This window comes from Stutzerimonas sp. 21-1, assembly GCF_056336065.1.
This window is the reverse complement of the sequence record NZ_CM150500.1, coordinates 3,610,099-3,832,527: the sequence shown is the minus strand read 5'-3', so window position 1 is coordinate 3,832,527 and position 222,429 is coordinate 3,610,099. Positions and strand designations below refer to the sequence as shown.

The window sequence follows — 222,429 nt, the reverse complement described above, 5'->3', positions numbered from 1 at the left end:
CGCAGGCTGAAGCGGTTCTGCGCGGTGCCATTGCCATTGCCGGCCGGCGGTGGCGCGACGCGCGTCGGCGCTGCGCTCGCCGGGGCGGCGGCCGCGCCTTCGGCCACGGCGTCCTCGAGGTAGGCGATGAAGGTTTCTTCCAGCGTCGCCAGGCCGCGCTTGGTCATCAGCCCCTGCGGCGTGTCGCTGTCGAGCACGCGGCCGGCGTGCATCAGCGAGATGCGGTCGCAGCGCAGCGCCTCGTTCATGAAGTGGGTGGAGATGAAGATGGTCACGCCGTCTTCGCGCGACAGCTGCACCAGCAGTTCCCAGAAGCCGTCGCGCGCCACCGGGTCGACGCCCGAGGTCGGCTCGTCGAGGATCAGCATCTCCGGCGCGTGGATCACCGCCACCGCCAGCGACAGGCGCTGGCGCACGCCCAGCGGCAGCGCGGTGGGCAGGCTGTCGGCCTCGGCGGCCAGCTCGAAGCGCTCGAGCATCTCGCGGATGCGCGACTCGCGGCGCTCGGCGGGAATGTGGAACAGCCGCGCGTGCAGATCGAGGTTCTGTCGCACGGTGAGTTCGCTGTACAGCGAGAACGACTGCGACATGTAGCCGACGCGCTGGCGGGTCTGCAGGTCGTGCGGGTCCACCGGCTTGCCGAACAGCAGCGCGCGGCCCTCGCTGGCCGGCAGCAGGCCGGTGAGCATCTTCATGGTGGTGGTCTTGCCGCAGCCGTTGGAGCCGAGGAAGCCGAAGATTTCGCCGCGCTCGATGCGCAGGTTGACGCGATCCACCGCGACGAAGTCGCCGAAGCGCATGGTCAGGTCGTGGGCCTCGATGGCGATGCTGTCGCTGGCCTCGCGCGGTGGGATTTCCAGCGTGCGGTGGCGGCGGCGCTTGTCTTCCGGCAGCAGGCCGATGAACGCTTCTTCCAGGCTGTCGCTGGCGGTGCGCGCCAGCAGTTCGGCCGGTGAGCCGGTGGCGAGGATGCGCCCGGCGTCCATTGCCACCAGATGATCGAAGCGCTGCGCTTCGTCCATGTAGGCGGTGGCCACCAGCACGCTCATCTGCGGGCGCTCGGCGCGGATGCGCGCGATCAGCTCCCAGAACTGCGCGCGCGACAGCGGGTCGACGCCGGTGGTCGGCTCGTCGAGGATCAGCAGGTCCGGGTCGTGGATCAGCGCGCAACACAGCCCGAGCTTCTGCTTCATGCCGCCGGAAAGTTTGCCCGCCGGGCGTTCGAGGAACGGCGCGAGGCCGGTGCTGCGGGTCAGCTCGGCGATGCGCCAGCGACGCTCGGCGGCGTCCTGGCCGAACAGCCGGCCGAAGAATTCCAGGTTCTCGGCGACCGTGAGCGTCGGGTAGAGGTTCTTGCCCAGCCCCTGCGGCATGTAGGCGATGCGCGGGCACACGGCGCGGCGATGGCCGGCGTCGCCCATGTCGCCGTCGAGCACGCGCACGCTGCCCTGCTGGATGCGCCGGGCGCCGGCGATCAGCGCCAGCAGGCTGGACTTGCCGACGCCGTCCGGGCCGATCAGGCCGACCATGCGGCGGGCCGGCAGCTCGACGTCGAGAGCATCCAGCGCGCGGGTCTGACCGTACTGCAGGGTGACGCCCGTGATCTGCGCCACCGGCGCGAGCGGCTCGCTCATGGTGTGACGTTGACCTGCAGGTGTGCCGGCCACTCGGCGGCGTCATCGAGCTTGAGGTAGGCCATGCCGGGCAGGCCGGTCTTGACCTGCTCCATGTGCTTCTTCAGAAGATCGGGGTCGATGCGCGCCTTGACGCGGAACATCAGCTTCTCGCGCTCGCTCTCGGTTTCCACGGTCTTGGGGGTGAACTGCGCGACGCTGGCGACATAGCTGACCCTGGCCGGAATCACGTACTGCGGCGCCGCATCGATCACGATGTGCACCTCGCTGCCCAGCGCGACGCGGCCAGCCTGACGCTCGGGCAGGAAGAAGGTCATGTAGACGTCGGCCAGGTCGACCAGGTTGAGCAGCTTGCCGCCGGCGGCCAGTACCTCGCCCGGCTGCGCCACGCGGTACTGTACGCGGGCCACGCGGTCGGTCTTCAGCTCGCTGTCGGCGATGTCCGCCTGCAGGCGCGTGACGCTGGCCTGCGCCGCTTCCAGCGCCGACTGCGCCTCGATCACCTGCGAGCGCGCGGCGGCGATGCCGGCCTCGGCCGAGAGCACCTGGGCGCGCGAGGCGGCCAGTGCGGCCTGCGCGCTCTGCATGGCGGCGAGGTCGTCGTCCAGCTGCTGGCGCGCCATCGCATTGCGCGCCACCAGGGTTTCGGTGCGCTTGTGGCGCTTCTGCGCGGCGGTCAGCTCGGCCTGGCGCTGGTGCACCACGGCCTCGGCGGTGGCCTTCTCGCTCTCGCGCATGGCGACCTGCGCCTGCGCGGTGAGGATGGCGTTCTCGGCCTGGCGTACCTGCGCGCGGGCCTGGTTGAGCTGGGCGTCGAGCACCTCGGTGTCCATGCGCGCGAGCACCTGGCCGGGCTGGACGAAGTCGCCCTCGTCGACGGCGATCTCGCGGATGCGCCCGCCCAGCTTGGTCGCCACGTCGATCTCGGTGGCCTCGATGCGCCCGTTGCCGCTGGCGAAGCCTTCGCCCAGGCCGTTGGGGCGCAGCTCCGACCAGACGATCAGGCCGACCGCCGCGAGCGCCGCCAGTGCCAGCGCTGAACGGGTGAGGGTTTTCTTGACTGAGGGTTTCATGCGGGGTCCTTGCGCGATTACGACCGCCCCCATGCTAGGCGAGGACGGGTTACAGGTAGTTCATCCAGATCAAAGAAGCGCCGCCAAGGCGGCGCCGGCGGCTCAACGGTCGCCGGTCTGCTGCGTCAGCACCCAGGCGAGCAGCTGGCGGCTCAGCTCGTCGCTGGCCTGGCCGAAGGCTTCGACCACGCTCTCCAGCTGCGCGTCGGTACTGGGTTGGCGAATCTCGAAGTGCCGGCTGGCGAGGCCGCGGCGGCTGGCGCTGTCCACCAGTGTGGCGTCGAGGCGGATCAGCACCTGCGGCGTGCCATCCTGATAGACGCTCTGGAACGCGCGCAGATCGCCGATCAGCTCGAGGTCGGCCTGCAGGTTGCTGTCGTCGCTGCTCACCGAAGCCAGCCGGCCGCTGGCGCGCAAGGCTTCGATCAGCCGGTCACGCAGCAGCTGCGGCGCCGGATCGGCCCAGCGCGCACCCTGATAGGCGCTGAGCTGATGACCCTGCGGCACCACGGCGATGCGCGGGCTGGCGAGCATGCGGCTGGCCTGTGGGGTGTGCACGCGCAGCGCCAGGTCACCCTGGGTCGACGGCGTGGCGCTCGGGGCGACGGGCGCGCCAGGCAGCAGGAAGACCCGCACCGGCTCGGCCTGCGGCAGCACCGAGCAGGCGGACAGCAGCGTCAGTAGGGCGGGCAGGGCGAAGCGGTGCAGCGCTGTGCGGATCATGGGGCGAATTCCTCGATCTTCTCGCGGCCGAGCAAAAAGCCGCTGGGGTCGTCTTCCAGCTGCTGGGTGACCCGGCGCAGCGCGCCGAGGGTGCCGCGCAGCTCGTTGAGCGCCGGGCCGATGTCGCCCAGCCCCTGCACGCCGCTGTTCAGCGCGCCCTGGTTGTCCTCCAGCAGGGCGTCCAGCCGCGAGGTGCTGCGCTCCAGCGCGGCCATCGACTGGCCGGCGCTGGCCAGCAGCTGGCGGCCTTCGTCGTCGAGCAGGCCGTTGGCGTTGCGCGTCAGACGGGTGATTTCTTCCAGCGCGGTGTTGGTCTGCCGGCCCAGCTCGGCGAGCTGGGTGAGCGCCTGGCTGAGGTCGCCGCGCTGCTCGGCCAGCACGCTGGTGGCCTGTTCGAGATTGGCCAGGGTCTGGCCGATGCGCCCGGCGTTCTCTTCGGAAAGCATCAGGTTGGCGCTGCGCAACAGGTTGTTGATGTTGCTCAACAGGTCTTCGCCGTTCTCCAGCAGCGCGGAGAGCGGCGAGGGATCGGCGATGATCAGCGGCGGCTCGCCGCGCTTGCCCAGCAGCGGCGGACTGTCGGGCGTGCCGCTGTGCAGCTGGATGACCATGCTGCCGGTGATGTTGGCCAGCGCCAGGCGGGCGCGGGTGTCCTGCTTGATCGGCGTGCCGGCGTAGACGCGGATGCGTGCGCGCACCTTGCGCGGGTCGTCCGGCTCCAGCCACAGACGTTCGACGTCGCCGACCTTGATGCCGCTGTACTCCACCGAGCTGCCGGTGGACAGCCCGCTGACCGCGCGGTTGAAGCTGATCTCGTAATACTGGTACTCGCGGTCGATGCTGGCCTTGCTCAGCCAGAGGGCGAAGAACAGGGCGCCGCCGACTGCGAGCACGGTGAACAGGCCGATCAGCACGTGATGGGCGCGGGTTTCCATCAGGAGTTCTCCTGCACAAGAGCGGCCTGCTGCGCCGCCCGGCCACGCGGGCCATGAAAGTAGTCGCGAATCCAGGCGTCGTCGGTGTCCTGCACCGCCTCCAGGCGGTCGGCCACCAGCACGCGCTTGCGCGCCAGCACCGCGACGCGGTCGCAGATGGTGTACAGCGTGTCGAGGTCGTGGGTGACCAGGAACACGCTCAGACCCAGCGCGTCGCGCAGGGTCAGGATCAGCTGGTCGAACGCCGCGGCACCGATCGGGTCGAGGCCGGCGGTGGGCTCGTCGAGAAACAGCACCTCCGGGTCCAGCGCCAGCGCGCGGGCCAGCGCCGCACGTTTGACCATGCCGCCGGAGAGCTCGTCGGGGTACTTGCAGGCGGCATCGGCCGGCAAACCGGCCAGCGCCAGCTTGAGCCGCGCCAGATGCTCGGCGTCGACGCGGGCGAGGCCGGCATGTTCGATCAGCGGCAGCGCGACGTTCTCCTGCAGGTTCAGCGAGGTGAACAGCGCCCCGCGCTGGAACAGCACGCCGAAGCGTCGCTCCACCTGCGAGCGCCGCTCGGGCGGCAGCTGCAGCAGGTTCTCGCCGAACACCTGCACGCTGCCGGCATTCGGCCGGCGCAGACCGACGATGCTGCGCAGCAGCACCGACTTGCCAGTGCCCGATCCGCCGACCACGCCGAGGATTTCGCCACGACGGATGTCCAGGTCGAGATCTTCGTGCACGGTCTGGCGGCCGAAGCGGTTCACCAGCCCGCGCACCTGGATCAGCGCTTCGCCGTTCACCAGCCCATCTCCATGAAGAACAGCGCGGCGATGGCGTCGATCAGGATCACCATGAAGATCGACTGCACCACGCTGGAGGTGGTGTGTTCGCCCACCGACTGCGCGCTGCCGCTGACCTTGAAGCCTTCCAGGCAGCCGATCACGGCAATAATGAAGGCGAACACCGGCGCCTTGCCGATGCCGACGAGGAAATGGCTGAGGTCGATGTCGCGCTGCAGGATGGTGATGAACAGCGTCGGCGAGATATCCAGCGCCAGGACGCAGACCACCGCACCGCCGAGGATGCCGCTGAGCATGCCGATGAACGTCAGGATCGGCAGGGTGATCAGCATCGCCAGCACCCGCGGCAGCACCAGCAGCTCCACCGGGCTGAGGCCCAGCGCGCGGATCGCGTCGATCTCCTCGTTGGCCTTCATCGAGCCGATCTGCGCGGCGAAGGCGCTGGCGCTGCGCCCGGCGAGCAGGATCGCCGCCAGCAGCACGCCGAACTCGCGCAGGAAGGCGAAGCCAACCAGGGTGACGGTGTAGATGCTGGCGCCGAAGTCGGCCAGCACCGTGGCGCCGAGGAACGCCACCACGGCGCCGACCAGGAATGTCAGCAGGGCGACGATGGGGATGGCGTCCAGCCCGGTCTGCTCGATGTGCGCCACCAGCGGCGTCGGGCGCCAGCGTTGCGGGCGCACCAGAACGCTGAGCAGCGTCTGCAGGGTCAGGCCGATGAAGCCGAGCAGCTCGCGCTGCTGGCACCAGATGTTCTGCATGGTCCGGCCGATATGCGCCAGCAGATCACCGAACTCGTAACCCTGATCAGGCTGCGGGGCGGCGGGGCGATCCAGCGCCGCGGCCACGGTATGCAGCAGGGCCAGACGTTCGGCCGGCAGCTGCGGTGCCCATTGCGCCACGGCGGCGATGCGCTGCGGGCCGAGCAGCTCGACCAGCAGGCCGGCGCCGGCGGTATCCAGTGCGCCCAGCCCGTCCAGCTCCACCGTGCTGTGCTCATCGAGCTGCGGGCGCATGCGCACGACGGCGTCGCGCAGCGCGTTGTAGTGCGCCAGCGTCCAGTCGCCTGCGATGCGCAGGTGCGCGGGCCGGGCCGCGGAATGCAGCTGCAGCGTGCCGGGAGGCGATGAGGTCGGGTGCATGAAGGGCCTGTCCATCCAGCCTGCGCGTGCGTCGCGTCGATCGCGACAGTCTGCATCCTAGCAGCTCGGCCGGCGCAGCACCGCCCGCGCGGCGTACCGTTGGCGCGGCTGGCGGGGGTGAATGGCGGCATCGCCCTCGGTAACTGCGCCGCGAATGCGCCCCTGCCGGCGTCTCAGCCGGCGCGCTGCGTCTGCCGGCCGCCGGCCAGCGCCTTGGCGCCGATGGCTACCGGCAGGCTCAGCGCCGCCCAGCTCAGCCAGTCACCGACGCCGTCGGAAACCAGCCCGGCGAGCAGGCCGAGCAGCGACAGCAGGCCGATCACCAGCGGCCACCGCCAGATGCGCATCATCCCCGCACCTCCGTCGAACCGCGCTTGAGCCACAGGTACAGGCCGCTGCCGAGCACCACGAGCGTGAGCACATCCAGCAGCGCCCACAGCACCTTCAGCGGCAGGCCGCCGTAGTCGCCGAAGTGCAGCGGCTCGGACAGCTGCAGTGCGGTGACGTACCAGGGCCGCGCGCTGGCTTCCAGCACCTCGCCGCTGGCCGGGTCGACCAGCAGCGCCTGGGTCAGGCGCGAGGTCAGTGGCGTGTCGCCGCGCAGGATCACCGCGACGTGCTCGGGCGTGGCGCGCAGGGTGCCGGGGTAGGCGATCATCGAGATCGCCATGCCCGGCGCGGCGGCCAGCACGCGGTCGACGGCGGTCTGCAGCGAGCCGTCCGCAGCGGGTGCATCACTGGCAGCGGCGCTCAGCAGTACCCGCGTCTCGCCGGCCTGCAGCGCGGCGACCTGCTCGGCCTGCCAGCCCTTGAAGATCAGGTCCGCCCAGGTGTTGATCACCCCGGTGAAGCCCACCGCCAGCGCCCACACCAGGGTGACGATGCCGAGCAGGTTGTGCAGGTCCAGCCAGCGCGTGCGCGGCGCGCGCTCGCGGCGCACCTCGGCGAAGCGCAGCTTGCGCATGAACGGTGCGTAGAGCACCACGCCGGAGACGATGGCGACGACCAGCAAGAGGCCCATGACGCCGAGGAACAGCTTGCCCGGCAGGCCGGCGTAGAGGTCGACGTGCAGGCGGTACATCACGCTCATGAAGCCCTCGTCGAACGCCGGCACGTCGACCACGGCGCCGGTGCGCGCATCGGAGAGGATCAGCCGCGACTGGCTTTCGTCGGTGTCCACGCGGGTGTCGAGCTTGAGGTACCAGAGATCGGGCAGGTCTTCCTCGGCGAAGAAGTACAGTGGCACCAGGCCCGGATAGGCCTTGACCGCCTCGGCCGCGACCCGGTCTAGCGCGATATGCGGCGTGCCTGCTGGCATCGGCGGCGCGGCGATCTCGCTGCCGGTCAGGTGCTCGATCTCGTGGGAAAAGATCAGCGGCAGGCCGGTCAGGCACAGCAGCAGGATGAACAGCGTGCAGACGAGGCTGGACCACTTGTGGACCCAGCCCCAGCCACGCAGGGTGCGTGCCTGCATCAGAAGTCGACCGTGGCGCTGAGCGACAACGTGCGCGGGGCGCCGAGGACCAGGTAGTTGGCGTTCGGGTAGCCGCCCACCGAAGCCCAGTAGTCGCGGCCGGTGACGTTGTCCAGGCGGGCGCGCAGGGTCACGTCACGCTCGTCGATGACCATGCGGTAGCGTGCGCCAAGGTCCAGGCGGGTCCAGGACGGCGCCTCCAGGTCGTTGGCCGCGTCGGCGTACTGGCTGCTGGTGTAGACCACGCGGCTGGTCAGGGTCAGGCCGTTGCTGCCGGGCACGTCCCACTCGCCGCCGATATTGGCCTGGGTGCGCGGCACGCCGATGGCATGGTTGCCCTCGTTGAGGCCGTCCTGGGTGCTGGTCAGCTCGGCATCGAGCAGGGTCAGGCCGCCGAGCAGGCGCACGCCGTAGGTCGGCTCGCCGAACACCGACAGCTCGATACCGCGGTTGCGCTGTTCGCCGCCGTCGGTGAATACACCGTTTTCCACGGTGCTGAACGGCCGGTCGGTGGTGAACAGCGCCAGGCTGCCGCCCAGGTTGCCGCCGTCGTACTTGATGCCGACCTCGGTCTGTTCGGAGACATAGGGCTCCAGCGCCTCGCCGGCATTGACGATGGCTACGCCACCGCTGCTCGCCGGGGCGATGTCGCCCTTGACCAGACCCTCGATGTAGTTGGCGTAAACCGACAGTTCGTCGGTGAGTTGGTAGACCACGCCGGCCACCGGGCTGGTCTTGTAGCGGTTGTAGGAGGACAGCCGGTCGCCACTGTTGTAGTCGTAGCTCTTGGCCTCGATGCCCTGGCGACGCGCGCCGAGGGTGAGCAGCAGACGGTCGTCGAGGAAGCCCAGCGTGTCGGCCAGCGCCAGGCTCTGGGTGTGGGTGCGCTCGGTGACGCCGGGATCGGACATCTGCCCGCCGGTCCAGGTGGTGCCTGGCATCGCCGCGTCGAACGGGTCGTGGATATCGGCGGCAAGGGTGCCCGACATGCCGTAGGCGTTGCGTGCTTGCAGATCGAACATCGCCGCGGACATCACCCACTCGTGGGAGACGGCGCCGGTGTTGCCACGGGCGCGCAGGCCGACTTCGCTGGTGAACACGTCTTCCTCGCGCACGTTGTCGAAGCGGTAGAAGGTGCCCGCGCCGGAACGACCGGCCTTGAAGCTGGCCAGGCGGTTCTTCTCCTCGCCCTCGCGCACGCCGGCGGCGAGCCAGCCGGTCACCGCATCGGAGAAGTCGTACTCGGCGCGCAAGGTGCCGAAGGTCTGCTTCTCCTTCGAGTAGGTCCAGGGCTGGGCGAAGTTGTCTTCGGCATCCGGTGCGCTGGGGATGCCGCCGTTGGGGGTGACGCTCGGGCGCGGCTGGTCGATGAAGTGGTACTGGTGGCCGATGTCGCCGGACAGGCGGAAGCTGTCGCCCTGGTAGTCGAGGCCGAGGGCGAACATGTCGAGGGTGCGCTCCTCGTCCTCGACGGTGGTCTCACCGGCGCGCTTGGCAGCGTTCAGGCGTACGCCAAAGCGCTCCTCGGCGCCGAAGCGGCGGGCGATGTCGGCGTGAGTCATGGCCTGGCCGCCGCTCTCGGCGCCGAGGGTCAGGCGGGTCAGCGGCTCGTTCGGCGCGCGCTTGGGCAGGATGTTGATCGCCCCGCCGATGCCGCTGCCGCCGGGTGCTGCGCCGTTGAGGAAGGTGTTGGCGCCGCGGAACACTTCCACGCGCTCGATGAACTCGGCGGCCACGTACTGGCGCGGCAGCAGGCCATAGAGGCCGTTGTAGGAGATGTCGTCGGAATACACCGGGAAGCCGCGTACCACGTACAGCTCCTGGAAGTTGCCGAAGCCGCGCGCCACACGCACGGAGGGGTCGTTCTGCAGCACGTCGGAGACGCTGCGCGCCTGCTGGTCCTGGATCAGTTGCGAGGTGTAGGACGTCGAGGTGAACGGCGTTTCCATGTAGTCGCGGTTACCGAGGATGCCGACACGGCCGCCGCGCGCCACCTGCTCGCCGGCGTAGGGCTGCGTCAGGCCTTCGGCCGAGGCATCGGCGCTGGCCGTGATCTCGACGGACTGCAGCTCCACCGGCTCGCCGGTATTGTCCTGTGCCTGGCTTTCGGTTCGTTGCTGGGCCATCAGCGGCGAACTGGCGAAGCTGGCTAACAGGCAAACGGGTAGCAGTGCGGTTTTACGCGGCAAGCGGAGAGTGGGCATGGCGGACCTGAGCGGGCGTTGGATTGCGGAGGGCGGTGACGGCTCGACGATTAGTTGGGAGTCTGTGCCATCTGTGAGCCACTATCATATTATAATGATAACAATTCGCAACCGTGTTTCGTCTGATGCCACCTCGTGGAAATGCTGGGCGGGCGTCTGGCGCGTGGATTCCTCGCGCCGCAAAAAAAAATCGACCAGCCTGTCGATTGCCGAGCGCGCCGAACGACCAGGTGATGAACAGCCGTTCAATCCGACGACAGGAGATCAACATGAACGAGCAAAAGCACCATGACGAAGCGCGCATCCGCCAGCTTCACGAGGAATTCGAGCGCGCCATTGCCGCCAAGGATCTGGACCGCATTCTTGCCCAGTACGCCGACGAGCTGGTCGCCTTCGATGCCGTCGGGCCGCTGCAATTCAAGGGCGTGGGCGAGTACCGCGCGCACTGGCAGCGTTGCTTCGAGTTCTGCCAGGGCGAGGGTTTCTTCGAAACCCATGAGCTGCATGTGGAGGTCGGCGGCGAGCTGGCCTACAGCCGCATGCTCAACCATTGCGGCGGCCCCAACGCCGAGGGCCAGATGCAGAGCGCGTGGATGCGTGGCAGCCGGGTCTGGGCGCGCCGCGACGGTGACTGGAAAGTGATCCACGAGCATTTCTCGATGCCCTTCGACATGCAGACCGGCCAGGTGTGCATGGACGCAGAGCAGCCGGGCGGCTGAGCCGCGCACGGTGTTCGTCGCTCTGCGGCGTCACGCCGACTGTCGCCTGCTAGCTTTGCTGCGGTGGCGACAGCCGGAGAGCGACGATGAAATACCTGTGCCTGATCTATTACGCCGAACAGCGGGTCGACGAACTGAGCGATGAGCAGTGGCAGGCGCTGGTGGCACGCTGCATCGCCTGCGGTGAAGCGCTGCGCGCCAGCGGCCACATGCTGGCTGGCGAGCCGCTGCAGTCGGTCCGCACCGCCCGCACGGTGCGCGTGCGCGACGGTGTGACCACGGTGGTCGACGGTCCGTTTGCCGAGACGCGCGAGCAACTGGCCGGCTTCTACCTGATCGAAGCGGCCGATCAGCACGAAGCCGAGGCCATCGCTGCGCAGATCCCGCCGGCAAGCCTCGGCTGCGTCGAGGTACGCCCGCTGCGCCAGCTGCCGCAGCGCTGACCATGCGCGACGCCGAGGGCGGGCCGGCGGCGGTCGAGGCGATCTATCGCGCCGAGTCGCGACGGGTGCTGGCGACGCTGATCCGCCTGCTGGGCGATTTCGACCGCGCCGAGGAAGCCCTGCACGAGGCCTTCGCGGCGGCGGTGCAGCAGTGGCCGCGCGACGGTGTGCCGGCCAATCCGCGTGCCTGGCTGGTGTCGGCCGGGCGCTTCAAGGCCATCGACGCGCTGCGCCGCCGCTCACGTGACGATCAGGCGTTGCGATTGCTTGCCGTACAGCTGGAGGAGAGCGCCGATGTGGACGATCCCGATGCGCTGGAAGACGACCGCCTGCGGCTGATCTTCACCTGTTGCCATCCGGCGCTGCCCGCCGATGCGCGCGTCGCGCTGACCCTGCGCACGGTATGCGACCTCAGCACCGAGGAGATCGCCCGCGCCTTTCTGGTTCCGCCGGCCACCATCGCCCAGCGCATCGTGCGCGCCAAGGCGAAGATTCGCGATGCGCAGATTGCCTATCAGGTGCCGGAACGCACCGCCCTGGCCGAGCGCCTCGACAGTGTGCTGCAGGTGCTTTACCTGGTGTTCAACGAGGGCTATGCGGCGTCCACCGGAGCGCAGCTGACGCGCGCGGACCTGTGCCGCGAGGCGATTCGTCTCGGCCGACTGCTGGTCGAACTGCTGCCGGAAGCGGAAGTGTGCGGCCTGCTCGCGCTGATGCTCTTGCACGATGCGCGGCGGGCCGCGCGCACCGATGCGACGGGTGAGCTGGTGCGGCTTGACGAGCAGGATCGCCGCCTGTGGGATGCGGCGCAGATCGCTGAAGGCGCGCAGCTGGTGCAGCGATCATTGGCATCGCGGCGTCCGGGCTGTTACGGCCTGCAGGCGGCGATCGCGGCGCTGCATGCCGAGGCGCTGAACGCGGCGCAAACCGACTGGGCACAGATCGTCCGGCTGTATGACCTCTTGCTGCAGCTCAGCCCGTCACCGGTGATCGAGTTGAATCGTGCCGTGGCGCTGGCCATGCATCGCGGCCCGGCGGCGGGGTTGGCGCTGCTCGATGAGTTGCACGCGCGTGGGGCACTGCCCGACTACCACTTGCTGCATGCGGCACGCGCCGACCTGCTGTGCCGCCTCGGACGTTACGCCGAAGCCCGGCAGGCCTATCGCATGGCGCTGCAGGGCGTGCGGCTGGAGCCGGAGCGGCGTTTCCTGCTGCAACGGCTGGCCGCGCTGGAAAACACCGGCGGCGACTGAATCGCAGCGCCGCCCGGCAGGCTTAACGGCCCTGGCAGGCGTCGACGCGCAGCCAGCGTTCCAGCAGCTTGAAGCCCTGCATCAGCACGAAGGCGATCAGCAGATAGATCAGGCCGGCGGTGAGGAACATCTCCTCGTGCAGGTAGGTGCGCGCGGCGATCTTGCGCGCCATGCCGGTCAGCTCGAGCAGGGTGATGGTGCTGGCCAGCGCGCTGGCCTTGAGCATCAGGATCACTTCGTTGCTGTAGGCCGGCAGGCCGATGCGCGTGGCACGCGGCAGGATGATGTGCCACAGCGCCTGGCTGCGCGACATGCCCAGCGCGCGCGCCGCCTCGACCTCGCCCGGCGGCACGTTCTGGATCGCGCCGCGGATGATTTCGGCGATATAGGCGGCGGTGTGCAGCGTCATGGTGATGATCGCGCACCAGTACGGATCGCGCAGATACGGCCAGAGCGCACTCTGGCGCACCACGTCGAACTGCGCCGCGCCGTAATAGACCAGGAACAGCTGCACCAGCAGCGGCGTGCCGCGGAAGAAGAAGATGTAGCCATAGGGCAGGGCGCGCACCGCCAGGTGGCGCGACGAGCGGGCGATGCCCAGCGGCAGGGCGAGGACCAGCCCGGCGATGACCGACACGCCGACCAGTTGCAGGGTCAGCCAGGCTGCTTCCGCGAAGCTCGGCAGCCATTTGATGAAGACTTCCCAGCTCATGCGGCACTCCTGACGAAGCCGCGGCCGGCGCGTTTTTCCAGAAAATGCATGCCGATCATCGCGACGACGGTCAGGCACAGGTAGATGAAGGCGGCGACGAGGAAGAAGGTGAACGGCTCCTTGCTGGCGGTCACGGCGATCTGCGAGCGGCGCATGATTTCCTCCAGACCGATCACCGAGACCAGCGCGGTGTCCTTCATCAGGATCATGAACAGGTTGCCCAGCCCCGGCAGGGCCAGGCGCCACATCTGCGGCAGGATCAGGCGCAGGAAGATGCGCCGCTTGTCCAGGCCCAGCGCCAGTCCGGCCTCGCGATGGCCCTTGGGAATGGCCAGCAGCGCGCCGCGGAAGACTTCCGTGGCGTAGGCGCCGAAACACAGGCCGAGGGCGATGGTGCCGGCGGCGAACGGGCTGAGGGCGAGGTTCTCGATGCCGAACAGCTCGCCGATCCAGCGAATCAGGTTGATGGTGCCGAAGTAGATCAGCAGCACCCAGAGCAGCTCGGGCACGCCACGCACGATGGTCGAATAGGTGCCGCCGAGCCAGCGCAGCGCGCTGTAGGGCGAAGTCTTGGCGAGGGCGCCGAGCAGGCCGAGCACCAGCCCCAGCGCCAGGGAGGCGAGGGCCAGTTGGATGGTCATCCAGGTACCGGCGACGAGGGCCGGACCGAATCCGTGAAGGTCGGGAATCATATGGGCTCAAACACCGAAGCCCGGTCCGTCATGCGCATGACGTCCGGGCTTCGGTTCGGTTGGATCAGTAGATGCTGAACGGGAAATACTTGTCGTTGATCTGCTTGTAGGTGCCGTCGGCGATGATCTCGGCCAGCGCCTTGTTCAGCCGCTCGCGCAGTGCGTCGTTGTCCTTGCGCACGGCGATGGCGATCTTGTCGTCATCGAATACCGGCTCGCCCTTGAACTCGAAGTCCTTGCCGGCATCGCTCTTGAGCCATTCCCACTGCACGAAGGTGTCGGCGAGGATGCCGTCGACGCGACCCGAGGCGAGGTCGAGGTAGGCGTTTTCCTGAGTGTCGTAGAGCTTGATCTCGACCACGCCATCCATGTTGTCTTCCAGCCAGGTGCCGGCGATGGTGGCGCGCTGGGCACCGATCACCTTGCCGTCGAGGTAGTCCTTGTCGGTCTTGAAGTCCACCGACTTGGGCGCCACGAACTGCAGCTTGTTGGTGTAGTAATGGTCGGTGAAGTCGACGGCCTGCTTGCGCTCCTCGGTGACCGACATGGAAGCGGCGAGGAAGTCGAACTTGCCGGCGTTCAGCGCGGGAATGATGCCGTCCCAGTCGGAGGTGACCACTTCGCACTCGACCTTCATCTTGGCGCACAGCGCATGGGCGATGTCCAGGTCGAAGCCCACCGCCTGGCCGCTGGCGTCGATCAGGTTGAAGGGCGGGTAGGCGCCTTCGGTGCCGATGCGCAGTTTTTCCGCGGCGAATGCCTGGGTGCCGATGATCAGCGAGGCAGCGGCGGTCAGCAGGATCTTCTTATAGCTTTTCATGCGGTGTTGCTCCCTTAGCGATGGCTGGACATGAATTGTTTACAGCGCGTCGATTGCGGATTGTCAAATACCTGCTCGGGCGTGCCCTGCTCCTCGACCAGGCCCTGATGGAGGAAAACCACTTCGCTGGAGACCTGCTTGGCGAAATTCATCTCGTGGGTGACGAGCAGCATGGTGCGCCCTTCTTCGGCGAGCGAGCGGATAACGCTAAGCACTTCCTGGACCATTTCCGGGTCGAGCGCGGAGGTGGGCTCGTCGAACAGGATTACCTTCGGCTGCATCGCCAGGGTGCGGGCGATGGCCGCGCGCTGCTGCTGGCCGCCGGAAAGCTGGTTCGGATAGACGTGGCGCTTGTCGGCGATACCGACCTTGGCCAGCAGCGCCTCGGCCACCTCGGTGGCTTCGGCCTTGCTCTGGCCGAGCACCCGGCGCGGCGCCTCGATGATGTTGTCGAGGATGGTCATGTGCGGCCAGAGGTTGAAGTTCTGGAACACGAAACCCAGCTCGCTGCGGATGCGGTTGAGCTGCTTGCCATCGGCGGCGACCAGATCGCCCTGCTTGTCGCGCTTGAGCTTGAGTTGCTCGCCGGCGACCAGAATCTCGCCCTCGTGGGGGTTCTCCAGCAGGTTGATGCAGCGCAGGAAGGTCGACTTGCCGGAGCCCGAAGAGCCGAGGATGGAAATCACGTCGCCATCATGAGCGGTCAGCGAGATGCCTTTGAGCACTTCCAGATCGCCGTAGCGCTTGTGCAGGTTGCGGATTTCCAGTGCGGGGATGGCCTCGGCCATGCGGGAACCTCTTGCGGGCTGGCGGAAACCGCCAGGTCGGGGGGTATTCGGGATGATTGCGCTCCGGCCGGCTGCTCGCCCTCCTGGCGAGGCGCAAACCTAGCACGCACCGGGGCATGCGCCAAGCGCGAAGAATGGCCAACTGGCCGGCTATGCGGGCGTAAAAGTGTCCATTTGCCTGCATCGCCGTGCTGTGGCGTTGCCGCGGGTCGCTTCAGAACGCCGCTTCGAGCTGGTAGCGACGCAGGATCGCCGGCACCGTGCCGTCGGCGATGAGCGCCTCGAGCTGCGCCTCGAAGGCTTCGAACTGCGCCGTGCTGACCCGCTGGCGGGACAGGCCGATGCCGTAGGACACCGGCTGCAGCTCGCCGACCTCGCGCACCTGATCGAGCCGTTCGGTTTCGATCAGGTGCCAGGCCACGTCCTGATTGAGCACCGCCAGCCCCTGACTGCCGAAACGTCCGGCTTCGAGCATGCGCAACAGGCGGCGGTTGTCCGCGACCAGCCGGATCGAGACGCCGGGCACTTGCTGCAGGCGCTCGCGCAGGGCGAACGAGGTACCTGAGGGGCCATAGACGCCGATGGTCTTGCCGGCCATGTCCTGCGGCTGGTGGTAGACGAACGTGCTGGAGCGGGGAGCGTACACGCTGTAGCGCGAGGTGGTGAGCATGCGCGTGATATGGAAGGCGTGCTCGCGGCGCGGCGAGTGGATCACCGTGAAGATGCCGTCCACCTTGCCCTCTTCGGCCAGCGCCAGCGCGCGGCGCCACGGGTATACGCTGATCGGGCAATCGCGGTGCAGCCGCGCGCAGACGGCCTGGACGATGTCGACGAACGGACCGGCCGCCGCCACGCCGCCAGTGTCGGCCGAGGCCGCGGGCTGCCCGACGGATGCGGCAGGGTAGGTGAACGGCGGAAAGTCCTCGGTGACGAATTCCCAGGCGCCGGCCGGATTCGTCAGCACGATCAGCGCTAGCGCGCACAGCGATTTCGTGGGGGATGACGGCAAGGTGCGCTCCTGCTTGCACAACGGACTGCGGGTGCCGGGGCGGCAACGAGGCGATGAAGGCATTCCGCCCGGCTCGCTGCAGCAGCCTAGCGCAGTTCGTTGGCGTCGGCATGCTCGGCGCGTGTTCGCAGCAGCCAGCGCAGCCAGTGTGGCCTCCAGCTCAGCGTCTGGGCTACGCAGAACGCCGCCGCGCTCAGCAGGAGCAGCCAGAGCAGGGCGCCAAAACCGCCGCCTTCGGCCACCAGCAGCAGCGCCAGACTGCTGCCCAGCAGCGTTGCGCTGAACACCCGCGTGCCGCGCACAGCCGAGGCGCCGGGCGCGACCGCCTGCCGGTGTACCGCTTGCGCCAGCGCCAGCCGGGCGAAGGCCAGATAGGCGAGCAGGAACGCCAGCAGCGCCGGCCAGAGATCAGCCAATCACCCGCTCCTTGTGCGTGGGCTGCGCGGCCCGTTGCAGACGCCGTGCAGCGAGCAGACAGAGCCCTGCCAGCGCCAGCAGCATCAGGTCCATACCGGCGATCGCCGTCTGGCCGCTGCTCAGGCTGCGCAGCAGGTGGTCGCCGGTGGTCAGTCCGTTCAGCAGCACCGCCAATAGCGCCAAAGCTGCGGCCAGCTGCAACTGCTCGCCCCAGGCCCGCGCCGGCCGCCACGCGGCATGCGCCAGGGACAGCAGCCAGGCACCGAAGAACGCCTGGACTTCCAGCGTCGCGCGGCGCGGCGGCGCAGCAATATCCACCGGCAGCAGGCGATTGGCGACGAAGAAGGCCAGCGTGGCGATCACCAGCCCGACGCAGGCAGCGACGGTGAGCGCCTCGACCAGCCGCGCGCCGCTGCGTCCCTGGCGCGCGTGGCGGGCGCGCCGGGCACCGGCCCAGAACAGCAGGCCGCTGCCGATCAGCAGGCAGCCGCCGAGGCCACCGGCGAAATACAGCCAGCGCAGCGTCCAGTGCTCGAACTGGACGAAATGCAGGCCGGTGAGAAAGCGCTGCACGCCCACCACCGGCGGCGTGCGGTGCTGTTGCAGCAGCGCGCCGGTGACGCCGTCGAAGATCAGCCGATCGACGTTCATGCTCACCTCGCGGGCGAACGAGCGGCGGATCTCGACGAACGCGGCGCGATCGCCCGGATGCCAGACGCGCAGCTGGTAGGCCGCGCCGGGCTGACCGTCCTGCTCCCAGCGCTGCGCGGCCTGGCGCAGCATGGCATCCAGCGAACCCAGCGGCGCCGCCACGCCGCTGGCCGGGCGCGCATAGGCGCCGAGCGCCTCGGCCTGCAGCTGTGCGCGGTCCTCGGGGTAGAGGCTCTGCACGACGCCGGGAAAGTAGATCAGGCAGAAGATCGCCAGCCCGGACAGGCTGATGAGGAAGTGGAACGGCAGCACCAGCACGCCGGTGAGGTTGTGCAAATCGAGCAGGCTGCGCTGCAGGCGCTTGCGTGGCCGGAAGGTGAAGAACTCGGCGATCAGCTTGCGATGCGCTACCACGCCGGAGACCAGCAGCATCAGCATGCCCATGCCCGCCGCGCCCACCAGCCAGTAGCCGAGGTCGCGCCAGCGCAGATGCAGGCTGAAGTGGAACGGGAAGAGGAAGCGCGTACCTGCCCAGCTGCCCTCGTCGGGCAGCAGCGCGCCGGTGCGCGGATCGAGATGCCGACGTACCGGCCCCTGCACGGGGTCCTGGTAGTCCAGCTGCAGCGTCGGCGTGCGCGCCGTCGGCAGGCTGAGGGTCCATGCCGGTGCGGTGGCGATCAGCGATGCGGCCTCGCCGTGCAGCAGACGATCCAGTGACAGCGCCACCGGTGGCGCGGGCAGGCGGGTTGCCGGCTGCATCCAGCGGTCGATCTCACGGTCGAACAGCGACAGCGAGCCGGTCCAGAAGATCGCCAGCAGCACGCCGCCGAGCAGCACGCCGGCCCAGCTGTGCAGCCAGGTCATGGATTGACGCACGTCGCCGCTCCCTGCCATTTCAGCCACCACCCGCACGCGCCACGTTCAGCAGCGCCTGCAGCAGCAGGCCGGCGCCGGTGCCGCCCAGCAACAGCGCGTACAGGCGCCGCAACCGCGGCTCGCAGAAGCTCCACAGCAACAGCGCCAGGTACAGCGGCAGGGCGAGCAGGCTGCCCAGGTACACCGCCTCGCTGCGCGGCATACCGAGCAACGTGGCGAACAGCGCTGCAGCGGTGGTCAGCGCAACGGTGCATGTATAGCCACCGCCGAGCGCCGCGCACAGGCGCAGCAGCAGGCGCGCGCGCGGGTGGTCGCCGGTCTTGGCCTGGCGGCTGGCGTTCATCGGGCAGCCCCGCGCAATCAGAAGCTGACCTGATAACCGAGCATGAGCGTGCGCCCGCGACCGTTGAATACGCGGCCGTTACGGGTCACGTCCGAGCCGGTGTTGGCTGCCTGCGAGTAGTAGGTCAGGTAGTCGCGATCGAGCAGGTTTTCGATGCCGAGGCTGACCTCGCCGACCGGCAGGCGATAGCCAACGGACGCATCCACCAGCGTGTAGCCGTCGAAATTCAGTCCGGCCTGGTCGAACCCACGGCTGGCGTAGTGGTTGGCCTGCAGCAGGCTGTGCAGCCGGTCGTTCCAGTTGGCCTGCCAGCTGAGGCCGTAGCGATCCGGCGAGATGTTGGCGCCATCCAGATCGGTATCGACATCGCCGTCGCCATCGGTATCGGACTGGCCGTTGACCTGCGCGTAGGTGAGGGTCATGCGGTGGGCGTCGTTGATCTGCCAGCCGCCGGTGAACTCGATGCCGTCGATCTCGGTGCGTTCGCGGCGAATCTGGTAGACGCCGCCGACGCTGTCCAGGCGCGAGCCAAGATCGGCGTCCGATTCGTAGTAACTGATTTCGGCATCGAACGGGCCGTGCTTCAGGCGCAAACCGATCTCGCGGTTCTCGGTAACGATCGGCTGCAGGTCGAGGAAATTGTCCACGCGCGTGCCCGGTGTGCCGATGCCACGCAGTACGCGGCCGACATCCGGCATGCCGAAGCCCTCGGAATAGTTACCGAACAACTGCGCCCAGTCGTTCATCTGCCAGACCAGGCCGGCGTTGTAGAGCGTTTCCTCGAAGTTCGGCTGGCCGCCTTCGACATCCACGCCGCCCAGCGCCGGGTTGGTCGAGGCGATGGTGCGGAAGCTGTCGACCTCGAGCTCGGCGAACTCGTGGCGCACGCCGGTGAACAAGGTCAGTTGTTCCAGGAGGCGAACTTCCGCCTGCAGGAAGGGTGCGTAGTTGCGGAACACCGTCTCCGGCACCCACTCGCGGTCGGTGAGGATCAACTGCTGGCTGGTGGTGTCCTGCAGCACGTCGAGGCCGCCGGTTAGCTTGAGGTGATTGTCCAGCAGGCCGTCGCGGCTCAGGGTCAGCTTGCCACCGTACTTGTCCGACTCGTTCTGCGACTGGTCGAACAGCGTGCCGGCCGGGGCGATGCTGGTGTCCTGGAAGGTGCCGTTGTAACCACCGCCGAAACGGCCGCGAAAGCGCTGCGAGTATAGCTGCAGGCCGAGTTCGTTGCCGTAGAGGTCGGCGTGTTTGTAGGACAGGCTGGTCGCCAGCACCTCGTTCTGCGGCGCCTTGCCCAGCGGGTCGCCCTTGCGCGAAGTGGCCGGAATGCCGGCATTGGCATTGCCCGGAACGTTGACGTACTCGTGTTCGCCCTCGACCTGGTAGCGGTTGACCATCAGGCCGATGTTCTGGTTGTCATCCAGCCAGTAGCCGAGCTTGAGCAGCAGGTCGTGGCTGGTCGAATCCATCACGTCGCCCTGGGTATCGTCGACGCCGATCAGGTCGCCGTTGGCGTCGTAGAACATGCCCTGGCTCTGCCAGCTGGCGGAGGCCAGGTAGTCGAAGTTGCCCTGCGTGCCCTCCACGCGGTAGTCGAGCTTGTGCCCCAGACCCTCGGACTGGTAATCGGTGGGCGCGGTGAAACTGATGCCCGCGTGCTGGCGCAGCGTGCCGCTGGCTGGTCGCCGCGTGACGTAGTTGATGATCCCGCCGGTGGCGCCGAGGCCGTGCTCGGCACTGGCGCCGTGAATCACTTCGATGCGTTCGACCATCGACAGATCGATGACATAACCGTCGCGCTGGCTGTCGCGCAGCGGCGTGGACTGCGGTACGCCATCGATGAGGATCAGCGCCGAGCGGCCGCGGAAGGTTTCGCCGGCGCTGCTCATCTTCTGCCGGCTGGGCGAGTAGGAGGGAATCAGATTGCTCAGCACGGCGCCGTGGTCGGAGGTGATCGCCAGCTGCTGCTCGATCTGCTCACGGCTGATCACGGTGATCTTCTGCGGCGTCTTGCCGGCTTCGCTGCGCGCCCGCGTCGCGCTGATGGTGATCGCTTCGAGCTCGGTTGCCTCTTCGGCAACAGCCGGCAACGAGCAGAGCGACAGGCTCGCAAGCGAGATGGACAGGCACAGACAGGATTGGCGATACACGAAGGGGACGCTCCCGATGTTGGTGTTGTGGGCGAGATCGGGGCGGGAATTTAAATCAAATGCAAATCAATGTCATTAACATACGTTTACATTTCGCATTTCTGTGTTGCGGCAAGACCGCGGCGGAGCCGCTTACGGTGCAGAACGGCGAAGCGGCGGAGGAAGAGGCATAAATCGCGGGCAACAAAAAACCCGCACTAGGCGGGTTTCTTGTGGGCTTTCGGGTGATGCTGGCACCACCTGAAAACGAAAGGTGGTGCCCAGGGACGGAATCGAACCGCCGACACGGGGATTTTCAATCCCCTGCTCTACCGACTGAGCTACCTGGGCAACGGGGCGCTATTAGACGGATTTGGCTTTTGCCTGTCAAGCGCGCCCAGGAAAAAATTTAACCTGGACGGGCGCTTAGCGTCGCGATGCATGGATTGGCGGTTGCGCCGGGTTATTCGCTCGGGGGCACGTAGCCTTCGGCCTTGGCGTAATCCTCGCCAGAGAAGAACTTGTCCATCTCGCCCTGGAGGAACTTGCGGTCTTCGGCGTTCATCATGTTCAGCCGGCGCTCGTTGATCAGCATGGTCTGGTGTTTCTGCCAGTCGTCCCAGGCTTTGCGGGAGATGTTGTTGTAGATCTCCTCGCCCTTGGCGCCCGGATACGGCGGACGGTCGAGGCCGGGAAGTTCTTGCTGGTACTTGCGGCACATCACGGTGCGGGTCATGGCATTTCTCCTGCGTTCAATTCGGCGCTGGCGCGCTTGAGCAGTTTCTTCACCGGCGCGGCGAGGCCGACGCGTGGCGGGGTGGCGAGGTTATACCAGAGCCAGTCGGCCTCGGCCACGGCGCTGGCGGCGGACTTGACCTCGATCAGCCAGGGCTCGATGGCGAGCTGGAAGTGGCTGAACGTGTGCGTCAGCCCGGGCAGCTCGCGACGCTCGCCGAGCTGCAATGCGTGACGTTCGGCCAGTGTGTCGAGAGCGGCCAGACCGTCCAGCTCCGGCAGGCTCCAGAGGCCACCCCAGAGTCCGCTTGGCGGACGCCGGTAGAGCAGAATCGCACCCTCGCGGCTGGCCAGCAGCGGCATCAGGGTGCGCTTCTGCGGCAGCGCCTTGCGCGGCTTGGGCACCGGGAAGGCGGTTTCGCGTCCGAGCAGGTGGGCGCGACAGCCGTCCTTCAGCGGACAGAGCAGGCAGCTCGGCTTGCTGCGGGTGCACAGCGTGGCACCGAGGTCCATCATCGCCTGGGTGTAGTGGTTGACCCGTTGCTGCGGGGTGAAGCGCTCGGCGACTTCCCACAGCTGGCGCGCGACCTTCGGCTCGCCCGGATAACCGTCCTGGGCGACATAGCGCGCCAGCACGCGCTTGACGTTGCCGTCGAGGATCGGCGCGCGCAGGCCCAGGCTGATGCTGGCGATGGCGCCGGCGGTGGAACGTCCTATGCCGGGGAGTTCGGCGAGCTGGTCGACATCGGCCGGAAATACGCCGCCATACTCGGCAACGATGAGTTTCGCGGTCTTGTGCAGATTGCGTGCGCGGCTGTAGTAGCCGAGGCCGGTCCACAGGTGCAGCACCTCGTCCTCGCCGGCCGCGGCCAGCGCCTCGACGGTAGGCAGCGCTTCCATGAAGCGGTCGAAGTAGCCGAGCACGGTGCTGACCTGGGTCTGCTGCAGCATGATCTCCGACACCCACACCCGGTAGGGCGTGATGCCCTGCTGCCAGGGCAGGTCCTTGCGGCCGTGGCGGTCGAACCAGTCGAGGACCGCCGCGCCGAACTGCTCGGGACTCATCGCTTGAACAGGCCCTTGAGCGCGTCCTTGAGTTCTGGGCTGACCTTATCGCCGAGCTTCTCTTCGATCTTCTCGTTGAGCTTCTCGCCGGCCAGCTTGCCGGCGACCTTGCCCAGCGCGTCCTTGTCGAAGCGACAGGCCTTGGCGCCCAACTCCAGCGGGCCGCGGCAGCGCAGCGGCCACTCGATGCCGACGTAGCGCTCGTTGACCTGGCAGGCGGGGTCCGGCATGGCGCCCTTGTCGCCCTCGACGAGGATGCCGACGCGGTAGTCCATGCCCAGCACGCGCAGGTCGACATCGCCGTTGCCGTTGACGGTCAGGCCGGGAATGCTGGCCTTGAGGTCGGGGTTGCTGGCGACGCCGTCGCGTACGCTGAGGTTGCCGCGCAGCTCGCGGAACGGCGTGTCCTTGCTGCGCGGTTCGCTGGTCAACGGCTTGCGGTTGAGTGTGGCGATGGCGCGGCACAGCTGCTGCTCGAGGTTGGCATCGACCAGCACGCCGTTGTCGACGAGGAAGCCGGCCTTGCCGTTGAGGTTGTCGATCCAGTCCTTCTGGCTGTTGCCCTGGGTGCGCAGGTCGCTGTCGAGGGTGAGCTGGCCCTTGAGCGTGACTTTCTCGCCCTGGCTTTCCAGCAGGCGCTCGACCGGTATGCTGCTGAGCTGCATCTGCATGCTCAGTTGCGCAAGCGCCGGACGGACATCAAGGCTCGCCGCGCTTTCCACCCGGCCGCCGAATAGATTTCCGCGCAGCGTCTGCATGTCGAGCAGGCCGCCCTTGCCGCGCGCCTTGAGCACAAAGTTCTCCAGCGGCAGCTTGCGCAGCGTGAGGCTGCCGACGCTGAGGTCGAGGTTGCCGTCCAGGCTGCGCAGACGCTCGATCGGCAGCAGCTTTTCACTGCTCCAGGCGTGCTGGGTCGGTTTGTCCGGCAGCGGCGTGGTGCCGTTGCCAAGCGCCGCGGCCTCGCTGGCCTTCACTTCGCCCTGGCGCGCGGCGTCCTGTGCGGTTTCCTTGGCGACGGGCGGCAGGTAGCGGTCGAGATCAAGGCGATCGCCCTTGAGCTCCGCACGCAGGGCCTGGCGCGCGAAGTCGCTGATGCCGAGGGTGCCGGTGAAGGTACTGTCGTCCAGTTTCAGGGTGGCTTCTTCGAGGATCAGGCTGTTCTGGCTGCCGGTCAGGCGGCTCATCAGCTCGATCTTGCTCAGTGCGCCGCTATCGGCCGTGACCGGCAGCGGCTGGCCGATGCCTTCGAGGAACTGGCGCAGGTTGAATTGCGCCACCGTCAGCGCGCCGCCGAGCTTGGGCTGGTCCTCCAGGTCGCGCACCTTCAGTTCGCCGAGTCCGCGCAGCTCGTTGGCGGTGAACTTGAGGCCGTTCCATTCGGCAACCTGCGCGGCGCGGTCGACCAGCAGCTGGCCCTGGGCGCTGAAGTTCAGGGTCTTGCCCTGCAGCGGCTCGCCCGAGGCTTCGCCGCTCAGACGCAGGTCTTCGAGCTGGTAACGCTTGAGCTGGCTGTCGAAGCGCAATGCGCCCTGCAGTTCGGTGCGGGCGCGCATCACCGGCTTGTTGCTGCCGAAGAACGCGTTGAGCTTGAGCGGGATGGCACTGCCTTCGCGGATCGCGCCGGTGCTCAGCTCGATGCTTTCGGCGCTGTATTGCTGGCCGCTGCGGGCATCCTGATAGGTGACCCGGGCGTCGCTGACGGTGAGGCTGTCGATATCCAGCTTGAGCGGTTTGCCGCTTTTGCCCGGAGCGGCCTCGGCCGGTTCGGCTGGCGTCGCGACGGCCGGCGCCGGCTGTGTTTCGGCGGGCTGAGCGGGCGGCTGGCCGATACCTTCCCAGTTGCCGCGGCCCTGCTGGTCGCGGCTCAGGGTCAGGTTGAGGCCGTTGACGGTGATGTCGCTCATCTGCACTTCGCGCTGCAGCAGCGGCAGCACGCGCACCGAGAGGCCGAGCATGCGCAGGTCGGCAAGCGGCTGGTCGGGCGTCTGTGTGCTCGCCAGCGTGGTTTCGTGCAGCTCCAGGCCGAGCCAGGGAAACAGGCTCCAGCCGATGTCGCCGTTGATGGTGAGTTCCAGGCCGGCCTTGTCGCGTGCCAGCTGGCGGATTTCGTCCTTGTAGTCGTTGGGATCGAACAGGTGGGTCAGGGCGAACCCTGCCGCCACGAGGATCAGCAACAGCCCGAGAATGACCAGACCCAGGATTTTGCCGAGCGATTTCATGGACCAATCCTTGTGTTAGAGCGTTCTGAAAAGAGGCGAAGTATAGCCCTGTGCCAGCGCCATGATCGGCGCACGGTCGGCTTTGGAGTGGCTGATCGGGAGCGGGTTCCGCGTCCGCTCAGAGCGGGTCCAGCGGCAAGTGCAGACGCGCCGCCAGTGCGCTGGCCTCCAGGTGGCCGGCGGGCGCCGCCAGGTGCAGTGGCTTGCCGGCTTGCGCTGCCAGGCGCTGGGTTTCTTCCAGCAGCCGGCGGCCGACGCCGCGCTGGCGGGTGAGCTTGCGCACGCACAGGTGCGACAGGCGCCAGACGCTGTCGCCACGCTGCAGCACGGCGGCGCCGAGCAGGCGATCGTTGAAGCGCCCGGCGATCAGGCTGCCGTCGGCCAGCGCCGACTCGATCAGCGCTTCGGCACTGGCATGGGGGGTGAGCAGCCAGGCGGGGGCGTCGGCGTAGATCTTCGCCAGGTCGCTGCGATCCTGCGGGCTGGGTTGGGTAACGGTTTCGACGTAGACGGGCATGTTGACCTGACGACTGCTGGCGGAGTGGCGCCAAGCATACCGCCGAAGGCACCGGGCCGCACGGCGCGCGGGCGGCGGCGTATCCCCGCTGCGACATTTGGGCCTATAATGCAGCCCTTTTCGCCCCACGATCAGCGGAGCTGTTGGATGTCCGAACGTACGGCTTGCGTAGAGCGCAACACCCTGGAAACCCAGGTCAAGGTCACCATCAATATGGATGGCACCGGCAAGGCGCGCTTCGCCATCGGCGTGCCTTTCCTGGAGCACATGCTCGACCAGATCGCCCGCCACGGGCTGATCGACCTCGACATCGAATGCAACGGTGATCTGCACATCGACGACCACCACACCGTCGAGGACGTCGGTATCACCCTCGGCCAGGCCTTCGCCAAGGCGGTCGGCGACAAGAAGGGCATGACCCGCTACGGGCATTCCTACGTGCCGCTGGACGAGGCGCTGTCGCGCGTGGTGATTGACTTCTCCGGGCGCCCGGGGCTGACCATGAACGTGCCCTACACCCGCGCGGTGGTCGGCAAGTTCGATGTCGATCTGTTCCAGGAATTCTTCCAGGGCTTCGTCAACCACGCGCTGGTGACGCTGCATATCGACAACCTGCGTGGGAGCAACACCCACCACCAGATCGAGACGGTGTTCAAGGCCTTCGGCCGCGCGCTGCGCATGGCCCTGACCCTGGACGAGCGCATGGCCGGGCAGATGCCGTCGACCAAGGGATGCCTGTGATGCAGACCGTCGCCGTCATCGACTACGGCATGGGCAACCTGCACTCGGTGGCCAAGGCGCTGGAACATGTCGGCGCTGGCCGCGTGCTGATCACCAGCGACGCGCAGGTCATTCGTGAAGCCGACCGCGTGGTGTTCCCCGGCGTCGGCGCAATCCGCGATTGCATGGCCGAGATTCGCCGGCTGGGCTTCGACGAGCTGGTCCGCGAGGTCAGCCAGGATCGCCCGTTCCTCGGCATCTGCGTCGGCATGCAGGCGCTGATGGAGCGCAGCGAGGAGAACGACGGCGTCGACTGCATCGGCCTGTTCCCCGGCCAGGTGCGCTTCTTCGGCAAGGACCTGCACGAGGATGGCGAGCACCTGAAGGTGCCGCACATGGGCTGGAACGAGGTCAAGCAGGTCGTCGACCATCCGCTCTGGCACAACATTCCGGACAATGGCCGCTTCTACTTCGTGCACAGCTACTACATCGAGGCCGGCAACCCGCGCCAGGTGGTCGGTCGCGGCCACTACGGCAAGGACTTCGCCGCTGCGCTGGCCGACGGTTCGCGCTTCGCCGTGCAGTTCCACCCGGAGAAGAGCCACACCCACGGCCTGCAGCTGCTGCAGAACTTTGCCGCCTGGGATGGCCGCTGGTAAATGAGCCGGACCAAGGGCAAGCCACCGATCCTTGCGCTGGACAGTGCGCAGGAGCAGGTGGCGCAACGGATCCTCAAGGAGTTTCTCGCCGAACGCTTCGAGCTGGAGCTGGGATCGTTCGAAGTGCAGGAAATCCTCGATCTGTTCGCCCGCGAAATCGCTCCGCACTACTACAACAAGGCGATCTTCGACGTGCAGAGCCACCTGAAGGAACGGTTCGAGAGCATCGAAAGTGACTTGTGGGCGCTCGAGAAGAGCTGACCCTTAACCGACACTGATTTGAACAGGTTCAAGCCATGCTGATTATCCCCGCTATCGATCTGAAGGACGGTGCCTGCGTGCGCCTGCGCCAGGGCCTGATGGACGACGCCACGGTGTTCTCCGATGACCCGGTGGCCATGGCTGCCAAGTGGGTACAGGCTGGCTGCCGCCGTCTGCATCTGGTCGACCTCAACGGCGCCTTCGAAGGCCAGCCGGTCAACGGCGAAGTGGTCACCGCCATCGCCAGGCGCTACCCCGAGCTGCCGATCCAGATCGGTGGCGGCATCCGCACCCTGGAAACCATCGAGCACTACGTGCGCGCCGGCGTCAGCTACGTGATCATCGGCACCAAGGCAGTCAAGCAGCCGGAGTTCGTCAGCGAGGCGTGTAAGGCCTTCCCGGGCAAGGTGATCGTCGGGCTGGATGCCAAGGACGGCTTCGTCGCCACCGATGGCTGGGCGGAAGTCTCCAGTGTGCAGGCCACCGATCTGGCCCGCCGCTTCGAGGCCGATGGCGTCTCGGCGATCGTCTACACCGACATCGCCAAGGACGGCATGATGCAGGGCTGCAATGTCGAGGCCACCGTGGCCCTGGCCAATGCCAGCCGCATCCCGGTGATTGCCTCCGGCGGTATTCACAACATCGGTGACATCCAGAAGCTGCTCGACACCCGCAACCCGGGCATCATCGGCGCCATCACCGGCCGCGCCATCTACGAAGGCACGCTGGATGTCGCCGAGGCGCAGGCGCTCTGCGACCTGAAGACCAAGGACGAATAAGCAGTAGGGTGGACAACGCTGCGCTTGTCCACCATGCGTCCGGTGACCCGGTGGACAACGCTGCACGGTTGTCCACCCTACGAGAGAGATCGACCATGGCCCTGGCCAAACGCATCATTCCCTGCCTCGACGTCGACAACGGCCGCGTGGTCAAGGGCGTCCAGTTCGAGAACATCCGCGACGCCGGCGACCCGGTGGAGATCGCGCGCCGCTACGATGAGCAGGGCGCCGACGAGATTACCTTCCTCGACATCACCGCCAGCGTCGACAACCGCGACACCACCCTGCACACCGTCGAGCGCATGGCCAGCCAGGTGTTCATCCCGCTGACCGTGGGTGGTGGCGTGCGTACCGTGCAGGACATCCGCAATCTGCTCAACGCCGGTGCCGACAAGGTTTCGATCAACACCGCCGCGGTGTTCAACCCGGACTTCGTCGGCGAGGCGGCGGACCGTTTCGGCTCGCAGTGTATCGTCGTTGCCATCGACGCGAAGAAGGTCTCCGCGCCGGGCGAGCCCGGTCGTTGGGAGATTTTCACCCACGGCGGACGCAAGCCCACCGGGCTGGACGCGGTGGAATGGGCGAAAAAGATGGAAGCCCTGGGCGCCGGCGAGATCCTGCTCACCAGCATGGACCAGGACGGCGTCAAGAGCGGCTACGACCTGGGCGTCACCCGCGCCATCAGCGAGGCGCTGTGTATCCCGGTGATCGCCTCCGGCGGCGTCGGCAACCTGCAGCACTTGGCCGACGGCATCCTCGAAGGCAAGGCCGATGCGGTGCTCGCCGCCAGCATCTTCCACTTCGGCGAGTACACCATCCCGGAAGCCAAGGCCTACCTGGCGGCGCGCGGCATCGTGATGCGCTGACCGCGGCGTGCTGCGGAGCGAAAGGCCTCGCTCTCGATTCATGGACACGTCCGCGGTGATGCGGATAAGCACAAAAAAAGAGGATTCACGCATGTTCAGAACTGTCATTTCCCTCGCGGCCGCGGCGCTGCTGTTCGGTACCGTGCAGGCTCATGCCCAGGCGCCGGCGAAGATCGACCTGCTGACCGAGAACTTCCCGCCCTACAACATGGCGGACGACGGCAAGAACTTCGCCCGTGACGAGCACATCACCGGTATTGCCGCCGACATCGTGCGCGAGATGTTCAAGCGTGCCGGCATCGAGTACACGCTGACGCTGCGTTTCCCCTGGGAGCGCATCTACGGCATGGCGCTGGAGCAGCCCAACTACGGGGTATTCGTCACCGCGCGCCTGCCCGAGCGCGAGGCGCTGTTCAAGTGGGTCGGCCCGATCGGTCCGGACGACTGGGTACTGCTGGCACGCGGTGACAGCCCGATCAGTGTGACCAGCCTGGAACAGGCCCGTCAGTACCGTGTGGGCGCCTACAAGGGCGATGCGATCGGCGAGCACCTGCAAGCGCAGGGGCTGCAGCCGGAGCTGGCGCTGCGCGACCAGGAGAACGTCCGCAAGCTAGTGGACGGCAAGATCGACCTCTGGGCCACCGGCGATCCGGCCGGACGCTTCCTGGCGCGTCAGGACGGCGTTACCGGGCTCAAGCGCGTGCTGCGTTTCGAGAGTGCCGAGCTATATCTCGCGCTGAACAAGCAGACCGATGAGCAGATCGTGCAGCGCCTGCAGCAGACGCTGGATCAGATGCGCGCCGAAGGCGTGGTCGAGGCGATCAACGCGCGTTACCTGCAATAACGACCGAGGGGCGCCGCGCAGGCGCCCCGGTTCTACAGCTTGGCCTTGCCGAGCAGCCCGCCCAGCGTCGCCTGCAGGTCAGCCGGCAGCACCACCATCTTGGCGTTGCCGCTGCCGGCAAGATTCTCCAGCGAGGCGATGTACTTCTCGCCGAGCAGATACATCATCGGCCCGCTGTCGCTGCCGATGGTTTCGGCAACCAGCCGGATCGCCGTGGCCGAGGCGGTAGCCAGTTCCACCTGCGCCGAGGCGTCGCGCTTGGCCGACTCCAGGCGTGCCTCGGCCTCTAGGATCGCCGCCTGCTTGGCACCTTCGGCGCGGGTGACGGTGGCCTTGCGCTCGCGCTCGGCGGCCGCCTGCATCTCCATTGCGCGCTGCATGGACTCGGACGGCGAGATGTCCTGAATTTCGATGCCTTTGACCGTCAGCCCCCAGTCGCCGGCCTGCTCGGCCATGCTGTCGCGCAGCTTGGCCTTGATGATGTCGCGCGAGGACAGCGCCTCGTCCAGCTCCATCTCGCCGATGATCTGGCGCAGGGTGGTCTTGGTGAGGTTGGAGATCGCCGACTTGTAGTCGGTGACGCCGTAGACCGCCTTCACCGGATCGGTGACCTTCACGAAGCACAGCGCGTTGGTCAGGATCACCGCGTTGTCCTTGGTGATGACTTCCTGCTGCTCGATGTCGAGGATCTGGTCCTTGGTCACCAGCTTGTAGGCGACGTTGTCCATGTACGGGATCAGGATGTTGAGGCCGGGAATCAGCGTGCGCTGATAACGGCCCAGGCGCTCGACGATCCATTCGTCGCCCTGCGGAACCAGGCGTACGCCCTTGGCGATGGTGGTGAGGACGAGTACCACAACGACGATCGCAATGATCAGACCGGGTGTCATAAACAGCTTCCTTGTTGAGTGAGTTGTTCCGCTTGCACCGCGAGCCGCGTCAGGCCCGGGCGACTTTCACGCTGTTGCCTTCGAAGGCGACGATGCGCACCCGCTCGCCGGCGGGAATCGCTTCATCGGCCATGCAGTTCCACTGCTCGCTGCCGAGGATCGGCTTCTGGAAGCGCACCTTGCCATGCTGGAAAGGTGCGACCGCACTGACCAGCAGACCTACCTCACCGATGACCTCGCCCTGCGCGGTGCCGGACTGCGTCTTCAGCCGGGCGCCGGCGAACAGCTTGAACCAGAGCGCAACCATCACCAGTGACGCGCCGCTCCACAGCGCGATCTGCGCGGTCAGCGAAAGGTCGGGCAGCAGCCACATCGCCAGCGCGACCAGCAGCGCGCCGACGCCGAACCAGAGAATGAAGAACGAGGGCACCACCAATTCCATGAGAATCAGCACGGCGCCCGCGACGATCCAGTACCACCATTGAATATCCATGCGTTTCCCTGCGGCAGAGTCGTGCTCCGGTCGCTCCGACCGGATGCTGGCCTAGGTTATACGCAGGCTCGGCTGGCAGCACGTCGACTTCGCTGCTTTTGCGCAGGCCTCAGCGATAAATCCCACCTGTACCGTGGGCCGCCATCGCCCGGTTGCCGCGGATGGCGATCATCTGGCCGATATCGACCCACTCGATCCCGAGCGCCGCCAGACGGGGTAGCTCGCGCTCCAGCAGCGCCAGCGTGCTGTCGTAGGGATGGCCGATGAGCACCACCGAGCCCTGCCGGCGCGCCAGTGCGATTGCCGTCTGGAAGCGTTCGGCAACTGCCTGCGGGCTGGCATCGTCATCGAGGAAGACGTCGCGCGACAGGCTCGCCAGTTGCTCGCGCTGGGCGCTGGCAGCGGCGACGGTGCGCGGACTGGTTCGGCTGTCGAGGAAGAACAGATGGCGCCGCTGCAGTTCGCGCATCAGCTCGGTCATCGCCTGCGGCTGGGTGGTCATGACGCTGCCCATGTGATTGTTCACTCCGCTGGCGTATGGCACCGCCAGCAGCGCCGCTTGCAGTCGACGCTGGAGCTCGGCGTGCGGCAGGTTCGGCTGCCAGGCGAAGCGACCGTTGGCGGGCGCCATCGGCAGGTGCAGCAGCACGGTTTTGCCGGCGTGGTGGGCCCGTTCGGCGAGGCTGGCGGCGTGAGGGGTATCCGGCAGGATCGCCAGCGCCACCGGCCCGGGCAGCGCCAACACGCGGCGATCGCGCGCGGGATGCTGGCCGAGATCGTCGATGACCAGGCTCAGCCGTGCTGGCCTGGTGGTGGTTGCGGGCGTGGTGTCCGGCAGGTCGCCGGCCAGCGCCGCGCTGCTCAGCAGACCGAGCAGCAGTCCCAAGCGCAGCACTGTTCGGCGGCGGGCGCCGGTCATTGACCGCGGGTGAGGTTCAACCCCTTGAGCAGGTTGAGCGCCTGGCCGAGCTGATAGTCGTCATCCTGCGGACGCGGCGAATCGCTGACCACCTGGGTGCTGCTGGGGCGCTCGGGGCCGCCGTTGCCGTTACCCAGGTGGCCAGCCAGATCTGCCTCGCGCAGATTGTCGCCGGCCTGCTCGCGGGTCAGCTTGGCGCGCGCGACTTCGATGTCCGGCACGATGCCCTGGGCCTGGATCGAGCGACCGTTGGGGGTGAAATACAGCGCGGTGGTGAGCTTGAGCGCGCGGTCGTTGTTCAGCGGCAGCACGGTCTGCACCGAGCCCTTGCCGAAGCTGTCGGTGCCCATCACCACGCCGCGCTTGTGATCCTGCAGAGCGCCGGCGACGATCTCCGAGGCCGAGGCGCTGCCGCCGTTGATCAGCACCACCAGCGGCACATGCTCGCTGGCATCGGCCGGATCGGCATTGAAGCGCAGTTCGGAATTGGCGATGCGGCCCTTGGTGTAGACGATCAGGCCCTTGGTGAGGAAGTGGTCGGATACCTCGACCGCCGCCTGCAGCACCCCGCCGGGGTTGTTGCGCAGGTCCAGCACCAGCCCGCTGAGTTTCTTGCCGTCGTTGGCCTTCTTCAGGCGCGCCAGCGCCTTGCCGACTTCCTCGCCGGTGTTGATCTGGAACTGGGTGATGCGCAGGTAGCCGTAGCCGGGTTCGAGCAGCTGGCTCTTGACGCTCTGCACCTTGATCACCGCGCGCGTCAGCTTGACGTCAAACGGCCGCCCGGCTTCGCGCACCAGGGTGAGGGTGATGCTGCTGCCGGGCTTGCCGCGCATCAGCGCGACGGCGTCCATCATCGACAGGCCCTTGGTCGGCTTGCCATCGATCTTGACGATCAGGTCGCCGGCCTCGATGCCGGCGCGCGAGGCCGGGGTATCGTCGATCGGCGAGACCACCTTGATCAGGCCGTCCTCCTGGCCCACCTCGATACCCAGGCCGCCGAACTCGCCGCTGGTGCTTTCCTGCAATTCGGCGAAGGCCTCGGGCTCTAGATAGGCCGAATGCGGATCGAGGTTGCTGAGCATGCCCTTGATGGCGTTTTCCAGCAGTGTCTTGTCGTCGACCGGCTCGACATAGGCGGCCTTGATGCGGTCGAGCACCTCGGCGAAGGTGCGCAGCTCTTCCAGTGGCAGCGGCGCCTTGTTCTTCGATGCCTCCAGCGCCACTGGAGCAGCCGGCTCAGCCGCCGGCTGCTGCGCCCAGGCGCTGCCGTGCAGCCCCAGCACTACGGCCAGGGCGAGCGTGGAGGGTTGGGCGAAACGGCGCAGGTGCAGCATGTCGAACTCCAATTGTGAGGGCGGCGCTAACCTTGCGCGCGGCACCATTGAGCGGGGTCGCTGGGGCGGCCTTGCTGGCGGATGGCGAAATACAGCGCGGCCGCTTCCTGGCCGCCACTGGTTCCCACGGTGGCGATCGGCTCGCCGGCCTTGACGATATCACCAGCGTCCTTGAGCAGACTCTGGTTATGTCCGTACAGCGTCAGGTAGCCGTTGCCGTGGTCGAGAATCACCAGCAGGCCGGCACCGCGCAGCCAGTCGGCAAAGACCACGCGGCCGCCATGCACGGCACGCACCTGGCTGCCGACCGCGGCGCCAATCAGTACGCCATCCCACTTGGTTCGAGCGTCGCCGCCGCGCGGAGTGCCGTAACGGGCGACCAAACGGCCGTCGACCGGCCACGGCAGCTTGCCCTTGGCCTTGGCGAACGGGCCGCCGAAGCTGGCACCGCTGCTGGAAACCAGCGGGCCGGGGGTGGCCTTCACGCCGGCCTGACGCTGTTGCTGCTGGCGCTCGCGCTCGGCAAGCAGCGCACGCTGACGGGCCTGCTCGGCCTCGCGCGCCTGCCGTGCCAGGGTTTCCTCGATGGTCTTGAGCACGCGCTCCAGCTGCGCCTGCTCCTGGCGGCGGGCCTGCAGTTTCTGTTCGCGGGTGGAAAAATCGCTGCTGAGTTTGGCGAGCGTCTGCTGACGCTCTTTGCGCACTTCGGCCAGTTGGTCGCGGCGTTCGCGCAGGCCGTCCTGCTGTTGCGCCAGCTTGCTGCGCTGTTCCTCGATGCCGGCTTCGACGTTGGCCAGCTGGCGCAGCGTCTCGTTGAAGTTCGCCACCTGCTCGAAACGGGCCTTGTTCAGGTAGTCGTAATAGGTGAGGGTGCGGCTGAATTTTTCCGGGTTCTGCTGGTTCAACAGCAGCTTGAGGTATTCCTGGCGACCGTTCTGGTAGGCGGCGCGGGCCTGGGTGCCGATCAGGCGCTGCTGCTCGATGCGCGCACCTTCGAGCGTGGTCTTCTCTTCGTTGAGCCGGTCCAGCTCCGCCTCGCTGCGGTCGATCTCCTGCTGCAGGGTATCGACCTGCTTTTCCAGCTCGCCCATCTCGCTCTCGGTGGTCTTGAGCTGCTTTTGCACACCGGATTTTTCCTGCTCGATCTGCTTGAGCAGCTTCTGCAGTTCGGTGATGTCCTGGCGCGCGGCTTCGATCTGCTGGCGCGCGGCGGCGCGTTCGTCGGCGTTAGCCGTGCCGAGCAGGCAGAGGAGGGCGAGAACGAGAAGGGAGCGAGGCATGGGAGGGCGTCAACCGAGCGTTATGACCGGCGTAGTATGCCGAAAAAAGCGGTTGCAAGCTGCAAGCTGCAACCGCGGGCAAAGGTGGACGAGCGGAGCGGCGGGCGGACCGTGCGCGCGCCGCTGGCCGCCTTCAGTCGTTCAGTTCGACGATAGAGCGTCCGGTCATCTCCGCCGGCACCGGCATGTCCAGCAGGGTCAGCATGGTCGGCGCCACATCGGCCAGCACACCACCTTCGCGAAGGCGAACGTTGCGCTTGCCTATATAGATGAACGGCACCGGCTCGCAGGTATGCGCGGTGTGCGCCTGGCCGGTCATGGCGTCTTCCATCTGCTCGACGTTGCCGTGGTCGGCGGTCAGCAGCGCTTCGCCGCCGACCTTGTCCAGCGCGGCGACGATACGTCCGACGCAGTGGTCGAGGCATTCGACTGCCTTGACCGCGGCCTCGAACACGCCGGTATGGCCGACCATGTCGCCGTTGGCGTAGTTGACGATGATGACGTCGTAACGCTGGTTCTCGATGGCGTCGACGATGCGGTCGGTGACTTCCGGTGCGCTCATCTGCGGTTGCAGGTCATAGGTGGCGACCTGCGGCGACGGAATCAGGATGCGCTCCTCGCCCTCGAACGGCTCCTCGCGGCCGCCGGAGAAGAAGAAGGTCACGTGCGCGTACTTCTCGGTCTCGGCGATGCGCAGCTGGGTCTTGCCGTTCTTGGCCAGGTATTCGCCGAGCACGTTGGTCAGCGCTTCCGGAGCGAAGGCAGCCGGCGCCGGAATGCTCGCGGCGTACTGGGTCAGCATGACGAAGCCGGCCAGCTGCGGCACGCGGGCGCGCTGGAACTCCTTGAAATCGGGCTCGACGAAGGTGCGGGTCAGCTCGCGCGCGCGGTCGGCGCGGAAGTTCATGAACACCACAGCATCGCCGTCCTCCACGCGTACCGCTTCGCCGATGGCGGTGGCCTTGACGAACTCGTCGCTTTCGCCGCGCGCGTAGGCGGCGTTCAGGCCGTCCACAGCAGAGGTGGCGCGGTATTCGGCCGCGCCATCGACGATCAGCCGATAGGCCTGCTCGACGCGGTCCCAGCGATTGTCACGATCCATCGCGAAGTAGCGCCCGATCACGCTGGCGATGCGGCCCTTGCCGAGGCGGGCGAAGGTTGCATCGAGCAGCTCGATCGAGCTCTGGGCGCTTTTCGGCGGCGTGTCGCGGCCGTCGAGGAAGGCGTGCAGGTAGATCTTCTCGGCGCCGCGCTGGGCCGCCAGTTCGGCCATCGCGACCAGATGATCCTGATGGCTGTGCACGCCGCCGTCGGAAAGCAAGCCGAGGATGTGCACCGCTTTACCGGCGGCGACCGCCTTGTCTACCGCGCTGCAAATGGCCGGATTGGCGAAAAACTCGCCGTCGCGGATCGCCTTGGTGACGCGCGTGAAGTCCTGATACACCACGCGGCCGGCACCGAGGTTCATGTGGCCGACCTCGGAATTGCCCATCTGCCCGTCCGGCAGGCCGACGTCCATGCCGCTGCCGGAGATCAGGCCGTGCGGCTGGGTGGCGCGCAGACGATCGTAGACCGGGGTGTTGGCCGCATGAATGGCGTTGAACTCGGGACTGTCGCTGTGTCCGAAGCCGTCGAGAATGATCAGAACCAGGGGTTTGGGCACGGCGGTAGGCACGGCAGACATGCGTTCGGGCTCCTTGCGAAGGGCGGGGTAAAAAAGGCCGCCAGTCTACTGGCTGGCCGGGCCGAGGTCACGATTGGGCAGGGTTCAGCCGGGCTGGGGGCCTGTGTATACTGGCCCGCATTTTATCGCCTGGGTACCTGTTGATGCTCGCTAACCTGATTGAATTTGCCTCTAACCACTATGTACTCGTCACGATCTTCGTGGCGCTGCTGGTCCTGCTGGCCATTACCGAGGCCCGCAAGGGTGGCAAGAGCCTGAGTACCCGCGAGCTGACCGCGCTGGTCAACAGTGGCGAAGGCGTGGTGTTGGACGTGCGGCCGAAGAAGGAGTTCGACACCGGCCACATCGTCGATGCATTGAACATTCCGCACGACAAGCTGGTCAGCCGCACCAGCGAGCTGGAAAAGCACAAGGCCAAGACGCTCATCGTGGTCGATGCTATGGGCCAGCACGCCGGAACGGCCTGCCGTGAGCTTCAGAAGGCGGGCTTCACTGCCGTCAAGCTGGCGGGCGGGATTTCCAGCTGGCGCGGCGACAACCTCCCCGTGGTCAAGTGAACATGCCCAACGTCGTCATCTATACCACCGCCTGGTGTCCGTACTGCCTGCGCGCCAAGGCGTTGCTGGACAGCAAGAACGTGGCCTACGAAGAAATTCCCGTCGACGGCAACCCGACGCTGCGCGCCGAGATGGCCAGCAAGGCCGGGCGTACATCGGTGCCGCAGATCTGGATCGGCGAGCGGCACATCGGTGGCTGTGACGACCTCGTTGCGCTGGAGCGCGCCGGCCGGCTCGATCCGTTGCTGCAGGCGTGACCGCCGCCAGGCACCTCTAATACGACACGCACAACAGAAGGCTCAGATATGACCGAACAAGCAAACAACGGCGCTGCGGCGCAGAACGAGCAGGGACCGCAATTCTCCCTGCAGCGCATCTATGTTCGCGACCTCTCGTTCGAGGCGCCGAAGAGCCCGGAAATCTTCCGCCAGGAGTGGAATCCCGGCGTCTCGCTGGACCTGAACACCCGGCAGAAGGCGCTGGAAGGCGATTTCCATGAAGTGGTGCTGACGCTCTCGGTCACCGTCAAGACCGGCGAAGAAGTCGCCTTCATCGCCGAAGTGCAGCAGGCCGGCATCTTCCTGATCAAGGGCCTGGACGCTGCGTCCATGAGCCACACGCTCGGCGCCTTCTGCCCGAACATCCTGTTCCCCTACGCCCGTGAAACCCTGGACAGCCTGGTTACCCGCGGCTCGTTCCCGGCGCTGATGTTGGCTCCGGTGAACTTCGATGCGCTCTACGCCCAGGAAATGGCGCGCATGCAGCAAGAGGCCGGACAGTCCCAGCACTGATCCGTTGCCGCGCGGGCGTAGTGGCTCGCCAGCTGGCCAGCCACTCTCGTCCGCCGCCGGCCCGTCAGCGTACCTGCACCACCAGCTTGCCCACCGCCTTTCGCTGCCCGAGCTGGGCGATCGCCGCGGCGGTCTGCTCCAGGGCAAAGCGTTGCGAGATCAGCGGCCGCAGTCGGCCTTCGGCATGCCAGGCAAACAGTTGTTCGAAGTTGGCGGCATTGTCCTGCGGCTGACGCTGGGCGAACGCGCCCCAGAACACACCGACCAGCGCCGCACCCTTGAGCAGCGGCAGGTTGGCCGGCAGCGCCGGAATATCGCCCCCAGCGGCGAACCCCACCACCAGCATGCGGCCGTTCCAGGCAATGCTGCGAAACGCCTCCTCGAACAGCTGGCCGCCGACCGGATCGTAGATCACGTCCACGCCCTGACCACCGGTCAGCTCCTTGAGCCGGTCGCGCAGGCTCTCGGCGCTGTAGTTGATCAGTTCGTCGGCGCCGGCCTGCTTCGCCACGTCCAGTTTCTCGGCGCTGGAAGCGGCGGCAATCACTCGGGCACCCATTGCCTTGCCGATCTCTACCGCCGCCAGGCCGACTCCGCCGGCCGCACCGAGTACCAGCAGGGTTTCGCCCGGTTGCAGGTTGGCGCGCTGCTTGAGCGCATGCATCGAGGTGCCGTAGGTCATGCCGAAGGCGGCCGCGGTGGCGAAGTCCATCTGCGCCGGAATCGGCAGCACGTTGTACGCCGGTACCGCCACCTGCTCGGCGAAGCTGCCCCAGCCGGTCAGTCCCATGACCCGGTCGCCGACCTTTAGATGGCTGACCTTGGCGCCAATCGCAGCAACCACGCCGGCCGCCTCACCGCCGGGTGAGAACGGCAGCGGCGGCTTGAACTGGTATTTGCCTTCGATGATCAGGGTGTCGGGAAAATTGACGCTGGCGGCGTGGACGTCGAGGAGGATCTCGTTGGGTTTGGGCGTCGGGCTGGCGACTTCCTCGACGACGAGGTTCTCGGCCGGGCCGAAGCTTTTGCACAGGACAGCTTTCATCGGATTTCCTTCGTGATGAGCGGATGGCGCGCGCAGCGCCGCGTAGTCGCGGTTACCGCGCCATGCAGTCTAGAAGGCTAGTACCGGGGTACAACGAGCATCGCCCCCTGTAATGCCGGCGTATAAGCGGGGGCTTGGGTCGAGGCCTGGCTCTGGTTATGCTGGCGGCCGATTCCTGCGGAGCAGCACCGTGAAGCGCATTCTGTTTCTTTTCATCGCCCTGACGCTGGCCGCGCCGGTCATGGCCAATTCCCCCGTTGCCGAAGAGGCAGGTCCGCAAACGCTCTATTACGCGCTGGTACCGGCGATGGTCGGTAACTACGGCTCCGGCGAGCGGCTCAAGTACTACAAGGCGGACGTCGCGCTGCGCATTGCCAGCAAGGAGGCCGAGGACAAGGTCAAGCATCATGAACCGCTGATCCGCAATCAGCTGGTCATGCTCTTCTCGCAGCAGACCGATGAGAGCCTCGGCAGCGTCGAGGCCAAGGAAAAACTGCGCCAGGAAGCATTGAAGCAGGTGCGCGAGGTTCTCACTCAGGAGGAGGGGCAGCCGCTGGTGGAGGACCTGTTGTTCAACAACCTGATCATCCAGTGAGCCGCTTGCTCAACGCAGTGCGAGTACGGCGGCCCATTCGGCGGGGCTGACCGGCATGACCGAAAGCCGGCTGCCCTTTTGTACCAGCGGCAGTTGCGCAAGTGCGGCCTCGGCCTTGAGCCGCGTCAGCGTGATCGGCGTGGCGAAACGCTCGACGAAGGCGACGTCGACCGCGCTCCAGGCATTCTTCTCCGCGCTGGCCTTGGCGTCGAAATAAGGGCTGTCGGGCTGCAGCGCCGTCGGATCGGCATAGGCCGGGCGGACAATGCGGCCGATGCCGGCGATCGCCGGCACCGCGCAGCTGGAATGGTAGAAGAAGAACAGGTCGCCTTCGGCCATCGCACGCAGGAAGTTGCGCGCCTGGTAGTTGCGCACGCCATCCCAGCGCGCCTGGTGCTGTTTTTCGAGATCAAGGATGGAAAATTCATCCGGTTCGGACTTCATTAACCAATACGGCATGGAGTTTGCTCTCCCCTCGGCGGTTCGATAAGGCCATGATGGCAAATTTCCCCGACGGTCGGTGGCAACGCAGGTTTGCGCCCGCTCGATGCTTAACGGAAAATGCCGCGGCTGTTGAGTGGCGTATCGGGCTCTAGAACGATAAAGCACGTCAACTCGACGGCAGATTCGCCTGGCAGGGGGAGGCGATCAGATGAAGCGCAAGCCAGACATTCTTTGGGTATTGGTACTTATCTTCGGACTCGGCGTAGTCACCACGGGCTACACGCAGAGCCTCTGGGAACGCCAGAGCGACGCCAGCGTCGCGCCTGTCGTCCAGCAGCAGAGTCGCTGAAGAATGCGCCGCACGGATGCGGCGCAGGAAACCTTATCGCGCGTACCAGCGCCGGTCTGTCACCGTGGCCTGTAGCGGTACATCCCAGCTGGCCAGCGTCAGCCGATCCACCTTCTGACACTCATGCGCAAGGCCCAATAGGGTCGGTTTGTGACTTTTTTTGCGCCTGAAGCGATACGCCAGGCTGCGATCGTAAAACCCGCCGCCCATTCCGAGGCGCCCACCTCTCTCGTCGAACCCCACCAGCGGCATCAGCAACAGATCGAGCGTCCACGCGGCGCGCTGTCGTTTGGCGCAGTGTCGTGGTTCGGCAATGCCGAAACGGTTCGGCTTGAGCTGTTCGCCGGCACTTACCTGCTGAAACACCATACGCGTCCGTGGCCAGGGATTGAGTATCGGCAGGTAGGTCGCCTTGCCGCGACGCTGGGCTTCGCGCAGCAGCGGTCGAGGGTCGATCTCGCCATCGTTGGGCAGATACAGCGCAATATGCCGCGCCCGGCGAAACAGCGGATGCTGGGCCAGTTGGCGGTACAGGCGGCGGGCGGCGAGGCGTTGCTCGGCGGGCGAAAGCGCCCGGCGTGCTTCACGCAATTTGCGGCGCAGCGCGGTGCGTGTGAGGCCTTCCGCTGCGATCATGAAAAAAGACTCCCCAGCATGCCGCTGCCGGCGTAGGCCCTTGAACCCGAGAGTTCAAGGTGGCGACTACAGAGAACCTTCAGGCTTTCCGTCAGGCGGACATGCACACCGGTCCCACTTGTAGCCTCCGTGGTATTGCTTATCGGGAGAGGGTCATCGCCGACTGGCAAACATGCCAGGGAGTGGCGCGGATTATACCTCAATCTGTCGACCGTTCATCAGCTGCCGGGATTCGGGTCGGCGGCCAGGGCGCTGTCCACGCGCTCCAGCAGCATGCGCACATGCTCGCGGGCGCTGCTGGCTTCGGCGTCCAGGCGATCGTTGCGATGCAGCAATTCGTGGGTGATGTTCAGTGCGGCCATCACCGCCACGCGGTCGGCGCCGATAACTTTGCCGCTGCTGCGAATCTCGCGCATCTTGCGATCCAGATAGCGCGCGGCGTTTTCCAGATTGCTGCGTTCTTCGGCCGGACAGGAAATGCAATATTCCTTGTCCATGATGTGCACGGTGGTGGTGTTCGGCTGGGTCATGAGTCCTGCTCCAGGGCTTTCAGGCGCGAAATCATCGATTCGACCTTCAGCCGGGCCAATTCGTTCTTTTCGATCAGATGAGCGCGCTCTTCGCGCCAGGCCCGCTCGTTGGCCAGCAGCAGGTGGTTCTGTGCCTTGAGCTGCTCGATGCGCTGGAGCAGTTGTTCCAGCTTGGCGGTCAGCAATCGCAGATCGGCGTCTTCCATGGGCTTCCTATGGCGCGCGGGGCTGGTTCCTGCGGGCGCCGATGGTCTTGTCTCGGCCGCCGGTGCTAGGATACGAGGCCTTCATTCTAGTCATTGCGCCCCCGTGCGCCTAGCCGCCCATGTCGATTCAGAATTCCCCCTACGCCGCCTTCGCCACCTTGCTGGCGGGCAGCGCCCAAGCCGTTTCCCCCGCCGAACTGCACGGCCTGCTGCTGGGGCGCAGTTGCGCCGGCGCCGACTTCGCGGTCGAGCCCTGGCTGGCTGATGCCGCCGATCTGCTTGGCGAGATGCCCGAAGGCAGTGTTCGGCAGGCGCTGATCGGCCTGCAGGAGATGGTCAAGGGCGAGCTGGCCGGCGAGGACATCGCCGTCGTGCTGCTGCTGCCCAACGACGACGCACCGCTGGCCGAGCGTGCGGTGGCTCTGGGGCAGTGGTGCCAGGGCTTTCTCGCTGGCTTCGGGCTGATCGCCGGTGATCGCGCCTTGAGCGCCGAAGCGATGGAGGTGCTGCAGGATCTGTCCGCCATCGCGCAGATCCAGGATGCCCTGGAAGAGTCCGAAGAAGGTGAGAGCGATTACATGGAGGTCATGGAGTACCTGCGCGTCGCCCCCGTATTGCTGTTCACCGAATGCGCCAAGCCGCTCGAACCGGCGGCCAAACCGTCCCTGCACTGAGGAAGTCTCCCGCCCCATGACCCGCATCCCGAAGTCGGAATTCGCCCGTCGGCGCACGGCGCTGATGGCGCAGATGGAACCCAACAGCATCGCCATCCTGCCCGCCGCGCCGATGTATATCCGCAACCGCGATGTCGAGCATGTCTACCGCCAGGACAGTGATTTCCAGTACCTCTCCGGCTTTCCCGAGCCGGAGGCGGTGATCGCCCTGATCCCGGGGCGCGAGCACGGTGAATACGTGCTGTTCTGCCGCGAGCGCGATCCCGAGCGTGAGCTGTGGGACGGCCTGCGCGCCGGTCAGGACGGCGCCATCAAGACCTACGGCGCCGACGACGCTTTCCCCATCGGCGATATCGACGACATCCTCCCCGGCCTGATCGAAGGGCGCGAGCGCGTCTACTACGCCATCGGCACCAACGAGGCCTTCGATCACCGGCTCATGGAGTGGATCAAGACCATCCGCGCCAAGGCCCGCCAGGGCGCGCAGCCGCCAAGCGAGTTTGTCGCGCTCGATCACCTGCTGCACGACATGCGCCTGTACAAGTCGAGCAACGAGGTGAAGGTGATGAAGCACGCCGCGGAGATTTCCGCGCGTGCGCACATCCGTGCGATGCAGGCCAGCCGCGCCGGGCTGTTCGAATACCACCTGGAAGCCGAACTGGACTACGAGTTCCGCAAGGGTGGGGCGAAGATGCCGGCCTACGGCAGCATCGTCGCCGCAGGCAGGAACGCCTGCATCCTGCATTACCGCGAGAACGATGCGCCGCTCAAGGACGGCGATCTGGTGTTGATCGATGCCGGCTGTGAGATCGACTGCTACGCCAGCGACATCACCCGCACCTTCCCGGTCAGCGGCAAGTTCTCGCCCGAGCAGAAGGCCATCTACGAGCTGGTGCTCAAGGCCAACGAAGAAGCTTTCAAGCACATCGCGCCCGGCAAGCATTGGAACGAGGCGCACGAAGCTACGGTGCGGGTGATCACCGCCGGGCTGGTGGAGCTGGGGCTGTTGCAGGGCGAGGTCGACGAACTGATCGCCAGCGAGGCCTACAAACCTTTCTATATGCATCGCGCCGGCCACTGGCTGGGCATGGATGTGCACGACGTCGGCGACTACAAGATCGGCGGCGAATGGCGCGTGCTCGAAGCGGGCATGGCGATGACCGTAGAGCCGGGCATCTACATTGCCACCGACAACCAGAACGTGGCCAAGAAGTGGCGCGGCATCGGCGTGCGCATCGAGGATGACGTGGTGGTCACCCAGACTGGCTGCGAGATTCTCACCAGCGGCGTGCCGAAGAGCGTCGCCGAAATCGAGGCGCTAATGGCCGCCGCGCGCGAGCAGGTCGCCTGACATGCAGACCCTGGCGATCATCGGTGGTGGCCTGGTCGGCGCCAGCCTGGCGCTGGCGTTGCAGGATGGCGCGCGCGAGCGGGGCTGGCGGATCCACCTGATCGAGCCGTTTCAGCCGGGGCACGAATACCAGCCGAGCTATGACGCGCGTTCCACGGCGCTGTCCTGGGGCACTCGACTGATCTATCAGCGGCTTGGCGTGTGGCCGCGGATCTCCGAGCGTGCCGAGCCGATCCGCCGGATCCACGTATCCGAGCGCGGGCGCTTCGCTGCCGCGCGACTGGATGCCGTCGACGAGGGCGTGGAGGCGCTGGGCTATGTGGTCGAGAACGCCTGGATCGGCCATTGCCTGTGGCACGCGCTGGACGAGCGGGTGGTGCTGCGCGACTGCCCGGCCGAGGTGCAGAAGCTGCAGCCGACCGAGGACGGCTATCGCCTGACGCTGGCCGACGGACGAGAGCTGGATTGCGCGCTGGCGGTATTGGCCGATGGCGGCCGCTCCGGTCTGCGCGAGCAGCTGGGTATCCATGTCGAGCGTCGCTCCTACGGCCAGAGCGCGCTGATCGCCAATGTCAGTCCGGCGCGTGCGCATGACGGGCTGGCCTTCGAACGTTTCACCGCGGACGGGCCGATGGCGCTGCTGCCGGTGCGCGACAACCGCTGTGCGCTGGTCTGGACGCGTCCGCCAGCAGAGGCGGCGCGGTTGGCAGCGCTGCCCGAAGTGCAGTTCCTCGCCGAGCTGCAGCAGGCGTTCGGCTATCGCCTCGGCGCGTTCCGCCAGGTCGGTACGCGGCATCTGTATCCGCTGGCGCTGGTCGAGGCCGAGGAGCAGGTGCGTGCCGGACTGGTGGTGCTGGGCAATGCCGCGCACAGCCTGCACCCGATTGCCGGACAGGGCTACAACCTGTCACTGCGCGATGTGGATGCACTGAGCGCCGCGTTGCTCGCCAGCCCGGCTGAGCTCGGTGATCTCGCGGTGCTGCGCGGCTATGCCGAGCGCCAGCAGCGCGACCAGCTGCTGACCGTCGGTTTCTCCGATCAGGTCACCCGGCTGTTCGGCGACTCGGCTGCGCTGATGTCCACCGGGCGGGGCCTCGGCCTGCTCGGGCTCGACCTGCTGCCCCCAGCCAAGCACTGGTTCGCCCGTCAGGCGATGGGGCTGGGCACGCGCGTCGGCTAGGTCGCACGCGGCGGTCCTGTCATTCCACCTAGATTCACGCCGCAGCCGCGGCAGCCCGGGAGAGTAGCGATGCAAGCGGATCTGATCATCGTCGGCGCGGGAATGGTCGGCAGCACGCTGGCCCTGGCGCTTGAAGGCAGCGGGCTGAAGGTCGCGATTGCCGATGCCGGCCCGCTGACGCTGGCGCCGTTCGATGCGCAGGGCGCGTTTGAACCGCGGGTCAGTGCGCTCTCCGCCGCCAGTCAGCGCATCCTCGAGCGCGTCGGCGCCTGGGCCGGTATTGCCGCCCGGCGCGCCAGTCCCTACGGCGACATGCGCGTGTGGGATGGCTCGGGCACCGGGCAAATTCATTTCAGCGCGGCGACCGTGCACGCCGAGGTGCTTGGCCATATCGTCGAGAACCGCGTGGTGCAGGATGCCCTGCTCGAAGCGCTGCGGGCACGCGGCACAGCCGAGCTGATCGCCGACGCGCGACTGGAGCAACTGCACGAGGTCGAGGACGGCTGGCAGCTCACCTTCAGCGATGGTCGGCAGCTGCGCGCGCCGCTGGTGGTCGCTGCCGACGGTGCGAACTCGGCGGTGCGCCGTTTGGCCGGCTGCGAGACGCGCGAGTGGGATTACTTTCACCATGCCATCGTCACCAGCGTGCGCTGTGCCGAGGCACACCAGCGTACCGCCTGGCAGCGCTTCACCGACAACGGACCGCTGGCGTTCCTGCCGTTGCAGCGGGACGGCGACGAGCACTGGTGCTCGATCGTCTGGTCGGCCACCGCGGACGAGGCCAGGCGCCTGATGGCGCTCGATGACGAAACCTTCCGTGCGGCGCTGGGACGGGCTTTCGAACAGCGTCTGGGCGAGGTGCTGGAAGTCGACCCGCGGCTGTGCATTCCGCTGCGTCAGCGGCATGCCAAGCGTTACGTGCGCGCCGGGCTGGCGTTGATCGGCGATGCCGCGCACACCATCCATCCGCTGGCCGGCCAGGGTGTGAACCTCGGCCTGCTGGATGCCGCCGTGCTGGCCGAGGTGCTGCAGGCGGCGCTGGCGCGCGGCGAGCGGCCGGCCGACCTGCGCGTGCTCAGCCGTTTCGAGCGCCGGCGCATGCCGCACAACCTGGCGATGATGGCGGCGATGGAAGGATTCGAGCGCCTGTTCCAGACCGATCAGCTGCCGCTGCGCTGGCTGCGCAATGCCGGGCTGAAGAGCGCCGAGGCACTGCCGGAGGTCAAGGCGCTGTTCGTGCGTCAGGCGCTGGGCCTGAGTGGCGATCTTCCGCAGCTGGCACGCCGCTGAGCGCGCAAGGGGTAACGAAAAGCTACATGCGCGCATTGTCGCATTGAGAAACTAAATGGGAGTCACTACTATTCGGCCTCTATCCGGACCAAACAAGAGGCTGATTCATGCAGGTAAGCAAAGGTTTACTCGCCGCGCTGGCACTCACTGCGCTGTCGAGCGCTGTCCAGGCTGCCGATGAAGTGGTGGTCTACTCGTCGCGCATCGACGAGCTGATCAAGCCCGTGTTCGACGCCTACACCAAGCAGAGTGGCGTCGCGGTGAAGTTCATCACCGACAAGGAAGCGCCGCTGATGGCCCGGATCAAGGCCGAAGGCGAGAACACGCCGGCGGACCTGCTGCTCACCGTCGATGGTGGCAACCTCTGGCAGGCCGAGGAAATGGGCCTGCTGCAGCCGCTGAATTCCGCGGTGGTCAAGCAGAACATCCCGTCGCAGTACCGCTCGTCCAACGATGCCTGGACCGGTCTGTCGCTGCGCGCGCGCACCATCGTCTACTCGCCGGAGCGGGTCAAGGACGGCGAGCTGAGCACTTACGAAGCCCTGGCTGACGACAAATGGGACGGCCGTCTGTGCCTGCGCACCAGCAAGAAGGTCTACAACCAGTCGCTGACCGCCACGCTGATCGAGACGCATGGCGCCGAGAAGACCGAGCAGATCATCAAGGGCTGGGTCGACAACCTGGCGACCGACGTCTTCGCCGATGACACCGCGCTGATCCAGGCCATCGACGCCGGTCAGTGCGATGTCGGCATCGTCAACACCTATTACTACGGCCGCCTGCATCAGGAGAATCCGGCACTCAAGGCCAAGCTGTTCTGGCCGAACCAGCAGGATCGCGGCGTGCACGTGAACCTCTCCGGTATCGGTCTGACCAAGCACGCGCCGAACCCGGACGCGGCGCGCAAGCTGGTGGAGTGGATGACCGGCGCCGAGGCGCAGAGCATTTTCGCCGACATCAACATGGAATACCCGGCCAACCCGCAGGTGAAGCCGTCCGCCGAGGTGGCCGCCTGGGGTGAGTTCAAGGCCGACAGCATTCCGGTCGAAGTGGCCGGCAAGCGTCAGGCCGAGGCGATCAAGCTGATGGACCGCGCCGGCTGGCGGTAATGCTGCCGCGCGGTACGGCGCGGGCGGTGCGCGGCTGAGATCAGACAGCACGCGCCGTCCGCCTCGCCGCTACGGTTATACTCGACGCCCCGGTTGATCCGGGGCGTTGTCTTTTCCCCATCCGAGGCTTGCGTGTCCCACTCCGTCGAGCACCGCTGGTACCCGATCACTTTCGCCGTCGCGGCGCTGGTGCTGCTGCCGCTGAGCGTTCTGCTGTTCAGCTGGCATGACATCGACCGGGAGATCTGGTCGCACCTGTGGGATACCCAGATGCCGCGGCTGCTGGGCAATACGCTGACGCTGCTGCTCGGCGTCGGCCTGGGTGTCACGGTGCTGGGCGTCAGCCTGGCCTGGTTGACCTCGCTTTGCGAATTCCCCGGGCGGCGCTGGCTGGACTGGGCGTTGATGCTGCCCTTCGCGATTCCCGCCTATGTGCTGGCGTTCGTCTTCATCGGCCTGCTCGACTTCGCCGGACCGGTGCAGACGCTGGCGCGCGAATGGTTCGGCAGCGGCATTCGATTTCCGCGGGTGCGCTCCACCAGCGGGGTGATCGTGGTGCTGGTGCTGGTGTTCTATCCCTATGTCTACCTGCTGGCGCGCTCGGCGTTTCTCGCCCAGGGACGCGGCCTGATGGAGGCGGCGCGCGTGCTTGGTCAGTCGCCCTGGCGGGCCTTCTGGACTGTGGCGTTGCCGATGGCGCGCCCAGCGATCGGGGCCGGGCTGGCGCTGGCGGTGATGGAAACGCTGGCCGATTTCGGTGCGGTCTCGGTGTTCAACTTCGATACCTTCACCACCGCAATCTACAAGACCTGGTACGGCTTCTTCAGCCTCACCAGCGCCACCCAGCTGGCCAGTCTGCTGCTGCTGGCGGTGATGCTGGTGCTCTATGGCGAACGCCGCGCCCGCGGTGCGGCGCGCCCGGCGAGTGAGCGCGCCAGCACGGTGGCGCTGTATCCGCTGCGCGGTTTCAAGGCATTCGCCGCCAGCGCCTGGTGCGGGCTGGTGTTCCTCTGTGCGTTCGTCGTCCCGGTGCTGCAGTTGCTGGCGTGGTTCTGGCAGCGCGGCCGCTTCGATCTCGACGAGCGTTACACCGGGCTGATTCTGCACACGCTCTACCTCGGCGGGCTGGCCGCGCTGATCACCGTCAGCACCGCGCTGCTGCTGGCGTTCGCCCGCCGTCAGGCGCCGGTACGCGCGATTCGTACGGCTGTCGGGCTGGCCAATCTGGGTTACGCGCTGCCGGGCTCGGTACTGGCGGTGGCGATCATGCTGGCGTTCAGTTATCTGGATCGGCATCTGGTGATTCCGCTGTCCGATTGGCTGGGCGGTGCCGGCAAGCCGGTGCTGCTCGGCAGCCTCGGCGCGTTGCTGCTGGCCTATCTGGTGCGCTTCATGGCGGTGGCCTTCGGCCCGCTGGAAAGCAGTCTGGCGCGCATTCGTCCGTCGCTGCCGCAGGCGTCGCGCAGCCTCGGCGTAGGTGGTCCGGCGCTGTTCCTGCGAGTCTATTTGCCACTGCTGCTGCCCGGCACGCTGAGTGCCGCGCTACTGGTGTTCGTCGACGTACTCAAGGAAATGCCGGCAACCCTGCTGATGCGTCCGTTCGGCTGGGACACCCTGGCAGTGCGCATCTTCGAGATGACCAGCGAGGGCGAGTGGGCGCGCGCCGCGCTGCCGGCGCTGACGCTGGTGCTGGTCGGCCTGCTGCCGGTGATCCTGCTGATCCGCCGCTCGGCCAGGGGCTAGAACGCCGCCCTGCGGGGCGTTCGCGCGTACGCCCGGCACGGCGTCGGGCTGCCGTGACCTGTCACAACCTTGGGGCTACAATGCGCGCCATTCGAACGCCGGCAGCTCGCTGCGCAACCGGCTCAGTCAGGCTTTACAAGGCCGTTTCGGCGACCTGCCCGGAAGGAGAAACCTATGGGTCAGCGTACTCCCCTCTACGCTCAGCACCTTGCGCTCGGGGCCAAGATGGTCGATTTCGGCGGCTGGGACATGCCGCTGCATTACGGCTCACAGGTCGAGGAACATCAGCAGGTGCGGCGTGAGTGCGGAGTGTTCGATGTCTCGCACATGACCGTCATCGATGTCGCCGGACCGCAGGCCATGCCCTATCTGCAGCGACTGCTGGCCAACGACGTGGCGCGCCTGCGGCACGTCGGCCGGGCGCTGTACAGCACCATGCTCAACGAGCGCGGCGGTGTGGTCGACGACCTGATCGTCTACCTCACCGACTGGGGTTACCGTCTGGTAGTCAATGCCAGCACGCACGACAAGGACCTGGCCTGGCTGCAGGCGCAGGCCGATGGATTCCAGGTGGAAATTCGCGAGCGTGCCGAGCAGCTGGCGATGCTGGCGATCCAGGGGCCGCATGCGCGCGCGCGTACCGCCGAGCTGGTCGACCAGCCGCGTGCCGCGCTGATTCAGGATCTCAAACCATTTCACGGCCTGGCCCAGGGCGACTGGTTCATCGCGCGCACCGGCTACACCGGCGAGGACGGCCTGGAGATCATCCTGCCGGCCGAGCAGATCACCGGCTTCTTCACCGAGCTGGTCGGCGCCGGCATTCCGCCGATCGGTTTGGGCGCGCGGGACACCCTGCGCCTGGAAGCGGGCCTGAATCTGTATGGTCAGGACATGAGCGAGGAGGTTTCGCCGCTGTCGTCGAACCTCGGCTGGACCATCGCCTGGGAGCCGACGGCGCGCGAGTTCGTCGGGCGCGCTGCGCTCGAACGGCAGAAGTCCAGCGATGACCTGCCGCGGCTGGTCGGCCTGGTCATGGAGGAGCGTGGTGTGCTGCGCGCCCATCAGGTGGTGCGGGTGACTGGGGTGGGTGACGGCGAGATCACCAGCGGCAGTTTTTCGCCTACGCTTGGCAAGTCGATCGCGCTCGCACGCGTTCCCGCGGCCACCGGAGAGCGTGCGGAAGTGGAAATCCGCGGCAAATGGTATCCGGTGCGCGTCGTGCAGCCGACCTTCGTGCGCAACGGCAAGGTACTGGTGTAAATTCTGGCGACCGCTTCGCGCGATGGCTTAGCGTGTCTGCACTGGACAGCCTCGAGGACAATACGAATGAGCGAAATCCCAAGCGACCTGCGTTACGCCGCCAGCCATGAGTGGGCCCGCCTCGAAGCGGATGGCAGCGTCACCGTCGGTATCTCCGATCATGCCCAGCAGGCGTTGGGCGACGTGGTCTACGTCGAGCTGCCGGAAGTCGGCGGCCAGCTTGCGGCGGGCCAGGAGGCCGGCGTGGTGGAATCGGTGAAGGCGGCGTCGGACATCTATGCGCCGGTTTCCGGCGAGGTGATCGCGATCAACGAGGCGCTGGCCGATTCGCCCGAGCAGGTCAACAGCGATCCGTACGGCAGCTGGTTCTTCCGTCTGCGGCCCAGCGACAAGGCGGAACTGGACAAGCTGCTCGACGCGGCGGCCTATCAGGCGTCCTGCGACGCCTGAGCCGCTTCGCCGGCCGCACAAGCCCCGCATTGTCGGGGCTTTTTTGTGCGCATGCGGCCGGCAGCGGTTTCAGGCTTCAGGCTGTTCCTCGAGTAGTCCCAGCCAGTCGGCCAGCACCTGCTGCGCCTGTTCCACGCCCTGGCGCTTGGGTGCGGAGAACAGCTGCACGCTCACCGCGTCGCCCCACTGCTTGCGCACGTCATGCTGGATCGTCAGCAGGGCGGTCTTGGCGGCGCCGAAGGCAAGCTTGTCGGATTTGGTCAGCAGGATGTGCAGCGGCATCTGACTGGCGCTCGACCAATCCAGCATCATGCGGTCGAACTCGGTCAGCGGATGGCGGATATCCATCATCAGGAATACCCCGGCCAGGCTCTCGCGGCTGCCCAGGTAGGCTTCCAGATGGCGTTGCCAGTGCTGCTTGAGCGGAATCGGTACCTTGGCATAGCCGTAGCCGGGCAGGTCGACCAGACGGCGCTCGTCGTCGAGGCGGAAGAAGTTGAGCAGCTGCGTGCGTCCCGGCGTCTTTGAGGTGCGCGCCAGGTTGGCATGGGTCAGGGTGTTCAGCGCGCTGGACTTGCCGGCGTTCGAGCGACCGGCGAAGGCGACTTCCAGCCCCTCGTCGGCCGGGCACTGATCGACCTTGGCGGCGCTGATCATGAAGGTGGCTTGCTGGCAGAGGCCGAGAATCGGGTTCTTGGGGAGCATGGGCGGTCCGGTGCGTGCGCGGGGGTGCGGCAATGGTTCGTTTCCGTTTCAGGAACGGGAGTATATAATGCCGCAGATTTTATGTGCGCTTTGGTCTTATCCCCTCTGGGAATCTGGCGCGCCATGCATAACGAGCGTCGCCGTAGTCCACGGACGCGAGCGGCCCGACTGATCGATTTCCTTATAACCCCTAGCCGTAGTTGGATGAGCTGATGAACAAAGTACTCGTGAGTCTGCTGTTGACCCTTGGCATCACCGGTATGGCCCACGCGGCTGGAGACGCCAAAGCGGGTCAGAGCAAAGCTGCCGTTTGTGGCGCCTGCCACGGAGTGGACGGCAACAGCCCGGCCCCGAACTTCCCGAAACTCGCCGGCCAGGGTGAGCGCTACCTGCTCAAGCAGATGCAGGACATCAAGGCTGGCAGCACTCCGGGTGCGGCTGAGGGCGTTGGCCGCAAGGTACTGGAAATGACCGCCATGCTCGATCCGCTGAGCGATCAGGACCTGGCCGACATCGCCGCCTACTTCTCCAGCCAGAAGCCGACCGTCGGTATGGCCGATCCGGCGCTGGTAGCGCAGGGCGAAAAACTGTTCCGCGGCGGCAAGCTGGACCTGGGCATGCCGGCGTGCACCGGTTGCCACGCACCGAACGGTGTGGGTAACGATCTGGCCGGCTTCCCGCAGCTGGGTGGCCAGCATGCTGCCTATACTGCCAAGCAGCTGACCGACTTCCGCGAAGGCAACCGCACCAACGACGGCGACACCATGATCATGCGTGGTATCGCGGCCAAGCTGAGCAACAAGGACATTCAGGCGCTGTCGAGCTACATCCAGGGCCTGCACTGATCGCCTGCTGACAGGTGATCTGCTGAAAAGGCGCCCGGCCGTAAGGTCGGTCGCCTTTTTTTCGTTACGGCGCCGCTAGAATAGCCATTCACTGCTGCAGGTGAAGGCGCAAAACGCTGGTGAGACCTGTCGTTTTGCGGCAGCCTGTCATGCCTTGCCAGACGTTCACAGGAGTCCTCCATGCGCAAACTCGTCATTTCCGCCGTCCTTGCTGCCGCCAGCCTATTCGGCCTGCCTGCCGTGGCCGCCGACTACCAGGCGGGCAAGGAGTACGAGGTGCTGAGCAGCCCGGTGCCGGTCGCCGAGCCGGGCAAGATCGAGGTGGTCGAGCTGTTCTGGTATGGCTGCCCGCACTGCTACCAGTTCGAGCCGGTGATCAACCCGTGGATCGAGAAGCTTCCGGCCGACGTCGCCTTCCGGCGCATCCCCGCCATGTTCGGCGGCATCTGGAACACCCATGGACAACTGTTCCTTGCGCTCGAATCGATGGGCGTGGAAAAACAGGTGCATGACGCGGTGTTCGCCGCCTATCACCAGGAGCGCAAGAAGCTCGCGACGCCCGAAGAAATGGCTGAGTTCCTCGCCGGTCTGGGAGTCGACAAGGATGCGTTTCTCAAGGCGTACAACTCCTTCGGCGTGAAGAGCCGCGTGGAACAGGCCAAGAAGCTGGGCATGGCCTACCAGATCAGCGGCGTGCCGGTGCTGATCGTCAACGGCAAGTACCGTTTCGATCTCGGCTCGGCTGGTGGGCCGCAGGGCGCGCTGGACGTGGCTGATTTCCTCATCGAAAAAGAACGCGCCGCGCGGTAACCGACGATGCTGCGGCGCTTGTATCCGTCGCGCCCGGCTGCTGCAGGGCAGCCGCAGACCAACGTGCACTGCGCGCCGCAGAGTGGCCTGCCGCTGGACGGACGACTACGCCTGCTGAGCTTCAATATCCAGGTCGGGATCCGCACCGAGCGTTACCATCACTACCTGACCCGCAGCTGGCAGCATCTGCTGCCGCATCCGGGGCGGGCGCTGAACCTGCAGCGCATCGGCGAACTGATCGGTCGCTACGATCTGGTCGCGCTGCAGGAGGTCGACGGTGGCAGCCTGCGCTCCGGCTACATCAATCAGGTCGAGCACCTGGCGCAGCTCGGCGCCTTTCCATACTGGTACCAGCAGCTCAACCGCAACCTCGGGCGCTTCGCTCAGCACAGCAACGGCGTGCTCAGCCGTCTTGCCCCGCAGCAGCTGGAGGACCATCCGCTGCCCGGTCCGTCCGGCCGCGGTGCGATCCTGCTGCGTTTCGGCGAGGGCGAGGACGCGCTGGTAGTGGTGATGATGCATCTGGCGCTGGGCGGGCGCACGCGCGTGCGCCAGCTGGCCTACATCCGCGAGCTGATCGGCGGGTATCGGCATCAGGTGCTGATGGGTGACATGAACACCCATGCCAACGATCTGCTGGAAAATTCCCCGCTGCGCGATCTCGGCCTGCTCGCACCGCAGGTCGAGGCGACCTTTCCCAGCTGGCGGCCGCAGCGCTGTCTGGACCACATCCTGCTCAGCCCGAGCCTGGCCCTCGAGCGTGTCGAGGTGTTGCCGTTGCCGATTTCCGATCACCTGCCGGTGGCGATGGAAATCCGTCTGCCCGAGGCGCTCAACGGCAACGCGCTGCCGGCCACGCTGGAGCCGTCGTCGTGAGTGTCGAGACCGAACGCTGGAAGGAAAAATACCTGCGCCTGCTCGAACAGCAGGAGCAGATCGAGCAGCACTGGGAGCAGCGCGTCGATCTGCTGCGGCGCAGCCTGGTACGCAGCAGCATGGCGGTCGAAGGTGCCGATCCGGCGGTGGAAAACTGCCTGCGGCAGATGCGCGAGGTATTGCGCGACGGCGATTTCGACGACGGCCTCAGCACGCTGGTGCCGCGCCTGGAGAAGGCCGTGCTGGATTCGGATCGCCAGCGCCAGGAACGCACTCGGCGTCTGATCGAAGCGCTGCACGGACTGGTGAACCCGTTGCTGGCGATGTCGCCACCGGCGGACGTGCGCCGGCGCCTGAAGCGCTTTGCCCGCAAGCTCGAACAGCGCATCGGCCGTGCGCGCGAACTGCCGGCGCTGCTCGGCGAACTGGGCGAGCTGCAGCGCCAGGCCCTCGGCGCGCCGCTTGCCGTCGACAATCCCGGCGGCGGTTTTCTGCGCCGCCTGTTCGCTGGCCGCGAGAGCGTGGCGCTGGACGCCGAGGAAAGCTCGTCCGTGTCCGCGCCGCCGGTCGCTGACGAGGTGCCGCCGCAGGCGGATCAGGCGCAAGCGGATCAGCCGCCGCCGCTTTCGGCGTATGAGCTGGAGGGCGACGTTCCGTCCAGCGATGCTCCGGCGGGCGATCGCGAGCCGGCCTTGGCCGATTCGCCGGAGCCACCGTATAGCCAGGTGGCCGAGCGTATCGAGGCGGCGCTGCGCGGGCTGGTTGGCAGCCTGCGCCTGGGCGAAGCGCAACAGGCGCGGGCCGAGGCGCTGCATGAGCGCATTCGCCACGGTCTGAACTGGTACGAGCTGGTTCCGGTGCTGGACGATCTGGCGAGCCTGTTGCTGGCGGCCAGCGATCAGGACCAGCGCGAGTTCGAAAGCTACCTGAAGACGCTCAACGAGCGGCTGGTGACCATGCAGCAGAACCTCAGCGCTGCGCATGACGGCCATGCTGAGGCGCGCCGGACTGCCGAGGCCCTGGACCACGAGCTGCGCGAACAGGTCGACGTGCTGCAGAGCAGCATGCGCGAGGCCACCGATCTGGCCAGCCTCAAGCGCGTGGTCGAGGCGCGGCTGGATGGCCTGCTGCATACCGTCGGCGAATATCAGCAGCAGCGCAGCCAGCACGAGCAGGAGCTGGGCGCGCGTCTGCAGGAGCTGGTTGGTCGTGTCGGCAGCCTGGAACAGGCGGCGCAGGGCCTGCGTGGTCATCTCGAGGAGCAGCGGCAGAAGGCCCTGCTCGATGGCCTCACCGGCCTGCCGAATCGCACGGCCTGGAACGAACGGCTGGCGCTGGAGGCGGCGCGCTGGGAGCGCTATGGCGGTGAGCTGCTGCTCGCCGTGGTGGACGTCGACCACTTCAAGCGGATCAACGACAGCTATGGGCACCTGGCCGGTGATCGGGTGCTGAAGATCATCGGCGGGGAATTGCGCAAGCGTCTGCGCGCCACCGACTTCATCGCCCGTTTCGGCGGCGAGGAGTTCGTGCTGCTGCTGCCGTCTACCGCGCCCGAGGCCGGGCTGCAGGTGCTCGAAGCGCTGCGCAGCGGCATCGACGTCTGTCCGTTCCATTTCAAGGGCGAGCGGGTGCAGATCACCGTCTCGGCGGGGATGAGCACGTTCGCGGCCGGCGACACGCCCGAGCAGGTCTTCGAGCGCGCCGACCTGGCGCTCTATCGCGCGAAGGACGCCGGGCGCAACCGCGTCGAGCGTGGCTGACCGGGCGGTCTGTGAGCGCTCGCGGCCGCTGCGTATAATCGCGCCCTCGCGCGCCGCCGCGGATCACCCAGCTGTCGACCCGAGGTCCCCCATGAGAATCATCAGCCTTGTCGCGCTCTTCCTGCTGCTGGCCGGCTGCGCCAGCGGGCCGCAGATCGACGACCGCTACCGCGCGGTCGGCCAGGACAGCCGGGTGCAGGTCATCGTGCTGCACTACACCTCCAGCGGTCTGGAGCATTCGCTGGCGCTGCTGACCGAGGGCGAGGTGAGCAGCCACTACCTGATCGGCGCCGCGCCGGCGACCATCTATCGCCTGGTCGACGAGGATCGCCGGGCCTGGCATGCCGGGCAGAGCGAGTGGAACGGCCGCACCTGGCTGAACTCCAGCTCCATCGGCATCGAACTGGTCAATCGTGGCTACGTCGAGGGCGAGGATGGCCGGCGCCTCTGGTATCCGTATACGGATGAACAGATCGACGCACTGGTGCTGCTGCTCAAGGACATCATGCAGCGCCACGGGCTCAAGCCCGGTGCCATCGTCGGCCACAGCGACATCGCCACGCAGCGCAAGGTCGATCCCGGCCCGCTGTTCCCCTGGAAGCGCCTGGCCGATGCCGGCCTGGTGCCCTGGCCGGATGCCGCGGCGGTGGCGGCGCAGCGTGCGGCGTTTGCCGCGGCGCCGCCGGATATCGCCTGGTTCCAGCTGGCGCTGGAGCTGCAGGGCTACAAGGTGCCGCGCCACGGTGAGCTGGATGAGGCGACGCGCAACGTGCTCGCGGCGTTCCAGATGAAGTACCGCCCGACGCGCTACGACGGCGAGCCGGACGCCGAAACCGCCGCGCTGCTGCAGGTGCTTAACGGTACGCGCTGAAGCCGACCGTCAGATCGGCAGGGCGATGTAGAAGATCGTGCCGTGGCCGATGCGCGAATGCACGCCGATGCGCCCGCCATGCAGCTGGGCGATCTCCTTGCACAGCGCCAGGCCGAGCCCGGCACCGCCGCGGCGGCGGCCGATCTGCACGAACGGCTCGAAGATCCGCGCCTGCTGGCTGTAGGGAATACCCTCGCCGTTGTCCTCCACGCTGATGATCATCCGCTCGCCGTGATGGCGTGCCAGCAGGCGCACCTCGCCACCCTCCGGCGTATGGCGTAGGGCGTTGCTCAGCAGGTTGTCGAGCAGCCGCTCGATCTGCTGGCGATCGAGCAGCAGGCTGGGCAGCGGCTGCTGCAGCTCCAGCTTAAGCTCGACATGGTGCTCGGCAGCGGCGACCACGAAGCGCTGGCGCGCGTCTTCGAGCAGCTGCGGAACGTCGCACGACTCTAGCTCCAGCTTCTGCTGGCCGCTCTGGTAGCGCGAGAAATTCAGCAGGTCGTTGATCAGCCGTACCAGCCGCTGCATTTCCTCGTGCACGGTGCTCAGCAGGTCGGATTCGCGACTGTTGGGCGGGTAGTGCAGACGTTCGCGCAGCAGGCTGAAGGCCATCTGCATGCCGGTCACCGGCGTGCGCAGCTCGTGGGAGGCGCGCAGCACGAATTCGTTGCGCACGCGCTCGAAGGTGCGCTGGTCGGTGACGTCGTGCAGCACCATCACCGCGCCGCTGATGCTGCCGTCGTGGTGGTTGACCGGGCTCATGCGCCAGGCCAGCAGTCGGCGTTCGCCATCGGCCTCGATCACCAGATCCTGCGGCGGCCCGGCGAGCGGCTTGTCGCTGAGCACCAGGCGCGCGGCCTCGTCCAGTTCCGGGTAGCCGAGCGCTTCGCCCAGGCTGCGGCCCAGATGCTCGCCTTCCCAGGCCAGCTGGCGCTGAGCGACCGGGTTGGCGTGCTCCAGGCAGCCGTGGCGGTCGATGATCAGCAGGCCGTCGTCGATGCTGTCGAGCAATGCCTGCAGGCGCTGCTGGCCGTTCATCAAGGCCTGCACGTTGGTCTGCTTGAACTGGAACAACGCCTGCGCCATCAGGCCGAAGCGCCGGCTCAACGACGACAGCTCGGCGATGGGCGAAGTCGGCAGTTCGATGCCGAAGTCGCCGCGCCCGATCTGGTCGGCGGCTGCCGACAGCTGCTCGATCGGCGTGCCGAGGCGTCGGGCGAAGCTGTGCGCGGTGATGAAGCCGATCAGCAGCACGGCGATACCGGTCAGACCGAGCAGGCCGGCCAGCAGCATGGCGCGTTCGCGGCTGCGTACCTCGGTGTCGCGGATCGTCGCGTAGGCGCTCTGCTGCATGTCCACCATCAGGGTGCGGACCTGATTGAAGGCCTGGCTCAGCTCATTTTCCTCCAGCAGCGTCCAGCCCTCGCTGCGCGGCGCATCCAGCACCAGCAGGAAGCTCGCGTAGGCGCTGGCGATGCTCTGGAAGGCCTGACGGTCGTCGTCGTTGCGCGCACTCTGCATGCCGCGCTCCAGCGACGACTGGAAAGCCGCACGCGCCGCGCCCAGCGACTCGTGATCGCGGTGGTCGCGCAGCAGGATGATCAGGTGGTTGCCGAGCGCCTGGCGCAGCTGCTGGTTGATCTCGATGATGCCGAAGTTGTCGCGGATCAGGTGCTCCTGGCTCTTGGCCATCTGCATGACGCTGACCAGCGCCAGCAGCAGGCCGAGCAGCGCTACCGTCATTAGCGCCGAGAACCCCAGGAACAGGCGGGTTCTCAGCTTCATCTGCAGCTTCATAGACCGTACTGCTTGCGCTTGCGGTAGAGCGTCGAGGCGTCGATGCCGAGGATCCGCGCGGCCTGCTCGAGGGTATCGCTGGTACTCAGCACGCCGGCGATGTGCGCCTTCTCCAGGGCCTCCAGGCTCAGCGGCTCGCCGATGCGCGGCGCGTTGCCGGTGGCCTGTTCGCCGAGGCCGAGGTGGCTGACCTCGATCATCGCCTGTGGACAGATGATGCTGGCGCGCTCGATCACGTTGCGCAGCTCACGCACGTTGCCCGGCCAGCGGTAGGCCTTGAGCGCGGCGAGTGCGGCGTCGCTGAAGCCGCGTGCCGGGCGCCCGTAGCTCTTGACGAAGGAGGCGAGGAAACGCTCGGCCAGGGCGAGGATGTCTTCCGGGCGCTCACGCATGGGCGGCAGGTTGAGCGTGATGACGTTGAGGCGGTAGAGCAGGTCCTCGCGGAACTTGCCCTCGCGCACCATCTCCTCGAGGTTGAGGTTGGTCGCCGCGAGGATGCGCACGTCGGCGCGGCGGGTCACCGGGTCGCCGACGCGTTCGTATTCCTTGTCCTGGATGAAACGCAGCAGCTTGGGCTGCAGCGCCAGCGGGAAATCGCCGATCTCGTCGAGAAACAGCGTGCCGCCGTCGGCCTGGTTGACCCGCCCGAGGGTGCTCTCGGTGGCGCCGGTGAAGGCGCCGCGGTTGTGGCCGAACAGCTCGCTCTCCATCAGCTCGGCCGACAGCGACGGGCAGTTGATGGTGACGAACGCCTTCTTCGCACGCCGGCTCCAGGTATGGATGGCGCGCGCCAGTTCGCCCTTGCCGGTGCCGGATTCGCCGAGGATGAGAATGTTGGCGTCGGTGTCGGCGACCTGCCGCGCGGTTTCCAGTACCGCCATCATCGCCGGGCTGTGCGAGCCGAGCGCATCGCTGCGCTTCTGCATCTCGCCTTCCAGCGCTTCCAGGCGCGCCGCCATCTGCCGGACTTCCAGCTGCTTGGCCGCCGACAGACGCAGCTGCTCCGGGCTGCAGGGCTTGAGCAGGTAGTCGGCGGCGCCGGCCTGCATCGCATCGACCGCGGTGTCCACGGCCGAATGCGCGGTGACGATCACCACGCGCATCCACGGCGCCAGCGTGCGCATCTGCTGCAGCACATCGATGCCATTGTCCTCGCCCAGGCGCAGGTCGAGGAAGCACAGGTCGAACACCTGGCGTTGCAGAATCGCCTCCGCCTGCGCGGCGCTGGCGGCGGTCATTACGGTGTAGCCGCGATCCTCCAGGCAGTAGCGGAAGGTCCGCAAAATCGCTGCTTCGTCATCCACCAGCAGGATTCGCCCACCCGTGTCCGTCGTTTGCTCCATGAATGCTCCTTCCGGGTCGCGATATTGATGCGGCAAGCGGCACTGGCGGGACGCGCCCGTGCCGACGGCGAGTTCTTTAGTCTATGAAAAGTCTTGCAAGTTGCACGGTACGCCGTCGTCGTTCCGGCAGCCGGTGTGGCGCGGAACGGGCGGCGGGCGCCAGCCTCTGATTTAGAGGACGCAGGCGGCGCGGCAGCGCCGGTACGTGGCCTGCGATCGATCATCTTTCACCGACGCCCGGCGCCGGTCACAGGAGCAATCCGCCATGAATCCAGCCACGCAGCAACTCAATGAACTGATCGAGATAACCCGCGACGGGCAGCGTTTCTACCAGCATGCGATCGACGAAGTAAAGGATGTCGATCTGCAGCATCTGTTCCGCGATATGGCACAGGCCAAGACTCAGGTAATCCAGGCGCTGGCGGTCAAGGTGGCGGCCTGCCACGAGCAGCCGGCGCAGGGCGGCACGCTCACCGGGCGCCTGAACGAGCTGTACACCGATGCCCGCGCACACCTGGGCAATGCCGATGGTGCCTATGTCGAGCAGCTGTTGCAGACCGAGGAGCGCATCCTGCGCGCGTTTGAGGATGCGCTGCCGGATGCCCAGCCGGACGTGCGCGCGCTGCTGGCGGTGGAACTGCCGAAGCTGCGTGCCTGCCATGCGCGCATGCGCCAGTTGCAGGAGGCGCGCTCCTGAGCGGAGCCGATCATGCAAAACGCACAGGTCGGCGAGGCGGCTCGTGCAAAATCAAGGGAAGGATTCTCGTTTGCTGTTTATAAGTTATTGAATATAAAGGATTATTTTTTGATGTGAGGCTGGCACGCGGGCTGCAATGTCTAGGGCAAATCGCCTACGACATGCTTAGAAGGAGTTGAGGATGAACCGCGAAGCCCGCTTGTCCCTGGCCAGCAAAGGATTGCTTGGCGCCGCAGTGGTGACCTTGATCATGGGAGCCAAACAGCCGATGGACGAACCGCTCAGCCAGCAGCAGCCGGACGCGGCGGAACGAATCCAGCTGTATGACGCTCAACCTAATGAGATCACGCTGACCGGCCGGGCACCGCAATCACTCGACTTGCACCAGCCGCGCTCGGAACAGCGCTGGGTCTTCTGAAGCAGGGAGTTTGCAGGCGAACCGGCAGGGATGCGTAGAAAAAACTCGTAGTCGATCGTGCCCTGGCCGGTCCGTCGAGAACCGATCCTGAACCGAGAGGAGTCGCACCATGCTGAGTTGGGCTATCACTTTCCTGATCATCGCCATCATCGCTGCGGTACTGGGCTTCGGTGGCATCGCAGGCACCGCTACAGGTATCGCCAAGATCCTGTTTGTGGTCTTCCTGGTGCTGTTCGTGGCATCGCTGATCTTCGGACGAGGACGCGGTCCGCGCGTCTGACGGGATGAAGCCGCCCGTAGCGGGCGGCTCCACACCGAGGAGCGGAAACGGCACAGGACGCCAGAGTTCTTTCGAGGTGCGCGTAGCGCGCCTCAACAGCGGCGCCGACGCAACGCTCGGCGCCGAGGGAAGCAGCCCCGACAAGGGGTGAACCAGGGGGACGGGTTGCTCTGCATGGCGGCGTGACCCAGGGGTACAGGGAGTACCTTCGGCAACGGTCCGGGTTCGGCTGGTGCTGCGCGCCGGAGCATGGTCATCGCTCCGGCGCGCGGCCCTATCGTCGCTTTGTCCACTTCGCGGATTTTTCCCTCGCTGTCGCTCTATCCTCCCGGCATGACGCGGCTATCATCGCTGCCTGTCGAAAGAGGGGGATGCACATGCTCAACGGCCTCTGGCTGGGCTTTTTCCTGGTTGCCGCCGCCGCCGCCCTGGCGCGCTGGCTGCTTGGCGGCGATCCGGCGGTGTTCGCCGCGCTGGTGGAAAGCCTGTTCGCAATGGCCAGGCTGGCCGTGGAAGTGATGATTCTGCTGTTCGGCACGCTGACGCTGTGGCTGGGCTTTCTGCGCATCGCCGAGCAGGCCGGACTGGTGGAACTGCTGGCGCGGCTGCTCGGCCCGCTGTTCCGTCGACTGATGCCCGAGGTGCCGGCCGGGCATCCGGCGCTGGGGCTGATCACCCTCAACTTCGCCGCCAACGGCCTGGGGCTGGACAACGCCGCCACGCCCATCGGCCTCAAGGCGATGCGCTCGCTGCAGGAGCTCAACCCGTCGAGCACCACGGCGAGCAACGCGCAGATTCTCTTTCTGGTGCTCAACGCCTCGTCGCTGACACTGCTGCCGGTGTCGATCTTCATGTACCGCGTGCAGCAGGGTGCCGAGGACCCGACTCTGGTGTTCCTGCCGATCCTGCTCGCCACCAGCGCCTCGACTCTGGTCGGGCTGCTGTCGGTGGCGCTGATGCAGCGCCTGCGCCTGTGGGACCCGGTGGTGCTGGCCTACCTGATTCCCGGTGCGCTGCTGCTCGGCGCATTCATGGCGCTGCTGGCGAGCCTGTCGGCGACCGCGCTGGCGTCGCTGTCCTCGCTGCTGGGCAACCTCACGCTGTTCGGCCTGATCGTGGTCTTCGTGGTGGTCGGCGCGCTGCGCAAGGTGCCGGTCTACGAGAGCTTCGTCGAAGGCGCCAAGGAAGGCTTCGACGTGGCCAAGAGCCTGCTGCCGTACCTGGTCGCCATGCTGGTGGCGGTCGGTGCGCTGCGCGCATCCGGCGCCCTGGATTTCGGCCTGGACGGCATTCGCTGGCTGGTCGAGACGCTGGGCTGGGATACCCGTTTCGTCGATGCGCTGCCGACCGCGCTGGTCAAGCCGTTCTCCGGCTCGGCGGCGCGCGCCATGCTGATCGAAACCATGCAGAACCATGGCGTCGACAGCTTCCCTGCGCTGGTCGCGGCGACGGTGCAGGGCAGCACCGAGACGACCTTCTACGTGCTGGCGGTGTACTTCGGCGCCGTCGGCATCCAGCGCGCGCGGCATGCGGTGGGCTGTGCGCTGCTGGCGGATCTGGCCGGTGTGATCGCGGCGATTCTGGTGTGCTACTGGTTCTTCGGCTGAGCCCGCATCGCGTGGCAAACAGCAATGACTGCGCTTGGTGCCAAAAAAGAGCCCGCCTGGCGGCGGGCTAAAGCGTGGCTCGTTGCCAGAGCCGAAACAACGGCTCGGCGAGAAACATCACCAGAAACAGCCTGAGCACCTGCACCGCAGTGACCAGCGCCACCGACAGCTGCAGCGCCTCGGCGGTCAGGCACAGCTCGGTGATGCCGCCGGGCATCATCCCCAGCATCAGCGAAGTCTCATCCAGCGCCGTCGCCCAGCCGAGCCCGGCGGCCAGCGCCACGGCGACCAACATGGCCGTCAGCGTGAACAGCAGCACGCGCAACAGAAACAGCGGCGCAGTGCGGAAGAACGCGCGGTCGAAGTGGCAGGCCAGCGACGAGCCGATCAGCCATTGGCCGACCTGCCCCAAGCCGTCCGGCAGGCCGACGTGCAGGTCGAATCCGGCGCTGGCCAGCGCACAGGCGGACAGCGGACCGAGCATCCACGGATTGGGCTGGCCGAACCGGCGCCAGAGCAGCGCCAGCAGACCGCCGGCCGGCAGCAGCACGGCCAGCCAGAACCAGTCGACCGGCAGCGGCGCGGGCGCCTGGACCGGCGGCAGGCTCCAGGTGAAGAACGCCGGAACCACCAGCACCACCAGCAGCATGCGCAGGCTGTGCGCGGCCGCGACGCGGCCGGGGTTGGCGGCGTTCCGGCTGGCCAGGTTGACCATCTCGCTGGCACCGCCCGGCATGCTGGCGAAGTAGGCGGTGGCACGGTCGTAGCCGCCGCGCGAGAGAATGGACATGCCGATCAGGCTCAGCGCCAGGGTGCCGAGCGCGCCGGCGAGAATCGCGCCGAAGTGCGCCAGCACCTCGCCCATCACCTCGCCGGTAAAGTGCAGGCCGATACCGCTGGCGACGATCCATTGCCCGGCCTGGCGGCCGCGCGGCATCTCGCGCACCAGCCAGCCGCTGCAGCGGGCGGCGATCACTGCCAGCAGCGAGCCAACCATCCACGGTAGCGGCCAGCCGGCCAGGCTCGCCAGCCAGCCGCCGAGGGCGCCGATCAGTGGCGTCACCCACCAGCTCGGCAGTTCGCGCATGTCAGGCCTGCGCCTCGATCACGCTGCCGCGACGGCGGCGCTTGAGCCACCAGCGCAGCGCCGGCATGCCCAGCATGGCCGCGGTCAGCGCCCACAGCGCCAGGGTGATCGGGCTGCTCCAGAGGATGCCCAGTTCACCGTTGGAGATCGACAGCGCACGGCGCAGGTTGTCTTCCATCATCTCGCCGAGAACGAAACCGAGGATCAGCGCCGACAGCGGGAAATCCAGCTTGCGCAGCAGGTAGCCGAACACGCCGAGGCCGACCATCAGCACCAGGTCGAAGGTGGTGCTGTGCACAGAGTAGACGCCGACCATGCTGATCACGGTGATCGCCGGCACCAGCACCCAGTTCGGCACGGCGAGCATGCGCGAGAACAGGCCGACCAGCGGGATGTTCATCACCAGCAGGATCACGTTGCCGATGAACAGCGAAGCGATCAGGCCCCAGACCACGTCCGGCTGCTGTTCGAACAGCAGCGGGCCGGGGGTGATGTTGTACAGCGTCAGCGCGCCGATCATCACCGCGGTGGTGCCCGAACCCGGCACGCCGAGGGTCAGCATGGGGATCAGCGAGCCGCAGGCCGAGGCGTTGTTGGCCGCTTCCGGCGCCGCCAGGCCGCGCAGGTCGCCATCACCGAAGCGGCCCTTGGCACCGGCCATGCGCTTCTCGCTCATGTAGGTCATGGCGCTGGCGATGGTCGCCCCGGCGCCCGGCAGCGTACCGATGATGAAGCCGGCCACGGCGCTGCGCAGCATGGTCCAGAAGGTCAGGCAGAATTCCTTGAAGTTGAACAGCAGCCGCCCGCTGGCCTTGACCACCTGCTGGCCGCTGTGGGTCTTCTCCAGCATCAGCAGGATCTCGCTGACGCTGAAGAAGCCGATCACCACGATGACGAACTGGATGCCGTCGGACAGGCTGACGCTGTCGAAGGTGAAACGGTAGACACCGGTGGTCGAATCCACGCCCACCGTGGCCAGCGCCAGGCCCATCAGCGCGGCCATCAGCGTCTTCACTGGCTTGTCGCCGACCATGCCGCCGAGGCAGGCGATGGCGAAGATCATCAGCACGAAATACTCCGCCGGGCCGAACGCCACCGCCCATTTCGCCAGCAGCGGAGCGAACAGCACCACGCCGCAGGTGGCGATGAAACTGCCGACGAACGAACTCACCGCCGACAGCGACAACGCAATGCCGGCCTTGCCCTGACGCGCCAGCGGATAGCCGTCGAGGGTGGTCATCACCGCCGCAGCGTCGCCCGGCACGTTGAGCAGGATCGCCGAGATGCGCCCGCCGTATTCGCAGCCCAGGTACACCGCGGCGAGCAGGATCAGCGCCGTCTCCGGTGGCAGGCCGAGGGCGAAGGCCAGCGGCAGCAGCAGCGCCACGCCGTTGATCGGGCCGAGCCCCGGCAGCAGGCCGACCACGGTGCCGACGAAGGCGCCGAACAGCGCCACCAGCAGGTTGGTCGGCCGGGTGGCGACATCAAAGCCCTGCAGCAAGAAATTCAAAGTTTCCATATCAGCTCTCCAGCAGCCGCAGCAGGCCGAGCGGCAGCGGCACGTCCAGCAGGTAATCGAACAGCCCGTAGAGCAGCACGCCGAGCAGCGCGCCGCTGATCAGGCTGGGCCACAGGCGACCGTTGAACAGCAGGCCGAGGGCAAAGCCGGTCAGCGCGGTGCTGATGACGAAACCCAGGGTTTCGAACAGCAGCGCGTAGGCCAGCAGCGCCAGCACGCAGAGCACCGCGCGCACGGCGCCCGGAGAGTCGAATGCCGGCGTCGGTTCACCCTGCGGCTTGAGCAGCAGCCATAGGGCGCCGCAGCCCATCAGCAACAGCAGCAGCAGCGGGTAGGCGCGTGGGCCGACCGGGTCGTAGGCGAAGGGCGCCTCGAAGCCCCAGGCGAGCAGGGCGAGGCCGGCGCAGGCGAGCAGCCACAGCGCGGCGAAGACACGTACGTACATGACGGGATACCTCAAGGATGCGGCCGCCCGAGCGTTGCGGGCGAGCCGTGCGGCCCGCGGGCGCGGGCCGGTTCTGGCGTTACTTGAGCAGGCCGAACTCGCCGGCCAGGGCCTTGTAGTCCTGCACCTGCTTGTCGACGAAGGCCTTGAGCTCATCGCCGGTCATCGACAACGGGAACAGGTCACGCTGCTCGCGCAACCTGGCGAAGTCCTCGTCGGCCAGCAGGCTGTCGAACCGGGTCTTCCACCAGTTGAAGTCCTCGTCAGGCACTTCCGGGCCCATGTAGAAACCGCGGATCACCGGCCAGCTGATGTCGTAGCCCTGCTCCTTGGCGGTGGGGATGTCGGCCAGCTTGCCCGGCAGGCGCTCGTCGGCGAGCACGGCGAGGATGCGGATCTTGCCGGCGTCGAGCTGCGGGGTGACTTCGCCGAGGCCGCTGGAGGTGACCTGTACGTGGCCGCCGAGCATGGCGGTCAGCGTTTCGCCGCCGCCCTCGAAGGCGACGTAGCGCAGCTTCTTCGGATCGACACCGGCAGCGCGGGCGATCAGCGCGGTCTGCATCCAGTCCTGGCCGCCGATGGTGGCGCCGGCGCCGAATACCACGCTGCCCGGGTCCTTCTTCACCGCGGCAATCAGCTCGTCGAGGTTCTGGTAGGGCGCGTCGGCGCGCACCGAAATGGCGCCGTAGTCGGTGCCGACCGCGGCCAGCCAGCGCACGGCGTTCTCGTCGTAGCGGCCGAACTTGCCCTGCGCGAGGTTGAGCAGCGAGCCGCTGGAGAAGGCGGTGATGGTGCCGGGATCGGCAGCGCGCTGGGCAACCACCGCGTTGTAGGCCACCGCGCCGACGCCGCCTGGCATGTAGGTGACGCGCATCGGCGCCTCGAGCAGGCCGGCGTCCTTCAGGCCACTCTGGGCCAGCTTGCAGGTCAGGTCGAAACCGCCGCCGGGTTTGGCCGGAGCGATGCACTCGGGGCGTTTGGGTTCGGCCTGCAGCTGGCTCGACAGCAGCAGGCAGGACGACAGCAGGGCGAAACGGCTGAGTCGGGTTTTCATCGAAAGGTCCTCTTCTTGTTCTGTTTACCAGATCGGCAGGCTATAGCTGACGATCAGGCGGTTTTCGTCGGCGTCGCGGGCAAAATCGGAGCGGAACATCGCGTTGCGCCAGCGCAGTGCGACGTTCTTCAGCGGGCCGCTCTGCACCACGTACTTGAATTCGAAGTCGCGTTCCCACTCGCTGCCGTTGCTGCCGCCGGAGTACTCGGCGTTATCGCCGGAGATATAGCGGGTCAGGAAGGTCAGGCCGGGGATGCCGATGGCGGCGAAGTTGTAGTCGTAGCGCGCCTGCCAGGAGCGCTCGTCGGCGTTGGCGAAGTCGTTGATCTGCACGAAGTTGACCAGGAAGGGGTCGCCGCCGTCGATGTAGGCATAGCCGGTGTCGCCGCGCATCTGCTGGTAGCCAAGGCTGAACTTGTGGCCGCCCAGGCTGTAGCCGAGCATGCCGTTCCAGGCCTGGTTGTCGATCTTGCCGGCGTTGGCCGCGCCGCTGTCGTCGCTGAGCATCACGCGCAGGTCGGCGCTCAGCGCGGAGTTGTCGCTCAGCGGTTTGTTCGCCAGCAGGCCGAAGAAGTGCTGGCGGTACACGTCATCCAGCTCGCCGTAGTAGTAACGGCCGGTGAGGTTCTGGTTGAAGGCGTACTCGGCGCCGGCGTAGGTCAGGTGGTCGGCCTCGGCGGCGCTGGCGAAGCGGCTGTTCTTGTTGTTCAGCTGCAGGTCCTGGGAGTTGGTCGAGGCGCGGTCGATGACCTTGTCCAGGCGGCCGCCGGTGAGGGTCAGGCCGTCGATATCGGTGGAGGTGACGGTGGCGCCCTCGAACACCTGCGGCAGCGTGCGGCTGTCGCTGGCCTTGACCACCGGCAGCTCCGGGATGTGCGAGCCGTAGCGCAGCTCGGTCTCGGCAATCTTGGCCTTGGCGGTCAGGCCCAGGCGGCTGAATTCGTCCGGGGTTCCGCCATCGTCCTGCACTGGCAAGAGGTCGGTGCCGGCGCGCCCGCCGCCGGAGTCGAGCTTGACGCCGAGCATGCCCATGGCGTCGAGGCCGACGCCGACGGTGCCTTCGGTGAAGCCGGAGCGCATGTCGAGGATGAAGCCCTGGGTCCATTCCGCGCGCTTGGACTGGCCGTCGCCTTCGCGGAAATCGCGATTCAGGTAGATGTTGTGAGTTTGCAGCGTCGCGCTGCTGTCCTCGATGAAGGCGGCCTGGGCGAACGGCGCCAGCGAGGCAACGGCAACGGCAACGGCGAGACGAGCAGGTGTGGGTCTGACGACAGTCAGCATCGGGTATCTCCAGTTGTTGTTTTTGTTGTCACGACGCATGCGCCGTGCGGAGGTGGATCGAGCCACCTGCGAGCGATCCTAGGCAGTCAAGCTTTCGCCAGCCTTTCAGCGCGCCGTGGGCTGATTTCTGCCGCTACACTGGCGCTCCGTTGGCAGATCGAAGGGACAGGCAATGCGCATTCTCCTGGTCGAGGACCACCCGCCGCTGGCCGAGAGCGTGACGCAGGCCCTGCGCGCCGCCGGCTGGACGGTAGATCTGCTCGCCGACGGCATCGCCGCCGACCTGGCGCTGGCCAGCGAGGACTATGCGCTGGCGATTCTCGATGTCGGCCTGCCGCGACTGGACGGCTTCGGCGTGCTGGCACGCCTGCGCGAGCGCGGCAAGACCCTGCCGGTGCTGATGCTCACCGCGCGTGGCGAGGTCAGCGACCGCGTGCACGGCCTCAACCTCGGTGCCGACGACTACCTGGCCAAGCCCTTCGAGCTGTCCGAGCTGGAGGCGCGAGTCAAGGCGCTGCTGCGCCGCAGCGTCGCCGGCGGTGAGCGCCAGCAGCGCTGCGGCGTGCTGGTCCACGATCTGGATGCGCGGCGCTTCAGCCTGGCCGGTGAGCCGCTGAGCCTGACCTCCCGCGAGCAGGCGGTGCTGGAGGCGCTGATCGCCCGCCCCGGTCGGGTGATGAGCAAGGACCAGCTGGCCGCGCAGGTGTTCGGCCTCGACGAGGATGCCAGCGCCGAGGCCATCGAGATCTACATCCATCGCCTGCGCAAGAAGCTCGAAGGACGGCCGGTCCGCATCGTCACCTTCCGCGGCCTGGGCTACATGCTCGAGGCGCTCGATGGCTGAGCGCACCGCGGCCGGCAGTTTGCGCGCGCGGCTGCTGCTGCGGCTGACCATCCTGCTCACGCCGCTGCTGTTGTATGGGGCTTGGAGTGCCTACTGGAACGGTCGCGCCGCCGCCGATACCGCCTACGATCGCACCCTGCTGGCGTCCGCGCGGGCCATTGCCGATGGGCTGGTGACCAGCGACGGCAGGCTGCGCGCCAACGTGCCCTACGTGGCGCTGGACACCTTCGCCTACGACAGCGCGGGGCGCATCTATTACCAGGTGCTGGACACCGAAGGGCGTCTGGTCAGTGGCTACGAACAGTTGCCCGCGCCGGGCGCCGAGGTCCGCCGCACCGACGACTACCCGGCGCTGGCGCGCTTCTACGACGGCGAGTTCCAGGGCCAGGGCGTGCGTCTGGTGAGCCTGCTGCAGCCGGTCAGCGAGCCTGAGCTGAACGGCATCGCCGAGATTCGCGTGGCCGAGACGCTCGGCGCACGCGAGCGCATGGCGCGCAGCCTGTTGAACGACACGCTGTGGCGCCTGGGGCTGCTGGCGCTCGCCGCGCTTTTGCTGGTGTGGCTGGCGGTCAGCGCCGCGCTGCGCCCGCTGGCCCGGCTCAGCGAGGCGGTGCAGGATCGCGCGCCGGATGACCTGCGGCCGCTGCCGCTGGTCGACGTGCAACGCGAGCTGAAGCCGCTGGTGGCTGCGCTCAACCAGTTCACCGAGCGTTTGCGCGGGCAGTTCGAGCGCCAGGCGCGCTTCATCGCCGATGCCTCCCACGAGCTGCGCACGCCGCTGGCGGCGCTCAAGGCGCGCATCGAGCTGGGTCTGCGCGAGGCGCAGCCGAATGTCTGGCGCACCACCCTGGAAGACGCCGGGCAGAGCACCGACAAGGTCATCCACCTGGCCAACCAGCTGCTCTCGCTGGCGCGCATCGAGAGCGGCGCGCAGTCCATCGCCGAGGGTGGCGCGCAGCGCCTGGACCTGTCGCAGCTGGCCCGCGAGCTGGGGCTGGCGCTGGCGGCGCTGGCGCACAAGCGTGGCGTCGCCCTGGCGCTGGAGGCCGAGGCGCCGGTATGGATCGACGGCGAACCGACGCTGATCAGCGAGCTGCTGAGCAACCTGCTGGACAACGCGCTGGCGCACACCGTGGATGGCGGCAATGTGGTGCTGCGGGTGCTCGACGGCGCCGTGCTGGAGGTGGAGGACGACGGCCCGGGCATTCCCGCCGACGAGCGCGAGCGGGTGTTCGCGCGCTTCTACCGCCGCGATACCGGCGGTCACGGCGCCGGCCTCGGCCTGGCCATCGTCGGCGAGATCGTGCGTGCCCATCGCGCCGAGATCAGCCTGGATCAGGGCCGGCTCGGCGGTTTGCTGGTGCGGGTACGCTTCCCCGGCGCGGCGTAGCCAGGGCACATCGTTCAGGCGCGGCGGCGGCTCCAGAACTGCTGCGCCAGCTGCTGCATGCCGACCACCAGCCCGGCGACGCCGGCGGCGCTCTGCTGGCTCTGCAGCCCGGCCACCGCGTGACGCTCGGCACCGGCGCGGATGCTGACGATGCTTTGGTTGATCTGCGCGGCGGCGGCGCTCTGCTGGTCGACCGCGGTGGCGATCTGCGTGCTCATGCCACTGATGTCGGTGACCTGATCGTTGATGTCGCGCAGCGAACGTTCGGCGTGCACGGCACGGTCGACGCTGATCTGCGCCTGCTCGCGGCTGCGCTGCATGACCGCGACCGCCTCGCGCGAGCCGGCCTGCAGCGTACCGATGATGCCCTGAATCTCCGCGGTGGCCTCGGCGGTGCGCGAGGCCAGGCCGCGCACTTCGTCGGCCACCACCGCAAAGCCGCGTCCCTGCTCGCCGGCGCGCGCCGCCTCGATGGCGGCGTTGAGCGCCAGCAGGTTGGTCTGCTCGGCGATGCTGCGGATCACTTCGAGCATCCGGCTGATGTCCTGACTGTGGCCTTCGAGCAGCTGGATCACCTCGGCGGCGCGCTGAATCTCGCCGGCCAGGCGAGCGATGCTGGTCCCGGTCTCGCCGACCATGCCGCGGCCATTGGCGGCATCGTCATCGGCGAGTGCCGCCGCCTGCGCCGTGCGCTGGGTGCTCGCGGCAACCTCGCGCACGCTGGCGACCATCTGGTCGATGGCGGTCGCCACGAGGTCGGTCTGCTGTTGCTGGGAGGCCGCGCTGGCGGTGCTTTCCTGCAGAGCGTCGGCGAGTTCATGGGCGTGCTCGCTGATCTGCCGGCTGGAGTCGGCGATGCGGCCGACCACGGCGCCGGCCTCGGCTTCGAGCATGCGCAGAGCGAAGGCGATCTCGCCCAGTTCATCGCTGCGTCCGGTGTAGATCAGCTGGCTCAGCGGGTTGTACCCGATGCGCCGCGCCTGGCTGCGCAGCGTGCGCAGGGGCGCCAGCGCCAGCAGGCTGAGCAGTGCCGCAGCGAACCCGCCGGCAGCGCCGGCGAGCAGGGCCAGCGGCACTGACAGGCCGGCGAGCAGCGCCGTCGCTCCGGCGGCGAACAGGCTGCCGAGGCCGGCGCACAGCGCGACGCGGGCCTGGAAGCCGGGCCGCCAACGGCCTTGCGCCACGCCGCCGGGCGTGCCGGCGCGGGCGTAAAGGGCCTCTGCGGCGCGAATCTGTTCGGGTTGCGCCTTGGTGCGCACGGACTGGTACTCGACTACCTTGCCGTCACGGCTGATCGGCATGGCGTAGGCATCGATCCAGTAGTGATCGCCGTTCTTGCAGCGGTTCTTGACCAGCCCCATCCACGGCCGGCCGGCCTGCAGCGTGCTCCACATGTCGGCGTAGGCGGCGGGCGGCATGTCCGGGTGACGGATCAGGTTGTGTGGCTGGCCGAGCAGTTCGGCTTCGCTGTAGCCGCAGATTTCGATGAAATCCGTGTTGGCGTATGTGATCTGGCCTTTGAGGTTGGTGGTGGAGAGGATGTTGGCGTTTTCGCGGACGCTGACTTCACGGCCGGTGACAGGCAGGTTGGTTCGCATGTGGGCGAATCTCTTCCGTGGGAACAGAGGGACGATTTCGCGAGGCGGGGTGGTGGTGCGGCTCTGATCGGGGGGGATCGGCAGCATCTCGTGATGGGCCGCCGTTGACGGCTGCGGCGGACTTTATGCCAGTTTCATGACACTTGTATGGCAGTGTGCCAGCATTGTGTCGGCACTGCTAGCCGCTTGTTGCTGCCGCCGCGGAAACGCTTTCGCGGCGGCGCAGTCCATGAAAGGCGGACTCGCGCCCGCGTTCCGGCATACCGTCCGCGCAGTCGAACCGGTCCTGCTAGACTCCCGGCTTCCGTGCAGACTCATGAGGGCTGCCGGGTCATCAAAAACAACCAAAAGGAGTTCATCCATGAAAGGCAAATCCTTGGCATGGATCTTTACCGTCGCATTGGCGGGTAGCGGCCTGGGTGGCACAGCACAGGCCCAGGAGAAATTCGTCACCATCGGCACCGGCGGTCAGACCGGCGTCTACTACGTGGCGGGGCAGTCGATCTGCCGCTTCGTCAACCGCAACGCCGAGAACATCAAGTGCAACGCGCCGGCCAGCGGCGGCGGCGTGGCCAACGTCAACGGCCTGCGCAGCGGCGAGTTCAACTTCGGCATCATGCAGTCCGACCACCAGTACAAGGCGATGGAAGGCGTCGCGCCCTTCGAGAAGGAAGGCAAGATGGATGACATCCGCGCCGTGTTCTCGCTGCAGAGCGAGGTCTTCACCGTGCTGGCGCGCCGCGATGCCGACATCAAGGGCCTGGACGACCTCAAGGGCAAGCGCGTCAACATCGGCAACCCCGGTTCCGGCCAGCGTGACACCCTCGAGGAGATCATGCAGGTCAAGGGCTGGGACAAGTCGGTATTCGCCCTGGCCGCCGAGCTGAAGCCGGCCGAGCAGGCCAGCGCGCTGGGCGACAACAACATCGACGCGATGACCTACTTCGTCGGCCATCCCAACGGCGCCATCCAGGAAGCCACCACCACCGTCGACGCCGTGCTGGTACCGATCACCGGCCCGGAAATCGACAAGCTGCTGGCCGCCAAGAGCTACTACACCAAGGCCGAGATCCCCGGCGGGATCTACAAGGGCAGCGATGCACCGACCCCGTCCATCGGCGGCAAGGCCGTGCTCTCGACCACGGCCAAGGTCGATGCCGAGGTGGTCTACCAGCTGGTCAAGTCGGTGTTTGACAACATCGAGCGTTTCCAGCGCCTGCACCCGGCGTTCAAGGACCTCAAGCCGGAGGAGATGATCAAGGTCGGCCTGAGCGCGCCGCTGCATGAAGGTGCCGAGCGCTACTACAAGGAACGCGGCTGGATGTAAGGGTCGCGCGGCCGCTCCGGTGGCCGCCTGCTCTTGCTTCGCTCAGCCGGAAAACCCGTGCACCGTTCGGTCACGGGTTTTCGTGGTTTCCGTCACCTGAAAAAACAGGCCTCATTTCATGCAAGACAAACAACTGTCCACCGAGGAGCTGATCGCCCAGGACGTCGGCGCGCGCCTGCCCGAAGGTGCGATGGCGCAGATCATCGCCGGGCTGGCGCTGGCCTGGTCGCTGTTCCAGCTGTGGATCGCCTCGCCGCTGCCGTTCATCTTCCGCATCGGCGTGCTCAACGACACCGAGACCCGCTCGATTCACCTGGCGTTCGCGTTGCTGCTGGCCTTCCTCGCCTATCCGGCGTTCAAGCGCTCGCCGCGCGATCGCGTACCGCTGCTGGACATCGCCTTCGGGCTGGTGGCCGCGGCCAGCGCTGCCTACCTGTTCATCTTCTACGAACAGCTGGCGCAGCGGCCGGGCAACCTCACCACGCTGGACCTGATCACCGCCTGCGTCGGCATTCCGCTGCTGCTGGAAGCCACTCGCCGCGCACTCGGCCCGCCGCTGGCGATCATCGCCCTGGTGTTCATCCTCTACAGCCTGGCCGGCCCCTGGATGCCGGGGCTGCTGGCGCACCGCGGAGTCAGCTTTACCGCGATGGCCAACCACCAGTGGATCACCACCGAAGGGGTGTTCGGCATCGCCGTCGGGGTGTCCACCAGCTTCGTCTTCCTCTTCGTGCTGTTCGGTGCCCTGCTCGAACGTGCCGGCGCCGGGCATTACTTCATTCAGCTGGCGTTCAGCCTGCTCGGCCACATGCGTGGCGGCCCGGCCAAGGCCGCGGTGGTGTCCTCGGCGCTGACCGGGATGATCTCCGGCTCGTCGATCGCCAACGTGGTGACCACCGGTACCTTCACCATCCCGATGATGAAGAAGGTCGGCTTCTCCAAGGAGAAGGCCGGCGCGGTGGAAGTGGCCTCGTCGGTCAACGGCCAGATCATGCCGCCGGTGATGGGGGCTGCGGCGTTCCTGATGGTCGAGTACGTCGGCATGCCGTACGTCGAGATCATCAAGCACGCCTTCCTGCCGGCGACCATTTCCTACATCGCGCTGCTCTACATCGTGCATCTGGAAGCGCTCAAGCAGGGTATGCAGCCGATCGGCAACCACCAGCCCAAGCCCTGGCTGCGCCGCCTGACCGGCTTCGCCTTCGGCGCGGCGCTGGTGTCCGGGCTGTCGCTGGCGGTGTACTACGGCCTCGGCTGGCTCAAGCCGGCACTCGGCGACTACGCGCTGCCGGGCATCTCGGTGCTGCTGGCGCTGGCCTACCTGGCGCTGCTGAAGGTCGCCGCGAGCAATCCACCGCTGCCGGCCGAAGACCCGGACAAGCCCCTCGATGAACTGCCCAACACCCGCGCCGTGCTGCTCTCCGGTCTGCACTTCCTGCTGCCGGTGGTGGTGCTGGTCTGGTGCCTGATGGTCGAGCGGCTGTCTCCCGGCCTCTCGGCGTTCTGGGGGGCGGTGATGCTGGTGATCATCCTGCTGACCCAGCGTCCGCTGCTCTCGTGGATGCGCGGCGACGGCGGCGCGATTCACGGCACGGCCAAGGACGGGCTGATCGACCTGCGCGAGGGCATGATCGCCGGTGCGCGCAACATGATCGGCATCGGCATTGCCACCGCCGCGGCGGGCATCATCGTCGGCGCGGTATCGCAGACCGGTGTCGGCCTGGTACTGGCCGACGTGGTGGAAGTGCTGTCGATGGGCAACCTGCTGCTGATGCTGATGCTGACTGCGGTGTTCAGCCTGATCCTCGGCATGGGTCTGCCGACCACCGCCAACTACATCGTGGTATCCAGCCTGCTGGCGCCGGTGATCGTCTCGCTGGGGCAGCAGAACGGGCTGATCGTGCCGCTGATCGCGGTGCACCTGTTCGTCTTCTACTTCGGCATCATGGCCGACGTCACCCCGCCGGTGGGGCTGGCTTCGTTCGCCGCCGCGGCGGTGTCCAAGGGCGACCCGATCAAGACCGGCATCGCGGCGTTCTACTACAGCCTGCGTACCGCGGCGCTGCCGTTCCTGTTCATCTTCAACACCGACCTGCTGTTGATCGACGTGAGCTTCTGGCACGGCGTGCTGATCTTCATGGTGGCGACGGTGGCCATGCTGCTGTTCGCCGCCGGCACCCAGGGCTTCTTCCTGGTGCGCAGCCGCTGGTACGAGAACGTGCTGCTACTGCTGGTGGCGTTCACCCTGTTCCGCCCGGGATTCTGGATGGACATGGTGCACGACCCGTACCGCGACATCCCGCCGGCTCAGCTGGTCGAGGCGCTCGACGCGGTGCAGCCGGACAGCCAGCTGCGCCTGCGTATCCGCGGCGAGGACGCGGTGGGTGATGCGCGCGAGTTCGCCGTGCTGCTGCCGGTGCCGGAAGCGGCATCCGGTGCGCAGAAGCTGGAGAAGATCGGCCTGATGACCTACGAGGAAGACGGCAAGGTGCTGGTCGACAGCGTGACCTTCGGCAGTCCGGCCGCCGAGGCGGGGCTGGAATTCGACCAGGAGATCCTCACGGTGCGCGCACCGACCGAGCGCTGGCCGAAGGAGCTGATGTGGCTGCCGGGCCTGCTGCTGTTCGGCCTGGTGGTCTGGCTGCAGCGCCGTCGTCAGACGCGCTGAGCGAAGCGCTTCCGAGCATCGCCTGACCCCAGCCATGCGTGAGCATGGCTGGGGTTTTTTGTTGGATAAGAGGGCTTTCTGGAGGGGCGACAGGCTGGTGGCGGGCTGACAGACCGCAGATCAGCCAGCCCGGCTGATAGGTAGAGCCGTGCGGTCAGCGCGGGGTGTAGTAGCCCACGCCGAGCAGCACGTCGTCGACCCGCTGGATCAGCGTGCGCTTGTGCTCCACGGCGTTGGTCACCGGGTTGCGCCAGACGTATTCCACCGTGCCGGTGCCGTTCTTGCGGGCCAGCTCGATCATCTCGCGGAACAGCGGCTTGCCGGCGGCGTCGTTCACCGCGCGCACGTCGACGCCGACCAGGTTCGGCGAACCGCCGCTGGCGCGGTACTTGCCGTCTTCCAGGCCAATCACGAACACATACTCGTCGTTGACGAAGAATTCGCCGTTGCGCTCGTTGAACTGGCGATAGGCCGTCTCGCCGCCGACTTCGCGCAGTCGTGCCACCGCCTTGTCCAGCAGCGCCTGGGCCTGTTCCGCCGTCGCGCGCGGGATGTAGTAGCCGACGCAGAGGATGTTCTCGCCGACCTTGCGGAACTGGCTGAGCTTGTTCTCCACCTTGTTGTCGGCCGGGTTCAGCCAGTGGTACGCAACCGCGCCGCTGTCGTCACGCTTGGCCGCTTCGAGGATGTCGTTGATGAAGGGCTTGCCGCTGGCGTCCTTCAGGTCACGCACGTTCAGCCCGACCAGGCTGGCCGAGGTGCCGGCGCTGGCGCGCATGGTGCCGTCGGTGCCGAGCACGAAGATGTAGTACTGGCCCTTGGCGAAGGCGCCATCGCGGTCGTTGAACGCGGCCAGCGCCTGTTCCGGGCCGTTGGCCTGCAGGTAGAGCGCGGCGTTGTCGAGCAGCGCCTTGGCCTGCTTGGCCTGTGCGCGCTCCATCGAGCCGACGGCCGTCGCCGGTGCAGCGGGCGTGGCGGCATGCGCCAGCGGCATGACACCCAGGGCGGCAGTGAGAGACAGCATGAGCAGAGTGTGCGTGCGATTCATGGGTGACTCCTGGCGGGTAATGGGCGGTATTCGATCGCCCCATCGCACCCCATCCTAGGGTTCGTCGGCGGAAATGATATTGGTCGTCGGAACAGGAAGTGGCAGGCGAAAGGAGTAGAAAACCCCCGTCGCCGATGCCTTGCGACGCCATGCCGCGGCGCCCGGCCGGCTCGCCACTCGCGCGGGTGGCCTGTAACCTTGCCCGCTCGACCTTGCTGTGGTGCGCGCATGCTCAACCTCTACCACGCCCCCGATCTGGAAACCCTCGGCGAACTGGCCACCACGCTGCTCGCCCAGCCGCTGGCCGACCCGTTCGCCCCGGCGCGGATCGTGGTGCCCAGCCAGGGCATGGGCCGCTGGCTGACCCTGGAGCTGGCGCGCAAGCAGGGCATCGCCATGCAGCTCGACCTGCAGCTGCCGGCCGCCTTCGTCTGGGACCTCAGCCGCACGGTGCTCGGCAGCCTGCCGGAGCAGTCGGCGTTCGCTCCGTCGACGCTCACCTGGCGGCTGTACGGCTGGCTGAGCGAACCGGCCAATCTGCAGCTGGCGCCGCGTCTGGCGCAGTACCTGGACGGCGGCGACGAGCGTCGGCGGCTGAGCCTGGCGGCGAAGATCGCCGACACCTTCGACCAGTACCTGCTCTACCGCGACGACTGGCTGGCCGCCTGGGAGCGCGGCGAAACCCTCGACCTCGGGGCCGATGAAAGCTGGCAGGCGCTGCTCTGGCGCGAACTGACCAAGAACGGCCACCCGCACCGCGCGCGTCTGCTCGGCGACCTGCTGCAGCGGCTGTACCGCGACGAGCCGCTGGCGGGACTGCCCGAACGGCTGCTGGTGTTCGGCATCAGCAGCCTGCCGCCGCATCACCTGCGCGTGCTCGACGGCCTGGCGCGGCACATCGACGTGGTGGTCTGCGCGCTCAACCCGAGCCGCGAGGCCTGGGGCGAAATCCGCGATATCCGCGAGCTGGCGCGCCAGCCCGACAGCGGCGCCGAAGACTGGTATCTGGATGTCGGCCACCCGCTGCTGGCCAGCCTCGGCAAGCAGGGCCGCGACTTCTTCGATGCGCTGTTCGCCCTCGACGGCGCGGAATTCGGCCTGTACTCCGAGGACGCGGACCTGCGTGACGACAGCCTGCTGCACGCCCTGCAGCAGGACATCCTGCGCCTGCGCACGCGCCTGCCCGAGGAGCGCATGACGCTGGCCGCCGACGACCGTTCGCTGGAAGTGCACGTCGCGCATTCGCCGCTGCGCGAGGTGGAAATCCTCCATGACCAGCTGCTGGCGCGCTTCGCCGCCGATCCGGCGCTGAGCCCCGATCAGGTGGTGGTGCTGACGCCGGATATCGAGCGTTACGCGCCCTTCATCGAGGCGGTGTTCGCCGCCCGCGAGGGCGTGCCGCGCATTCCCTACAGCCTGGCCGACCGCAGCCTGCGCGCCGAGGTGCCGCTGATCGAGGCGTTCCTGCAGTTGCTGCTGCTGGCGCAGAGCCGCTTTACCGCCGAGGAAGTCCTTGCCTGGCTGGAGCAGCCGGCCATCGCTCGTCGCGCCGGTATCGACAACGAAGACCTGCCGCTGCTGCGCGACTGGTTGCGTGATGCCGGCGTGCGCTGGGGTCGCGATGCCGGCCAGCGCGCCGCGCTCGGCCTGCCCGACGAGGCCGCATTCACCTGGCGCCAGGGCCTGGATCGCCTGCTGCTGGGCTTTGCCGCGCCGCCGCAACTGGCCGGCGACGCCGCACCGCTGCTTGGCGAGCACTGGCCGCTGGATGCCCTCGAAGGCGCGCGCGGCCAGCTGCTCGGGCGGCTGGTGGAATTCGTCGAGCGCCTCGGCGAGCTGGCCGACCGGCTTGCCCGGCCGCGACCGCTGGCGCAGTGGGCCGACGATCTGCAGCTGCTGCTCGACGAGCTGTTCGACGAGCGCGAGGCTGGCGACACCCTGTTGCTGCTGTCGCAGGCCTGCGCGGCGCTGCGCGAGCAGGCGCAGGCGGCGGACCTGGTCCAGCCGATCGAGGTGGAGCTGGTGCATCAGCAGCTCAGCGCCGCGCTGCAGCAGGGCGGCGGCGCCTCGGGCTTTCTCACCGGCGCCGTGACCTTCTGCACCATGGTGCCGATGCGCAGCCTGCCGTTCCGCCTAGTCTGCCTGCTCGGCCTCGACGACGGCGCCTTCCCGCGGCGCAATCCGCCGGCCGGCTTCGACCTGATCGCCCGCCATCCGCGCCGCGGCGACCGGGCGCGGCGTCTGGACGACCGCTACCTGCTGCTGGAAACCCTGCTCTCGGCACGTGAGGCGCTGTACCTGTCCTACGTCGGCCGCGACCCGCGCGACAACGCCGAGCTGCCGCCGTCGGTACTGCTCAGCGAGGTGCTGGAGGCGGTCGACCTCACCGCGGTGCTGGCCGACGGTGGCAAGCCCAGCGCGCGGATCGTCATCGCCCATCCGCTGCAGCCCTTCGCCCCGGGCAACTTCGCCGGCGGTGCGCACGCCGGCTTTGCCGCCGCCTGGTTCCGCGCCGCCCAGGCACTGGCGGCGCCCGCACAGGACGCAGCACCGTTTGCCAGCCTGCTGGCCGAGCCGGATGCCGCCTGGCTCACCGTCGAGCCGTCGCAGCTGTTGCAGTGCTTTCGCCATCCGCCGCGCTTCCTGCTCGAGCAGCGCCTCGGCCTGCGCCTGGCCGAGGCCAAGCAGGCACTGGCCAGCGACGAGCCGTTCGAGCTGGAGCTGCCCGCCTGGAATGGCCTGCGCCAGTTGTCGCTGCAGGCCGTCGAGCACGGCTGGAGCGATCGCGACGAGCGCCGCCTGGCCAGCGCCGCCGGCTGGCTGCCGCCCGGCGAATTCGGCCAGGCGCTGTGGGGGCGGCTGCGCGGGCCGGTGCGTGCGTTCGCCCCGCGGTTGTTCGAACAGCGCCCGCAGGCCGTGCCCGAGCCGCTGGCGATCGACATCAGCCTGGCTGGCGTGCGCATCCACGGCTGGCTGGACGGCGTGACGCCGAGCGGGCTGTTCGGCTGGAAGCTCGGCCGCCTCGGCGAATGGGACCTGGCGCCGTTCTGGCTGCGCCACCTGTTGCTCAACCTGGCCGCCACGCCGGGTATCGAGCGCCACAGCCTGCTGCTCTCGCCGGCCGGCGACTGGCAGCTGGGCCCGCTGGCAAACGCCGCCGCATTGCTCGAACCCTGGCTCGCCGCCTATCGCAGCGCGATCCGCGAGCCGCTGCCGCTGCTGGCGCGCAGCAGCCACGCCTTCGCCCGCGGCTATCGCAACCCGGCACGCGGCAGCGAGCCCATCGAGACGGCGCGCAAGCGTGCCCGTGAGGCGTGGCTGGGCGCCGAGTTCAGCCCCATCGCCGGCGAGTGCGAAGACCCCTGGAACGCGCTGGCCTTCCGCGACCGCGAGCCGCTGGACGCGCGCTTCGAGGCGCTGGCCGAGCAGCTGATCGGCCCGGCGCTGGATGCCCTGGCCCCGGACGAGGAGCAAGACGCATGAGCCTGGACCTGCTCGATTCGCCCTTCGACGGCCGCTCGCTGATCGAGGCCAGCGCCGGCACCGGCAAGACCTGGACGCTCACCGCGCTCTACGCCCGCCTGCTGCTGGAGCGCCAGTTGTCGGTGGGGCAGATTCTGGTGGTCACCTACACCACCGCCGCCACCGCCGAGTTGCGCGAGCGCATCCGCGCGCGGCTGGCCACGCTGCTGGCGGTCTATGACGGCACGCCGAGCGACGACGACTTCCTCAACCGCCTGCACGCGCGCTTCCCCGACGACGCCTCGCGCCGGCGCCTGCTGCTCGCCGTGCACGGCTTCGACGAGGCTGCGGTGTTCACCATCCACGGCTTCTGTCAGCGTGCGCTGCAGGATGCCGCGTTCGAGGCCGGCGGCGACTTCGACAGCGAACTCACCGCCGACGACCGCGAACTGATCGACGCGCTGCTGGCCGATGCCTGGCGCGGCGAGCTGGCCGCCGCCGATCCGGCCTGGGCGCGCCTGCTGGCCAAGCAGAAGATCACCCCGCAATGGCTGCGCCAGCGCCTGCGCGCGCACCTGGGCAAGCCGTACCTGCGCGTCGAGCCGCACGAGCCGCCGGCGCCCACCGACAGCCGCGCCGTCGAGGCCGCCTGGCAGCGCGCCGCGACGCTCTGGCAGCAGAACGGCAGCGCCTGGGTGGAGGAACTCGACGCCCATCGCGGGCTGAGCCAGAGCACCCACAAGGCGCTGAAATTCCCGCTCTGGCGCAGCGAACTGGACGCCTGGTTCGCCGATCCGGCGGCGCTCTACGACGCCCCGGACGGCCTGCTCAAGTTCGGCGCGCGGGCGCTGGCCAAGGCCTGCAAGAAGGGCTTCGACGCCCCCGACTGCGCGCTGGCGCAGGCGCTGGATGAACTCGCCGACCGCCTCGCCGAGGCGCTGCCGGCCGGCCGCCAGCGGCTGGTCGCGCTGCAGGTGGCGCTGCTCGCACGGCTCAACCGCGAGCTGCCCGAGCGCAAGGCGGCGCAGCGCCTGCTGGCCTTCGACGACCTGCTCAACCGCCTCGACCAGGCGCTGCAGGGGCCGGTGGGCGAGGACCTGGCCGCCGCGCTGCGCAGCACGTATCCGCTGGCGCTGATCGACGAATTCCAGGACACCGATCCGATCCAGTACGCCATCTTCGATCGCATCTACGCGCACGGCAGCGGCGCCTCGCTGTGCTTTGTCGGCGACCCCAAACAGGCGATCTACGCCTTTCGCGGCGCCGATCTGGCGACCTACCTGCAGGCCCGCCAGCAGATCGACCGGCCGGCCTATGACCTGCCGGTCAACCACCGTTCGACGCCGCAACTGATCGATGCGCTGAATCGCCTGTTCGCCCGCCCGCGACCGTTCTCCGAAGACGGGTTGGACTATCCGCCGGTGACCGCCGCCGACAAGTCGCGCGCTACCCTGCGTCTGGACGAAGAGGAAGCCGGCGCGCCGCTGGCGCTGGTCTGGCTCGGCGACGATGCGCTGGGCAAGGCCGAGGCCGCCGAGCTCGCCGCCCGCGACTGTGTCCGGCGCATCGCGCGGCAACTGGCCGCCGCGGCCGAGGGCCGTGCCGGCTTCGAGCAGGACGGCCAGTTCATCCCGCTCAAGGGCGGCGACATCGCCGTGCTGGTCGCCAACCACCGCCAAGCCGCGCTGATCGCCGAGCAACTGGCCGCCCGCGGCGTACCCAGCGTGCGCCGCGGGCGCGATAGCGTCTGGGCCAGCGAGGAGGCCGCCGAGCTGGCCGCGGTGCTGGCCGCCTACGCCGAGCCGGGCCGCGAAGGCCTGCTGCGCCACGCCCTGGCCACGCGCCTGCTCGGGCGGAGCGCCGCCGATCTGGCGCGCTGCCAGGACGATCAGCGGCAATGGGACGGCGAGCGCGAGGCGGCCGAGCGCTATCACCAGCTCTGGCAGCAGCAGGGTTTCATGCGCGTGCTCCGCGCCTGGCTCGACGAGCAGGCGGTGGCCGAGCGCTTGCTGCGGCGCCTCGATGGCGAGCGGCGGCTGACCAATCTGCTGCACCTGGGTGAGCTGCTGCAGGCCGAGAGCCTGCTGCGGCCGGGGCTGGAGCCGCTGCTGGCGTGGTTCAACGCCCAGCGCGGTGGCGAAGGCGCCGGCGACGAGGCGCTGCTGCGCCTGGAAAGCGATGCCGAACGGGTGCAGATCGTCACCATCCACACCAGCAAGGGCCTGGAATACCCGCTGGTGTTCTGCCCGTTCCTCTGGGACGGCAAGCTGCTCGGCAAGAATCTCGACAGTGCGCGCTGCCACGACGACCACGGCCGGCCGCTGCTGGACCTGGGCAGCGCCGAGCTACCGGAAAACCTGCAGCGCGCGCGCCGCGAGACCTTCGCCGAGCAGCTGCGCCTGGCCTACGTGGCGCTGACCCGCGCGCGCGACCGGCTGTGGCTGCACTGGGGGCCGGTGGCGCTGCCCAAGGCGAAGAAGGACGGCGAGCTGCCCGAGGAAGGTCTGCACAGCAGCGCCCTGGCCTGGCTGCTGCACGGCCGCGAGCTGGGCGGTGCGGATGCGCTCGGTGAACTCGGCGGCCATCTGGCCACGCTGGACGGCGTCGGCCTGCGCAGCGAGGTCGAACGGCTGGCGCAGGCGAGCGCCGGCAGTACTGCCTGCCTGCCCCTGGAAAGTCATGAGGCGAGCACCGCCAACAACCTGCGCGCCGTCGCGCCGCGACAGCTGGCGCGGCTCGAGCGCAGCCTGCACAGCGCCTGGCGCATCGGCAGCTTCTCCGGACTCGCCGCCGGCCTGCACATGGAAGCGCCGGACCACGACGCGCTGGCCATGCCGGATGCGGCCGAGCCGGGCAGCGGTTTCTTCGCCTTCCCGCGTGGCGCGCGCGCCGGTACCTGCCTGCACGCGATCCTCGAAGACTGGGCGCGTGGCCGCGGCGCATTGGCCGAGCGGGTCGAACCGGCGCTGCAGGCCTTCGGTCTGCCGCTGGAATGGCGCGACATTGCCATCGCCCAGCTGGAGCAGGTGCTGACGACCGATCTCGACGGCGCCGGGCTGACGCTGGCCAGCCTGCACACTGCACGGCGCCTGCCGGAGCTGGGCTTTACCTTCCCGGTGCGTCAGCTCGACGTCACGCGCCTGCGCGCGCTGCTCGCCGATCCGGCCAGCGGGCTGCCGGCGCCGCTGCGCGAGGCGGCGGCGCGGCTGGAGTTCGACACCCTGCGCGGCTTTCTCAAGGGTTTCATCGACCTCACCTTCGAGCATGACGGGCGCTGGTACATCGCCGACTACAAGTCCAACTGGCTCGGCCCGGACGCCAGCTACTACGGCGGCGAGCGGCTGTTGCAGGCGCTCGCCGGCGAACACTACTACCTGCAATACCTGATCTACCTGGTGGCGCTGCGGCGTTTCCTGCGCCAGCGCCTGGCGGATTTCCGCGACGAGCAGCTGGGCGGCGCCTTCTATCTGTTCCTGCGCGGCATGCCCGCGGCCGGGGTGTATTTCGCCCGTCCCGACGATGCGTTGCTCGATGCGCTGGACCGGCTGTTCGAGGAGGGACACTGATGGCCGACACCGCCGCAACGCTGGCGCAACTGCCGCTGGGTGCGCTGGAACGCGCCTTCATCGCCAGCCTGCAGCGCCTCGAGCCGACGGCGCCGGTGCCGGTCCTGCTGGCCGCCGCGCTGTGCTGCGAGGCGCTGGGCAAAGGCGATGTCTGCCTGCCGCTGGCGCGCCTGGCCGGGCGCAGGCCGTGGCCGGAGCACGATATCCGCCTGCCGGCGCTGGCCGACTGGCGCGCCTGCCTGCGCGCCTCGTCGCTGGTCGGCGCGCCCGGCGCCTACGCGCCGCTGATCCTCGACGGCGAGCGGCTCTACCTCGCCCGTTACCAGGCCTACGAGCGGCAGCTGGCCGAACAGTTGCTGGCGCGTGCCGGCGATCGGCCGCCGGTCGATGAAGCGCAGCTCGGCGAGAGCCTGGCGCGGCTGTTCGCCTTCAATCAGCAGCGCCCGGACTGGCAACGGCTGGCCGCGGCGCAGGCGGTACGCCGGCGGCTGGCGGTGATTTCCGGCGGCCCCGGCACCGGCAAGACCACCACCGTGGTGCGCCTGCTCGCGGCATTGCTCGAACAGCCCGGCGGCGAGCGGCTGGCCATCGGCCTGGCGGCGCCCACCGGCAAGGCGGCGGCGCGCATGGCCGAGGCGATCCGCCACGCCAAGGCCGAGCTGCCGGTCAGTGACGCGGTCAAGACGGCGCTGCCCGACGAGGCACGCACCCTGCACCGCCTGCTCGGCAGCCGCGGCGACAGCCCGCGGGTGCGCCACGACGCGGCCAATCCGCTGCCGCTCGACGTGCTGGTGGTGGACGAGGCGTCGATGGTCGATCTGGCGCTGATGGCCAAGCTGGTCGCCGCGCTGCCGCCCAACGCGCGGCTGATCCTGCTCGGCGACAAGGACCAGCTCGCCGCCGTGGAAGCTGGCGCGGTGTTCGCCGAACTCTGCGAGGGGCGCGGCTTCGATGCCCAGGCGGCGGCCGATCTCGAGCGCATCACCGGCCAGGCCGTGGCGATCGAGACACCGCACTCGCGCCTCGGCGATGCGGTGGTGCTGCTGACGCACAGCCACCGCTTCGCCGGTGGCAGCGGCATCGGCGAACTGGCGCGGCGGATCAACGGCGGTGACGCGCGCGGCACGCTGGCGTTGCTGGACGAGACGCGGACCGATCTGCGCTGGAACGCGGCACCCGCCGCGCCGGCGCTGGTCGAGCGCCTGGAGGAGGGTTATCGGCCTTACCTGCAGGCCGCGCGGCAGGGCGATCCGGCACAGGCGTTCGCGGCGTTCAACGATTTCCGCGCACTCACCGCGCAGCGCGAGGGTGCCTTCGGCGTCAACGGTCTCAACGAGGCACTGGAGGCACGGCTGCGGCGGCGTGCCGGTGTGTCGGTGCGTGAGCGCTGGTATGCCGGCCGTGCAGTAATGGTGCGGCAGAACGACTACGCGCTCGGCCTGTTCAACGGCGATATCGGCCTGTGCCTGTGGACCGACCTCGGCTGGCGGGTGTTCTTCGAGGGCGACGACGGCCATCGCCCGTTCGCGCCGGCGCGCCTGCCGAGCCACGACAGCGCCTTCGTCATGACGGTGCACAAGAGCCAGGGCTCGGAGTTCGGCGAAGTGCTGCTGGCATTGCCCGAGCAACCCAGCCCGTTGCTGACCCGCGCGCTGTTCTACACCGGCATCACCCGCGCCAAGCGCACGGTGGAAATCTGGGCATTGCCGGCGCGGCTGACCGAGGCCGTGAACACCCGCGCCGAACGCGCAGCCGGGCTGGCCGAACGGCTGGCGGTCGACCCGCCCACGACGGCGATGCCGGCGGAAGCCGCGAGCGGCGCGCAGGATCAGCTCAGTCTGTTCTGATCGTCCGCCAAAAGTCGGCAACTTGCGGGCTGTGGCGGCTTTCTCGGCAGTGGTCCGACGGTTTCGTGAAGCGGTTGCCGATATCGCGGGTGGGTTTCTGCTCCGATGCGTGTTCGTCAGCGCACGCGGAATCGGACGTATGGAAAAGCTCTTCTATCTCCTCTGGGCAGCCGTCAGTCTCGGGCTGGGCGGCCTGGCGCTGTTCGCCGTGTGGCAGCAGGCGAGCCTGGCCAATCTGCTGTTTCTCGGCATGGTCGGCTACTACAGCTTCTGTTTCGGCGGGCTGATTCGCGCCGCCTATCTGCCGTGGGGGCTGCTGGGACCGCATCGGCGCAGCGGCTACTGGCTGTGCCTGATCCTGCTGCCGCTGGCGCTGATTCCGCTGCATGCGGCCTATCGGATTTGGGAGCAGGGTGGCTATGTGGCGGTGGCGACGTCGCGACGTACCGCCTGGCTACACCAGCTGCTCGGCTGGCTGCAGGACGCACTCGGCTATCTCGGACCGCTGCTGGTGCTCTGCGCGCTGGGCATCGGTCTGGCACTGGCGCTGCTGCGCCTGCTGCGCAGGCAGGTGGCGCGCTGATCAGCCTTCCAGCAAGGTCAGCACCAGCGGCAGGCTGGCGGCGGCGAGCAGCGTCTGCAGGGTGATGATGCCGGCCATCAGGTGACTGTCGCCGCCGAGCTGGCGAGTCAGCACATAGGCGGTCGGTGCGGTCGGCAGGGCGAAGAACAGCACGAGGATGGTGGTCTCCATCGCCGGCAGCGCGAACAGGGCGGCGACGCCGTACGCCAGCAACGGCACCGCCAGCAGACGCACGGCGCTGTTCCAGCCCAGCGTCGGAATTTCCCCGCCCAGTTCCTTGGGCTTCAGCGCCGCGCCCACGCACAGCAGCCCCAGCGGCAGGCTGGCGGCGGCCAGCAGGCCGAGCAGGCGGTCGCTGCCACCGGGCAGGCCGAAACCAGCCAGGTTGACCAGCGCACCGGCCAGGCAGGCGAGAATCAGCGGGTTGCGCGCGATCGGCAGCAGCAGGCTGCGAGCGCTGATGCCGCGCTCGGCGGTCAGCGCCCAGACCGACATGACGTTCACCGTCGGCACCATCAGCGCCAGCATCAGCGCCGCCAGCGCCAGACCGTCCTTGCCGAACAGGCTGCCGACAGCCGCCAGACCCAGATAGGTGTTGAAGCGCAGCGCACCCTGCGCGAGCGCACCGAAGCGCGCCGCCGGCCAGCCGCGCAGACGCCGGCCGAGCAGCAGGACGCCCCAGACCAGCCCGAGGGCGAGCAGCACCGCGGCGCCCAGGCGCGGCAAGGCCGGGTTGTCCAGCGGCGCGGTCGCCAGGCTGTTGAACAATAACGCCGGAAACAGGACGAAGTAGTTCAACCGTTCGGCACCCGGCCAGAAGGCGTCGTCGGGGAAGCCGCGCAGACGCAGCACATAGCCGGCGACGATCAGGGCAAACAGGGGCCAGAGGGCGAGCAGAAGAGCGGTCACGGGGTGCGTTCGGGCGATAGGAAGGCCGATCTTGGCGGCTCTTGCCGTGCGTCGCAAGCCGTCCCGCCGCGCTGGAGCCGGCTCCGTTCGTCAGTCAGGTTCGCCAGCGGGCGGTTGTTTGCGTCCCAGTAATGGCGTAGTGATATCATTCGGCGCCACCACAGCAGGCTTGTTTCATGCGCATCACCGAGCATTCATCGGCGGCCGAATTCAGCGACACCCCCTACGGGCGGCAGTTGCTGCGGGGCTTTCGCCTGCTGTTGTTCAAGCCCGAGCTGGAAGCCGAATTCCGCCGCTTCCTCGATCGCCAGGCGCGCGGCGCGCAGCGAGTCGCCGCGCTGCTGCTGATCGTCGCCGTCAGCGGCTACCTGTATGCCGAACACCTGCTGTTTCCGCATGACGATCCGCAGTGGCTGGGCCGACTCACGGTGCTGCGTCTGGTGGAGCTGTCGCCGGGGGTGCTGGTGCTGCTGCTGAGCTTCTTCAGCAAGACCTACCAGGCGCGCGCCAACCAGCTGTTCCCGATGCTGCTGGTGCTGATCGGCGTGGTCGCCGCGATCATCGACATCCAGTACGAACTGGCGGCGCAGCCCTACGCGTTTCGCTATGGCGCCGGCCTGCTGATCATCAGTTCGTTCTTCTTCCTCGGCATGACGTTCTGGCATTCGCTGCTCTGCGCGCTGTCGATCGTGGCGATCGACGTGTTCATGGCCAGCCAGATCCTGCCTTCGGACCGCCTGCCCGAGCACTGGATCGCCGTCAGCTACTACCTGCTGCTGCTGGTGATCGGCGCGATCAGCCGTTACGTGCACGAATACTCGCAGCGTCAGCAGTTCCTCATGCGCAAGCTGCTGGGCTGGGTCGCCGCGCACGATGCGCTGAGCGAGCTGCCCAACCGTCGCAGCCATGACGAGGCGTTGCGGCAGCGGCTGGCGCAGGCGCGGCGCGACGACGTGCCGGTGAGCCTGTTGCTGCTCGATCTGGACGACTTCAAGGCCTACAACGATCGCCTCGGCCATCCCGCCGGCGATGCGCTGATCGGTGAGTTCGCCCGGCTGCTCGCCAGCTTCGCGCGACGGCCGCTGGACCAGGCGGCACGCGTCGGTGGCGAAGAGTTCGCCCTGCTGCTCTATGACTGCACCGAGGATGCCGCGCAGCAGATCGCCAGTCAGGTGCTGGCCGCGCTGCGTCGGCAGGCCATCGCGCATCCGGCATCGGCGCAGGGACGGGTCGGGGTGAGTATCGGTATCGCGACGCTGCAGCCCGGGCAGAACGCCGGGCAGCTGTATTCGGCGGCGGACGCGGCGCTCTACCGCGCCAAGCAGGCCGGCAAGAACCGCTTCGCCGGGCCGGACGAACTGTCGGCCGCTGGTTGAGCGGCGCTCAGCGCCGCGGCGTTACCGGGCGGGTGCGGCCGCTGCCGTCGATGGCGACGAAGACGAACACCGCCTCGGTGACCTTGCGCCATTCACTGGACAGCGGATCGTCGCTCCAGACTTCCACCAGCATGCGGATCGAGCTGCGCCCGACTTCCAGCGTCTGGGTATAGAAGGACAGCTGCGCGCCAACTGCCACCGGCACCATGAAGGCCATGCGGTCGATGGACACCGTCGCCACGCGGCCGCCGGCCACGCGGCTGGCCATCGCAGTGCCGGCCAGATCCATCTGCGAGACCAGCCAGCCGCCGTAGATATCGCCGAAGCCGTTGGTTTCGCGCGGCAGGGCGGTCAGCTGCAGGGCCAGGTCGCCCTGGGGAATCGGATCTTCCTGTTCGTATTCTTTCATCGGTCGGACTCGCGGCGCGATTGTTGTTCTGGCGCGAAAACCCCGCGATAGGGCGGGAAGCGCGCAGTATAACGGCACTCAGACGGTGCAGCGACCGCCCCCGGTCAAGATTGCCGACGGTAACAAGATTGTCACACTCGCTTCATAGAGTGTTCATACGGCCTACCGATACTGGCCCCCGTTCCAACACACTCGAACACACCTCTGCTAGGAGCAAGGTATGAAACTGAATCGTTTGATGGCGGCGCTGACCTTCGTGGCCGCTGGTGTGGGTGCCGCGAGCGCGGTTGCGGCAGTCGATCCGGCTCTGTCGAGCTACGAGAAGACTTCCGGTGTTTCCGGCAACCTCTCCAGCGTCGGCTCCGATTCTCTGGCCAACCTGATGACGCTGTGGGCCGAAGAGTTCAAGCGCAGCTACCCGAACGTCAACATCCAGATCCAGGCTGCCGGTTCCTCCACCGCGCCGCCCGCGCTGACCGAAGGCACCGCCAACATGGGGCCGATGAGCCGCCCGATGAAGGACAACGAGATTCAGGCCTTCGAGCAGAAGTACGGCTACAAACCGACCGCCGTGCCGGTGGCGATCGACGCCCTGGCCGTGTTCGTGCACAAGGACAACCCGATCAAGAGCCTGGACATGGAACAGGTCGACGCGATCTTCTCCAGCACTCGCCTGTGCGGTGGCGCTCAGGACATCAAGACCTGGGGCGACCTGGGCCTGACCGGTGAGTGGGCGGCCAAGCCGATCCAGCTGTTCGGTCGTAACTCGGTATCCGGCACCTATGGCTACTTCAAGGAAGAAGCGCTGTGTAAGGGCGACTTCAAATCCAACGTCAACGAGCAGCCGGGTTCGGCCTCGGTGGTGCAGTCGATCTCCAGCACCCTGAACGCCATCGGTTACTCGGGCATCGGCTACAAGACCTCCAGCGTGCGCGCCGTGCCGCTGTCCAAGGGTGGCGAAGCCTTCGAGGCCAACGAAGAAAACGCCCTGGCCGGCAAGTTCCCGCTGGCGCGCTTCTTCTACGTCTACGTGAACAAGGCGCCGAACAAGCCGCTGAGCCCGATCGACGCCGAGTTCATCAAGCTGGTGCTGTCCAAGCAAGGCCAGGAGGTCGTGGTCAAGGACGGCTACATCCCGCTGCCGAAGAAAGTGGTCGACAAGACCATGCAGGACCTGGGTCTCTAACGACCCGCACGGAGGATCGGCGGCAGCCCCGCCGGTCCTGCGTCACGATGCCCGCCACGCACTTCGCGCTGGCGGGTTTCGTCGTGTCACCCGGTTGTAATTTTTCTGTCACACGGCTTGATTAGATTAGTCGCCCTGACGGGGCCGCCCGGCCCAGGAACCTTGGCATGAACGACATAGAGCCCATGACCGCGAACTCCGATGTGCAACGGCTGGATTTCAATACGCCGGCCCTGCAGCGTAAACGCCGCATTCGCGCGCTGAAAGATCACCTGGCGCGCTGGTACGTCACCATCGGTGGCCTGGCGGTGCTGGGCGCAATCACCCTGATCTTCTTCTACCTGGGACAGGTCGTGCTGCCCATGTTCCAGGGCGCCGAGCTCGAAGCACGCGAAGTCCAGCGCCCGGCCTGGCTGGCCGAGGACAACCAGGCACTGCTGCTGGCGATCGAAGAGCAGAACCAGGTGGCGATGCGCCTGAACGCCGATGGCCAGGTGCGCTTCTTCGCACTGGCCGATGGCGCGCCGCTCGCGAATATCGCCCTGGCGCTGCCGGCTGACAGCCGCATCGTCTCGGTCGGCCAGGACACCCCCGGCACCCGCCGCCTGGTGCTCGGCCTGAGCAACGGTCAGGCGCTGGTCATCGAGCACGAGTACCAGATCACCTACCCGAACAACCAGAAGACCATCACGCCGCGGATCGTCTATCCGTTCGGCGAGCAGCCGCTGCAGCTCGACGGCGAGGGCCGCGCGATCGAGCAGGCGGCCGTCAGCCTCAACGGCAAGACCCTGCTGGTCGCCGGCGCCACCGGCACCACGCTGCATGCCCAACGCATCGCCAGCAGCGAGAACCTGCTGACCGGCGAGGTGACCCTGGAACAGCAGCGCCTGGATCTGCCGCAGCTTGCCGAGCCGATCCGCGCGCTGCAGATCGATCCGCGTCACATGTGGCTGTACGCGGTCAGCGGCAAGGCCAGCGCCGACGTCTTCGATCTGCGCCGCAAGCAGCTCAACGGTCGCTACAAGCTGGTCGCCGATGGGGCCGAGATCACCGCTGTCAGCCCGCTGCTTGGCGGCATCTCGCTGATGATCGGCGACTCCAAGGGCGGCATCGGCCAGTGGTTCATGGTGCGTGGCGCCGACGGCCAGGCCGAGCTGCGCAACGTGCGCAACTTCACGCTGGCCGACAGCCCGGTCAGCCAGATCCTCCCGGAAGAGCGTCGCAAGGGCTTCCTCGCGCTCGACCGCGCCGGCACGCTGGGCATCTTCCACAGCACCGCGCACCGCACGCTGCTCAAGGAGCAGGTGGCCGACGGCGCCGCGCTGGCCGCGCTGTCGCCGCGCGCCACCCGTCTGCTGGTGGAGTCGCCGCAGGGCCTGCAGCGCTTCGTGGTCGACAACCCGCATCCGGAGATTTCCTGGAGTTCGCTGTGGGGCAAGGTCTGGTACGAAAGCTACGCGAAGCCTGACTACGTCTGGCAGTCCACCTCCGCCAACACCGATTTCGAGCCCAAGCTGAGCCTCGCGCCGCTGGCCTTCGGCACGCTCAAGGCCGCCTTCTACGCGATGCTGCTGGCGGCGCCGCTGGCGATCTGCGCGGCGTTCTACACCGCCTACTTCATGGCCCCGGCGCTGCGCCGCAAGATCAAGCCGGTGATCGAGCTGATGGAGGCGCTGCCGACGGTGATCCTCGGCTTCTTTGCCGGTCTGTTCCTCGCGCCGTTCCTGGAGAACCACCTGCCGGGCATCTTCAGCCTGCTGCTGCTGATGCCGCTGGGCATCCTGTTCGCTGCCTGGAGCTGGAGCCGCCTGCCCGAGAGCGTGCGTCTGGGCGTGCCGGATGGCTGGGAAGCGCTGCTGCTGATTCCGGTGGTGCTGCTGGTGGGTGTCGGCTCGCTGGCGATCAGCGGGCATCTGGAGAACTGGCTGTTCGGTGGCGACATGCGCCTGTGGCTGTCCAATGACCTCGGCATTCCGTTCGACCAGCGCAACGCCCTGGTGGTTGGCCTGGCGATGGGCTTCGCGGTGATCCCGACGATCTATTCGATCGCCGAGGATGCGGTGTTCAGCGTACCGAAAAGCCTGACCCTGGGTTCGCTGGCGCTCGGCGCCACGCCCTGGCAGACGCTGACCCGCGTCGTGCTGCTGACCGCCAGCCCGGGCATCTTCTCGGCGCTGATGATCGGCATGGGCCGTGCCGTGGGCGAAACCATGATCGTGCTGATGGCCACCGGCAACACGCCGATCATGGAAGCCAACATCTTCGAGGGCATGCGCACCCTGGCGGCCAACGTCGCGGTGGAAATGCCCGAGTCCGAGGTCGGTGGCACCCACTACCGCGTGCTGTTCCTCGCCGCGCTGGTGCTGCTGATGTTCACCTTCGTGATGAACACCCTGGCCGAGCTGATCCGTCAGCGCCTGCGCGGCAAGTACGCCAGCCTGTAATGCACGCGCCGCCTGCGGGCGGCTGCGCCGAGATTTTCGAAAAGGTATCGATCCGTGAAAAAGGATTCGTTGAACACCTGGGTCAAGAGTGGCACTCCGTGGATCTGGATGAACGCCGGTGCGGTGGCCATCGCGGTGATCATGACCCTGGGCCTGCTGGCCGTGATTGGTGTGCGCGGCCTGGCGCATTTCTGGCCGGCCGACGTGATGGTCGCCGACTACCAGGTGCCCGGCGAGGCACCGCGCGTGCTGGCCGGCGAGGTGGTGCAGGCCGAGGAAGTGCCGCGCGCGCGGCTGGCGGCCAGTGGCTTGCCGGTCACTGTCGAGGGCGGCGAGTTCATGACCCGCGAACTGCTCAAGGTCGGCAACCGTGAAGTCTACGGTGCGGACTTCTCCTGGGTGGTCGGCGAATGGCTGAGCAACCCGCGCACGCCGCACGACATGGTGGTGCTGGAGCGCCGCGAGTGGGGCAACTTCTACGGCGAGCTGCTCAACGTCAAGGAGGCCGGGCAGCTGGTGGCTGAGGGCGACGCCGCCTGGGCTGAGCTGCAGCGCCGCCTTGAACGGGTCGAGCAGTTGCACGGGCAGATCGCCCAGGTGGAGAAGGTCGAGATCGGCCGGATCAACCACGGCCTCGAGCGCCTGCGCCTGAAGACCCGCAAGCTGGAGCTGGACGGCCGTCTGGATGCCGCGGCACAGGCCGAGCTGGACGCCGAGCGCGCCGAATGGGATGCCGAATACCGCGTGCTGGAGCAGGAGCTGATCGCGCTGCAGCAGCAGTTCAACCGAGACAGCATCACCGTGCGCACCGTCGATGGCCGCGAGCAGCAGATCAGCATGGGCAAGGTGGTGCGCGCCTACCGGCCGAACGCCATGTCCACCACCGACAAGCTGGGCTTCTATGCGGCCAAGCTGTGGGAGTTCGTCAGCGACGAACCGCGCGAGGCGAACACCGAGGGCGGCATCTTTCCGGCGATCTTCGGTACCGTGCTGATGACCCTGATCATGGCGGTGATCGTCACCCCGTTCGGCGTGATCGCTGCCGTCTACCTGCGCGAATACGCCAAGCAGGGCGTGCTGACCCGCGTGATCCGCATCGCGGTGAACAACCTCGCCGGCGTACCGTCGATCGTCTACGGCGTGTTCGGCCTGGGCTTCTTCGTTTACGTGCTGGGCGGCTCGCTGGACCGCATCTTCTACCCCGAAGCCGCACCGGCGCCGGTGTTCGGCACCCCGGGGCTGATGTGGGCCTCGCTGACCCTGGCGATCCTCACCCTGCCGGTGGTGATCGTCGCCACCGAGGAAGGCCTGGCGCGCATCCCGCGGATGATCCGCGAAGGCTCGCTGGCGCTCGGCGCGACCAAGTCCGAAACGCTGTGGCGCGTGGTGCTGCCGATGGCCAGCCCGGCGATGATGACCGGCCTGATCCTCGCCGTGGCGCGGGCCGCCGGTGAAGTGGCGCCGCTGATGCTGGTCGGCGTGGTCAAGCTGGCGCCGAACCTGCCGCTCAACGGTAACTACCCCTATCTGCACCTGGATCAGAAGATCATGCACCTGGGCTTCCACATCTACGACGTTGGTTTCCAGAGCCCCAACGTCGAGGCCGCGCGGCCGCTGGTCTACGCCACCGCGTTCCTGCTGGTGCTGGTCATCGCGGTGCTGAACTTCAGTGCGGTCGTCATCCGCAACCACCTGCGCGAGAAGTACAAGGCGCTCGACCATTAATTGAAGCGGCACGCTTCAGGCCAGCCTCCGGAAGAACGGGGCCGCGGCCGAAGCGTGCGGCGGTAGCTTGCAGCTTGCAGCTGCGAACGGAGTGAGCACATGCAAAGCAACACCCATTCCATCGATATTTCTTCGCTCGGCCGCGACAAGCGCGTGCTGGACCTGGCCACCGAGCCGGTGGCTATCGAGGTGCCCGACCTGAGCCTGTTCTACGGGCAGAAGCAGGCGCTGTTCAACGTCAGCATGAACATCCCGCGTCAGCGCGTGACGGCCTTCATCGGCCCGTCCGGTTGCGGCAAGTCCACGCTGCTGCGCTGCTTCAACCGGATGAACGATCTGGTCGACGGCTGCCGCATCGAAGGCGCGATCAACCTCGACGGCCACAACATCTACCGCAAGGGCGAGGATGTCGCCGACCTGCGCCGTCGCGTCGGCATGGTGTTCCAGAAGCCCAACCCGTTCCCCAAGAGCATCTACGAGAACGTGGTCTACGGCCTGCGCATCCAGGGCATCAAGCAGAAGCGCGTGCTCGACGAGACCGTCGAATGGGCGCTCAAGGGCGCGGCGTTGTGGGACGAGGTCAAGGATCGCCTGCACGAGTCGGCGCTCGGCCTGTCCGGTGGTCAGCAGCAGCGTCTGGTGATCGCGCGTACCATCGCCGTGCAGCCCGAAGTGCTGCTGCTCGACGAACCGAGTTCGGCGCTCGACCCGATTTCTTCGCTGAAGGTCGAGGAGCTGATCTACGAACTGAAGTCCAAGTACACCATCGTCATCGTCACCCATAACATGCAGCAGGCCGCGCGCGTCTCCGACTACACGGCGTTCATGTACATGGGCAAGCTGATCGAGTACGGCGACACCGATACGCTGTTCACCAACCCGGCGAAGAAGCAGACCGAAGACTACATCACCGGCCGCTACGGCTAGTCGGACCATGCCGCAGGCCCGGACGGGCCCGCGTGGTATTCAATTTACCTGGGTGCGCTGCGCACCAGAGCCGCCTTAGCGGCAGTCTCCTCGGAGCGAGAACAATGATCGGCAAAGACAACCACACCCAACACATCTCCCAGCAGTTCAACGCCGAGCTGGAGGAAGTGCGCAGCCACCTGCTGGCGATGGGCGGCCTGGTGGAGAAGCAGGTCAACGACGCGGTCACCGCGCTGATCGAGGCCGATTCGGGCCTGGCCCAGCAGGTGCGCGAGGTCGACGATCAGATCAACCAGATGGAGCGCAACATCGACGAGGAGTGCGTACGCATCCTCGCCCGTCGCCAGCCGGCGGCCTCCGACCTGCGCCTGATCATCAGCATCTCCAAGTCGGTGATCGACCTCGAGCGCATCGGCGACGAGGCGACCAAGATCGCCCGCCGCGCCATCCAGCTGTGCGAGGAAGGCGAGTCGCCCAAGGGCTACGTCGAGGTGCGCCACATCGGCGATCAGGTGCGCAAGATGGTGCAGGAAGCGCTCGACGCCTTCGCCCGCTTCGATGCCGACCTCGCGCTGTCGGTGGCGCAGTACGACAAGACCGTCGACCGCGAATACAAGACCGCGCTGCGCGAACTGGTCACCTACATGATGGAAGACCCGCGCTCGATCTCCCGCGTGCTCAGCGTGATCTGGGCGCTGCGCTCGCTGGAACGCATCGGCGACCACGCACGCAACATCGCCGAACTGGTGATCTATCTGGTGCGCGGCACCGACGTGCGGCACATGGGTCTGGCGCGCATGGCCCAGGAAGTCGAGAGCGGCAAGGAAGAGTGATGGCCCGCGGGCCGGTGCGCATGACCGGCCCGCATTCGCCAGACGGCGCGGCGCTCAGGGCTGGCGCAGCTCGGCTTGCAGCGCTTCCAGCGTCGCCTGGCGCTCGGCATCCTGCAGCCGCGCGCCGGGATTGAGCGACGACCATTCGGGGTGCGCGCGGCAGCGCTGCAGCGCCTCGGGCAGGCGGCCTTCGCGCCAGCCCTGATCTTGCGGGCCGCTCAGGCGGATCGCGTCCATCGCCGCGTGGCCGCGCGCGGCGAGGGCGGCAAGCAGCTGGCGCTGGCGCAGCGCCAGCAGGCGCAGCACGGCATCGTCGACGCTCAGTTCGCGCTGACCCTTGAGCTTGCCCAACAGGCGATTGCCGTAGTGCCGCGCGGTCTGCGCGCCGCCGCCGGCCAGCGCGCCGAGCAGCGCCGCGGCGCCGAGGGTGATGCCGCCGACCATCAGGTCGACCCCGGCTCCGGCCGCCGCGCCGGCCGCCATGCCGCCGCCGATCTTCACGCCCAGCTGTTTCAGCGTCTCCGGATTGAACAGGTCGTCACCCCAGCGGCCGTCGAGCAGCGGCAGCTCGCCGGCGGCCGCGTCGTCCTTGCCGAAGGCGTACAGGCGCAGCAGCGCCTCGACGCAGCGTTGCTCGCGGCCGCGCACCGCATCGTGCAGGTCGCGGATGGCGCCGCGCTCCAGTTCCGGCTGCGCCACCACGCTGCGCCGGCAGGCGGCTACATCCACCAGCAGCTCGGCGATCAGCCGCTCGCCGCTGGCCCGGCGTGCGGCGGCCTGGGCTTCGTGCTCCTCGATCAGCCGTTGCAGCCGCGGCCGCGCCTGTTCCAGCAGCAGTGCCAGGCTTTCGTACAGGCGGCGCTCGCCATCCACCGGCGGTGCCACGCTGTCGAAGCGCACCAGCGCGTGCAGGCCGAGCCGCGCCAGCGCCTGGCGCCACTCCTCCTCGCGATGCCCGGGCTGGGCGACGAAGTTGAGCACCGGCAGCAGCGGCTTGCCGCAACCGGCCAGCACCGCCAGCTCGTCCTTGTACTTGGCCAGCACCGGCTCGCGCGCATCGATCACGTACAGCCCTGCGTCGCTGGCCAGCAGCTGGCGCAGCACCTTGGCTTCCTGCTCGAAACGCTGGCGCGCCTCGGCACCGTCGAGAAAACGCGCGGTGCGCGCCGGGCCATCGAGGCGCTCGCCGGGACGCTCCAGCCGCTCGAGGTAGTCGAGCAGGGCGATGGCGTCCTCCAGGCCGGGGGTGTCGTACAGCTCCAGCAGCGCCTGGCCATCCACCGAGAGCCGCGCGCCCTCAACGTGGCGGGTGGTGCTGGGGCGGTGCGAAACCTCGCCGAAACCGCGGTCGCGGGTCAGCGTACGCAGCAGCGAGGTTTTGCCGACGTTGGTGTGGCCGACCACGGCGAGCTTCAACGCATCAGTCATGTCCGTTCTCCAGCCAGCTCAGCGGTGCGGCGCTCGAATGTGCCAGGCCCAGCGCATCCAGCGCCTGATGCCAGTCGTCCAGCCGCGCGCTGTCCAGCGCCTCGCCGGTCGGCGCCTGCAGCAGCCAGACGCGCGTGGCGGCGGCGCAGCGCGACAGCTCGCCGAGCAGCGCCAGGGTGCCGCGATCCGGCGACCGGCGCGGATCGCAGGCGATCGCCAGACGCGCCGGCGGAAAGCGCGTGAGCTGATCGAGCAGGCGTCGGCGGCCTTCGCGATCGTCGAGCACGCCGGCATCGGCCACGCCCTTGGGCAGCGGCGGCGGCCACGGCCGGCTGCCGTCCAGCTCGATGGCCACCAGCACGGCGCCGGCGCCGGCCTCGAGCTGCGCGCCGGCGCTCGGCGCGTGCAGCTGTGCCGGCGCGGCATCGCGGATGCCGAGGCGTTCGCTGGGCGGCTGCAGACGTTCGCGCAGCAGGCGGTAGCTCGGCTGTTCGAGATCGATCGCCAGCGCGGCCCGGCCGCGGCGCCAGCGCCACAGACACAACGCAGCGAGCAGCAGGCGCGGCAGCAGGCCGTAGACCAGCACCACGCCGACCAGCCAGCCGGCCCATTGCCGCCGCGCACTTTCCAGATCGCCGGCGAGCGTGCCGCTGGCGCGGATCTGCTCGCCATCCGGCACGCCGAAGCCGAGCAGTGCGGGCAGTGCGCCGAGCGCCTGGGTCAGACCGACGAAGGCGCTCTCGCCGAGGATGGTGGTTTCCCAGACGAAGCCGTAGCGGCGGGTCGCCAGCAGGGCGAGCAGCATGAGTAGCGCGCAAGTCATCGCCAGCAGCCACAGGCCATGCACGCCGAGGCCGAGCAGCCAGCGGCCGAGGCGCTGGCGCTGCAGCAGCACCGGCAGCGCCGGCGCCAGCTGCGCGGCGCGCGCATCGCGGGCGAACTTCTCGCTGAGCCAGAGCCATAGCCGGCCGAGCGCACCGCCGCTGTCACCGGCCAGCGCCAGGCCGAGTAGCCAGCCGAGCAGGGTCAGCAGGTTGAGCCCGAGCAGGCTGCCGAGCGCCCAGAACACGTTGACCGGACGCTGGCCGTCACCCAGTGCGGCGAAGGCCAGACCGGCGCCGGTGAAGATCGCCAGCACGGCGAGGGCGACGGCGCCGAGCCGCGCGCCCTGGCGCCAGTGGCGCAGCGCTTCGAGCAGGCCGTCGCGGCGCGCCAGCCACAGCGCGCGGCGTTCGATGAGGGCGGACAGGTCGCCGCCGCCGGCGCGGGCCTGGCGGTTGGCTTCCTCGTCGTCCAGCGGGCCGGCGTGTTCCTCGCGCAGGCGCACGGCTTCGGTGAGCCACAGGCGGTCGATACGGGACAGCGAGGGGAGGGGAATGCGGGGATCGCTCACCGGGGGCTCCGCGGCCGGGGATGAGCGCAGAGCATAACCGCAGCCGGGCGGGCCGTGCACGGCGCCGCCCGGCCACTGTGCTCAGCTGCTGCCGGAGCTGGCGGCGTGCATCCGCGGCGGCGCGGGCGGTTCGGGCTGGTGATGGACATCGACCACCGCCACCTCGTTGCCGTCGATGTCGTACAGCTTGCCGTTGCGGAAGTAGTCGCCCTCATGCAGCGCGGCGATGTCGCGGTAGCGCAGGCTGCGCTCGCTGCCGGCGACGAACACCGACTGCTGGTCGGAGTTGCCGGCCTTGAGGTGATTGAAGGCCAGGTTGAGGACGATCGCCATGATCGCCGCCGAGCTGATGCCGGAGTGGAAGATGGTCTCGAACCAGGCCGGGAAGTGGTGGTAGAAGCTCGGCGCGGCGATCGGAATCATGCCGAAGCCGATCGAGGTGGCGACGATGATCAGGTTCATGTTGTTGCGGTAGTCGACCTGCGCCAGGGTGCGGATGCCGCTGGCCGCGACGGTGCCGAACAGCACCACGCCGGCGCCACCGAGCACGGCGGTGGGTACCGCGGCGATCAGCCGGCCCATCACCGGCAGCAGGCCGAGGGTGACCAGGATCAGGCCGGCGGTGGCGACCACGTAGCGGCTCTTCACGCCGGTCACCGCGACCAGCCCGACGTTCTGCGCGAAGGCGCTCTGGGTGAAGGAGCCGAACAGCGGCGCCAGCGAGCTGGAAATCATGTCTGCGCGCAGACCGTCGCCCAGGCGGCGGGAGTCGACCTTGGTGTCGATGATCTCGCCGACGGCGAGGATGTCCGCCGAGGTCTCGACCAGGGTGACGATGATCACGATCAGCATCGACAGGATCGCCGCCAGCTGGAACTCCGGCGCACCGAAATGCAGCGGCGAAGGCAGCGCCATCAGCGGACCGTCGAGTACCAGGGAGAAGTCGGCCATGCCGAAGAACACCGCCACCAGCGTGCCGATGACCATCGCCAGCAGGATCGACAGCCGCGAGATGCTCGCATTGCCGACCTTGCTCAGCGCCAGCACGGTGAACAGGGTGAAGGCCGCCAGGCAGATATTGGCCACGCTGCCGAAGTCCGGCGCCTGGCTGTTGCCGCCCATCGCCCAGCGTGCGGCCACTGGCATCAGCGTCAGACCGATGGTGGTGATGACGATGCCGGTGACCAGCGGCGGAAAGAATTTGGTGATGCGGGAGAACACCGGGGTGATGAACAGGCCGATCAGCGAGGCGGCGATCACCGAGCCGAGCACCACCGGAATGCCGCCGGCACCGTCGCTGCCGATGATGGCGATCATGGTCGCCACGCCGGCGAAGGACACGCCCTGTACCAGCGGCAACTGGCAACCGAAGAACGGCAGACCGAGCGTCTGCAGCAGGGTGGCCAGCCCGCCGGCGAACAGCGAGGCGGCGATCAGCAGGCCGATGTCGGCTGGCGACAGGCCAGCGGCCTGGCCGACGATCAGCGGCACGGCGACGATGCCGCCGTACATGGTGAGCACGTGTTGCAGGCCGTAGGCCAGGTTGGCGCCGACACCGAGGTTTTCGTCCTCGGGCCGTCTTTCGGGGGCGGACACAGTCATGGGTAGCTTCTCCCGTTCGTTTTTATTGTGTCGGCCACTGTAGACAATTGGATGCGCGTTACGCCAGTGGTTGTATACAACTTTTCTTTCGAGGGCGCCGAATGAGAACCCGAGCTTACGCCTGGGCCGCGTTGGTTCGGCGTTACAGGTAGCTGTGCAGATCGCCGAGGGTGAGAAAAGCGACGAGCGGTCGGATCGGTTACGGGCGACCGCGCGGCCGCCCGTAACGTTTAGTGGGCCTCGCGCAGACGCACGGCCACGTCCGGCTGATCGATGAACAGACCGTCGATGCCAGCGTCGAGGAAGGCGCGGATTTCCGCCTCGATGTCGCCGCGCGCCTGCGGCTGATCGCTGCTGCGCAGGCTGGTCGGCAGGAAGGCGTTCTCGGCGCGGAAGGTGTACGGATGCACCTTGAGGCCGGCGGCGTGGGCGTCGGCGACGAAGCGGGTCGGCGCGCCGAGGTTGCCGCCGGCGTCGCGCGGAATGATGTAGCTCTTGTCCGGGCCGACGCCGCTGGCGTAGCGGGCTATGGCCTTGAGACCCGCCGGCGTGGCCATCTGCGCGTAGGTCAGCTGGCTGCCGCGCACCTGCTGGTCGTAGGGCTGACCGGAGCCGAACAGCTGCACCAGGCGCAGGCGGGTGAGGCCGCTGAGGGTCTTGAGGTTGTCCACTTCGAACGACTGGATGTACACCGGCGCCTGCCGGCCGACGTAGCCGTTGCGCGCGAGGATGCGTACCAGCGGCTTCTCCATCGCCAGGCCGAGCTGCTGGAAGTGGGTCGGATGCTTGGTTTCCGGGTACAGGCCGATGCGCCGGCCCTGGCTGAGCTGCAGCGTCTTCACCAGATCGATGATCTCCTGCAGCGTCGGGATCTCCAGGCCGCCGTCGAGGCGGGCGTTGCCCGGGCGGATCTCCGGAATACGCTCGATGGCGCGCAGGGTCTTCAGCTCGGCGAGGGTGAAATCCTCGCTGTACCAGCCGGTGAGCGCCACGCCATCGACCTGCTGGGTGCGTTTGCGCGCGGCGAACTCGGGGCGCTGGGAAACATCGGTGGTCAGCCCCAGCTCGTTATCGTGGCGGGCGACCAGTTGGCCGTCGCGGGTCATCACCAGATCCGGTTCGATGTAGTCGGCGCCTTGCAGCACCGCCAGCGCATAGGCGGCCAGGGTGTGTTCGGGCACATAGCCGCTGGCACCGCGGTGGGCGATTACCAGCGGCGCGGGCTCGGCGCGTTCGGCGTGGCGTTGTGCCTGACGGTCGTCGGGCGCGGCGACGCTGGCGAGCGGCAGCAGCAGGCCGCAGGCGGCCAGCCAGGAGCGAAGGGGAACGATGGTGCGTGCCATGGGTGGCATCTCCTCGGGATGGGAAACCCCAGCCTGCGCGACGCGAATGACCGTAGCTTGACGCTTCGCGGTCGCGCCTGTTGCAGCAACATGAAACCGACAAACGGTTGGCGCTGCAGCGCGCCGGGGCGCTCTGCTATGCTCGCCGCCATGAATCAGACCCGCCTACCCCTCGCCATGATCGCCGCATTCGCGCACAACCGCGTGATCGGTCTCGACAACCGCATGCCCTGGCACCTGCCCGCCGATCTCAAGCATTTCAAGGCCATGACCCTCGGCAAGCCGATCATCATGGGCCGCAAGACCTGGGATTCGCTCGGCCGGCCGCTGCCGGGCCGGCTCAATCTGGTGGTCAGCCGCCAGACGGATCTGCAGCTCGATGGCGCGGAGACTTTCACCGATCTCGAGGCCGCGCTGGTGTGTGCCGAGCAGTGGGCGCGCGAGCAGGGCGTCGACGAGCTGATGCTGATCGGCGGTGCGCAGCTCTACGCGCAGGCGCTGGGTCGGGCGCAGCGGCTCTACCTCACGCGCATCGATGCGCAGCCGGAGGGCGATGCGTTCTTCCCGGCATTCGACGAGAACGAATGGCAATGCGTCGACAGCCAGGCCCATCCGGCCGAAGGCGAGGCGCCGGCCTACCGTTTCGAGACCTGGGCGCGGCGCTGACCGCTTTCGGGCTCGCTTGATCGGCGCCACGGCCCGCGGCCGGCCCAGCTTCTATCCTTGCGCAGCCATCATTGCGAGACCCACTCGATGCAGAGTCGCGAATCTGACGTACCGCCAGCCGGGCGCGTATCGGCGATCTTCGTCCGCCATCCGCTCTGGGAGGATGCCCTGGCGCTGCTCACCGGCACGGCGCTGGTGGCCCTTGGCATCGCGTTCTACACCCATGCCGGGCTGCTCACCGGCGGCACCGTAGGGTTGGCCTTCCTGCTCAAATACCTGGCCGGCTGGTCGTTCGGCCCGGCGTTCTTCCTGCTCAACCTGCCGTTCTACGCCCTGGCGATCTGGCGCATGGGCTGGAAGTTCACCCTGCGCACGGTCTGCGCGGTGGCACTGGTGTCGCTGTTCGCCGAGCTGACCCCGCAGTGGGTGCGCTTCGCCGAGCTCAATCTGGTCTACGCCGCGGTATTCGGCGGCTTCGCGATGGGGGTCGGCCTGCTCATCCTGTTCCGTCATCGCGCCAGCCTGGGCGGGGTGAACATCCTCGCGCTGTTCCTGCAGGAGCGCTTCGGCCTGCGCGCCGGCAAGGTGCAGATGGCCATCGATGCGCTGATCGTGCTGGCGGCGGTGTTCGTCGTCGCACCGGAGCGGGTGCTGCTGTCGGTGCTCGGCGCGGTAGCGCTGAATCTGGTGCTGGCGATCAACCACCGCGCCGGGCGCTACATGGGCGTCAGCTGAGGTTGATGAGCTCGACCTGCGCTTGGCCGCCGTCCAGCTCCAGCACGGCGAGGCTCATCGGCAGGCTGAAGCGTCGCGGCCCGGCGCTGCCCGGGTTGACGTAGAGCACGCCGTCGCGCCGCTCGACCTTCGGCTGGTGCGAGTGGCCGGCGATCACCACATCGATACCGGCGGCGACGGGGTCGCGATCCAGCTGCTTGAGGTCGTGCAGCACGTGGAGGGTGAGCCCGGCGATGCGCAGGTCCAGTCGCTCCGGCAGGGCCAGCGCCCAGTCGCCGTGGTCGACGTTGCCGCGAATCGCCGCCAGCGGCGCAATCGCGCGCAGCCCGTCGAGCACCTCCGGTTTGCCGATATCACCGGCGTGGACGATCTGCGCGCAACCCTGCAATGCCGCCAGCGCTTCGGGGCGGAGCAGGCCGTGGGTGTCGGCGATCAGGCCGATGCGCATTGCGGTGCTCCTCGCGGTCGGGCGGATCAGGGTAGCAGCTCGCCCGGCCGGCGGCGTTCCGGCCTTGCCGAGCGGGCCTCAGCGCTGCTCGCTCTGCGGTGTCACCCGCAGCACTTCCTCGAGGGTGGTGAGGCCGGCGGCGACCTTCTGTGCGCCGGATAGGCGCAGGCTGCGCATGCCGTCCTTGAAGGCCTGACGGCGCAGGGCGACGAGGTCGGTGTCGGCGGTGATCAGCGGCTTGATCGCATCGTTGAGCAGCATGATCTCGTAGACGCCGGCGCGCCCACGGTAGCCGGTGTCGCGGCATTCCAGGCAGCCCACTGCCTGCTGCGCATGGGTGGGCAGCGGCGCGTTCCACGGTTTGGTCAGCGCGGTCCAGTCGTCGGCGTCCAGCTGCACCGGCGTCTTGCAGTGCGGGCACAGCGTGCGCACCAGCCGCTGGGCCATCACGCCGAGCACGGTGGCCTTGAGCAGATAGTGCGGCACGCCGAGTTCGAGCAGGCGGCTGATGGCGCTGGGCGCGTCGTTGGTGTGCAGGGTGGAGAGCACCAGGTGCCCGGTGAGCGCGGCCTGGATGGCCATCTCGGCGGTTTCCAGGTCGCGAATCTCGCCGACCATGATGATGTCCGGGTCTTGGCGCATCAGCGCGCGCACGCCGCTGGCGAAGGTCAGCTCGATGTTGTGCTGCACCTGCATCTGGTTGAAGGCGCCCTCGATCATCTCGATCGGGTCCTCGATGGTGCAGACGTTCACCTCGGGCGTCGCCAGCTGCTTGAGCGTGGTGTAGAGCGTGGTGGTCTTGCCCGAGCCGGTCGGCCCGGTGACCAGGATGATGCCGTTGGGCTGGCAGGTCATGCTCTGCCAGCGACGCAGATCGTCGGCGGAAAAGCCCAGCTGGTCGAAGCCCTTGAGCAGCACCTCGGGGTCGAAGATGCGCATCACCATCTTCTCGCCGAACGCGGTCGGCAGGGTCGACAGGCGCAATTCCACCTCGCCGCCGTCCGGGGTCTTGGTCTTGACCCGACCATCCTGCGGCTTGCGCTTCTCGGCAACGTTCATGCGGCCGAGCGATTTCAGGCGGCTGACCACCGCCATCGTCACCTGTGGCGGGAACTGGTAAACGTTGTGCAGCACGCCGTCGATGCGAAAGCGCACGGTGCCCTGCTCACGCCGCGGTTCGATGTGGATATCGCTGGCGCGCTGCTGGAAGGCGTACTGGAACAGCCAGTCGACGATGTTGACGATGTGCGAGTCGTTGGCGTCCGGCTCCTGGTCGCTGGCGCCGAGGTTGAGCAGCTGTTCGAAGTTGCCGACGCCGCTGATCTTCTGCTCGGTGCCGCTGGCGCCGCTGACCGACTTGGCCAGGCGGTAGAACTCCACGGTGAAGCGCTGAATGTCCGCCGGGTTGGCCACCACGCGCGTGATCGAGCGCTTGAGCACGTGGGTGAGGTTGGCTTCCCAGCTTTTGACGAAGGGCTGCGCGCTGGCGATGGTCACGCTGTGGCCGTCCACCGCCACGGCGAGAATCTTGTGGCGCTGGGCGAAGGCGTAGGACATCAGCGGGGTGACCGCGGCGACGTCGATCTTCAGCGGGTCGATGCGTAGGTACGGCTGGCCGGCCAGCTCGGCCAGCCAGGCGGTGAGGGTTTCCAGATCGAGCTTCTTGCCGGCGCGCTGGCGGTCGTCGAGCTGCTGCGCGGCGAGGAATTCCAGCGGGTGCTGCTGGTTGTTCACCGCGCTGCGACGTACCGCCAGGCACTGCTCGGCGCTTTCCTGGTCGACGCGGCCCTGGGCGACTAGCTCGCGCAGCAGGTCGTTGAGGTCGAGCGGACGGTCGGCGAGGGACGGGGCGAAGGCGGACATGAAAAGCGACTCCTGGGCAAAGGCAGCGGCGGGCCGTGGGCCGATTCCGCTTTGGCGGCGCAGGACCGGTGGCGCCGTTGGCGCCGGCCTGCCCTGCGCTGCGCAGCTTACTTCTCGAGCAGTTTCCAGGCCTTGAGCGTCCACACAATATGCGCCTGCTCGGCACGCAGCTGGCGGGCCTCGTCGGTCAGCGGCTGGCGCGCCAGCTCATGGAGCTTGGCCAGTTCGCCATACAGACGATCGGTTTCCGGCAGTTCCAGCAACACGCCGCGGGCCAGGTGCAGCCAGACCAGCAGGCGCTCCATGCGCGGGCTCTGTTCGGCCAGGTCTTCGGGCTGGCGCTGGTAGCGCGGCAATTGCAGCGCCTTGGCTTCCTCGGCGAGCAGGTGCATCAGCCACTTGCCCAGCTCGGCCGCGCCCTGGCGATCGCCCCGTGCATTGCGGCCGGCGGTCCAGCCGCGCTGCAGCAGCCATTGCGAGGCCTTCAGCGAGAGCAGGCCCCAGCGGGTGCGGCCGAGTTCGGCGGCGAATTCGGCCGGCGCGGCCTGGCGGATCGCCTCGTCGTCCTGGCCGGCTTCCAGGCGCGGGCGCCAGTCGCCGATCAGGGCATCGAGCAGTTCGCGCAGCTCGTGGCTGCTGGCGCGCGGCGCGGCCTGGCCGAGGCTGCCGAGCAGGGCGCGCAGCTCGATCAGTTGCGCCAGCCAGTCGTTCAGCAGCTTCCAGTGACCATTGAAGCGGTATTGCTCGGCCAGCCGCTGGCTGTTGCCGAGCAGCTGCCAGCCGAGCGCGGGCACCGCCTCGTCCAGCGGCATGCTGGCGTCCAGCGTCGGTGCCGGCAGGTTCAGGCCATAGCCCTCGGCGTCGTAGAGGCGGTAGCCGCGCTCGGCCTTGCTGATGTCGCAGGGCATCAGCGGCAGGTCGGCGGCCAGTTCGATGGCCAGTTCCAGCAGCGCTTCGGGTTCGCCCTGGCGCAGTTCCAGCTCCAGCTCGCAGATCTCCTCGGCCTGCTTGCCGGCCTTGACCTGGCCGAGGTCGAGCGCGGCCTCGATGACCACCTTGGCCTTGCCGCGGCCCCAGGCGATCTCGGCCTTCTCGCGGACGAAGTCGGTGCTGAAGATGGGCTTGAGGGTCTTCTTGTCCAACTCGGCCAGCTCGGCCGGCCAGCAGTCGTCGGTGAGCTTCTTCAGGTCCAGCTTGGCCTTGTCCAGGTGCCAGTCCCACTCGTTGCGCTCGGACAGCCCGGCGACGCTCTGGCCGCGGCTCTTGAGCGTCTGGATGACCTGCTCGCCGTCGCGGCGCAGGCGCAGGGCGACCCGGGCGCGCGCGAGGGCGCGGTCGGCGCTGTCGTAGTACTGGTTGAACAGCTCGTGGCTCGCCCAGCCGCTCTTGTTGCGCTTCTTCAGCAGCGGATGCTCGCGCAGGGCCAGCAGCGTTTCACGGCTGGCGCGCAGCTTGATTTCGGTTTCCTTGGCCATCTTCGACTCGCAATAGGGTGGATTCGGGTACCGCTGCCAATGGCAGAGGGGACCGAAGTCCCCTCTTTGTAGCACGCACGGGCGGCCGGGTCAGACGAACAGCTTGGTCCCCAGCCAGAACAGGCCGGCGGAAAGCGCGATGGTGGCCGGCAATGTCAGAACCCAGGCCATCAGGATCGTGCGGATGGTGTTGATCTGCAGCCCGCTGTTGTTGGCGACCATGGTACCGGCGACGCCGGAGGAGAGGATGTGCGTGGTGGAAACCGGCAGGCTGTAGAGGTTGGCCATGCCGATGGCGAACACCGCGGTGACCTGCGCGCACATGCCCTGGGCGTAGGTCATGCCCTGCTTGCCGATCTTCTCGCCGACGGTGCGCACCACGCGCCGCCAGCCGACCATGGTGCCGAGGCCGAGCGCCAGGGCGACGGCGAGGATCACGCCGAACGGCGCGTATTCGGTGGTCGCGGTGAGGTCCTTGCGCAGCTTGTCGAGGTCGGCCTGCTCGCGCTTCGGGATGCCCTGCAGCTTGCCGACCTTCTTCGCCGTGTCGTCCAGGCAGAGCAGGTAGCGGCGCACCTCGATGCGGCGCTCGGCCGGCATGTCGCGGTAGTTCTCGACCCCGTCCAGGCTGCCGAGCAGCGCGTTGATGGTCGGCTCGGTGAGTTGCGGGTCGCAGCGGAAGTGGCGGGGCAGCTCGGTCTGACCGTTCTTGCCGAGTGCCAGGTAGTCCTGCAGCGAGTCGTGGTTACGCGCATAGAACTGCTGCAGGTGGACGGCGGCATGCCGGGTCCGTTCGATCTCGTAGCCGGTGCTGGTCTGGTCGAGCACGAACTTGGCCGGGACGATGCCGATCAGCACCAGCATGATCAGGCCGATACCTTTCTGGCCGTCGTTGGAACCGTGCACGAAGCTCATGGCCATCGCCGAGACGATCAGCACCAGGCGGTTCCAGAACGGCGGGTGCTTCTTGCCCTTGTGCTGCGAGCGGATGTGCGGCGTGTCGTGCATCTTGTTGACCGGGAAGCGCTTGCGCAGCAGCCACAGCAGCAGCGCACCGATCAGGAAGCCCGCCAGCGGCGAGAAGATCAGCGACAGGCCGATGTCGATGGCCTTCTTCCAGTTGACCCCGTCGGCCACCGAGATATCGGTGAGCATGGCATTGGCCAGTCCGACGCCGAGGATCGAGCCGATCAGCGTGTGCGAACTGGAGGCCGGGATGCCGAAGTACCAGGTGCCGAGGTTCCAGGCGATAGCCGCGGCGAGCAGGGCGAATACCATCACCAGGCCGCGCCCGGTGTCGACGTTGATCAGCAGTTCCACCGGCAGCAGGTGGACGATTGCGTAGGCCACCCCGACGCCGCCGAGCAGCACGCCGAGAAAGTTGAAGATGCCGGAGAAGACCACCGCCAGATGTGGCGGCATCGCATTGGTGTAGATCACCGTCGCCACCGCGTTGGCGGTGTCGTGGAAGCCGTTGATGAACTCGAAACTGAGGACGAAGAGCAGGGCGAGGACGAGGCTGGTTGCGACCCAGAAGTCGAGTCCGCTGAAGAGATCGAACATGAAAAGTGTCCGCCGGGGGGGCTTTGGAGGCGCGGGATTATGCCAGAAGGTTCACATCATGGCCTTTTGGATATGTAACCGACGCCCGGCACCCGGCTCGGCCAAGCTTTTTCCGCCAGGCGGTCACATTAGTTTTATAATTGCGGCTTCTTCACCGAAAGGCGCTGTCTATGCCAATCAATCCGTTTGTCAGTCTCTTCGGCCGTTCGCCCATTGGCCCGATGCAGCAGCACATGGCCAAATCCCACGAATGCGCGGCGAACCTGGTGCCGTTCTTCCAGGCGGTGATAGCGCAGGACTGGGAACGCGTCGAGCAGATCCAGCAGGAAATGGTTCAGCTGGAGAATGAGGCCGACAAGCTGAAGAAGAGCGTCCGCCAGCACCTGCCCAAGAGTCTGTTCCTGCCGGTACCGCGCTCGGACCTGCTCGATCTGCTGAGCGTGCAGGACAAGATTGCCAACCGGGCCAAGGACATCGCCGGCCTGATGCTCGGCCGCTGCATGAACATTCCGCCGCAGCTGCAGCCGCAGATGCTGGCTTATGTGCAGCGTTGCGTCGACGCCAGCACCCAGGCGCTCAAAGCGCTCAAGGAACTCGACGCCCTGCTGGAAACCGGCTTCAGCGGCCGCGAAGCCGTACTCGTGGAAAAAATGGTCGAGGAGCTCGAAGACATCGAGCGCGACACCGACCGCATGCAGGTTGCCGTGCGGCGCGCCCTGTATCAGCTGGAAAAGGACCTTCCGCCCGTGGATGTGATCTTCCTCTACAAGATCATCGAATGGGTCGGCGACATCGCCGACCGTGCCGAACGTGTCGGCAACCGACTGGAACAATTGCTGGCGCGTTGAGCGCCGGCATCCTTTCTGGCTTCAACAGGTAATCTTTATGTCTCTTCTCTCGGAATACGGTTTCGTACTCCTCGTGCTCGCCTGCATGTTCGGTTTTTTCATGGCCTGGGGCGTGGGCGCCAATGACGTGGCCAATGCGATGGGCACCTCGGTCGGCTCCAAGGCACTGACCATCCGCCAGGCGATCTTCATCGCCATGATTTTCGAATTCTGCGGCGCCTACCTGGCCGGTGGCGAAGTGACCGAGACGATCAAGAACGGCATCGTCGATGCGGAGATCATCACGCCGGACCTGATGGTGCTGGGCATGATGTCGGCGCTGCTGGCCGCCGGCACCTGGCTGCTGATCGCGACCTCGCGCGGCTGGCCGGTATCGACCACGCACTCGATCGTCGGCGCGGTGATCGGTTTCGCCGCCGTCGGCATCTCGATGGATGCCGTGCAGTGGGGCGCCATCGGCCCGATCGTCGCCAGCTGGGTGATCACCCCGTTCCTTTCCGGGCTGGTGGCTTTCGGCCTGTTCATGAGTGTGCAGCGGCTGATCATGGATACCGACGAACCGTTCCGTAACGCCAAGCGCTATGTGCCGCTGTACATGTTCGCCACCGGCTTCATGGTCGCGTTGATGACCGTGACCAAGGGCCTCAAGCATGTCGGGTTGCACCTTTCCGGCGCGCAGGGCCTGCTGCTGGCGGTGGCCATCGGTCTGCTGGTGATGTTCGCCGGCATCGCGCTGCTGTCGCGCATCAAGGTCGACGCGGAAGCGGATCGCACCTTCCACTTCGCCAGCGTGGAGAAGGTCTTCGCCGTACTGATGGTGTTCACCGCGTGCTCGATGGCCTTCGCCCACGGCGCCAACGACGTGGCCAACGCAGTCGGTCCGCTGGCGGCCATCGTCGGCGTGATCGAGTCCGGCGGTGCCAGCGACATCGCCGCCAAGTCCGCCGTGCCGGGCTGGGTGTTGCTGCTCGGCGCGCTGGGGATCGTCATCGGCCTGGCCACCTACGGTTACAAGGTGATCGCCACCGTCGGCAAGGAAATCACCGAGCTGACCCCCAGCCGCGGCTTCGCCGCCGAGCTGGCGACGGCGTCCACCGTGGTCGGCGCCTCGGCCATCGGCCTGCCGGTGTCCACCACCCATACGCTGGTTGGCGCGGTGCTCGGCATCGGCATCGCGCGCGGCATCGGCGCGCTGAATCTGGGCGTGATCGGCAAGATCTTCGTTTCCTGGATCGTCACGCTGCCGGCCGGTGCGCTGCTGTCGATCCTGTTCTTCAGCATCCTGCAGGGCCTGTTCGGCTGATCGTGGCGCCGCCCGCTGGTCGCTGGGCGGCGCGATTTCGGCATCGCGACGGGTTTCATGCTTCACTGCACGCGTCGTTCGCCATGCCGAGGAGCCGTCCGTGCCCATCCCCTCTCTCAAGGAGCAGTTCGCCGCGCTGATTGCCGCGCCGTCGGTGAGCTGCACCCAGCCCGGCTGGGACCAGAGCAACCGCGCCGTGATCGAGCTGCTGGCCGGCTGGCTCGGCGAGCTGGGTTTCGCCTGTGAGACCCGCGAAGTTGCTCCCGGCAAGTTCAACCTGCTGGCCGCCTACGGCTCCGGTCCGGGCGGCCTGGTGCTGGCCGGACACAGCGATACCGTGCCCTACGATGCCGGGCTGTGGACGTCCGATCCGCTGCGCCTGCGCGAGGCCGACGACCGCTGGTACGGACTGGGCAGCTGCGACATGAAGGGCTTCTTCGCACTGGTAATCGAGGCGGTGCGTACGCTGCTCGAACAACCGTTCCGCCAGCCCCTGCTGATTCTCGCCACTTGCGACGAGGAAAGCTCGATGTCCGGCGCCCGCGCGCTGGCGGCGGCCGGCCAGCCGCTCGGGCGGGCTGCGCTGATCGGCGAGCCCACCGGCCTGCGCCCGGTGCGGCTGCACAAGGGCATCATGATGGAGCGCCTGGACATCCTCGGGCAGAGCGGCCATTCGTCCAATCCGGCCTACGGCCACAGCGCGCTGGAGGCCATGCACGCGGCGATGGGCGAGCTGCTGGCGCTGCGCCGCGAGTGGCAGGCCGAGTTCAACAATCCGCTGTTCGACGTGCCGGGGCCGACGCTCAATCTCGGCTGCATCCACGGCGGCGACAATCCCAACCGCATCTGTGGCCAGTGCGCGCTGGAATTCGACCTGCGCCCGCTGCCGGGCATGGACCCGGCGCAGCTGCGCACGGCGATCCGCCAGCGCCTGCAGCCGCTGGCCGAGCAGCATCGGGTGAACATCGAGCTGGCGCCGATCTTCCCCAGCGTGCCGGCCTTCGAGCAGGCCGCCGATAGCGAGCTGGTGCAACTTGCCGAGCGCCTCACCGGCCACGCCGCCCACGCGGTGGCGTTCGCCACCGAAGCGCCTTATCTTCAGCAGCTCGGCTGCCAGACGCTGATCCTCGGGCCCGGCGACATCGCCTGCGCGCATCAGCCGGACGAGTATCTCGAGCTGGCGCGTATCGAGCCGACCGTGCAGCTGCTGCGGCGGATGATCGAGCACTACTGTCTGCAACCGGCGCGGGCCTGACGCCGCGCCTCTTCGCCAATCCCACGGGTTCATCCATGCACGACTACGTCACCTGGCTTCGCGACTCCTCGCCGTACATCAATTCGCACCGCGACCGCACCTTCGTCGTCATGCTGCCGGGCGACGGCCTGGAGCATGCCAACTTCGCCAACATCGTCCACGACCTGGTGCTGCTGCACAGCCTTGGCGTGCGTCTGGTACTGGCGTTCGGCTCGCGCCCGCAGATCGAGGCGCGCCTGGCGGCGCGCGGCATCGAGCCGCGCTATCACCGTGACCTGCGCATCACCGATGCGGCGACGCTGGAATGCGTGATCGATGCGGTCGGGCAGATGCGCATCGCGCTGGAAGCGCGGCTGTCGATGGACATGGCCGCCTCGCCGATGCAGGGCGCGCGGCTGCGCGTGGCCAGCGGAAATTTTGTCACCGCGCGACCGATTGGCGTGCTCGACGGTGTCGACCTGCACCACACCGGCGAGGTGCGGCGCATCGACCGCAAGGGTATCGGCCGCCTGCTCGACGAGCGCACCATCGTGCTGCTGTCGCCGCTGGGCTACTCGCCGACCGGGGAGATCTTCAACCTGGCCTGCGAGGATGTCGCCACCCGGGCCGCTATCGACCTGCAGGCTGACAAGCTGGTGCTCTACGGAGCCGAGACCGGGTTGCTCGACGAGAGCGGCAGGCTGGTGCGCGAGCTGCGCCCGCAGCAGATTCCGGCCTACGTCGAACGCCTCGGCAGCCAGTACCAGGCCGAGCTGCTCGACGCCGCCGCGCAGGCCTGCCGCGGCGGTGTGCGGCGCAGTCACGTGGTCAGCTACGCCGACGACGGCGCGCTGCTCAACGAGCTGTTCACTCGCGACGGCGCCGGCACCCTGGTGACCCAGGAGCAGTTCGAGCAGCTGCGCGAGGCGACCATCGAGGACGTCGGCGGGCTGATCGACCTGATCACCCCGCTGGAGGAGCAGGGCATCCTGGTGCGGCGCTCGCGCGAGGTGCTGGAGCGCGAGGTCGAGCAGTTCAGCATCGTCGAGCGCGACGGGCTGATCATCGCCTGCGCGGCGCTCTATCCGATCGCCGATTCGGATGCCGGCGAGCTGGCTTGTCTGGCGGTCAACCCGGAATACCGCCATGGCGGGCGCGGCGACGAGCTGCTCGAACGCATCGAGGAGCGTGCGCGCAAGCTGGGGCTGAAGAAACTCATCGTGCTCACCACGCGCACCGCCCACTGGTTCCGCGAGCGCGGTTTCGAGCCGATCGGCGTCGAGCATCTGCCGGCGGCACGCGCCTCGCTGTACAACTTCCAGCGCAACTCGAAGATCTTCGAAAAAGCGCTCTGAGGCGCTGGCGGCGGGCATCGCGCCCGCCGCAGGCAACGGTCAGGCGTCGAGGCTGCGCTGGTAGTCGGCGACGAAGCTGTCGAAATCCAGGCGGTCCGCGGCTTCCGTCGCCGCCTGCTGTTCCAGCGACTGGCGCGCCGCAGCCTCGAAGCCGGCCAGCACCTCGGCGGCCAGCGGCTCTGCGCGGAAATGCTCGGCATGGCGGAGCGTCTGGCGCATGGCGAATCGGCTGAAGCTCTCGCCGCTGCGGCGCAGCTCCTCGAGCACGCGTGCCGACGGGGTAAGGCGGCTGTCGGCAACCTTAGCGCGCTGTTCCGCAAGCGCCTCGGTATGCCGCGCATCACCGTGGCTGCGGTCGAGCAGCGCGGCAACACGACCGATGCCGTCGAGCAGCTCGTCGGCCCATACGGTGAGGGGCACGTTCTCGCCGCGGCGGCGCAGTTCCAGGCCCGGACGCCGACCCTCCTTGACCACCTTGAGGAAGTTGTCGGTGGCCGCGCCGCATTCGCCTTCGGCCAGACAAGGACTGTCATCCAGCGCGCATAACAACAGGAAGGCATCGAGGAAGCGCGCCTCGCCGAGGTCGATACCCAGCGGCAGGAACGGGTTGATGTCCAGGCAGCGCACTTCGATGTACTGGATGCCGCGCGCCCGCAGCGCCTGCAGCGGCCGCTCGCCGACCGCGGTGACGCGCTTGGGGCGGATGTTGGAGTAGTACTCGTTTTCGATCTGCAGCACGTTGGTGTTGAGCTGCTGCCAGTTGCCGGCGGCATCCTTGGTGCCCAGCGCCACGTACTCGGGATAGGGCGTGGAGACCGCGTGGTAAAGGCTTTCGGTATAGCTGGGCAGGTCGTCGTAGCAGGGCGTCAGACCGGCCTGGGCGTTGTTCTGGTAACCCAAGTCGCTCATGCGCAGGCTGGTCGCCCAAGGCAGGTAGAGCGTGTGCTCGTCGAGCGATTCGAGCTGGTGCGCGCGGCCACGCAGGAAGCCGGCATCCAGCGCCGGCGAGGCGCCGAACAGGTACATCAACAGCCAGCTGTAGCGACGGAAGTTGCGGATCAGGCTGATGTAGCGACTGGAGCGATAGTCCTGCGCGCTGCGCGGATCGCCGTCGTCGGCCTGCAGCACCGCCCACAGCTGCTCGGGCAGCGAGAAGTTGTAATGAATGCCGGCGATGCACTGCATGGTCTTGCCGTAACGCAGCGCCAGACCCTGGCGGTAGACGTGCTTGAGCCGGCCGACGTTGGAGCTGCCGTATTCGGCGATGGGAATGTCCGCCTCGTCCGGCAGCAGGCAGGGCATCGACGGGCTCCAGAGGAATTCGCCGTCGAGCTTGGCGTAGGTGAACCGGTGGATGGTCTCCAGCTCGGCCAGCGTGTTGCGCGGGTCCTGGTCGGTGCCGGTGATGAACTCCAGCAGCGCCTCGGAATAGTCGGTGGTGATCTGCGGATGCGTCAGCGCCGAGCCGAGGGCGCGCGGATGCGTGGTGTGGGCCAGCTGGCCGTTCGCATCGACGCGCAGGCATTCGCGCTCGATCCCGTGCAGGCATTGGCTGAGCAGCGGCAGGTTGGTTTGCTCGGCCAGCAGTGCCAGACGATGAGAGAGAAGATCGCTCAACTTGTGGATTCCTTCACGCGACAGTCGGCCCAATATGGGGACGCAAACGCCGCTGTACAAGAGCGGCGTTTGCGCGGGCACAGGATTGGTGGCGCGGCGTTACAGGCAGGCGAAGGTGGCCTGCGCCTTGGCGATCAGCTTGTCGCCCTGATGCACCTCGGCTTCGAGCACTTGGGTGCGCCGGCCGCCATGCACCACCCACGCCCGGCAGCGTAGCTCGCCATCGGTGACCGGGCGGATGTAGTTGACCTTGCATTCCAGCGTCACGCTGTTCGGCGAGCCGTCGCCCAGGCTGTGGCTGGCCTGGCCCATGGCGGTGTCGATCAGCGAAAACAGTGCGCCGCCGTGCAGCTTGCCGTGCAGGTTGCGCAGGCCGTCGTGCATGGTCAGGCCGAGCACGGCCTCGCCGTTGCCGACCTGATGGATTTCCAGGCCGAGCAGGCGGCCGAACGCGCTGGAGCTGCCGACGGCCTCGACTTGCATGCTCATGCCTACTTCCTCAACTGCTTGGCGTTGGCGAACAGCGCGGCCATCGCCGCGTTGGCCGGCGCCGGCTTGTCTTCCTTGGCATGGCGCTCGCTGCGTGGCGCGTTGCCGCGTGGCTTGCCGCCGCCACGCGGGCCGTCGGTCTTCTCGCCGGGGGTATCGCTCATGCGCATGGACAGGCCGACGCGCTGGCGCGGGATGTCCACTTCCATGACCTTGACCTTCACGATATCGCCGGCCTTGACCACTTCATACGGGTCCTTGACGAACTTCTCGGAGAGCGCCGACACGTGCACCAGACCGTCCTGATGCACGCCGATGTCGACGAAGGCGCCGAAGTTGGTCACGTTGGTCACGACGCCTTCGAGCACCATGCCCGGCTCCAGATCGCTGAGCTTCTCGACGCCATCCTGGAACTCGGCAGTTTTGAACTCCGGACGCGGATCGCGGCCGGGCTTGTCCAGTTCGCTGAGGATGTCGGTGACGGTGGGCAAGCCGAAGGTCTCGTCGGTGAACTGCTTGGGGTCCAGGCGCTTGAGAAACGCCGAGTCGCCGATCAGCGAGCGGATGTCGCGACCGGTATCGGCGGCGATGCGCTTGACCAGCGGATAGGTTTCCGGGTGCACCGCCGAGGCGTCCAGCGGGTTGTCGCCGTTCATCACGCGGAGAAATCCGGCGGCCTGTTCGAAGGTCTTCTCGCCCAGACGTGGGACCTTCTTCAGCTCGCTGCGGGACTTGAACGCGCCATTGGCATCGCGGAACTGCACGATGTTCTGCGCCAGCGTCGCGTTGAGACCGGAGATGCGCGCCAGCAGCGCGGCGGAGGCGGTATTCACATCGACGCCGACGGCGTTCACGCAGTCCTCGACCACCGCATCCAGCGAACGCGCCAGCTTGAGCTGGGAGACGTCGTGCTGGTACTGGCCGACGCCGATGGATTTCGGGTCGATCTTCACCAGTTCGGCCAGCGGGTCCTGCAGGCGGCGGGCGATGGACACGGCGCCGCGCAGGGATACGTCCAGATCGGGGAATTCCTTGGCCGCCAGTTCCGAGGCCGAGTACACCGAGGCACCGGCTTCGCTGACCATGATCTTGGTGAGCTTGAGGCCCGGCACCTTCTTGATCAGTTCGCCGGCCAGCTTGTCCGACTCGCGGCTGGCGGTGCCGTTGCCGATGGCGATCAGGTCGACGGCGTGCTTGGCGCAGAGCTTGGCGAGGATCGCCAGGGTGCCGTCCCAGTCGTTGCGCGGCGCGTGCGGGTAGACGGTGGCGGTTTCCAGCAGCTTGCCGGTGGCGTCGACCACCGCGACCTTGCAGCCGGTGCGCAGGCCCGGATCGAGCGCCAGGGTCGCGCGCGGGCCGGCCGGCGCGGCCAGCAGCAGGTCGTGCAGGTTGCGGGCGAATACGGAGATGGCTTCGTCTTCGGCCTTGTCACGCAGCTCGCCGAGCAGGTCGGTTTCCAGATGGGTGTAGAGCTTGACCTTCCAGGTCCAGCGCACCACCTCGCCCAGCCACTTGTCGGCGGCGCGGCCGCGGTTGGCGATGCCGAAGCGCTCGCCGATCATGCCTTCGCCCGGGTGCATGCTGCCCGGCGCCTCGTCGCCGACCTTCAGGCTGACGCTGAGGATGCCCTCGTTGCGTCCGCGGAAGATCGCCAGCGCGCGGTGCGACGGGGCATTCTTCAGTACTTCGTCATGCTCGAAGTAGTCGCTGAACTTGGCACCTTCGCTTTCCTTACCCGGCACTACACGGGCACTGAGGGTGGCGTTGTGCTTGAGGAAGTCCCGCAGCTTGGCCAGCAGGTCGGCGTCCTCGGCGAAGCGCTCCATGAGGATGTACTTGGCGCCTTCGAGCACCGCTTTCACATCGGCGAAGCCCTTCTCGGCGTCGATGAAACGCTCGGCTTCCTGCTCCGGATTCAGCTCCGGATTGCCGAACAGCGCATCGGCCAGCTCGCCAAGGCCGGCTTCCAGGGCGATCTGCCCCTTGGTGCGGCGCTTCTGCTTGTAGGGCAGGTAGAGGTCTTCGAGGCGGGTCTTGGTGTCGGCGAGATCGATCTCGCGCTTCAGCTCGGGGGTCAGTTTGCCCTGTTCCTCGATGCTGGCGAGGATCGAGACGCGGCGCTCGTCCAGCTCGCGCAGGTAGCGCAGGCGCTCCTCCAGATTGCGCAGCTGGGTATCGTCGAGGCTGCCAGTGACTTCCTTACGGTAACGGGCGATGAAGGGCACGGTGGAACCTTCGTCGAGCAGCGCCACGGCGGCGGCGACCTGTTGCGGGCGCACGCCCAGCTCGTTGGCGATACGGGAGTTGATGCTGTCCATGAAGCTACCTGGGTCAGTCGAACCATGCAGGCCGGGCCTGCGCGAAAGCGCGGGAGTATAAAGGCAGCGGCCGGCTTGCTGCGGCGCTGCGGACGAAAAAGCGCGGCGTATCGACGACCGCTTCGCCCGCAAAATCTGCTAACAATGGCTGACGAATGCCTTTTCATCCGCAGGCGCATAATGCGCCGTCAATAAATCCTGGAGTTCCCATGAGCAGCACTGCGTCCACCAACGAAGGTGAAAAGATCCTCATCGTCGATGATGACGCCCGTCTGCGGCGCCTGCTCGAGCGCTTTCTCGACGAGCAGGGCTACCGCGTGCGGACCGTGGAGAACACCGAGCAGATGGATCGCCTGCTCAGCCGCGAGCTGTTCCAGCTGGTGGTGCTCGATCTGATGATGCCCGGCGAGGATGGCCTGTCCGCCTGCCGGCGCCTGCGCGAGAGCAACAACCAGATTCCGATCATCATGCTCACTGCCAAGGGCGACGAGGCCAGCCGCATTCAGGGCCTGGAGCAGGGCGCCGACGATTACCTGGCCAAGCCGTTCAATCCGCGTGAACTGCTGGCGCGCATCCGCGCCGTGCTGCGCCGGCAGACGCCGCAGGTGCCGGGCGCGCCGGGCAGCGAGGAGGAGATCGTCACCTTCGGCGATTACCAGCTGTCGCTGGCGACCCGTGAGCTGACGCGCGGCGATCAGGTGCACATGCTCACCACCGGCGAGTTCGCCGTGCTCAAGGCGCTGGTGCAGCACGCCCGCGAGCCGCTGACCCGCGACAAGCTGATGAACCTTGCCCGCGGCCGCGAGTGGGACGCGCTGGAGCGCTCCATCGACGTGCAGATTTCGCGCCTGCGCCGGCTGATCGAACCTGATCCGTCCAAGCCGCGCTATATCCAGACCGTATGGGGCGTGGGCTACGTGTTCGTGCCGGACGGCAACAAGTGAAACTCGCCTTTCACGCAGGCTGCCGGCGGCAGGTGGCGCAGGCAGCCTGCGCGGCCATTGGCAGCGCGCGGCGCGAGGCGTGCCGCGGGTGAAAGCGCCGCTGTGGTTCCCGCAAAGCTTCTTCGCCCGCACGCTGTGGATGGTACTGGTGGTGGTGCTGTTCTCCAAGGTGCTGACGCTGTTCTACCTGATGGCCAACGAGGACGTGCTGGTGGACCGCCAGTACAGCCACGGCGCAGCGCTGACGCTGCGGGCCTACTGGGCGGCGGACGATGCCGACCGCGCCCGCATCGGTCGCGCCGCCGGCCTGCAGACGGTGCCGGAACTGCAGGTGCCGCGCGGCGAGTACCACTGGCCCTACACCGACATCTTCCAGCGGCAGATGCGCGCCGAGCTTGGCGCCGAGACCGAGGTGCGGGTGCGCATCCAGCCGTCCACCGCGATCTGGGTGCGGGCGCCGGAGCTTGGTGCGGACTGGGTGCGGGTGCCGCTGTATGCCTATCCGCTGCGCGGCCAGCGCATCTGGAGCGTGCTCGGCTGGTTCCTCGGCATCGGGTTGCTGTCGACGGCGGCAGCCTGGATTTTCGTCAACCAGCTCAACCTGCCGCTCAAGCGGCTGGTCTACGCCGCGCGGCAGATCGGCAAGGGCCGCAGCGTGCGCCTGCCAATCGGCGATACGCCGAGCGAGATGACCGAGGTGTATCGCGCCTTCAATCAGATGGCCGAGGACGTCGAGCAGGCCGGGCGCGAGCGCGAGCTGATGCTCGCCGGGGTGTCGCATGACCTGCGCACGCCACTGACGCGCCTGCGCCTGTCGCTGGAACTGATGGCCGGCGACGACGAGCTGACCGAGGACATGATCCGCGACGTCGAGGACATGGATGCGATCCTCGACCAGTTCCTCGCCTTCGTCCGTGACGGCAGCGACGAGCCGGTGGAAAAACTCGACCTGGGCGAGCTGATCCGCGAGGTGGTGGCGCCGTACAACCAGCACGAGGAGACGGTGCGCCTGTGCGTCGAGCCGATGCCGGAACTGGCGCTGCGCCGCGTGTCGATCAAGCGCCTGCTGGTCAACCTGATCGAGAACGCCCGGCGCTACGGCGGCGAAGGCGTGGAGGTCGCCGCCTCGGTAACCGGCGACAGCAATGCGCCGTACGTGGTGCTCAGCGTGCTCGACCGCGGGCCTGGCATCGCGCCGAGCGAGCTGGAGGGCATCTTCAACCCGTTCATCCGCGGCGACCGCGCGCGCGGTGGCAAGGGCTCCGGCCTGGGGCTGGCGATCGTCAAGCGCATCGCCAACCAGCACGGCGGCATCGTCGAGCTGCGCAACCGCGAGGGTGGCGGCCTGGAGGCGCGGGTCAGCCTGCCGCTGGGGCTGCTGCTGCCGAGGGATGCGATAAAAACCTGATGGCGAGCGCGCGCCGGCTGTCAGCGCGCGGCGTTCAGCCCTTGCCCTTGGTGCGGGTCAGGTGCGGGCCACCGTTCTTTTCCAGGTACTCGATGATCAGCCCGGCAACGTCCTTGCCGGTGGTTTCCTCGATGCCGGCCAGGCCCGGCGAAGAGTTGACCTCCATCACCAGCGGGCCGTGGTTGGAGCGCAGGATGTCGACGCCGGCCACGTTCAGGCCCATCACCTTGGCCGCGCGGATCGCGGTCATGCGTTCTTCCGGGGTGATCTTGATCAGGCTGGCGGTGCCGCCGCGATGCAGGTTGGAGCGGAATTCGCCGGGCTTGGCCTGGCGCTTCATCGAGGCGATCACCTTGTCGCCGACGACGAAGCAGCGGATGTCGGCGCCGCCGGCCTCCTTGATGTATTCCTGCACCATGATGTCCTGCTTGAGGCCCATGAACGCCTCGATCACCGATTCCGCGGCCTTCTCGGTCTCGCACAGCACCACGCCGATGCCCTGGGTGCCTTCGAGCACCTTGATCACCAGCGGCGCGCCGTTGACCATCTGGATCAGGTCGGGAATGTCGTCGGGCGAGTGGGCGAAGCCGGTCACCGGCAGGCCGACGCCGCGCCGCGACAGCAGCTGCAGTGCGCGCAGTTTGTCGCGCGAACGGGCGATCGCCACCGACTCGTTGAGCGGAAACACGCCCTGCATCTCGAACTGGCGCAGCACCGCGCAACCGTAGAAGGTCACCGAGGCGCCGATGCGCGGGATCACCGCGTCGAAACCCTCCAGCGGCTTGCCGCGGTAATGAATCTGCGGCTTGTGGCTGGCGATGTTCATGTAGGCGCGCAGGGTGTCGATCACCACCACCTCATGGCCACGCTGCTGGCCGGCTTCGACCAGGCGGTGGGTGGAATACAGGCGCGGATTGCGCGACAGCACGGCGATTTTCATTGGGCACCGGGGGAAGTGAGAACCTGGGGTTTGTCCTGGATATAGGAGCGCGACGGGTCGATCAGCCATTGCCCGTCGACCAGCGCCTTGGAGCCGAGCAGCAGGCGGTAGCGCATGGTCTTGCGGCAGGTCAGGGTGAATTCGACCGGCCAGACATGGTCGCCGAGCGCCAGCAGGGTGCGCACCACGTAGCGCGTCTGCACCTGACCGTTGGAGCTCTTGATCGTCTTGTGCGCCACCAGCGGCGCCTCGCAGCGATGACGGCGCTGGACCAGCGTGCCCAGATGCGCGGTGAAACGCACCCAGGGCTGGCCGTCACGCTCGAATTCGCTGATCTCGGTGGCGTGCAGCGCCGAGGTGCTGGCGCCGGTGTCGATCTTCGCGCGCAGGCCGACCACGCCCAGTTCGGGCAGGGCGACCCATTCGCGCAGGCCGATCAGCGTGTGGGGATCGAGACAGTCCAAGCGTGGCATCCATGAGATTTGCGGGCATTCTAGTCGTGGTGCATGACAACTGCACACGGCTGAGACCACAAGGCGAAACGCAGGTTGAACATGAGCGAAAAAGACGACGACAAGGTGCGCCTGGACAAGTGGCTGTGGGCCGCGCGCTTCTTCAAGACCCGCGCGCTGGCCAAGGAAGCCATCGAGGGCGGCAAGGTGCACTGTCGCGGCGAGCGCTGCAAGCCGAGCAAGGAACCGCGGGTCGGCGACGAGCTGGTGATCCGCATCGGTTTCGACGAGCGCACGGTGATTATCCGCGAGCTGTCGGCAGTGCGCCGGGGCGCGCCGCAGGCCCAGCTGCTCTACGAGGAAACCGCCGACAGCCTGGCGCGCCGCGAAGAAGCAGCGGCGCAGCGCAAGGCCGGCGCGCTCGGCGTGCAGACCGACGGCCGACCGAGCAAGAAGCAGCGTCGGCAGATCGAGCTGCTGCGCGCATTCAAGGGCTGAGCGGCAGGGAACGGCCGACTCCACGACCGGTCCACCGAATCGACGGCGGGTGCCTCGGGGTGCCGACGCTTCGTGTAAAATGCACGACTTTTTCCGCGGCCACCTTGCGAGCATCCGGCATGTCCGACCAGACCCAACGCTTTCTCTTCGACGACAACGACGTGCGCGGCGAAACCGCCACGCTCGCCGAAAGCTACCAGCACGTGCTGGCCAAGCACGCCTACCCGGAACCGGTCGCTCAGCTGCTCGGCGAGCTGCTGGCCGCCGCGGCGCTGCTGGTCGGCACGCTGAAGTTCGACGGCCTGCTGTCGCTGCAGGCGCGCTCCGAAGGGCCGGTGCCGCTGCTGATGGTCGAATGCTCCAGCGACCGCGAGGTGCGCGGTATTGCCCGTTACCACGCCGAGCAGATCGCGCCGGACGCGACCCTGCGCGAGCTGATGCCCGAAGGCATGCTGGCGATCACCGTCGAACCGGCCAAGGGCCAGCGTTACCAGGGCATCGTCGGCCTGGAGGGCGTCGACCTGGCCGCGTGCCTGTCGGAATACTTCGCCGCCTCCGAGCAGCTGCCGACCCGTTTCTGGCTCGCCGCCGACAGCCGCCGCGCCTGCGGCCTGCTGCTGCAGCAGTTGCCGGCCGACCGCATCCACGATCCGGAAGAGCGCGAAGCCAGCTGGCAGCACCTGCGCACCCTGGCCGATACGCTCAGCGCCGAGGAACTGCTGGGGCTGGATACCGAGACCGTGTTGCATCGGCTCTACCACGAGGAACCGCTGCGGCTGTTCGAGGCGCAGCCGATCCGTTTCCGCTGCAGTTGCTCGCGCGAGCGTTCGGCCAATGCGCTGGTCAGCCTGGGCCAGCACGATGCCGAACAGCTGCTGCAGGAGCAGGGCGGCACCATCACCGTGGATTGCCAGTTCTGCAACGAACACTACGTCTTCGATGCTGCCGACATCGGCCAGCTGTTTGCCGGTGGTGGCATTCAGCCGGCCTCGGATACCCGTCACTGATGGCGCCATGCCACAGTGAACCTTTTGGCCATCACGGGCTCATACCCAGCGCGCCGTGTTTTCTGGCATAATCGCGCGCACTTTTTTCGATGTAGTTCACCGTCTGGTGCACTACAACAGCATGGAGGAATCGGCCCAGGGCCGACGGGGACACTCATGACGCAAGCGACCAACGCCGTGTACACCGACATCAGCATCGCGCAATTGATTGAAGAAGCCGTCAAGCGCGGTGAGGGTGAGCTGGCTGCCAATGGCTCTCTGGTGGTTAAGACCGGGCACCGCACAGGTCGTTCTCCGGCTGACCGCTTCATCGTCGAAGAGCCGAGCACCCAGCACCACATCGCCTGGGGGCCGATCAACCGCCCGTTCCCGGCCGGCAAGTTCGAGGCGCTGTGGAACCGCGTCGAAGCCTACCTCGGCGAGCGTGACAGCTTCGTTTCCCACGTGCATGTTGGTGCTGACCCCGAGCACTACCTGCCGGTGAAGATGAGCACCGAAACCGCCTGGCACAACCTGTTCGGCCGTTGCCTGTTCATCGAGCCGACCGCCTTCAACCCGGCCGGCAAGAGCGAGTGGCGCATCCTCAACGCGCCGTTCTTCGTTTGCGAGCCGGAGCGTGACGGTACCCATTCCGACGGCTGCGTGATCCTCAACTTCGCCGAGAAGAAAGTGCTGATCGCTGGCATGCAGTACGCCGGTGAAATGAAGAAAGCCATGTTCTCCGTGCAGAACTACCTGCTGCCCGACGTCGACGTGCTGCCGATGCACTGCGCTGCCAACATCGGCGAAGACGGCGACACCACCCTGTTCTTCGGCCTGTCCGGCACCGGCAAGACCACCCTGTCGGCCGACGAATCGCGTTACCTGATCGGTGACGACGAGCACGGCTGGGGCGTGGGTCGCGTGTTCAACATCGAGGGCGGTTGCTACGCCAAGTGCATCGACCTGTCCGAGAAGAACGAGCCGGTGATCTGGAAGGCCATCAAGTTCGGCGCCGTGCTGGAAAACGTCGTGCTTAACGAGCAGACCCGCCTGCCCGACTACGCCGATGCCAGCCTGACGCAGAACAGCCGCGCCGCCTATCCGCTGGAGCACGTCGAGAAGCGTTCCGAGAAGAACCTCGGCGGCGAGCCGAAAGCGGTGATCTTCCTGACCTGCGACCTGACCGGCGTGCTGCCGCCAGTGTCGATCCTGAACAACGAGCAGGCGGCCTACCACTTCCTGTCCGGCTACACCGCGCTGGTCGGTTCCACCGAAATGGGTTCGGGCAGCGGCATCAAGTCGACCTTCTCCACCTGCTTCGGCGCGCCGTTCTTCCCGCGTCCGGCCGGCGAGTACGCCGAGCTGCTGATCAAGCGCATCAACGCCTTCGGCTCCAAGGTCTATCTGGTCAACACCGGCTGGACCGGCGGTGGCTACGGCGTCGGCAAGCGCTTCAACATCCCGACCACCCGCGCGGTGATCGCGGCGATCCAGAGCGGCGCGCTGGTCGGTGCCGAAACCGAGCACCTGCCGATCATCAACCTGGACGTGCCGAAGGCCGTTGCGGGCGTCGAAACCCAGCTGCTCAACCCGCGCAATACCTGGGCTGACCCGAGCGCCTACGATCTGGCGGCCAAGGAGCTGGCAGGCAAGTTCGTCGAGAACTTCAAGAAGTTCGACGTCTCCGACGCCATCAAGAACGCCGGCCCGCAACTCTAAGCTGCGATCCGTCGTTCAACAAAAGCCGCCTTCGGGCGGCTTTTTCGTGGGCGTTCGCCGCGCAAAGTATCGTGCTGCTCGATCGGTTTGATCGGAAAGTACCGGTGGTTTCGATCATTTCGCGTCGCTAGCATGGCGGCCATTCTTGATTCGGGAGAAGCCCATGACCATCGAAGACGCCATCCAGAGCCGCCGTGCGATCAAAGCCTACGATCCTGACTTCCAGCTCAGCCGCGAGGAGAAGGACGAGCTGCTGCGCCTGGCGCTGCACGCACCGTCGGCGTTCAACCTGCAGCACGTGCGACTGGTCGAGGTCAGCGATCCGGCGCTGCGCGCGCAGATCCGCGAGGTGGGCTGGAACCAGGCGCAGATGACCGAGGCCTCGATGCTGGTGGTGGTCTGCGCCAAGCTCGACAGCTGGGAAGCGGATGCGCGCCGCGTCTGGGAAGGTGCGCCGGAGCAGGTGCAGGATTACATGGCCGGCGCCATCGACAATTACTACCGCGGTAAGCCGCAGGTGCAGCGCGACGAGACCATGCGCAGCTGCGGCCTGCTGGCGCAGACGCTGATGCTGGCGGCGCGCGGCAAGGGGCTGGACTCCTGCCCGATGGACGGCTTCGATTTCGATGCCGTGGCGCGGCTGATCAAGCTGCCGGCCAACCATGTGATTGGCCTGATGGTCGCGGTGGGCAAGCGCACGGTCGAGCCCAAGCCGCGCGTCGGCAAGCTGCCGTTCGACGAGCTGGTGCTGCGCGACCGCTTCTGAGCGGACGGAAAGTAAACAGGGCGTGCTTCGGCACGCCCTTTTTCGTTGCCGCGGCGAAACTCAGTGGGTGGTCAGGCCGAGCAGATGGTCGGCGACGCCCTTGGTCCGCCGCGACGTGCCGGCGGTGGCCTCGCTGGTGCTCTGCAGCGCTTCGAGTACATCGGTCAGCGAGCCGACGTCCGCCGACTGGCTCTCGATGTGCTGCGCCACCGCACGTATGGCATCGGCCAGACGGTCGATGTCGGTTCCGATCTCCTCGGCGTTCCGGCGGGTGATCTCGGCCAGCTTGCGAACTTCGTCGGCGACCACGGCGAAGCCGCGGCCCATCTCGCCGGCGCGCGCGGCTTCGATCGCTGCGTTGAGCGCCAGCAGGTTGGTCTGTCCGGCGATCTGCTGGATGGTCTGCACCACCGACTGGATGCGCTGGCTCGACTGCGCCAGGGCGCGCGCGCTGCCGACCACCGCATCGGCCTGATCGACCATCTGGCTGACCGACGTGCCGGCCTGGTCGATCACCTGCGCCTGCTGGTCGATGGTCAGCGCCAGTTCGTCCATCGAACCGTGCAGGTCGGTGGCGCACTGACTCAGCTGGTCGGCCATGTGCTGACGCTGGCGGTCGGCATCGAGCAGCACCGCGCCGAGATCGGCGAGGCCGCGGAACACCGGGCGGATATGCTCGTCGAGGCCGTTGATGTCGAGGCTGCTGTGGTAGTCCTGGCGCTTGAACTGGTCGATCTGCTTGACCACCACCTGGCTCAGACCGGTGAGTTTCTTGATCTGCCGGCGCAGGAAGAACGCCTTGAACTCGCCGTGGTAGGCGATGAAGTTGTCGGTGTATTCGTCGCGAAACCCGGCCTGATCGCTGGTGCGGAAGAAGAACACCGCCGTCAGCGTCTGGTTCAGGTTCAGCCCGAGGATCTCGCCGAAGGTGGAGTAGCCGAGCACCGGCGTGTCGCCGAACACCGCGTGCATGCCGTCGAGCGACTGGGCATTGTTCAGCCGGCGCAGGATGCAGTCGTTGAGAATACCGACCAGCGGCCGGCCGGGCTTGTCGCGCATGAAGCGCTGGAAGTCGCGGCGGGTGGCTTCCACCAGCGGGGTGCGCTTGACCATCACCAGCTCCTCGCCGGGGGCGACGTCGCAGAACAGGTGCACGCGCTCGTTGGCGAAGTCGATCCGCGCGATCGAGCGCACGAACACCTCCTCGCCGACGCGGATGGCAAAGGAATAATCCGCCAGCCGCGCCTCCAGCTCGCCCGGCGTGCAATGCAGCGCCTCGCAGAGGGCGGCGACCATCGAACGGATGTTGCCGCGCGCATCGACCACCTGGCTGATGTAGCGGTCTTCCAGCGACGCGCTGAGGACGCTGAGACTGAGCGCGGTCGGCTCGAAGTTCTGGCTCTTGAACACGCCGAAGCGCACGTCGCGGGCGCATTTGAGGAAGACGATCTGCGCATGGTTCTGGTAGGCACGCGTGCCGTCATGCAGCTGGGTGGCCTTGAAGTCGAGCTTGCCGCCGGCCGAGCCGCCGACGAACAAGCAGGGGAAGCGGCCGGATTCGTAGAGCGCTTCCATGAAGAACGATTCGGACGCCGAAAGGCCGTCGAAGACGATGTTCGCCAGGGTGTCGCGATAGTCGATCGGCATCTTCACCTGCAGGCGCCGCAGCGACTCGGTCAGCCGGGCGATGCGTTGCGCCATGCTCAGGCGCGTGCCCTGGCCGCGGATGTCCTCGCATTCCAGCGGTACGTGGACGATCTCGGCAGCGGCAATCACGCTGGCGTCGAACAGTTGCAGCGCCACGCGATCCCAATGCGCACCGGTGCTGCAGTACAGCTGGGTATTCTGGCTCGACAGCTCGCCGGCGGTGGTGCACAGGCTGATGACCGCCTGCGGGAAGCGCTGGCGGATCAGGCGTGCGACCGCATCGAGATCGACATGCGGCGAGACGAAGCCGGCAATGTAGGTCGGCTCCAGACGCAGCGCCGCGAGTTGTTCGGGCAACTGCGCGGCGCTGCCGAGCAGGCTGGTGACACCATCGCCCTGACGGGCACCGGAGCGGGATCGAAGAATTGACAGCATGACGGCTTCGCTCGTGAGGCTGCAGGACGGATGCACTGCTTTCAAGGCGACGTTACGAGCATGCGCGGCGGGCGGCTATGCAACTATGGGGCTGCTACCAAAGTAGCTACCGCCGGTCGGGCTTCGCGCGGTTCAGTTGCCCCAGAGGAGCTTGCCGACCCCGGTGTGTGCCGGCAGCAGATAGAGGCTGAAGGCGAAGACCAGCAGCAGGCCGAGGACATAACCCAGCGAAACCAGCGCGCTCGCACGTGACCGGCGTGGCGGCGGCGAGGCTTCAGAAGTGGCGGAAGGGCGGTGGCGGTCCATGACGGCTGGCGGCTGAGCTCGGGAGCGGCGGGGCCGCGGCGGTGGCAGAGATTAAACATCGTTAAGGCAAAGTGCCACTACTGGTTTCGGCCGCTCGGTCAGGTGCCCCGCGCCAGCAGCTCACGACGGATATGGCCGATCGCGCCCATCGGGTTGAGTCCCTTCGGACAAACCCAGCTGCAGTTGCCGATGCTGCGGCAGCGGAACACGCTGAACGGATCGTCCAGATCCGCCAGCCGCTCGGCGGCAGCGGTGTCGCGGCTGTCGGCGATGAAGCGCCAGGCCTGCAGCAGACCGGCCGGACCGATGTACTTTTCCGGGTTCCACCACCACGACGGGCATTGCGACGAGCAGCAGCCGCAGAGGATGCATTCGTAGAGGCCGTCGAGCTGCGCGCGCTGCTGCGGTGACTGCAGGCGCTCGATGCTCGGCGTCGGCTGGTCGTTGATCAGCCACGGACGGATGCGTTCGTATTGCCGGAAGAACTGGCTCTGATCGACCACCAGATCGCGGATCACCGGCATGCCGGGCAAGGGCCGGATGACCAGGCGACCGGTGCTGTCCAGCGCTTCGGGCACCGGGGTGACGCAGGCCAGGCGGTTCTTGCCGCCGATGTTCATGCCATCCGAGCCGCACACGCCTTCGCGGCAGGAGCGGCGGTAGGCCAGCGACGGGTCCTGCTCGCGCAGATACTCCAGGACGTCCAGCACCATGCGCTGGCGCAGCTCGTCCGGTATCTGCAGGGTCTGCATGTAGGGCACGTCGTCGCGTTCCGGGTTGTAGCGGTACAACTGCACATCGAGCATGGCTGGTCTCCTTCCGCGTGCACGTTTTGCCGAACCTTGAGCATAGACGGCCGCCACGCGACGGGGCGGAAGTAGAATGTCCGGCCACCGAGGCCGATCCTGACCTCACGAGGAGAGCCCGCGATGCGAAACCGATGGCAGCGAATGCTCGAGCTGCTGGGCGAGCAGTTGCGCCTGCTGACCACCATTCATCCCAGCGACCGGCGCTGGCAGATGCCTTTCGCCGCGGCGCTGGCCACCGGCTTGCCGCTGTGCGTCGGCGCCTGGTTCGATCGCCTCGATTACGGTCTGGTGTCGTCCCTCGGCGGGTTGGTGTTCCTCTATCTGCCGGCGACGCCGCTGTCGCACCGCATGGTCACACTGATGGCCTGCGCCTTCGGCATGCTCGCCTGCTACACGCTGGGGCTGATGAGCCATTTCTGGCCGTGGACGATGGTGCCTGTGCTGATATTCATCACCATGCTGGTGACGATGGTCTGCCGTTTCTACCGCACCGGTATGCCGAGCAGCCTGTTCATCATCATGGCTGCCGCCATCGGCATGTACACGCCGCTGGACGTGCTGCAGGTGCCGCTGATGGTCGGCCTGCTGGGCATGGGCACGCTGCTGGCGGCGCTGATCGCCTTCTTCTACAGCCTGTACGTGCTGCGGCTGCAGGCGCCGCAACCGGTGGAGCCGCTGCCGCCGGCGAGCTTCGACTATGTGGTGTTCGATTCGCTGCTGATCGGCGTGTTCGTCGGTCTCTCGCTGGCGCTCGCCCAGTTGCTGCAGCTGGAGAAGGCCTACTGGGTTCCGGTCAGCTGCCTGGCGGTGATCCAGGGCGCCACGCTGCGTGCGGTGTGGAACAAGCAGCTGCAGCGCATCCTCGGCACCGGCATCGGCCTGCTGGTGGCCTGGGGCATGCTGCTGATGCCGCTGGACAAGTGGACCATTCCGTTGCTGATGATGGTGCTGTGCTTCGTCGTGGAGACCGCCGTGGTGCGGCATTACGCCTTTGCCGCGATCTTCATCACGCCGCTGACCATCCTGCTGGCCGAGGCTGCCACCCTGGGCCATGGTTCGGCGTCGGCGCTGATCGAGGCGCGCTTCTACGACACGGTGCTGGGGTGTCTGGTCGGGCTGGCGGGCGCGGTGTGCCTGCACAGCCCGGCTTTGCGCCGGGTGATCGGCAAGCCGCTGCGGCGGCTGATTCCGGCGCGCCTGGCCGGCCAGCCGGAAGATCGCCCGGCATGATTCACCCGCGATTCCGAAGGCGGGAAGCGCGTTTGGCGTCGCTATGGCAAAAGGCTTACACGCCGTCGCGCCGATGGCTGCTTTGTCCGCCCCGGTCGGCGGCTTAATCTATGCCCGTCTCCGCAGCGCAGGACGCGCTCGGGATCATGGAAGATCGGCCACGCCAGGACGGCAGCTCAAGGAATGAAATGGTCAGAGAAAGCCCGCTTCGGCGGGCTTTCTGCTGTCTGCAGCACAGGAAACCGTCGCGGTGGTCAGTGTTGCGCGACCGCCACCATCTGTTCGATCAGCCACTGCAGGGCCGCATCCTTCTCGCGCTGGGCGACGCTGACGATATCCAGCTGGAAGGGGCCGAGATCGAACGGCAGGTCGAACAGCTGCAGCGGCAGCAGCCTGGCGAAATGCCGCGCGAGCTGGGTTGGCAGCACGGCCGCGAGGTCGCTGCTAGCGACGATATGCGCGGCCTGCAGGTAGTTCGGCGTGGTGTAGACCACCTCGCGCTGCAGGCCCTGTTCTTCCAGCCACTGATCGACCATGCCGCGGGTCTGCCCGCCATGGACCCAGAGGTGGCGCAGGCGCAGGAACCCGTCCAGATCCAGCCCCCCATCCACCAGCGGATGATCGCGGCGCAGCGCGACCTGCAACGTCTCGCTGGTCCAGCGCCGGCGCTGAAAACGCGTCGGCACCTCGAGAAAGCGGCCCAGCGCCAGATCCAGTTCGCCGTGGTCCAGCGCTTCGGCCGGCAGGGTCGGCGTCAGATGCTCAATCGCCAGCTGAATCCCCGGCGCCACCTTGGCCAGATGTGCCATCAGCGCTGGCATGCAGATCAGCTCGACATAGTCGGTGACGGCGATGGCGAAGCGCTGGCGGCTGGTCGCCGGGTCGAAGAAATCGCCGGCGTTGAGGGTGTGCTCGATCTGCTGCAACGCCTCACGGATCGGCGCCTCCAGGTTCAGGGCGCGCGGTGTCGGCTGCATGGTGCGGGCGACGCGTACCAGCAGCGGGTCGTCGAGCACTTCACGCAGGCGATTGAGCGCATTGCTGACCGCCGGCTGGCTGAGCGATAGCCGTTGTGCAGCACGGGAAACGCTGCGTTCGCGCAGCAGGGCGTCGAGCACGCGCAGCAGGTTGAGATCGAAGCTGTTGATATTCATTCGGCGAATCCGAAACATCACAAGACTAAATTTCAAAAATAGTAGCGTCTTCGTCTATGGTTGGTCTCCAGTTTTTCCAGCCGTGCAACGAGGACAGCTGCAATGAGCCAAACCCGCTTCGATATCCAGACCGCCGCCGTCATCGGCGCCGGCACCATGGGCCGCGGCATCGTCATGAGCCTGGCCAACGCCGGCGTGCGGGTGCTGTGGCTGGACAACAACCCGGAAATGCTCGAACAGGCGCTGGGCGTGGTGGCCGACACCTACGCGCACAACGTCCGTCAGGGCCGTATCGACGAGGCGCAGGCCCAGGCGCGGCGCGCCTGCATTGGCAAGGCGGCCGATTACCAGGCGCTGAAGGACGCCGATCTGGTGATCGAAGCCGTCTACGAAAACCTCGAACTCAAGCAGAAGATCTTCCGCGAGCTGGACGGCGTCGTGAAGCCGAGCGGCATCCTCGCCAGCAATACCTCGGCGCTGGATATCGACGCCATCGCCGCGGTCACCAAGCGGCCGGAGCAGGTCGTCGGTCTGCACTTCTTCAGCCCGGCGCACATCATGAAACTGCTGGAGATCGTCCGCGGCGCGAAGACCTCCAAAGCCGTGCTCGAGGCGTCCACCTCGCTCGGCAAGCGCATGGGCAAGGTCGGCGTGGTCGCCGGCAACTGTCAGGGCTTCATCGGCAATCGCATGCTCGCCACCTACGTGCGCGAGGCGCGGATGATGCTGCTCGAAGGCGCTTACCCACACCAGGTGGACGGCGCGCTGCAGGGCTTCGGCTTCGCCATGGGGCCGTTCCGCATGTACGACGTGGTCGGTATCGATCTGGAATGGCGCGCCCGCGAGCTATCCGGCAAGGGCCAGGAAGAGCCCGAGGTGCAGGTCGACAACCGCCTCTGCGAACTGGGGCGCTTCGGCCAGAAGTCGCGCATGGGCTACTACCGTTACGCCGAGGGCAGCCGCCAGGCCGAACACGACCCCGAAGTGGATGCGCTGGTGCAGCGCGAGTCCGAGCGCCTCGGCTTTCAGCGTCGCGAGATCGGCAGCGAGGAAATCCTCGAGCGCTGCCTGCTGGCACTGGTCAACGAGGGCGCGAAGATTCTCGAGGAAGGCATGGCCGAGTCCAGCGCCGACATCGACACCGTTTACCTCTACGGCTATGGCTTCCCGGCGGAAGTCGGCGGGCCGATGACCTGGGCTGATCGCCAAGGATTGCCCGCCATTCGCAACCGCCTGAACGCACTGGCCGAGCGCCACGGCGCGCACTGGCAGCCGGCCGCGCTGATTGACAACCTGGCCACTCTTGGCGGCCGCTTCGCCGACTACCGGAAGGAGGCTTGAGCATGGACTACAAGGCACCGCTGCGTGACATGCGTTTCGTGCTGCACGAGTTGTTCGACGCCACCAGTCATTGCGAATTGCTCGGCAACGGCCTGGACCGCGAGCTGATCGACGGCGTTTTGGAAGAGGCGGCGCGCTACACCGGCGGCGAGATCGCCCCGCTCAATCGCAACAGCGACGAGGAGGGCGTGACCCTGCAAAACGGCGAGGTAAAGACGCCGCAGGGCTTCGTCGAGGCCTACCAGCAGTACGTCGACAACGGCTGGGCGAGCATGACCGGGCCGAGCGAATACGGCGGCCAGGGCTTCCCGCAGCTGGTGGCGTGCAACTTCCAAGAGATGCTGATGGCGGCGTCGCTGTCGTTCCGCATCTATTCGGGGCTGACCGAGGGCGCGGTGCTGGCGCTGTACAAGCACGGCAGCGACGCGTTGAAGAATGCCTATCTGGAGAAGCTGGTCAGCGGCCGCTGGAGCGGCACCATGTGCCTGACCGAACCGCAGGCCGGCACCGATCTCGCGCTGCTGCGCACCCGCGCCGAGCCGCAGGCGGACGGTAGCTACAAGGTCAGCGGCAGCAAGATATTCATCTCCGGCGGCGAGCACGACATGAGCGAGAACATCGTGCATCTGGTGCTGGCACGGCTGCCGGATGCGCCGGCCGGGGTGAAGGGCATCAGCCTGCTGCTGGTGCCCAAGTTCATCGCCAACGCCGACGGCACGCCCGGCGCGCGCAACGCGCTGAGCTGCGGTGCTATCGAACACAAGATGGGCATCAAGGGCGCGGCGACCTGCGTGATGAACTTCGACGGCGCCACCGGCTGGATCGTCGGCGAGCCGAACCAGGGCCTCGCCTGCATGTTCACCATGATGAACGACGCGCGTTTCCAGGTCGGTCTGCAGGGCCTGGGCATTGCCGAGCAGGCATTCCAGGGCTCGCTCGCCTACGCCCGTGAACGCCTGCAGTCGCGCGGGCTGACGGGGGCGCAGCATCCGGACAAACCGGCCGACCCGATCGTCGTCCACCCGGACGTGCGGCGCATGCTGCTGACGCAAAAGACGCTGGTCGAGGGTAGCCGCATGCTGGCGGCCTATACCGCGCGCCAGCTGGATCTCGAACACGGCCATCCCGAGCCGAGCTATCGCAAGGCGGCGAGCAAGCGCGCGGCCTTGCTGATCCCTATCGTCAAGGCGTTCTTCACCGACATGGGCCAGGAAGTCGCCAGTCTCGGCGTGCAGATCTACGGCGGCCACGGCTACATCCGCGAATGGGGCATGGAGCAGCTGATGCGCGACAGCCGCATCACCCAGCTCTACGAGGGCACCAACGGCATCCAGGCGCTGGATTACATTCGGCGCAAGCTGCTCGGTGATGGCGGCGCGGAGCTGTCGGCGCTACAGGCAGAATTCAGCGAAGTCTGCGACCAGCAGATCGACCGACCGGCGCTGCACGAGCTGGCCAGCCGGGTGCAGACGCGACTTGGCGAGTGGCGCGAGCTGAGCGCCGAGGTAATCGCCGCAACCCAGCGCGACCCCCAGGAGATCGGCGCGGTGTCGGTAGATTTCCTGCAGTACTCGGCCTACGTGCTGCTGGCCGGCTTCTGGCTGCAGGCCGCGGCGCGGGCTCAGGATGCACTGGAGCAGGGCAGCGGCGAGGAAGACTTCTATCAGGCCAAGCTGGCCAGTGCGGAGTTCTACCTGCGCCGTGTCCTGCCGCGTGCCAGCGCGCACCGCGAAGCGATCCAGGGCGGCGCGGCGTGCCTGATGGCATTGCCGGAAAGCGCGTTCGCGTTCTGACACTCGACTACAGGAGGCACCATGCATCCGTTCAGCTTTGCCACTACCGCCCAGTTGATCTGCGAACCCGGTTCGTCACGCCGTCTGGCCAGCCTGTGCCGGGAGCGCGGCGCGCGTTCGGTGCTGCTGGTGACCGATCCGGGCATCACCCGCTTCGGCCTGCTCGATGAGGTGTTGCCGGGCTTCGCCGGCGAAGGTTTGCCGGTCGCCGTCTACGACCAGGTGCTGGCCGACCCGCCGGAGAGCGTCGTGCTGGCGGCGGTGGAGCACGCGCAGTCCGCGCAGGCCGATCTGATCATCGGCTTCGGCGGCGGCAGCTCGATGGACGTCGCCAAGCTGGTGGCGCTGCTGGCGCATCCGCAGAACAAGCAGACGCTGCCAGACATCTACGGCGTCGGCAACGCCAAGGGCCAGCGGCTGCCGCTGATCCAGGTGCCGACCACCGCCGGCACCGGCTCGGAGGTGACGCCCATCGCCATCGTCACCACCGGCGCGACCACCAAGATGGGTGTGGTCTCGCCGCTGCTGCTACCGGATCTGGCGCTGCTCGATGCCGACCTCACGCTCGGCCTGCCGCCCGCGGTGACTGCGGCGACCGGCATCGATGCGATGGTGCATGCCATCGAGGCGTACACCAGCGCGCTGAAGAAGAACCCGCTGTCCGACCTGCTGGCGCGCGAGGCGCTGCGTCTGCTGGCAGCGAATCTGGACGAGGCGGTGCACAACGGCAGCAACCGCGAGGCGCGCCAGGCCATGCTGCTCGGCGCCTGCCTCGCCGGCCAGGCCTTCGCCAACGCACCGGTGGCGGCGGTGCACGCGCTGGCCTATCCGCTGGGCGGCAACTTCCATATTCCGCACGGGCTGTCCAACGCGCTGGTGCTGCCGCACGTGCTGCGCTTCAACCTCGTCGCGGCGCGCCCGCACTATCGCGAGCTGGCGCCGCTGGTGCTGGGCGATGCGCTGGATGCCGGCCGCTGCGCCGCCGAGCAGTTGATCGAGGCGTTCGAGCAGCTGGGCGCACGGATGGGGCTGCCGACCCGTCTGCGTGATGCCGGTGTGGCGCAGGGCCAGCTGGCGCAGCTGGCGAGGGAGGCGATGCTGCAGCAGCGCCTGCTGGTGAACAACCCGCGCGAAGTCACCGAGGCCGATGCCCTGGCCATCTACCGTGCCGCCTACTGAAGGATCCACTGTATGTCCGAGCAAGCCCGGCATCTGCGCGACGACTACCGGCATTTCCATGCCATCAGCACGCGCTGGCACGACAACGACCTCTACGGCCACGTCAACAACGTGACCTACTACAGCTTTTTCGATACGGCAGTGAATGCCTACCTGATCCAGCACGGCGGGCTGGATATCCACGACGGCGAGGTGGTCGGCTTCGTGGTCAGCTCCTCGTGCGACTACTTCGCGTCCATCGCCTTCCCGGATGCCATCGAGGTCGGCCTGCGCGTTGCCCGCCTGGGCAGTTCATCGGTGCAGTACGAACTGGCGGTGTTTCGCCGTGGCGAAGACGAGGCCAGCGCTGCCGGGCGTTTCGTCCACGTCTTCGTGCGTCGCGCCGACAACCGTCCGACGCCGATCCCGGACAGTCTGCGCCGCGCGCTCGAAGCGCTGGCCTGAACGGCGAAGAGGCCGGGGGATCGATGATCCGCCCGGCCTCTTCGTCATGCCTGCGTGGCTGCCCGCTGGCAGTGCTCAGCGATGGTGCTTGTGCCACTTGTTCTTGTAGTGGCCCTTGCCGGGGTGGCGATGCCCGTCGCGGTAATAGCGCCGGTCACGATCGCGGTAGTCGCGGTCGTCATCGCCGTAGGCATTGCCTAGCGCGCCGCCGGCGCCGCCACCGACCGCCGCACCGATCAGGCCGCCGGTGCTGCCGCCGACCCGCTGACCGATGACGTTGCCGCCGGCCGCGCCCAGACCGCCGCCGATGGCCGCTTCGGTACGGTTGCGCCGGTCCGCGCCGACGGCACCGCCGGCCGCGCCGCCGACACCGGCACCGATGGCGGCGCCAGTGGAGCCGCCCAGGTGTTCACCGACCACCGAGCCCAGCGCGCCGCCCAGCGCGCCGCCAACGGCCGCTTCGGTATTGCTTCCGGCAAATGCGGCGCTGCTGAGCAGGCTCGCGGACAACAGCAGAATCGAGGAATACTTCATTGACGCAACCTCAGAGTGGATGGCGCCGCGATCCTTACCCGCCATGCCGCTACGCTGCAAGCGCCCGCCGATGAAAGGTGTGATCTTGCGCAAACTCCGCAAGTATTTGTTTTGAAAAAGGAACTTCAAACAAGCGAAGCGGTCTAGGACTGGTTCTGGAGGGGTTGCGCGCGGTCCGACTGACCATCGTTCTCGGCCAGGCTGGCGCTGATCTGCTGCGCCAGCTGGTCGATGGTGAAGGGCTTGCTGATCATGTCCATGCCGCTGTCGAGGAACCCGCTGCTGGCAGCGCGCTCGGCATAGCCGGTCATGAACAGCACCGGCAGCTGCGGACGGCGCTGGCGAGCGATATCGGCCAACTGCCTGCCGTTCATGCCCGGCAGGCCGACGTCGGTGACCAGCAGATCGATGCGCTGCTCCGATTCCAGAATTGCCACCGCCGCAGTGCCTTCGGCCGCTTCCAGAGCCTGATAACCGAGCATTTCCAGCACATCGAGCACCAGCAGGCGCACCGCCGGGTCGTCCTCGACCACCAGCACGCATTCGCCCTGCTGGGCGCGCAGCACCGCGGCAGCGGCACTGGGCGCCGGGGCGCAGGGTACCGCTTCGGCGTGGGTCGGCAGGTACAGGCAGACTTCGGTGCCGGCGTCCGGCTCGCTGGTGATCTGCAGGTGCCCGCCCGCTTGCCGGGCGAAGCCGTAGATCATCGACAGTCCGAGGCCGGTGCCCTGACCGATGGGCTTGGTGGTGAAGAACGGCTCGAAGGCGCTGGCCAGCACCTTGGGCGTCATGCCGCAGCCGCTGTCGGCGACCGTCAGGGTGACGTAGGCGCCGGGCGCCAGGTCGCCGACCTGACGAGCACGCTCGAGCACCACGTTGGCGGTGCCAATGCGTAGCGTGCCGCCATCGGGCATGGCGTCGCGGGCGTTGATCACCAGGTTGAGCAGCGCGCTTTCCAGCTGGTTGTCGTCGCTGTAGGCCGGCCACAGATCGGCCTGCAGCTGCGTTTCGATCTGGATATGGCTGCCGAGCGTGCGGATCAGCAGGTCGTGCATCGAGTCGATCAGCGCGTTGAGTTCGACCCGCTTGAGGTTCAGCGGCTGACGGCGGGCGAAGGCCAGCAGGCGATGGGTGAGTGCGGCGGCGCGATTGGCGGAGGTGACCGCGGCGTCGATGAAACGCTGGGTTTCGCCGTGGCGGCCGGACTGGATGTAGCGCTGGATCAGGTCCAGCCCGCCGATGATGCCGGTGAGCATGTTGTTGAAGTCGTGCGCGATGCCGCCGGTGAGCTGGCCGACGGCCTCCATCTTCTGCGCCTGACGCAGGGCGTCCTGGGCCTGTTCGCGGCTGGCCATTTCCTTGAGCAGGCGTTCGTAGACCTCGGCCAGCGCCTGGGTGCGTTCCTGGATACGGCTTTCCAGCGTCTCGTTGAGTTCGCGCAGGGCCTGTTCGGCACGCCAGCGCTCGGTGACGTCCAGCGCCATGACGAAGAAGCCGATCACCTTGCCGTTGACGTCGACGCGCGGCAGGTAGTGCACCAGCGAGCGCCGCTGCCCGCCGTCGCGGTGCGGGCTGTGGGCCTCGAAGGTCACCGTTTCGCCGTTCAGCGCGGCGCGGATGTTGGCGCATCGCAGCTGGTAACCGGCCTCGCCGAGGATCTCGCGCACGGTCTTGCCGCGCAGCCATTCCGGCGGATAGCCGAACCAGTCCTCGTAGTAGCGGTTGTTGAAGCGGAAGCGTTCCTGGTCGTCGATGTAGCCGATCAGCAGCGGCAGCGCGTCGGTGATCATCTTGATCTCCGCCTCGCTCTTGCGCAGGGCCAGTTCGCTGGCGTGCTGACGGCTGATGTCCATCACCGCGCCGGGAAAGCGCAGCACGCGACCGTCTTCGCCGTAGTGGCAGCGCCCGCGCGCGTAGGCCCAGCGCGGCTGTTCGTCGTCAGCGTGCAGCCGGTAACGCTCGGCGAAGGTGCCGTTGCCGGCGACGCATTGCTGCATCGCCGCGAGCACGCGGGCGCGGTCGTCGGGGTGGATGTGCTCGACGAACGGCTGGACCGAGAGGCTCTGCTGGGGGCTCGTATAGTCCTGCTCCGACACATGGCAGAGCAGCTCGACCTGCTCGCAGGTCGCTCCGCCCTGCACGTCCCAGTCCCAGATGCCGATCAGGTCGCTGGCTTCCAGCGCCAGCTGCAGGCGCTGTTCGCTGAGGCGATAGGCCTCGGCACTGAGCTTGTAGCGCAGCGCGGTCTGCGACAGGCGGGCCTCGCTGCGCATGCGCTCGCTGGTTTCGTTGAGGCACAGCAGCAGGCCGGCGATCTTGCCGCGGCTGTCGCGGATCGGGCTCAGCGCCATGTCGAACCAGGCATCTTCCGCGTCGTCGTGGCGCTCGATCAGCATGTGGCGGTTGTGCAGCAGGCGCGCCTCGCCGCGGCGCGCGCCGTCGCAGGCGGGTTCGAGCAATTCCCAGGTGGCGCCCCAGGTGCCGCAGGCCGGGGTGCCGAGCTCGGCCGGATGGCGCCGGCCGATCAGCCGCGCGTGGGCGTCGTTGTACAGCTGGATGTTGTCCTCGCCCCAGAGGATGCACATGGGCCCGGGGGCATCGAGGATCGTATCGACCAGCAGGCGCAGGGCCGCCGGCCAGTTCGCGGGCGGACCCAGCGGGGTGACCTGCCAGTCGTGTTGGCGAATCCGTTCGCCCATTTCGCTGCTGCTGTGCGGCCAGCGCTCAGCTGTAGGCATAACCTGTTCCATTCCTTGCACCGTGGTCGGTTGTCTGGTCGGCCAGAAGATGAACCTGTGCGCGGGCCAGCCAACGCGCAGAGGGCGCTGCGAGGCGCGTCATGGTCGTGGCGCTCGCGGCGCGACGATTCTACGGGGTTACTCGAGGTAGAAAAGCGCGCTTTGTCAGGCTGCGCGCTCTTGCAGACTGCGGACCAGCTCCAGATAGCTTTCGACTGCGGCGAATTCTTCGGTGTCCTTGTGCCCGCGCCGGCTGTCCGGTTCGCGCACTGCCAGCAGATGGGCGATGCCGAACGCGCGGGCGCTGCGCAGGATCGGCAGGCTGTCGTCGATGAACAGCGCGCGCTCCGGTGCCAGCTCCAGATCCTGGCGCAGGGCGTGCCAGAACTGCGCATCTTCCTTGGGGAAGCCATAATCATGCGAACTGATCAGACGGTCGAACCAGGGCGCCAGTTCGACGCGCTCGAGCTTCAGCGACAGCGAATCGCGATGGGCATTGGTGATCAGCACCACGCGTTTACCGGCATCGCGCAGTGCTGCGAGAAACTGGTCGGCGGCTGGACGCAGGGCAATCAGGTGGGCGATCTCGCGCTTCATCTCGCGGATCGGCAGGCCGAGCTCACGGGTCCAGAAGTCCAGGCAGTACCAAGTCAGCTTGCCCTGGTGCTCGTTGAACAGCGGCGTCAGCTCCATTTCGGCCATCGTGCGGCTGATGCCGTGGCGTTCGGCGTAGCGTTGCGGCAGGAATTCGAGCCAGAAGTGATTATCGAAATGCAGGTCCAGCAGCGTGCCGTCCATGTCGAGCAGGACGGTATCGATGGTGGACCAGGGCGGGGCGGCGATCATGGCAGGCTCTTGATGGTCGGATAGGGTTGAGACGGTGGCGTGCAGCAAAGCGTTCACGGCTGCCGTCAGAAGCCGGGTTATGATAGCTGCTCGCGTTTGCAGGAGTGTCCCATGCGCCAGAAACCCACCGTGCTTGCCCGTGAGATCGTTGCGAGCAGCCGCCTGTTCCGCGTCGAGGAGCTGCAGCTGCGCTTCTCCAATGGTGTCGAGCGCACCTACGAGCGCCTGGTCGGCAAGGGAACCGGCTACGGCGCGGTGATGATCGTGGCGCTGGCCGATGCGCACAACGTGCTGCTGATCGAGGAATACTGCGGCGGTACCGACAGCTACGAGCTTTCGCTGCCCAAGGGCCTGATCGAGCCGGGCGAGGACGTACTCGAGGCGGCCAATCGCGAGCTCAAGGAAGAAGCCGGTTTCGGCGCGCGTCGCCTGGAACTGCTGACCGAGCTGTCGCTGTCGCCGGGCTACATGAGCCAGAAAATCCAGGTGGTGCTGGCGCGCGACCTCTATCCCGAGCGCCTGCCGGGCGACGAGCCGGAGCCGATGCGCGTCGAGCAGTATCCGCTGAGCGAACTGTCGAGCCTGATCCAGCATCCGCAGTTCAGCGAGGGCCGTGCGCTGGCCGCGCTGTACCTGGCGCGCGATCTGCTGACCCAGCGTGGGGAGTTCGGCCAATGAGTCATCCCTACCTGCTGGCGGTGATCGAGCTGGTGCGCGCGGCCGGTGCGGCGATCCTGCCGTACTGGCGCCGCGAGCTGGCGGTGCAGACCAAGGCCGACGAGTCGCCGGTGACGGCGGCGGACATGGCTGCGCATCGGCTGCTGTTCGACGGTCTGACGGCGCTGGATCCCGGCATTCCGGTACTGTCCGAAGAGGACTGCGCGCTGCCGCTGGCCGAGCGCGCCGGCTGGACGCGCTGGTGGCTGGTCGATCCGCTGGACGGCACCAAGGAATTCATCGCCGGCAGCGAGGAGTTCACCGTCAACGTGGCGCTGATCGAGCGCGGCCGAGTGTGCTTCGGTGTGGTGGGAATCCCCGCCAATGGTCGCTGCTATTACGGTGGCGCCGCGCTGGGCGCCTGGTGTGGCGAGGTGGACGGCACGCTCCGCCCGCTGCGCACACGTCGGCAGCCGGTCGGCGCTTTCACCGTGGTGGCCAGCCGGCGGCACAGCAGTCCGGCCCAGGAACAGCTGCTCGAACGCCTGCGCCAGCGCTTCGGCGAACTCGAGCTGGCGAACGTCGGCAGCTCGCTGAAGTTCTGCCTGCTCGCCGAGGGCTCCGCCGACTGCTATCCGCGCCTGGCGCCGACCTCGCAGTGGGATACCGCGGCCGCGCAAGGCGTGCTCGAAGGGGCGGGCGGCGAAGTGCTGGATGTCGCCGGCGCGCCGCTGACCTACGAAGCGCGCGAGGGCTATCTGAATCCGTCGTTCCTGGCGCTGCCGGCCGGCGCCGACTGGCGTGGCGAACTGCTGGATATCGCGCAGCAACCGTGAGGCCGGCGCTGCGCTAAAGGCGGGATGATCGCGAGGCCGCGGGCGGGGCTATTTGTGCAGCACGAACTGCCCGGTGAAACGCACCGCGTCGCGGCCGTCGGCGGCGAGGATGCGGCTGTGCAGTTCCAGGCGCGAGCGGCCGCGGCGGCGGTAGATCGCTTCGAAGCGCTCCCAGGCTTCCGGCGTCGGCGCGGAGCAGATGGCGATTGCATCGTCGACCACTGGCAGCGGGTATTCGATCTGGCCTTCGTGGATGACGATGTGGCCATCCTCGATGCCGGCTTCGCGCAGACGCAGATGCAGCCAGCCCCAGCCAGCCAACACCGCGGCGCAGTACAGACTGCCGCCGAACATGCTGCTCTTGTGGTTGATGTTCGGCTGCAACGGCACGTTCAGGCGCAGTTCGTGATTTTCCCACTGCGCGACGCGCAGGCCCAGCGAGCGCGTCAGCGGAATGTCGTGATGGAGGATGGCTTCCAGGTAACGGCTATCGCGGCTCATGCCGGGGAGATTCCTAAAACGTGGCGGAGACAGGAAAGACGCCAAGCATGACTGTTGAGTCACGATTTTGCCAGCCTAGTCATGCATCACCTCGGTCGGTAGTGCGCCGTCCGGCTGCCTGCGCCGGCGGCGAACCGGCGCTGCGGCGCAGGTTTCAGCGGCTGGTGCGGCGCTCGCTCTTGCGCTGGTAGGCGCAGTAGCCCGGACGCGGGCCGACGTGCGGGTGGTTGCGGCAGGTGTCAGGGCGCTTGGCGTAGACCGTGCACAGGCGCGTCTGGCGGTCGAGATAGAGGCAGTCGCCGTTGGCCAGACGGGTCAGGGTGAAAATCTCGCGCTTGTGGTTGAAGTGCTCGACCACCCCTTCGCGACTCAGACGCCGGGCGACCTGCTTGGCCGGTTCGTCGCGCTCGAACTCGTCGACCAGCCCCAGGCGGATCAGATCGTCGATGCGCACCTCCACCGGCAGGGTGCAGCAGGTCGCGTGGCAGTCGCGGCACAGGCCGTTGCTGTAGCGGGCCCAGGTTTCCAGGCGTTCCGGGTCGGATGAGGCGATCAGCGAGTGTTTCACGGCGCGCGTTTCGATAAAAAAGGTGCGCGATCATAACGGGCTGCGCGGCAATTGCCAGCGGCGTACGCCGGACGGGCGGTCGCGCAGATGTAAAGGAAACCTGCAAACCTGTCTGGACTGCCCGATGAGGTGAACCGGCCGTACCGCCACGAGTCCCTCTTGTATGTTTTCCAGCCGCGAGGACCATCCATGACGCAGGAATCCGGCGTTTCCCCCTCCGACGAAGTCAGCGCGTTCCGCGAGAAGGTCTTGCGCAAGCTGACCTATTCGGTCGGCAAGGACTCCGAAAGCGCTTCCGACTACGACTGGTTCGAGGCGGTGGCGCTTGCCGCACGCGACCACATCATCGACCACTGGATGGAATGCACCCGGCAGACCTACGAGGGCGGTTGCAAGCGGGTGTACTACCTCTCGCTGGAATTTCTCATCGGCCGTCTGCTGGTCGACAGCTTGAGCAACCTCGGTCTGTTCGAGGTGGCGCGCGAGGCGCTGGCCGAGCTGGACGTCGACATCGAGCGCATCCGCCTGCTCGAACCCGATGCGGCGCTGGGCAACGGCGGCCTCGGCCGGCTGGCGGCGTGCTTCATGGAAAGCATGGCGACGCTGCAGGTGGCGGCGCATGGCTACGGCATCCGTTACGACCACGGGCTGTTCCGCCAGGCCATCGTCGACGGCTGGCAGCACGAGCAGACCGAGACCTGGCTCGACTTCGGCAATCCCTGGGAGTTCGAGCGGCCGGAAGTCAGCTACCTGATCGGCTTCGGCGGCCATGTCACGGCGATCCCCGGCGAGAGCGGCGGCGAAGCCCGGCACTTCTGGCACTGGGCCGAGGGCGTGCGGGCGATCGCCTACGACACGCCGATCGTCGGCTGGCGCGGCGCCAGCGTGAACACCCTGCGCCTGTGGCGCGCGCGGGCCGAGGCGGATTTCCATCTGGAGCGCTTCAACGCCGGCGACCACATCGGCGCGGTGGCCGAGGAGGCCAAGGCGCAAAGCATCTCGCGGGTGCTCTATCCGGCCGACAGCACCGAGGCCGGCCAGGAGCTGCGTCTGCGCCAGGAGTATTTCTTTGTCGCTGCCTCGCTGCAGGACCTGCTGCGCCGTCACCTCGACCAGCGCGGCACGCTGGACAACCTGCCGGACTATGCGGCGATCCAGCTCAACGACACCCATCCGGCGATCGCCGTGGCCGAGCTGATGCGCCTCTTGGTCGACGTGCACGGCCTGCAATGGCAACACGCCTGGCAGCTGACCACCGCGACGCTGAACTACACCAACCACACGCTGCTGCCCGAGGCGCTGGAAACCTGGCCGGTGGGGCTGATGGAGCGTCTGCTGCCGCGGCACATGCAGATCATCTACCTGATCAACGCCCATCACCTAGACAGCCTGCGCCAGCGCGGCGTGCAGGATGCCGAGCTGCTGCGCTCGGTGTCGCTGATCGAGGAGGATCACGGGCGCCGCGTGCGCATGGGCAATCTGGCGTTCCTCGGCTCCTCCAGCGTCAACGGCGTGTCGGCGCTGCACACCGGGCTGATGCGCAAGACGGTGTTCACCGACCTGCACGCGCTCTATCCCGAGCGGATCAACAATAAAACCAACGGCATCACCTTCCGCCGCTGGCTCTACCAGGCCAACCCACACCTCACCGGGCTGCTGGTGAGCAGCCTTGGCGAAGCGCTGCTGGACGATCCGCAGCATCGCCTGCGCGATCTGGAACCGTTCGCCGAACAGGCCGCCTTCCGCCAGCAGTTCGCCGAGCAGCGCATGGCCAACAAGCGTCACCTGGCGGCGCTGATCCAGGAGCGGCTGGGCGTGAGCGTCGATCCGACCGCGCTGTTCGATGTGCACGTCAAGCGCATCCACGAGTACAAGCGCCAGTTGCTCAACCTGCTGCACACCGTGGCGCTGTACCACGCGATCAGCGCCGACCCGGGCGGCGACTGGGTGCCACGGGTGAAGATCTTCGCCGGCAAGGCGGCCGCCAGCTATCACCAGGCCAAGCTGATCATCAAGCTGGCCAACGACATCGCCCGCACGATCAACGACGACCCTACCGTGCGCGGCCTGCTCAAGGTGGTGTTCCTGCCCAACTACAACGTCAGCCTGGCCGAGGACATCATCCCGGCGGCCGACCTCTCCGAGCAGATTTCCACCGCCGGGCTGGAAGCGTCGGGCACCAGCAACATGAAGTTCGCCCTCAACGGCGCGCTGACCATCGGCACGCTGGACGGCGCCAACGTCGAGATGAGCGAGCAGATCGGCCGCGAGCACATGTTCATCTTCGGCCTCACGGCGCAGCAGATCGAAGCGCGCAAGCGTGCCGGCGAGTTCAACGCCGAAGCCACCGTCATCGGCTCACGGCGCCTCAGCGAAGTGCTTTCGGCAATTCGCGGCGGCGCCTTCTCGGCCGACGATCCGGGGCGCTACGCGGCGCTGATCGACGGGCTCTCCTGGCACGATACCTACCACGTCTGCGCCGACTTCGATGCCTACTGGCAGGCGCAGCTGGAGGTCGAGGCGCGCTGGCGCGATCCAGAGCAGTGGTGGCGTTCGGCGGTGCTCAACACCGCACGCACCGGCTGGTTCTCTTCGGACCGCACCATTCGCGAATACGCCAGCGAGATCTGGAAGGTGATGTAGCGCGGCGCCGGAGTGCGGCGCAGGCGGCCGTCGCCGCTGCGCTGAACTCCGCTGCGGCGGCGTCGGTCTGAGGGGAGTTAGTTTTTTGCCGGCCTGCTAAACTGCGCGGGTTTTCTCCCCTCTCTGGAGCCTTTTCCATGTCACGCGTAACCCTGAGTCGCTACCTGATCGAGCAGACCCGCAGCAACAACACTCCCGCGGATCTGCGCTTCCTTGTCGAGGTGGTGGCGCGTGCGTGCAAGGCCATCAGCCATCAGGTGTCCAAGGGCGCGCTGGGCGGCGTGCTCGGCAGCATGGATACCGAAAACGTGCAGGGCGAGGTGCAGAAGAAGCTCGACGTGCTGTCCAACGAGATCCTGCTGGAAGCCAACGAGTGGGGCGGCACCCTGGCCGGCATGGCGTCCGAGGAAATGGACAAGCCGTACCAGATTCCCGGTCGCTACCCCAAGGGCGCCTACCTGCTGCTGTTCGATCCGCTGGACGGCTCCAGCAACATCGACGTCAACGTCTCGGTCGGCACCATCTTCTCCGTGCTGCGCTGCCCGGGTGACTGCTTCAGCCAGAACGACTCGCTCGGCGAGGAAGCCTTCCTCCAGCCGGGCACCCGCCAGGTGGCCGCCGGCTACGCGATCTACGGTCCGCAGACCATGCTGGTGCTGACCCTCGGGCACGGCGTCATGGGCTTCACCCTCGACCGCGAGCTGGGCAGCTTCGTGCTGACCCACGAACACCTCCGCGTGCCGCAGAGCACTGCGGAATTCGCTATCAATATGTCCAACCAGCGCCACTGGCAGGCGCCGGTCAAGCGCTACGTCGAAGAATTGCTGGCCGGTCAGGAAGGGCCGCTGGGCAAGAACTACAACATGCGCTGGATCGCCTCGATGGTGGCCGACGTGCACCGCATCCTCACTCGCGGCGGTCTGTTCATGTACCCGTGGGATGCCCGCGAGCCGGAGAAACCCGGCAAGCTGCGGCTGATGTACGAAGCCAACCCGATGTCGTTCATCATCGAGCAGGCCGGTGGCGCCGCCACCGATGGCAAGCAACGCATCCTCGACATCGAGCCCACCTCGCTGCACCAACGCGTGCCGGTGTTCCTCGGCTCGAAGGAAGAGGTCGAGCGCGTCACCGGCTATCACCAGGCCTGATGTGATGCCCATGCCCTGGCAGCAACTGCTGGACTGGTGGTTCGGCCAGGGCACCACGGCGCGCGAGATCTCGACCGAAAAGCATGCGCTTTGGTTTGGCTACCGGAACGCGCAGGACGCCCAGGCGCGCGAACGCTTCGGCGCGCTGTGCGAACAGGCACTGCGTGGCGAACTCGATGATGCCTGGACGGCCAGCCCCGAGGGCTGGCTGGCGCTGATCCTGCTGCTCGACCAGCTGCCGCGGATGATTCACCGCGGTACGCCGCAGGCCTTCGCTGGCGATGCGCGGGCGCAGCAACTGGTACGTCAGGGGCTGGCGCACGGTGGCGATGTGCTGCTGGCGCCGATCCAGCGTGTGTTCGTCTACCTGGTGCTGGAGCACGCCGAGGACCTGGCGCAGCAGGAGCTGGCCGTCGCGCACTTCGAGCAGCTGCGCGAGATTGCCGCGGCGGATGAACAGCCGCTGTTCGACGACTTTCTCGATTACGCCCGGCGCCACCGCGCCGTGATTGCCCGCTTCGGCCGCTTCCCGCATCGCAATGCGACGCTCGGGCGCGAGTCGAGCGAAGCCGAGCGCGCGTTCCTCACCGAACCGGGATCGCGTTTCTAGGTGATTGCGCCGTTCGGCCCATGGCCGGCACGGCTGCCGGCCAGGCGCTAGTCTTTCCGTACCTGACAAGGAGTTTTCTCATGCTGCTGCGCTTTTCCGCCCTGATCGCTATCGCCTTGCTGCTGGGTGCCTGCAGCAAGATCACCCAGGACAATTTCGCCCAGCTCAAGCCTGGCATGCCGCGCGTCGAGGTCGAACAGCTGCTCGGCAAGCCGGAGGAATGCGCGGGCGCGCTGGGTATGTCCAGCTGCACCTGGGGCGACAAGAATCGCTTCATCAGCATCCAGTTCGCCGGCGACAAGGTAATGATGTTTTCCGGCAAGGGGCTCAAATGATGCTCATGCTCATGCTCATGCGCATGCTGGCGGCACTGTCGTGCGTACTGTTGCTGGGCTGTGCCGGCGCGACGAGCAGCGAGGCACCTCCGACCACTGCCGGCCAGGTCGATCTCAAACGCTACCAGGGCACCTGGTACGAGCTGGCGCGACTGCCGATGTTCTTTCAGCGCAACTGCGTGGAGTCCGAGGCGAATTACCGTCTGCAGGACGACGCCAGCGTCGCGGTAATCAACCGTTGCCGCACTGCCGGCGGTGACTGGCAGCAGGCTGTCGGCCAGGCGGTGGTGCAGGAGCCGGGGCGCACCGATCGTCTGTGGGTGCGCTTCGATAACTGGTTCAGCCGCCTGTTTCCGCAGCTGACGCGCGGCCACTACTGGATCCTGTTCCTCGACGACGACTACCAGAGCGTGCTGGTGGGCAGCCCTGATCGCGAATACCTCTGGCTGATGGCGCGCACGCCGCAGGTTTCCGCGCCGGTTCGCGACCGCCTGCTGAAGGAGGCGCAGGCCCGCGGTTACCGCACCGAATCGCTGGTCTGGCGCGGCGAACAGCAGTAGCGCGCGCGCGCCCCACCGCCGGGCGTCTTGAGGCGAGGCGGATCAATTTACGCAGCGGCATGCCCGTGCGGGTGATCCTCGCTATGATGCCGGACATATCCAGGGGCCGACCGCCGGCCATGCAGATCGGGAGTGTGCCATGCAGAGCTTGTATCCGGAGATCAAACCCTATGCGCGACACGAGCTGGCGGTGGAGGAACCGCACGTGCTCTACGTCGACGAGAGCGGTACTCCGGATGGCCTGCCGGTGCTGTTCGTGCATGGCGGCCCCGGCGGCGGCTGCGATGCGCTGAGCCGGCGCTTCTTCGACCCCACGGTCTATCGCATCATCACCTTCGATCAGCGCGGCTGCGGGCGCTCCACACCGCACGCCAGCCTGGAGAACAACACCACCGCTCACCTGATCGCCGACATGCAGCGCATTCGCGAATTTCTCGGCATCGACAAGTGGGTGCTGTTCGGCGGCTCGTGGGGCTCGACGCTGTCGCTGGCCTACGCCCAGGCGCACCCCGCGCATGTGCATGCGCTGATTCTGCGCGGCATCTTCCTCTGCCGGCCGCAAGACCTGGCCTGGTTCTACCAGGAAGGTGCGAGCCGGCTGTTCCCCGATTACTGGGACGATTTCGTCGCGCCGATCCCACCGGAGGAGCGCGGCGATCTGATGCAGGCGTTCTACCGGCGCCTGACCGGCGCCGACCAGATCGCGCAGATGCACGCGGCCAAGGCCTGGTCGTGCTGGGAGGGTCGCACCGCCACGCTGCGGCCCAATCCGCAGGTGGTGGAGCGTTTCGGTGATCCCCATCGCGCGCTGTCGATGGCGCGCATCGAATGCCACTACTTCGTCAATCAGGCCTTTCTCGAACCGGATCAGCTGCTGCGCGACATGCCGCGGATCGCCCATCTGCCCGGCATCATCGTGCATGGCCGCTACGATGCCATCTGCCCGCTGGACAACGCCTGGGCACTGCATCAGGCGTGGCCGGAGAGCGAGCTGCAGATCATCCGCGACGCCGGTCATTCGGCGGCGGAAAGCGGCATCACCGATGCGCTGGTGCGCGCCGCCGCCGACATCGCGCAACGCCTGACCAACGTACCGCCAGCGGATGACGCCTGATGAAGGCGCTGCTGCAACGTGTGCGGCACGCACGGGTCGAGGTGGCGGGTGAGGTGGTCGGCGCGATCGATCAGGGGCTGCTGGTGCTGATCGGTGTGGAGCGCGAGGACGACCAGGCGCGCGCCGACAAGCTCCTGCACAAACTGCTCAACTACCGCGTCTTCGCCGATGCCGAAGGGCGCATGAACCGCTCGCTCAAGGACGTCGGTGGCGGTCTGCTGCTGGTGTCGCAGTTTACGCTCGCCGCCGATACCCGCAGTGGTCTGCGCCCCAGCTTCTCCAGCGCGGCGCCGCCGTCACAGGGCGAGGCGCTCTACGACTACTTGCTGGCGCAGGCCCGTCGACAGCACCCACAGGTCGCCTGCGGGCGCTTCGGTGCCGAGATGCAGGTGCATCTGCAGAACGACGGACCGGTGACCTTCCTGCTGGAGAGCTGAGTTTCAGGAGCGCGCCGGTTCCAGGTCGTTGTCGCGCAGCCAGCTGACCGCATATTCGCGCAACTGGACCGTCTGATAGCGCAACCAGGCCTCACGCACCGTGGGAAAGTCCTCCAGCTTGAAGTCGAAGGTGCGCAGCGGCTTGCGCCCCTTCAGCGCATTGCTCAACACGGCATGCGCGATAGGGTCGTGCTGAGTGAACAGGAAGGCCTCGCGCATGGCGGTGGCCTGCGCCAGCTCCAGCGGCGCGATGTGCAGATAGCGATCCTGCTGGATGTCGTATTTGTCCATGACGCCGGGGGCCGGATCGCCAGGGAATATCGCGCGAATCTCGCCACTCTCCAGGTCGAGGTAGTACTCGGCGGTGTCGCGCCCATCCAGCGCGAATTCCAGGCGGTGCATATCGATGGTCAGTGGTCGCATGAAAGGCCGCTCTCGTGCAGTGATCGTGGGACGCGCCGGCGCAACGGCTGGCGCAGCTGAAATGCGATCGAGCCCTGGCGGGCCGGGGAAAACCAACCGCATGGAGTGGGTCGTTATAAACGGCCTGTAGCGTCTGACCGCCCGGCACCGGGTGGGTGCGTCACGCTCATCGGAGAATGCGCGCCACGCGCTGGCGGCGTCTCCGGGGTGGGCTCAGAACAGGCGGGCCAGCAGTGCGCTGACCGCGGTCTCCACCCGCAGGATGCGCTCGCCCAACTGCACCGGCTGCAGGCCGGCTTCGGCGAGTTTGTCCACTTCGTAGGGGATCCAGCCACCCTCCGGACCGATGGCGAGCGTCACCGGCCCCTCGACGGCGCGCGGGCAGGCCGGATAGTCGCCGGGATGCCCGACCAGCCCAAGGGTGCCGGCAGCCAGTTGCGGCAGGCGATCTTCGACGAAAGGTTTGAAGCGTTTCTCGATGATGACGTCCGGCAGTACGGTGTCGCGGGCCTGTTCCAGGCCAAGAATCAGCTGCTCGCGGATCGCCGCCGGTTCGAGAAAGGGGGTCTGCCAGAAGCTCTTCTCCACCCGGTAGCTATTGAGCAGCACCAGCCGCGGCACGCCCATGCTGGCCACGGTCTGCAGCACACGCTTGAGCATCTTCGGCCGGGGCAGTGCGAGCAGCAGGGTGAGAGGCAGCTTTGCGGGCGGCGGTTGATCGAACTCGACCTCGAGTTCGGCCTCGGCGGTCGTCAGGCGCAGCAGCCGGCCTTGTCCCATCGCACCGCCCAGCAGGCCGACCCGCAGCGTCGCGCCGGGCTCGGCGCGGTGCACGTCTTGCAGGTGGGTCAGCCGCCGGTCGCGCAGCAATACGTGGCGCTCGGCGACGAAGTCAGCCGGCTCGAGCAGCAGCAGGTTCACGGGCGCGGGGCGGGCGGCTGGCTGCCGGCGTCCGATTGTTGCTCGTCTGCCAGCTCGGCCTCTTCCTGCTCACGCTTCTTGACCATGCTGCCGCAGAGCACGCCGGCCTCGAACAGCAGCCACATCGGCACCGCCAGCAGGGTCTGGGAGAATACGTCCGGCGGGGTCAACACCATGCCGACGACGAAGCAACCGACGATTACGTAGGGGCGGCTCTTGCGCAGGGTCTCGACGTCGACGATGCCGACCCAGATCAGCAGGAAGGTCGCCACCGGAATCTCGAACGCCACGCCGAAGGCGAAGAACAGCGTGAGCACGAAGTCCAGGTACTGGCCGATGTCGGTCATCATCGCCACGCCTTCGGGCGTCACGCTGGCGAAGAAGCCGAACATGATCGGAAACACCACGAAGTAGGCGAAAGCCATGCCGGCGTAGAACAGCAGGATGCTGGAAATCAGCAGCGGTACGGCGATGCGCTTCTCGTGCTTGTACAGGCCGGGCGCGATGAAGCCCCAGATCTGGTGCAGGATGATCGGCATCGAGAGGAACAGCGCGACCATCAGTGTCAGCTTGAACGGCGTCAGGAACGGCGAGGCGACCCCGGTGGCGATCATCGTCGCGCCTTCGGGCAAGTAGGCGCGCAGCGGTGCGGCGACCAGCGAATAGATCTGCTGGGAGAAATAGAACAGGCCGCCGAACAGCACCAGGATCGCGATGACGCAGTGCAGCAGGCGCTTGCGCAGTTCGGTCAGGTGGGCGATCAGCGGCATTTCCTGATCGTCGAGGGAAGGCTTGCTCATGGCTCTGGCGATCTGTCAGGACGGGTAACGGGGGCCGACTCGGCGGGTTTGGCGGGCTCGGGCGTCGGTGCGGCAGCGGGGGTGCTGGCAGCTGCCTCGGCCACGGGGGCTGCGGCGGCTGTGGATGCCGCGGAGCTGCCGCTGGTCGAAGCCGGCGGCATGATGCTCTGCTTCATCTCGCGTTCGAGGTCGAGGATGCGTTCGTTATGCAGTTGGCGACGAATCTCGTCGGCGCCGATCTCGCGCTCGACCTCGGCCTTGATGTTGCTGAAGCTGCGTTTCAGGCGGCCGACCCACAGGCCGGTGGTGCGAACGGCTCCGGGCAGGCGTTCCGGCCCCAGCACCACCAGGGCCACCAGACCGACCAGAAGCAGTTCGGTAAAACCGATATCGAACATCAGGACGTGCTCATCATCAGGGAAGGTGCGCGCCGACAGCCCGAGCGCTGCTCAGGCCTGTCGGGGCTGCGGACGACTAGTCTTTGCGGGTCGGCTCTTCGACCTTGCGCGCCTGGGCGTCGATGGTCTGCCCGGGCTTTTCCTCGACGCCTGGCTTGTCGTCGTCGGTGCCCATCGATTTGCGAAAGCCCTTGATCGCATCGCCGAGGTCGGAGCCCAGGCCCTTGAGGCGCTTGGTGCCGAACAGCATGATGACGATGAGCAGGATGATCAGGAGTTGCCAGATGCTAATGCCGCCAAGACCCATGATTTGATACTCCGGAGTGGATCAGGTTTGCGGACGCGCGGCTTTTTCCGCGTGTCCGGAGAGACCGAAGCGCCGGTCCAGTTCGTCCAGCACCGCCTGGGGATGCTGGCCGAGGGCGGCGAGCATGACCAGGCTGTGGAACCACAGGTCGGCGGTTTCGTAGATGAGGTCGCTGCAGTCGCCGCTGGTGGCGGCGTCCTTGGCGGCGAGGATGGTTTCCACCGATTCCTCGCCGACCTTTTCGAGAATCTTGTTCAGGCCCTTGTGGTACAGGCTGGCTACATAGGAACTGTCCGGTGCGGCACCCTTGCGGGCTTCCAGCACTTCGGCCAGGCGGGTGAGGGTGTCACTCATGCTTGTGCTCCGCATAGATGGCGTGCGGGTCTTTCAGGACCGGCTCGACGACCTTCCAGGCGTCGTTCTCGAATACCCGGTAGAAGCAGCTTTCGCGGCCGGTATGGCAGGCGATGCCACCGATCTGCTCGACCAGCAGGATGATCACATCGGCATCGCAGTCCAGGCGCAGCTCGTGCAGCTTCTGCACATGGCCGGACTCCTCGCCCTTGCGCCAGAGCTTGCCGCGCGAGCGTGACCAGTAGATGGCACGCTGCTCGCGGGCGGTCAGCGTCAGCGCCTCGCGATTCATCCAGGCCATCATCAGCACGCGGCCGGTCTTATGGTCCTGGGCGATCGCCGGGACCAGCCCGTCGCTATTCCAGTTGATCTCGTCCAGCCAGTTCATCGATATCTCCGCTGAGTGCGCCAAGTGTGCCAGCCCCCATCGAGCCTGGCTATCGGCGCACGACGATGTACGTGCCGGCGACCAGCATCACCCAGGCCGGCCAGGTTTGCGGCCCGACGAGGTGCTCGGCGCCGGCGGCGAGCGTGGCGCCACTACCCAGCAGCAGCGCGCCGATCAGCCGCAGCGGCCAGCCGCGGTTGCGCTCGCGCCAGGGCGGCGGCGGATTGTCGGCGTGCGGATGGGCCATGCGTTCGAGCAGCTCGCGCGTCATGTGTGCCAGGTGCGGAACCTGCTCGATCTGCGCATGCACGTTCTTCAGCAGCTGGCGCGGGCTCATGCGCTCGCGCATCCAGCGTTCCAGATAGGGCTGGCCGGTGGTCCAGAGGTCGAGCTGCGGATACAGCTCGCGGCCCAGGCCCTCGATGTTCAGCAGGGTTTTCTGCAGCAGCACCAGCTGCGGCTGTACTTCCATGTTAAAGCGCCGGGCAACCTGGAACAGGCGCACCAGCAGCTGACCGAAGGAGATGTCCTTGAGCGGCTTCTCGAAGATCGGCTCGCACACCGTGCGGATCGCAGCCTCGAATTCGTTGACCTTGGTTTCCGCCGGCACCCAGCCCGAGTCAATGTGCAGCTGCGCCACCTTGCGGTAGTCGCGCTTGAAGAAGGCCATCAGGTTGCGCGCGAGATAGTCCTGGTCCTCGGGCGTCAGGCTGCCGACGATGCCGAAGTCCACCGCGATGTACTGCGGGCTCCACGGCTGGTGGGTGCTGACGAAGATGTTGCCAGGATGCATGTCGGCGTGGAAGAAACTGTCGCGGAACACCTGGGTGAAGAAGATTTCCACGCCGCGCTCGGCGAGCTGGCGCATGTCGGTGTTCTGCCGCGCGAGCGCCGCCATGTCGGTCACCGGCACGCCGTAGATGCGCTCCATCACCAGCACCTGCGGGCGGCAATAGTCCCAATGCACCTGCGGCACGTAGAGCAGCGGCGAGCCCTCGAAGTTGCGCCGCAGCTGACTGGCGTTGGCCGCCTCGCGCAGCAGGTCGAGTTCGTCGTAGATGGTCTTGGCGTAATCCTCGACCACCTCGACCAGATGCAGCCGGCGGGCGTCGATCGAGGCGCGCTCGGCGGTCTTGGCCAGGAGGAACAGCCAGGCCAGGTCCTGACCGATCACCGGACGCAGGTTCGGGCGCACCACCTTGACGATGACCTCCTCGCCGCTGTGCAGCCGCGCGGCATGCACCTGGGCCACCGAGGCGGAGGCCAGCGGAGTGCTGTCGAAGCGGGCGAACAGTTCGCCGACCGGCGCGCCGAGCTGCTGCTCGATCAGCTCGGTGGCATGTGCGGAATCGAACGGCGGCACGCGGTCCTGCAGCATGGCCAGCTCGTCGGCGATATCGGCCGGCAGCAGGTCGCGACGGGTGGACAGCAGCTGGCCGAACTTGATGAAGATCGGCCCCAGCCCTTCCAGCGCCAGGCGCAGGCGCGCGCCGCGCGAAAGCGTGCTCTGGCGGCGCGGAATCCAGCGCCAGGGCAGCAGGTAGCTGGTGGTACGCAGCCACCAGGGCATCGGCAGGTCGAGCAGAATGTCATCCAGGCGGTAGCGGATCACCACCAGCAGGATGCGGAACAGGCGGGCAGTGGCAGCGAACAGCTTCATTCGGCTTGATCTGGTTTCAGGTGGAGAGCGAGGCGTTCGACGCGTGCCTCGAGTCGGTCGAGGGCCAGTTTAAGTGCATCCAGCTCGGCGAAGCGCGCTTCGGCTTCGGCCTGGCCGACCAGTGTGCGACTTTCCTCGTTGAGGTAGTCGGCCAGGTCCAGGCGCAGCGAGTCGGCGCTGTCGCGCGCCCAGCGCAACGGCGCGCGCATGCTGGAGCCGAGCAGCTGGCTGGCGACCGGGCCGAGCCAGCGCGAGAGTTCGTATTCCCAATCCAGCTCGAGGTCCTGCAGCACCTCGGCGAGATTCATCAGCACGCCGCTGTCGCCGTCGATCTCGACGTCCGGGCCGTGCAGCACGGCCGTCTTGTTGCGACTGACGGCGAGCCGGAGCAGGCTGCTCGCCGGAGCGCGCAGGCGGCAATCGGCGTCGCTGGCCCAACTCGAGGCGAGGCGCAGACCCTCTTCATCGGCGAGGACGAACAGACGCCAGGCGGGCGCCGTGCACTCGATCTCGATGATGCGGCCGCTGAGCCGGGCCAGCCGCGGCAGTGCAGCCGGATCCAGGCGCAGGATGCCGTTGAGGCCGCGCTCGGCGCTGGCCAGCAGGGCTGTGCGCAGCATCAGGGCTTGATGCCCCGGTGCAGTGCGACGATACCGCCGGTCATGTTGTGGTAGGTCACGCGCTCGAAGCCGGCGGTCTGCATCATGCCCTTGAGGGTTTCCTGGTCGGGATGCATGCGGATCGACTCGGCGAGGTAGCGGTAGCTCTCGGCGTCATTGGTGATCAGCTTGCCCATCATCGGCAGCAGGCTGAACGAATAGGCGTCGTAAGCCTTGGAGAACAGCTGGTTGGTCGGCTTGGAGAATTCCAGCACCAGCAGGCGGCCGCCCGGCTTGAGCACGCGCAGCATGGAGGCGATGGCGTCTTCCTTGTGGGTGACGTTGCGCAGGCCGAAGGCAATGGTGACCACGTCGAAGTGGTTATCCGGGAAGGGCAGCTTCTCGGCGTCGGCCTGCACGAACTTGACGTTGCCGGCCACGCCCTTGTCCAGCAGCTTGTCGCGGCCGACCTTGAGCATCGAGGCGTTGATGTCGGCCAGCACCACTTCCCCGGTGGGGCCGACGATGCGCGAGAACTGGCGGGTCAGATCACCGGTGCCGCCGGCGATGTCGAGGATGCGATTGCCCGGGCGGGCGCCGGACAGCTCGATGGTGAAGCGCTTCCACAGCCGGTGAATACCACCGGACATGAGGTCGTTCATCAGGTCGTACTTAGCGGCTACGGAATGGAATACCTCGGCCACCTTCTGTGCCTTCTGGCTTTCCGGCACGCTCTTGTAGCCGAAATGGGTGGTCGGTTCCGCGTCATGCGCTTTGCGTGGATCGGTCATGTCACTGTCACCGGAAGAATGTGCCGCGCATTCTAAACCCAAAAGACTGTACCTCGCTTCAGGTGCGAAGCCGCGCCGACGCGCTAATACAGGAAAACTTGATTACGGTCGGGTCCGGTGCGAGTGCCGCCGTCCGTCGGTGCAGTGGCTGCTGTATAGTGCCGGCCGTTCATCGGCCTGCAGTCAGGAGTCGGCATGTCCAGAATCATCGTCGAGCGTTCCCACAGTCTCGGTCGCGAAGCCGCTCGCGCCAAGGCCGAGCAGCTGGCCAGTCGGCTGGCCAGCGAGTACGGCGTCAGTTACCGCTGGCAGGGCGACGTGCTGGCGGTGCGGCGCAGTGGCGCCGATGGGCAGATCGAGGTCGGCGAGGACCGGGTGAAGGTGCAGCTCAACCTGGGCTTGCTGCTGTCGGCGATGGGTGCAAGCATCCAGGGGCAGATCGAGCGGGCGCTGGACAAGGCGCTGGCCTGAGTCGGTGAAGCTTCCGGGCGTTGGGTAGATGCAGCTTTCCATCTCCGCCCCGCGAGGCTGAAGCAGCCACCCGATGGCATCTGATCCAGCGGGCAGTCGCAGCGGCTGTTACAGCATCAGCTTGACCACCGATTCGTCTGGGTCGCGCGACTTGCCGGCCTTCTCCAGCGCCTGCAGGTAGTCGTTCCACAGCGCTTGTTGGTCGAGCGCCAAGCGCTCCAGGTAATCCCAGGTGAACAGCCCGCTGTCGTGGCCGTCGCTGAAGGTCAGCTTCAGTGCGTACTGGCCGGCCGGTTCCAGCTTGTCCAGACCGACATTGAGCTTGCCGGTCTGCAGCACCGGATTACCATGGCCCTGCACCTCGGCAGAAGGCGAATGCACGCGCAGGAATTCCGCGCTCAACACGTAGCGCTCGTCGGCGCCGTACTCCAGTTCGAGGGTCTTCGAGGCCTTGTGCAGCTTGATGGCGGTGGGGATACGCATGGGTCAGCTCCAAGCGACAAGCCGCGAGCGACCAGCCAAGGCAGTACCTGTCTGCGGCTCGTCGCGGGGCGGCTCGTGGCTGCAGTTAAAGGATGTAGCGCGACAGATCTTCGTCCTGCGCCAGTTCGCCGAGGTGCTGGTTGACGTAGGCGGCATCGATGCGGATCGCCTCGCCGTCCTGCTTGGCCGCGAGGTCGCCTGCGCTGAAGGAGACTTCCTCCAGCAGGCGTTCGAGCAGTGTGTGCAGGCGGCGCGCGCCGATGTTCTCGGTCTTCTCGTTGACCTGCCAGGCGATCTCGGCGATGCGCTTGATGCCGTCGTCGAGAAATTCCACGTGCAGGCCCTCGGTCTTCAGCAGCTCGCGATACTGCTCGGTGAGCGAGGCGTGCGGCTCGGTGAGGATGCGCTCGAAGTCTTCCGGCGACAGCGCCTTGAGCTCGACGCGGATCGGCAGGCGGCCCTGCAGTTCGGGCACCAGGTCGCTGGGCTTGGACAGGTGGAAGGCGCCCGAGGCGATGAACAGGATGTGGTCGGTCTTGACCATGCCGAGCTTGGTGTTGACCGTGCTGCCTTCGATCAGCGGCAGCAGGTCGCGCTGCACACCCTCGCGGGAAACGTCGGCGCCGCCGGTGTTGCCGCGCTTTGCGACCTTGTCGATCTCGTCGATGAAGACGATGCCGTTCTGCTCCACCGCTTCCAGGGCACGGGCCTTGAGGTCTTCTTCGTTGACCAGGCGCGCGGCTTCCTCGTCACGGATCAGCTTGAAGGCTTCCTTGATCTTCAGCTTGCGGCTCTTCTTCTTGCCCTTGCCCATGTTGGCGAAGAGGTTCTGCAGCTGGCTGGTCATCTCCTCCATGCCGGGCGGGGCCATGATTTCCACGCCGGCCGGGCTTTCGGCGACCTCGATGTCGATTTCCTTGTCATCCAGCTGGCCTTCGCGCAGGCGCTTGCGGAACAGCTGGCGGGTGTTGGAATCGCCGCTCTGCACCGGCTCTTCGGAAAAGCCTACCGGTCGCGCTGGCGGCAGCAGCGCGTCGAGGATGCGTTCCTCGGCAGCGTCTTCGGCGCGGTGGCGCATCTTGTGCACTTCCTGCTCGCGCAGCATTTTCAGCGCGGCGTCGGCCAGGTCGCGGATGATCGATTCGACGTCGCGGCCCACGTAGCCGACCTCGGTGAACTTGGTCGCTTCCACTTTCAGGAATGGCGCATTGGCCAGCTTGGCCAGGCGACGGGCGATCTCGGTCTTGCCGACGCCGGTCGGGCCGATCATCAGGATGTTCTTCGGCGTGACTTCCTGGCGCAGCTCGGCCGGCAGCTGCATGCGCCGCCAGCGGTTGCGCAGCGCGATGGCCACGGCGCGCTTGGCGTCGTCCTGGCCGATGATGTGGCGGTTGAGTTCGTGGACGATCTCGCGGGGCGTCATGGACATGCGATTACTCCAGCGGGACGGCTCAGATGGCCGAGTCCAGCTCTTCGAGGGTCAGATTCTGGTTGGTGAACACGCAGATGCTGCCGGCGATGTTCAGCGCGGTCTCGGCGATCTCGCGGGCGCTCATGTCGTCGCCGGCCTTCTGCAGCAGGGCCATGGCGGCGGCCTGGGCGAAGCCGCCGCCGGAACCCATGGCGATCAGCCCGTGTTCGGGTTCGACCACGTCGCCGTTGCCGGTGATGATCAGCGAGGCATCCTTGTTGGCCACCGCGAGCATGGCTTCCAGACGGCTCAGCGAGCGGTCGGTGCGCCAGTCCTTGGCCAGCTCAACGGCGGCGCGCACCAGATGGCCCTGGTGTTTCTCCAGCTGACCTTCGAAGCGTTCGAAGAGGGTGAAGGCGTCAGCGGTGGCGCCGGCGAAACCGGCCAGCACCTGGCCGTGATAGAGGCGGCGGACCTTCTTGGCGTTGCCTTTCATCACGGTATTGCCGAGGGAAACCTGGCCGTCGCCGCCCATGACGACTTTGCCGTTGCGGCGCACTGAAACGATGGTGGTCAAGGGAAATCTCCACGCTGCGGGGCGATGAATGCCCGAATGCAGGGTGATATGGGGCACCGCCGCAGGCTTTTCAACGCCGTTCGACCATCGGTTAGCGCAGCGCCCGCCTCAGTCCATAACGAAACCGAGCTGGCGCCAGGCCTCGTAGACGGCGATGGCGACCGTGTTGGAGAGGTTCAGGCTGCGGCTGTCCGGGCGCATCGGCAGGCGCAGGCGGCGCTCGGCGGGGAAGGCGTCGCGCAGCGTGTCGGGCAGGCCACGGCTCTCCGGGCCGAAGAGGAAGGCGTCGCCACGGCGGAATGCGACCTGATGAAACGGCTGCGAGCCCTTGGTGGTGAAGGCGAACAGCCGCGGGGCGTCTTCAGTGCCGCTCTGCCCGGGCGGCGCGATGCCCAGTTCGGCGAGGCAGGCGTCGAGGCTGGCATGCCGACGCAGCGGCGCGTATTCGTGGTAATCCAGGCCGGCGCGGCGCAGGCGCTTGTCGTCCAGTTCATAGCCCAGCGGCTCGATCAGGTGCAGGCTGCACCCGGCATTGGCGCAGAGCCTGATAATGTTGCCGGTGTTCGGTGGAATCTCCGGCTGGAAAAGGATCACGTGAAACATGCGCAGCACCAGATTGGACGACGGCGGCGATTCTACTGCGCCGGACCCGCGGCCGCGCCTGCGTCGGCGTTTTTTCGCCTCGCTGGTGCTGATCGGCCTGCTGGTGGGAATGATGATCGGTCGGCTGACGACGCCCGAGCCGGCGCGGCTGCTCGCCGTCGAGAGCGTGGGCGAAGGCCTGCTGCTGCGTTTCAGCGCACCGGCACAGTACCGCGCACAAGCGGTCGAGGGTGCATATGCGCTGCTCTTGCAGGCGCGTGGCGGCGAGCGTGACGGGCAGTTGCAAGTGGACGGGCAGCGCGTGCGCTGGCGCATCCAGGCCGTCGGGCAGGACCTGCTGCTGAATCTGGTCGCGCTCAGGCCGCTGCAAGTGCAGCCGAGCGAGCGACAAGAGGAGGCTGACTGGCTGCTGGAGTTGCGGCTGGCGCCGGCGGACGAGCATCCATGAGAGTGACTTGAGTTACGCCTGCGCATCGAGCCGGCGGATGATCCGTCGAGCGGAGTCGCGCTGGATTTAAAAAGCGACATCCACCCTGCGATTCCCCAGCTTATTCCTCCTCCTCTTCATCCCGGCCATCGCCCATGCCCAGCTCCTTGATCTTGCGAGTCAGGGTGTTGCGTCCCCAGCCCAGCAGCAGCGCGGCGTCGCGGCGGCGGCCGGCGGTGTGCTTGAGCGCGGTCTCGATCATGATCCGCTCGAACGCCGGTACGGTGGTCTCCAGCAGGTTCGACTGGCCGAGCGTCAGCGCCTGGTCGGCCCAGCTGCGCAGCGCCTGTTCCCAGTTGTGCGCCGGTTGGGCATCGGCCGGCAGGCTGAGCAGCTCCGGCGGCAGATCGCCGATGTGCACCTCGCGCCCGGACGCCATCACGGTGATCCAGCGGCAGGTGTTCTCCAACTGGCGTACGTTGCCAGGCCACGGCAGCTGCTGCAGGAAGGTCGCGGTTTCGCTCTTGAGCAGCTTGGTCTCGACGGCCAGCTCCTCGGCGGCGGCGGCGAGAAAATGCTGCGCCAGCGCAGGAATGTCCTCGCGGCGGTCGGCCAGTCGCGGGATGTGGATGCGGATGACGTTGAGGCGATGGAACAGGTCTTCGCGGAACTTGCCGGCCTGTACCAGCGCTTCGAGGTCCTGGTGGGTGGCGGCGATGATGCGCACATCCACGCGCACGGGCGTGTGCCCGCCGACGCGGTAGAACTCGCCGTCGGCCAGCACGCGCAGCAGGCGCGTCTGGGTGTCGGCGGGCATGTCGCCGATCTCGTCGAGGAACAGCGTGCCGCCGTCGGCCTGCTCGAAGCGTCCGCGCCGCTGATTGGCGGCGCCAGTGAACGCGCCCTTCTCATGGCCGAACAGCTCGGACTCCATCAGGTCCTTGGGGATCGCCGCCATGTTCAGCGCGATGAACGGCGAGGCCGCACGCGGGCTGTGACGGTGCAGCGCGTGGGCGACCAGTTCCTTGCCGGTGCCGGACTCGCCGTTGATCAGCACGGTGATGTTGGAGTGCGAGAGACGGCCGATGGCGCGGAACACCTCCTGCATCGCCGGCGCCTCGCCGATGATCTCCGGCGTGTGGGCCTGGCTGGCCGGCGCCTGCAGGCCCTGTTGCTCCTGGGCATGCTGGTTGGCGCGCTTGACCAGCGAGACCGCATCGTCAACGTCAAACGGCTTGGGCAGGTACTCGAACGCGCCGCCCTGATAGGAGGCCACCGCGCTGTCGAGGTCCGAGTGCGCGGTCATGATGATCACCGGCAAGCGCGGGTGCCGCTCGCGGATCTGCGCCAGCAGATCGAGGCCGCTGGTGCCGGGCATGCGGATGTCGGAAATGATCACGTCCGGTTGCTGCTGCGTCAGGCGGCCGAGCACGCTGTCGGCGGTTTCGAAGCTCTGCGTGGCGATACCTTCCTGCTGCAGCGCTTTCTCCAGGACCCAGCGGATGGAGCGGTCGTCGTCGACGATCCAGACGGTTTCGCTTCGGTTCATGGGCAGGGGGCTCCTTGTTCGAGCGGCAGGAAGATCGAGAAGGCGGTATGCCCGGGATGGCTCTCGCACTCGATCAGGCCCTGGTGCTGACTGATGATGTTCTGGGTGATTGCCAGGCCCAGCCCGGTGCCGTCCGGGCGGCCGCTGACCATCGGGTAGAACAGGGTGTTCTGCAGTTCGGCCGGGATGCCGGGGCCGTTGTCGATGATCTCGATGCGTGCCACCAGCCGGTGGCGGATGTGGCCGATGGTGAACTGGCGCACCGTGCGGCTGCGCAGGGTCAGGCGGCCCAGGCCCAGTTCTGTCTGTCCGGCCAGCGCCTGCATGGCATTGCGCATGATGTTGAGCACGGCCTGGATCATCTGCTCGCGGTCCATGAGGATCTCGGGGATGCTCGGGTCGTAGTCGCGAACCAGCACCAGGCTGCCCTGGCATTCGGCCTCGATCAGGCTGGCGACGTGTTCCAGCACCTCGTGGATGTTGGTCATCTCCAGCCGCGGCAGGCGGTTCGAGCCGAGCATACGGTCGACCAGGTTACGCAGACGGTCGGCTTCCTCGATGATCACCTCGGTGTAGTCCTGCAGGTGTTCGTCGGGCAGTTCGCGGGCCAGCAGTTGCGCGGCGCCGCGGATGCCGCCGAGCGGATTCTTGATTTCGTGGGCCAGGCCGCGCACCAGCATCCGCGTGGTTTCCTGCTTGGACAGCTGCGCCTCCTCCTTGGTGATGCGCAGCAGCCGGTCGCGCGGCAGCACTTCGAGCAGCAGCATGGTTTCGCCGCTGCCGGGAATCGGCGTCACCGCGTAGTCGACGGTCAGCGTCTGGCCGGTGGCCGAGGTCAGCGTGGCCTCGCGCTTGGTGAACGGGTGTGCCTCGGCGACCGCCTGGCGCAGGGCGGCCAGCGCTTCGGGCGACTCGGTGAACAGCTCGCTGATGAACTGGCCGTGGCTGCGCTGGCCGCTGACGGCGAGCAGCATCTCCGCCGCCGGGTTCATGTACTCCAGGCGCAACCGCGCGTCGAGCAGCAGCGTCGCGGTGGTCAGGTTCTCGATCAGCAGGCGTTGCAGGGCTTCGGTCAGCATGGCGGGTCTGCATCCTTTGGGTAGGCCGTCAAATGCAAGAAGCAAACCAGACGCGCCAAAACGGCGCGCATCGGCGTGCTGGCGGCATCTGGCGCCCGGCCTGCGTGAACCAAAAGGGTGAGCGGGGGTGTTATTCGCCACTCATGTGCACCAAAAGGGTGCACATGATGATCATAGGAAAGGAATGAAGGGAATGTCGCGTTTTTCCGCCGGCTTGTCCTTGAGCGGGCATTCGGGGCGTACGCCGTAGTCGTTCTTGCGGCACGGATTGACCATGCGCCGCTGGGCCAGCGAGGTGCGAATCAGGTGAAAGGTGCGCGCCGGGCTGCGCGCCAGCTCGCGGCCTTCGGCGTCGATCACGCGCAGCTGCAGTCGATGAGTGCCGCGGTCGACGTTGTGCAGCTCGAAGTGGGTATCGGGGCCGGCGGCGCTGAGCGCCTCGCCGTCGAGCAGCAGCTGGTAGCCGTGGCCGGCCTGCGGCGCCGGGTTGCCGCTGGCACTGACCAGCAGATCGCCGGCGTTGCTGCGGATGGTCTCGTCCTCGGCTGGGCTGACAATCTGCAACTGGTAGCGGATGGCCGCCGTTGCGGCCGGCACAGGCGCAGCGGGCGCCGCGGGCGGCAGGGCCGGCATGTCGTTGGTGGGCTTGAGTTCGATCTGCTCGGCGGCCTGACCGCCTGGGCGGTCAGTGAACACCCGATTGCCGTCCGCGTCGATGTAGCTGTAGATCCCCGCGTTCGCCGGCGCCGCCAGCGCCAGCAGCAGCGCGGTCAGCCAGTGGCCGCTGCGGATCATGGCGCTGCCCGGTGGCGCAGGGCGGGGCTGGAGGTGTGCACGCGTTGCACGGTGAATACTGCCGGCTCGCTGCGCTGGATCACCCGGCCATTGCTGAGCACCTCGACCTGCAGGCGATGTTCGCCGCGCTCGATGTTGTTCAGTTGCAGCGAGGTGGCCTGGCTGGCGGCGGCCTGGGGAATGCCGTCGAGGACGAAGCGCAGCTGGTGGCCGCGTCGTAGCGGCGGGTCCAGCTCGGCACTCACTACGAACGTGCCATTGTTGGCGCGCAGCGCGGCTTCGTCCGGGATGCCGCTGAGCGCGAGCGAGCGGTACGGTTGTCCGGCTTCGGCGTCCGTCGGCAGGGGCGCCGGTACGGATGGGGTCTGGATGTCGACGGTGTTGGGCGGCGGCAGCTCGACACGCTCGGCAGCGACGCCTTCCGGTGGCTGGTTGGTGTAGACAGTGTTGCCCTGGGCGTCGGTGTAGGTATAGATCTCGGCGATCGCCGGGGCGCTGAGGATCAGCAGCAGGCCGAACAGTGCGTGGCGCATGGGAAGCTCCGCGTGAAGGACAGCGAGAGCCTTGCACCGCGGGCGACGCCAGGCAAGCCCGGGCATGCGGATTTGCGAGCCGGCACAAGCTGCGCGCGGTGACGGCAGCGCAAACGACAGAGGCCGCCCGAAGGCGGCCTCTGCGTACAGGCGGTGCTGCTTAGACGCTGTAGTACAGGTCGTATTCCAGCGGGTGCACGAAGGTGCGCACCTTGATCTCCTCGGCGGCCTTCAGCTCGATGAAGGCATCGAGGAAGTCCTTGGTGAACACGCCGCCCTTGAGCAGGAAGTCGTGGTCGGCTTCCAGCGCCTCCAGTGCCTCCTTCAGGCTGCCGCACACCTGCGGGATCAGCTTGGACTCTTCCGGCGGCAGGTCGTACAGGTTCTTGTCCGCGGCATCGCCTGGGTGAACCTTGTTCTGGATACCGTCCAGACCGGCCATCAGCAGCGCGGCGAAGGCCAGGTACGGGTTGGCAGCCGGGTCCGGGAAGCGTGCCTCGATGCGGCGGCCGCGGGCGCTGGCCACGTACGGGATGCGGATCGACGCGGAGCGGTTGCGTGCCGAGTAGGCCAGCATGACCGGCGCTTCGAAGCCCGGAACCAGACGCTTGTACGAGTTGGTCGACGGGTTGGTCAGGGCGTTCAGCGCCTTGCCGTGCTTGATGATGCCGCCGATGAAGTACAGCGCGGTGTCGGACAGGCCGGCATAGCCCTCGCCAGCGAAGGTGTTCTTGCCGTCTTTGGCGATCGACATGTGCACGTGCATGCCCGAACCGTTGTCGCCGTACAGCGGCTTCGGCATGAAGGTAGCGGTCTTGCCATAGGCTTCGGCGACGTTGTGCACGACGTACTTGAGGGTCTGCACTTCATCGGCCTTGGCGACCAGCGTGTTGAACTTCACGCCGATTTCGTTCTGGCCGGCGGCCACTTCGTGGTGGTGCACTTCGACGACCTGGCCCATTTCTTCCAGGGCGTTGCACATGGCGGTACGGATTTCGTGATCCGGATCGGCCGGCGGAGTCGGCAGGTAGCCGCCCTTGACGCTGATGCGGTGGCCGTTGTTGCCCTGGCCGCCATTCATGTCGGTGTCGCTGTTCCAGGACGCCTGCTCGCAGAAGATCTTGAACATCGAGCCGGACATGTCGGACTTGAACTTCACCGCGTCGAAGATGAAGAACTCCGGCTCCGGGCCGACGAACACGGTGTCGCCGATGCCGGTGGACTTCAGGTATTCCTCAGCGCGGCGGGCGATGGCGCGCGGATCGCGCTCGTAGCCCTGCATGGTGGACGGCTCGATCACGTCGCAGACCAGGATCAGGGTCGGCTCTTCGGTGAACGGGTCCAGCACGGCGCTGCTGTCGTCCGGCAGCAGGATCATGTCGGAGGCCTCGATGCCCTTCCAGCCATCGATGGAGGAGCCGTCGAACATCTTGCCGACTTCGAAGAAGTCGTCATCGGCGTCGCGAGCCGGCATGGTGATGTGATGCTGGCGACCCTTCGGGTCGGTGAAGCGCAGATCAATCCACTTCACATCGTAATCTTTGATCAGTTGAAGCGACTTCGACATGGTGTTCTCCAAATGGTGGAAGCGGCCTGTTCGCTTCCGAATCGAGGGCGGAGCCGGCGGCGATGTTCCGCCAAGGCGACCTGCCTCACAAGTGAGCAAATTGCATGCCAGTGCTCCGAAATGGACCTGCAGCAGCCAAATGGCGCGGCGGCGCAGTTCGGCTTCGGCGACCGCAGACAATTCTCCGGGCGGGCGCGCCTGGATGGTGCGCGCACAATAGGCATTGCACCATTTTGGTGCAATAACGTATCGCGCAGAAAACCGACTAAATGTTGAGCAGTTTCCGCTATACTCCGCGCCCCTCTTTTTCCGCCATGTCGGCGCACGCGCTGTTTCCCCATGAAGCTGATCGTCAAGGTTTTCCCCGAAATCACCATCAAGAGCCCGCCGGTGCGCAAGGGCTTCATTCGCCAGCTGGCGAAGAACATCCGCACCGTGCTGCGCGAGCTTGACCCCGAGCTGCGGGTCGAGGGGGTGTGGGACAACATCGAGGTGGAAACCGCGCTGACCGAGCCGAAGCTGCTGCGCGAGATGATCGAGCGCCTGCGCTGCACGCCGGGCATCGCCCATTGCCTGGAAGTGCACGAATACCCGCTGGGTGATCTCGACGACATCGTCGAGAAATGCAAGGCGCATTACGCCGAGCGCCTGCCGGGCAAGATCTTTGCGGTGCGTTGCAAGCGCGCCGGCAAGCACCCGTTCAGCTCCATGGACGTCGAGCGCCATGTCGGCAGCCAGCTGCGCCAGCAGTGCGGCGCCGCCGGTATCTCGCTGAAGGCGCCGGAAGTCGAAGTGCGCATGGAAATCCGCGATCAGCGCCTGTTCGTCGTACACGAGCAGCACGACGGCATCGGCGGCTACCCGCTGGGCGCGCTGGAGCAGACCCTGGTGCTGATGTCCGGCGGTTTCGATTCCACTGTCGCCGCCTACCAGATGATGCGCCGCGGGCTGATGACGCATTTCTGCTTCTTCAACCTCGGCGGCCGCGCCCATGAGCTGGGCGTGATGGAAGTCGCGCACTATCTATGGAAGAAGTACGGCAGCTCGCACCGCGTGCTGTTCATCAGCGTGCCGTTCGAGGAAGTGGTCGGCGAGATTCTCGAGAAGGTCGACAACAGCCAGATGGGCGTGGTGTTGAAGCGCATGATGCTGCGCGCCTCGACGCAGATCGCCGAGCGCCTGCACATCGACGCGCTGGTCACCGGCGAGGCGATCTCCCAGGTGTCCAGCCAGACCCTGCCGAACCTCTCGGTGATCGACTCGGCCACCGACATGCTGGTGCTGCGTCCGCTGGTCGCCAGCCACAAGCAGGACATCATCGACACCGCCTTCGAGATCGGCACCGCCGAGTTCGCCAAGAACATGCCCGAGTACTGCGGCGTGATCTCCAAGAACCCGACCACTAAGGCCAAGCGCTACCGCGTCGAGCACGAAGAGAAGCAGTTCGACATGGCTATCCTCGAGCGCGCCCTGGCCAGCGCGCGCCAGGTGCCGATCGACCGGGTGATCGACGAGCTGGGCGAGGACATCAAGGTCGAGGAAGTCCGCGAGGCGATGGCCGGGCAGGTCATCCTCGACATTCGTCACCCGGATGCCGCCGAGGACGAACCGCTCGAACTGGCGGGCATCGAAGTACAGACGCTGCCGTTCTATGCGCTGAATAATCGTTTCAAGGAACTGGATGAAAACCGCCAGTACCTGCTGTATTGCGACAAAGGTGTCATGAGCCGCCTGCATGCTCACCATCTGCTGAGCGAGGGGCATGTGAATGTTCGCGTCTATCGTCCGGCCTGACGCCTCGGTGAAGCAGCCGGGACTGCTGGGCGGCAGTATCCGCCACCGCCCTCCCGACCTGCACTGATCGCAATGCAGTGCCGTTACAACCTCGGACAGCCAGCCTTCGTCCGGACTACTTCAAGCTTCCAGCCTCAGCTCGAAGCTCTCTACAGAGAAACGAATCAGTGATCGAGAATCTCCGCAACATCGCCATCATCGCCCACGTCGACCACGGCAAAACCACCCTCGTCGACAAGCTGCTGCGCCTGTCCGGCACCCTGGACCGCAAGGAAGCCGAAAACGAGCGCGTGATGGACTCCAACGACCAGGAAAAGGAACGCGGCATCACCATCCTGGCCAAGAACACCGCGCTGAAGTGGAATGGCTACAACATCAACATCGTCGACACCCCCGGCCACGCCGACTTCGGCGGTGAAGTCGAGCGCGTGATGAGCATGGTCGACTCCGTGCTGCTGGTGGTCGATGCCCAAGACGGCCCCATGCCGCAGACCCGCTTCGTGACCCAGAAGGCGTTCAAGGCCGGCCTGCGTCCGATCGTCGTGGTCAACAAGATCGACCGTCCGGGCGCGCGTCCGGACTGGGTTGTCGACCAGATCTTCGACCTGTTCGACAACCTCGGCGCCACCGACGAGCAGCTCGACTTCCCGATCGTCTACGCCAGCGCCCTGAACGGCATCGCCGGTCTGGACCACGAGAATCTGGAAGACAACATGGACCCGCTGTTCCAGGCCATCATCGACCACGTTCCGGCACCCAAGGTCGACCTCGACGGTCCGTTCCAGATGCAGATCTCGCAGCTGGACTACAACAGCTTCCTCGGCGTGATCGGCATCGGCCGCATCGCCCGCGGCACCATCAAGGCCAACAGCCCGGTGACCGCCATCGGCGCCGACGGCAAGCGTCGCAACGGCCGCATCCTGAAGATCATGGGTCACTCCGGTCTGCAGCGCGTCGAAGTCGCCGAAGCCGAAGCCGGCGACATCGTCTGCGTATCCGGCATGGACGAGCTGTACATCTCCGACACCCTGTGCGACCAGAACGCCGTCGAGGCGCTGCCGCCGCTAACCGTCGACCAGCCGACCGTGTCCATGACCTTCCAGGTCAACGACTCGCCGTTCGCTGGCAAGGAAGGCAAGTTCGTCACCAGCCGCAATATCAAGGATCGTCTGGAGAAGGAGCTGCTGCACAACGTCGCCCTGCGCGTCGAGCCGGGCGACAGCCCGGAGAAGTTCAAGGTCTCCGGTCGTGGCGAGCTGCACCTGTCGGTGCTGATCGAAACCATGCGCCGTGAAGGCTTCGAGCTGGCCGTCGGCCGCCCGGAAGTGGTGATCATCGAGAACGAGGCCGGCGAGAAGCAGGAACCGTACGAGAACGTCACCATCGACATTGAGGAGCAGCACCAGGGGCCGGTAATGGAGCAGATGGGCCTGCGCAAGGGCGATCTGACCAACATGATCCCCGACGGCAAGGGCCGCGTGCGCCTGGAATACACCATCCCGGCGCGCGGCCTGATCGGCTTCCGCAACAACTTCCTGACCCTGACCTCGGGCACCGGCATCCTGACCTCGACCTTCAGCCACTACGGCCCGATCAAGGCCGGCGAAGTGACCAACCGTCAGAACGGCGTGCTGGTCTCGATGGCCACCGGTACCGCGCTGACCTACTCGCTGGAAACCCTGCAGGCGCGCGGCAAGCTGTTCCTGGCGCCGGGCGACGAGATTTACGAAGGCCAGCTGTGCGGCATCAACAGCCGTGACAACGACCTGGTGCTCAACCCCACCAAGGGCAAGAAGCTCGACAACATGCGCGCTTCCGGCAAGGACGAAGTCATCGCCCTGGTGCCGCCGATCAAGTTCACCCTCGAGCAGGCGCTGGAATTCATCGCCGACGACGAGCTGGTGGAAGTGACGCCGAAGTCGATCCGCCTGCGCAAGAAGTACCTCAACGAGAACGACCGCAAGCGCTTCGAGCGCAGCAAGGTCTGATCGTCAGGTAGCTGACCACAGCAAAAAGGCGCCCAAGGGCGCCTTTTTGCTGTCTGTGGAATGGCTCGTTGGCCGTGAACCGGCTTTTACCGGCGAACCCACGTCTGGCTGCGCCCCAGCGCCTCGATGCCGATGTAGCCGCGCACTTCCAGCTTGTCGCCGCCATCCAGCAGTTTGGCCTTGGAGCGGTAGGTCTTGCCATTGGCCGGGTCGAGGATGTTGCCGTTGCTCCAGACCTGTTCACCGTCCGGTTTCAGGTCCCAGAGGATGGTCATGCCGATGATGGGCTGGTCCTTGCGCTCGCCTTCGCACTCGTCGCACAGCGGGTTCGGCCCATGTTCCGAATGCAGGATCTCCACCACCTTGCCGGTCAGCGAGCCGTCGGCGGCCTGCTGAATCTCGACGATGGACTTGGGCTTACCAGTTTCGTCGTCGATGGTCTGCCAGCGGCCGGCTGGCGACTCGGCAGCGAAGGCCAGTGGTGAGAGCGAGATGGGCAGGGCCAGCAACAGGGCATTGAACAGTGGGCGCATGATTTCTCCAGTGATCGGGAAGGCGTCGCCGACTCTACCAGCGACGATTCCGCCCGGTGGCGGCTGACCGGCTGACCGGTTGGTTCTCGTCACATTTGCCCTTCGAGTCGTCCTGTTTCGGGGTCTGTTGCGGTCGCGGTCGGAAGATGATGCGACAGCAGGATAGCGGCATGCGTGATGCTGAGAGGATGATTGGAGTGCACGTAACCTGTACAAGCGGTTGCAGGCGTAACGACTTCTTCCCTTCTCTTCACGGCCAGGTTGGCGGATCAGCCGCTATTCAGCTTCATTCATACCTCCACGGCGCGCAGAAAAACTTGTACAAAGTGATGGCAAGATGACAGTATCTTGTACAGGTTTTTTCAGGCCACCGAGCTTCTTTCGGTTGGCGGAACGATTGAAGTAGCTAACAGGGGAAACAGCGAATGAACAGGCAGATGTCGGTATCCATGCGTCTGGGCTTGGGGTTCTGCGTGATCCTGACGCTGATGGTCGCGGTAGCGGTCCTCAGTGCGATGAAGGTCGGCATCATCGACCGCAGCATGAACCAGATCGGCACCCAGGCAGGCCTGAAGCAGCGCTACGCGATCAACTTCCGCGGCAGCGTGCATGACCGGGCGATCGCCGTGCGCGATGCCGTCAGCGCCGCCGATCCGGTATTCGCGCGCAGCCAGGTCGCCGAAATCGCGCGGCTGGCGCAGCTGTATGCCGACTCGGCAGCGCCAATGAAGGCGATGCTCGCGCAGCCCGCGGCCGACGCCGTGGAGAAGCAGTTGATGGCGCAGATCGAAGCCATCGAGGCGAAAACCAACGCGCTGACGCAACAGGTGGTCGAGCTGCGCTTCGCCGAAGGCTCGGAGCGCGCCCATGCCTTCCTGCTGGATAACGTCGCCGGCGCTTACACCGAGTGGCTGCGCCTGATCAACGCGTTCATCGACCACCAGGAAGCGAGCATCAACCAGGACGTGACCATCGTGCGCGACACCGCCAGCGGCTTCCTCGCGCTGATCGTCGCGGTGACCGGGGTCGCCGTACTGCTCGGTGCGGCCATCGCCCTGGTGATTATTCGCAAGCTGCGCTCGACGCTTGGCGCCGAGCCGGACGAAGTGGCCCGCGTGATCAACAACCTGGCCAGTGGCGACCTCGGGCAGGTGATCGTCACGCCGTTCCCCAACAGTGTCATGGGCGCGACGGCGAAGATGGCCACCCAGCTGATGGCGATCATCGCCGAGGTGCGCGCCGCGGCAAGTGGCGTCGGTAGCGCGTCGGGCGAATTGCTCAGTTCGTCGGCGAGCAGCAACCAGCAGATCCAGCATCAGTCTGCCGAGGCCGAGCAGGTGGCCACGGCGATCAACCAGATGGCCGCGACGGTGAACGAGGTCGCGAACTTCGCTGCCCAGGCGGCGGCCGCGGCGAAGAGCGCGGACGAGCAGGTCGAGACCGGCACGCGCATCGTCGGCGAGACGGCGGCGTCGATCCACAACCTCGCCAAGGTGCTGGAAACCGCCACCGATACGGTCAACCAGCTCTCGGTGGAGAGCGGCGATATCGAGAAGATTCTGCAGGTCATCACCGCCATCGCCGAGCAGACCAACCTGCTGGCGCTCAACGCGGCGATCGAGGCGGCGCGCGCCGGCGAGCACGGTCGCGGCTTTGCCGTGGTCGCCGACGAGGTGCGTTCGCTGGCCAATCGTACGCAGCAGTCGTCCAGCGAAATCAGCGCCATGATTGCCTCGCTGCAAGCCGGCGCGGGCAAGGCGGTGGAGGTGATGCAGTCGAGCCGACAGCTGGCGCAGCAGACCGTCGAGCAGACGCTGCACGCGGAAAGCGCGCTGGCCAAGATTCGCCAGGAGGTCGGCTCGATCAACGAGATGAACGCGCAGATCGCCACCGCAGCTGAGGAGCAGAGCGCCGTGGCGGAGGAGGTCAACCAGAGCGTGACACGCATCCATGACTCGACCGTCGCCAGCTCGGCCGCGTCGAACCAGGTCGCTTCCTCCAGCGCAGACCTGACCCAACTCGCGCAGGAGCTCAATCGCAAGGTCGGCTATTTTCGCGCGGCCTGAGCGGGCGGGTCGAAGGCTGCGCTGATTCGTGCGGAGGTTGGAACGAAGCGCAGCGAGTTGCCTTCAAAGGTTCATCCCTCCCGGAATCGAGCCCATGACGTTTTCGATCATCGCCCGCTGCCCGCGCACCGGCCAGTTCGGGGTCGCCGCGGCCACCGCCATGCCCGCGGTCGGCAAGCTGCTCAGCCACGCCGCGGCGCGCGTCGGCGCGGTGGCGACGCAGGCGCAGATCAACCCCTACCTCGGCATCGACGGCCTGCGTCTGTTGCGCGAGGGCTGCACCGCTAGCGAGGTGATCGAGCGGCTCCGGGAGACCGATCCGTGCATGGAGCTGCGCCAGTGTGCGGTGATCGACCGGCACGGCGAGGTGGCCTGCTGGACCGGCGCGAAGTGCCCGCCCTGGGCTGGGGCCATCGCTGCGGAACAGTTCTGCGTGCAGGGCAATCGGCTGGCCGGGCGCGCGGTGCTGGAGGCGGCGGCCGAGGCCTATCGCCGCGCCAGCGCCCGCCCGTTGGTGGAGCGCCTGATGGAAGCGCTCGCGGCGGGCGACGCCGGTGGTGGTGACCGCTGCGGCGAGTCCTCGGCGACCGTCTATGTGGTGGATCAGGAAGAATATCCGCTGTGGGATATCCGCGTTGATCATCACCGCGAACCGCTGGCGGAGCTGCGCCGGCTGCATCAGGTGTTTGCCCGCGAGGTGGTGCCGGAAATCCTCGCCATGCCGACGCGGGCGAACCCGGCGGGCAAGGCTGCCGAGGAGTCGATCTGACGCGCCCGGCAGCTATCGGCGCTAGCACCGCGGTGAGCAAAAAGGGGGCAGATTTATTTTCCAGACGTGTTCGTCACGCGCGCTACAAACCGCTTCGCGCGTCTCCGATAACCTGATGCCATTTTCCACGGAATGGAGAACGCCCCTATGCCTGGGATGGGCCGCCTTGTTTTGCCGAACTACCCGCACCGTGTCGTCCAGCGAGGTCACAACCGCTAGGTCGTATTCGCCGCTGACGAAGATTGCCAGCGCTACCTGGCTGATCTGCGTGAGCTGAAGGATTCCTTTGGCGTTAAGGTCTGCGTGTCCGGCCTACTTGATGCCCAGGCGCCTTGCCAGGCGATGCAGATTGCCGGTGTCGAGTTGCAGCTCGCGGGCGGTAGCCGACCAGTTGCCGTTGAAGCTCTCCAGCGTCTGGCGAATCAGGCGCCCCTGGAATTCGTCGAGTGCCTCGCGCAAACCAACGCCGGACAGGCCGGCGGGTGCCGGTGGCAGCTGGCTGACGGTGGCAGTCGGCCCTTCCAGGCAGAAATAGGATGGTTTGAGCAGCACCTCTCCCGTGCCCTGTTCGGCCCGCGCCAGTACCGCGGCGCGGTGGATGGCATGCTCCAGTTCGCGCACGTTGCCAGGCCAGGGGTAGCGCTGCAGCAACGTCAGCGCGGCCTTGCTTAGCGCCAGTCCGCCGAGGCCCAGCTGGCTGCGGCATCGTTCGCAGAAGAAACCGCTGAGCAAGGCGATGTCTTCCTGCCGCTCGCGCAGTGCCGGCACCCTGATCGGGAACACGCTGAGGCGGTGGTAGAGGTCGGCACGAAACTCCCCGGCCAGCACCGCGCTTTTCAAGTCACGGTTGGTGGCGGCGAGGATGCGCACGTTGACCTTGAGGCTGCGGTCGTCGCCGATGCGCTGCAGGTCGCCGTACTGCAGCACGCGCAGCAGCTTGGCCTGCAGGGTCAGCGACAGCTCGCCGATCTCGTCGAGAAACAGCGTGCCCTTGTCGGCCATCTCGAACTTGCCGGCGCGGTGGTGTATGGCGCCGGTGAAGGCGCCCTTGACGTGGCCGAACAGCTCGCTTTCGGCCACCGACTCGGGCAGTGCGGCGCAGTTAAGGTAGACCAGCGGATGGCCGGCGCGAGGCGAGGCGAGGTGGATGGCCTTGGCCACCAGCTCCTTGCCGACCCCGGTCTCGCCGGTGATCAGCACGTTCAGATCGGAACCGGCGACCACGCCGATCTCCCTCTTCAGCTGCAACATGCTGGTCGACAGCCCGACGATCTCGTCGGCGCCGGGCTTGTTTGCCGGTGCGTTACTGATGGGCGCCACAGTCTGCTGTTCCAGACGCTCGACCAGCAGCGCATTACTCAGCGCCGCCGAGGCTAGCGCGCCGATCAGGCGCAGCTCCTCGTCGTTGAAGTGATCGAACTGGGCGGGGTCGTAACCGTCGATGGTCAGCGCGCCGATCAGCGTCTGGTTGGCGAACAGCGGCAGGCCGATGCAGGCATGCACCTTGAGCTGCTCGCGGCTCGGCAGGATCAGGTTGTCATAGGGGTCGGGCAACTGGCTGTCGGCAGGAAAGCGCACCACGTCACCGGCGCGGGCGATGGCCTCCAGGCGTGGGTGCTCGCCGAGGCGGAAGCGCCTCCCGAGCACGTCGGGGGCCAGCCCGTCGATCGCCAGCGGGCGGAACATCTGCCCCTCGTAGCGCAGCAGGGCCAGCGCGTTGCACAGCAGCAACTGACGCAGGCTGTTGATCAGTTGCTGGAAACGGTCCTGGTTGGAGATGCCCCACTGCAGGTCGAGTGCGATGCGGGCCAGGCTGTCCATCGAAAGCGCCATCCTGTGTCCTTTTGACTCATATATGTCGATCGGACAATACAGAGGCTTTGTCATTTGGACAAAACGTAATAATAAAAAACTATATATATCAACTAGTTAAGTTATGGCACGGCACCTGCAATAGAGGCGGGCAGGCTTCTTATCCACCTCTGCAAGGGTAATGCTCCGCATGACAATTCTGCTCAAGAACAACATTCACTGGGTCGGTCAACGCGATTGGGAAGTCCGTGACTTTCACGGCACCGAATACAAGACCCTCAAGGGCACCAGCTACAACAGTTATCTGATCCGCGAGGAGAAGACCGTACTGATCGACACCGTCGATCATCGCTTCAGCCGCGAGTTCATCCTCAACCTGGCCAGCCAGATCGACCTGTCGAGCATCGACTACATCGTTATCAACCATGCCGAAGAGGATCACGCCGGCGCGCTGTCCGAGCTGATGGCGCACATCCCGGGCACACCGATCTACTGCACCGCCAACGCCATCGATTCGATCACCGGCCATCACCACCAGCCGCACTGGAATTTCATCCCGGTGAAGACCGGCGACAGCCTGGACATCGGCAATGGCAAGCAACTGGTGTTCATCGAAACGCCGATGCTGCACTGGCCCGACAGCATGATGACCTATCTCAGCGGCGACGCCGTGTTGTTCAGCAACGACGCCTTCGGCCAACACTATTGCGACGAGCACCTGTTCAACGACGAGGTGGATCAGCAGGAGCTGCTGGAGCAGTGCCTGCGTTACTACGCCAACATCCTCACGCCCTTCAGCCCGCTGGTCACCGCCAAGATCAACGAGGTGCTCGGCTTCAATCTGCCGCTGTCGATGATCGCCACCGCTCACGGCGTGGTCTGGCGCACCGATCCGGCACAGATCATCGGCAAGTATCTGGAGTGGGCCGATCACTATCAGGAGAACCGCATCACCCTGTTCTACGACAGCATGTCGAACAACACCCGGATGATGGCCGACGCTCTGGCCCAAGGCATCCACGAGGCCGATCCGAGCGTGGCGGTGAAGATCTTCAACGTCGCCCGCCACGACAAGAACGAGATCCTCACCCAGGTGTTCCGCTCCAAGGCCATCCTGGTCGGATCCTCGACCATGAATAACGTGATGATGCCGAAGATCGCCGGCATGCTGGAGGAGATCACCGGCCTGCGCTTTCGCAACAAGAAGGCGGCCGCCTTCGGCAGCTACGGTTGGAACGGCGGCGCCGTAGACCGTATCCAGACCCGCCTGATGGATGCCGGCTTCAGCACCTCGCTATCGCTCAAGAGCAAATGGCGCCCCGACGGCAGCGCCCTGGAAGCCTGCCGCGCGCATGGCCGGCAACTGGCGCGCGAATGGGCTTTGAACACACCGCCAGGCATCAGCCCGAGCGCCACGCCCGTCACGCCCGAAGCGGCGATCCAGCCGTCCGTCGTGCGTTCGGGCGACGCCGGCCCGGCCATGCAGTGCGGCGTCTGCCAGTGGGTTTACCAACCTGAACTCGGCGAACCAATCCAAGGCGTCGCTGCCGGTACCCCCTGGAGCGAGGTGCCGGACAATTTCCTCTGCCCCGAATGCAGCCTGGGCAAGGATGTCTTCGACGTGCTGCGGGAGAAAGCTGCATGAGCCGCGAAATCCTCATCATCGGCTCGGGGTTCGCCGCCTGCCAACTGGTCAAGAGCCTGCGCAAACTGGACGTGGAGGTGCCCATCCGCATGCTCACCGCCGACAGCGGCGACGAGTACAACAAGCCGGACATCAGCCATGTGTTCAGCCAGGGCCGCAGCAGCGCGGAACTGACCCGTCTGAGCGCCGCACGCTTCGCCGAGCAGTACCAGGTGACCGTGCAGCCCTTCACCCGGGTCGAGTCGATCGACCCGCAGACGCGCCGCGTGCATACCGCCGACGCCAGCTATGCCTACGCCCAGCTGGTGCTCGCCACCGGCGCCAATGCCGTGGTGCCGCCCGTGCCGGGTCATGAGCTGCTGCTGACGCTCAACAGCCAGGGCGAGTACCAGGCTGCCGAGGCGCAGCTGCGTGACGCCCGTCGCGTGCTGGTGCTGGGCGCCGGGCTGATCGGCAGCGAGCTGGCGATGGACCTGCACAGCAGCGGCAAGCAGGTGGTGCTGGTCGACCAGGCCAGCAGCGTCCTGGCATCGCTGATGCCGGCGACCGTTAGCGCGCGGCTGCAGGCCTGCCTGGTCGGCAGCGGTGTTCAGCTGCGCCTGGGCAGCGGCCTGCAGCGCCTCGAGCGAAGCGGCGACGGCATTCGCGCCTATCTGAACGACGGTCATGTGGTTGACTGCGACAGTGCGATCGCCGCCATCGGCCTGCGCCCCAACGTGGATCTGGCGCGCCGCAGCGGGCTAGCAGTGGGCCGCGGCATTCAGGTCGACTGCCTCCTGCGCAGCAGCGTCGAGCATATCCATGCCTTGGGCGACTGCGCCGAGATCGACGGCCGCGTGCTGCCGTTCCTGCAGCCGACGCAACTGGCAGCCAGTGCCCTTGCCAGGAAGTTGCTCGGTCAACCACAGGCGCTGCAGCTGCCGCCCATGCTGATCCGCGTGAAGACCCCGCGCCTGCCGCTGCAACTGGCCGGCGAGACCACCGGCGACCACCTCGACTGGCAGCTCAGTTTCGACGAACTGGGCATGCTTGCCCGCGCCTTCGATGCGCAAGCGCAACTGCGCGGTTTCGTGGTCAGCGAAGGGCGCCTGCAGGATGCGTTCGCCCTGCTGCGCCAGTTGCCTGGCTGAGGCGCGGCCCGGCTGGCTGCACGATCCAAAGTTTTCTCCTGTGTTGTTGTGGTGCTCCTTTTGGCAGGCTCTTTGAGCCTGCTTTTTTTTTATTTCAGCTCGACAAATGCCGTGGGTTTCACCCGTGCTAGGTCCCGATTTGAATATGGCTTTGCAGGGCGGGTGAAACCCGCGCGGTGACTTCACTGCTGTGCGAAATCCAGCAGCCCTGCCGTGAGGCAAAGACGACTGGTTGCCCACCAGCCCCAGCGCCAGGACGTCCTCTGGAATGTAGGCCGTGGTGTTCGGGCAGGGCTTCGCGGATGGCTCCGATCACGTAGTCGGGCAGCGAGGGGGATATCGCAGGTCCTGGCCGGTGGCCCCGGCAGAGGTGAAACGGGAAGGCGCGCAGTTAAGCGAGCGGTCCGCGGGCTGTCATTGCGCGGCGGGTCGGGCGAATTCCTGAAACGCACGGCTATTCTTTTTATACTCCCCGGCCTTTGCGGGCTGCCGCGCTCGCCATTCAACCAACAAGGGATTTTTCATGGTCAATAACGATGTGCTGCGCAGCCTGCGTTACATCCTCAACGTGAGCGACGCGAAGATGGCCGAGATCCTTCGCCTGACCGGCTGCGAGGTGGGCGAGGCCGACATGGCCGCCTTCCTCAAGCCGGAGGACGATGCGGGCTTCCGGCCTTGCGGCGATCGGCTGATGGCGCACTTCCTCGATGGCCTGGTGATCTTCAAGCGCGGCCGTGACGAGAGCCGGCCGATTCCACCCATCGAGCAGCCGGTGACCAACAACATGATCCTGAAGAAGCTGCGTGTGGCCTTCGAGCTGAAGGAGGAAGACCTGCACGCCATCCTCGACGCCGCCGGTTTCCCGGTTTCCAAGCCGGAACTGAGCGCGCTGTTCCGCAAGGCCGGGCACCATAACTACCGGGCCTGCGGCGACCAGCTGCTGCGCAACTTCCTCAAGGGGCTGGCGCAGCGCGAGGCCTGATCCCGCGCCCGCTGACCGCCGATGACGGGCGCGGTCGGCTGACCTATGCTGAATGCTGAACGACTCATCGGGCACCGTCATGCAGACCATCGCGAGCATCTGCACCTTCTGCGGCGTCGGCTGCGGGCTCGGCCTGCGCGTCGAGGACGGCCGCGTGGTGGGCGTCGAGCCGCAGCCGGGGCATCCGGTGAGCGCCGGGCAGCTGTGTGCCAAGGGTTGGGCCAGCGGTTTTGCCATCGATACCGGCAACCGCCTGCGCACGCCGCTGATCAAGGAGCGCGGGCAGTTTCGCGAAGCCAGTTGGGACGAGGCGCTGGCGCTGGTGGCCAGCGAATTCCGCGCTGCGCTGGAGACCAGCGGGCCGGCCGGCGTCGGCGTGATCAGCTGCGCCCACGCCACCAACGAGGATAACTACGCGGCGCAGAAATTCGCCCGCGCGGTGCTCGGCACGGCCAACATCGACCACTGCGCGCGCATCTGTCACAGCCCGTCGGTAGCCGGTCTTAGCCGCAGCCTCGGCTCCGGGGCGATGACCAATTCCATCGCCGATATCGACGAGGCTGACTTGATCCTGGTGATCGGCGCCGACGTCAGCGAGAACCACGCGATGATCGGCGCGCGCATGCTGCGGGCCCAGGCGCGTGGCGCCCAACTGATCGTCGTCGACCCGCGACGCACCCGCCTGGCGCGGCTGGCCGACCAGCACGTGCAGCTGCGCGTGGGCAGCAACATCGCGCTGCTCAACGGGTTGCTGCACATCATCTTCGCCAACGGCTGGGAGGACCGCGACTTCCTCGCCTGCCGCTGCGATAACGAGGCGGCGCTGCGTGCCCATGTGCGCAAGCTGACCCCGGAGATCACCAGCGCGCAGACCGGCGTGCCGGTGCTGGCGCTGATCGAGCTGGCGCGCGCCTACAGTCAGGCGCGGCGCGCCTTCATCGCCTACGGCATGGGCATCACCCAGTTCCAGAGCGGCACCCACAACGTCATCGCGGTGGCCAACCTGGCGCTGGTCTGCGGCCAGCTCGGCCGGCCGGGTACCGGGGTCAACCCGCTGCGCGGGCAGAACAATGTGCAGGGCGCCTGCGACATGGGCTGCCTGCCGGACGTTTACCCCGGCTACCAGCAGGTCAGTGACGCTGCGGTGCGCGAGAAATTCGCCCGCGCCTGGGGCGTGGCGCAGCCGCCAGCGCCGGGGCTGACCTCGCTGGGCATGAGCGAGGCGGCGCTGCGCGGCGAGTTCCGTGCGCTGATGGTGCTCGGCGAGGAGCTGGTGGTCACCGATCCTGACCAGCACAAGCTGGCCCGCGCGCTGGCTGCGCTGGACTTCCTGGTGGTGGTCGAGCTGACCCTGAGCGAGACCGCGCGCTTCGCCGACGTGGTGCTGCCGGCTGCTTCCTTTGCCGAGAAGGACGGCACCTTCAGCAACTGCGAGCGACGCATGCAGCTGCTGCACAAGGCCGTCGAGCCACCCGGGCAGGCGCGCGCGGACTGGCAGATCCTCGCCGCGCTGGCCGAGCGCATGGGCTACCAAGGCATGCGCTGGGCCAACTCTGAGGAGGTGTTCGCTGAGATGGCCGCGCTGTCGCCGCTGTTCAGTGCCATCAGCCACGCGCGGCTGGCACAGGCCGGTGGGCTGCAATGGCCATGCGACGAGGCGCACCCGGCCGGCACGGCGATCCTCCATCGGCACTGTTTCCCGCGTGGCCGCGCGCAGCTGATTCCGGTGTCACAGGTCGAGCCGGATGAATGCCCGGACGCCGACTACCCGTTCTGCTTCACCACCCAGCGCCTGCATTTTCACTACGGCGGCGGGGCGATGACGCGCAAGTCGCCGCTGCTCGAACGGGAGATTCCCGCCGGCCTGCTGTTCATCCATCCGCAGGACGCCGCGCGGCTGGGCCTGGGCGAGGCGCAGGGGGTGCGCGTGGCGTCGCGCCGCGGCCAGCTGGAAACCCGCGCACACCTCACCGACGACGTGCCGCGGGGCACCGTCGCCATGCCCTATCACTTCCGCGAGGCGCCCTGTAACCGCCTGACCAGCAGCGCGCAGGACCCGATCAGCCATATGCCGGAACTCAAGGCCTGCGCCGTGGCGCTGACGCCGTTGCCGCCCGGCCAGGCGCCGCGCAGCGAGCTGGAACGTCCGCAGGAGGCCGAGCATGCAGGCCTATGAGCTGGATCGTCCCGAGCGCCTGCGTGTCCATCTGGCGTGCACGCGACAGCTGTACCAACCGCTGGCGGACGGGCAGGGCACGCTGCGCTGGCAACGGCTGAACGCTGACGACGAGCGACCCTTCGTGATGCCGGCCGAGCCGCCGGTGTTCTCGGCCAAGGCGTTCTTCTTCGCCGAGCGCGAGGCGCTGTTTCGCTACGAGAACGGCCAGTTCATCCCGCTGCCGCCGGCGGTGCGCCCGCAGGTGCTGTTCGGCCTGGCCGCCTGCGATCTGACGGCGGTGGCCTACCAGGACCGCTTCTTCGCAAGCGACCCGCATTACCAGGCGCGCCGTGCCGCGACCCTGCTGGTCGGTGTCGATTGCGCGCACAGCTGCCGGCACGGCTTCTGCGCGATGATGGACAGCGGCCCGGAGGTGCGGCCACACACCGCCGATCTGATCCTCTGTCCGCTGCAGCAGCGCTGGCTGCTGCTGGTCGCCTCCGAGCGCGGCGAGCAGGCGCTGGCCGGGTTGGCGCTTACGCCCGCGCCGGCGGACTGGGCACAGCGGCGCGACGTGCAGGCGCTGCAGGTGGCCGTCGAGCAGGGCGAACAGGCCGAGATCGCCCTCGGCTGCGCGGCGCTCAACGGCGAAACCGTCGACAGCCAGACCTGGGAAGCACTGGGCCTGCGCTGTCTGGGCTGCTCCGGCTGCACCTCGGTGTGCCCGACCTGTTCCTGCTTCGCGCCGCTGCAGCAGCCAAGCGGGGGTGGCGTGGTGCAGGAGCGGGTGTGGGATTCCTGCCTATACCAGGGCTTCCAGAAGGAGGCCAGCGGGCACAACCCCAGCGCCACACCGGGCCAGCGCGTGCAGCGTTTCTGGTACCACAAGTTCGGCGACGACTTCCGCCAGCGCTTCGGCCGCGACGGCTGCGTCGGTTGCGGGCGCTGCGATGCGGTGTGCCCCGGCGGCATCGGCGTGCACCAGGTGATGAAGAGGATCGGCCAGCCATGATCGACCTGACGCCACGGCCCATGCGCCTGCTGGAGTACTACGACGATGGCGAGGCGGCGCGGCACTTCAGCTTCGGCATCGAGCCGCTGGCCGATGAGCCGGTGGTGCAACCCGGGCAGTTCTTCATGCTCACCGTGCCCGGCGTCGGCGAGGCGGCCTTCACCTATGTCAGCCCGCCGGATGCCGATGGCCGCTTCCGCGCGCTGATCCGCCAGACCGGCACACTTACCGCGGCGCTGTTCGCCCTCGCACCGGGCGCCGCGCTCGGCTATCGCGGACCGTTCGGCCGCGGCTGGCCGCTGCCCGAGCCCGGCGAGCGCCTGCTGCTGGTGGCCGGCGGCTGCGGACTGGCGCCGCTGGCCGGGCTGATCGACGCCGCCGATGGCGAGCTGCAGCTGATCTACGCTGCGCGCAACCGCGCCTATCAGGTGCTGGCGCGCGAACGGGCGCGCTGGCGTGGGCGGCTGAGGCTGGTCGAGACGCTGGACCAGGGCGATGACGGCCTGCCCCAAGGCAGCCCACTGGAGGCGCTGGCGTGGGCGCTGGATGAGGCCCAGGTGCCGACCAAGGTGCTCTGCTGCGGGCCGGAGCCGCTGATGCTGGCGGTGGCGCGCCGCTGTATCGACCAGGGCCTGGCGGCGAGCCGGATCTGGTTGTCGCTGGAGCGGCGCATGCATTGCGGGGTGGGGCTGTGCGGGCACTGCTACATCGGTAGCAGCTATGCCTGCCTCGACGGGCCGACCTATCGCTACGATGAGTACCTGCGGCTGCTGGCGGCCAGCGGCCAGGCCGCGGCGACCTGCCTGCCGCCGCAGCCCTGCTGAGGGCGCTCAGCCGCGCTGCCAGTGGATGTCGACGTAGTACTCCTCGTGGTTGTAGTGGATCTGCAGTTCGCCGTCGTAGGCCGCCTCCAGCGCGTGGCCGATGCGCTGAGCCAGGTGCAGGCCGGTGGTGGTCACATCCAGGCCGTCGGCGCTGTCGCTGATGGCGATCAGCCGTTCCAGCGGATGCTCGCTCTTCTCCAGCTCCTCGGTGTTGCGGACCAGCCCGCACAGCTCATCGGCATGCTGCTTGACGAAGGCTCCGCGCAGGCTGACCGTGCCGGCCGGCACGTTTTCGGCGACGCGCTGGCAGGCCGGACAGGTGGCCTCTTCCGCGTTGCTCGCGTCGACCAGACCGTGCCAGGTCCAGCGCCCGGCCTGGTACGCCGCGCCGCACTGGGGGCATAGCGTGTCGCTGCGCTGGTGCCAGGGTCTGAGGTAGGGATCGTGGTGTTCGGGTTTGAGCAGCTTGTCGCTGATGCTTTGACGATGCTTGTCCATGGCGAAGTCTCACCGCGGTGTGAAAGGGCTCTTTCAGCGTAGTCCAGCGGCGCCATCGTGCAGCTCGTCCGTGGCAGATCGCAGGGGCTGCGGATTTGCCGACAGCCGTGCATTCCTGAGCCAGACTGAAGAGGTCTGTCCGCCGCGGAGGTCTCTTATGTCACCGACCATTCCCTTCCCCGATCGCGTCGAGGCCGGTCGGGCGCTGGCCGAGCAGCTGGCGCAATCCGGCGACTGGCCCGGCGCGCTGGTACTCGCCCTGCCGCGCGGCGGCGTGCCGGTGGCCTTCGAGGTTGCCGAACGGCTCGGCCTGGAGCTGGACATTCTCGTCGTGCGCAAGCTCGGCGCACCGGGCAATCGCGAACTGGCGATGGGCGCCATCGCCAGCGGCGGCGTGCGCGTGATGAACGAGGACATCGTGCGCTACACCCAGGCCTCGCAGGCCGAGATCGACGGCACCATCGCTTGCGAAACCCACGAACTGCAGCGTCGCGAACAGGCCTATCGCGGCCAGCATCCGCGCCCGGCGGTGAACGGCCGCACGGTGATCCTGGTCGACGACGGGCTGGCAACCGGCGCGACCATGCGCGCGGCGGTACGGGCGGTGCTCGCGATGGGTGCCGGGCGCGTGGTGGTGGCGGTGCCGGTGGCGGCACCGGAGAGCGTTGCGCAGCTCGAGCCGCTGGCCGAGCAGGTGGTCTGCGTGCACCAGCCGCACGATCTCTATGCGATCGGCCGCTGGTATGTGAACTTCGACCAGACCTCGGACGCCGAGGTCGTGGAGCTGCTGCAGCGTGCCTGGAGCCGGGAAGGGCCGCGCCCATGAATACTGCTGGTGCGATACCCATGCGCTTTACCCTCGGCAAGGCACGGCTGCACGGCGAACTCTGCGTGCCGGCCAACGCCGGCGGCCTGGTGGTGTTCGTCCACGGCAGCGGCAGCAGCCGGCACAGCCCGCGCAACCAGCGTGTGGCGCGGACGTTCAACATGCGCGGGCTGGCGACGCTGCTGTTCGACCTGCTCACCGAGCACGAACAGCCGCTCGACGAACTCACCCGCCAGCTGCGTTTCGATATTCCGCTGCTCAGCCAGCGCCTGACCGGGGTGGTCGACCAGCTGCGTCAGGACGAGTCGTTGCGCGCGCTGCGCATCGGCCTGTTCGGCGCCAGCACCGGTGCGGCCGCGGCGCTGATCACCGCGGCGTCGCGCCCGGCGGACATTGCCGCGGTGGTGTCGCGCGGCGGCCGGGTCGATCTGGCCGAGCATTCGCTGGCGCAGGTCGGCGCACCGACGCTGTTCATCGTCGGCGGCCGGGACGGTGAAGTGTTGGCGCTCAACCGGGCGGCGCTCGAGTATCTGCCGGGTGTGCGTCGGCTGGAGGTGGTGGCCGGCGCGACGCACCTGTTCGACGAGCCGGGCACGCTGGATGAAGTGACCCGGCTGGCTGGCGACTGGTTCATCGAACATCTGGCGGGTGGCGCGCCGGCGCCGGGCTGACACTGCCTCAGGCGACCACTTCGCCTTCGCGCGGCGGCAGCGCGGGTGGGGTTTCGTCTTCCTTCTGTGGCCAGCGGCGTTCGAGCAACGGCTGTTCGACATCGTCGATCCACCAGTGCAGTTCGGCGCTGATCTGGCCGTCCTGTGCCACGCCGAGGCGGTTGCGCAGCGGGCACTGACGGGTGGCGCCGGCCACCAGCGCGCCGGCCTGGTCGCTGCGCGAGGTGCCGGCCCGGCTGTGCGAGCGGACCTGCAGCCGGTAGCGCACGCGCTGACCGCTACCCTGGAAGCACAGCGCCAGCTCCACGCGCTGCTCGGCGACGCCGCGCAGCTCCAGGCTGGCATCCACTGCGGGTGCCGTGGCGGCGAGCCACTGGGCGAAAATCAGGTCGAGCATCCGTTCTGCCTCCTCGAAAGGCACCGCTCGACAGCGCCGGGCGGTGCGCAGCCAATCCGTGGCGCGGCGGGCGTGGCGTCACTGCTGGACGATGGTCGCCTGGTTGCCGTTGCCGTTCTGCTGGATCAGGGCACTGTGACCAGTGTAGACGCCGGCCGCCATGCTCTGACGGATGACGGCTTCGTTGGCGCTGCCGAGCTGGCTGATCTCGGCCTGATGGTTCTCGTAGGCCTGCTCGATGCGGGCCAGGTTGTCGTCGCCGTTCTGCACCACGCTGGCGCGGTTCAGCGCATGCGACTGGCTGATCTCTACCGCGTTGCGATTGCCGCTCGTGCTGCCCTCGATGCGCGAGCCGTAGCCGGTCTGCGCCACGTCGAGGCGGTTGTCGTTGCCACGCTGGGCGAAGTCGAGTTCGTTGTGGTAACTGTCCTGGCGGATCGCCGCGCTGTTCAGCACCCCGCTCTGTTCGAGGCGCAGGCGATTGCCATCGCCTTGCTCGATGACCGCCAGGTTGGCATCGCCATCCTGCGCCACCGCCAGCGTCGAACCTTCGTAAAAGCCCTGCTGAACGACGCTCAGCAGGTTGCCGACGCCAAGCTGGCTGACCTCGGCGCTGGCGAAGCCGGTCTGCTGCACGCGGATGAGGTTGTCCTCGCCCAGGCTGCGTGCCTCCAGCACGTTGGCCCGCCCGCTCTGCTCCACCTCGATGGCATTGCCGGCGCCCTGCTGGTAGATGGCGGCCTGGTTGAAATGGCTATCCGCGACCTGTTGCACGCGGGCGTCGTTGCCTTCGCCCAGTTGCTGGATCAGCGCGCTGTTGCCTTCGCCGCTCTGCTGGAGGTCGCTGGTATTGCCGTTGCCGGACTGCAGCTGCTCGGCGCGGGCGTCTATGGCCTGGCTTTGCGTCGCGCTGACGCGGTTGGCGCTGCCGTCCTGTTCCTGACGCGCGCTGTTTTCGGCGAGCGCGGCGGTGGCGCCGAACAGCAGGAGCAGGGCGAATGACGAAGATCTGAACATGGGTGACTCCTCGGGCGACGGGCGGTCAGGCGCGGCATTCGTCCCAGTCGAGGCGGCTGCGCAGCAGGTAGGCCGCCTCGGCCCGGTTGGATGCACCGATCTTGCGCAGCAGGTTGTGGATGTGGCTCTTGATGGTGTGCGGGCTCAGGCTCAGCCGCTCGGCGATCTCCGCATTCGACAGGCCCTTGCCGGCCAGCGTGAGAATTTCCCGCTCGCGCAGGGTCAGCGTGGCCTTGCTCTCGGCCAGCCGGCGCATCCGCCGCAGCTGGCCGAGCAGGCGCTCCATCAGCAGGCGCGGCAGCCAGTCGCCGCCGGCGAGCAGCATGCCGATGCCCTTGAGCAGATGCTCGCGGGTGGCGTGGCTGTAGAACACGCCGCGTATGCCGGGATGCTTGTCGAGCAGCTCCTCGGCCTGCTGCGGAACGATGTTCACCAGTGCCAGCGGCGCCCGCTCGTCGAGCTGATCGATCAGATCGGACAGCTCCTCGGTTTGCGCCTGGCCAGCATCGACGAGGATCAGATCCGCGCGTGCCTCCGGCGCCTGTCGGAAATCGGCCAGACGGACGTTCAGTTGCGCTTGCTCGCCGAGAAAGTGGCGGAAGAACAGCCCCAGCAGTTCATTGCCGGTCAGCAGCGTGACGGTCGGCGCGTGGGCGTCCTGCGTACGATCCTCATCCATGTTCGGTACCTGGTCAGTCGAGCGGGGAATGGTGGAAAAAGTTAATAAGCGACCAGCACTCTGTGGCGAAGTTCAGTTGTGGTGCGGGAAACGGTCGCCATCGTGATGGCAATCAGTACCAAGATTGCTATCACCGGGGGCGGGCGCTTAAGCCGTCCGCCGACCGCCCGGTCGTTCCCGGCGCGATGAAACCTTGTGCGCTCGCCGTTGCCCGAACTTAGGCAACCCCCTCACAGAGGTGACGATCATGAAGCTGATTCAGATGACCGCACTGACGCTTGCCGCCCTGCTGGCCGCTGGCGTGCAGGCCGCTCCCGACAACGCCAACAGCCGCTCGGAGAACGGCCAGGAGGCGATGGAGGAAAGCGCCCACGGCGGCGATTACAGCGGCAAGGGCTTTGGCAGCGCAGCGCAGAATTCCGCCACCGGCAAGGGTGGCAGCACCGATACCCAGGGCACCGGCAACGATGGCTCCAAGGCCACGGAAATCGACCAGGGTGCCGACGGCAAGCCGCACGGCGAGCCGGGCAGCACCGGCACGGGCGGCGAAGGCGGCGCGCGCGGCGCCTATTGAGGCGGGAATGAAAAAGCCGCCCGGAGGGGCGGCTTTCGGTGTGGCCTGGATCAGGGCAGGGTGAACAGCACCTTGACCGAGCCGTTGACCGCGGCGCTGTCGACATAGCCGATGGCATCGGCTTCGGCGCCGACCTTGGCCACCACGGCGGCGTCGTCGGCGACGCTGGGCAGCGGCTGGCCCTTTCCGGTGAAGATCAGCCCGGACCAGTAGGACTTCAGCTGCGACTCGTTCTTGCTGGTCACGCCGGCGTAGAAGGCTTCCTTGACCGGATTCCAGCCGGCCTGGTCGACGCCCTTCATGGACTTGTCCTTGCCGAGGAAGATGTTGGCGACGTCTGACTGCGACGGCGTCTTGGCCACGGCGGAATTGACGATCACCGCGATCTCGGCCTGTGCCAGGGAAGCTGCGCCGAGCAGCGCGGCGGCGGTGAGGATGCGAAGGAATGCTTTCATCGGGACGCTCCTCAGAAGACGAAATCGACGCCGACGGAAACGATGTCGCCGTCGTAGTTGCGGGCCGGAGCGCCGCCGAGTGCACCACCGAAGCGGCTGTGGACTTCGTTGTCGAAGACTTCCTGCGCGTTGCGGGTGAACACGCCGTCGTAGCCGTTCTTGGTGTCGACGCGCTTGTACTCGCCCTTGACCACCACAGTCGGCGCCGCCTGGTAGTTCAGGCCCAGCGTCCAGGAACTCTGGCGACCGCCGTTGTCGTCCAGCTGCGCGTAGGTGACGTGCGGCAGGAAATCACCGAAGCGGCGACCACCCATCAGGTAGAACGAGTCGATCGCTTCCAGACCGTCGTTCTCGATCATGCGCGAGGTCCACTCGTTGTTGCTGACCCAGGTGCCGTTGTCGTACTGGTAGCCGATCGAGGTGAACTTGCCCTTTTCCTTGTCCAGCACCAGCAGCGAAAGGCTGTCGTTCGGATTGCCGGTGAGGTAGTTGTTCACGGTGCCGTTGATATCGGTGGTGATATCCGCTTCGACGTAACCGATGCGCAGCGTGCCGAACTGGTTGGTGGCCAGGCTGACGCTGGCGCCGAACAGCTTGTCGTAGTCGATATCGAACTGGTCGTCGTAGGCGTAGTAGTCGCGGTTCTTGGCCTGGCCGCCGGCGAGCTGGAAGGTCACCGAGCCGTAGGACAGCGGCACGGTGTAGACCGCGTCGAGACCTTCATAGTTGGTCACCTGCACCTGGCTGTAGACCTCGTCGGGCAGGCGCAGCCATGGGTAGCTGTAACCCACGTCGAGGCTTTCGGAATACATGTATACCGGGCTGCGCAGGCGGCCGGCGCGCAGCATCAGCTGGTCGGTGGTCTGCCAGGACAGGTAGGCCCATTCCAGATTGGCCTTCCACTCGTCCTGCTGCGCCTTGGCGGTGGCCTGTACGGTCACGCCGACCGTGTCGGTGAGGCCATAGCTCAGTTGCGCACCGAACTTGGACAGCTGATCGCCGCGCCAGGAGTCGTTGGTCTGGCCATTGATGCCGTAGCTGCGGCCGTCATCCTCACCGCCCAGGTGAGTGACGCCGACGGTCCCGAAACCGTTGAAGCGGTGTTCACCCTGTTCCAGGGCGAAGGCCGGGGTGGCGGCCAGGCAGATGGCTGCCAGACCGGCGACACGAAGTGCAGTCATGTGATGCTCCAGAAGGTTAAACGCGAAATTGGTTGGTGGCGGCGCGCAGGTGGTCTCCGGTCGTCACCAGCTGCTCGCCCAGGCGGGCGGTGGCTTCGGCGCCGTTGGCGGTTGCTTGTGCGTCCTGCTGCAACACTTGGGTTTCTTGTTGGATGGAACGCGACAGGCCGATCTGCTCCTGGGTGAACTGAGCGATGCCGGCGTTGAGTTCGTCGATCTGGTTGACCGTGCGGGCGATGGTCTGCAGCAGCTCGGTGGCCTCGACCGAGCGCTGGATGCTGGCGCGGGACTTCTCGCCATTGCTGGTCATCACGTTGAGCACGGTGTTGGCGCTGTTCTGCAGGCGCTGGATGATCTGCTGGATCTCGGCGGTGGACGCGGCGGTCTTCTGCGCCAGGTTGCGCACCTCGTCGGCGACCACGGCGAAGCCGCGGCCCTGCTCGCCGGCGCGCGCCGCTTCGATGGCAGCGTTCAGCGCCAGCAGATTGGTCTGCTCGGCGATGCTGCGGATCACGGTCAGCACCGATCCGACTTCCTGGGTTTCTTCCTCCAGCTGCTCCATCGCCTTGACCGCGCCCATCACGCTGTCGCCCAGGTCGCTGATGCCGGTCGACAGGCTGCTGACGTGCTCGCGCGCGCTGGCGGTCTGGCGCGCGGCGGCGTTGGCCTGATCGGAGGCCTGCCGCGAGCGCTGCGCCACTTCCTGGATGCTGCCGGTCATGGTGAGGATGTCGCGGGTGATCGAATCGGTGTGGTGCTGCTGCGACTTGGCGTTCTCTTCCGCGCCCTGGGTGAGCTGGTACAGCTCCTTGGAGACCTGGCCGAGCGGATTGGCCGCTTCGATGATCTGGCGAATGGTGCCCTGCAGCTTGTCGAGAAAGCCGTTGAACAGCTCGATCATCGCGCCGATCTCGTCGTTCGACTCGACGTTGACGCGCTGGCTCAGGTCGCCGTCGCCGCGGGCGATCGATTGCAGCGAGGCGATCACGCCGCGCACGTTGGCCATCACGCTGCGGATCACCAGCCAGGCGCCGAGCCCGACCAGCACCACCAGCACCAGGCTGAGGAAGATGCCCAGCCGCGTGGTGGCCGCATTGGCCTCGCGGGTCTGTGCCAGGGTCTGCTGGAAGTCGGCGTAGGCCTGCGCGCGGAAGGTGCTGCCCAGCTGCTGGGCCTGGGCCAGCTCGCTGGCCATGCGGTCGAGGCTCGGGCGCAGGTCGTCGAACGAGGCGCTGCCGTCGATCAGCTTGCTCGAGGCGGCAAGGGCGTTGTCGGCGTAGTCGCGTACCGCCTTGCGCCACTCGTCCAGCGCCTGTTGCTGGGTGCGCTGGTCGGCCAGCAGTGTGGCCAGCGACTGCTGTTGGCTGTCGATCTGCTGCAGCACCTGGCGCGCCTCGTCGAGCACACCGGGTTCGCCGGCGGCCACGGCGTTGTTCAACAGTGCCGGCACGCGGGAAAACTGGAAGATCACCGCGTCGGTCTTTTCCAGCGTCGGATAGCTGCGGGTTTCCAGCAGGGCCAGCCGCGAGTCGGTCGCCGAGAGTTGCAGCGAGGTGTAGAGGACGTACAGCACCAGCCCGAACAGCGCCACGGCGGGCACCAGTGACAATTTGGCGGTCAGCGAGAAATTCTTCAGCATGCATCGACTCCAGGGCCGGCCGTGGGTAGCCGTGGGGTAGCGGTGGTAGCCAATGGCCATTTCAATCGAAATTGTGACTGAGATACTTCATGCGGTCACGTTACGGATTGTAATCGCGGCTATGGTCTCCGACGGACGGTATCGTCAAGGCATAAAAAAACCGCCCCGAAGGGCGGTCTTTTTTGCTGCGCAGGCGGGTTACAGGCCGTTCTTGGCCTTGAACTCGCGGCGGCGGCGGTGCAGCACCGGCTCGGTGTAGCCGTTGGGCTGCTTGGTGCCTTCGAGGACCAGCTCCAGGGCGGCCTGGAAGGCCACGCTGTTGTCGAAGTCCGGCGCCATCGGGCGGTACAGCGAATCGCCTTCGTTCTGGCGGTCAACCACGGCGGCCATGCGCTTGAGGCTCTCGACCACCTGCTCCTTGGTCACCACGCCGTGGCGCATCCAGTTGGCCACGTGCTGGCTGGAAATGCGCAGGGTGGCGCGGTCTTCCATCAGCGCGATGTCGTTGATGTCCGGCACCTTGGAGCAGCCGACGCCCTGTTCGACCCAGCGGACCATGTAGCCGAGGATGCCCTGCGAGTTGTTGTCCAGCTCGTTGCGCTTCTCTTCCTCGCTCCAGTTGGTGTCTTGCGCCAGCGGCAGGGTGAGGATGTCGTCGATGGAGGCCTTCTCGCGCTTGGCCAGCTCGGCCTGACGCGCCTGCACGTCGACCTTGTGGTAGTGCATGGCGTGCAGGGTGGCGGCGGTCGGCGAGGGAACCCAGGCGGTGTTGGCGCCGGCCAGCGGGTGACCGACCTTCTGCTCGAGCATGGCCGCCATCAGGTCAGGCATGGCCCACATGCCCTTGCCGATCTGCGCCTTGCCCTGCAGACCGCAAGCCAGACCGACGTCGACGTTGTTGTTCTCGTAGGCGCTGATCCACTTTTCGGCCTTCATGGCGGCCTTGCGTACTACCGGGCCGGCTTCCATGGAGGTGTGGATTTCGTCGCCGGTGCGGTCGAGGAAGCCGGTGTTGATGAACACCACGCGCTCGCGCGCTTCCTTGATGCAGGCCTTGAGGTTGATCGTGGTACGACGCTCCTCGTCCATGATGCCGACCTTCAGGGTGTTGCGCGGCAGGCCGAGGACGTCCTCAACGCGGCCGAACAGTTCGGTGGCGAAGGCGACTTCTTCCGGGCCGTGCATCTTCGGCTTGACGATGTAGACCGAGCCGGTGCGGGTGTTCTTGCGGGTGGTGTTGCCCTTGACGTTGTGCATCGCGCACAGGCTGGTGAACAGACCGTCGAGGATGCCTTCCGGCACTTCGTTGCCGTCCTTGTCGAGGATGGCGTCGTTGGTCATCAGGTGGCCGACGTTACGCACGAACAGCAGCGAACGGCCGTGCAGGGTCAGCTCGCCGTTGCCGTCGGCCTTGGTGTAGACGCGGTCCGGGTTCATCGCGCGGGTGATGCGCTTGCCGCCCTTTTCCAGCTCCTCGACCAGGTCGCCCTTCATCAGGCCGAGCCAGTTGCGGTAGACGACGGTCTTGTCGTCGGCGTCGACGGCGGCGATGGAGTCTTCGCAGTCCATGATGGTGGTCAGCGCCGCTTCCATCAGGATGTCTTTCACGCCGGCGGCGTCGGTCCGGCCGATCGGGCTGGCCGGGTCGATCTGGATCTCGAAGTGGATGCCGTGGTTCTTCAGCAGTACGGCGACCGGCGCGCTGGCTTCGCCCTGGAAGCCCTGCAGCTGCGCCGGGTTCTTCAGGCCGGTGGTGCTGCCGTTCTTCAGCGCGACGACCAGCTTGCCGCCTTCGATGCGGTAGCCGGTGGAATCGACGTGCGAACCGTTTTCCAGCGGTGCGGCTTCATTGAGGAAGGCTCGCGCGTAGGCGATGACCTTGTTGCCGCGGATCTCGTTGTAGCCCGGGCCCTTGGTGGCGCCGCCTTCTTCGGAGATCGCGTCGGTGCCGTAGAGGGCGTCGTACAGCGAGCCCCAGCGGGCGTTGGCGGCGTTCAGCGCGAAGCGCGCATTCATGATCGGCACCACCAGCTGCGGGCCGGCCATGCTGGCGATCTCTTCGTCGACGTTCTGAGTGGTGGCCTGGAAGTCTTCGGCTTCCGGCAGCAGGTAGCCGATTTCCTGCAGGAAGGCCTTGTAGGCGACGGCATCGTGAGCCTGACCGGCGCGCGCCTGGTGCCAGGCGTCGATCTTGGCCTGCAGTTCGTCACGCTTGGCGAGCAGCGCGCGGTTCTTCGGCGCCAGGTCGTGGATGACGCGATCAGCGCCGGCCCAGAAGGCCGCGGCATCGACGCCAGTACCGGGAATCGCTTCGTTGTTCACGAAGTCGTACAGGACTTTGGCGACCTGCAGGCCACCGACTTGAACGCGCTCAGTCATTACTCGCCTCACTTGGTTCTTCTTTCAAATCTGTCGGATGCAATTTCTTGTAGTCCGGGTCGGCGGATACTACATGAAGCGCCGGGGAAAATCAGTCCGCTGAAAGTGGCGCTTTCCTGCCGCGCGGCGATGGCCGGTGGTGCCCGGCGCCGGCCGCTGCGCCGCTGCCTGCTATACCTAGAAAACGTCTTTTCATGCGAACCGCTTTGCGTCAAAGGAGCAGGCAATGGATCACCTCGTACTCACCGTCATCGCCGAGGATCAGCCCGGGCTGGTCGAGCGGCTGGCTCAGTGCATCGCCGAACATGGCGGCAACTGGCTGGAGAGCCGCATGTCGCGCATGGCCGGACAGTTCGCCGGTATCCTGCGGGTGGCGGTGCCGAGCGAAGCCCATGCCGCGCTCACCGCGGCGCTGCAGGGTTTGCAGGCGCAGGGCATTCGCGTGCTGCTGGCGCACAGCGGCAGCGAGCCGCCGACCAGCTGGCAGGAAATCGAGCTGGAGCTGGTCGGCAACGACCGTCCCGGCATCTTGCGCGACATCACCCGCCTGCTCGCTGAGCATGGCGTCAACCTGGAGAGCCTGGACACCGACGTGCTGTCGGCGCCGATGAGCGGCGAGCCGCTGTTCCGTGCCGAGGCGCGCCTGGCGGTGCCCAGCGAGCTGTCGCTGGAAGTCCTGCAAGGCCGCCTGGAAACCCTGGCCGACGACCTGATGGTGGAACTCAAGCTGCAAGCGCCGGAGTGAGCGGCGCGGTCGCGGTCAGGCCGTTGCGGTCTTGCGCATCAGCCGCCAGGTGTCGACGCTGTACACCGCCAGCCCCGCCCAGATGAAGAAGAACGCCAGCTGCTTGTCCGCCGGGAAGGGTTCGTCGAACAGCTGCACGGCGAGGATCAGCAACAGCGTCGGGGTGATGTACTGCAGAAACCCCAGCGTCGAGTAGGGCAGGTGGCGCGCGGCGGCGTTGAAGCACAGCAGCGGGATCAGCGTCACCGGCCCGGCGGCCATCAGCCAGAGCGCTTCGCGGGTGGTCCACAGCGCCGGTTCGGTGCTCGCGCCGTTGCCGAAGAAGAACAGCCAGATCAGCGCCACCGGCAGCAGCAGCCAGGTTTCCACCACCAGCCCGGGCAGCGCCGCCACCGGCGCCTGTTTGCGCAACAGCCCATAGCTGCCGAAGCTCAGCGCCAGCGCGATGGAGATCCACGGAAACTCGCCCAGCGTCAGCAGCTGCAAGGCCACGCCGGCGGCCGCCATCGCCACTGCCAGCCACTGCAGCGGACGTAGCCGCTCGCGCAGCACGATCAGCCCGAGCAGCACATTGACCAGCGGATTGATGTAGTAGCCCAGGCTGGCCGCGACCATGTGGCCGTGGTTCACCGCCCAGACGTAGATCAGCCAGTTGCTCGCGATCAGCAGGCTGGAGATCGCCAGCACGCCGATGCGCCGCGGGTGTTCGAGCAGCTCGCGCAGCCAGCCGGGGTGGCGCCAGACCAGCAGCACCAGCGTGCCGAACAGCGCCGACCAGATCGCGCGCTGGGTGACGATCTCCAGTGCGCCGAACTGTTCGATGGATTTGAAGTACAGCGGGAACATGCCCCAGATGCCGAAGGTGACGAGCCCCAGCAGATAGCCTTTACGCAGGTCGGGGGTGGTCATGAAGTCCTTCTTCGGGGCGGCGGAAAGCGCTCTATTGTGCGCTTTTGTCGCAGTCCGAGAAAGCGCAGCGGCCGCCTTGCGCGCGCCGCCTGGCGGGGCGGCGGAACATGCCGGGGCGGGGCGCGTCAGAACGGCATGGGCGAACGCCCGCAGTGGAGATCACGCATGAATTTGCATGGCAGGGTCGCAGTGGTGACCGGCAGTACCCAGGGCATCGGCCGCGGCATCGCCGTACGTCTGGCGCAGGCCGGCGCCGATGTCGTCATCAACGGTCGCGAAGACGATGCCGACGCCCGCGAAAGCGCGGCGCAGGTCCGCGCCACCGGCCGGCGTGCCAGCATCGTTGCCGCCGACGTGGCCTGCGTGGAGGAATGCCAGCGGCTGGTGCGCGAGAGCGTGGCGCAGCTCGGGCGGCTGGACATCCTGGTCAACAACGCCGGCATCCAGACGCAGGCGGGCTTTCTCGACGCCAGCCTGGAGGATTATGAACGGGTGCTGGCGGTCAACCTGCGCGGACCGTTCTTCCTCGCCCAGGCCTTCGCCCGCCACCTGCGCGAGGCCGGCCACGGCGGGCGCATCATCAACAACAGCTCGGTGCACGAGGAGCTGCCGCATCCCAACTTCGCCAGCTACTGCGCCAGCAAGGGCGGGCTGAAGATGCTCATGCGCAACCTCGCGATCGAGCTGGCGCCGCTGGGCATCACCGTCAACAACGTCGCGCCCGGCGCCATCGAGACGCCGATCAACCGCGAGCTGCTGCAGCAGCCGGACAAGCTCGCCGGCCTGCTGCAGGACATTCCCGCGCGCCGGCTCGGCCAGCCGCGCGACATTGCCGGCGCGGTGGCCTTTCTCGCCTCGGACGAGGCCGATTACATCACCGGCACGACCCTGGTGATCGACGGCGGCCTGCTATGGAACTACCACGAGCAATGACCGACATCGCCCCCGCCTTCGAGCTTGCCGGCATGGCCGACAGCCTGACCCCGGCCGAGCGCTACGAGGAGTTGTTCGTCGCGGTGCAGATGCAGCGCGTGTTCGCCGACAGCAAGACCTTCGTCGACTGCGTGCCGTGCCGCGAGCCGCAGGCGATTCTCGACGACTACCGCGCACAGCGCGATGCCGCGGACTTCGACCTCGGCGCATTCGTGCACGCCAACTTCAGCCCGTACGAGTTGCCGCCGAAGGCGTTCGTCGCCAACCCGGACGACAGTCTGGCGGCGCACATCGATCGGCTGTGGCCGATCCTGACCCGCCAGCCGCGCGAGCATCCGCCGTTCTCCTCGCTGCTGCCGTTGCCGCATCCTTACGTGGTGCCGGGCGGACGCTTCACCGAGCTGTACTACTGGGACTCGTACTTCGCCATGCTCGGCCTCGACGAGAGCGGCCACTGCGAGCTGCTGCGCTCGATGGCCGATAACTTCGCCTACCTGATCGATACCTACGGCCACGTGCCCAACGGCAATCGCAGCTACTACCTCGGCCGCTCGCAGCCGCCGGTGTTCGCGCTGATGACCGAACTGTTCGAGCAGACCGGCGTGCACCCCGCCACCGACTACCTGCCGCAGCTGCGCAAGGAATACGCCTTCTGGATGGACGGCGGCGCCGAGTTGCGTCCGGGCGAGGCGCACCGGCGCTGCGTGCGCCTGGCCGACGGCTGCCTGCTCAACCGCTACTGGGACGAACGCGACACGCCGCGCGAGGAGGCCTACCGCGAGGACGTCGAGACCGCGCGGCACTCCTCGAGTCCGGCGCATGAGGTGTACCGCCACCTGCGTGCCGCGGCCGAGTCCGGCTGGGATTTCAGCTCGCGCTGGCTGGACGATCCGTGTCGCCTGGCAAGCATCCGCACCACCTGCATCCTGCCGGTCGATCTCAATGCGCTGCTCTACCACCTTGAGCGGCAGATCGCCCGGCTCTGCGCGGTAGAGGGGCTGCGTCGCGATGCCGGGCAGTTTCACGACTATGCCGAGCGGCGGCGCACGGCGATGCAGCGCCATATGTGGAACGACGTCGGCGGCGCCTATTTCGACTACGACTGGGCGCGCCAGCGCCAGCGCGACAACCTCACCGCCGCCACGCTGATGCCGCTGTTCGTCCAGCTGGCCGACTCGCGACAGGCGGCGCGCGTGGCCGAGGTGGTGCGCACGCGGCTGCTGGCACCCGGCGGCCTGCGCACGACCGAGGTGTATGGCAGCGGCGAGCAATGGGACTGTCCCAACGGCTGGGCGCCGCTGCAGTGGATCGGCATTCGTGGCCTGCAGCACTACGGTCATCAGGCGCTGGCGCTGGAGATCGAACGGCGCTGGCTGGCAATCGTCAGCTACCTGTTCGAGCGCGAAAACAAACTGGTGGAAAAGTACGTGCTGCGGCCCTGTATCGAGGCCGCGAGCGGTGGCGAATACCAGCGTCAGGACGGCTTCGGCTGGACCAACGGCGTGACCCGCAAACTGATGCAGGAAGACCCCGAGCACCAGGCCAACCGCTGCCGCGCCGGCCGTTGTCGGCCGGACTAGCCGGCGCTACGGCTCAGGGCGATACGGATTGGTGACGCCGGAGAGGTCCAGCGTGCCTTTGTCAGTGAAGCGCCGCGTGCCGAACAGTCCGCCGCCGAGCTTGCCGCGCAGCACATAGGGCAGCGCGTCGAGTCGGCTGCCATCGGCCAGCCCGAGCGCCTGCCGCGCGACCGACAGCGCCGAGATGGTCACCGGCACGCTGAGCACGCGCTCGCCGAAGCGCGGCACGCTGCCACGCTGGTCGCTGACGCCGCTGGCCAGGCGCCGGTCGTTGACCGAGAGGCTCAGCGCCACGCCGTCGTAGTCGACCGCAGCGTCGTTGGGATTCAGCAGGCGCAGCTTGACCAGCAGGCGCAGCTCCAACCCTTCGCCCGGCAACGGCTGGATGCCGGCGACCTGCACCTCGAGCGGATCGTGCGAGGGCAGCAGCGCGCAGGCGGACAGGCTCAGGGCGAGCAGCGCGAGGACCAGCAGGTGCAGGCGCGACAGCAGTGTCTTGGGCATGGTGGGTTCCTGTGAAGATCCTGGCGTTCGAGCAGATGACTGCCGCCCGGCCCAGGCGTTCCGGTAATCCAGCGTTCCGGCAGGATAGACGATGCGCTACGCCAGCCGGCCGGAATTCGACCTTCCGCCAATGGCCCCGGCAGGGTTTCTCTGAAATAGTTAGCACACTAAGCGAACTGCTTGGTCGCGCTGCCCGCCCACAAGGCGGATGGCGCCGGACGCAACAGACCGGCTCCACGACTGGCCGGTCGCGTCCACCCTCACTCCCGCGCCTGCTGGCGCACCCTGGCGGCCGACCCGGACGCCTCCCGGAGCTGCCAACCGCTGCCGATCGGCGGCGGTTGCCGTTCCCCTCCCGCGCGAAACGGAACCGTCACCGCCTACTTCCGGTCCACTGCACAGGCCGCCAGGCCACCTTGCAGACCCGACGGAGCCCCGACATGGACCTGATCCGCATCATTTTCGCCATCCTCCTGCCGCCCCTCGGCGTGTTCCTGCAGGTGGGGTTCGCCGGTGCCTTCTGGCTGAACATCCTGCTCACGCTGCTGGGCTACATCCCGGGCATCATCCATGCGGTGTGGATCATCGCCCGGCGCTGAGCCGCGCGTGCTGACCTGACGTCAGCTACTTTTGTGCTGCCGGGGCGGGTTGTGTACAGTCCCCAACTCGCCGCGCGGAACCTGATTGTGCGCGCAACACTCAAGAACATGCCGGTAGATCACGGAATTTCGTGACCGACGGGTCATGTGCGGACAGCGGTTGCCGCGCGCAATCCAGTGGCCGCCGGAAAGGACACCAGATGAGCGATTCCTTCGTCGAGCAGAGCAACTTCAAACGCATCCTCAACCGCAACGTGGTCGTGCCATTGGGCTTCGGTTTTCTCAGCGCGGTCTTCTTCAGCGTCATCGTCTACTACCTGCTCGAGGTCAGCCACTGGGTCGACGAGTCGGTGCGCGGCGTTGCCCACGCCCATGAGGCGGCGAAGATGATGGGTGACCTAGAAGCCTCCATGCGTGGCTACCTGATCGCCGGCGATGCGGTTTTCCTCGAGCCCTACAACCGCGAGCTGCCGCTGATGCGCCAGCAGCTGGACGACCTGCAGCGCTACGCCCGCGAGAACCCGATGCAGCTCAGCCGCGTTGAGCAGGTGCGCTCGGTGTTCGCCGAATGGGTGCGGTTCGCCGAGCAGGGCATCGCCACGCGCGATCGTGGCGAGTCGATCCACGAGCTGGTGGCCACGGCGCGCGGGCTGAATCTTTCCGGCAAGATCCGCGCGCTGCTCAACGATTTCATCGCTGCCGAGCGACAGATTCGCGCCGAACGTACCGATTTCAGCGAAATGACCAGCACCGCGCTGATCGGCGGTTTCCTGCTGTTCAGCCTCATCTTCAGCGGCCTGCTGGCCTGGTCCGGCCGCCGCGACCTGCTTGGCCTGTCGAACACCTACAGCACCTTGCTCTCCGGGCAGCAGGCCCACGCCCGGCTGCTGGAACAGCAGGCCTGGTACCGCACCGGGCAGAACCAGCTGGGCGAGGCGATCATCGGCGAAATGGCGCTGCCGGCGCTGGGGCAGAGCATCCTGCAGTTCCTTGCGCGCTATCTCGACGTCGCCGTCGGCGCGCTCTACGTGGTGCAGGACGGCAAGCTGCAGCGCGTCGCCGAGTTCGCCTACGACCCGCAGCGGCTGCAAGACAATCTCGTGCTCGAATTCGGCGTCGGGCTGGTCGGCCAGGCTGCGCTGGAGCGGCGCGAACTGGCGCTCGAACAACTGCCGGCCGACTACCTGCGCGTCAGCTCGGCACTGGGCGCCACCGTGCCGAGTTCGGTGCTGATCGTGCCGGTGGAAGACAGCGGCATGCTCAACGGCGTGATCGAACTCGGCTTCCTGCGTCCCCTGCGCGAGCAGGATCGTGAGCTGCTGCGCCGGGTCGGCTCGGCCATCGGCGCGGCCATCGAGGCGGCGCGCTATCGTCAGCGGCTGCAGCGCGTGCTCGCCGAAACCCAGCAGCTCAACGAGGAGTTGCAGGTGCAACAGGAAGAACTGCGCGCCGCCAACGAGGAGCTGGAGGAACAGTCCAGCGCCCTGCGCGAATCGCAGATGCATCTGGAAGAGCAGCAGGTCGAGCTGGAGCAGACCAACGAACAGCTCGCCGACCAGGCCGACACCCTGGCCCGCCAGCGCGACGAGATGGACGAGAAGAACAGCCGCCTGCGCGAGGCGCAGCTGCTGCTCGAGGAGCGCGCCGACGAACTGCAGCGCGCCAGCCGCTACAAGTCCGAATTCCTCGCCAACATGTCCCACGAACTGCGCACGCCGCTGAACAGCTCGCTGATCCTCGCCAAGCTGCTGGCCGACAACCCGCAGGGCAACCTCAGCGATGACCAGGTGCAGTTCGCCCGCTCGATCTATTCGGCCGGCAACGACCTGCTCACGCTGATCAACGACATCCTCGACATCGCCAAGGTCGAGGCCGGCAAGCTCGACGTGCATCCCGAGGCGACCCATCTGACCCGGCTGGCCGAGGGGCTGAAGAGCCTGTTCCTGGCGCAGTCGCTGGAGAAGGCGCTGGAGCTGCGCGTCGAACTGGCCGACGACCTGCCGCCGAGCCTGTACACCGATCGCCAGCGTCTGGAGCAGATTCTCAAGAACCTGCTGGCCAATGCCTTCAAGTTCACCGAGAGCGGCTCGGTGTGCCTGCGCATCGCACCGCACGGCGACGGCCGGATCGCCTTCAGCGTCAGCGATACCGGCATCGGCATCGCGCCGGAGCATCAGGCAGCGATCTTCGAGGCCTTCCGCCAGGCCGACGGCACCACCAACCGCCGCTATGGCGGCACGGGCCTCGGGCTGTCGATCTCGCGCGAGCTGGCGCAACTGCTCGGCGGCTCGCTCGAGGTGCAGAGCGAAGTCGGCATGGGCAGCACCTTCACCCTGCTGCTGCCGGAGCACTACGCCGCTCCCGCCCGCGTGGTGCCGCCGGTGCCACTGCCTGTCGCATCGCCCGTCGCGCCGCGCGCCGAAGCACCGGCAGCGGCGGTGGCGCAGGCGCCCAGGGCGGTCGTCGAGCCGATTGCCGATGACCGCGACGCCTACCCGTTCACGGCGCGCTCGGTGCTGGTCATCGAGGACGAGCCGCAGTTCGCCGGCATTCTGCGCGAGCTGGCGCACGAGCTGCACTACAGCTGTCTGATCGCGCAGAACGCCGACGACGGTTTCGACACTGCCGTGCAGTACAAGCCCGACGCCATCCTGCTGGACATGCGCCTGCCCGACCATTCCGGGCTGACCGTGCTGGAACGCCTGAAGGAGAACCCGGCGACCCGGCACATCCCGGTGCACGTGGTCTCGGTGGAAGATCGCAAGGAGGCCGCGCTGCAGATGGGCGCGGTGGGTTATGCGCTCAAGCCCACCACCCGCGACGAACTCAAGGAGGTCTTCAGCCGCCTGGAATCCAAGCTGGCGCAGAAGGTCAAGCGCATCCTGCTGGTCGAGGACGACGCCCGCCAGCGCGAGAGCGTGTCGCGGCTGATCGAGGATGTGGATATCGAGATCACCGCCGTCGAGTTCGGCGCGCAGGCGCTCGAGCTGCTGCGCAGCACCGCCTTCGATTGCATGATCATCGACCTCAAGCTGCCGGACATGGACGGCAGCGAGCTGCTCGAACGCATGGCCAAGGAGGACATCTGCTCCTTCCCGCCGGTGATCGTCTACACCGGACGCAACCTCACCCGTGACGAGGAGGCGGCGCTGCTCAAGTATTCGCGCTCGATCATCATCAAGGGCGCACGCTCGCCGGAGCGGCTGCTCGACGAGGTCACGCTGTTCCTGCACAAGGTCGAGTCGGACATGCCGCCGGAGCGCCAGCGCATGCTCAAGAGCGCGCGCAGCCGCGAGAAGGCCTTCGAGGGACGCAAGCTGCTGGTGGTCGACGACGACGTGCGCAACGTCTTCGCCCTGACCAGCGCGCTGGAGCAGAAGGGCGCGGTGGTGGAGATCGCCCGCAACGGTCTGGAGGCCATCGCCAAGCTGCAGCACGACAGCACCATCGATCTGGTGCTGATGGACATCATGATGCCGGAGATGGATGGTTTCACCGCCATGCAGGAAATCCGCAAGGACCCGCGCCTGGCCAAGCTGCCGATCATCGCCGTCACCGCCAAGGCGATGAAGAGCGACCAGGACCGCTGCCTGAGCGCCGGTGCCAACGACTACCTGGCCAAGCCGATCGACCTCGACCGGCTGTTCTCGCTGATCCGCGTCTGGCTGCCGAAAGTGGAGCTGCTGTGACATGCCCGAGCGCAGCACCGATATCGAGCTGAAGCTGCTGATCGAGGCGATTTACCTCCGGTACAGCTACGACTTTCGCGACTACTCCGGCGCTTCGCTCAAGCGCCGGGTGACGCTTGCGCTCAAGCAGCTCGACTGCGAGAACATCTCGGCGCTGCAGCACCGCATCCTGCATGACGCGCGCGCCTTCATGGACCTGCTGCAGTACCTGACCATCCCGGTCAGCGAGATGTTTCGCGACCCCGGATACTTCCGCGCACTGCGCGAGCAGGTGGTGCCGGTGCTGCGCACCTACCCGTCGCTGAAGATCTGGATCGCCGGTTGCAGCACCGGCGAGGAGGTCTACTCGATGGCCATCCTGCTCAAGGAGGAGGGCCTGCTGGAGCGCTCGCTGATCTACGCCACCGATATCAACCCGCGCTCGCTGGCGCAGGCGCGCCGGGGCATCTTTCCCGTCCAGCGCCTGAACAAGTACACCGAGAACTACCAGCAGGCCGGTGGCCGGGGCAACTTCGCCGACTACTGCACGGTCGCCTACGACGCGGTGCTGATGGACAAGGCGCTAAAACAGAACGTCACCTTCGCCGATCACAGCCTGGCGACCGACAGCGTGTTTTCCGAAACGCAGCTGATCTCCTGCCGCAACGTGCTGATCTATTTCAACAAGTCGCTGCAGGACCGCGCCTTCGGGCTGTTCCACGAATCGCTCTGTCATCGTGGTTTCCTCGGCCTGGGCGCCAAGGAAACGGTGGAATTCTCCGCCTGCGCCGGGCAGTTCGAGGCCTTCGACAAATCGGAACGGATCTTCCGCAAGCTATGAGCAGCCAGGCACCCCGGCGCATGGCCGGCAAGCGGCGGTCGCCTATCGAGGCGGTGGTCATCGGCACCTCGGCCGGTGGTCTGGCCGCGCTCAGCGTGCTGGTCGCCGGGCTGGAGGCGACGTTCCGCCTGCCGCTGCTGGTGGTGCAGCACATCCCTTCAGGCGTGCCGACGCAGCTGGCGGAGATTTTCCAGCGCAAGACCGGCCTGCACGTCAAGGAAGCCGACGAGAAGGAGAAGGTGCGCGGCGGAACCCTGTATTTCGCCGCACCCGGCTATCACCTGCTGGTCGAGCAGGACACCAGTCTGTCGCTGAGTCAGGACGACAGCGTGCATTTTTCCCGGCCGTCGATCGACGTGCTGTTCGAATCCGCCGCCGACGCCTGGGGCGAGCGCGTGGCCGGTATCCTGCTGACCGGCGCCAACGAGGACGGCGCCGCCGGCCTCGAAGCGATTCATCGCGCCGGCGGTCTGACCATCGTCCAGGACCCGGACGAGGCAGAAGTCGACAGCATGCCGCGCGCCGCACTCCAGCGCTTCGCGCCGGACTACATTTTGCCCCTGCGCGACATACACCGATTGTTGCGCGAACTGGAGTGAGTCATGCCCTATCAAACCGATGAGGCGAATCTGCTGATCGTCGACGACCTGCCGGAGAACCTGCTGGCGCTCGGCGCGCTGTTGCAGGCGCCGGGCATCCGCGTGCATGAGGCCGAATCGGCCGAGCAGGCGCTGGAACTGCTGCTGCAGCACGAATTCGCGCTGGCGATCCTCGACGTGCAGATGCCCGGCATGGACGGCTTCCAGCTGGCCGAGCTGATGCGCGGCACCGAGCGCACCAAACACATTCCCATCGTCTTCGTCAGCGCCGCCGGGCGCGAGCTCAACTACGCCTTCAAGGGCTACGAGAGCGGTGCGGTGGACTTCCTGCACAAGCCGCTGGATGCGCATGCGGTGCGCAGCAAGGCCAGTGTGTTCGTCGACCTCTATCGCAACCGCAAGCGCATGGCGCGCCAGCTGGAGGCGCTGGAAAAGAGCCGGCGCGAGCAGGAGGTGCTGCTCGACGAGCTGCGCAGCACCCAGGCCGAGCTGGAGAACGCCGTGCGCATGCGCGACGACTTCATGTCCATCGTCTCGCACGAGCTGAAGACCCCGCTCAACACGCTGATCCTCGAAGTGCAGCTGCGCAAGCTGCAGCTGGCGCGCGGCAATTTCGCCGCCTTCAGCGAGGACCGTTTGCGCAACATGGTCGAGAAGGACGAGCGGCAGGTGCAGAGCCTGATCCGCCTGATCGACGACATGCTGGATGTTTCGCGCATCCGCACCGGCAAGCTGTCGATCCGCCCGAGCCGCATCGACCTGGCGGAGCTGGTCGCGCATGTGCTGGAGAGCTTCGCCGCGCAGATGGAAGGCCGCGGCTGCACGCTGCAACTGCAGCAGGCCGAGTCGGTCGTCGGCGTCTGGGACGCGTTTCGTATCGAGCAGGTGGTGGCCAATCTGCTCACCAACGCCATGCGCTACGGTGCCGGCAACCCGGTGCAGGTGAGCGTCGGGCCTTGCGCCGAGGGCGCGCGGATCGAGGTGCGCGACCATGGTATCGGCATCAAGCCGGAGAGCCTGGCGCGCATCTTCTGCCAGTTCGAGCGTGCCGAGGGTAGCGAGAGCAGCGCCGGGCTGGGGCTCGGCCTGTTCATCGCCGAGCAGATCGTCAAGGCGCATGGTGGGCGTATCCAGGTCGAGAGCGAGGAGGGGCAGGGCGCGTTGTTTCGCGTGCTGTTGCCCTTGAATCCGTAGGGCGCTGTTGTGGTGTGGGGCGCGGGTTGCGCCCGCTCTACGGCTGGTAAGGCTGATCGTACGGCCTGTACGTTTTACTTTTATGGCGATTGGCGATTAGCTTGAGAGCTTGGTTTCGCCCTGCTGGGCGAGTCACTTTTGCCAGTCGCGGCAAAAGTAACCAAAACCGCTTGCCCCTACATCCGGCCCCGGCTGCGCCGGGGTTCCCTCGCTCCATCGTCGCTCCGGGGGCCGGCGTACAAGGGCCATCCCTGGCCCTTTACGCCTCTCGCGGCATCCATGCCGCTCGCTCCCCGGCGCAACGATTCCTCTCGGCCTCCTGAAAGGGGCGGTTGGTGGTGCCTGACAGGCTGTGCAGGAAAAGCACAAAGCGCGGCAAAGTCAGCTTCTCGATCTTCCAGGCGACTCGGACCCAACTCCCCGTCAGGAGGCCGAGTGGAGGTGTCGCATAGGGGGACGCGAGGCAGGACGCCGAGCGAGTCACGAAGGGACAGGGACGTCCCTTCGTGACGTGCCCCCGGGGCGGCGCCGGAGCGAGGGGAGTCTGGCCGCAGGCCAGACCCGGATGTCGGGTGCCCTTCTTCTTTGGTTACTTTCTTGTTGGGCAAGCAACAAGAAAGTGACTCGGCCGGGTGGCCGAAACCAGAATCTCCAGCTCCCGCGGTAAGGGCCCTGATCTCCAGACGCAAATCTGAACGAGTTGGCAAACCACCCAAACGCGCCAACCTGCCGCTGCGATGTGGCAGTCGCGCCCCTACGACGAACAGCTGATCTCCAGATGCTTGCCCCATTCCGGCGGCCGCTCGGCATAGCGCTGCATGCCCGGCTGCTCGTCGAACGGCCGGCCAAGCACCGCGTGCAGTTCACGCACCGGGCCGTAGTCGCCGTTCTCCGCCGCTTCGATGACCTGCTGCGCCAGGTAGTTGCGCAGGATGTACTTCGGATTCACCGCGTGCATGCGCGCCTGCCGGTCGGTCTCGGCGGCGTCGCGGGCGCTGCGTGCGCAGTAGTCGGCGGCCCAGGCGTCGAAGCCGGCCAGGTCGACGAAGTCCTCGCGCAGGCGTTGCACGGCCTGCGGCGCCGGGCTGTCGCCGAGTTCGCGGAAGAAGCGGGTGTAGTCCACGGCGCTGTCCTGCATCAGTTGCAGCAGGCGGCGTACCAGTCGTTCGTCGTCCGCCTCGGCCCGTGTGAAGCCCAGCCGGCGGCGCATCAGGTCCAGCCATTCGGCTTCGTAGAGTGGCAGGAACAGCTCCATCGTCTCGCGCAGGCGCGTGACCTCGACGAACGGCGTCAGTGCCTGCGCCAGCGCGGCGAGGTTCCAGTGGGCGATCGGCACCTGGTTCTCGAACGAGTAGCGGCCGCGGTCGTCGGAGTGGTTGCAGATGAAACGCGCGTCGAAATCGTCGAGGAAGGCGTACGGGCCGAAGTCCAGGGTGATGCCCAGCAGCGACATGTTGTCGGTGTTCATCACCCCGTGGCAGAAGCCGTAGGCCTGCCAGCGCGCGACCAGCGCGGCGGTGCGTTCGAGCACTTCGCGAAACAGCGCCAGGTACGGTTCGGGCTGTTCGCGCAGCGGCGCAAAGTGCGCCTCGAGGCTGTAGTCGAGCAGCTGCTTCAGCTCGGCGTGCTGGCGCGTGTAGTAGAAAAACTCGAAGTGGCCGAAACGCAGGTGGCTGGGCGCCAGGCGCAGCAGCATGGCACCGCGTTCCTGGCGCTCGCGGTAGACCGGCGTGGCCGAGGCGGTGACGCACAGCGCGCGCGTGCTGGGGATGCCCAGCGCCGCCAGGTGTTCGCTGGCGAGAAATTCGCGGATCGACGAGCGCAGCACCGCGCGGCCATCGCCCATGCGCGAGTAGGGCGTCTGGCCGGCGCCCTTGAGGTGCAGGTCCCAGTGCTCGCCGGCGGCGTTCAGCACTTCGCCGAGCAGCAGGCCGCGGCCGTCGCCCAGTTGCGGGTTGTAGACGCCGAACTGGTGGCCGGAATAGACCATCGCCCGCGGCTCCGCGGTAGACCAGAGCTTGTGTCCGGAGAACAGTTCGGTGAACAGCGGCTGCTCGGCCTCGGCTGGGTCCAGATCGAGCAGTGCCAGTGCGGCTTCGCTGACCACCACCAGGCGCGGATCGGCCAGCGGCTGTGGCTCGACGGCGGTCGAGAACGCGTCGCCGAGGCGGGCGAAGCGATTGTCGAAGTGCAGCTCGGTAAGGGTCTTCACGATGGCTCCGCAAGTGTGCCCGGCAGCGGGGCAATGAATGTGCGGCGGCAGAGCGGTGCGACGTCTCGCGGCACGCTGCACCAGCGGCGCGTTCAGTCAGATTAGGCCCTTGCCACGCAGTGGGGTTCAGCTTGGATCCGGATCCTTGATCAGCGGGCCGTCCGTCACGATCGGCTGGTTCTTCGGCAGCAGCAGCTCATGTCCGGCGTGGTCCTTCAGATGCACGTCCAGCTGGCGGAAGGCGATGACGATGCCGCGCTCGCGGAACTCGCGGTCGACGCGGCGGTTGATCTCGTCGATCACCGGGTTGCGGTCGCCGAGGTCGCGCACGTGCAGGCGCAGCTCGTGTTCCAGACGGCTCTCGCCGAAGTTGAGGAAGAACACCTGCGGCTCCGGGTCCTTGAGCACGCGCGGATTCTCCCGCGCGGCCTGAAACAGCAGCTCGCGAACCTGCTCCAGGTCCGAGCCGAATTCCACGCCGATGCGGATGGTGACGCGGGTGACCGTATCGCTCAGCGACCAGTTGAGCAGCTGGTCGGTGACGAAGGTCTTGTTCGGGACGATGATTTCCTTGTGGTCGAAATCGGTGATGGTGGTGGCGCGGATGCGGATGCGGCTGACCGTTCCGGAAAGGTTGCCGATGGTCACCACGTCGCCGATGCGCACCGGTTTCTCGAACAGGATGATCAGGCCGGAGACGAAGTTGGCGAAGATCTCCTGCAGGCCGAAACCCAGGCCCACCGACAGCGCGGCCACCAGCCACTGCAGCTTGTCCCAGCTGACGCCGAGGGTCGACAGTGTGGAAACGATGCCGGTGCCCACCAGCGTGTACGACAGCAGCGTGCCGGTGGCGTAGGCGCTGCCGGGCGCCAGGTTCAGCCGCGACAGCACCGCGACCTCGAGCAGGCCGGGCAGGTTGCGCGCCAGCACCAGGGTGATGACGACGATCGCCAGCGCGCCGAGCAGGTCGTTCAGGCTGATCGCCGAGGTGGTCAGCGTATCGCCGCTGCCGCTGGTGAACTCGTAGAGCGCGACGTTATCCAGGTAGGACACCACCGAGATCAGGTCCGACCAGACCCAGTACAGCGCGACGACGAACAGGCCGAAGGTGGCCAGGCGGGTCAGGCGCAGCGACTGCTGGTTGACCTGCTCGATGTCCAGTCCGGGTTCCTCCAGCGTCTCGGTCTCGGCGTGGCCGTTCTCCTCGCTGCTCTGGCGCTTGGCCAGCGCGCGCTGGTAAGCCAGGCGCCGCGCGGCGATGGTCAGCGCGCGGACCAGCGTGGCTTCCAGCGCGACCCAGAGCATCAGCAGATAGAGCGTGTCGATCAGCCGCTCGGTGAGCTTGAGCGCCGTGTAGTAGTAGCCCATGCCGACCACGCCGATCAGCAGCAGCGGCAGCACGCTGAACAGCATGCCGAGCAGCAGCCGTCCGTGCGGCGCGTTCTCGCTGGCCGGGCCCTTGCGCAGGATGCGTGCCATGCGCCAGCTCATCAGCGCATAGCAGGCGATGATCACCAGCAGGCCGAGCACGTCGTCGGCGAGATTGGCCGGCTGCTGCTCGGCGATGCTCACGGCCACCACCAGAGTCAGCACCACCAGCCCGAGGCGCCGCAGCTCGTCACGCAGGAAGGTCACCTGCGGCTTCGACCAGCGGAAGTGCAGCTCCGCCACGCGCCCCGGCGAGAGCATGCGGTAGGCGGTGTAGAACACCAGCCAGGCCTGGGCCATCTCGTACAGCGCGGCGCCGAGGCCGAGGTTCTGCCCGCGCGCATCCATCTGCAGCAGGTAGCCGCACAGCGCCAGCAGCAGCGCGCCGGGCAGCGCCAGCAGCAGGTTGAGCAGCAGCGCCAGCGGCGTATGCAGCTGGCTGTCGTTGCGGAAATGGCCGACGTCGCGGCTCAGCGCATCGAGCTTGGCGTTGATCGCCGGACGCCGCCAGAGCAGCACGGCAATCGCCAGCAGCAACGGCAGGAACAGCAGCGGACGTTCCTTCAGGCCGGCGCCCAGCTCGGCCAGCAGCGAGGTCCAGGGAATGCTGGCGAGCTGGCGCTCCAGCCGCTGCGGCGCGCTGGCCAGCCAGCTCAGGTCCAGCGGCTTGTTGCTGGGAATCCAGAACATCTGCTCGTCGAGCGTCGCGCTCAGGGCGCTCGCCGTATCGTGCAGCTGCTTCTGGTTCAGCTGCAGGGTGATCGACTCGTTGAGCAGCGCGTTGAGTGTGCGGTTCAGCCGGTCGAGCAGCTCATTGCGGGTGTTGAGCAGTTCCAGCAGCGCGGCGCGCAGCTCCGCTGTCACCTGTTCGGCCGGCTGGCTGGCGAGCAGCTGATCGACGTAGCTCTGGGCGTTGCCGGCCTTCTCGCGCGCCTGGTTCAGCTCGAACTGGTAGAGCCGCAGGTCGGCGATCTCGTCGGCGAGGTTCTTGTCCAGCGTCACCTTGGGCAGCGTCAGCTTCTGCTGGTAGAGGATCTTCGACAGCAGCAGGCTGCCTTCGAGCACGCTGATCTGTTCTTCCAGCGCCTGGTCGGTCTGCGTCAGCGTGTCGAGTTGCTGGCGGGTGCGCAGGTTCTGCTGGTTGAGGTCGTTCAGCCGCTCGGTGGCGCGCAGCAGGTAGTCGGAGAGCTTGAGGTTTTCCGCGCTTTCGGCGGCCAGCAGGGTATCGGAACCGGCCTGCTCGGCCTTGGCCGACAGCTCGGCGACGGTCTGCTCGGACTCGGCGCGGCGCTTCTCGTTGATCAATGCCTGCAGCGCCTGGGTTTCCAGCTCGGCGCGGGCGATGCGCTCGGCGAGCAGGTCGCGGCGCGCCTTGCCGAGGTCCTGCATCAGGCTGTTGCCGGCCAGCTCCTGGCGGCGCAGTTCGATCTGCGCGCCGAGGGTTTCAAGCTCCGCGTTGAGCAGGCTGCGCTGCTCGTCGCCGAGGCTCTTGCCGCCGTCGCGCCCGCTCTTGAGCTGCGTGTTGATTTCCTGGATACGCGCCTGGGCACTGCCGATGGCCGCCTGCGCACGTTCCGGGCGGGTCTGCGCGGTGATGATCAGGCTGTTGGCGGCGCTGAGCTGTTTCTGCCACTCGGCCAGCTCGTCGATCCGTTCGGCCAGGCGTTGGTCGAGCGCCGCGACGTTCAGGCCGGCGTAGCGCTTGGCCGGGTCTTCGTCCGGTTTGGCCTTGAGCGCATCGAGTGCGCGCCGGGCGTCGACGATCTCCTTGGGCGCCTGCGCGAGTTGCGTCCTGCGCTCCTCGAGTTGTTGGCGCGCGGTCGCGGTCTGCTCGGCCTGCTGCTGAATCTGTTCGGCGAGCGACGGGGCGGCGGGCTTGGCTTCGGCCTCGGCGGCCGGTTTGCTGCCGGTGATATCCAGCGCCTGAGCCAGCGCCGGCAGCGCGTTCAGGGAAAGTGCGGCCAGGGCCGCCAGCAGTAGGGTGCGCACGGAGAACATGGATGCAGCCGCAAACGAAGGGACTGCTGAGTCTACGGACTGCGCCGGGCGAGTGCGAGTCCGCGAGACGGGCGCACCGGCGCCCGCCGCGGGATCAGAACATCAGCTGCGGGCCGGGCTTGGCGCCTTCGGGAAACTTCAGGCCGACCTTGCGCACTTGACCGCCTTCCATCGCGGCGATCGTCCAGGCCAGGCCGTTCCAGTCGACATGGTCGCCGACCACCGGCCGGCCGCCGAGCTGCTGGGCCAGGAACGAGCCGATCGGCTGATTGCCGTCGATACCGTCCAGCTTGAGGCCATAGAGCGCGGCGATTGCGCCCAGCTCGGCTTCGCCTTCGAGGATGAAATCACCGAAGAAGCGCAGGTCCTGGCCACGCGTCGGCGCCTGGCTGAACAGCTGGCCGAGCGCCGGCAGATCGTCCTCGTGGCCGATCACGCAGAGGATGTCGCCGACCTGCAGCCGCGTGCTGCCGGATGGGTGCAGCAGTTCCTTGCCGCGGAACAGCGCGGCGATGCGCGTGCCGGGCGGCATCTTCAGTTCGCGCAGCGCAGCGCCGATGCACCATTTCTTGCTCGACAGGCGGTAGACGAAGATCTCCCACTGGCTGGTGGTATGCACCTGCAGGCCGGTGCGCGAGATCGGCGACGGCGAGGGCGGCACCTCGACGCGGGCCTTCTTCGCGGCCCAGGTGAGCGTGGTGCCCTGCAGCAGCAGCGACACCAGCACGATGAAGAAGGCGACGTTGAAGAACAGCTGGGCGTTGTCCAGCCCGGCCACCAGCGGAAACACCGCGAGGATCACCGGCACCGCGCCGCGCAGGCCGATCCAGGAGATGAAGACGCGCTCGCGCAGATTGAAGCTCTTGAACGGCAGCAGGCCGAGGAACACCGAAATCGGCCGCGCGAACAGGATCATCCACAGCGACAGCAGCAGCGCCGGCACGGCGATCGGCAGCAGCTCGCTGGGCGTGAGCAGCAGGCCGAGTACGAGGAACATGCCGATCTGGCTGAGCCAGGCCAGGCCGTCGAACATGTGCATGATGCCGTGGCGGTTGCGGATCGGCCGGTTGCCCAGCATCAGCCCGCAGACGTAGACGGCGATGATGCCGCTGCCGCCCACCGCGCCGGACAATGCGTAGATCATGATGCCGCCGGCCACCGCCAGCAGCGGGTAGAGGCCGTCGGCCACCGACAGTCGGTTGATCAGCTGCAGCAGCAGCCAGCCGCCGCCCAGGCCGAGGGCGATGCCGATGGCGAATTGTTGCACCAGGCTCACCAGCACCATCCAGGTGAACTCGGTCTGGCCCGAGGCGATCATGCCGATCAGGGTCACGGTGAGGAACATCGCCATCGGGTCGTTACTGCCCGATTCGATCTCCAGCGTCGGTCCGACCCGTTCGTTCAGCCCTTTGCCGTTGAGCAGGTTGAAAACCACCGCGGCATCGGTGGAACCGACGATGGCGCCGATCAGCAGGCCCTCGATCAGCTCCAGGTCGAACAGCCAGGCGGCGGCGACGCCGGTGAGGCCGGCGGTGATGGCGACGCCGAAGGTCGCCAGCGACATCGACGGCCACAGCGCGACGCGGAAGGTGGATTTGCGCGTGCGCATGCCGCCGTCGAGCAGGATCACCGCCAGCGCCAGGTTGCTGATGACGAAGGCGAGCTTGTAGTCCTCGAAGACGATGCCGCCGATGCCATCGACGCCGGCGAGCATGCCGACGCCGAGGAAGATCACCAGAATGGGTACGCCGACACGCGCCGATAACGAACTGACGAGAATGCTAATGGCCACCAGCAAGCCACCAATGAAAAACAGGTGATTGATGTTGCCGACGTCCAAAAGCGTTCTCCTGTAGATGCAGCCGCGATATGCATGGGCTGTGCCAGGAGGATTCTAACCCGAGGTTTTGACGGTCTGTCAAAAATACCTCGATCTCGTTGGGTGCGCGTTCGCGTCGCTCAGAACCAGTCGCCCGCCATGTTCAGGCAGGTGTCGTCGCGTCGCTCCAGCAGCGTCAGCTCGTGCATGCAGCCCGGTAGCTCCCAGGTGAGGAACAGTCGCGCCGCCTGCAGTTTGCCGCGGTAGAAGTCGGCATCGGCCGGCTGACCTTCGGTCAGTCCGTGCGTGGCGCGCAGCGCCTGTTCCAGCCAGCGCCAGCCGATCACCGCATGGCCGAACACTTTCAGATACAGCGCCGAGTTGGCCAGCGCCTGGTTCACCTTGCCGGCCGCCAGATCGCCGAGCAGCGCCTGGGTCACTGTGGTCAGCCGGGCGATGTGCTGCTCCAGCGGCTGGCGCAGTGCGGTCAGCGAGTCGTATTCGGCAGCGCGTTCGCAGCTGGCCTGGATCAGTTCGAGCAACTGGCGCAAGCCAGCGCCCTTGTTCTGCATCAGCTTGCGGCCGAGCAGGTCCAGCGACTGGATGCCGTGGGTGCCTTCGTGGATCGGATTGAGGCGGTTGTCGCGGTAGTACTGCTCGACCGGGTATTCGCGGGTGTAGCCATGCCCGCCGAGAATCTGGATCGCCAGTTCGTTGGCCTTCAGGCAGTACTCCGATGGCCAGGACTTGACGATCGGCGTGAGCAGGTCGAGCAGTTCGCTGGCGTTGCGTCGCTCCTCCTCGCTCTCGGCGGTCTGCTCGTCGTCGACCAGGCGTGCGGCGTACAGACCGAGGTCGAAGGCGCCTTCGACGTAGGCCTTCTGCGTCAGCAGCATACGCTTGACGTCGGTGTGCTCGATGATCGGCACCTGCGCGGCGGTCGGGTCCTTGCCGTCCGGCAGGCGGCCCTGCGGACGTTCGCGGGCGTAGTTCAATGAATAGAGGTAACCGGCGTAGCCGAGCATGATCGCGCCCATGCCGACGCCGATGCGCGCCTCGTTCATCATCTGGAACATGTAGGCCAGGCCCTTGTGCGGCTCGCCGACCAGATAACCGACGCAGTTGCCGTTGTCGCCGAAGTTGAGCGCCGTCGACGTGGTGCCGCGCCAGCCCATCTTGTGGAACAGCCCGGCGAGCAGCACGTCGTTGCGCTGGCCGAGGCTGCCATCGTCGTTGACCAGGAACTTCGGCACGATGAACAGGCTGATGCCCTTCACCCCGGGCGGCGCGTCCGGCAGCTTGGCCAGCACCATGTGCACGATGTTTTCCGACAGCGGATGGTCGCCGCCGGAAATGAAGATCTTGTTGCCCTTGAGCCGGTAGCTGCCGTCGCCGGCCGGTTCGGCGCGGGTGCGGATATCCGCCAGCGAGGAGCCGGCATGCGGCTCGGTGAGCGCCATGGTGCCGAAGAAACGGCCTTCGAGCATCGGCTGCAGAAAGCGCTGCTTCTGCTCCTCGGAGCCGAAGGTCTCGATCAGGTGCGAGGCGCCCATGCTCAGCATCGGGTAGGAACTGGTGGCGATGTTGGCGGACTGGAAATGCGCGAAGCAGGCGCGCGACAGCAGGTTGGGCAGCTGCATGCCGCCGTCCTCGAAGCTGCGCTGGGCGTTGTGGAAGCCGGCCTCGATGAACGCATCCACCGCCGGCTTGACCTCGGGAATCAGCACCGCCTCGCCGTTGACGTACTGCGGCTCGTGCTCGTCGGACTTGCGATTGTGCGGCGCGAAATACTTCTCGGCGATGCTGCGCGCGGTGCCGAGCGCGGCGTCGAAGGTTTCGCGGCTGTGCTCGGCGAAGCGCTCGCGACGGGTCAGGGCTTCGGCATCCAGCACTTCGTAGAGTTCGAACGCCAGGTTGCGCGGACAGAGCAGGGTTTCGGTCATGGAACGGCCTCCTTGAGATGCCACCGAGTCTAGGAAGCGCCGCCGGTCGCTGCCTAGCTCCATACAGATGGGTGATGCCTGCATAAAACCGAGCGTCTTCTGGCATCCTGCAGGCACGCGCAGTAGAGGGGCACGCAATGGCTGACAACGAGCTGACCACCCGCAAGAACGATCATCTGGATATCGTGCTGGACCCGTTGCGCACGCGCGGCGCGCAGCGCGCCGGCTTTGCCGCGTGGCGCTTCGAGCACTGCGCGCTGCCGGAGCTGGATCTGGATGCGGTGGACCTCTCCGCCAGTCTGTTCGACCGCCCGCTGGCCGCACCGCTGCTGATCGGTTCGATGACCGGCGGTGCCCGGCGTGCGGAAACGATCAACCGGCACCTGGCCGAGGCCGCGCAAGAACTGGGGATCGCCCTGGCCGTGGGCTCGCAGCGGGTGGCGCTGGAATCCGGCGCGTCCAGCCACGGCCTCACTGGCGAGCTGCGCCGGCTGGCGCCGGACGTGCCGCTGCTGGGCAACCTCGGCGCGGCGCAGCTGGTGCAGGGCTATGGCGTCGACGAGGCACGGCGAGCGGTGGAGATGATCGAGGCCGACGCGTTGATCATCCACCTCAACCCGCTGCAGGAGGCCGTGCAGCCGGGCGGCGATCGCGACTGGCGCGGCGTGCTCGCCGCCATCGAACGACTGGCGCACACGCTGGAGGTGCCGCTGGTGGCCAAGGAGGTCGGCGCCGGGTTGTCGGCCGCGGTGGCGCAGCGCTTGCTGGATGCCGGTGTTGCGGTGCTCGACGTGGCCGGTGCCGGCGGCACCAGTTGGGCGGCGGTGGAGGCGGCGCGGGCGACCACGGCGCATCAGCGCGCGGTGGCCGAGGCGTTCGCCGACTGGGGCATTCCCACCGCCGAGGCGATCCAGACGGTACGCCGGGCTTGTCCGCAGGCCACGCTGATCGGTTCCGGTGGTATCCGCGACGGCATCGACGCGGCGAAGGCCATCGCCCTCGGCGCCGATCTGGTGGCGCAGGCCGCCGCCGTGCTGGACAGCGCGCTGGCGTCGCCGGAGGCGGTGGTCGCGCACTTTCGCGTGTTGATCGAGCAGCTGCGCATCGCCTGCTTCTGCAGCGGCTCGGCGGACCTCGCGGCGCTGGCACAGGCGCCGCTGATCCGTATTCCTGCCTGACTCAGGCGCGCCAGCCGGCGGCCAGCGCGCGGGTCAGCTCGGCGGCCGGCACTTCACGGCAACCGCTGGCGTTCTGCCCGGCCCACAGCGGCGTGCAGTGATCCAGGTCGAGGCTTTCGGTCTTGGCGCGCAGCGCGCTGATGGCATTGCCGGCCAGCGGGAAGGCCGGCACGCCATGCGGCAGCGGGCCGAGTTCGCGCATGATGCGGTTGACGATGCTGCGCGCCGGGCGGCCGGTGAACAGCGTGGTCAGCGCGGTGTGCCGGGCGCGCTCGCTCTTCAGTGCGGCGCGGTGCAGCGGATTGGTGAGGCTTTCCGGACACAGCAGATAGGCCGTGCCGACCTGTACGCCAGCCGCGCCCAGCGACTGCGCAGCTGCCACGCCGCGCGCATCGGCGATGCCGCCAGCGGCGATCACCGGCACGTGCAGCGCTTCGACCAGCTGCGGCAGCAGGGCGAAGGTGCCGAGCTGGGTGGTCAGCTCCTCGCCGAGGAAGATGCCGCGATGGCCGCCGGCTTCCAGGCCTTGGGCGATCACCGCGTCGACGCCGTGCTCCTGCAGCCACAGACCTTCTTCGAGGGTCGTGGCGCTGGCGGCGATCTTCGCTCCGCTGGCGAGGGCGTGCTTCAGCAGCTCGGGGGTGGGCAGGCCGAAATGGAAGCTGACCAGCGCCGGGCGGTGCTGTTCCAGTACGGCGGCCATCGCCGCATCGAACGGCTGACGGGTCGCACCGCTGGGAATCTGCGCCGGATCGATGCCGAACTCGGCGAAATACGGCGCCAGCAGGTGGTGCCAGGCGGCGATGTGCGCCGGATCGGCGGTGGGCGTCTGGTGGCAGAAGAAATTCACGTTGTAGGGGCGGTCGGTCAGCGCTTCGATGGCGCTCAGTTCGCGTTCCAGTGCCTGGGCATCGAGCATGCCCGCCGGGATCGAACCCAGCCCGCCGGCACCGCAGACGGCCGCGGCCAGCAGATGATTCTGCGCGCCTGCCATAGGTGCCTGGATGAGTGGGTGTTCGATAGCGAGAAGATCGCGCAGGTCCATGAGGCAACTCCATAGAAGTCATAGTGGGATAGGTAACTCTAGTCCTCCGGGACGATAACGGGGGAACCTTCGGCCCGGCCGCCGGTGTGCGGCGCCTGCAGCGCGGGTAAACTGCGCGGCTGCCGAGGAGCGATCACATGAACTACCGCCACGCCTTCCACGCCGGCAATCACGCCGACGTGCTCAAACATCTGGTCCTGAGCCGGATCTTCGCTTTGCTGTCGCGCAAGGAGGCGCCGTTCGCCTATCTGGACAGCCACGCCGGCGTCGGGCTGTACGACCTGGCCGGCGATCAGGCCAGCCGTACCGGCGAGTGGCTGCAGGGTATTGCGCGCATCTGGCAGGCCGAGGCGCGCCCGGCGCTGCTCGACGACTACCTCGGCGTGATCCGCGAACTCAACCCGGACGGCGCACTGCGCTACTACCCCGGTTCGCCGGAGCTGGCGCGGCAGCTGACGCGCGAGCAGGATCGCCTGCAGCTCAACGAGAAGCATCCCGAGGACGGCGCGCTGCTCAAGGACAACATGGCCGGCGATCGCCGCGTCGCGGTGCATCTGGGCGAGGGCTGGTTCGTACCGCGCGCGTTGATGCCGACGCAGGAGAAGCGCGTGGTGCTGCTGATCGATCCGCCGTTCGAGCAGGCCGACGAACTGAGCCGCTGCGTGACGGCGCTCAAGGAGGCGCTGGGGCGCATGCGTCAGACCATCGGCGTGATCTGGTATCCGATCAAGGACGAGCGCCAGCTCAAGCGCTTCTACCAGGACCTCGCCCGCAGCGGTGCGCCCAAGCTGCTGCGCGCCGAACTGTTCGTCCATCCGGCCGACGATGCCAGCCGCCTGGCCGGCTCGGGCCTGGCCATCGCCAATCCGCCGTGGGGGCTGGAAGACGAGCTGCGCGAGCTGCTGCCGTGGCTGGCCGAGCAGCTGGCGCAGAGCCAGGGGGGCTGGCGGCTGGACTGGCTGATCGAAGAGGCCTGAGCCGCGGAGATCGCAAGGCGGTGAATTGCACCCCGTGGGTCGTCACTCCGCCACTCGGTGGATCGGTACAGCGCGATCCACCCTACGCCGCTTGATCAACCGTAGGGCGGATGTCGCTTTTCACATCCACCGCCCGGGCCGCAGCCGCGCCATGCCTCAGAACAACCTGAGCGGCTCTTCCTGCAGTGCCGCCATTTGCTCGCGCAGGATCAGCACCTGATCGCCCCAGTAGCGCTCGCTGCCGAACCAGGGAAAGCTCATCGGAAACGCCGGATCGTCCCAGCGCCGCGCCAGCCAGGCGCTGTAGTGCATCAGTCGCAGCGCGCGCAGTGCCTCGATTAGCGGTAGCTCGCGCGGGGCGAAGTCGTGGAACTCGTTGTAGCCGTCCACCAGCTCGGCCAGTTGGCCGAGCCGCTCGTGGCGCTCACCGGCGAGCATCATCCACAGGTCCTGCACGGCCGGGCCCATGCGGCAGTCGTCCAGGTCGACCAGGTGGAAGGCGTCATCGCGCGCCAGAATGTTGCCCGGGTGGCAGTCGCCGTGCAGGCGGATGGGCGTGAAGTGGATGCTGGCGAAGACGTCCTCGACCCGCTTGAGCAGGTCGCGCGCCACCGATTCGTAGGCCGGCAGCAGGCTGCGGGGTACGAAGCCGCCGTCGAGCAGGGTGTTCAGCGAGTCGTGGCCGAAGTTCTGCACGCCCAGCGTTTCCCGATGCTCGAACGGCCGGCTGGCGCCGATGGCATGCAGGCGCCCGAGCAGTTGGCCGAGGCGATACAGCTGGTCAAGATTGCCCGGCTCCGGTGCGCGTCCGCCACGTCGCGGAAACAGCGCGAAGCGAAAGCCGGCATGGGCGAACAGCGTCTTGCCCTCGCGCTCCAGCGGCGCCACCACCGGCACCTCGTGTTCGCTCAGCTCCAGGCTGAACTGGTGTTCTTCGAGGATCGCCGCGTCGCTCCAGCGCGCCGGGCGATAGAACTTGGCGATCAACGGCGTTTCGCCCTCGATGCCCACCTGATAGACGCGGTTTTCATAGCTGTTGAGCGCCAGCACGCGGGCGTCGCTGAGATAGCCGATGCTTTCCACGGCGTCGAGGACCAGATCCGGCGTGAGGGTATCGAAGGGATGGGACATGACCGGCTCCGCAGGATAGACCGTTCAGTGTATTGCACCCGGGCTTTTAAACAACCGCGCGTCCGCCGCGATCAGATCGTAGGGTGGAAATCTGGCACAGCGAATTTCCACCGCAAGTCGAGCCGCTCAGTCGCCGGGTTTCGGCGTGCGCGCCAGACAGTAGACATCGACCCGCGCCGCGCCCGCGTGCTTGAGCAGGCGGGCGAGCGCTTCGGCGGTGGCGCCGGTGGTCAGTACGTCGTCGACCAGCGCCAGGTGGCGACCGCACACATCGCTGCCGGGCCTGAGGGCGAATGCCTGGCGCAGGTTGCGTCGGCGCGTGGCCGCGTCCAGCTGCTGTTGCGGCGGGGTGTCGAGCAGCCGTTCCAGCGTACGGTCATCGAGTGCGATGGCCAGCTCGCGGCTCAGCCAGCGCGCCAGCATCTGCGCCTGGTTGAAGCCGCGCTGGCGCATCCGGCGGCGGGCCATGGGCACCGGCAGCAGCAGGTCCGGGCGCGGCAGGCCATCGGCGTAGGCGTGGCGCAGATGGTGCGCCAGGCGCTCGCCCAGCAGTCGACCGAACGGCCAGTGCGCCTGGTGCTTGAAGCGCGTGATCAGCGTGTCGACCGGAAAGGCGAAACGCCAGGGCACCTCGACGTGGTCGTAAGCCGGCGGTCGCTTCAGGCATTCGCCGCAGACCAGCCCGCGCACCGGCAGCGGCACGGCGCAGACCGTGCAGCGCGCGTCGAGCCAGGGCAGATCGGCTTCGCAGGCACTGCACAGCGGATCGCCCGCGCTGAGTTCGTCGCAGAGCAGGCAGTTCCGCTCAATAAATAACCACTTGTTCACCATGAATCCGTTCCTGGTTGACAGCGTATCGGGCTTGGCTAACCATTCCGCATCCGTGCCAGGCCGCCGAGCCGCTATTTATTACAAGGATCACCGATGAGCGCCACCGCCGCTTCCGTTACCCGCCACGACTGGACGCTCGCCGAGGTCAAGGCGCTCTTCACCCAGCCGTTCAACGATCTGCTGTTCCAGGCGCAGACCGTGCATCGCCAGCACTTCGACGCCAACCGCGTGCAGGTTTCCACGCTGCTTTCGATCAAGACCGGCGCCTGCCCGGAAGACTGCAAGTACTGCCCGCAGTCCGGCCACTACAACACCGGTCTGGATAAAGAGAAGCTGATGGAAGTGCAGAAGGTGCTGGAGGCGGCGGCCGAAGCCAAGGCCATCGGCTCGACGCGCTTCTGCATGGGCGCGGCCTGGAAGCATCCGTCCGCGAAGGACATGCCCTACGTGCTGAAGATGGTCGAGGGCGTCAAGGCCATGGGCCTGGAAACCTGCATGACCCTCGGCAAGCTCGATCAGGAGCAGACCCGCGCCCTGGCTGCGGCCGGCCTGGACTACTACAACCACAACCTGGATACCTCGCCGGAGTACTACGGCAACATCATCACCACGCGCACCTACGCCGAGCGTCTGGAAACGCTGAGCTACGTGCGCGAGGCAGGGATGAAGATCTGCTCGGGCGGCATCCTCGGCATGGGCGAGTCGCTGGACGACCGCGCCGGCCTGCTGATCCAGCTGGCCAATCTGCCGGAGCACCCGGAGTCGGTGCCGATCAACATGCTGGTCAAGGTCAAGGGTACGCCGCTGGCCGAGGAGCAGGACGTCGATCCGTTCGACTTCATCCGCATGCTCGCCGTGGCGCGGATCATGATGCCGAAATCCCACGTGCGGCTGTCCGCCGGGCGTGAGCAGATGAACGAGCAGATGCAGGCCCTGGCGTTCCTCGCCGGTGCCAACTCGATCTTCTATGGCGAGAAGCTGCTGACCACCGCCAACCCGCAGGCCGACAAGGACATGCAGCTGTTCGCGCGCCTGGGCATCCAGCCGGAAGAGCGCCACGAGCACGCCGACGAGGTGCATCAGGCCGCCATCGAGCAGGCGCTGATCGAGCAGCGCGATTCCAAGCTGTTCTACAACGCGGCTGTTTGATGTGCGGTGCGGTGGATGAGCCGAGCCTCATTCACCGCGAAGCCGACTTATTCGTAGGGTGGATGGCCCGCTTGCGGCCGTCCACCGTTACCGGTTCTGCCCATGACCTTCGATCTCGCCTCCCGCCTCGCCGAGCGCCGCGCCGCGCACCTCTATCGCCAACGTCCATTGCTGCAGACCCCGCAGCAGCCTGAAGTGGTCGTCGATGGCGAGCGCCTGCTGGCGTTCTGTTCCAACGACTACCTGGGCTTGGCCAACCACCCCGAGGTGATCGTCGCTATGCAGCAGGGCGCCGCGACCTGGGGTGTCGGCGGCGGCGCCTCGCATCTGGTGATCGGCCACAGCACGCCGCATCACCAGCTCGAAGAAGCACTCGCCGAATTCACCGGGCGGCCGCGCGCGCTGCTGTTTTCCACTGGCTACATGGCCAACCTGGCGGCGGTCACCGCGCTGGTCGGGCAGGGCGATACGGTGCTGGAGGATCGTCTCAATCACGCCTCGCTGCTGGATGCCGGCCTGCTCAGCGGTGCGCGCTTCTCGCGCTACCTGCACAGCGATGCCGCCAGTCTCGACAAGCGCCTGGAGAAAGCCGCCGGCAATACCTTGGTGGTCACCGACGGCGTGTTCAGCATGGACGGCGATCTCGCCGACCTGCCGGCGATCTGCGCCGCAGCCCGGCAGCGCGGCGCCTGGGTGATGGTCGATGATGCGCACGGCTTCGGCCCGCTGGGCGCGAACGGCGGCGGCATCGTCGAGCATTTTGGTCTGGGCATCGACGATGTGCCGGTGCTGGTCGGCACCCTCGGCAAGGCGTTCGGCACGGCAGGGGCGTTCGTCGCCGGCAGCGAGGAGCTGATCGAGACGCTGATCCAGTTCGCCCGTCCGTACATCTACACCACCAGCCAGCCGCCGGCGGTGGCCTGTGCCACACTGAAAAGCTTGGAGCTGCTGCGCAGCGAGGGCTGGCGACGGGAGCATCTGCAGCGTCTGGTGGCGCGTTTCCGCGCAGGTGCCGCGCAGATCGGCCTGACGCTGATGGATAGCCCGACGCCGATCCAGCCGGTGCTGGTCGGCAGCAGCGAACGGGCGTTGAGGCTGTCGGCGTTGCTGCGCGAGCGCGGCATTCTGGTCGGCGCCATCCGCCCGCCGACCGTTCCGGCCGGCAGCGCACGGTTGCGGATCACCTTCACCGCGACCCATAGCGATGCGCAGCTCGAGCGCCTGCTGGAGGCGCTGGCCGACTGCTGGGCATTGCTGCCCGAGGAGCGCGACGATGCGTGAGCGACTGATTCTGCTGCCGGGCTGGGCGTTCGGCCCCGCGGCGCTCGAACCGCTGGCCGAGGTACTGCGCGAGCGCCAGCCGCATCTGCAGGTGGAGATCGCACCGCTGCCGGCGCTGGAGCAGCCGAGCGCCTGGCTCGACGAGCTGGATGCGCGCCTGCCGGCCGACGGCTGGCTGGCCGGCTGGTCGCTGGGCGGCATGCTGGCGACACAGCTGGCGGCGCGCCGTGGCGACAACTGTCCTGGCTTGATGACGCTGTGCAGCAACCCCTGTTTCCGTGGCCGCGACGACTGGTCGGCAGCCATGCCGGCCGAGGTCTTCGATGCCTTCGAGGAAGCCTTCCGCCTAGGCCCGCAGGACACGCTCAAGCGTTTCAGCCTGCTCTGCAGCCGCGGCGCCTACGATCCGCGCACGCTGACGCGGCAGCTGCAGGTCAGTCTGCTCGACCAGCCGCAGGCGGTCGCCGCCGCCGGGCTGCGCCTGCTGGCCGAACTGGATGGTCGCGCGGCGTTGCAGCGCTACGTCGGCCCGCAGCTGCACCTGTTCGCCGGCGGCGATGCGCTGGTGCCGGCGGCTGCTGCCGAGGCGCTGTTGGCCTGGCTACCGGACGTTGAAGTCGACGTGCTGGCCAATGCCAGTCACGGCCTGCCGCTGGAGCGCGCCGAGGATGTGGCGACGGCGATGCTGGCGTTCATGGATGAGGGCGAGGATGACTGAGTCTTCCCTCGGCCAGCGCCCGGCGGGCGCACTGCCCGACAAGCGCCAGGTAGCGGCGTCCTTTTCCCGCGCCGCCGCCAGTTACGACAGCGTCGCCGCCTTGCAGCGACGGGTCGGCGGCAATCTGCTCACCGCATTGCCGGACATGTCGCCGCCGACGCGTTGGCTCGACTTGGGCAGCGGGACCGGTTATTTCTCCCGCGCGCTGGCGGCGCGGTTCCCGCAGGCCGAGGGCGTGGCGCTGGATATTGCCGAGGGCATGCTGCGCCACGCGCGGCCGGCTGGCGGCGCGCGGCAGTTCGTCGTCGGCGACGCCGAGCACCTGCCGCTGCGCGAGGGCAGTGTCGGACTGGTGTTTTCCAGCCTGGCCTTGCAGTGGTGCGAGGATTTCGCCGGTGTGCTCAGCGAAGCCCGGCGTGTCCTGCAGCCAGGCGGTACGTTCGCCTTCAGCAGCCTGTGTAGCGGCACCCTGCAGGAGCTGCGCGACAGCTGGCAGGCCGTCGATGGCCTGGCTCATGTCAATCGCTTTCGCCCACTGACCACCTACCGCACGCTCTGCGCTGAAAGCGGCCTGCGCCTGCTAACGCTGGAGGTGCGTCCCGAGGTGCTGTATTTCACCGATCTGCGCGAGCTGACCCATGAGCTCAAGGCGCTCGGTGCGCACAACCTCAACCCTGGACGGCCCGGCGGGCTGACCGGCCGCGCGCGTTTGCGTGCGCTGGTCGCCGCCTACGAGCAGCTGCGCCAGCCCGCGGGATTGCCGGCGACCTATCAGGTGGTCTACGGCGTCTTGCGCAAGGAGCCATGAGTTGAATCGCGCGTTCTTCATTGCCGGCACGGATACCGATGTCGGCAAGACCACCATCGCCGCCGGCCTGCTGCATACC

Annotated in this window: 207 protein-coding genes, 1 tRNA gene, 1 other RNA gene and 1 pseudogene (2 of these 210 cut by a window edge); 103 read left to right on the top strand and 107 right to left on the bottom strand. The window is 67.1% G+C overall.

What is annotated here, in order from left to right:
• From rbbA to AC0ZJQ_RS18325, 9 genes are all read right to left on the bottom strand, one after another.
• A protein-coding gene (gene rbbA / locus AC0ZJQ_RS18365; RefSeq protein WP_458988971.1) for a ribosome-associated ATPase/putative transporter RbbA crosses the window boundary here: on the bottom strand, positions 1–1,634 show its 5' portion. The gene continues 1,111 nt to the left of window position 1, outside the view; the window shows 1,634 of its 2,745 coding nt (coding positions 1–1,634); the start codon lies at positions 1,632–1,634; the stop codon falls past the left edge of the window.
• Positions 1,631–2,707, bottom strand: coding sequence for an HlyD family secretion protein (locus tag AC0ZJQ_RS18360; protein ID WP_476477076.1), 1,077 nt, complete (start codon positions 2,705–2,707; stop codon positions 1,631–1,633). The genes rbbA and AC0ZJQ_RS18360 overlap by 4 nt, the downstream gene beginning before the upstream one ends.
• 102 nt (positions 2,708–2,809) lie before the next feature.
• Positions 2,810–3,430 (bottom strand): ABC-type transport auxiliary lipoprotein family protein, encoded by a 621-nt coding sequence (locus tag AC0ZJQ_RS18355; protein ID WP_476477075.1) that lies wholly within the window; start codon positions 3,428–3,430, stop codon positions 2,810–2,812.
• On the bottom strand, positions 3,427–4,365 hold the full coding sequence (locus tag AC0ZJQ_RS18350; RefSeq protein WP_155550935.1) for an MlaD family protein: 939 nt from the start codon (positions 4,363–4,365) through the stop codon (positions 3,427–3,429). Before AC0ZJQ_RS18350 ends, AC0ZJQ_RS18355 begins: the two co-directional genes overlap by 4 nt.
• The gene (locus AC0ZJQ_RS18345) at positions 4,365–5,150 is read right to left on the bottom strand and encodes an ABC transporter ATP-binding protein (protein ID WP_476477074.1); all 786 of its coding nucleotides are present in this window, start codon (positions 5,148–5,150) and stop codon (positions 4,365–4,367) included. Before AC0ZJQ_RS18345 ends, AC0ZJQ_RS18350 begins: the two co-directional genes overlap by 1 nt.
• The gene (locus AC0ZJQ_RS18340; protein WP_043295168.1) at positions 5,147–6,292 is read right to left on the bottom strand and encodes an MlaE family ABC transporter permease; all 1,146 of its coding nucleotides are present in this window, start codon (positions 6,290–6,292) and stop codon (positions 5,147–5,149) included. Before AC0ZJQ_RS18340 ends, AC0ZJQ_RS18345 begins: the two co-directional genes overlap by 4 nt.
• A 173-nt stretch (positions 6,293–6,465) precedes the next feature.
• A complete protein-coding gene (locus AC0ZJQ_RS18335) occupies positions 6,466–6,642 on the bottom strand; it encodes a hypothetical protein (protein WP_177325132.1) in 177 nt (58 codons plus the stop codon).
• Positions 6,639–7,766 (bottom strand): PepSY-associated TM helix domain-containing protein, encoded by a 1,128-nt coding sequence (locus AC0ZJQ_RS18330; protein WP_043295170.1) that lies wholly within the window; start codon positions 7,764–7,766, stop codon positions 6,639–6,641. Before AC0ZJQ_RS18330 ends, AC0ZJQ_RS18335 begins: the two co-directional genes overlap by 4 nt.
• A complete protein-coding gene (locus tag AC0ZJQ_RS18325; protein ID WP_476477073.1) occupies positions 7,766–9,970 on the bottom strand; it encodes a TonB-dependent receptor in 2,205 nt (734 codons plus the stop codon). The genes AC0ZJQ_RS18330 and AC0ZJQ_RS18325 overlap by 1 nt, the downstream gene beginning before the upstream one ends.
• On the opposite strand from AC0ZJQ_RS18325, the gene AC0ZJQ_RS18320 reads away from it, so the two are divergent.
• The 4 genes from AC0ZJQ_RS18320 (at position 9,969) to AC0ZJQ_RS18305 (ending at position 12,385) form a co-directional block, all read left to right on the top strand.
• Complete coding sequence (locus AC0ZJQ_RS18320; protein WP_476477072.1) at positions 9,969–10,262, top strand: hypothetical protein; 294 nt, start codon at positions 9,969–9,971, stop codon at positions 10,260–10,262. The genes AC0ZJQ_RS18325 and AC0ZJQ_RS18320 overlap by 2 nt on opposite strands.
• Complete coding sequence (locus AC0ZJQ_RS18315) at positions 10,240–10,689, top strand: YybH family protein (protein WP_476477071.1); 450 nt, start codon at positions 10,240–10,242, stop codon at positions 10,687–10,689. Before AC0ZJQ_RS18320 ends, AC0ZJQ_RS18315 begins: the two co-directional genes overlap by 23 nt.
• A gap of 86 nt (positions 10,690–10,775) precedes the next feature.
• Positions 10,776–11,132, top strand: a complete 357-nt coding sequence (locus tag AC0ZJQ_RS18310; protein ID WP_476477070.1) for a YciI family protein — start codon at positions 10,776–10,778, stop codon at positions 11,130–11,132.
• A gap of 2 nt (positions 11,133–11,134) precedes the next feature.
• Positions 11,135–12,385 (top strand): RNA polymerase sigma factor, encoded by a 1,251-nt coding sequence (locus tag AC0ZJQ_RS18305; RefSeq protein ID WP_476477069.1) that lies wholly within the window; start codon positions 11,135–11,137, stop codon positions 12,383–12,385.
• 22 nt (positions 12,386–12,407) lie between these two features.
• On the opposite strand, the gene AC0ZJQ_RS18300 is transcribed toward AC0ZJQ_RS18305, so the two are convergent.
• The 14 genes from AC0ZJQ_RS18300 to AC0ZJQ_RS18235 form a co-directional block, all read right to left on the bottom strand.
• Positions 12,408–13,097 carry an ABC transporter permease gene (locus AC0ZJQ_RS18300; protein WP_167134029.1) on the bottom strand — a complete coding sequence of 230 codons (690 nt, stop codon included), beginning with the start codon at positions 13,095–13,097 and terminating at the stop codon, positions 12,408–12,410.
• Positions 13,094–13,789: an ABC transporter permease gene (locus AC0ZJQ_RS18295; RefSeq protein ID WP_054093913.1), complete on the bottom strand. Its 696-nt coding sequence runs from the start codon at positions 13,787–13,789 to the stop codon at positions 13,094–13,096. The genes AC0ZJQ_RS18300 and AC0ZJQ_RS18295 overlap by 4 nt, the downstream gene beginning before the upstream one ends.
• A gap of 64 nt (positions 13,790–13,853) precedes the next feature.
• Entirely contained in the window at positions 13,854–14,609 is a 756-nt protein-coding gene (locus AC0ZJQ_RS18290) for an ABC transporter substrate-binding protein (RefSeq protein ID WP_043295181.1), read from the bottom strand.
• A gap of 14 nt (positions 14,610–14,623) precedes the next feature.
• Positions 14,624–15,397: an ABC transporter ATP-binding protein gene (locus tag AC0ZJQ_RS18285; RefSeq protein ID WP_008569292.1), complete on the bottom strand. Its 774-nt coding sequence runs from the start codon at positions 15,395–15,397 to the stop codon at positions 14,624–14,626.
• A gap of 214 nt (positions 15,398–15,611) precedes the next feature.
• Positions 15,612–16,406, bottom strand: coding sequence for a substrate-binding periplasmic protein (locus AC0ZJQ_RS18280; protein ID WP_476477068.1), 795 nt, complete (start codon positions 16,404–16,406; stop codon positions 15,612–15,614).
• An 86-nt stretch (positions 16,407–16,492) separates the two neighbouring features.
• Positions 16,493–16,822, bottom strand: a complete 330-nt coding sequence (locus AC0ZJQ_RS18275; protein ID WP_165594341.1) for a DUF3325 family protein — start codon at positions 16,820–16,822, stop codon at positions 16,493–16,495.
• On the bottom strand, positions 16,815–18,350 hold the full coding sequence (locus AC0ZJQ_RS18270) for a PepSY-associated TM helix domain-containing protein (protein ID WP_476477067.1): 1,536 nt from the start codon (positions 18,348–18,350) through the stop codon (positions 16,815–16,817). Before AC0ZJQ_RS18270 ends, AC0ZJQ_RS18275 begins: the two co-directional genes overlap by 8 nt.
• 19 nt (positions 18,351–18,369) lie before the next feature.
• Positions 18,370–18,693 carry a hypothetical protein gene (locus AC0ZJQ_RS18265; protein ID WP_167134039.1) on the bottom strand — a complete coding sequence of 108 codons (324 nt, stop codon included), beginning with the start codon at positions 18,691–18,693 and terminating at the stop codon, positions 18,370–18,372.
• Between the two features lie 17 nt (positions 18,694–18,710).
• Positions 18,711–20,843, bottom strand: coding sequence for a TonB-dependent receptor (locus tag AC0ZJQ_RS18260; RefSeq protein ID WP_178091641.1), 2,133 nt, complete (start codon positions 20,841–20,843; stop codon positions 18,711–18,713).
• Between the two features lie 254 nt (positions 20,844–21,097).
• Positions 21,098–21,173: transfer RNA gene (locus AC0ZJQ_RS18255), tRNA-Phe, on the bottom strand.
• Between the two features lie 112 nt (positions 21,174–21,285).
• Positions 21,286–21,558 carry an oxidative damage protection protein gene (locus AC0ZJQ_RS18250; RefSeq protein WP_008569300.1) on the bottom strand — a complete coding sequence of 91 codons (273 nt, stop codon included), beginning with the start codon at positions 21,556–21,558 and terminating at the stop codon, positions 21,286–21,288.
• Entirely contained in the window at positions 21,555–22,622 is a 1,068-nt protein-coding gene (gene mutY, locus AC0ZJQ_RS18245; protein ID WP_165593875.1) for an A/G-specific adenine glycosylase, read from the bottom strand. Before mutY ends, AC0ZJQ_RS18250 begins: the two co-directional genes overlap by 4 nt.
• Complete coding sequence (locus tag AC0ZJQ_RS18240) at positions 22,619–24,841, bottom strand: AsmA family protein (RefSeq protein WP_476477066.1); 2,223 nt, start codon at positions 24,839–24,841, stop codon at positions 22,619–22,621. Before AC0ZJQ_RS18240 ends, mutY begins: the two co-directional genes overlap by 4 nt.
• Before the next feature lie 118 nt (positions 24,842–24,959).
• Positions 24,960–25,358, bottom strand: coding sequence for an acetyl-CoA sensor PanZ family protein (locus AC0ZJQ_RS18235; RefSeq protein ID WP_155550915.1), 399 nt, complete (start codon positions 25,356–25,358; stop codon positions 24,960–24,962).
• Positions 25,359–25,505: 147 nt separating this feature from the next.
• Between AC0ZJQ_RS18235 and hisB the strand changes: the two genes are divergently transcribed.
• The 6 genes from hisB to AC0ZJQ_RS18205 all read left to right on the top strand — a co-directional run bounded on the left by hisB (position 25,506) and on the right by AC0ZJQ_RS18205 (position 29,487).
• A complete protein-coding gene (hisB, locus tag AC0ZJQ_RS18230) occupies positions 25,506–26,099 on the top strand; it encodes an imidazoleglycerol-phosphate dehydratase HisB (protein ID WP_476477065.1) in 594 nt (197 codons plus the stop codon).
• On the top strand, positions 26,099–26,737 hold the full coding sequence (gene hisH, locus AC0ZJQ_RS18225; RefSeq protein WP_008569305.1) for an imidazole glycerol phosphate synthase subunit HisH: 639 nt from the start codon (positions 26,099–26,101) through the stop codon (positions 26,735–26,737). The genes hisB and hisH overlap by 1 nt, the downstream gene beginning before the upstream one ends.
• The gene (locus tag AC0ZJQ_RS18220) at positions 26,738–26,998 is read left to right on the top strand and encodes a DUF2164 domain-containing protein (RefSeq protein ID WP_165593871.1); all 261 of its coding nucleotides are present in this window, start codon (positions 26,738–26,740) and stop codon (positions 26,996–26,998) included.
• Positions 26,999–27,033: 35 nt separating this feature from the next.
• Positions 27,034–27,777, top strand: a complete 744-nt coding sequence (gene hisA / locus AC0ZJQ_RS18215; RefSeq protein ID WP_314018192.1) for a 1-(5-phosphoribosyl)-5-[(5-phosphoribosylamino)methylideneamino]imidazole-4-carboxamide isomerase — start codon at positions 27,034–27,036, stop codon at positions 27,775–27,777.
• Positions 27,778–27,872: 95 nt separating this feature from the next.
• Positions 27,873–28,643 carry an imidazole glycerol phosphate synthase subunit HisF gene (gene hisF / locus AC0ZJQ_RS18210; protein WP_008569309.1) on the top strand — a complete coding sequence of 257 codons (771 nt, stop codon included), beginning with the start codon at positions 27,873–27,875 and terminating at the stop codon, positions 28,641–28,643.
• A 91-nt stretch (positions 28,644–28,734) separates the two neighbouring features.
• Positions 28,735–29,487 carry a substrate-binding periplasmic protein gene (locus tag AC0ZJQ_RS18205; RefSeq protein ID WP_165593869.1) on the top strand — a complete coding sequence of 251 codons (753 nt, stop codon included), beginning with the start codon at positions 28,735–28,737 and terminating at the stop codon, positions 29,485–29,487.
• 32 nt (positions 29,488–29,519) lie between these two features.
• Here AC0ZJQ_RS18205 and AC0ZJQ_RS18200 read toward each other — a convergent pair whose 3' ends face one another.
• The 6 genes from AC0ZJQ_RS18200 to gpmI all read right to left on the bottom strand — a co-directional run bounded on the left by AC0ZJQ_RS18200 (position 29,520) and on the right by gpmI (position 36,087).
• Entirely contained in the window at positions 29,520–30,377 is an 858-nt protein-coding gene (locus AC0ZJQ_RS18200) for an SPFH domain-containing protein (protein WP_008569311.1), read from the bottom strand.
• A 49-nt stretch (positions 30,378–30,426) separates the two neighbouring features.
• The gene (locus AC0ZJQ_RS18195; protein WP_155550910.1) at positions 30,427–30,870 is read right to left on the bottom strand and encodes an NfeD family protein; all 444 of its coding nucleotides are present in this window, start codon (positions 30,868–30,870) and stop codon (positions 30,427–30,429) included.
• A 109-nt stretch (positions 30,871–30,979) separates the two neighbouring features.
• Entirely contained in the window at positions 30,980–31,789 is an 810-nt protein-coding gene (locus AC0ZJQ_RS18190; RefSeq protein WP_476477064.1) for a divergent polysaccharide deacetylase family protein, read from the bottom strand.
• Positions 31,786–33,123: a S41 family peptidase gene (locus tag AC0ZJQ_RS18185; RefSeq protein WP_008569314.1), complete on the bottom strand. Its 1,338-nt coding sequence runs from the start codon at positions 33,121–33,123 to the stop codon at positions 31,786–31,788. Before AC0ZJQ_RS18185 ends, AC0ZJQ_RS18190 begins: the two co-directional genes overlap by 4 nt.
• Positions 33,124–33,149: 26 nt before the next feature.
• Positions 33,150–34,403: a murein hydrolase activator EnvC family protein gene (locus tag AC0ZJQ_RS18180; protein WP_418651412.1), complete on the bottom strand. Its 1,254-nt coding sequence runs from the start codon at positions 34,401–34,403 to the stop codon at positions 33,150–33,152.
• 133 nt (positions 34,404–34,536) lie between these two features.
• A complete protein-coding gene (gene gpmI / locus AC0ZJQ_RS18175) occupies positions 34,537–36,087 on the bottom strand; it encodes a 2,3-bisphosphoglycerate-independent phosphoglycerate mutase (protein ID WP_418651411.1) in 1,551 nt (516 codons plus the stop codon).
• Positions 36,088–36,230: 143 nt separating this feature from the next.
• Here gpmI and AC0ZJQ_RS18170 point away from each other — a divergent pair, with 143 nt between their 5' ends.
• The 3 genes from AC0ZJQ_RS18170 to secB are packed head-to-tail and all read left to right on the top strand — an operon-like array spanning position 36,231 to position 37,435.
• Entirely contained in the window at positions 36,231–36,644 is a 414-nt protein-coding gene (locus AC0ZJQ_RS18170) for a rhodanese-like domain-containing protein (protein ID WP_008569317.1), read from the top strand.
• A gap of 2 nt (positions 36,645–36,646) precedes the next feature.
• Complete coding sequence (gene grxC / locus AC0ZJQ_RS18165; protein WP_043295223.1) at positions 36,647–36,901, top strand: glutaredoxin 3; 255 nt, start codon at positions 36,647–36,649, stop codon at positions 36,899–36,901.
• Positions 36,902–36,949: 48 nt separating this feature from the next.
• Positions 36,950–37,435: a protein-export chaperone SecB gene (gene secB / locus AC0ZJQ_RS18160; protein ID WP_003286835.1), complete on the top strand. Its 486-nt coding sequence runs from the start codon at positions 36,950–36,952 to the stop codon at positions 37,433–37,435.
• A 64-nt stretch (positions 37,436–37,499) separates the two neighbouring features.
• Here the strand turns inward: secB and AC0ZJQ_RS18155 are convergent, their stop codons facing one another.
• Entirely contained in the window at positions 37,500–38,480 is a 981-nt protein-coding gene (locus AC0ZJQ_RS18155) for an NADPH:quinone oxidoreductase family protein (RefSeq protein ID WP_237262749.1), read from the bottom strand.
• A 190-nt stretch (positions 38,481–38,670) separates the two neighbouring features.
• Between AC0ZJQ_RS18155 and AC0ZJQ_RS18150 the strand changes: the two genes are divergently transcribed.
• Entirely contained in the window at positions 38,671–39,075 is a 405-nt protein-coding gene (locus AC0ZJQ_RS18150) for a flagellar basal body-associated protein FliL (RefSeq protein ID WP_476477063.1), read from the top strand.
• A gap of 9 nt (positions 39,076–39,084) precedes the next feature.
• Here AC0ZJQ_RS18150 and AC0ZJQ_RS18145 read toward each other — a convergent pair whose 3' ends face one another.
• Entirely contained in the window at positions 39,085–39,534 is a 450-nt protein-coding gene (locus tag AC0ZJQ_RS18145) for an EVE domain-containing protein (protein WP_213662091.1), read from the bottom strand.
• A gap of 193 nt (positions 39,535–39,727) precedes the next feature.
• On the opposite strand from AC0ZJQ_RS18145, the gene AC0ZJQ_RS18140 reads away from it, so the two are divergent.
• On the top strand, positions 39,728–39,868 hold the full coding sequence (locus AC0ZJQ_RS18140) for a hypothetical protein (protein ID WP_008569323.1): 141 nt from the start codon (positions 39,728–39,730) through the stop codon (positions 39,866–39,868).
• 33 nt (positions 39,869–39,901) lie between these two features.
• Here AC0ZJQ_RS18140 and AC0ZJQ_RS18135 read toward each other — a convergent pair whose 3' ends face one another.
• The 4 genes from AC0ZJQ_RS18135 to AC0ZJQ_RS18120 all read right to left on the bottom strand — a co-directional run bounded on the left by AC0ZJQ_RS18135 (position 39,902) and on the right by AC0ZJQ_RS18120 (position 41,240).
• Positions 39,902–40,504 (bottom strand): 5-formyltetrahydrofolate cyclo-ligase, encoded by a 603-nt coding sequence (locus tag AC0ZJQ_RS18135; protein WP_167134090.1) that lies wholly within the window; start codon positions 40,502–40,504, stop codon positions 39,902–39,904.
• Between the two features lie 6 nt (positions 40,505–40,510).
• Positions 40,511–40,689: non-coding RNA, 6S RNA (gene ssrS, locus AC0ZJQ_RS18130), on the bottom strand.
• Between the two features lie 33 nt (positions 40,690–40,722).
• Positions 40,723–41,034, bottom strand: coding sequence for a cell division protein ZapA (locus tag AC0ZJQ_RS18125; RefSeq protein WP_008569325.1), 312 nt, complete (start codon positions 41,032–41,034; stop codon positions 40,723–40,725).
• Positions 41,031–41,240 carry a TIGR02449 family protein gene (locus AC0ZJQ_RS18120; protein WP_008569326.1) on the bottom strand — a complete coding sequence of 70 codons (210 nt, stop codon included), beginning with the start codon at positions 41,238–41,240 and terminating at the stop codon, positions 41,031–41,033. The genes AC0ZJQ_RS18125 and AC0ZJQ_RS18120 overlap by 4 nt, the downstream gene beginning before the upstream one ends.
• Positions 41,241–41,359: 119 nt before the next feature.
• Here AC0ZJQ_RS18120 and AC0ZJQ_RS18115 point away from each other — a divergent pair, with 119 nt between their 5' ends.
• The 8 genes from AC0ZJQ_RS18115 to gcvH all read left to right on the top strand — a co-directional run bounded on the left by AC0ZJQ_RS18115 (position 41,360) and on the right by gcvH (position 50,297).
• Positions 41,360–41,914: a YecA/YgfB family protein gene (locus tag AC0ZJQ_RS18115; RefSeq protein ID WP_008569327.1), complete on the top strand. Its 555-nt coding sequence runs from the start codon at positions 41,360–41,362 to the stop codon at positions 41,912–41,914.
• A 16-nt stretch (positions 41,915–41,930) separates the two neighbouring features.
• Positions 41,931–43,265: a Xaa-Pro aminopeptidase gene (gene pepP / locus AC0ZJQ_RS18110; RefSeq protein WP_155550901.1), complete on the top strand. Its 1,335-nt coding sequence runs from the start codon at positions 41,931–41,933 to the stop codon at positions 43,263–43,265.
• Between the two features lies 1 nt (position 43,266).
• Positions 43,267–44,445 carry a 2-octaprenyl-6-methoxyphenyl hydroxylase gene (gene ubiH, locus AC0ZJQ_RS18105; RefSeq protein WP_476477062.1) on the top strand — a complete coding sequence of 393 codons (1,179 nt, stop codon included), beginning with the start codon at positions 43,267–43,269 and terminating at the stop codon, positions 44,443–44,445.
• 69 nt (positions 44,446–44,514) lie between these two features.
• Positions 44,515–45,735, top strand: coding sequence for a 2-octaprenyl-3-methyl-6-methoxy-1,4-benzoquinol hydroxylase (locus AC0ZJQ_RS18100; RefSeq protein WP_476477061.1), 1,221 nt, complete (start codon positions 44,515–44,517; stop codon positions 45,733–45,735).
• A 107-nt stretch (positions 45,736–45,842) separates the two neighbouring features.
• Positions 45,843–46,844: an extracellular solute-binding protein gene (locus AC0ZJQ_RS18095; protein WP_301619356.1), complete on the top strand. Its 1,002-nt coding sequence runs from the start codon at positions 45,843–45,845 to the stop codon at positions 46,842–46,844.
• A gap of 132 nt (positions 46,845–46,976) precedes the next feature.
• Positions 46,977–48,587 carry an ABC transporter permease gene (locus AC0ZJQ_RS18090; protein ID WP_476477060.1) on the top strand — a complete coding sequence of 537 codons (1,611 nt, stop codon included), beginning with the start codon at positions 46,977–46,979 and terminating at the stop codon, positions 48,585–48,587.
• Positions 48,588–48,761: 174 nt separating this feature from the next.
• Positions 48,762–49,847, top strand: a complete 1,086-nt coding sequence (gene gcvT, locus AC0ZJQ_RS18085) for a glycine cleavage system aminomethyltransferase GcvT (protein ID WP_237262740.1) — start codon at positions 48,762–48,764, stop codon at positions 49,845–49,847.
• 66 nt (positions 49,848–49,913) lie between these two features.
• Entirely contained in the window at positions 49,914–50,297 is a 384-nt protein-coding gene (gcvH, locus tag AC0ZJQ_RS18080; protein ID WP_008569335.1) for a glycine cleavage system protein GcvH, read from the top strand.
• A gap of 69 nt (positions 50,298–50,366) precedes the next feature.
• Here gcvH and yihA read toward each other — a convergent pair whose 3' ends face one another.
• Entirely contained in the window at positions 50,367–51,002 is a 636-nt protein-coding gene (gene yihA, locus AC0ZJQ_RS18075) for a ribosome biogenesis GTP-binding protein YihA/YsxC (protein WP_008569336.1), read from the bottom strand.
• Positions 51,003–51,214: 212 nt separating this feature from the next.
• Between yihA and AC0ZJQ_RS18070 the strand changes: the two genes are divergently transcribed.
• The 5 genes from AC0ZJQ_RS18070 to AC0ZJQ_RS18050 all read left to right on the top strand — a co-directional run bounded on the left by AC0ZJQ_RS18070 (position 51,215) and on the right by AC0ZJQ_RS18050 (position 56,164).
• Positions 51,215–51,847: a c-type cytochrome gene (locus tag AC0ZJQ_RS18070; RefSeq protein WP_008569338.1), complete on the top strand. Its 633-nt coding sequence runs from the start codon at positions 51,215–51,217 to the stop codon at positions 51,845–51,847.
• A gap of 180 nt (positions 51,848–52,027) precedes the next feature.
• Positions 52,028–52,657, top strand: a complete 630-nt coding sequence (locus tag AC0ZJQ_RS18065) for a thiol:disulfide interchange protein DsbA/DsbL (RefSeq protein WP_476477059.1) — start codon at positions 52,028–52,030, stop codon at positions 52,655–52,657.
• A gap of 6 nt (positions 52,658–52,663) precedes the next feature.
• Positions 52,664–53,533 (top strand): endonuclease/exonuclease/phosphatase family protein, encoded by an 870-nt coding sequence (locus AC0ZJQ_RS18060; RefSeq protein ID WP_008569341.1) that lies wholly within the window; start codon positions 52,664–52,666, stop codon positions 53,531–53,533.
• Positions 53,530–55,293 (top strand): GGDEF domain-containing protein, encoded by a 1,764-nt coding sequence (locus tag AC0ZJQ_RS18055; protein WP_476477058.1) that lies wholly within the window; start codon positions 53,530–53,532, stop codon positions 55,291–55,293. Before AC0ZJQ_RS18060 ends, AC0ZJQ_RS18055 begins: the two co-directional genes overlap by 4 nt.
• Positions 55,294–55,384: 91 nt before the next feature.
• Positions 55,385–56,164: an N-acetylmuramoyl-L-alanine amidase gene (locus AC0ZJQ_RS18050; protein WP_165593855.1), complete on the top strand. Its 780-nt coding sequence runs from the start codon at positions 55,385–55,387 to the stop codon at positions 56,162–56,164.
• A gap of 9 nt (positions 56,165–56,173) precedes the next feature.
• On the opposite strand, the gene AC0ZJQ_RS18045 is transcribed toward AC0ZJQ_RS18050, so the two are convergent.
• Both AC0ZJQ_RS18045 and algB read right to left on the bottom strand, forming a co-directional pair.
• Complete coding sequence (locus AC0ZJQ_RS18045; RefSeq protein WP_008569345.1) at positions 56,174–57,961, bottom strand: KinB sensor domain-containing domain; 1,788 nt, start codon at positions 57,959–57,961, stop codon at positions 56,174–56,176.
• Complete coding sequence (gene algB, locus AC0ZJQ_RS18040; RefSeq protein WP_458988938.1) at positions 57,958–59,304, bottom strand: sigma-54-dependent response regulator transcription factor AlgB; 1,347 nt, start codon at positions 59,302–59,304, stop codon at positions 57,958–57,960. The genes AC0ZJQ_RS18045 and algB overlap by 4 nt, the downstream gene beginning before the upstream one ends.
• Positions 59,305–59,569: 265 nt before the next feature.
• Here algB and AC0ZJQ_RS18035 point away from each other — a divergent pair, with 265 nt between their 5' ends.
• From AC0ZJQ_RS18035 to AC0ZJQ_RS18020, 4 genes are all read left to right on the top strand, one after another.
• Positions 59,570–60,001: a ferritin-like domain-containing protein gene (locus AC0ZJQ_RS18035; RefSeq protein ID WP_314018182.1), complete on the top strand. Its 432-nt coding sequence runs from the start codon at positions 59,570–59,572 to the stop codon at positions 59,999–60,001.
• A 181-nt stretch (positions 60,002–60,182) separates the two neighbouring features.
• Entirely contained in the window at positions 60,183–60,419 is a 237-nt protein-coding gene (locus tag AC0ZJQ_RS18030; protein WP_476477057.1) for a hypothetical protein, read from the top strand.
• Positions 60,420–60,528: 109 nt separating this feature from the next.
• On the top strand, positions 60,529–60,699 hold the full coding sequence (locus tag AC0ZJQ_RS18025; RefSeq protein WP_003282841.1) for a DUF1328 domain-containing protein: 171 nt from the start codon (positions 60,529–60,531) through the stop codon (positions 60,697–60,699).
• A 377-nt stretch (positions 60,700–61,076) separates the two neighbouring features.
• On the top strand, positions 61,077–62,306 hold the full coding sequence (locus AC0ZJQ_RS18020; protein WP_003286803.1) for a nucleoside recognition domain-containing protein: 1,230 nt from the start codon (positions 61,077–61,079) through the stop codon (positions 62,304–62,306).
• A 67-nt stretch (positions 62,307–62,373) separates the two neighbouring features.
• Here the strand turns inward: AC0ZJQ_RS18020 and AC0ZJQ_RS18015 are convergent, their stop codons facing one another.
• The 5 genes from AC0ZJQ_RS18015 to AC0ZJQ_RS17995 all read right to left on the bottom strand — a co-directional run bounded on the left by AC0ZJQ_RS18015 (position 62,374) and on the right by AC0ZJQ_RS17995 (position 67,692).
• Complete coding sequence (locus AC0ZJQ_RS18015; RefSeq protein ID WP_476477056.1) at positions 62,374–63,393, bottom strand: AbrB family transcriptional regulator; 1,020 nt, start codon at positions 63,391–63,393, stop codon at positions 62,374–62,376.
• A gap of 1 nt (position 63,394) precedes the next feature.
• Complete coding sequence (locus tag AC0ZJQ_RS18010; protein ID WP_476477055.1) at positions 63,395–64,912, bottom strand: tripartite tricarboxylate transporter permease; 1,518 nt, start codon at positions 64,910–64,912, stop codon at positions 63,395–63,397.
• A gap of 1 nt (position 64,913) precedes the next feature.
• Positions 64,914–65,357 carry a tripartite tricarboxylate transporter TctB family protein gene (locus tag AC0ZJQ_RS18005; RefSeq protein WP_008569351.1) on the bottom strand — a complete coding sequence of 148 codons (444 nt, stop codon included), beginning with the start codon at positions 65,355–65,357 and terminating at the stop codon, positions 64,914–64,916.
• Positions 65,358–65,436: 79 nt separating this feature from the next.
• A complete protein-coding gene (locus tag AC0ZJQ_RS18000; protein WP_476477054.1) occupies positions 65,437–66,411 on the bottom strand; it encodes a Bug family tripartite tricarboxylate transporter substrate binding protein in 975 nt (324 codons plus the stop codon).
• Between the two features lie 24 nt (positions 66,412–66,435).
• Positions 66,436–67,692 carry an OprD family porin gene (locus AC0ZJQ_RS17995; protein WP_476477053.1) on the bottom strand — a complete coding sequence of 419 codons (1,257 nt, stop codon included), beginning with the start codon at positions 67,690–67,692 and terminating at the stop codon, positions 66,436–66,438.
• A 172-nt stretch (positions 67,693–67,864) separates the two neighbouring features.
• Here AC0ZJQ_RS17995 and AC0ZJQ_RS17990 point away from each other — a divergent pair, with 172 nt between their 5' ends.
• Both AC0ZJQ_RS17990 and AC0ZJQ_RS17985 read left to right on the top strand, forming a co-directional pair.
• The gene (locus AC0ZJQ_RS17990; RefSeq protein WP_476477052.1) at positions 67,865–68,536 is read left to right on the top strand and encodes a response regulator; all 672 of its coding nucleotides are present in this window, start codon (positions 67,865–67,867) and stop codon (positions 68,534–68,536) included.
• Positions 68,529–69,926: a sensor histidine kinase gene (locus tag AC0ZJQ_RS17985; RefSeq protein WP_008569356.1), complete on the top strand. Its 1,398-nt coding sequence runs from the start codon at positions 68,529–68,531 to the stop codon at positions 69,924–69,926. The genes AC0ZJQ_RS17990 and AC0ZJQ_RS17985 overlap by 8 nt, the downstream gene beginning before the upstream one ends.
• A gap of 14 nt (positions 69,927–69,940) precedes the next feature.
• Here AC0ZJQ_RS17985 and AC0ZJQ_RS17980 read toward each other — a convergent pair whose 3' ends face one another.
• Complete coding sequence (locus tag AC0ZJQ_RS17980) at positions 69,941–71,524, bottom strand: methyl-accepting chemotaxis protein (protein ID WP_155550883.1); 1,584 nt, start codon at positions 71,522–71,524, stop codon at positions 69,941–69,943.
• A 361-nt stretch (positions 71,525–71,885) separates the two neighbouring features.
• Here AC0ZJQ_RS17980 and AC0ZJQ_RS17975 point away from each other — a divergent pair, with 361 nt between their 5' ends.
• Positions 71,886–72,851, top strand: a complete 966-nt coding sequence (locus AC0ZJQ_RS17975) for a TAXI family TRAP transporter solute-binding subunit (RefSeq protein ID WP_003286794.1) — start codon at positions 71,886–71,888, stop codon at positions 72,849–72,851.
• A gap of 118 nt (positions 72,852–72,969) precedes the next feature.
• Positions 72,970–75,519, top strand: a complete 2,550-nt coding sequence (locus AC0ZJQ_RS17970) for a TRAP transporter permease (protein ID WP_476477051.1) — start codon at positions 72,970–72,972, stop codon at positions 75,517–75,519.
• A 154-nt stretch (positions 75,520–75,673) separates the two neighbouring features.
• On the opposite strand, the gene AC0ZJQ_RS17965 is transcribed toward AC0ZJQ_RS17970, so the two are convergent.
• Positions 75,674–76,567, bottom strand: coding sequence for a cache domain-containing protein (locus AC0ZJQ_RS17965; protein ID WP_155550881.1), 894 nt, complete (start codon positions 76,565–76,567; stop codon positions 75,674–75,676).
• Positions 76,568–76,795: 228 nt separating this feature from the next.
• Between AC0ZJQ_RS17965 and recC the strand changes: the two genes are divergently transcribed.
• The 4 genes from recC to AC0ZJQ_RS17945 all read left to right on the top strand — a co-directional run bounded on the left by recC (position 76,796) and on the right by AC0ZJQ_RS17945 (position 86,025).
• A complete protein-coding gene (gene recC, locus AC0ZJQ_RS17960) occupies positions 76,796–80,050 on the top strand; it encodes an exodeoxyribonuclease V subunit gamma (RefSeq protein WP_476477050.1) in 3,255 nt (1,084 codons plus the stop codon).
• On the top strand, positions 80,047–83,595 hold the full coding sequence (recB, locus tag AC0ZJQ_RS17955) for an exodeoxyribonuclease V subunit beta (protein ID WP_476477049.1): 3,549 nt from the start codon (positions 80,047–80,049) through the stop codon (positions 83,593–83,595). The genes recC and recB overlap by 4 nt, the downstream gene beginning before the upstream one ends.
• A complete protein-coding gene (gene recD, locus AC0ZJQ_RS17950) occupies positions 83,595–85,442 on the top strand; it encodes an exodeoxyribonuclease V subunit alpha (RefSeq protein ID WP_476477048.1) in 1,848 nt (615 codons plus the stop codon). Before recB ends, recD begins: the two co-directional genes overlap by 1 nt.
• Positions 85,443–85,581: 139 nt before the next feature.
• Positions 85,582–86,025: a hypothetical protein gene (locus AC0ZJQ_RS17945; RefSeq protein ID WP_476477047.1), complete on the top strand. Its 444-nt coding sequence runs from the start codon at positions 85,582–85,584 to the stop codon at positions 86,023–86,025.
• On the opposite strand, the gene AC0ZJQ_RS17940 is transcribed toward AC0ZJQ_RS17945, so the two are convergent.
• Positions 86,026–86,934 (bottom strand): AEC family transporter, encoded by a 909-nt coding sequence (locus tag AC0ZJQ_RS17940; RefSeq protein ID WP_476477046.1) that lies wholly within the window; start codon positions 86,932–86,934, stop codon positions 86,026–86,028. It abuts the gene before it with no gap.
• Positions 86,935–87,110: 176 nt separating this feature from the next.
• On the opposite strand from AC0ZJQ_RS17940, the gene AC0ZJQ_RS17935 reads away from it, so the two are divergent.
• On the top strand, positions 87,111–88,310 hold the full coding sequence (locus AC0ZJQ_RS17935; protein ID WP_476477045.1) for a GGDEF domain-containing protein: 1,200 nt from the start codon (positions 87,111–87,113) through the stop codon (positions 88,308–88,310).
• Between the two features lie 7 nt (positions 88,311–88,317).
• Here AC0ZJQ_RS17935 and AC0ZJQ_RS17930 read toward each other — a convergent pair whose 3' ends face one another.
• Positions 88,318–88,719 (bottom strand): acyl-CoA thioesterase, encoded by a 402-nt coding sequence (locus AC0ZJQ_RS17930; RefSeq protein WP_008569375.1) that lies wholly within the window; start codon positions 88,717–88,719, stop codon positions 88,318–88,320.
• Between the two features lie 220 nt (positions 88,720–88,939).
• Between AC0ZJQ_RS17930 and AC0ZJQ_RS17925 the strand changes: the two genes are divergently transcribed.
• The 5 genes from AC0ZJQ_RS17925 (at position 88,940) to phoU (ending at position 95,834) form a co-directional block, all read left to right on the top strand.
• Entirely contained in the window at positions 88,940–89,905 is a 966-nt protein-coding gene (locus tag AC0ZJQ_RS17925; RefSeq protein ID WP_054093958.1) for a phosphate ABC transporter substrate-binding protein PstS family protein, read from the top strand.
• A 167-nt stretch (positions 89,906–90,072) separates the two neighbouring features.
• Positions 90,073–92,349 (top strand): ABC transporter permease subunit, encoded by a 2,277-nt coding sequence (locus tag AC0ZJQ_RS17920; RefSeq protein ID WP_476477044.1) that lies wholly within the window; start codon positions 90,073–90,075, stop codon positions 92,347–92,349.
• A 54-nt stretch (positions 92,350–92,403) separates the two neighbouring features.
• Positions 92,404–94,074: a phosphate ABC transporter permease PstA gene (gene pstA, locus AC0ZJQ_RS17915; RefSeq protein WP_476477043.1), complete on the top strand. Its 1,671-nt coding sequence runs from the start codon at positions 92,404–92,406 to the stop codon at positions 94,072–94,074.
• A 99-nt stretch (positions 94,075–94,173) separates the two neighbouring features.
• Positions 94,174–95,001: a phosphate ABC transporter ATP-binding protein PstB gene (gene pstB / locus AC0ZJQ_RS17910; protein WP_003286776.1), complete on the top strand. Its 828-nt coding sequence runs from the start codon at positions 94,174–94,176 to the stop codon at positions 94,999–95,001.
• Positions 95,002–95,105: 104 nt separating this feature from the next.
• A complete protein-coding gene (gene phoU / locus AC0ZJQ_RS17905; RefSeq protein ID WP_008569380.1) occupies positions 95,106–95,834 on the top strand; it encodes a phosphate signaling complex protein PhoU in 729 nt (242 codons plus the stop codon).
• A 54-nt stretch (positions 95,835–95,888) separates the two neighbouring features.
• Here phoU and AC0ZJQ_RS17900 read toward each other — a convergent pair whose 3' ends face one another.
• From AC0ZJQ_RS17900 to AC0ZJQ_RS17885, 4 genes are all read right to left on the bottom strand, one after another.
• The gene (locus AC0ZJQ_RS17900) at positions 95,889–97,262 is read right to left on the bottom strand and encodes a DUF3482 domain-containing protein (RefSeq protein WP_476477042.1); all 1,374 of its coding nucleotides are present in this window, start codon (positions 97,260–97,262) and stop codon (positions 95,889–95,891) included.
• Positions 97,255–98,655: a DUF2868 domain-containing protein gene (locus AC0ZJQ_RS17895; protein WP_476477041.1), complete on the bottom strand. Its 1,401-nt coding sequence runs from the start codon at positions 98,653–98,655 to the stop codon at positions 97,255–97,257. Before AC0ZJQ_RS17895 ends, AC0ZJQ_RS17900 begins: the two co-directional genes overlap by 8 nt.
• Before the next feature lie 81 nt (positions 98,656–98,736).
• Positions 98,737–100,257, bottom strand: a complete 1,521-nt coding sequence (locus tag AC0ZJQ_RS17890) for a nucleobase:cation symporter-2 family protein (RefSeq protein WP_476477040.1) — start codon at positions 100,255–100,257, stop codon at positions 98,737–98,739.
• Positions 100,258–100,487: 230 nt separating this feature from the next.
• Complete coding sequence (locus tag AC0ZJQ_RS17885; RefSeq protein ID WP_476477039.1) at positions 100,488–101,600, bottom strand: glycerophosphodiester phosphodiesterase; 1,113 nt, start codon at positions 101,598–101,600, stop codon at positions 100,488–100,490.
• 150 nt (positions 101,601–101,750) lie between these two features.
• Here AC0ZJQ_RS17885 and AC0ZJQ_RS17880 point away from each other — a divergent pair, with 150 nt between their 5' ends.
• Together AC0ZJQ_RS17880 and AC0ZJQ_RS17875 are read left to right on the top strand one after the other, a co-directional pair.
• On the top strand, positions 101,751–102,266 hold the full coding sequence (locus tag AC0ZJQ_RS17880; RefSeq protein WP_458988923.1) for a dihydrofolate reductase: 516 nt from the start codon (positions 101,751–101,753) through the stop codon (positions 102,264–102,266).
• Positions 102,267–102,353: 87 nt separating this feature from the next.
• Complete coding sequence (locus AC0ZJQ_RS17875; RefSeq protein ID WP_165593839.1) at positions 102,354–103,001, top strand: YitT family protein; 648 nt, start codon at positions 102,354–102,356, stop codon at positions 102,999–103,001.
• Here AC0ZJQ_RS17875 and AC0ZJQ_RS17870 read toward each other — a convergent pair.
• The 4 genes from AC0ZJQ_RS17870 to AC0ZJQ_RS17855 form a co-directional block, all read right to left on the bottom strand.
• Positions 102,994–103,449 (bottom strand): metallophosphoesterase family protein, encoded by a 456-nt coding sequence (locus tag AC0ZJQ_RS17870; protein ID WP_314018169.1) that lies wholly within the window; start codon positions 103,447–103,449, stop codon positions 102,994–102,996. The genes AC0ZJQ_RS17875 and AC0ZJQ_RS17870 overlap by 8 nt on opposite strands.
• Before the next feature lie 78 nt (positions 103,450–103,527).
• Positions 103,528–105,312 (bottom strand): type IV pilus assembly ATPase TfpB, encoded by a 1,785-nt coding sequence (tfpB, locus tag AC0ZJQ_RS17865; protein ID WP_476477038.1) that lies wholly within the window; start codon positions 105,310–105,312, stop codon positions 103,528–103,530.
• A gap of 107 nt (positions 105,313–105,419) precedes the next feature.
• Complete coding sequence (locus tag AC0ZJQ_RS17860; protein ID WP_476477037.1) at positions 105,420–106,787, bottom strand: CYTH domain-containing protein; 1,368 nt, start codon at positions 106,785–106,787, stop codon at positions 105,420–105,422.
• 90 nt (positions 106,788–106,877) lie between these two features.
• A complete protein-coding gene (locus AC0ZJQ_RS17855) occupies positions 106,878–108,350 on the bottom strand; it encodes an inorganic phosphate transporter (RefSeq protein WP_476477036.1) in 1,473 nt (490 codons plus the stop codon).
• A gap of 170 nt (positions 108,351–108,520) precedes the next feature.
• On the opposite strand from AC0ZJQ_RS17855, the gene AC0ZJQ_RS17850 reads away from it, so the two are divergent.
• The 4 genes from AC0ZJQ_RS17850 (at position 108,521) to argA (ending at position 113,090) form a co-directional block, all read left to right on the top strand.
• Positions 108,521–109,198, top strand: coding sequence for a TIGR00153 family protein (locus tag AC0ZJQ_RS17850; protein ID WP_476477035.1), 678 nt, complete (start codon positions 108,521–108,523; stop codon positions 109,196–109,198).
• 37 nt (positions 109,199–109,235) lie between these two features.
• The gene (locus AC0ZJQ_RS17845) at positions 109,236–110,501 is read left to right on the top strand and encodes an inorganic phosphate transporter (protein WP_476477034.1); all 1,266 of its coding nucleotides are present in this window, start codon (positions 109,236–109,238) and stop codon (positions 110,499–110,501) included.
• 100 nt (positions 110,502–110,601) lie between these two features.
• The gene (argE, locus tag AC0ZJQ_RS17840; protein WP_476477033.1) at positions 110,602–111,756 is read left to right on the top strand and encodes an acetylornithine deacetylase; all 1,155 of its coding nucleotides are present in this window, start codon (positions 110,602–110,604) and stop codon (positions 111,754–111,756) included.
• Between the two features lie 35 nt (positions 111,757–111,791).
• Positions 111,792–113,090: an amino-acid N-acetyltransferase gene (gene argA / locus AC0ZJQ_RS17835; protein ID WP_008569410.1), complete on the top strand. Its 1,299-nt coding sequence runs from the start codon at positions 111,792–111,794 to the stop codon at positions 113,088–113,090.
• A 39-nt stretch (positions 113,091–113,129) separates the two neighbouring features.
• Here the strand turns inward: argA and gshA are convergent, their stop codons facing one another.
• The 3 genes from gshA to AC0ZJQ_RS17820 all read right to left on the bottom strand — a co-directional run bounded on the left by gshA (position 113,130) and on the right by AC0ZJQ_RS17820 (position 117,514).
• Positions 113,130–114,707 (bottom strand): glutamate--cysteine ligase, encoded by a 1,578-nt coding sequence (gene gshA / locus AC0ZJQ_RS17830; RefSeq protein ID WP_476477032.1) that lies wholly within the window; start codon positions 114,705–114,707, stop codon positions 113,130–113,132.
• A gap of 99 nt (positions 114,708–114,806) precedes the next feature.
• Positions 114,807–115,196, bottom strand: a complete 390-nt coding sequence (locus AC0ZJQ_RS17825) for a PaaI family thioesterase (RefSeq protein ID WP_003286746.1) — start codon at positions 115,194–115,196, stop codon at positions 114,807–114,809.
• A 2-nt stretch (positions 115,197–115,198) separates the two neighbouring features.
• Entirely contained in the window at positions 115,199–117,514 is a 2,316-nt protein-coding gene (locus AC0ZJQ_RS17820; protein WP_476477031.1) for a Tex family protein, read from the bottom strand.
• Between the two features lie 209 nt (positions 117,515–117,723).
• Here AC0ZJQ_RS17820 and ompR point away from each other — a divergent pair, with 209 nt between their 5' ends.
• Positions 117,724–118,458: an osmolarity response regulator transcription factor OmpR gene (ompR, locus tag AC0ZJQ_RS17815; RefSeq protein WP_476477030.1), complete on the top strand. Its 735-nt coding sequence runs from the start codon at positions 117,724–117,726 to the stop codon at positions 118,456–118,458.
• An 88-nt stretch (positions 118,459–118,546) separates the two neighbouring features.
• Positions 118,547–119,866, top strand: a complete 1,320-nt coding sequence (locus AC0ZJQ_RS17810) for an ATP-binding protein (RefSeq protein WP_008569429.1) — start codon at positions 118,547–118,549, stop codon at positions 119,864–119,866.
• Between the two features lie 34 nt (positions 119,867–119,900).
• On the opposite strand, the gene rimK is transcribed toward AC0ZJQ_RS17810, so the two are convergent.
• Both rimK and rimB read right to left on the bottom strand, forming a co-directional pair.
• The gene (rimK, locus tag AC0ZJQ_RS17805; protein WP_008569430.1) at positions 119,901–120,806 is read right to left on the bottom strand and encodes a 30S ribosomal protein S6--L-glutamate ligase; all 906 of its coding nucleotides are present in this window, start codon (positions 120,804–120,806) and stop codon (positions 119,901–119,903) included.
• Complete coding sequence (gene rimB / locus AC0ZJQ_RS17800; RefSeq protein ID WP_155550862.1) at positions 120,803–121,270, bottom strand: retropepsin-like aspartic endopeptidase RimB; 468 nt, start codon at positions 121,268–121,270, stop codon at positions 120,803–120,805. Before rimB ends, rimK begins: the two co-directional genes overlap by 4 nt.
• A 90-nt stretch (positions 121,271–121,360) precedes the next feature.
• Here rimB and AC0ZJQ_RS17795 point away from each other — a divergent pair, with 90 nt between their 5' ends.
• The 4 genes from AC0ZJQ_RS17795 to AC0ZJQ_RS17780 all read left to right on the top strand — a co-directional run bounded on the left by AC0ZJQ_RS17795 (position 121,361) and on the right by AC0ZJQ_RS17780 (position 125,230).
• Positions 121,361–121,756 carry an RNA-binding S4 domain-containing protein gene (locus tag AC0ZJQ_RS17795; protein WP_234302937.1) on the top strand — a complete coding sequence of 132 codons (396 nt, stop codon included), beginning with the start codon at positions 121,361–121,363 and terminating at the stop codon, positions 121,754–121,756.
• A 119-nt stretch (positions 121,757–121,875) separates the two neighbouring features.
• The gene (gene hslO, locus AC0ZJQ_RS17790; protein ID WP_237262709.1) at positions 121,876–122,763 is read left to right on the top strand and encodes an Hsp33 family molecular chaperone HslO; all 888 of its coding nucleotides are present in this window, start codon (positions 121,876–121,878) and stop codon (positions 122,761–122,763) included.
• Positions 122,764–122,919: 156 nt separating this feature from the next.
• Positions 122,920–124,464, top strand: coding sequence for a phosphoenolpyruvate carboxykinase (locus tag AC0ZJQ_RS17785; RefSeq protein WP_476477029.1), 1,545 nt, complete (start codon positions 122,920–122,922; stop codon positions 124,462–124,464).
• A gap of 163 nt (positions 124,465–124,627) precedes the next feature.
• Positions 124,628–125,230 carry a nitroreductase family protein gene (locus AC0ZJQ_RS17780; protein ID WP_167134220.1) on the top strand — a complete coding sequence of 201 codons (603 nt, stop codon included), beginning with the start codon at positions 124,628–124,630 and terminating at the stop codon, positions 125,228–125,230.
• 60 nt (positions 125,231–125,290) lie between these two features.
• Here AC0ZJQ_RS17780 and AC0ZJQ_RS17775 read toward each other — a convergent pair whose 3' ends face one another.
• From AC0ZJQ_RS17775 to AC0ZJQ_RS17765, 3 genes are all read right to left on the bottom strand, one after another.
• Positions 125,291–127,312, bottom strand: a complete 2,022-nt coding sequence (locus AC0ZJQ_RS17775) for a methyl-accepting chemotaxis protein (protein ID WP_155550859.1) — start codon at positions 127,310–127,312, stop codon at positions 125,291–125,293.
• Positions 127,313–127,444: 132 nt separating this feature from the next.
• Entirely contained in the window at positions 127,445–127,618 is a 174-nt protein-coding gene (locus AC0ZJQ_RS17770; RefSeq protein WP_165593822.1) for a hypothetical protein, read from the bottom strand.
• A gap of 98 nt (positions 127,619–127,716) precedes the next feature.
• Complete coding sequence (locus AC0ZJQ_RS17765; RefSeq protein WP_476477028.1) at positions 127,717–128,424, bottom strand: succinate dehydrogenase iron-sulfur subunit; 708 nt, start codon at positions 128,422–128,424, stop codon at positions 127,717–127,719.
• A gap of 123 nt (positions 128,425–128,547) precedes the next feature.
• Here AC0ZJQ_RS17765 and AC0ZJQ_RS17760 point away from each other — a divergent pair, with 123 nt between their 5' ends.
• Complete coding sequence (locus tag AC0ZJQ_RS17760; protein WP_476477027.1) at positions 128,548–129,657, top strand: FUSC family protein; 1,110 nt, start codon at positions 128,548–128,550, stop codon at positions 129,655–129,657.
• A 254-nt stretch (positions 129,658–129,911) separates the two neighbouring features.
• On the opposite strand, the gene AC0ZJQ_RS17755 is transcribed toward AC0ZJQ_RS17760, so the two are convergent.
• Complete coding sequence (locus tag AC0ZJQ_RS17755) at positions 129,912–130,811, bottom strand: LysR family transcriptional regulator (protein ID WP_167134231.1); 900 nt, start codon at positions 130,809–130,811, stop codon at positions 129,912–129,914.
• Positions 130,812–130,913: 102 nt separating this feature from the next.
• Between AC0ZJQ_RS17755 and AC0ZJQ_RS17750 the strand changes: the two genes are divergently transcribed.
• The 4 genes from AC0ZJQ_RS17750 to AC0ZJQ_RS17735 are packed head-to-tail and all read left to right on the top strand — an operon-like array spanning position 130,914 to position 135,568.
• Complete coding sequence (locus AC0ZJQ_RS17750) at positions 130,914–132,152, top strand: 3-hydroxyacyl-CoA dehydrogenase (protein WP_167134233.1); 1,239 nt, start codon at positions 130,914–130,916, stop codon at positions 132,150–132,152.
• A gap of 2 nt (positions 132,153–132,154) precedes the next feature.
• The gene (locus AC0ZJQ_RS17745; protein ID WP_008569445.1) at positions 132,155–133,945 is read left to right on the top strand and encodes an acyl-CoA dehydrogenase C-terminal domain-containing protein; all 1,791 of its coding nucleotides are present in this window, start codon (positions 132,155–132,157) and stop codon (positions 133,943–133,945) included.
• Positions 133,946–133,966: 21 nt separating this feature from the next.
• Positions 133,967–135,124: an iron-containing alcohol dehydrogenase gene (locus AC0ZJQ_RS17740; RefSeq protein WP_167134235.1), complete on the top strand. Its 1,158-nt coding sequence runs from the start codon at positions 133,967–133,969 to the stop codon at positions 135,122–135,124.
• Positions 135,125–135,136: 12 nt separating this feature from the next.
• Positions 135,137–135,568: an acyl-CoA thioesterase gene (locus AC0ZJQ_RS17735; protein ID WP_008569447.1), complete on the top strand. Its 432-nt coding sequence runs from the start codon at positions 135,137–135,139 to the stop codon at positions 135,566–135,568.
• Positions 135,569–135,643: 75 nt separating this feature from the next.
• Here AC0ZJQ_RS17735 and AC0ZJQ_RS17730 read toward each other — a convergent pair whose 3' ends face one another.
• The 3 genes from AC0ZJQ_RS17730 to yrfG all read right to left on the bottom strand — a co-directional run bounded on the left by AC0ZJQ_RS17730 (position 135,644) and on the right by yrfG (position 139,686).
• Complete coding sequence (locus AC0ZJQ_RS17730) at positions 135,644–136,102, bottom strand: glycine zipper domain-containing protein (RefSeq protein WP_155550851.1); 459 nt, start codon at positions 136,100–136,102, stop codon at positions 135,644–135,646.
• 143 nt (positions 136,103–136,245) lie between these two features.
• A complete protein-coding gene (locus AC0ZJQ_RS17725; RefSeq protein ID WP_167134237.1) occupies positions 136,246–138,840 on the bottom strand; it encodes a PAS domain-containing hybrid sensor histidine kinase/response regulator in 2,595 nt (864 codons plus the stop codon).
• Between the two features lie 165 nt (positions 138,841–139,005).
• Positions 139,006–139,686 carry a GMP/IMP nucleotidase gene (gene yrfG / locus AC0ZJQ_RS17720; RefSeq protein ID WP_008569454.1) on the bottom strand — a complete coding sequence of 227 codons (681 nt, stop codon included), beginning with the start codon at positions 139,684–139,686 and terminating at the stop codon, positions 139,006–139,008.
• A gap of 111 nt (positions 139,687–139,797) precedes the next feature.
• Here yrfG and nudE point away from each other — a divergent pair, with 111 nt between their 5' ends.
• Both nudE and cysQ read left to right on the top strand, forming a co-directional pair.
• Positions 139,798–140,364, top strand: coding sequence for an ADP compounds hydrolase NudE (nudE, locus tag AC0ZJQ_RS17715; RefSeq protein ID WP_008569455.1), 567 nt, complete (start codon positions 139,798–139,800; stop codon positions 140,362–140,364).
• A complete protein-coding gene (gene cysQ, locus AC0ZJQ_RS17710) occupies positions 140,361–141,179 on the top strand; it encodes a 3'(2'),5'-bisphosphate nucleotidase CysQ (RefSeq protein ID WP_476477026.1) in 819 nt (272 codons plus the stop codon). The genes nudE and cysQ overlap by 4 nt, the downstream gene beginning before the upstream one ends.
• A 48-nt stretch (positions 141,180–141,227) precedes the next feature.
• Here the strand turns inward: cysQ and AC0ZJQ_RS17705 are convergent, their stop codons facing one another.
• Positions 141,228–141,680 (bottom strand): thioesterase domain-containing protein, encoded by a 453-nt coding sequence (locus AC0ZJQ_RS17705; RefSeq protein WP_008569457.1) that lies wholly within the window; start codon positions 141,678–141,680, stop codon positions 141,228–141,230.
• 154 nt (positions 141,681–141,834) lie between these two features.
• Positions 141,835–142,248 (bottom strand): YkgJ family cysteine cluster protein, encoded by a 414-nt coding sequence (locus AC0ZJQ_RS17700; RefSeq protein WP_008569458.1) that lies wholly within the window; start codon positions 142,246–142,248, stop codon positions 141,835–141,837.
• A 189-nt stretch (positions 142,249–142,437) separates the two neighbouring features.
• Here AC0ZJQ_RS17700 and AC0ZJQ_RS17695 point away from each other — a divergent pair, with 189 nt between their 5' ends.
• From AC0ZJQ_RS17695 to dtd, 7 genes are all read left to right on the top strand, one after another.
• A complete protein-coding gene (locus AC0ZJQ_RS17695) occupies positions 142,438–144,891 on the top strand; it encodes a glycogen/starch/alpha-glucan phosphorylase (protein ID WP_476477025.1) in 2,454 nt (817 codons plus the stop codon).
• Positions 144,892–145,028: 137 nt separating this feature from the next.
• Positions 145,029–146,039, top strand: coding sequence for a class 1 fructose-bisphosphatase (locus AC0ZJQ_RS17690; protein WP_155550847.1), 1,011 nt, complete (start codon positions 145,029–145,031; stop codon positions 146,037–146,039).
• Positions 146,040–146,043: 4 nt separating this feature from the next.
• Complete coding sequence (locus tag AC0ZJQ_RS17685) at positions 146,044–146,649, top strand: DUF924 family protein (RefSeq protein WP_037020461.1); 606 nt, start codon at positions 146,044–146,046, stop codon at positions 146,647–146,649.
• Positions 146,650–146,729: 80 nt separating this feature from the next.
• On the top strand, positions 146,730–146,984 hold the full coding sequence (locus AC0ZJQ_RS17680; protein WP_008569462.1) for a hypothetical protein: 255 nt from the start codon (positions 146,730–146,732) through the stop codon (positions 146,982–146,984).
• A 17-nt stretch (positions 146,985–147,001) separates the two neighbouring features.
• Positions 147,002–147,544, top strand: coding sequence for a lipocalin family protein (locus AC0ZJQ_RS17675; protein ID WP_037020463.1), 543 nt, complete (start codon positions 147,002–147,004; stop codon positions 147,542–147,544).
• Positions 147,545–147,683: 139 nt separating this feature from the next.
• Positions 147,684–148,658 (top strand): prolyl aminopeptidase, encoded by a 975-nt coding sequence (pip, locus tag AC0ZJQ_RS17670; protein ID WP_008569464.1) that lies wholly within the window; start codon positions 147,684–147,686, stop codon positions 148,656–148,658.
• Complete coding sequence (gene dtd, locus AC0ZJQ_RS17665; RefSeq protein WP_054093990.1) at positions 148,658–149,095, top strand: D-aminoacyl-tRNA deacylase; 438 nt, start codon at positions 148,658–148,660, stop codon at positions 149,093–149,095. The genes pip and dtd overlap by 1 nt, the downstream gene beginning before the upstream one ends.
• Positions 149,096–149,098: 3 nt before the next feature.
• Here dtd and AC0ZJQ_RS17660 read toward each other — a convergent pair whose 3' ends face one another.
• From AC0ZJQ_RS17660 to ubiE, 10 genes are all read right to left on the bottom strand, one after another.
• The gene (locus AC0ZJQ_RS17660; protein WP_008569466.1) at positions 149,099–149,518 is read right to left on the bottom strand and encodes a UPF0158 family protein; all 420 of its coding nucleotides are present in this window, start codon (positions 149,516–149,518) and stop codon (positions 149,099–149,101) included.
• Between the two features lie 213 nt (positions 149,519–149,731).
• Positions 149,732–150,439 (bottom strand): 16S rRNA (uracil(1498)-N(3))-methyltransferase, encoded by a 708-nt coding sequence (locus AC0ZJQ_RS17655; protein ID WP_165593811.1) that lies wholly within the window; start codon positions 150,437–150,439, stop codon positions 149,732–149,734.
• Positions 150,436–151,239 (bottom strand): twin-arginine translocase subunit TatC, encoded by an 804-nt coding sequence (tatC, locus tag AC0ZJQ_RS17650; protein WP_476477024.1) that lies wholly within the window; start codon positions 151,237–151,239, stop codon positions 150,436–150,438. Before tatC ends, AC0ZJQ_RS17655 begins: the two co-directional genes overlap by 4 nt.
• Complete coding sequence (gene tatB / locus AC0ZJQ_RS17645) at positions 151,236–151,637, bottom strand: Sec-independent protein translocase protein TatB (RefSeq protein ID WP_008569469.1); 402 nt, start codon at positions 151,635–151,637, stop codon at positions 151,236–151,238. Before tatB ends, tatC begins: the two co-directional genes overlap by 4 nt.
• Positions 151,638–151,713: 76 nt before the next feature.
• Positions 151,714–151,944: a twin-arginine translocase TatA/TatE family subunit gene (gene tatA / locus AC0ZJQ_RS17640; protein WP_003286709.1), complete on the bottom strand. Its 231-nt coding sequence runs from the start codon at positions 151,942–151,944 to the stop codon at positions 151,714–151,716.
• Positions 151,945–151,965: 21 nt separating this feature from the next.
• Positions 151,966–152,298, bottom strand: coding sequence for a phosphoribosyl-ATP diphosphatase (locus tag AC0ZJQ_RS17635; RefSeq protein WP_008569470.1), 333 nt, complete (start codon positions 152,296–152,298; stop codon positions 151,966–151,968).
• Entirely contained in the window at positions 152,291–152,686 is a 396-nt protein-coding gene (gene hisI / locus AC0ZJQ_RS17630; protein WP_008569471.1) for a phosphoribosyl-AMP cyclohydrolase, read from the bottom strand. The genes AC0ZJQ_RS17635 and hisI overlap by 8 nt, the downstream gene beginning before the upstream one ends.
• 49 nt (positions 152,687–152,735) lie before the next feature.
• On the bottom strand, positions 152,736–154,346 hold the full coding sequence (gene ubiB / locus AC0ZJQ_RS17625) for a ubiquinone biosynthesis regulatory protein kinase UbiB (protein WP_476477023.1): 1,611 nt from the start codon (positions 154,344–154,346) through the stop codon (positions 152,736–152,738).
• Complete coding sequence (locus AC0ZJQ_RS17620) at positions 154,343–154,966, bottom strand: ubiquinone biosynthesis accessory factor UbiJ (protein WP_476477022.1); 624 nt, start codon at positions 154,964–154,966, stop codon at positions 154,343–154,345. Before AC0ZJQ_RS17620 ends, ubiB begins: the two co-directional genes overlap by 4 nt.
• Complete coding sequence (gene ubiE, locus AC0ZJQ_RS17615; RefSeq protein ID WP_043295383.1) at positions 154,966–155,736, bottom strand: bifunctional demethylmenaquinone methyltransferase/2-methoxy-6-polyprenyl-1,4-benzoquinol methylase UbiE; 771 nt, start codon at positions 155,734–155,736, stop codon at positions 154,966–154,968. Before ubiE ends, AC0ZJQ_RS17620 begins: the two co-directional genes overlap by 1 nt.
• A gap of 195 nt (positions 155,737–155,931) precedes the next feature.
• On the opposite strand from ubiE, the gene AC0ZJQ_RS17610 reads away from it, so the two are divergent.
• Complete coding sequence (locus AC0ZJQ_RS17610) at positions 155,932–156,207, top strand: polyhydroxyalkanoic acid system family protein (RefSeq protein ID WP_043295385.1); 276 nt, start codon at positions 155,932–155,934, stop codon at positions 156,205–156,207.
• Between the two features lie 108 nt (positions 156,208–156,315).
• Here the strand turns inward: AC0ZJQ_RS17610 and AC0ZJQ_RS17605 are convergent, their stop codons facing one another.
• The 4 genes from AC0ZJQ_RS17605 to AC0ZJQ_RS17590 form a co-directional block, all read right to left on the bottom strand.
• A complete protein-coding gene (locus AC0ZJQ_RS17605) occupies positions 156,316–156,690 on the bottom strand; it encodes a gamma-butyrobetaine hydroxylase family protein (protein WP_043295387.1) in 375 nt (124 codons plus the stop codon).
• A gap of 85 nt (positions 156,691–156,775) precedes the next feature.
• A complete protein-coding gene (gene hslU, locus AC0ZJQ_RS17600) occupies positions 156,776–158,119 on the bottom strand; it encodes an ATP-dependent protease ATPase subunit HslU (protein WP_138300578.1) in 1,344 nt (447 codons plus the stop codon).
• Between the two features lie 22 nt (positions 158,120–158,141).
• On the bottom strand, positions 158,142–158,678 hold the full coding sequence (hslV, locus tag AC0ZJQ_RS17595; RefSeq protein ID WP_008567084.1) for an ATP-dependent protease subunit HslV: 537 nt from the start codon (positions 158,676–158,678) through the stop codon (positions 158,142–158,144).
• A gap of 108 nt (positions 158,679–158,786) precedes the next feature.
• Positions 158,787–159,281 carry a tRNA (cytidine(34)-2'-O)-methyltransferase gene (locus AC0ZJQ_RS17590; protein ID WP_476477021.1) on the bottom strand — a complete coding sequence of 165 codons (495 nt, stop codon included), beginning with the start codon at positions 159,279–159,281 and terminating at the stop codon, positions 158,787–158,789.
• Between AC0ZJQ_RS17590 and AC0ZJQ_RS17585 the strand changes: the two genes are divergently transcribed.
• Positions 159,280–159,729, top strand: coding sequence for a hypothetical protein (locus tag AC0ZJQ_RS17585; protein ID WP_167134254.1), 450 nt, complete (start codon positions 159,280–159,282; stop codon positions 159,727–159,729). The two genes, AC0ZJQ_RS17590 and AC0ZJQ_RS17585, sit on opposite strands and share 2 nt — an antisense overlap.
• A gap of 100 nt (positions 159,730–159,829) precedes the next feature.
• Here the strand turns inward: AC0ZJQ_RS17585 and ntrC are convergent, their stop codons facing one another.
• The 5 genes from ntrC to glnA form a co-directional block, all read right to left on the bottom strand.
• Positions 159,830–161,257, bottom strand: a complete 1,428-nt coding sequence (gene ntrC, locus AC0ZJQ_RS17580; RefSeq protein WP_167134256.1) for a nitrogen regulation protein NR(I) — start codon at positions 161,255–161,257, stop codon at positions 159,830–159,832.
• Positions 161,254–162,336 (bottom strand): nitrogen regulation protein NR(II), encoded by a 1,083-nt coding sequence (glnL, locus tag AC0ZJQ_RS17575; RefSeq protein WP_008567089.1) that lies wholly within the window; start codon positions 162,334–162,336, stop codon positions 161,254–161,256. Before glnL ends, ntrC begins: the two co-directional genes overlap by 4 nt.
• 171 nt (positions 162,337–162,507) lie before the next feature.
• Positions 162,508–163,131, bottom strand: a complete 624-nt coding sequence (locus AC0ZJQ_RS17570; RefSeq protein ID WP_155550840.1) for a DUF4124 domain-containing protein — start codon at positions 163,129–163,131, stop codon at positions 162,508–162,510.
• Positions 163,128–163,664 (bottom strand): DUF4124 domain-containing protein, encoded by a 537-nt coding sequence (locus tag AC0ZJQ_RS17565; RefSeq protein WP_008567091.1) that lies wholly within the window; start codon positions 163,662–163,664, stop codon positions 163,128–163,130. The genes AC0ZJQ_RS17570 and AC0ZJQ_RS17565 overlap by 4 nt, the downstream gene beginning before the upstream one ends.
• 160 nt (positions 163,665–163,824) lie before the next feature.
• Complete coding sequence (glnA, locus tag AC0ZJQ_RS17560; RefSeq protein WP_008567092.1) at positions 163,825–165,231, bottom strand: type I glutamate--ammonia ligase; 1,407 nt, start codon at positions 165,229–165,231, stop codon at positions 163,825–163,827.
• A 339-nt stretch (positions 165,232–165,570) separates the two neighbouring features.
• On the opposite strand from glnA, the gene thiI reads away from it, so the two are divergent.
• Positions 165,571–167,025, top strand: a complete 1,455-nt coding sequence (thiI, locus tag AC0ZJQ_RS17555) for a tRNA uracil 4-sulfurtransferase ThiI (protein ID WP_008567093.1) — start codon at positions 165,571–165,573, stop codon at positions 167,023–167,025.
• Positions 167,026–167,192: 167 nt separating this feature from the next.
• Entirely contained in the window at positions 167,193–169,013 is a 1,821-nt protein-coding gene (gene typA, locus AC0ZJQ_RS17550; RefSeq protein WP_165593803.1) for a translational GTPase TypA, read from the top strand.
• Between the two features lie 86 nt (positions 169,014–169,099).
• Here the strand turns inward: typA and AC0ZJQ_RS17545 are convergent, their stop codons facing one another.
• The gene (locus tag AC0ZJQ_RS17545) at positions 169,100–169,546 is read right to left on the bottom strand and encodes a DUF2147 domain-containing protein (RefSeq protein WP_008567095.1); all 447 of its coding nucleotides are present in this window, start codon (positions 169,544–169,546) and stop codon (positions 169,100–169,102) included.
• 425 nt (positions 169,547–169,971) lie between these two features.
• Here AC0ZJQ_RS17545 and AC0ZJQ_RS17540 point away from each other — a divergent pair, with 425 nt between their 5' ends.
• The 3 genes and pseudogenes from AC0ZJQ_RS17540 to AC0ZJQ_RS17530 all read left to right on the top strand — a co-directional run.
• The gene (locus AC0ZJQ_RS17540; RefSeq protein WP_155550838.1) at positions 169,972–171,612 is read left to right on the top strand and encodes a methyl-accepting chemotaxis protein; all 1,641 of its coding nucleotides are present in this window, start codon (positions 169,972–169,974) and stop codon (positions 171,610–171,612) included.
• Positions 171,613–171,706: 94 nt separating this feature from the next.
• Complete coding sequence (locus tag AC0ZJQ_RS17535) at positions 171,707–172,381, top strand: DUF1028 domain-containing protein (protein WP_155550837.1); 675 nt, start codon at positions 171,707–171,709, stop codon at positions 172,379–172,381.
• Between the two features lie 147 nt (positions 172,382–172,528).
• Positions 172,529–172,681, top strand: a pseudogene (locus tag AC0ZJQ_RS17530) (transposase); the annotation flags it as partial.
• A 12-nt stretch (positions 172,682–172,693) separates the two neighbouring features.
• Here the strand turns inward: AC0ZJQ_RS17530 and norR are convergent.
• A complete protein-coding gene (gene norR, locus AC0ZJQ_RS17525) occupies positions 172,694–174,214 on the bottom strand; it encodes a nitric oxide reductase transcriptional regulator NorR (protein ID WP_314018154.1) in 1,521 nt (506 codons plus the stop codon).
• Positions 174,215–174,383: 169 nt separating this feature from the next.
• Here norR and norV point away from each other — a divergent pair, with 169 nt between their 5' ends.
• The 6 genes from norV to AC0ZJQ_RS17495 all read left to right on the top strand — a co-directional run bounded on the left by norV (position 174,384) and on the right by AC0ZJQ_RS17495 (position 181,944).
• Positions 174,384–175,838 carry an anaerobic nitric oxide reductase flavorubredoxin gene (norV, locus tag AC0ZJQ_RS17520; protein WP_476477020.1) on the top strand — a complete coding sequence of 485 codons (1,455 nt, stop codon included), beginning with the start codon at positions 174,384–174,386 and terminating at the stop codon, positions 175,836–175,838.
• Positions 175,835–176,968 (top strand): NADH:flavorubredoxin reductase NorW, encoded by a 1,134-nt coding sequence (gene norW / locus AC0ZJQ_RS17515; RefSeq protein WP_165593800.1) that lies wholly within the window; start codon positions 175,835–175,837, stop codon positions 176,966–176,968. Before norV ends, norW begins: the two co-directional genes overlap by 4 nt.
• A 523-nt stretch (positions 176,969–177,491) precedes the next feature.
• Entirely contained in the window at positions 177,492–177,950 is a 459-nt protein-coding gene (locus AC0ZJQ_RS17510; RefSeq protein ID WP_213662009.1) for a YehS family protein, read from the top strand.
• A 79-nt stretch (positions 177,951–178,029) separates the two neighbouring features.
• Positions 178,030–180,126: a formate dehydrogenase subunit alpha gene (fdhF, locus tag AC0ZJQ_RS17505; protein ID WP_476477019.1), complete on the top strand. Its 2,097-nt coding sequence runs from the start codon at positions 178,030–178,032 to the stop codon at positions 180,124–180,126.
• A complete protein-coding gene (locus AC0ZJQ_RS17500; RefSeq protein ID WP_476477018.1) occupies positions 180,113–181,120 on the top strand; it encodes a 4Fe-4S dicluster domain-containing protein in 1,008 nt (335 codons plus the stop codon). Before fdhF ends, AC0ZJQ_RS17500 begins: the two co-directional genes overlap by 14 nt.
• The gene (locus AC0ZJQ_RS17495) at positions 181,117–181,944 is read left to right on the top strand and encodes an FAD/NAD(P)-binding protein (RefSeq protein ID WP_476477017.1); all 828 of its coding nucleotides are present in this window, start codon (positions 181,117–181,119) and stop codon (positions 181,942–181,944) included. The genes AC0ZJQ_RS17500 and AC0ZJQ_RS17495 overlap by 4 nt, the downstream gene beginning before the upstream one ends.
• 6 nt (positions 181,945–181,950) lie before the next feature.
• Here the strand turns inward: AC0ZJQ_RS17495 and AC0ZJQ_RS17490 are convergent, their stop codons facing one another.
• On the bottom strand, positions 181,951–182,442 hold the full coding sequence (locus AC0ZJQ_RS17490; RefSeq protein WP_476477016.1) for a BCAM0308 family protein: 492 nt from the start codon (positions 182,440–182,442) through the stop codon (positions 181,951–181,953).
• 157 nt (positions 182,443–182,599) lie between these two features.
• Between AC0ZJQ_RS17490 and AC0ZJQ_RS17485 the strand changes: the two genes are divergently transcribed.
• The gene (locus tag AC0ZJQ_RS17485) at positions 182,600–183,268 is read left to right on the top strand and encodes a phosphoribosyltransferase (protein WP_476477015.1); all 669 of its coding nucleotides are present in this window, start codon (positions 182,600–182,602) and stop codon (positions 183,266–183,268) included.
• Entirely contained in the window at positions 183,265–183,939 is a 675-nt protein-coding gene (locus AC0ZJQ_RS17480; protein ID WP_178099507.1) for a dienelactone hydrolase family protein, read from the top strand. The genes AC0ZJQ_RS17485 and AC0ZJQ_RS17480 overlap by 4 nt, the downstream gene beginning before the upstream one ends.
• A gap of 7 nt (positions 183,940–183,946) precedes the next feature.
• Here AC0ZJQ_RS17480 and AC0ZJQ_RS17475 read toward each other — a convergent pair whose 3' ends face one another.
• The 3 genes from AC0ZJQ_RS17475 to AC0ZJQ_RS17465 all read right to left on the bottom strand — a co-directional run bounded on the left by AC0ZJQ_RS17475 (position 183,947) and on the right by AC0ZJQ_RS17465 (position 185,960).
• Positions 183,947–184,336, bottom strand: coding sequence for a hypothetical protein (locus AC0ZJQ_RS17475; RefSeq protein WP_476477014.1), 390 nt, complete (start codon positions 184,334–184,336; stop codon positions 183,947–183,949).
• A gap of 78 nt (positions 184,337–184,414) precedes the next feature.
• Entirely contained in the window at positions 184,415–185,353 is a 939-nt protein-coding gene (locus tag AC0ZJQ_RS17470) for a hypothetical protein (protein WP_476477013.1), read from the bottom strand.
• Positions 185,354–185,378: 25 nt separating this feature from the next.
• Positions 185,379–185,960: a helix-turn-helix transcriptional regulator gene (locus AC0ZJQ_RS17465; protein WP_102828263.1), complete on the bottom strand. Its 582-nt coding sequence runs from the start codon at positions 185,958–185,960 to the stop codon at positions 185,379–185,381.
• A gap of 319 nt (positions 185,961–186,279) precedes the next feature.
• Here AC0ZJQ_RS17465 and AC0ZJQ_RS17460 point away from each other — a divergent pair, with 319 nt between their 5' ends.
• The gene (locus AC0ZJQ_RS17460) at positions 186,280–186,606 is read left to right on the top strand and encodes a hypothetical protein (RefSeq protein ID WP_008569497.1); all 327 of its coding nucleotides are present in this window, start codon (positions 186,280–186,282) and stop codon (positions 186,604–186,606) included.
• A 50-nt stretch (positions 186,607–186,656) separates the two neighbouring features.
• Here AC0ZJQ_RS17460 and AC0ZJQ_RS17455 read toward each other — a convergent pair whose 3' ends face one another.
• From AC0ZJQ_RS17455 to AC0ZJQ_RS17440, 4 genes are all read right to left on the bottom strand, one after another.
• The gene (locus AC0ZJQ_RS17455) at positions 186,657–187,061 is read right to left on the bottom strand and encodes a phosphate ABC transporter substrate-binding protein (protein ID WP_476477012.1); all 405 of its coding nucleotides are present in this window, start codon (positions 187,059–187,061) and stop codon (positions 186,657–186,659) included.
• An 11-nt stretch (positions 187,062–187,072) separates the two neighbouring features.
• Complete coding sequence (locus tag AC0ZJQ_RS17450) at positions 187,073–188,242, bottom strand: hypothetical protein (RefSeq protein WP_476477011.1); 1,170 nt, start codon at positions 188,240–188,242, stop codon at positions 187,073–187,075.
• 16 nt (positions 188,243–188,258) lie between these two features.
• On the bottom strand, positions 188,259–189,881 hold the full coding sequence (locus AC0ZJQ_RS17445) for a methyl-accepting chemotaxis protein (protein ID WP_476477010.1): 1,623 nt from the start codon (positions 189,879–189,881) through the stop codon (positions 188,259–188,261).
• Positions 189,882–190,079: 198 nt separating this feature from the next.
• Positions 190,080–192,260 (bottom strand): malate synthase G, encoded by a 2,181-nt coding sequence (locus AC0ZJQ_RS17440; RefSeq protein WP_102827968.1) that lies wholly within the window; start codon positions 192,258–192,260, stop codon positions 190,080–190,082.
• Between the two features lie 226 nt (positions 192,261–192,486).
• Between AC0ZJQ_RS17440 and AC0ZJQ_RS17435 the strand changes: the two genes are divergently transcribed.
• Complete coding sequence (locus tag AC0ZJQ_RS17435; protein WP_167134295.1) at positions 192,487–193,005, top strand: glycine cleavage system transcriptional repressor; 519 nt, start codon at positions 192,487–192,489, stop codon at positions 193,003–193,005.
• 15 nt (positions 193,006–193,020) lie between these two features.
• On the opposite strand, the gene rarD is transcribed toward AC0ZJQ_RS17435, so the two are convergent.
• A complete protein-coding gene (rarD, locus tag AC0ZJQ_RS17430; RefSeq protein ID WP_054094015.1) occupies positions 193,021–193,914 on the bottom strand; it encodes an EamA family transporter RarD in 894 nt (297 codons plus the stop codon).
• Positions 193,915–194,079: 165 nt separating this feature from the next.
• On the opposite strand from rarD, the gene AC0ZJQ_RS17425 reads away from it, so the two are divergent.
• Positions 194,080–194,847 carry an SDR family oxidoreductase gene (locus AC0ZJQ_RS17425; protein ID WP_458988885.1) on the top strand — a complete coding sequence of 256 codons (768 nt, stop codon included), beginning with the start codon at positions 194,080–194,082 and terminating at the stop codon, positions 194,845–194,847.
• Positions 194,844–196,427 (top strand): alpha,alpha-trehalase TreF, encoded by a 1,584-nt coding sequence (treF, locus tag AC0ZJQ_RS17420; protein WP_476477009.1) that lies wholly within the window; start codon positions 194,844–194,846, stop codon positions 196,425–196,427. Before AC0ZJQ_RS17425 ends, treF begins: the two co-directional genes overlap by 4 nt.
• A gap of 6 nt (positions 196,428–196,433) precedes the next feature.
• Here treF and AC0ZJQ_RS17415 read toward each other — a convergent pair whose 3' ends face one another.
• Positions 196,434–196,931: an LEA/WHy family protein gene (locus AC0ZJQ_RS17415; RefSeq protein WP_476477008.1), complete on the bottom strand. Its 498-nt coding sequence runs from the start codon at positions 196,929–196,931 to the stop codon at positions 196,434–196,436.
• Between the two features lie 440 nt (positions 196,932–197,371).
• Here AC0ZJQ_RS17415 and AC0ZJQ_RS17410 point away from each other — a divergent pair, with 440 nt between their 5' ends.
• From AC0ZJQ_RS17410 to AC0ZJQ_RS17390, 5 genes are all read left to right on the top strand, one after another.
• Positions 197,372–197,530, top strand: coding sequence for a YqaE/Pmp3 family membrane protein (locus AC0ZJQ_RS17410; protein ID WP_003286662.1), 159 nt, complete (start codon positions 197,372–197,374; stop codon positions 197,528–197,530).
• 200 nt (positions 197,531–197,730) lie between these two features.
• On the top strand, positions 197,731–201,219 hold the full coding sequence (locus AC0ZJQ_RS17405) for a response regulator (RefSeq protein WP_476477007.1): 3,489 nt from the start codon (positions 197,731–197,733) through the stop codon (positions 201,217–201,219).
• Between the two features lies 1 nt (position 201,220).
• The gene (locus AC0ZJQ_RS17400; protein ID WP_008569509.1) at positions 201,221–202,039 is read left to right on the top strand and encodes a CheR family methyltransferase; all 819 of its coding nucleotides are present in this window, start codon (positions 201,221–201,223) and stop codon (positions 202,037–202,039) included.
• Positions 202,036–202,638 carry a chemotaxis protein CheB gene (locus AC0ZJQ_RS17395; RefSeq protein WP_476477006.1) on the top strand — a complete coding sequence of 201 codons (603 nt, stop codon included), beginning with the start codon at positions 202,036–202,038 and terminating at the stop codon, positions 202,636–202,638. The genes AC0ZJQ_RS17400 and AC0ZJQ_RS17395 overlap by 4 nt, the downstream gene beginning before the upstream one ends.
• Positions 202,639–202,641: 3 nt before the next feature.
• Complete coding sequence (locus tag AC0ZJQ_RS17390) at positions 202,642–203,832, top strand: hybrid sensor histidine kinase/response regulator (protein WP_008569512.1); 1,191 nt, start codon at positions 202,642–202,644, stop codon at positions 203,830–203,832.
• Between the two features lie 754 nt (positions 203,833–204,586).
• Here AC0ZJQ_RS17390 and selO read toward each other — a convergent pair.
• The 4 genes from selO to AC0ZJQ_RS17370 all read right to left on the bottom strand — a co-directional run bounded on the left by selO (position 204,587) and on the right by AC0ZJQ_RS17370 (position 213,232).
• Positions 204,587–206,044 (bottom strand): protein adenylyltransferase SelO, encoded by a 1,458-nt coding sequence (gene selO, locus AC0ZJQ_RS17385; RefSeq protein ID WP_476477005.1) that lies wholly within the window; start codon positions 206,042–206,044, stop codon positions 204,587–204,589.
• Positions 206,045–206,170: 126 nt separating this feature from the next.
• The gene (gene mscK / locus AC0ZJQ_RS17380) at positions 206,171–209,470 is read right to left on the bottom strand and encodes a mechanosensitive channel MscK (protein ID WP_476477004.1); all 3,300 of its coding nucleotides are present in this window, start codon (positions 209,468–209,470) and stop codon (positions 206,171–206,173) included.
• Positions 209,471–209,564: 94 nt separating this feature from the next.
• Positions 209,565–211,310 (bottom strand): potassium/proton antiporter, encoded by a 1,746-nt coding sequence (locus AC0ZJQ_RS17375; RefSeq protein ID WP_476477003.1) that lies wholly within the window; start codon positions 211,308–211,310, stop codon positions 209,565–209,567.
• Between the two features lie 119 nt (positions 211,311–211,429).
• Positions 211,430–213,232, bottom strand: a complete 1,803-nt coding sequence (locus AC0ZJQ_RS17370) for an acyl-CoA dehydrogenase (RefSeq protein ID WP_476477002.1) — start codon at positions 213,230–213,232, stop codon at positions 211,430–211,432.
• 137 nt (positions 213,233–213,369) lie between these two features.
• On the opposite strand from AC0ZJQ_RS17370, the gene fni reads away from it, so the two are divergent.
• A complete protein-coding gene (gene fni / locus AC0ZJQ_RS17365; RefSeq protein ID WP_476477001.1) occupies positions 213,370–214,410 on the top strand; it encodes a type 2 isopentenyl-diphosphate Delta-isomerase in 1,041 nt (346 codons plus the stop codon).
• Between the two features lies 1 nt (position 214,411).
• On the opposite strand, the gene AC0ZJQ_RS17360 is transcribed toward fni, so the two are convergent.
• The gene (locus tag AC0ZJQ_RS17360; protein ID WP_476477000.1) at positions 214,412–215,455 is read right to left on the bottom strand and encodes an NAD(P)H-dependent flavin oxidoreductase; all 1,044 of its coding nucleotides are present in this window, start codon (positions 215,453–215,455) and stop codon (positions 214,412–214,414) included.
• Positions 215,456–215,592: 137 nt separating this feature from the next.
• Here AC0ZJQ_RS17360 and AC0ZJQ_RS17355 point away from each other — a divergent pair, with 137 nt between their 5' ends.
• The gene (locus tag AC0ZJQ_RS17355; protein ID WP_476476999.1) at positions 215,593–216,432 is read left to right on the top strand and encodes a 23S rRNA (adenine(2030)-N(6))-methyltransferase RlmJ; all 840 of its coding nucleotides are present in this window, start codon (positions 215,593–215,595) and stop codon (positions 216,430–216,432) included.
• A 156-nt stretch (positions 216,433–216,588) separates the two neighbouring features.
• Here the strand turns inward: AC0ZJQ_RS17355 and AC0ZJQ_RS17350 are convergent, their stop codons facing one another.
• Entirely contained in the window at positions 216,589–217,563 is a 975-nt protein-coding gene (locus AC0ZJQ_RS17350; protein ID WP_476476998.1) for a serine/threonine protein kinase, read from the bottom strand.
• Positions 217,564–217,689: 126 nt separating this feature from the next.
• A complete protein-coding gene (locus AC0ZJQ_RS17345) occupies positions 217,690–218,394 on the bottom strand; it encodes a double zinc ribbon domain-containing protein (RefSeq protein WP_476476997.1) in 705 nt (234 codons plus the stop codon).
• Positions 218,395–218,487: 93 nt separating this feature from the next.
• Here AC0ZJQ_RS17345 and bioB point away from each other — a divergent pair, with 93 nt between their 5' ends.
• The 5 genes from bioB to bioD form a co-directional block, all read left to right on the top strand.
• Entirely contained in the window at positions 218,488–219,543 is a 1,056-nt protein-coding gene (gene bioB / locus AC0ZJQ_RS17340) for a biotin synthase BioB (protein WP_167134320.1), read from the top strand.
• A gap of 102 nt (positions 219,544–219,645) precedes the next feature.
• Positions 219,646–220,824: an 8-amino-7-oxononanoate synthase gene (gene bioF / locus AC0ZJQ_RS17335; RefSeq protein WP_008569525.1), complete on the top strand. Its 1,179-nt coding sequence runs from the start codon at positions 219,646–219,648 to the stop codon at positions 220,822–220,824.
• Positions 220,817–221,542 carry an alpha/beta fold hydrolase gene (locus AC0ZJQ_RS17330; RefSeq protein WP_008569526.1) on the top strand — a complete coding sequence of 242 codons (726 nt, stop codon included), beginning with the start codon at positions 220,817–220,819 and terminating at the stop codon, positions 221,540–221,542. Before bioF ends, AC0ZJQ_RS17330 begins: the two co-directional genes overlap by 8 nt.
• Positions 221,535–222,350, top strand: a complete 816-nt coding sequence (gene bioC / locus AC0ZJQ_RS17325; RefSeq protein WP_237262663.1) for a malonyl-ACP O-methyltransferase BioC — start codon at positions 221,535–221,537, stop codon at positions 222,348–222,350. Before AC0ZJQ_RS17330 ends, bioC begins: the two co-directional genes overlap by 8 nt.
• Position 222,351: 1 nt before the next feature.
• On the top strand, positions 222,352–222,429 hold the start of the coding sequence (gene bioD / locus AC0ZJQ_RS17320) for a dethiobiotin synthase (RefSeq protein WP_008569528.1). The gene runs 618 nt beyond the window's last position; only the first 78 of its 696 coding nucleotides appear in the window; the start codon lies at positions 222,352–222,354; its stop codon lies off the right edge, out of view.

Coding starts and splice junctions, on each gene's coding strand:
- mutY (WP_165593875.1), bottom strand. CDS start 22,622: ATGAGTCCCGAGCAGTTCGGCGCGGCGGTCCTCGACTGGTTCGACCGC.
- mscK (WP_476477004.1), bottom strand. CDS start 209,470: ATGTTCTCCGTGCGCACCCTACTGCTGGCGGCCCTGGCCGCACTTTCC.
- AC0ZJQ_RS18240 (WP_476477066.1), bottom strand. CDS start 24,841: ATGAAATCGCTCGGCAAAATCCTGGGTCTGGTCATTCTCGGGCTGTTG.
- AC0ZJQ_RS17985 (WP_008569356.1), top strand. CDS start 68,529: ATGGCTGAGCGCACCGCGGCCGGCAGTTTGCGCGCGCGGCTGCTGCTG.
- argA (WP_008569410.1), top strand. CDS start 111,792: ATGCACGACTACGTCACCTGGCTTCGCGACTCCTCGCCGTACATCAAT.
- AC0ZJQ_RS18015 (WP_476477056.1), bottom strand. CDS start 63,393: ATGCGCGAACTGCCGAGCTGGTGGGTGACGCCACTGATCGGCGCCCTC.
- AC0ZJQ_RS17780 (WP_167134220.1), top strand. CDS start 124,628: ATGACCATCGAAGACGCCATCCAGAGCCGCCGTGCGATCAAAGCCTAC.
- AC0ZJQ_RS17730 (WP_155550851.1), bottom strand. CDS start 136,102: ATGAAGTATTCCTCGATTCTGCTGTTGTCCGCGAGCCTGCTCAGCAGC.
- AC0ZJQ_RS17990 (WP_476477052.1), top strand. CDS start 67,865: ATGCGCATTCTCCTGGTCGAGGACCACCCGCCGCTGGCCGAGAGCGTG.
- AC0ZJQ_RS18180 (WP_418651412.1), bottom strand. CDS start 34,403: ATGCCTCGCTCCCTTCTCGTTCTCGCCCTCCTCTGCCTGCTCGGCACG.
- AC0ZJQ_RS17975 (WP_003286794.1), top strand. CDS start 71,886: ATGAAAGGCAAATCCTTGGCATGGATCTTTACCGTCGCATTGGCGGGT.
- fni (WP_476477001.1), top strand. CDS start 213,370: ATGGCTGACAACGAGCTGACCACCCGCAAGAACGATCATCTGGATATC.
- AC0ZJQ_RS17855 (WP_476477036.1), bottom strand. CDS start 108,350: ATGTTCGATCTCTTCAGCGGACTCGACTTCTGGGTCGCAACCAGCCTC.
- bioC (WP_237262663.1), top strand. CDS start 221,535: ATGACTGAGTCTTCCCTCGGCCAGCGCCCGGCGGGCGCACTGCCCGAC.
- AC0ZJQ_RS17445 (WP_476477010.1), bottom strand. CDS start 189,881: ATGCTGAAGAATTTCTCGCTGACCGCCAAATTGTCACTGGTGCCCGCC.
- AC0ZJQ_RS18035 (WP_314018182.1), top strand. CDS start 59,570: ATGAATCCAGCCACGCAGCAACTCAATGAACTGATCGAGATAACCCGC.
- AC0ZJQ_RS18340 (WP_043295168.1), bottom strand. CDS start 6,292: ATGCACCCGACCTCATCGCCTCCCGGCACGCTGCAGCTGCATTCCGCG.
- AC0ZJQ_RS17725 (WP_167134237.1), bottom strand. CDS start 138,840: ATGCCTACAGCTGAGCGCTGGCCGCACAGCAGCAGCGAAATGGGCGAA.
- AC0ZJQ_RS17920 (WP_476477044.1), top strand. CDS start 90,073: ATGAACGACATAGAGCCCATGACCGCGAACTCCGATGTGCAACGGCTG.
- AC0ZJQ_RS17475 (WP_476477014.1), bottom strand. CDS start 184,336: ATGCTCGACCTGATTTTCGCCCAGTGGCTCGCCGCCACGGCACCCGCA.
- AC0ZJQ_RS17925 (WP_054093958.1), top strand. CDS start 88,940: ATGAAACTGAATCGTTTGATGGCGGCGCTGACCTTCGTGGCCGCTGGT.
- AC0ZJQ_RS18360 (WP_476477076.1), bottom strand. CDS start 2,707: ATGAAACCCTCAGTCAAGAAAACCCTCACCCGTTCAGCGCTGGCACTG.
- AC0ZJQ_RS18115 (WP_008569327.1), top strand. CDS start 41,360: ATGTCGATTCAGAATTCCCCCTACGCCGCCTTCGCCACCTTGCTGGCG.
- AC0ZJQ_RS18295 (WP_054093913.1), bottom strand. CDS start 13,789: ATGATTCCCGACCTTCACGGATTCGGTCCGGCCCTCGTCGCCGGTACC.
- ubiH (WP_476477062.1), top strand. CDS start 43,267: ATGCAGACCCTGGCGATCATCGGTGGTGGCCTGGTCGGCGCCAGCCTG.
- AC0ZJQ_RS17885 (WP_476477039.1), bottom strand. CDS start 101,600: ATGGCACGCACCATCGTTCCCCTTCGCTCCTGGCTGGCCGCCTGCGGC.
- AC0ZJQ_RS17890 (WP_476477040.1), bottom strand. CDS start 100,257: ATGACTGTGTCCGCCCCCGAAAGACGGCCCGAGGACGAAAACCTCGGT.
- norV (WP_476477020.1), top strand. CDS start 174,384: ATGACAATTCTGCTCAAGAACAACATTCACTGGGTCGGTCAACGCGAT.
- AC0ZJQ_RS18020 (WP_003286803.1), top strand. CDS start 61,077: ATGCTCAACGGCCTCTGGCTGGGCTTTTTCCTGGTTGCCGCCGCCGCC.
- AC0ZJQ_RS18190 (WP_476477064.1), bottom strand. CDS start 31,789: ATGACCGGCGCCCGCCGCCGAACAGTGCTGCGCTTGGGACTGCTGCTC.
- AC0ZJQ_RS18330 (WP_043295170.1), bottom strand. CDS start 7,766: ATGCAGGCACGCACCCTGCGTGGCTGGGGCTGGGTCCACAAGTGGTCC.
- AC0ZJQ_RS17480 (WP_178099507.1), top strand. CDS start 183,265: ATGAATACTGCTGGTGCGATACCCATGCGCTTTACCCTCGGCAAGGCA.
- AC0ZJQ_RS17845 (WP_476477034.1), top strand. CDS start 109,236: ATGTCTCTTCTCTCGGAATACGGTTTCGTACTCCTCGTGCTCGCCTGC.
- AC0ZJQ_RS18060 (WP_008569341.1), top strand. CDS start 52,664: ATGCTGCGGCGCTTGTATCCGTCGCGCCCGGCTGCTGCAGGGCAGCCG.
- ubiB (WP_476477023.1), bottom strand. CDS start 154,346: ATGAAGCTGTTCGCTGCCACTGCCCGCCTGTTCCGCATCCTGCTGGTG.
- AC0ZJQ_RS18335 (WP_177325132.1), bottom strand. CDS start 6,642: ATGATGCGCATCTGGCGGTGGCCGCTGGTGATCGGCCTGCTGTCGCTG.
- AC0ZJQ_RS17360 (WP_476477000.1), bottom strand. CDS start 215,455: ATGGACCTGCGCGATCTTCTCGCTATCGAACACCCACTCATCCAGGCA.
- recB (WP_476477049.1), top strand. CDS start 80,047: ATGAGCCTGGACCTGCTCGATTCGCCCTTCGACGGCCGCTCGCTGATC.
- AC0ZJQ_RS18320 (WP_476477072.1), top strand. CDS start 9,969: ATGGCGGACCTGAGCGGGCGTTGGATTGCGGAGGGCGGTGACGGCTCG.
- AC0ZJQ_RS17795 (WP_234302937.1), top strand. CDS start 121,361: ATGAGCGAAAAAGACGACGACAAGGTGCGCCTGGACAAGTGGCTGTGG.
- AC0ZJQ_RS17745 (WP_008569445.1), top strand. CDS start 132,155: ATGGACTACAAGGCACCGCTGCGTGACATGCGTTTCGTGCTGCACGAG.
- AC0ZJQ_RS17535 (WP_155550837.1), top strand. CDS start 171,707: ATGACGTTTTCGATCATCGCCCGCTGCCCGCGCACCGGCCAGTTCGGG.
- gcvH (WP_008569335.1), top strand. CDS start 49,914: ATGAGCGAAATCCCAAGCGACCTGCGTTACGCCGCCAGCCATGAGTGG.
- yihA (WP_008569336.1), bottom strand. CDS start 51,002: ATGCTCCCCAAGAACCCGATTCTCGGCCTCTGCCAGCAAGCCACCTTC.
- thiI (WP_008567093.1), top strand. CDS start 165,571: ATGAAGCTGATCGTCAAGGTTTTCCCCGAAATCACCATCAAGAGCCCG.
- AC0ZJQ_RS18095 (WP_301619356.1), top strand. CDS start 45,843: ATGCAGGTAAGCAAAGGTTTACTCGCCGCGCTGGCACTCACTGCGCTG.
- AC0ZJQ_RS18265 (WP_167134039.1), bottom strand. CDS start 18,693: ATGAACGCCAGCCGCCAGGCCAAGACCGGCGACCACCCGCGCGCGCGC.
- AC0ZJQ_RS17540 (WP_155550838.1), top strand. CDS start 169,972: ATGAACAGGCAGATGTCGGTATCCATGCGTCTGGGCTTGGGGTTCTGC.
- AC0ZJQ_RS17605 (WP_043295387.1), bottom strand. CDS start 156,690: ATGCGTATCCCCACCGCCATCAAGCTGCACAAGGCCTCGAAGACCCTC.
- AC0ZJQ_RS17500 (WP_476477018.1), top strand. CDS start 180,113: ATGCAGGCCTATGAGCTGGATCGTCCCGAGCGCCTGCGTGTCCATCTG.
- AC0ZJQ_RS17330 (WP_008569526.1), top strand. CDS start 220,817: ATGCGTGAGCGACTGATTCTGCTGCCGGGCTGGGCGTTCGGCCCCGCG.
- AC0ZJQ_RS17470 (WP_476477013.1), bottom strand. CDS start 185,353: ATGTTCAGATCTTCGTCATTCGCCCTGCTCCTGCTGTTCGGCGCCACC.
- AC0ZJQ_RS18140 (WP_008569323.1), top strand. CDS start 39,728: ATGAAGCGCAAGCCAGACATTCTTTGGGTATTGGTACTTATCTTCGGA.
- AC0ZJQ_RS17930 (WP_008569375.1), bottom strand. CDS start 88,719: ATGAAAGAATACGAACAGGAAGATCCGATTCCCCAGGGCGACCTGGCC.
- AC0ZJQ_RS17355 (WP_476476999.1), top strand. CDS start 215,593: ATGAACTACCGCCACGCCTTCCACGCCGGCAATCACGCCGACGTGCTC.
- AC0ZJQ_RS17435 (WP_167134295.1), top strand. CDS start 192,487: ATGGATCACCTCGTACTCACCGTCATCGCCGAGGATCAGCCCGGGCTG.
- AC0ZJQ_RS17760 (WP_476477027.1), top strand. CDS start 128,548: ATGCGAAACCGATGGCAGCGAATGCTCGAGCTGCTGGGCGAGCAGTTG.
- secB (WP_003286835.1), top strand. CDS start 36,950: ATGACCGAACAAGCAAACAACGGCGCTGCGGCGCAGAACGAGCAGGGA.
- AC0ZJQ_RS18350 (WP_155550935.1), bottom strand. CDS start 4,365: ATGGAAACCCGCGCCCATCACGTGCTGATCGGCCTGTTCACCGTGCTC.
- AC0ZJQ_RS17980 (WP_155550883.1), bottom strand. CDS start 71,524: ATGCGAACCAACCTGCCTGTCACCGGCCGTGAAGTCAGCGTCCGCGAA.
- AC0ZJQ_RS17395 (WP_476477006.1), top strand. CDS start 202,036: ATGAGCAGCCAGGCACCCCGGCGCATGGCCGGCAAGCGGCGGTCGCCT.
- AC0ZJQ_RS17770 (WP_165593822.1), bottom strand. CDS start 127,618: ATGGACCGCCACCGCCCTTCCGCCACTTCTGAAGCCTCGCCGCCGCCA.
- ompR (WP_476477030.1), top strand. CDS start 117,724: ATGAGCAGCACTGCGTCCACCAACGAAGGTGAAAAGATCCTCATCGTC.
- AC0ZJQ_RS18300 (WP_167134029.1), bottom strand. CDS start 13,097: ATGAGCTGGGAAGTCTTCATCAAATGGCTGCCGAGCTTCGCGGAAGCA.
- AC0ZJQ_RS17440 (WP_102827968.1), bottom strand. CDS start 192,260: ATGACTGAGCGCGTTCAAGTCGGTGGCCTGCAGGTCGCCAAAGTCCTG.
- AC0ZJQ_RS18235 (WP_155550915.1), bottom strand. CDS start 25,358: ATGCCCGTCTACGTCGAAACCGTTACCCAACCCAGCCCGCAGGATCGC.
- AC0ZJQ_RS18205 (WP_165593869.1), top strand. CDS start 28,735: ATGTTCAGAACTGTCATTTCCCTCGCGGCCGCGGCGCTGCTGTTCGGT.
- bioF (WP_008569525.1), top strand. CDS start 219,646: ATGACCTTCGATCTCGCCTCCCGCCTCGCCGAGCGCCGCGCCGCGCAC.
- gcvT (WP_237262740.1), top strand. CDS start 48,762: ATGGGTCAGCGTACTCCCCTCTACGCTCAGCACCTTGCGCTCGGGGCC.
- AC0ZJQ_RS17675 (WP_037020463.1), top strand. CDS start 147,002: ATGCGCATGCTGGCGGCACTGTCGTGCGTACTGTTGCTGGGCTGTGCC.
- AC0ZJQ_RS17825 (WP_003286746.1), bottom strand. CDS start 115,196: ATGAGCATGCAAGTCGAGGCCGTCGGCAGCTCCAGCGCGTTCGGCCGC.
- algB (WP_458988938.1), bottom strand. CDS start 59,304: ATGGAGCAAACGACGGACACGGGTGGGCGAATCCTGCTGGTGGATGAC.
- hisI (WP_008569471.1), bottom strand. CDS start 152,686: ATGAACTGGCTGGACGAGATCAACTGGAATAGCGACGGGCTGGTCCCG.
- hslO (WP_237262709.1), top strand. CDS start 121,876: ATGTCCGACCAGACCCAACGCTTTCTCTTCGACGACAACGACGTGCGC.
- AC0ZJQ_RS18100 (WP_476477061.1), top strand. CDS start 44,515: ATGCAAGCGGATCTGATCATCGTCGGCGCGGGAATGGTCGGCAGCACG.
- rimK (WP_008569430.1), bottom strand. CDS start 120,806: ATGAAAATCGCCGTGCTGTCGCGCAATCCGCGCCTGTATTCCACCCAC.
- AC0ZJQ_RS17460 (WP_008569497.1), top strand. CDS start 186,280: ATGAAGCTGATTCAGATGACCGCACTGACGCTTGCCGCCCTGCTGGCC.
- AC0ZJQ_RS18305 (WP_476477069.1), top strand. CDS start 11,135: ATGCGCGACGCCGAGGGCGGGCCGGCGGCGGTCGAGGCGATCTATCGC.
- AC0ZJQ_RS17765 (WP_476477028.1), bottom strand. CDS start 128,424: ATGCTCGATGTGCAGTTGTACCGCTACAACCCGGAACGCGACGACGTG.
- cysQ (WP_476477026.1), top strand. CDS start 140,361: ATGAGTCATCCCTACCTGCTGGCGGTGATCGAGCTGGTGCGCGCGGCC.
- recD (WP_476477048.1), top strand. CDS start 83,595: ATGGCCGACACCGCCGCAACGCTGGCGCAACTGCCGCTGGGTGCGCTG.
- AC0ZJQ_RS17775 (WP_155550859.1), bottom strand. CDS start 127,312: ATGCTGTCAATTCTTCGATCCCGCTCCGGTGCCCGTCAGGGCGATGGT.
- AC0ZJQ_RS18170 (WP_008569317.1), top strand. CDS start 36,231: ATGCTCGCTAACCTGATTGAATTTGCCTCTAACCACTATGTACTCGTC.
- gpmI (WP_418651411.1), bottom strand. CDS start 36,087: ATGTCTGCCGTGCCTACCGCCGTGCCCAAACCCCTGGTTCTGATCATT.
- AC0ZJQ_RS18065 (WP_476477059.1), top strand. CDS start 52,028: ATGCGCAAACTCGTCATTTCCGCCGTCCTTGCTGCCGCCAGCCTATTC.
- AC0ZJQ_RS17820 (WP_476477031.1), bottom strand. CDS start 117,514: ATGGACAGCATCAACTCCCGTATCGCCAACGAGCTGGGCGTGCGCCCG.
- AC0ZJQ_RS18025 (WP_003282841.1), top strand. CDS start 60,529: ATGCTGAGTTGGGCTATCACTTTCCTGATCATCGCCATCATCGCTGCG.
- AC0ZJQ_RS17935 (WP_476477045.1), top strand. CDS start 87,111: ATGCGCATCACCGAGCATTCATCGGCGGCCGAATTCAGCGACACCCCC.
- AC0ZJQ_RS17870 (WP_314018169.1), bottom strand. CDS start 103,449: ATGCGCATCGGCCTGATCGCCGACACCCACGGCCTGCTCCGCCCCGAA.
- AC0ZJQ_RS18125 (WP_008569325.1), bottom strand. CDS start 41,034: ATGACCCAGCCGAACACCACCACCGTGCACATCATGGACAAGGAATAT.
- AC0ZJQ_RS18310 (WP_476477070.1), top strand. CDS start 10,776: ATGAAATACCTGTGCCTGATCTATTACGCCGAACAGCGGGTCGACGAA.
- AC0ZJQ_RS18325 (WP_476477073.1), bottom strand. CDS start 9,970: ATGCCCACTCTCCGCTTGCCGCGTAAAACCGCACTGCTACCCGTTTGC.
- AC0ZJQ_RS18010 (WP_476477055.1), bottom strand. CDS start 64,912: ATGGAAACTTTGAATTTCTTGCTGCAGGGCTTTGATGTCGCCACCCGG.
- AC0ZJQ_RS18135 (WP_167134090.1), bottom strand. CDS start 40,504: ATGATCGCAGCGGAAGGCCTCACACGCACCGCGCTGCGCCGCAAATTG.
- pstB (WP_003286776.1), top strand. CDS start 94,174: ATGCAAAGCAACACCCATTCCATCGATATTTCTTCGCTCGGCCGCGAC.
- AC0ZJQ_RS18220 (WP_165593871.1), top strand. CDS start 26,738: ATGAGCCGGACCAAGGGCAAGCCACCGATCCTTGCGCTGGACAGTGCG.
- AC0ZJQ_RS17565 (WP_008567091.1), bottom strand. CDS start 163,664: ATGCGCCACGCACTGTTCGGCCTGCTGCTGATCCTCAGCGCCCCGGCG.
- tatA (WP_003286709.1), bottom strand. CDS start 151,944: ATGGGTCTTGGCGGCATTAGCATCTGGCAACTCCTGATCATCCTGCTC.
- AC0ZJQ_RS17755 (WP_167134231.1), bottom strand. CDS start 130,811: ATGAATATCAACAGCTTCGATCTCAACCTGCTGCGCGTGCTCGACGCC.
- AC0ZJQ_RS17415 (WP_476477008.1), bottom strand. CDS start 196,931: ATGCCCAAGACACTGCTGTCGCGCCTGCACCTGCTGGTCCTCGCGCTG.
- AC0ZJQ_RS17545 (WP_008567095.1), bottom strand. CDS start 169,546: ATGCGCCCACTGTTCAATGCCCTGTTGCTGGCCCTGCCCATCTCGCTC.
- AC0ZJQ_RS17850 (WP_476477035.1), top strand. CDS start 108,521: ATGCCAATCAATCCGTTTGTCAGTCTCTTCGGCCGTTCGCCCATTGGC.
- AC0ZJQ_RS17690 (WP_155550847.1), top strand. CDS start 145,029: ATGTCACGCGTAACCCTGAGTCGCTACCTGATCGAGCAGACCCGCAGC.
- tatB (WP_008569469.1), bottom strand. CDS start 151,637: ATGTTCGATATCGGTTTTACCGAACTGCTTCTGGTCGGTCTGGTGGCC.
- glnA (WP_008567092.1), bottom strand. CDS start 165,231: ATGTCGAAGTCGCTTCAACTGATCAAAGATTACGATGTGAAGTGGATT.
- AC0ZJQ_RS18195 (WP_155550910.1), bottom strand. CDS start 30,870: ATGGATATTCAATGGTGGTACTGGATCGTCGCGGGCGCCGTGCTGATT.
- nudE (WP_008569455.1), top strand. CDS start 139,798: ATGCGCCAGAAACCCACCGTGCTTGCCCGTGAGATCGTTGCGAGCAGC.
- AC0ZJQ_RS17345 (WP_476476997.1), bottom strand. CDS start 218,394: ATGGTGAACAAGTGGTTATTTATTGAGCGGAACTGCCTGCTCTGCGAC.
- AC0ZJQ_RS17610 (WP_043295385.1), top strand. CDS start 155,932: ATGTCCAGAATCATCGTCGAGCGTTCCCACAGTCTCGGTCGCGAAGCC.
- AC0ZJQ_RS18070 (WP_008569338.1), top strand. CDS start 51,215: ATGAACAAAGTACTCGTGAGTCTGCTGTTGACCCTTGGCATCACCGGT.
- hslU (WP_138300578.1), bottom strand. CDS start 158,119: ATGTCCATGACGCCCCGCGAGATCGTCCACGAACTCAACCGCCACATC.
- AC0ZJQ_RS18355 (WP_476477075.1), bottom strand. CDS start 3,430: ATGATCCGCACAGCGCTGCACCGCTTCGCCCTGCCCGCCCTACTGACG.
- AC0ZJQ_RS18285 (WP_008569292.1), bottom strand. CDS start 15,397: ATGGCCGAGGCCATCCCCGCACTGGAAATCCGCAACCTGCACAAGCGC.
- AC0ZJQ_RS17660 (WP_008569466.1), bottom strand. CDS start 149,518: ATGCGACCACTGACCATCGATATGCACCGCCTGGAATTCGCGCTGGAT.
- fdhF (WP_476477019.1), top strand. CDS start 178,030: ATGCAGACCATCGCGAGCATCTGCACCTTCTGCGGCGTCGGCTGCGGG.
- AC0ZJQ_RS17685 (WP_037020461.1), top strand. CDS start 146,044: ATGCCCATGCCCTGGCAGCAACTGCTGGACTGGTGGTTCGGCCAGGGC.
- AC0ZJQ_RS18005 (WP_008569351.1), bottom strand. CDS start 65,357: ATGTACGTACGTGTCTTCGCCGCGCTGTGGCTGCTCGCCTGCGCCGGC.
- AC0ZJQ_RS17695 (WP_476477025.1), top strand. CDS start 142,438: ATGACGCAGGAATCCGGCGTTTCCCCCTCCGACGAAGTCAGCGCGTTC.
- AC0ZJQ_RS17945 (WP_476477047.1), top strand. CDS start 85,582: ATGGAAAAGCTCTTCTATCTCCTCTGGGCAGCCGTCAGTCTCGGGCTG.
- ntrC (WP_167134256.1), bottom strand. CDS start 161,257: ATGAACCGAAGCGAAACCGTCTGGATCGTCGACGACGACCGCTCCATC.
- AC0ZJQ_RS17750 (WP_167134233.1), top strand. CDS start 130,914: ATGAGCCAAACCCGCTTCGATATCCAGACCGCCGCCGTCATCGGCGCC.
- AC0ZJQ_RS17965 (WP_155550881.1), bottom strand. CDS start 76,567: ATGAATCGCACGCACACTCTGCTCATGCTGTCTCTCACTGCCGCCCTG.
- AC0ZJQ_RS17680 (WP_008569462.1), top strand. CDS start 146,730: ATGCTGCTGCGCTTTTCCGCCCTGATCGCTATCGCCTTGCTGCTGGGT.
- hisA (WP_314018192.1), top strand. CDS start 27,034: ATGCTGATTATCCCCGCTATCGATCTGAAGGACGGTGCCTGCGTGCGC.
- AC0ZJQ_RS18155 (WP_237262749.1), bottom strand. CDS start 38,480: ATGAAAGCTGTCCTGTGCAAAAGCTTCGGCCCGGCCGAGAACCTCGTC.
- norW (WP_165593800.1), top strand. CDS start 175,835: ATGAGCCGCGAAATCCTCATCATCGGCTCGGGGTTCGCCGCCTGCCAA.
- AC0ZJQ_RS17495 (WP_476477017.1), top strand. CDS start 181,117: ATGATCGACCTGACGCCACGGCCCATGCGCCTGCTGGAGTACTACGAC.
- AC0ZJQ_RS17570 (WP_155550840.1), bottom strand. CDS start 163,131: ATGATCCGCAGCGGCCACTGGCTGACCGCGCTGCTGCTGGCGCTGGCG.
- AC0ZJQ_RS18290 (WP_043295181.1), bottom strand. CDS start 14,609: ATGAAAAGCTATAAGAAGATCCTGCTGACCGCCGCTGCCTCGCTGATC.
- pepP (WP_155550901.1), top strand. CDS start 41,931: ATGACCCGCATCCCGAAGTCGGAATTCGCCCGTCGGCGCACGGCGCTG.
- AC0ZJQ_RS17350 (WP_476476998.1), bottom strand. CDS start 217,563: ATGTCCCATCCCTTCGATACCCTCACGCCGGATCTGGTCCTCGACGCC.
- AC0ZJQ_RS17455 (WP_476477012.1), bottom strand. CDS start 187,061: ATGAAAGCATTCCTTCGCATCCTCACCGCCGCCGCGCTGCTCGGCGCA.
- bioB (WP_167134320.1), top strand. CDS start 218,488: ATGAGCGCCACCGCCGCTTCCGTTACCCGCCACGACTGGACGCTCGCC.
- AC0ZJQ_RS17425 (WP_458988885.1), top strand. CDS start 194,080: ATGAATTTGCATGGCAGGGTCGCAGTGGTGACCGGCAGTACCCAGGGC.
- yrfG (WP_008569454.1), bottom strand. CDS start 139,686: ATGATCGCCGCCCCGCCCTGGTCCACCATCGATACCGTCCTGCTCGAC.
- grxC (WP_043295223.1), top strand. CDS start 36,647: ATGCCCAACGTCGTCATCTATACCACCGCCTGGTGTCCGTACTGCCTG.
- AC0ZJQ_RS18185 (WP_008569314.1), bottom strand. CDS start 33,123: ATGCTGCACCTGCGCCGTTTCGCCCAACCCTCCACGCTCGCCCTGGCC.
- AC0ZJQ_RS17370 (WP_476477002.1), bottom strand. CDS start 213,232: ATGACCGAAACCCTGCTCTGTCCGCGCAACCTGGCGTTCGAACTCTAC.
- ubiE (WP_043295383.1), bottom strand. CDS start 155,736: ATGACCGATCCACGCAAAGCGCATGACGCGGAACCGACCACCCATTTC.
- AC0ZJQ_RS18045 (WP_008569345.1), bottom strand. CDS start 57,961: ATGAAGCTGCAGATGAAGCTGAGAACCCGCCTGTTCCTGGGGTTCTCG.
- AC0ZJQ_RS17585 (WP_167134254.1), top strand. CDS start 159,280: ATGCGCAGCACCAGATTGGACGACGGCGGCGATTCTACTGCGCCGGAC.
- AC0ZJQ_RS17590 (WP_476477021.1), bottom strand. CDS start 159,281: ATGTTTCACGTGATCCTTTTCCAGCCGGAGATTCCACCGAACACCGGC.
- AC0ZJQ_RS17875 (WP_165593839.1), top strand. CDS start 102,354: ATGCAGAGTCGCGAATCTGACGTACCGCCAGCCGGGCGCGTATCGGCG.
- AC0ZJQ_RS17490 (WP_476477016.1), bottom strand. CDS start 182,442: ATGGACAAGCATCGTCAAAGCATCAGCGACAAGCTGCTCAAACCCGAA.
- AC0ZJQ_RS18315 (WP_476477071.1), top strand. CDS start 10,240: ATGAACGAGCAAAAGCACCATGACGAAGCGCGCATCCGCCAGCTTCAC.
- AC0ZJQ_RS17510 (WP_213662009.1), top strand. CDS start 177,492: ATGGTCAATAACGATGTGCTGCGCAGCCTGCGTTACATCCTCAACGTG.
- AC0ZJQ_RS17410 (WP_003286662.1), top strand. CDS start 197,372: ATGGACCTGATCCGCATCATTTTCGCCATCCTCCTGCCGCCCCTCGGC.
- tatC (WP_476477024.1), bottom strand. CDS start 151,239: ATGAGCAAGCCTTCCCTCGACGATCAGGAAATGCCGCTGATCGCCCAC.
- AC0ZJQ_RS17900 (WP_476477042.1), bottom strand. CDS start 97,262: ATGACTGATGCGTTGAAGCTCGCCGTGGTCGGCCACACCAACGTCGGC.
- AC0ZJQ_RS17705 (WP_008569457.1), bottom strand. CDS start 141,680: ATGAGCCGCGATAGCCGTTACCTGGAAGCCATCCTCCATCACGACATT.
- AC0ZJQ_RS18250 (WP_008569300.1), bottom strand. CDS start 21,558: ATGACCCGCACCGTGATGTGCCGCAAGTACCAGCAAGAACTTCCCGGC.
- AC0ZJQ_RS17880 (WP_458988923.1), top strand. CDS start 101,751: ATGAATCAGACCCGCCTACCCCTCGCCATGATCGCCGCATTCGCGCAC.
- AC0ZJQ_RS17405 (WP_476477007.1), top strand. CDS start 197,731: ATGAGCGATTCCTTCGTCGAGCAGAGCAACTTCAAACGCATCCTCAAC.
- AC0ZJQ_RS18050 (WP_165593855.1), top strand. CDS start 55,385: ATGAGAATCATCAGCCTTGTCGCGCTCTTCCTGCTGCTGGCCGGCTGC.
- AC0ZJQ_RS17740 (WP_167134235.1), top strand. CDS start 133,967: ATGCATCCGTTCAGCTTTGCCACTACCGCCCAGTTGATCTGCGAACCC.
- AC0ZJQ_RS17860 (WP_476477037.1), bottom strand. CDS start 106,787: ATGGCCAAGGAAACCGAAATCAAGCTGCGCGCCAGCCGTGAAACGCTG.
- AC0ZJQ_RS17485 (WP_476477015.1), top strand. CDS start 182,600: ATGTCACCGACCATTCCCTTCCCCGATCGCGTCGAGGCCGGTCGGGCG.
- hisF (WP_008569309.1), top strand. CDS start 27,873: ATGGCCCTGGCCAAACGCATCATTCCCTGCCTCGACGTCGACAACGGC.
- AC0ZJQ_RS17735 (WP_008569447.1), top strand. CDS start 135,137: ATGTCCGAGCAAGCCCGGCATCTGCGCGACGACTACCGGCATTTCCAT.
- pip (WP_008569464.1), top strand. CDS start 147,684: ATGCAGAGCTTGTATCCGGAGATCAAACCCTATGCGCGACACGAGCTG.
- treF (WP_476477009.1), top strand. CDS start 194,844: ATGACCGACATCGCCCCCGCCTTCGAGCTTGCCGGCATGGCCGACAGC.
- tfpB (WP_476477038.1), bottom strand. CDS start 105,312: ATGTCCGCCTTCGCCCCGTCCCTCGCCGACCGTCCGCTCGACCTCAAC.
- dtd (WP_054093990.1), top strand. CDS start 148,658: ATGAAGGCGCTGCTGCAACGTGTGCGGCACGCACGGGTCGAGGTGGCG.
- glnL (WP_008567089.1), bottom strand. CDS start 162,336: ATGCTGACCGAAGCCCTGCAACGCCTGCTGATCGAGAACCTGACCACC.
- AC0ZJQ_RS17390 (WP_008569512.1), top strand. CDS start 202,642: ATGCCCTATCAAACCGATGAGGCGAATCTGCTGATCGTCGACGACCTG.
- hisH (WP_008569305.1), top strand. CDS start 26,099: ATGCAGACCGTCGCCGTCATCGACTACGGCATGGGCAACCTGCACTCG.
- AC0ZJQ_RS17400 (WP_008569509.1), top strand. CDS start 201,221: ATGCCCGAGCGCAGCACCGATATCGAGCTGAAGCTGCTGATCGAGGCG.
- rarD (WP_054094015.1), bottom strand. CDS start 193,914: ATGACCACCCCCGACCTGCGTAAAGGCTATCTGCTGGGGCTCGTCACC.
- AC0ZJQ_RS17785 (WP_476477029.1), top strand. CDS start 122,920: ATGACGCAAGCGACCAACGCCGTGTACACCGACATCAGCATCGCGCAA.
- phoU (WP_008569380.1), top strand. CDS start 95,106: ATGATCGGCAAAGACAACCACACCCAACACATCTCCCAGCAGTTCAAC.
- AC0ZJQ_RS18030 (WP_476477057.1), top strand. CDS start 60,183: ATGAACCGCGAAGCCCGCTTGTCCCTGGCCAGCAAAGGATTGCTTGGC.
- AC0ZJQ_RS17970 (WP_476477051.1), top strand. CDS start 72,970: ATGCAAGACAAACAACTGTCCACCGAGGAGCTGATCGCCCAGGACGTC.
- AC0ZJQ_RS18145 (WP_213662091.1), bottom strand. CDS start 39,534: ATGCCGTATTGGTTAATGAAGTCCGAACCGGATGAATTTTCCATCCTT.
- norR (WP_314018154.1), bottom strand. CDS start 174,214: ATGGCGCTTTCGATGGACAGCCTGGCCCGCATCGCACTCGACCTGCAG.
- AC0ZJQ_RS18000 (WP_476477054.1), bottom strand. CDS start 66,411: ATGAAAACCCGACTCAGCCGTTTCGCCCTGCTGTCGTCCTGCCTGCTG.
- AC0ZJQ_RS17450 (WP_476477011.1), bottom strand. CDS start 188,242: ATGACTGCACTTCGTGTCGCCGGTCTGGCAGCCATCTGCCTGGCCGCC.
- hisB (WP_476477065.1), top strand. CDS start 25,506: ATGTCCGAACGTACGGCTTGCGTAGAGCGCAACACCCTGGAAACCCAG.
- recC (WP_476477050.1), top strand. CDS start 76,796: ATGCTCAACCTCTACCACGCCCCCGATCTGGAAACCCTCGGCGAACTG.
- AC0ZJQ_RS18200 (WP_008569311.1), bottom strand. CDS start 30,377: ATGACACCCGGTCTGATCATTGCGATCGTCGTTGTGGTACTCGTCCTC.
- AC0ZJQ_RS17635 (WP_008569470.1), bottom strand. CDS start 152,298: ATGAGTGACACCCTCACCCGCCTGGCCGAAGTGCTGGAAGCCCGCAAG.
- AC0ZJQ_RS17995 (WP_476477053.1), bottom strand. CDS start 67,692: ATGCTGACTGTCGTCAGACCCACACCTGCTCGTCTCGCCGTTGCCGTT.
- AC0ZJQ_RS17620 (WP_476477022.1), bottom strand. CDS start 154,966: ATGCTGCGCACAGCCCTGCTGGCCAGCGCCGAGCGCGGCCTCAACGGC.
- AC0ZJQ_RS18120 (WP_008569326.1), bottom strand. CDS start 41,240: ATGGAAGACGCCGATCTGCGATTGCTGACCGCCAAGCTGGAACAACTG.